Here is a 225130-nt window from a genome sequence, read left to right as displayed (position 1 = left end):
GCGGCGGCCGGGATGCTGCCTGGCGACGTTGATTCTGCGCCCAGGCCCAGCGCAGCGCGTAAGCCGTACTGCGCGGCGGCGGGTCCTGCGTAGCGTCCGGCCCCGCTATGCCGATGCCCCGCGCCTGGAAGTTCTCGACAAAGGCCGGCAGGTTCTGTTCCTGGCCCAAGTCGGCCATGATCTCAAGGAACGTGCGGGTGAAACGGCCGAAGCTGAAGTGATCGGCATCGAGACGGTGCCAGGCGACGGCAAGGGCAAAGCCGATGTAGTCCCTGGCCTCGATCAGCGAGTCGATGAAAGCCGCGCGGTGGCGGCTCACCGCGCCCTCGTGCATCTGCTGCAGACGATCGAGACTGGCCGTCACGCTGTCTTCCGTCCAGCCGCGCGGGTCGCCGTCGCGCGGCAGGATGCCACGCCGCACCAGCCCGTCCTGGTAGATCTCCACGAGGCTGTCGAAGATCGCACCGGTCAGCGGCTGGGCCAGGTCGTGCGACTTGCGCCCCTGTCCGCTGGGATCGATCCACTCGCCGTCGGCGGTGAGGCGCAGCGAGGCCAGGTCCTCCATGTGGGCATCGTTGCTGGCAATGCGGATCTGCTCGCTGTTCGACAGCTCGCCGATGCGGTTGAGGAAATTCAGGACATAGAGATTGCCGCCGGTCTGGTCGATGAGATCGTCGATGATGGTCTCGAAGTGCAGTGTCGACAGCAGCGCCACCAGATCGGACATCGATTCATGGAACCCGAGGTACTGCGGCGTCAGTCCTCCAGATCCCGGAATCCCAACCTCCGAAAACAGCAGCGTATGCCCCACCTCGTGCGCGAGGACGTCGAAGTTCAGGGCAAAGGGCTGATACTCCCCGTCGGCAGAGGTGCGCCCGCCGGTTTCGATGAAGCCGACGCCGGCGTGGGCGTTGTCCCAGGCCACGTCGGGCACCAGTTCGATGACGAAACGGTCCCGGGGATCGTACCAGTCGATGGTCTTTCCCAGGTAGCCTTCCCAGATATCGAGGACAAAGCGCACCGAGCCGTACATATGAGCCGCAAGAAAGCGGCGGTCATCCAGGGGAATGTGGTCGAAGTGGCCGTCAGGCCCGGCCTCGGCCGGAGGATATGCCGGCCCACGATAGGGCGGCATGTAAGGGAAGGTGTAGGGCGCCGGCTTATCGATCGCATCGACCACGCGCATGGCCCCGTCGAAAGGACCGGGGGCGATGGTTCCAGGCGGCGGCGACACGCGAACCGTTTCCGGCCTGGAGAAACCTTGCAGGCTGGGCATCTGCGGAAACAGACGAAACCGCGTGCCGCCGACGACACCGTCGACGGCATCAAGCCGGTCCCACAAAGCGGTCATCCCCGATCCCCCATCGCAACCTCTCTCACGCCGCTCCGCTCTCCTCACCGTCTCCGTCCGGTGCGAGAGCAGCCTCCTCATCCGCCAGCAGCGACCGATAGACCTTCTCGCGCGCGAGGACGGCAAGCAAGTCCTTCGGTGCATCGAAACCGAGGTCCTCTGCATAGCGCGCCACATCGTCAGGCACCCGGCGCCCCAGGCAGCCTTCAAAATACCAGTCCAGCAAAGACTGAGACGAGAGCGCAGAAGGGGCAGCCTCTGTCTCAAAAGTCTGTTGCAGCCGCTCTTCCTTGTCGCGGGCGCGCGCAGCGAGCCGGAGGTAGCGACCCTCGCTACGCAAGATGTCGAGAAGGGCTGCTTCCAGGTCGTTGCCCGCCGCCGCCCGGCAGACCTCCAACGCCGCCTCGAAGTCAAGAAGTCGGTTCAGCCCCGCGCGGTCAAGATCGCAGGCTGCAGCCCAGCGATCGAGCGCTTCGCGGGACAACAGCCCATGCCGGCGCCGCAAACGGTCAAGCGCTTCGCGGCGCGCGGCGGCATCGGCCACAGGCAGAGAATCGTCGGCATGCAACCGCAGGCGCAGCAGCGCCTTTGTCTGCAACGACTCGTAGAGCTGCGGATCGAGCCGCACTTCCTCCAGCACCGCCCGCTCCGCCGCGCTGATGGCGGGCGCCGCCCCTTCGGACTGTTCCACGAACTGGGCCCACAGCGTCGTCCGTTCAAAAACAAATGACGGTTTCGTCTCGACGCTGTCGGCGAACCCGCAAGCCAGATGCTCCAGCAGCGCCCCGGCGTCGGCGCGCTTCTGATCGACACGCCCCGTATCCAACCAGTTCAGCAGGGCGTCGCCCTCGGCGCTCGGCCGGCCCAACTCGGCGATCACGGCCGGCAACTGCGCAAAGCTGCGCTCCCGGAAGAACCGTTGCTTGTAGGCGGCGACCAAACGGTCGCGCAGCGCCGTGCCGATGACGCCCAGTTCCGCCGCGGCGGCGAAGCTGGCGCGCAGGTCGACCATGGCGTCGGAGAGCGCGGGGTAGCCCAGTTCAGGCGGGCCGTGAACCACCGCAACCTCGTCGTCATCTTCAAAGACTTCATCATCGAAGGGTGCAAAGACGCCGTCCCTGAAGGCCTCGTAGATGCGGCCGATCCCGACCATGCCGAAAGGCTCCATCTCGGCCGCGCGCAGGGCGCCCATGCTGGCTGCGCCGAAGACGGGAATGCCCTGGTCCATGGCCCAGAGGATTTCCTTGTGCCAGACCGAAGGCACGTCCTGGAAGTACCCGTCGATGATGGCGATGGCGGAGGGCCGGTCTTGTTGGACAAGCCGGTAAACATCCCCCTGGCGCACCGGCGGGCGATAGTCGGCCTGCAACACCTTGGCGGCTTCATCGCGCGGCAGGCTGGGGCCCAGGAAGACGGTGACCGTCATCTTCCGGCACTTTCGGAAGGCAGGCGCAAACCGCGGGCACGGGCGCGCCGGCCGGGGCGATAGTCGCTGCCCTCGCCTTGGTAGGCGCCTTCCAGTCCGGACGCCACGGCGCGCACCACCGGGATACCGATTTCGGGTTTGGTCAGATCGACCGCTGCAACCTGCTCCACCCCGATGGTCGCGAGACGCCCCAACACGGTGGAAAGATCGCCGGCAATGTCCGCACCGCTCAGGCTTGGAACATCGCCAAAGCTGCGCTGCGGCGGATCCGCCAGCCAGAGGCGCGCCGTGCGATTGCGCGCCAGCTTGGCGGCGCTGTCGTAGGACTCGGGCACGTAGTCGTCGCGCGACCCGGCGATGCGGGTGGTGCGCGACTGCGCTGCTTCGGTCAATGCGCGCAGCAGGGCGACCTCGCGGTCGGGATGGCAACCGGCGCCCAGCTCCGCCTCGACGCTGTGGTCGCTGGGTTCCGCCACCGCGCAGCAGAAGACCGGGACCCCGGCGTCCGACGTCACGTCCCAAAGACCGACCGAAAGCCCGGCCTCCGCATAGTGGTCCAACAGCGCGCAGGCAGCCTGGCTGTCCACCGTTCGGGCATCCATCTTGCTGGCCGTCCGCGCCGCCTCACCGCCGAGTCTCCAGAGGCTGAGCGCATCCCTTTCGATCAGTTCGCAGACGGCATGGAGCGCCGCCTCTTCGAAGGTATTGCCGGACGCCAGGCCGTTGGTGTCGGCGGGAAAGACATAGCTGCCCGGCGGCTGCGGCAGGGTGAAGTTGGTCGAAACCAGTTCCAGCGGAGCCCACAGACGCGCGTCGGCATCGCCCGGGGCGGTGCGATCGGGGTCAAGGCGCGTCGCCTCGATCCACAGGACCGGCTGGTCGCGGTGAAACGTGCCGAGGCGCGACCGCGGCAATCCGGAAACATCGATGACCCGTTCCGCCGCGGCAAGCTCGTTGAAGGAAACCATTTTGAGCGGCTTCGCAATGCGCTCGGCATGAAAGGTTTCGGCTGATTCCATGAAGGCCGAGACCCGGGCCTCATCGACCGTCAGGCCCTTTCCCTGCGACACCGCGATGGAACGGGAGAGCGGGCGGCAGGCCATGAAGACCGGAATACCGATACTGTCCAGCCCGGTCACGTTGGCGAGCCGCGTGATTCCCATCTCCTTGGCAAAGGGCAGCACCTGGGCCAGCGTCTCTTCCGGCCGGCGGCTGCGATGGGTGCCGCCGCGATAGACCTTCGCAGAACCCGGCTGGGTGACGGCCGACGCCGCGGCGCCGTCACTACCGCCGGAAACCTGCTCTCGTCGCGCCGCTTCGGTCATCGCTGCTATCCGCTTCTGCGGCCCCGCGCGGTGGAGAGGATGGCCGTCGCCGCGGCATAGTCCGCCGTACCCGCCATGGTCTCGAGCCCGACAAGACGCGGCTCCAGCGTCTTGCGGGCTTCTTCGCTGTAACCCTGCACACGCAGCAGCCCGGCCAGACTGGTCGCCGCCCGCAGCGCCAGGGTTCTGGCACCCTGGTCGCTGGCCAGGTCCAGGGCACTGTGGTAGGCGGCGATGGCCGGCTCCGGATCGTGCGGCATGCGAAGCTGCAGCAGGTAGCCGATACGCCGGCGCAGCTCCGGCAGCCAGATGCGCAGGCCGAGGGACTCGAACTCCGCCTGCGCCGCCGTGCATTCCTCCAGGGCCTCGTCGATGCGGCCGTTCAGCGCCAGGACCTCGGCAAACATGTCGTAATAGACCGGGAAATCCTCCTGCGTGCCAATGTCTTTCTGGCGTTCCAGGCCCTCGCGGATCTCGCCCAGGCCCTTGGAGAGATTGCCGAGGCGCGAGTGCGCCCAGCCCGCAAAGACCAGCGCCTTGGCCCGGTCGTCCTTGAAGCCGTGTTCGTCGGCAAAGGCGATCAGCTCGTCGGCAATGCGCAGAACCTCCACCGCATCGCGCTGATAGAGCCGATGCATGATGGTGATGTACTTGTAGTGGCTCCAGCTGCCGCCGTGATCGAGGTTTTCCAGCCAGGCCCTGGCCTGACGCTCGTACTCCATGGCCTCGTTGGGCCGGCCCATAAGCCAGTAGACCAACAGACTCTCGCCAAGACCGCAGACCTTGGCATCGTGGTTGCCGTAGAGCGTGGCATGGGCGCGGTAATCGCCCTTGTCGTAGAGGGCGAGGCCCGCGTCGATGTGCTCCATGCAGCCATGGAAGTCGCCGCGATTGAAATGCGATGCCCATTGGCAGTGGTGGGCCTGGAGCAGCAACTCCTCGTCTTTGCGGCCCCGGGCGCGGACCAGCAGTTCGTCGGCGCGCTGGCCCATTTCGTTGAAATCGCGCGAGCGGCGCCACCATCCCCAGTAGACCGGGAAGTGATCGCGGGACTCGGGCAGGCTGCGGCAGAGCTCGTAGCCCTCGCCGTAAATCTGCTCGACCTCCGTCGAACCCGGGCCGTGCAGAGCGATCAGGGCCGGGCCCAAGCGGATCAGGATCTGCAGCCGCAGTGCCTTGTATTCCTTGGTATCGGGCAGCTCTTCCAGCGCCTCCAGGCCGCGGCGCAGATGGTGGACCGCCTCGACCAGCGCCGACTGGGCAAGGCTCAGGCGGCCGGCCTGCAACCAGAGCCGCGCGGCTTCGTCATGAAGGCCCGCCGCGCTGACGTGGTGGGCCAGCAGGTCCGGCCGCTCGTCTTCGATGCGCGGGCGCAGCTTGCGCAGTCCCTGCGCCGTTTCCGCGTGGAGGCGTTGACGCTCCTCGCGCAGCAGCGAGGCATAGGCGGCCTCCTGAACCAGGCCGTGCTTGAAGATGAAGGTCTCCTTGCCGCGCTGGTCGACATCGCGGTGGATCAGGCCGGCATCGGAAAGCGCGATCAGGGCGTTGTCCAGATGGTCCGGATCGAAGCCGCCGACCGTCGAGATCAGATCGCGCGAAAAGGAGCGCCCGAGCACCGCTCCGACCCGGGCGACGGTCTTGGCAGGGCCGACACGATCCAGCCGCTCCATCAGCGAGTCGTGCAGGGAGATGGGAACGCGGGCGGCTTCGTCGCGGCGGCGGTTCTTACCCTTCGCCGCCCTCTCGAAGTCGAGTTCTATGACCGACTTGGTCAGCTCCTCGACGAAGAGCGGAATGCCATCGGCCTTTTCCGCAATTTCGCCGACTATGGCTTTGGACAAAGCGGTTCCCTGGGCCAGGCTGGCGATCAGCGCCTGCGTGTCCTTGGCCGGCAGGCGGCCGAGTTCCAGATGGTTCACATGGGCAAGAGGCCCCCAGGGGGCGTAGAAGTCCGTGCGGCAGGTGATCAGCACCTGCGCCCGCTTGTCGGCGATGGTGTTGACGACCCGGTCGAGCAGTTCGATGGAGGTCGGGTCGAGCCATTGGAAGTCGTCCACCACCACCACCAGCGGCTGAACCCGCGTCAGCACGGAGAAGTAGTCGACGATGGTGCTCAGGGTGCGCTCGCGCGCCTGTTTGGCGGCGGCCTGGGACTGGGGGTTGTCGATCGACACCGGGCTCAGCAAATCGGTAAAGACCTCGATGCGCGTCTCGCGTTCGGCGCCCTCGCCCTGAACCACCGTCGAAAGCTTTTCGCGGATAACGGCGGGTCCGTCACCGTGATCGACCCCGGCAATCAGGCGAAAGCGCTGAATGATCGGATGCAGAGGCGAATCCTGGTTGTAGGGCGACGCCTGATAGATCTGGACCGTCGCATCCTGTTCGACCTCGCGCAGGAACTGATGCGTCAGGCGCGACTTGCCGATCCCCGGTTCGCCGCAGATCATCAGCACCCGCCCGCGGCCCTCCTGCGCCTGCCGCCACTGCGCGCGCAGCAGGTCCAGCGGCTCGCTGCGGTCCGCGAAGGAGGTCTGGGTCCAACGCCCGAAATTGACGTCAGCGCGGGCGCCCTTGTGCTCACCGAGCACGCGCCAGGTGCGCACCGGCTCGGTGAGGCCCTGAAACTCCCGGCTGCCCATGTCCTCGAAGTCGAAGGCGTCCTGGGTCAGGCGGTAGGTCACGTCGGCGACGACGATCTCGTTGGGACCGGCGATGCCCTGCACCCTTGCGGCAAGGTTGGGCGCGACCCCGATGGCCGGCTGTTCGACGGCGGCGCCGCCGCCGATCAGATCGCCGACGATGACGACGCCGGAGGCGACCCCGATGCGCACCGAAAGCGTGGTTTCGGCCGGCATGTCCAACCCGCCGATGCCGTCGGTGATGCTGAGCGCCGCGTGGAGCGCATGCACCGGCGCATCCTCATGCGCCATGGGATAGCCGAAGTAAGCGAGGATTCCGTCGCCAACATAGCGGGCGATGTATCCCTCGTGGGTACCGATGATCGATGCGCAGAACGTCTGATAACGGCGCACAACCTCCAGCAGGTCTTCGGCCTCCAGCCGCTCCGAAAGGATCGTCGAGCCGACGATGTCACAGAACATGACGGTGAGATGCCGCCGTTCGGCCGGAACCCGGTCGGCCCGTGCGGCCTCCGGCTTGGTCGCCGCGGGGGTCTGCGTCTCAAGTGCCTCGGCCGCCCGCAGCAGGCGCTTGCGTTGCCCCAGCGTCAGGCCGAGCTGGCGCAGATCGTCCTCGTTGAGGTCGGGCACGATCTCCAGGTCGATGTCGTTTTCTTCGAAGGTGTCGGCGAGGCCTCCAAGGCCGATTGCCGTCAGCCACTGCCGAATGGCCATCGCGCCTTTCCCTCTCCCCCGTCCAAGCGGCCCACGCGACCCCGGCGACCCCGGCGACCTGACCGACAGGGCCGCTCCCCCCGGCCCGCGCCAAGTCTATCGGGCGGCACGGGCCAAGCCTGTGACCGAAATGTGGCATGCCAAAACCTGCCAGCCGGGGCACCCTCGGCACCGAACACTGGTTTGCTTCCCTGCAAAGCGCGCACAGTCCCCACTCTCTGCTCTCCCTCGAAGCCTCTATACTATCGCTTAAGGAAAGGCGTCGACGTGTTTTCTGTCACATTGTCGGGAACCGGGTCGAGTCGGGAACCGGACCGGGCCGCGGACCGGGCCGTGAACCGGGCTGTGAACTAGGCCGCGAACCGGCGCCGACCGCCCGGTGGCGCCATCTTGGCGGGCAGCAGGCGTCAGGGGGCCGCGGCCTGCAACCTGCGCGGCACAACACCGCCGATTTGCTCGGTTATCTCCTCTGCCGCCTGCACCACCTTGGCCCCCAGTTCCCCCAGGCGAGTCTCGGTCACGCGCACAGACGGACCGGAGATCGAGATACCGGCGATAACCTCGCCGTGTTCGTTGTGAATTGTGGCCGCGACGCAACGCATTCCGACGGTATGCTCTTCGTCGTCGACACCCCAACCGCGCTGGCGGATCTGCAGCAACTGCGCGCGCAGAGCCGCCGGGTCCACGATGGTCTGGTCGGTGAAGCGCTGCATGCCCTTTCTGTGGAGGAAATCGCGCAGCGCTTCCTCGCTCATTTCCGCCAGCATCGCCTTGCCGATCGCCGAGGAATGCATGGGCGCACGGCGCCCCGGGCGGAAAAAGGCGCGCATGGGAGCATGGCTTTCGAACTGGGTCACATAGACCAGTTCGCCCTTGTCTTCGACTGCCAGGTTGATGGTTTCGCCGACCTCCTCCATCAGACGGCGCATGACCGGCCGGCCGAGGGAGATGATCTTGCGCGACCGCAGAAAGGCATTGCCGACGTTGAACGCGCCGACGCCGACCACCCAGACGCCGTATTCCTCGTCGAAATCGGCGAAGCGGCGCTGCTGCAGCGTGGTGAGCAGCCGGTGCGTGGTCGAAGGCGCTAGGCCGACCGACTGGGCGAGGTCGGTCAGGCTCATGCCGTCGGCCTCTGCCAGGCGCTCGAGGATCGAAATCGCACGATCCAACGATTGAACCTGCCCGCCCTGGGCCGCCGGTTTCTGCGTTGACGGCTTCGACTGCTCGCGCGTCCGCGGCGCCGCTCTCGCCATGGCTCAAGACTCCGTCCGATAAGATTCCCTCGGATCAGCGGCCCGGAAGGACCGGCGATCCAGGCGCACAGCATAGGGTGCCACCCACGGCGATGTAAGCCGGAAAAAGCCAGGGCTGCGGCATTTCGGTATGGAGTTCCATAAATCGCTAGCAACGTGACCCGCTTACACCGTTGCCTTTAAAGGATTTTATCGTCTTATTTCCATGATACGGAATAGTATTCCATTTCTTGTTGACTCTGGCATACCAGCGCTTATGTTGTCGTGAACAGCTCGCCAAGAAGCCTGGCCACAACCTGAACGAGGGAGTCCGCTATGCCCAAGATGACCGCCGCCGAAGCCGCCGTGCGCGTGATGGAGAAAGAGGGCGTGACCGCCGCCTTCGGCGTTCCCGGCGCCGCCATCAATCCGCTCTACGCGGCGCTGAGGAAGCGCCAGAGCATCGATCACGTCCTGGCGCGTCATGTCGAAGGCGCCTCCCACATGGCCGAGGGCTACACCCGCGCCGAGGCCGGCAACATCGGCGTGTGCATCGGCACCTCGGGGCCGGCGGGCACCGATATGATCACCGGGCTCTACTCCGCCTCCGCGGATTCGATCCCGATCCTCTGCATCACCGGCCAGGCGCCGCGCGCCCGGATGAACAAGGAGGATTTCCAGGCCGTCGACATCGAATCCATCGCCAAGCCGGTCACCAAGTGGGCGGTGACGGTGCAGGAGCCCGCCCTGGTGCCGCGGGCTTTTCAGCAGGCCTTTCACCTGATGCGCTCGGCCCGGCCGGGCCCGGTCCTCATCGATCTGCCGCTGGACGTGCAGCTGGCCGAGATCGAATTCGACGACGAAACCTATGAGCCGCTGCCGGTCTACAAGCCCGCCGCCACCCGGGCGCAGGTCGAGAAGGCGCTCACCATGCTGAACGACGCGGAGAAGCCGCTCATCGTGGCCGGCGGCGGCGTGATCAACGCCGATGCCTCCGACCTGCTGGTCGAGTTCGCCGAGGTGACCGGGGTGCCCGTGATCCCCACCCTGATGGGCTGGGGCGCGATTGCCGACGACCATCCGCTGATGGCCGGCATGGTCGGGCTGCAGACCAGCCACCGCTACGGCAACGCCACCTTCCTGCAGTCCGACTTCGTGCTCGGCATCGGTAACCGCTGGGCCAACCGCCATACCGGTTCCATCGACGTCTACACCAAGGGCCGCACCTTCGTGCATGTGGACATCGAGCCGACCCAGATCGGTCGCGTCTTCATGCCGGACTACGGCATCGTCTCCGACGCCAAGGCGGCCCTGGAGCTCTTCATCGAGGTCGCCAGGGAATGGCGGGCCGCCGGCAAGCTGAAGGACCGCTCCGCCTGGGCCGGCGAGTGCGAGCACCGCAAGACCCACATGCTGCGCAAGACCCACTTCGATACGGTGCCGCTGAAGCCGCAGCGGGTCTATCAGGAGATGAACGAGGTCTTCGGGCGGGACACCTGCTACGTCACCACCATCGGCCTGTCGCAGATCGCCGCCGCCCAGTTCCTGCACGTCTACAACCCGCGCAACTGGATCAACTGCGGTCAGGCCGGCCCGCTGGGCTGGACCATGCCGGCCGCCCTGGGCGTGCGCAAGGCCTGTCCGGACCGTGAAATCGTCGCCATCTCCGGAGACTACGACTTCCAGTTCATGATCGAGGAGCTGGCCGTCGGCGCCCAGTTCAAGATGCCCTACATCCACGTCGTGGTGAACAATTCCTACCTCGGCCTGATCCGCCAGGCGCAGCGCGGTTTCGACATGGACTACAACGTCCAGCTCTCCTTCGAGAACGTGAACAACCCGGAGCTGGGCGATTACGGCGTCGATCATGTCGCGGTGGCGGAGGGCCTGGGCTGCAAGGCGATTCGGGTGAAAAGTCCCAACGAGTTCAAGGAAGCCTTCGACAAGGCCCATCAATTGATGGATGAATACCAGGTGCCGGTGGTGGTGGAGTTCATTCTGGAGCGGGTCACCAACGTCTCCATGGGTACGGAGTTGAACGCGGTGAACGAATTCGAGGAGATTCTCTGCCTCGATCCCTCGCTCGGAACCGACGGCGTGCCGACCACCCGCGAGAACGCCAGCATCGATGAGGACATCGACGTGCTGGAACCGGCTGAATAGGCGCAGCAAGACGCCCCGACTCAGGCCGCAAGGCCGGACGCATTTCAGGAGGACCCGGAAAATGCCCAAGTTTGCCGCCAACCTTTCGATGCTCTACGGCGAGCACGACTTCCTCGACCGCTTCGCCGCAGCCGCCAAGGACGGCTTTCAAGGCGTGGAGTATCTCTTTCCCTACGCTTTCGAGAAGGACGCCCTGGCGGAGGCGCTGAACCGCAACGGCCTGACCCAGGTGCTGCACAACATGCCGGGCGGCGACTGGGATGCCGGCGAGCGCGGGCTGGCCTGCCTGCCCGACCGGGTCGGCGAATTTCAGGACGGCGTCGGCACAGCCATCGACTACGCCAAGACCCTGGGCTGCACCCAGCTGCACGCCATGGCCGGCATCCGGCCCGACGGCGTCGATCCGGACAAGGTCGCGGAAACCTATGTCGAGAACCTGCGCTTCGCCGCGGCCAAGACCAAGGAAGCGGGCATCGCACTGCTGATCGAGGCGATCAACACCATCGACATCCCCGGCTTCTACCTCTCCACCTCGGCCCAGGCCTTGAGCGTCATCGACACTGTCGGTTCGGACAACCTCTTCTTCCAGTACGACATCTATCACATGCAGATCATGGAGGGCGATCTGGCGCGGACCATCGAGACCAACCTGGCGAAGATCGCCCACATGCAGCTGGCCGACAATCCGGGGCGCCACGAGCCGGGCACCGGCGAGATTAACTACCCCTTCCTCTTCGACGCCGTCGACCGAATGGGCTACAAAGGCTGGATCGGCTGCGAGTACAAGCCCAGGGCCGGCACCTCGGAAGGCCTCGGCTGGCTGAAACCCTACCTCGCCGCCAGCGCAGCGGCGGAATAAGCCGCGCGCCGCACGACGCCGAAAACAAACGCAAAGCGCGGAACAACGCAAAGCAAGGAACGGAAACGTCATGGCAAAGATCGGATTCATCGGCCTCGGCATCATGGGTGCGCCCATGGTCGGCCACCTGCTGGACGGCGGGCACGAGGTCACCAGCACGGTGCACCGCACGCCGGCGCCGGACGAACTGACGGGCAAGGGCCTGAAGCTGGTCGAGACCGCCAAGGCGGTCGCCGAGGCCAGCGACATCGTCATCACCATGGTGCCGAACACACCCCAGGTTGAAGCCGTGCTGTTCGGCGAGAACGGCGTGGCCGAGGGGCTTTCCAGCGGCAAGCTCGTCATCGATATGAGCTCGATCTCCCCCATCGAGACCAAGGTCTTCGCCGCGAAGATCAACGCGCTCGGCTGCGACTATCTGGACGCCCCGGTCTCCGGCGGGGAGGTCGGCGCCAAGGGCGCCTCGCTGACCATCATGGTCGGCGGTGCGGAGGCGGCCTTCGAGACCGCGAAGCCGATCTTCGAGCTGATGGGCAAGAACATCACCCTGGTCGGTGCCAACGGTGTCGGACAGACCACCAAGGTGGCCAACCAGATCGTCGTCGCGCTGACCATCGAGGCGGTGGGCGAAGCGCTGGTCTTCGCCTCCAAGGCCGGCGCCGACCCGGCCAAGGTGCGCCAGGCGCTGATGGGCGGCCTTGCCACCTCGCGGATCCTGGAGATCCATGGCGAGCGCATGATCAAGCGCACCTTCGATCCCGGTTTCCGCATCGAACTGCACCAGAAGGACCTGAACCTCGCCCTGCAGGGCGCCAAAGCGCTGGGCGTCAGCCTGCCCAACACCGCGACCGCGCAGGAGCTCTTCAACGCCTGCGCCGCTAACGGCGGTGCCGGCTGGGACCACTCCGCCATGGTGCGCGCGCTGGAACTGATGGCCGCCCACCCGGTGGCCGAGGACGAGGCCGCCTCCGCGGCAGCGGAGTAGGTTTGCACGCCAGATAAGACGAAGGCCCGCCGGTCCGATCCGGCGGGCCTTTTGCATTCCGGGCAGCAGCGCCGATCCGCACTTATTCAGATTTATAGCCCCTTGGGTCTTCCGGTGACTGAAGCAGCGTCCCCTCGTATTTTGGAAGATCATCATCGATCTGAAGCCAGGGAAGCTTGCTTGCATAGTTCACGTGGAACGTCGGTTCGAAGTCGCCGGGATCTTCCAAGGACGCGGCGTAGAGGTGCATTCCGCCCGGGTAATGATCCGCTTCAAATCCCATCGGCGAGCCGCAGGTCCCGCAGAAATGCCGCCGGACGCCTTTGGAACTCTCGAGGGTTTTCGGCGCCTCTCCCAGCCATCTGAAGTGTTTGACAGGTACGCCGAGCCAGGCCACCACTGGTGCGGCACAATTTCGGCGGCAGTCGTCGCAATGGCAATAGCAGGCCCATGTGACCTCGCCTTTGAACTCCCAGCGTGTGTTTCCGCAAAGGCAACGGCCTCGCTTTGTCATTTCGGTCCCTCAGATGTTTCCACCGAGCAGGCGACGCAGGTCTAAGTCCTCGGCGCGCTCGTCAACAAGCAGGGTGTTTGCCTTCTTGGCTCATTTCGTTGGGGTCGGCGAGCGTAGGATCAAGCATCAGTATAGGGTGTGCCATCCTTGTGCACGAACCGGCCATCTGCGTTGGCGCTCATCATGTCAACATCGGAACAGGTCGTGATGTCGTCCGGCTGGCGCGAGCCGACTTCCAGATAAACCGCTACCTTGTCCGATTTGTTGATCATATGGTGGCCGTTTCCGGCGCCCTTCGCAAAGGCCGCGCAGTCGCCTGCTCGAATCACCGTCTCGCCTTCGTTTTCGACCAGCGTAAGCTCGCCCTCGAGCACGAAGACGAACTCATCTTCATGAGAATGCCAGTGGCGCTGGCTGGACCAGTTGCCCGGAGGCAAGCGCATGAGATTGACCCCAAAATCGGTCAGTCCTCCGGCATCACCAAGCCTTTGCCGCAAGCGTTCGGCGCAGGGTGTGTTGAGATCCGGCGGATAACCCGTACCCTTGGAAACCGGCACGGCGGCGACGTCGATCTTGGGCATGGCGATACTCCGAGCTGCAGCGTTGCACCCTGCGCAGCTAACCATAGCTCACAACATTCACCAACGTTCACTGAGAGCCCGATGCAGACCTATTTGCTCGACTTGCGCGCATTTGATGCTCAAGGTGGTTCAGGGCAACCAAGCGGCGCCAGATTGGAAGACCGGCAATGCCATGATCACAGATATCGAGGAATACTTTTCCAAAGGATGCGGACGCTGCGAGCGCTTTGCCACAGCAGACTGCTCCACGCGGCAGTGGGCGAGTGGCCTCATCGATCTCCGCCGAATCTGCCGCGATTCAGGGCTCGTTGAAACGGTCAAATGGGGGCATCCGTGCTACATGCACGAAGGGCGCAACATCGCCATCATCGGCGCCCTTCGCGGCGATTTTCGCCTCAGTTTCTTCAATGCTGCGCTGATGAAAGACCCTGAGCGTATCCTTCAGAAGCAGGGGCGCAATACCCGGTATCCTGACATGATCCGCTTTACGGAAAATGCACAAGCGGCACAGATGGAGGCGGTCATCCGGTCCTATTTGACGGAAGCGAAGGGCTATGCAGAGGCGGGCATCAAAGCGCCGAAAGAGGAAAGTCAAATCGAACTGCCTCTCGAGTTGAGTGAGGCCTTGGAGTCCGACCCCGAACTGGCGGAGGCATTTCACAAGCTGACGCCAGGCCGGCAGAAAAGCTACGTCATCAACCTGAACTCAGCAAAGAAGTCCGAAACGCGGACCTCCCGCATTGTAAAGTTCCGCAATCGCATCCTTGCGGGAAAGGGGGCGACGGAGCGGTGAGTTGAGACTTTGAAGCCCCACTCCATCTCCATCGAAGTCTTTCAATCTGTTGGGGCTGAACGACAGCGCCGTGGCATCCGCCGGTCCCGCGCGACAGTACGACGTGACGTACGCGCCCGAGCGCGGAATTGACAAGCCATGAGCGCGTCGTAGTCTCTAGATCGCGTCCCTAAACAACAATCATAAGGGATCGGGAGGAGATCGGAATGAAGACGCTGCAAGCGCTCACACTCTGCGCAGCCCTGGTTCTGACTGCGTCGCACGCACGGGGCGAGGACGCCGCAGCCGGAGAGGCGCAGTACGCAGAGACCTGCATCAACTGCCACGGGAAGGCCGGAAAGGGCATGGCGAGTTTCCCGTCGATTGCCGGCAGGGATGCGGACTACATCGCAGAGCGGCTGATGCAGTACCGCGCCCGGGAAATGGTGGGGCCCAACTCCGCCATCATGATGTCCTGGGCCGAAAAGCTGTCCGATGAAGAAATCGCCGATCTTGCCGCCTACATTTCGGCGGCCTTCCAATAATCAAAGCCCGATGCGAACCGCACCGGCAATGCCGCCGCCTTTCCTGCCTGGGTGAGGAGGCGGCCTGTGCTTCGCAAGACTTTCTGCGCCATCGTCGCCAGCACCATCCTCGCGGGCGCCTTCGTCGCGAACGCTTGGGCAGCGGAGCAGACGCAAAGCAACGCAGGCACCGGCTCCGAGGCAGAGGTCGCCGCGCCTGAGGACGGCGGCCCGCGGCGCTGGCAGGTGGCGGTACGCAATGGAACAGAGTTGCGCGCTTCGCCGGCGCCGGATGCGCCCGTCATCGGGATGCTCGCCGACGGCGCAATCCTCTCCAATCTCGGCTGCGCGGACGCCGGCGGCCATGTCTGGTGCAAGGTCCGCCCCCTTCACAGCCGGGCCCGCGGTTATGTCGTGGCGGAGGTTCTCCGCCCGGCGCGCGGTCCGGACGGAACCGTGCCCATGGGCGCCGACGACAGCGCACTGCGCGCGGGGCAAGGCGATTTCGATGCCAGCGGTACTCTCTCCTGCGCGCAGATCCGCGGTGAGCCGATGGGCGCGTGCGCGTTCGGTGTCGCGCGCGGTACCGGCGGCGATGCGACGGTTGTCGTGACGTTTTCCAACGGCTTCAAACGCAGGCTGTTCTTCGCGCATGGCCGCTTCATCTCGGCCGATGCCACGATGTCCGGCACCGGCTTCGACAGCGACTGGCGGATGGAGAACGGTCTCCATCTCATCCGGGTCGACGACCAACGCTATGCGCTGCCAAACACAGCGGTTTTCGGCGAATAGGTTGAGTCGGACGGCAGCAGCCCGCCCGTCATCCATTTCCTCGGCGGCCTCATTTGTCCCTTTGCGCTGTGCCATTGAACTAGGGCTGTAATCCTCGCCGAGGAAAGTAGTTGAAGTGACTAATGTCTGAGTTACGATCTCTTCACCCGGTCTCAAATGGGCAAGAACCATAAAAAACTACGGGAGGAATCCAAGATGAAACGCAATCTGACTCTATGGTCGCTCAGTGCGGTCGTGGCCTCGGCCATGACTTGTGCACCGGCTCTTGCGGACAGTCATGCCGGCGCCCCCAGCCTCACGCACACAACCGTTCTCTCCGGGCTGGAAAGCCCGTGGGACATGGCCTTCCTCGCGGATGGAACCATGTTCTTTACCGAGAAATGCCTTGGCCTGTCGGTTCGCCTCCCCTCCGGCGATGTCAAAGCCCTCCTGGGAATGACCGGGAGCGACGGCTATCCGAGCACGGCGGACGACCTGTTCTGCGAGGGCCAGGCCGGCATGCAGGGTGTGGCCGTCGACCCGGACTTTGACGAGAACCGCTTCATCTACGTCTATTCCACGTCCAGCATGACCGCGCCGGGCAGCAACCGTCTCATGCGGTTGACGGTGAGCGACGATTTCAGCGCGGTGTCGGACCGCACCGATATCATCGAAGACGTCCCCTACAAGCCGGAGGCCACCGACCATCCCTTCGGCGGCCCGGGTGCGCACAATGGCGGGCGCGTCCGCTTCGGCCCGGATGGTCATCTCTACCTGACCACCGGCGACACCCATAACGGCGAGGTCCCGCAGTCGCCAACGCTGCTCGGCGGCAAGGTGCTGCGCGTCGACCGTGACGGCAATGCGGTGTCGGACAACAGCCCGCCGGCGGGCTTCGACCCCCGCATCTTCACCTATGGCCACCGCAACGTACAGGGCATCGCCTTCCGCCCGAGCGACGGCCAGCCGGTGGTGGCCGAACACGGCCCCTGGCATTCCGACGAGATCACCGTGCTGGTGAACGGCGGCAATGCCGGATGGGACCCGCGCCCCAACATGGCGGGCCGTGGCGACTGTCCCGTGAACTACTGCGGCTACATGCCTAATCAGATGGAAGGTATGGATCCGGCGGAGCGGGTGAAATTCATGCCGATGACCGACACGGCGACCTATCCCGATGCGATGCCGCCGGCCTGGAACAACAACGGCCTCTCGCAGGGCACCTCCTCAGCCGCGTTTCTGAGCGGCGATCAGTGGGGCGCCTGGAACGGCCGTCTGGCCGTCGGGATCATGGGAATCGGCTTCGGGGGAACCCCGGTCGGGATGCGCATCGACATTATCGACCTCGCGGAGGATGGAAAGTCCGCCGACAGCGTCATGACAATGTCCCTGCCCATGGCCGCCGGCCGGTTCCGGTCGGTCGTTCAGGGGCCTGACGGCAGTCTCTATGCGGCCGTCGACCAGGGTGACATCTACAAGCTCACGCCGAACTGAACCGATCTCAGCCGCGCCGTCCCTCGGCGGCGCGGCGATCCCCCTCAAAAGGGCGGAGTTCCGGGCAAACCCCGGGCATCCTCGTTTGCACCTCCATCGGGCCCTTACCTCCGCGCTTCTTCGATCTCCTTGAGTGTGCGGCCGGGACGGCGGTGGTAGGCGGTCATCGACCAGGTGTAGCTGATGGCGAGGCCGCGAGCCGACATTCCGTTCTAAGGTCAAAGTGTCGCCAAAGCGCCGGAAGCGGACACCGAGATCGAGTCTCAAGAGCTTGGGTCCTTGAAGAGTCAAGGAATCGCGCGAATACTGCTACGACCGCTTCGGCTCAATTGGTGTTCTCGATGAGATCCGCGCAACTACTGTCAATGCTGTTTCTGACAACGGCCCTCACTATCGCGCCCGGTTATGCCGTGGAGATACAGAATTTCCGGTCTGGCCTTATGTGCGACGTAGATGAGGAGGTTGCGACCGGCGATGTTCCAGTCAGCTGGATCTGCTTTGAAACAGAAATCATATACGTCACCGGTCAAGGCCAGTGCACCTATGATGGACGGAAAGAGAAATGCACTTGGTATGGTTTCGAATTCGACTATGCGAACGCAAGCGAAGAGGATGAAATTACCTGTGTTTCTACATCATCCGTTCCGACCACCATAGGAACGCCAGAGGGTGTCGATGCGGAAGATGTGACGGTTTACGAATGGTCCTACACACTGCCGCCCGGCAATGGCCATCACTTCAATCCTCAGTATTCAGTCGCAGTCGCGGGTCAGGGTCAAAAATCAGTGCATAGCGAAATTGTTTGCTCTGTCGATGGCAAAGAACTGTATCAATTTCGTCTCACCAAGATCTATCCGGCGCTGACTGAAGAACGGCTAGAGAAACGTTGATTCGCCAGTGTCGACAGGCGGAGAAAGGACAAAGCAAGAAAGACCGGAAAGTGCCAAACATGGTTCCTGCCGGTCGAGCTTGACCGGCTGCTTTGGATCAATCCTTGATCCCCCTATCGACACAAAGACTGTCCGCATTCGCGTGTCAACCAGACAAGCATCTGATCCACACGCCAGTGCCATCCTCTCCGCTACTTCCGCGCCTCCTCGATCTCCTCGAGGGTGCGGCCGGGGCGGTGGCGGTAGGCCGGCATCGACCAGTTGTAGGTGATGGCGAGGCCACGCACCGTGAAGGTGACGAGAACGCCGGCCGCGCCGGCGAGCAGCGCCGGCAGCGCAAGTTCGGCGAGAACAACATAGGTGCAGGCGCCGAGCCCCGAGGCGGTGACGTAGATCTCGCGCCGCAGGATCACCGAAGGCTCGTTGCCGACGAGATCGCGCACGATCCCGCCGACGGTGCCGGTGACCACACCCATGGCCACCGCGACCAGCGCGCCGGTACCGTTGTCCAGGCCCTTGGCGGTGCCGGCCACCGTCACCAGGGCGAGGCCCAAGGCATCGAACCACAACAGCACCCGGTAGCGGGACTCCACCAGGTGCGCGGTGAAATGCACGACCACCGCCGTGACGAGGCAGGCGATGACGTGGTGCGGCGCGACCATCCAGAACACCGGCACGTCCAGCAGCAGGTCGCGGACCGTGCCGCCGCCGACACCGGTCAGGACCGCAAGCCACATGAAGCCGACGATATCGAGGCTCTTGCGCGAGGCCACCAGCGCGCCCGAGACGGCGAAGACGATCACCGCCAGGATATCGATGGTCAGCACCAACTGCGGTGGCGCTTCGATTTCCAGCATGTCAAACCTGCCTTTCGCGGCCTTGGACCGTTGTCGCTCCGCTGCGGAGAACCGACCCCTATGCTAGTTGAAGACTGCGGAGCGGCGCCACCGGGCCCGGCAACTCCCGGTCGGCACCGCAGTGCAGCCGATCAAGACGCACCCTCTTTCTTCATGCAGGGGCCCAGCTCGGCAAGCTGGGCGAAGCGGGCCTTCAGCCGGGGAGCGGCAAAGTCAAAGAAGGCCCGGACCTTCGGGATGGCCAGGCGCCCTTCTGCCGTAACGAGGTGGACCGGCAGCGGCGGAGAGCAGTGGTCCGGCAACACCACGGCCAGCCGCCCGTCGCCCACTTCCTCCGCGACCTGATAGGAAAAGGTCCGGGTCAGGCCCTGGCCGGCAATGGCCGAGCCGACCGCCGCCTCAACCGTGTTGACCACCAGCCGCGGCGTGATCGCGACCTCCTGCGGCGGTGCCGAAGCCCCGGCGGTGAAGGGCCAGGCAACGGTGCCGAAGACTGTCATGGCGATGATGCGGTGCGCCTGAAGATGGGCGGGCTCGGTGATCGGCGGATGGGCTGCGAGATAGGACGGTGCCGCACAGACGACCTGCCGCACCTCGCCGACCCGCAGGGCGACCAGACTGGAGTCCGGCAGGTGGCCGATCCGCAGCGCGACGTCGACCCCCTCCTCCACAAGGTTGAGCTTGCGGTCGAGCATCAGCAGCCGCGCCGTGACCTCCGGGAAGCGGTCGAGGAAGTCGTCGAGGATCGGCCGCAGGATGCGGGCCCCGCTGACGATGGGTCCGGTCAGCGTGAGCAGCCCCCGCGGCATCGCCCCCTCGCCGGCTGCCAGCAGCTCCGCCTGCTCCAGTTCCGCCAGGATGCGCCGGCAGGCCGCGGCATAGCTCTCGCCTGCCACGCTCAGGCGCATGGCGCGGGTCGTGCGGTGCAGCAGCGGCGTGCCGATGTGGCGCTCGAGAAAGGCGACGGCCCGGGAAACCGCTGCCGGCGAGCGCCCGAGACGGCGTCCCGCGCCGGCGAGACTGCCTTCATCCAGTACGGTCACGAAGACCCGCATGGCGCCCAAACGGTCCATTATTCTTCCTCTAAACGAAAGGATATCTTTCGTTATGTGACTATTCACACGAGCAACGCAAGAAATTACCTCTTCGCTTGAGCAAGGCCGAGGGGCGCTCCGCTGCGCCCGGCGACGGTCACGAATTTCAAAGGAGCGAGGACGCGATGGCAGAGACTTCGAAGGTTGCACTGATCACCGGTGCCTCACAGGGCATCGGCGCCGCCCTGGTGGCCGGCCTGCGCGCCCAGAATTACCGCATCGTCGCCAATTCGCGCCGGATCGATCCCTCGACAGATCCGGACGTGGTCACGGTGCGCGGCGATGTCGCCGACCCGGCGACGGCGCGCTCAATGGTCGACGCGGCTCTGGACCGCTTCGGGCGCATCGATACGCTGGTGAACAACGCGGGGGTCTTCGTCTCAAAGGGCTTTGTCGACTTCACGGCGGAAGACTACGCCGCCGTCGCGGCTACCAATCTGACCGGCTTCTTCCACGTCTCGCAACAGGCCCTCGCGGTGATGCTGCGCCAGGGAAGCGGCCATATCGTCAGCATGACCACCAGTCTGGCCGACCAGCCGATCGCCGGCGTGCCGGCCGCCCTGAACGCTCTGACAAAAGGCGGCCTCAACGCGGTTACACGGTCGTTGGCCATCGAGTACGCGCAGACAGGCGTCCGGGTGAACGCCGTATCGCTTGGCATCATCGACACACCGATGCACGCCGACGGCGATCATGGCTTCCTGGCAGGCCTGCACCCCATCGGGCGCATGGGCGATGTCGACGAAGTCGTCGAAGCGGTGCGTTATCTCGACGCCGCGACCTTCATCACCGGCGAGGTGCTGCATCTGGACGGCGGCGCCCACGCCGGACGCTGGTAGCCTCTGCAGCCTGAGCAATCGACCGAGCCCCCACCGATATCCCAGCGCGGAAAATGAGGAACAAAATGCCCTACGTAAACATCAAGGTGACCCGCGAGGGCACCACCCCCGAATTGGCGAGCGTGACGGCCGAGCAGAAGGCTGCGTTGATCAGGGGCGTGAGCCAGCTTCTCCTGGACGTTCTCAACAAATCTCTCGACTCCACCTTCGTGGTGATCGACGAAATCGAACTGGAGAACTGGGGCGTCGGCGGTCTGCCGGTCCAGGAGTACCGCCAGCGCATCGCAGGCCGGCGCTGACCCGGTCTCAGCCGTCGGGGGCGCGGAAGCGGTCGTGGGGTACCTCCGCGATCGCCGTGATCTCGACCATCAGATCGGGATCGTAGAGCCGCGCGACCTCGACCGTGGTGGTGGCCGGGAAAGGCGCGGCAAAGAATTCCTTGCGAATGGCGCCTGCCGCCATGAAGGCTTCGATGTCGGTGACGTACTGGGTCAGGGAGACGATGTCCGCCATGGTGCCGCCGACATGGGCGAGCACGGCCTGAATGTTCTCCAGGACCTGGCGCAGCTGCGCCGGCATGTCGCCTTTGCCGACAACCCTGCCCTCAGGGTCGAGCGCAACCTGGCCCTTCAGATAGACCGTCTGCCCCTCGCCCTGGACCACCCCCATGGAGAAGGCCCCGAAGGGCGCCCAGACGCCGGGCGGGTTGAAGCTGGTCGCCATTGCTTTGCCTGTCTGTTCCCCGGGGCCGAAGCGCCCCAATAGGCCACGACTATGCCCCCGCTCCGATGAAGGCGACAATCATCAAAGGACACCGGCACCAAAGAACACCGGCACCAAAGAACACCCGCACGAAAGAACGCCGGCCATGGGAGAACGCTCCCGCCAAGGTGCGGCGTGTGCCGCTCAGGCCCGGAAGGTCTCCACCGCGGAATAGATCCTGACGGCCGTCGTCAGCCAGCAGAGGGCGCCGAATATCCAGGCGAACCAGGCAAAGAAATCGGGAAACAGGCATATGGCGATGAAGAGCGCGATGGTCTCCGTGCCCTCGGTCAGGCCCCCCAGGTAGTAGATCGACTTCTTGCCCCGCGCGGCGGTGGTGATGCCGCGCTTGGCCGCCAGCGTGGCGAAGGCGAGGAAGCTGACACCCGTGCCGATGAAGGAGAAGATCAGAAAGGCGGCCGCCAGCGCCTCTTCGGGGCGCCCGACCGCGAAAAAGAAGATCACGCCGGAGTAGAAAAGGAAATCCAGGACGATGTCGAGGTAACCGCCGAGATCGGTGATCCGTCCGTGACGGGCCACGGCCCCGTCCAGGCCATCGGCCAGCCGGTTCAGCAGGATGAATGCCAGGGCCAGACCGTAGCTCTCCAGCGCCAGCATCGCCCAGGCCCCGCAGCCGACCAGAAACCCCGCGGTCGTCACGCCGTTGGCGGTGACACCCAGACGCGCCAGGTGCCGCCCGGCCTTGTCGAGCGGGGGGTCGATAACCCGGCGAAGGCGTGCATCAAACATGCCCCCCCATAGCCTCTTCACAGCCGATGCGCCAGCCCGCCGCCGTCAGCAAAGCCGCAGCAACTCTGCAACCCGGACACAGACTTTGCTCATAAAGGCCCGGATTTGCGCCATTCCTCCGTGGACAAGCGGGGCTGAAACACGAAGAATAGGAGGTCCGACGGCTCGGTTTGCCGGGTCCGCGTTGGGTGCGTGTATCCCGCCGCAGCGGCGGGGAGAGGACCAGGAGGTCCGGTTGATTTCAGACAAGCTGCCGATGGCCGTCATCGGAACGGGCCATTTCGGCACTTACCACGCCCAGAAGATCGCCGCCTCGCAGCATGCGGAGCTGGTGGCCGTGGCCGATATCGATATCGCGCGCGCCAAGGCCGTGGGGGAAAAGCTCGGCGTGCCGGCGGTCTCGGACTTCCGCGAGCTGCTCGGCAAGATCGCCGCGGCAAGCGTCACCGTGCCGACCCAGGCCCACTTCGACGTTGCCCGCGAGTGCCTGGATCACGGGATTCACGTTTTGGTCGAGAAGCCGATCACCGACAGTCTGGCCACGGCCGATGCTCTGGTGGAGCTTGCCAGGAGCCGCGAGCGCATCCTGCAGGTGGGCCATCTGGTGCGCTTTTCCGGTGTGGCCGAGGCCCTGCGCCGCCACGTCACGCGGCCGCTCTATATCGATTCGGTCCGCATCGCGCCCTTCAGTGGCCGCAGCACCGATGTGAACGTGGTGCTCGACCTGATGATCCACGACATCGACCTGGTCCTGTCCCTGGTCGATTCGCCCATCCTGGCGATCGACGCGGCGGGCGCGCCGGTATTCACCGACCACGAGGATATCTGTACGGCGCGCATCAAGTTCGCAAACGGCTGTATCGCCACCATCACCGCCAGCCGCATCAGCTTCAAGACCGAGCGGCGCATGAGAATCTTTCAGCCCAGCAGCTATCTGAGCGTCAACTTCGATTCCCAGAGCCTCAGCATCGCGCGCCGCGCCGGCGACGGCGTTTCGGCAACCGCCGTCGATATCCGCGAGGAAAGCTACGAGGAAGTCGACGCCCTGGAGCGGGAGGTCGAGGACTTCATCGCCTGCGTGCGGGAAGGCCGGCGCCCCATCGTCTCCGGCGAAGAGGGCCGGCGGGCCCTGGAGGCAGCACTGGTGGCCACCCGCGAGCTGCAGGCACATGCACGCTTCGTGATGGAGGCAAACAGCGGCCGGGGCCTCGCCCGCAAGGTCGGCAGCTAGGCATGGCCGCGGTTCCGGATCTGTCGCCGCTGCCGCCGGTGCCCCTGGTGGACCTGCAGAAACAGCTGGCCGTGGTGGGGGATGCGATTCAGCAGCGCATGGCCGCCGTGCTGCAGGGCGGTGACTTCATTCTGGGCGGCGCGGTGGGTGAACTGGAAGGACGGCTGGCGGACTATGCCGGCGTCGCCCAGGCGATCACCGTCGCCAACGGGACCGACGCTCTGCAGATCGCGCTGATGGCCATGGATGTCGGGGCCGGCGACGCGGTCTTCGTGCCGCCCTTCACCTTCGCTGCCACCGCCGGGGCCGTCGTCCTGACGGGCGCCACGCCGGTCTTCGTCGACATCGACGACACGACCTTTACGATGGATCCGCTGCAGCTTGAGAACAAGGTGGCGGCGGTCCGCGCTGCCGGCGCCCTGACTCCCCGCGCGGTCATTCCCGTCGATCTCTTCGGCAGACCGGCGGACTATCCGGCGATCCACGCGGTGGCGCAAGCCGCGGGGCTGCAGGTGCTTGCCGATGCGGCCCAGAGCTTCGGTGCGGTCCAGGGAGACGGTCAGGAGGCGCGGCCGGTGGGAAGTCTGGCGCCGATGACCACTGTCAGCTTCTATCCCTCGAAGCCGCTCGGCTGCTTCGGCGATGGCGGGGCGATCCTGACCGACGATCCCACCCTGGCGGAGCGCTGCCGGCGTCTGCGCGGACATGGCTTCGATGCCACGGGCGAAGCCCGGCAGGTGGGCATGAACAGCCGCCTCGACAGCCTGCAGGCGGCCGTGCTGCTGGCCAAGCTGGATGTCTTCGACCAGGAGCTGGCTGCCCGTTCGCAGGCGGCGGCCTGGTACGACGAGCGCCTCCGCGACAGCCTGCGCACGCCCGAAAGCCCGCCGGACGGCCGCTCGGCCTGGGCCGTCTATTCCATCCGCACGCGCGAGCGCGAGCGGCTGCGTCAGGCCCTGCGGGAGGCCGGCATCGCCAGCGCCATCTACTACGCCAAACCGCTGCACCTCCACGAGGCCTATGCCGCTTTTGGTGACGGTGCAGGATCGCTGCCGGTCTCGGAGACCGCCAGTGCGGAGGTACTGGCGCTGCCCATGCACGGCTACCTGGACGAGCCCACGGTCACACGGGTCTGCGACACCCTGCTCGGGGCGCTGGCCAAGCCGTGACCGCGTCGCGGCCCGTCCCCTAAACAGCCCGCCCCTTAAACCGCCTCGACGTAGCGGCCGAGCCTGACCGCGGAGGCGCCCGGGTTCAGGCGCCGCGACGGCATGATCAGAACGCAGTCGTCGTAAGGGGTGGTCACGGTCTTGCCGCCGTCGTGGGCGATCACGCTGCCGGCAGCGGGAATGACCTCCAGCCCCTTGTAGTCTTCGGCAAAGCGGAACTCCTCGGTCTCGATGGTGACCGGACCGGTCACCTCGATAAAGCGCTGCCGCGGCAGGGTCACAGCGGCGAGTTCTTCGGCCGCCGCCGCCCAGTCCGGTGCGACCGCACCGGTCACCAGCAGGAAGCGCAGGGCGGTGTGGATCGCCAGCGGCCCGGCCGCCGCCTCCCAGTGCTGGCCGCACTCCATCAGCAGCGCGTTCTTGGCGCTGCCGGTCTCGGCAAAGCCCTCGTAATCGCGCATGCGCTTGCCGGCGGCATGGCCTGAGTCGCTGACGACGACCTCCGGCAGGCCGACATCGCGCGCGAGCTTGCGCCCCTTGGGCAGCGGACCCGCCATCATCAAGGGCGGCGTCTTGTGCTGCATGGAATGAATGTCGAGCAGCAGGTCGACCCCGTCCATGTAAGGCCGCACCGCCCGGGCGCGCCGCAGTTCGACGGAATCGCGCGCCGGGTCGTCCAGCGTCTCGGCCGCCCAGAGACGGTTGAAGTCCTCCTCGACGAAGCGCGAGGCGGTGGGATCCGCCGGATCGAAGCTGTGATAGGCCTCCACGTTCATGAAGCCCAGCGAGAGCGAGCCCTTCACCAGGCGCAGGTTGTTGCGGAACAGCCAGTCGAGCGCGATGGCCCCGCAGATCTCGTTGCCGTGGACGACGGCGGTGATCATGACGTGGGGGCCGGGCTCCGCCGCATCGAAGCGCGTGATGTAGTCGATCCCGGTGTTACCGGCGGCATAGGCTGTGATATCGGGCGCTTCCAGTTCGATGGGATAGCTGTCGATCACGGACTCGGGCATTGCAGGCTCCCTCTGCAGGTTCTCATGTTGTGCGGCTTATGCGGATGGATGGACAGGCGCACCCGGACTGCAAGGGTGGCGCGAAGGCGCTTCGCGCGCCAGAGGATAAATCCCGGCCGGCGCATGGCGGTAGGGCAAGGCAGCGAGGTCGGCCGTGCCCCAGTCCGGCGTGTCAACAATGACGATGGCCGCAGCCAGCGGTTCGAACACGGCCCGAAAATGGGTCTTGGAGCGCAAAAGCAGGATGTCGAGCTGCGCAAAGTCGATGCCGAACTGCTCCAGCGCGTCCAGATCGATGGCGGAGGTGCAGACGGACACGACCGAGACGGTATGCCGGCCGACACGCAGCAGCGCCGAGGGGCCGAGGTCGATCTGCCGGCCCCGGCGCATGGGGCCCGTGCCGACAAACCGCTTCTCCCCCGCCCAGAGGACCTCCGCCTCAACGGAGAGAGGGCCGCCGGCGCGCTCCGCGGTATCCCGGCCGAGGACCAGGGACAGACTTGCCCCGGCGCCGGCACGAAGGGCCGCCCGCGCCGCCGAGGGGTCCCAGAAATAGGGACAGTGGATCGAAAGGTCGGCGGCATCGCTCAACAGCTGCCGCAGACACCAAGTCGAGTTGTTCAGCCGATCCGCATGTTCCAGCACCACAACGGGGCGATCGGCCTGCAAGGCCTGCTGTGAAGCCGCCGCAATGCCGTCGGCCAGACCGTGCACCATGTCCTCGTGCAGCAGGGCGGCGCGGCTCTGCCAGATTTCCGCCGCCAATCTCTCCGCTTCGCGTTGGGCCAGCGCCTTGTCGCCGTCGGCGACCACGGCCACGGAGAAACCGAGGTCCGGCGTATCGGCATAGGCAAAGCCGCAAAACACCGAGGCATCGAGGACGCCCGGCACCTCCTCCGGCAAAGCCAGCGACCGCGCCACGAAGTCCGAGAGCGGGGCCAGCGCCGTGGCGGTGAAGATGCTCGGCAGCACCAAAGGCACCTTCACCAGGGCCACTTGCGGATCGACCCGTCCTTCGAGCTTGGCCAGCAGACAGCGGGCGGCCCGCAGGCCGGTTTCCGCCATGTCGGTGTGCGGCGAGAAGTGAAATCCGAAGAGCGCGTCGCAGAGCTCGGCAGTGCGCGGCGAGAGGTTGGCGTGAAGGTCGAAGGCGACCATCACCGGCAAGTCCGGGCCGGCCTGCGCACGCAGGGCTTCCAGCAGATCCCCTTCCGGATCGTGCCGCGTCGGCGTCGTCATGGCGCCGTGCAGGAACAGCAGCACGCCGTCGGGGGGAGCGGCGTCCGCCAGGCGCTGGAGAAGCTCGTCGCGAAATCGCTCAAAGGCCTCGTCGCTGGCCGGTCCTGCCGCCGAACAGTCGGTGTACACAAGAGGGATCGCTTCCGCGCCGCCGGCTTCGAGTCCGGCCAGAAAGCCGCCGGCGACGCTCGCGGTCCCGGACAAGGCGTCAAGAAGTGCGGCGCCGCGCCGCGCCTCGCGCTCGAAGTCCGCGACGCCTGTTTCCTCCGGCAGAAAGGAAACCGACTCCAGCGCAAAGCCGCCGACGGCGACACGCGGCCCGGCACTCATTGGGGGACGCGGCTCATGATAGAACGGGGCTCACGACGGCTCACCGAGGTAGAGGTCGGGCATGGCTTCCGCCAGATAATCGCGGGTCGTCGCGATCAACTGCTCTGCCGGGCGGGAAAACCCGCGGTCGGCCAGGTGCAGCACGCCGTAGCGGTTCACCAGACGCGGATAGAGCGGCCGGGCGACCAGACCGGTGAGCCCGCTGCCGCCCCAGGTGAGGGCATTGATGATGGCGACCCCCTGGCCGGTGCGCACGAGATCACAGATGGTGCGCGAGAGGTTGGTCTCGGCGCGCAGGCGAAAGGGCACGCCGGCACGCCGGAACAGCTGTTCGATCCGGTGGCGCGAGGAGTAGCGGCGCGTCATGGTGATCAGCGGCACCTCGGCCAGGTCTTCGGCGCGGATCGACCGCTTGGCGGCCAGCCGGTGGTCCGGTGGCAGCACGACCACGCTGTGGGTTTCGATCAAGGGAATGGTGTCGACGCCCGGATGCGTGTCCAGCAGGGACGCGAAGGCCAGTTCAACCTGGTCCCGCAACAGCCAGTCGATCATGGTGTCGGTCAGGCCGTTCTCCAGCGTCAGCACCAGATGCGGATGGCGGGCCAGGAAGCCGCCGATCAGGCCGTGCAGAACGCCCTCATAGAGCATGGGCGTGACGCCGACCCTGAGGCGCCCGACCCCATGGCGGCGCACATCCTCCGCCGAACGCCTGACCCTTTCGATGCCGTCCAGAGCGCGGCCGACATCGATGGAGAGGCGATGGGCCTCGGGCGTCGGGGTGAGCTTGCCCTTGGCGCGGTTGAACAGGGAAACCCCCAGTTCCGCCTCGAACTGCTTCAAGAGGCGGCTGACCGCAGGCTGGGTCACGCCCAGGTGGCGGGCCGCCGCGCTGACCGAGCCCGCGTCCATAACCGCATGGAAGGCCTCCATCATGCGGGCCGTGGGATGCCCCCGGCTGTCGGCTGGCCTTTGCGATTCAAGCATGGTGATCATAACATTTTGTTATATGAAAAACCGCCCAAATGGCTTGCTTTTCCTATGGCTGCGCCACCTGTCCGCCAGTGGTGATTTCGCTTTGACAGCAAGACTAGACACTCCCATTATACCCGGCAAGGTTCCGCCGTCGAGGGCCGGGTGGCCTGCGCTACACTAGCCGGCGATTGGTAAGGAGCCGTGATAAACCGCCCTGCACCCTCGCATGAGGGCGGCACGGGCCACACAGGAACAGGCGCAAAGCCATCAATGCCGACGCCTAGCCTTTTCGCCGCGTCTTGAGGCTACGTCTATGGGGAACGAATTCATGCGAAAGAGCACTCTTTTGTGTGCGGTGTCGCTGGCCGCAGTCCTGGCCACGCCGGCCGCCGCGCAGGAACTGACCATCGGTCTGTCGTCGGAACCTTCGGCGCTGGACCCGCACTACCACAACCTTGGGCCCAACAACGCCATGCGGCGGCACATGTACGACTCGCTGGTGTTGCAGGACGAAAAGCAGCAGCTGCAGCCGGGCCTGGCGACCTCCTGGAAACCGGTCGACGACACCACCTGGGAGTTCAAGCTGCGCGAAGGGGTCACCTTCCACGACGGCTCGCCCTTCACGGCGCAGGACGTGGTCTTCACGGTCTGCCGCATTCCGACCGTGGAAGACAGCCCATCGTCCTTCACCGTCTACACCAAGGCGATCACAGACATGCAGATCAAGGATTCCCACACCTTGATCCTGAAGACCGCCAAGCCCTATCCGCTGCTGCCGGTCGAGGTGTCGACCTGGGGCATCCTGTCGGCGACGGCCAACGGCGCCACCGGCGACATCGGCTTCAGCCCCGAGGGCTGCACCGGCATCGACAGCTATCCAAAGACCCAGGCGTTCAACGACGGCTCCAAGGCTTTCGGAACCGGGCCGTTCAAGTTCAAGGAGTTCACCCGCGGCGAGAAAATCGTCCTGGAGCGCAACGAGAACTACTGGGGCACCAAGGCACACTGGCAGACGGTCACCTTCCGGCCCATCACCAGCAACGGCCCGCGGGTCGCCGCCCTTCTGGCCGGCGACGTCGACATGATCGACAGGCCGCCGCTCCAGGACCTGGAGCGCATCGAGAGCGAGGGCTTCGAGGTCTCCCAGGGCCTGTCGAACCGGGTGATCTACCTGCACTTCGACCACGAGCAGGAGCCGACCCCGGGCATCGACGGCACCGGCGGCAAGAACCCCTTCAAGGATGCGCGCGTGCGTGAGGCCGTTTCCAAGGCGATCAACCGAGAGGCCATCGTGGCGCGCATCATGGGCGGCGTGGCCGTGCCGGCGGGCGAGTTGCTTCCGCAGGGCATGTTCGGCTCCACACCGGGCGCCGCGCACGACAGCTATGATCCCGATGCGGCCAAGAAGCTGCTGGCCGAAGCCGGCTACGGCGACGGCTTCAAGCTGGTTCTGGGTTCGCCCAACGACCGCTACATCAACGACGCGCAGATCGCCCAGGCGGTGGCCCAGATGCTGACCCGTGTCGGCATCGAGACCGAGGTCGACGCCATGACCAAGAGCACCTTCTTCGCCCGGCGCAACAAGTACGAGTTCAGCCTCTACATGGCGGGCTGGGGCTCGGGCACCGGCGAGATGTCCTCGCCGCTGCGCGCGCTGGTGGCGACCCGCGACAAAGACAAGGGCATGGGCGGCACCAACCGGGGCCGCTACTCCAATGCGGAGCTTGACGCCCTCATCGAGGAAGCGCTGGCAACCGTCGACGATGACAAGCGCGAGTCGATCCTGCGTCAGGCGAGCCAGAAAGCGATGGAGAACTACGCCATCCTTCCGCTGCACTACGAAGTGACGCCCTGGGCCTACCGCAAAGGGCTGAGCTACACGCCGCGGACCGATCAGTACACCATTGCCACGGGCGTCAAGCCCGCCGGCTAAGGCTGTGTTATGACCGCAGGGGGCGGGGCAGACGGTCCCGCCCCCTGCGGCGCATTTATGCGACGGGACAGGTCCCACCCGATCATGCTCTAAGGGGCAGCGCCGATGCTGGTTTACTTTCTTCGCCGCCTGGGCCAGAGCCTCTTTGTCATCACCGCCATGGCGGTGCTGGTCTTCATCGGCGTCTACGCGATCGGCAATCCGATCGACATGATGATCTCGCCGGATGCGGATCAGGCCGAGATGGAGGCGGCGATCGCCCGCCTCGGCCTCGACAAGCCGCTCTGGGAGCAGTTCTACATCTTCGTCATCAACGGCCTGCAAGGCGACCTGGGCAACAGCTTCGTCTATGCCACGCCGGCCGTTGAACTGATCATCTCAAAGCTGCCGGCGACCCTGGAGCTGGCCTTTCTTGCATTGCTGTTCGCCATCTTCCTGGGCGTGCCGCTGGGCATGATCGCCGGGCTCAAACCGAATTCCATAGCCGGCAAGACCATCATGACCGGCTCCATCATGGGCTTCAGCCTGCCGAACTTCTGGCAGGGCATGATGCTGATCCTGCTGTTCGCGGTGATCCTGCGCTGGCTGCCCTCCACCGGCCGCGGCGACACCGTCGATCTCTTCGGCGTACCGGTCTCCTTCCTCACCTGGGACGGGCTGTCCCACATGCTGCTGCCGGCCATCAACCTGGCGCTCTTCAAGACCTCGCTGGTGATCCGCCTGGCGCGGGCCGGCACCCGGGAGGTCATGCTGCAGGACTACGTGAAGTTCGCCCGCGCCAAGGGGCTCTCCGAGCGCCGCATCGTGCTGGTGCACATCGCCAAGAACATCATGATCCCGGTGGTGACGATCCTGGGCCTGGAGTTGGGCAGCATGATCGCCTTTGCCGTGGTCACCGAAACCGTCTTCGCTTGGCCGGGCATGGGCAAGCTGCTGATCGACTCGATCCAGGCGCTCGACCGGCCGGTGGTCGTGGCCTATCTCATGCTGACGGTCTTCATCTTCATCCTCATCAACTTCGTGGTCGACATGCTCTACTGCGTGCTCGATCCGCGGGTGCGTCTCTCGGAGGCCAAGGCATGACCGACGCCGCCAAACCCACCGGCGTGCTCGCCGAGAACGAAGTCCTGACCCCGGGCCGCTGGCGGGGATCGCCGGCCGCCCGCTTCGCCGCGGAGTTTGCCGCCAGCCCGGTCGCCGTCGCCTCCCTGATACTGGTGGTTTTCCTGGCGCTGCTGGCGATCTTCGCCGACTTCATCACGCCGCAGGACCCCTACGACCTGCTGCAGCTCGACATCATGAACGGCGTCCTGGCGCCCGGCGAGACGACCTTCGACGGCAGCCAGACCTTCTGGCTGGGCACCGACCCGCAGGGTCGCGACATGCTCTCGGCCATCATCTACGGCCTCCGCATGAGCCTGGGCGTCGGCGCCATGAGCACGGTGATCGCGCTGACCATCGGCATGTCGCTGGGCGTGCTCGCCGCCTACTTCGGCGGCAAGGTTGACACCGTGATCATGCGTCTGGTCGATCTGCAGCTTTCCTTTCCCACCATCCTCATCGCGCTGATCCTGCTGGCCGCCCTGGGCAAGGGCGTCGACAAGGTGGTCATCGCGCTGATCGCCATTCAGTGGGCCTACTATGCGCGCACGGTGCGCGGCACGGCGCTGGTCGAGCGGCGCAAGGAGTACATCGAGGCGGCAACCTGCCTGGCCCTTTCGCACCGGCGCATCGTGTTCAATCACCTGCTGCCCAATTGCCTGCCGCCGCTTATCGTGGTGGCTACGGTACAGGTGGCCAATGCCATCGCGCTGGAAGCCACCTTGAGCTTCCTGGGCCTCGGCGTGCCGATCACCGAGCCCTCCCTGGGCCTGCTGATCGCCAACGGCTACGAGTACATGCTCTCGGGCAAGTACTGGATCTCCTTCTTTCCGGGCATCGCTCTCCTGGTCACCATCGTCGCCATCAATCTCGTCGGCGATCAACTGCGCGACGTCCTGAACCCGAGGCTTCGACGGTGAGCGGCCGATGAGCGTGCCAACGACAGGAGGACGGGGCGAGCCGACGCTTTCGGTCCGCAACCTCAAGACCCACTTCTTCACCAAGGAAGGCGTGGTCAAGGCAGTCGACGGCATCAGCTTCGACGTGGCGCCCGGCGAAGTCCTGGGCCTGGTGGGCGAGTCCGGCAGCGGCAAGTCCATCACTGGCTTTTCCATCCTCGGCCTCGTCGACCAGCCGGGCCGCATTGTCGACGGTCAGATCCTGTTTCAGGGCCGCGACCTCGTGCACCTTCCCGAGGAGGAGCAGCGCAAGCTGCGGGGGTCCAAGATCGCCATGATCTTCCAGGACCCGATGATGACCCTCAATCCGGTGCTCAGGGTCGACACCCAGATGACCGAGGCGGTGCTGGCCCACCGCGATGTCTCCAAGGAGCGGGCGCTGGATATCGCGCGCGAGGCTCTGGTGCGGGTCGGCATCGCCGCGCCGGACGAGCGTCTTGCCTCCTACCCGCACCAGTTCTCCGGCGGCATGCGCCAGCGCGTCGCCATTGCCATTGCCTTCTTGAACGAACCGGACCTGATCATCGCCGACGAGCCGACCACGGCCCTCGACGTGACCATCCAGGGCCAGATCCTCTATGAGGCGCAGAACCTCTGCCGCGATACCGGCACGGCGCTGATCTGGATCACCCATGATCTGGCCGTGGTGGCCGGTCTGGCGGACCAGATTTCGGTCATGTATGCGGGCAAGATCGTCGAGCAGGGCAGCGTCGACCGGGTGCTCGATCAGCCTGCACATCCCTATACGTCCGGCCTCATCGGCTCGGTGCCCGGGCGCAACCAGCGCGGCGAGCGCTTGTTCCAGATTCCCGGCATGACGCCCTCGCTGCTGAACCTGCCGGACGGCTGCGCCTTCCGCAGCCGCTGCCCCCATGCCGATATCGCCTGCGAGGAGGAACCTTCCGAACAGCGCATCGACGACGGGCGTCTGGTGCGCTGCGTGCGGCCCCTGGCGGGCCGGCCGCGCGACGGAGAGGCGGCATGAGCGAGGCCCTTCAGCAACAAAGCGCCGCCGCAGCGCCCATCCTCACCGCCGAAGAGGTCAGCAAGCGCTTCGTCAAGACCCTCGACCTCGCCGGCAGGATCGCCCAGCGCCTCGGCGCGGACATCCGCGAGGAGACGGTCCATGCCGTGGACGGCGTCAATCTGGCGATCGCGCCGGGCGAGGTGGTCGGGTTGGTCGGCGAGTCCGGCTGCGGCAAGTCCACCTTCGGGCGCATGGTCGCCGGGATCCTGCCGCCGAGCGCAGGCAACCTGACCTTCGACGGCAGGCCGATCTGGCAGGACGGCAAGCCGGTCTCCCGCGAGACGGCGCTGGCCGTACAGATGATCTTCCAGGATCCCTTCGCCTCCCTCGACCCGCGCATGCGCGTGCTCGACATCATCGGCGAGGCGCCCAAGGTGCACGGCATGATCGCGCCCAAGGAGATGGACGACTACGTCGCCGACGTGATGCTGCGGGTCGGCCTCGATGCCGACTTCCGCCGCCGCTATCCGCACCAGTTCTCCGGTGGCCAGCGCCAACGCATCGGCATCGCCCGGGCGCTGGCCGTCAAGCCGCGCTTCCTGGTCTGCGACGAGGCCATCGCGGCCCTCGATGTCTCCATCCAGGCCCAGGTCATCAACCTCTTCATGGATCTGCGCGAAGACCTGGACCTCACCTATCTCTTCATCAGCCACGACCTCTCGGTGGTCGAGCACATCTCCGACCGCATCGTCATCATGTACCTGGGGCGCGTGGTCGAGGTGGCGCCCACCGACGAACTCTTCGAGCAGCCCAACCATCCCTACACCCAGGCCCTGCTGGCCGAGGTGCCGCGCATCGACCTGCGCAAGCGCGCCTACACGCCGGTGAAGGGGGAGATCCCCTCGCCCCTCGATCCGCCCAGCGGCTGCCATTTCCACCCGCGCTGCCCCTTCGCGACGGAGCGCTGCGCGCGCGAACGCCCGGTCCTGAAGGAGATCGCCCCGGGCCGCCTCTCCGCCTGCCACCTCAATGACGGCTGAGCCGGCGCCGGAGACCGCAGCGCCGCCCTTCGACGACCGGGCCTTCGATTTCACCGCTGCCGGGCGGCCTTCCCCTGTCCTGATCGACTCGCCCCATTCGGGCCGTGTCTATCCGGAGGACTTCCGCACCGCCGTGCCGGCGCTTGTCCTGCGCGGCGCCGAGGACTGGCTGGTGGATATGCTCTTCGGCGAGGCCCCGGCCCAGGGCGCCGGGCTGCTCGCCGCCCGCTTTCCGCGCGCCTATATCGACCCCAACCGCCGCCTCGACGACGTCGACCCGGCGCTGCTGGACGGGCCCTGGCCGGAGCCGCTCGATCCCGGCCCCAAGACCGCGCTCGGCATCGGCCTCTTCCGCGCAAAGACCGGCGACGGCAGCCCCCTTCTCGACCGGCCGCTCACCGTCGCCGCTCTGCGGGCGCGCATCGAGCGCTGCTGGAAACCCTACCGCCGGGCGCTGCAGGACCGGTTGGATGCGGTCCATGCGCGCCACGGCGTTGTCTGGCATCTCAACGTCCACTCGATGAAGTCGGTCGGCACCGCGATCACACCAGATGGTCCCGGGGCCGAACGCCCGGACATGGTGCTGGGCGATCTCGAAGGGCAGAGCTGCGACCCCGCGTTCACCGACTTCGTCGCCGGGCGCCTGCGCGCCCTCGGCTACAGCGTTTCGGTGAACGATCCCTACAAGGGCGCCGAGATCCTCCGTGCCCACGGACGACCCGCCGAGAACCGCCACTCCCTGCAGATCGAAATGAAGCGCGCGCTCTATATGGATGAAAAGACGATTACCAAGACCGAGGGCTTCGAGCCCCTGCGCGCCGACCTCAGGCGCTTGGTCGCCGAGATTGTTGCCTGGACGTAGTGTGGTCGATCGCACTTTGTGGGCAGTATGAGTAGATTTGGAACCTGCTTGGGATCATCCTATGGGCGTCGAAACGACAGAACATCGCAAAACCAACACATTATAGTGTGAGCTTTTTAAAAACCGTAGATTGCAATACATTTGCATGTGGAAAACTTGTGGATTTGCTGTTGGCAAGGTTTATTTCACATTCTATTTCACATAATGTGACGGCGAGCGATCTGGATCAGGAGTCAATGTGGAATGGGCAGAATTCAAGAAGATCCCTTATTCGGTCCAGCACCACAGCAAATCCCGCTACTAAATGCACCTCTTACTACGGTGCTTTGCCAGGTTCGCTTTACGCATGTCTTTGCAGCATCAAACCAAAGTTCTATTGCTGATTTTCATGAGAGAATTCGCAACGAATTTCCTATTGCTAAAGAAGAACAGAATATCTCACTACAGGTAAGTGGGTCTGTTCCACAAGCAAAGGTAACACCAGTTTGGCGCTTCGAGGATGATTTGAGGAAGTGGCGAGTGTCACTAACCACTGATTTCATGAGCTTAGAAACGAAAGCGTATGAATCTCGTCAAGATTTTAATGATCGCCTTGGTTTCCTTCTTAAGGTAGTATCCAATGTATTCAGCCCAAGCCGCGTAACTCGTGTTGGAGTGCGTTATGTGGATCACATCAAAGATGAACCACTTACCAGACTTGGAGACTTGGTTCGACCTGAGTTAGTCGGATTTTCAACCTCAGAATTACATGAGCATCTTGTTAGAAGTCTGAATGAAACCCTTTGCGAAGTGGAAGAAGGTTACCTCTTAGTGCGTTGGGGATTGATGCAGGAGAACGCAACACATGACGCAGTTATGATGCCTGCAGTTCCTGAGAAATCATGGATGTTGGATCTAGACGCATATAAGGAGTTTCCCGACCAACAAACACCCTTCAATGGTGAAGAGGTTCAGGGCGTTGCTCTTGCATTAGCTACTAGGGTTTACGCATTTTTCCGTTGGGCGGTGAAAGACGAGTTCCTTAGAACCTACGGAGGCGATGCGTGAACAATCTAGCCCTCCTGGACCCATCTGACGATGATGGGCAGTTTGTCTCTTTGAGTGACAGGGGGACTTCGAACGCCAGCACCTCCGAGCATGTCGTGGTGCCGGTTCAAATCACGTTACCCAGCATTAGGGGTTTTGCGACTGATCGATCTGATTCTGAGTTTGGTGAAAGCTGGCAAAACCTGCTGTTTCTCGTAAGCACCGCAACACAAACATCTTCAGACTCTGAGGTTTTCGACAAAGAGTTCTTTGAAAGGCTCTGTAAAGCGTATGTCGAAGATCTCTATGGCGAATCCGAATTGATCACCGCTCAGCTTGAAAAGGAAACAGAGTTTGAAGTAACCGCGAACCAAGAAGTTAGTGGCTCAACAACACGTTTGCGGCTTATTGAGCTCCGGCGAATTGCCGGACTGACTTGGGACGAGCTTGCAAAGCTGCTGAACGTTGAGAGAAGGTCGCTCCACAACTGGTCAGCAGGAAAGCCGATTAGCAAAAAGAACGAAAAGAGTGTTGCAGATACGCTCGCCACTCTTCGATATCTTGATCGAGGGATGGTGCATTCTAACCGTGACCTGCTTTTCTCATCAACTCCTGACGGAAGAACCGTCTTCGAACTGATTGCTACAGACCAATTCGATGAAGCAAGACGCATCGGCGGAAAAGGCAAGGGACGAGCGAACTATCCAAAGACTAGCGTGGATCAGGAATGGATCGAGGCTTATGGGCCGTTGCGACTCAGCGACAGACTTGCCGAACCAATCAATGAAGATGAACAACAATTAGGCTCTGCGGACAAGCCCGCTTCAAAACCTGTTCGGCAGCGAAGGGTTCCTGTCAAACGAAGATAAGGTTGCTAAGGTTTGACTACCCTGTCGGAGAACCAAGGAGAGCAAGACGAGTTTGCGGGTCTCTACGAGTGGAGACAGGGTGACTATGTTGATGGCATAGATGGCTTCACTTTCTTTGACCCTGCCGAAAAAGGCTCGGATCTGCCTTATGCTGCCATCGAGACAACCCACGTAAACGAGCGAGAAGTTATTGGGCTAGTGCTGATTTCGCAAACCTGCGACATAGTCATTAGTCCAGACAGCGATCCTGATCGCAGTTATGTCACTGTAAGCCCTCTTGTCCGATTAGCTCCTTCCGCGCTAAGCGAAATGCAGCGGGGCGCAAGCGCAAAGTTTGCTAGAATTGAACACCATACAGAGGAGCTAGTAGCAGCAGACCTAGGCTGCACAATGTGTGTCAGTAAGCGGCTATTGCTAGGTTGGAATCGGCATCCCGGCTTCAATGAAGAACAATCAAGGATTAGGTTCGGCAAGGCCGTTGAGCGCAAATTCGGCCGATTTGCATTCCCAGATGACTTTGCCAAAGCTTTCCAAAAATTCCACAAGCATGTTCGTTCCAAGCACTCAAACCCAAACTCACCTATGGCAGACATCTATAGATCAATTCGAGAGATCCGGGTTCGTGCTGCCCCACGCTGGGACGCTCCACACAAAACTTTGGCGGTATTCATAGTCTTAGAAGACCAGTCGAGGATGCTTGTATCAGCAGAGAAGGTGAGGACAGAGATTCAGGAGCAGCTAAGCAAAGTCATTTTGCCCGAAGGCTACGAGAAGAACGAACCATTCGAGTTTGTGGACGACGCTCGAGCATTCGAAGCCCAAATGATCTACGAATCCCAACCGCTCGATTTCGAAATTCTGTCTTACTAAGCAGGGCAGTCTCTGTATATAGCTTCCCTACTCCGCCGCCAGGCTGCCGCTGCGGCCGGGCAGTTCGCCGCGGATGACGTAAGCCAAGGTCTGCACCACCTGCTGCGGGGTTTCGCAGACCGCCAGGGCGGCGCCGTCGACCTCCTTCAGGGCGTGGGTCAGGGCCGGATCGTGCAGGGTGATGAGCGCCTTGCCCAGCGCGGCGGCGGTGCCGGCGTCGAAGGCGGCGTTCCACTGTCGGTACTTGTCGCCGAAGCGCACCACCACCACGTCGGCCTCGCCGATCAAGGTGCGGGTGCGGATTGCGTTCATGCGCGAACCCTTCTGGTCGCGCCAGAAAGGCTTGTCCTCCTCGCCCAGGATGACGGCACCACAGTCGTCGCTGTCCGCATGCACGGTCACGGGCGCATCCAGGCGCACCGGCAGCCCGACGGCAGCCACCCCCTCGGCGATCTGTTCGCGCCAGTCGGTGTGGATCTCACCGGAGAGATAAACCCTCCAAAGCCGCTCGCTCATGTTTCCGGTCCTCTGATCTGACTGTTCTAGGGAAGCTGGGCCGGGTTCTAGCACAGTCAAGCCCGGCGCGCCTCCTCCAGACTCGCCAGCGCCGCTCCGGCGGCCGCCCGGCAGGGCTCGATCACCGGAATGCCGAGGGAATCGGCCAGATCCGCCGGATAGCCGGCCATGCCGGCGCAGCCCAACACCAGGACATCGGCGCCGTCGCGGTCGCGCAGGGCGCTGCCGACCTCGACCAGGCGCGCGAAGGTCCGGTCACGGTCCTGCAGGTCCAGAACGCCGAGATCGAGAGGCCGGCTCTCGGCAAAAGCCTCGCCGAGGCCAAGCGTGGCGACGTAGCGGCGATGACGGACGGCGGAAGCCTCCAGGATCGCAAGGATACCAAAGCGCCGGCCCCGGGTCAGGGCCTGGCGAAAGGCGCTCTCGGCGATGCCGAAGACCGGCTTTTCCATCTGTGTCCGCGCGGCCGCAAGGCCCGGATCACTGAAGCAGGCGATGACCGATGCATCCGCCGCCTCGGCCTTCAGCCGCGCCAGCATCGGCGCCACCACCCCGTCGATATGATCCTGGGTTTCAATCGCCGGCGGCCCCTCTTCGAGCGTCACGCAGTCGATGGCCGGACCGTCCGTCCGGCGCAGGTCGTCCACCGCCGCACTGATCCCCTCCGTCACCGCAACGGTAGAGTTGGGATTGACGATGACGATGCGCTTGGACAAGGCCTACAACAGGTCCGCGCCGAAGTTGCGGGCCGGATCGAGTTCCGGCTCGCGGGCGCCCGGCGCGGCAATCTCCGGCGCCCGCCTGATGTGGTCGCCGGAACCGCGTTCGGCGTTCAGTGTCTCGTCCTCGACGATGACCCGGCCGCGCGAGACCACGAACCGCGGCCAGCCGGTCAGGGTCATGCCCTCGTAGGGCGTGTAGCCGGCGTTGTCGTGCAGCATGTCGTAGGTGATCGTCCGCTTCCAGGTCGGGTCCCAGAGGGTGAGGTCGGCATCGGCGCCCACGGCGAGACTGCCTTTGCGCGGGTGCAGGCCGTAGATCTTCGCCGGGTTGGTTGCCGTCAGCGCGACGAACTCATTGAGGCTCAGCCGCCCCTTGCCGACGCCTTCGGAAAACAGCAGCGGCAGGCGCAGTTCCAGGCCCGGCACCCCGTTGGCGAGCTGCTTGAAGGTGGCGTTCGGCCCGTGTTTCAGCTTGCCGGACGCGTCCATGCGGTAGGGCGCATGGTCGGAGGAAAAGACCTGGAAGGTGCCGTTCCGCAGGCCCTGCCAGATCGCGTCCTGTGCCGCCTTGTCGCGCGGCGGCGGGGAGCAGCAGAACTTGGCCCCCTCCATGCCCTCGCGGTCCAGATCTTCCGCCGTCAGAAAGAGGTACTGCGGGCAGGTCTCGCCATAGATCTTGAGGCCGGCGTTGCGCGCGGCGAGGATTGCCGCAGCCGCCTCCGGCGCCGAGACGTGAACGATCAAAAGCCGCGCATCCACCAGGCGCGCCAGTTGGATCGCGCGGCTGGTGGCCTCGCTCTCGGCGATGCGCGGATGGCTGACGGCGTGGTACTTCGGCGCGCCGTAACCGCGGTCCAGCAGGCGCTCGCTGATCCAGGAGATGACCTCGTTGTTCTCGGCGTGGACCATGGTGGTGGCGCCGTTCTCCCGCGCCACGCAGAGCACATCCAGCATCTGCCGGTCGTCGATCTTCAGCAGGTCGTAGGTCATGTAGACCTTGAAGGAGGTGTAGCCGTCGGCGATGAGCGCCGGCAGCTCCTGACCCAGCACCTGCGCCGTCGGATCGGAGATGATGAGGTGAAAGGCGTAGTCGATGACGGCCTTGGGGGCGCAGCGTTCCTCCGCGTCCTTCACCACCTCGCGCAGCGACTGGCCGCGGTGCTGGGCAGCGAAGGGCAGAAACGTGGTGGTGCCGCCGAAGGCCGCCGACACGCTGCCGGAATGGAAGTCGTCCGCCGTCCAGATGCGCGTCGACGACATCTGCTCCACATGGCAGTGGGCATCCACCCCGCCCGGCAGCACCAGAAGACCGCCGGCGTCGATCACCCGCGCCGCCGTGCCGAGATCGGTTCCCAGCGCGGCGATGCGGCCATCCCTCACCGCGATATCGGCGGCGAAGGTCTCGCTGGCGGTGGCGAGCGTGCCGCCGCGGACGATCAGATCGAAATCGCTCACGCCGCGAGGCCGAGGGTGGAGCGCCGCGCCTCCATGCGCGCAATGAGATGGGTGAGTTCCGCCGCGTCTTCTGCGGATAGTGTGGGCCCCGGCGCGCGGACCTTGGCCGAGGCGATGGCGCCGCGGCGGCGCAGCACCTCCTTGCGGATGGCCAAGCCCAGGCCCGGCTGCAGCTCATGGCGCACCAGGGGCAGGTAGGCATCGAAGAGGTCTTCCGCCGCCTCCGCCTTGCCCGAAGTGAAGAGGTCGTAGACCTGCACCAGCATCTCCGGATAGGCGAAACCGGTCATCGCGCCGTCGACCCCGCGCGCCAGTTCCTGCGGGTAGTGGATGCCGCCGTTGCCGACCAGAATGGAAATGCGCCGCCGCCCGTCGCGCTCCGCGCTCCGGCGCAGCCCGGTGATCTTGGCGAGACCCGGCGCGTCCTCGTGCTTCAGCATGACGAGCTGCGGGTGGCGCTCGATCAGGGTGTTCAAGGTCTCCACCGAGATCGGCACCGAGGTCGTCTGGGGATAGTCCTGATAGACCAGCGGCACCTCGGGGCCCAGGGCTTCGCAGACCTGGGCGTAGTAGTTCAGCAGCTTGGTTTCGGTGTTGAGGCCCGGAAAGGGCGCGACCATGACGCCGGCGGCACCCTTTTCCATGGCGGTGTGGGCCAAGCGCGCCAGGTTATCGAGGCCGGGATTGGAGACCCCGACGATGACCGGCACCCGCCCGGCGACCCGCGCCAGCACGGTGGAAAGGAAGGTGACGGACTCCTCCGCCGTGAGTTTCGGCGCCTCCCCCATGATGCCGAGGATAGTCATGCCGTGGACGCCGGCCTGCAGGTAGAAGTCGGTGAGGCTCTCGGCGCTGGCCAGGTCCAGTGCCCCGTCCTCGGCGAAGGGCGTCGCCGCGATGATGTAAACGCCTTTGGTTTCCTCTGAAATGCGCATGACCGCCCTCTTCCGCCTGTATTGCTTGCCAACCGGACGCCAGAATTGAGGACCGGGCGAAGCACGTCAAGGGCAGGAGAAGAATGGGGCGGCCTCTGCGCGAGAGGCCGCCCCGGAGTGGGCTGGGAGGTAACGAGAAAACCAGGGTCCGGGCCCGATCCCTCGAGCCCGGATCTCCGTCAGGCGGTCAGGCCGCCCGGGCGGTGCCTTTGACAGCGGCGGTCAGGGCCTGGTCGAGGTCGGCCAGGATGTCGTCGATGTGCTCGATGCCGACGGAAAGGCGCAGGTAGCCCGGGGTCACGCCGGTGGCGAGCTGTTCCTCCGGCTTCAGCTGCTGATGCGTCGTGCTGGCCGGGTGGATGGCCAGGGTGCGCGTGTCGCCGATGTTGGCGACGTGGTAGATCATCTGCAGGGCGTCGATGAAGGCCGCGCCGGTCTCGGTCGTCGCGTCCTTGATCTCGAAGCCGACGAGGCCGCCCTTGCCCTCCGGCAGGTAGGTCTCGGTGCGTTCGCTGCGGTCCTCCGGCGTCATCCCGGGATAGATGACCCTGGCGACGCGTGGATCCTTGGCCAAAAAGTCAGCCACCGCCTGGGCATTGCTGCAATGCTCGCGAATGCGCAACGAAAGCGTCTCCAGGCCCTGGATGAAGTTGAAGGTGTTGAAGGGGCTGAGCGCAAGGCCAAGGTCGCGCTGCAGGGTACAGCGGGCCTTCACGATGTAGGCGACCGGGCCCAGTTCCTTGGTGGCTTCCGTCCAGACCGCGCCGTGATAGCTGGGGTCCGGCTGGTTCAGCAGCGGGAAGCGCTCGGCGTGCTTCACCCAGTCGAAGCTGCCGCTGTCGACAATCACGCCGCCGATGGAGTTGCCATGGCCGCCGATGTACTTGGTGCAGGAATGCACGATGATGTGGGCCCCGTGATCGAAGGGGCGGCAGATGATCGGCGAGGCCGTGTTATCCATGATCAGCGGCACGCCAAGCTCCTCGCCGATGGCCGCCACCTCGCGGATCGGGAAGACCTGCAGCTTCGGGTTCGGCAGGGTTTCGGCGTAGTAGGCGCGGGTCCGTTCGTCGGTGGCGCGGCGGAAGTTCTCCGGATCCTCGGGGTCGACGAAGCGCACCTCGATCCCCATGGTCTTCATGGTGTTGGCGAAGAGGTTCCAGGTGCCGCCGTAGAGATCGGTCGAGCTGACGATGTTGTCGCCGGCCTGCGCGACGTTCAGCACGGAAAGCGTGGTCGCCCCCTGGCCTGAACTCAGCGCCAGCGCCGCCACGCCGCCTTCGATCGCGGCGATGCGCTGCTCAAAGACGTCGTTGGTGGGGTTCATGACCCGGGTGTAGATGTTGCCCATCTCCGAAAGGTCGAAGAGCCGCGCCGCATGGGCCGAGTCGTTGAACTGGTAGGAAGTAGTCTGATAGATCGGAACCGCCACCGCATTGGTGGTGGGGTCGGCGCGGTAGCCGGCGTGGAGGGCAAGGGATTCCGGCTTCATTGTGGTCATAGTCTGGTGTCCTCTGTTCTGATTGCTCTTTGTTGGAGCGGCCTCTCGGTTGCGAAAAATTCAGGCGACGAGCGAGCCCGCCAGCGCTGAAGGAACGGACGGGATGCGGCGCTTCTCCGCCCGTTCCATGTGATAGATCACCGCCGCGTTCACGGCCGTGGTGTGGGTGACCGGCGCCATGTGTCCGGCCCCGAAAATGCGCGTTGCGCGGACGTTGCCCGCGGCTTCGATCAGCAGATCGCCGATCTGCCGGGTGACATCAGGGGAACGCTGCCCGCAGATCACCTGGATGGGGAAAGTCAGCCCCGCCAGATCCTCCAGCAGCCAGGTTTCGCTGAGCACCGCCTCGAAGTTTCGCAGCACCGCCTTGGCCTGGCGCGCCATAGTCTGGCGGCGCGGCAGATCCATGCGGTGCCAGGCCCCTTCGCCGGACCAGAAATCGATGAAGGCGCCCATACCGTGGGCGGGCCAGCCTGCCGCCACCGCCCCGCGCACGCGGTCGCGTACGCCGATGATCTGCCGCTCCAGCCTGGCGCCCGGGCCGCCGGCCTGGCGCAGCAGGTGAAACAGAACCGGCTCGATCAGGGTCAGGCTGCGGACGCGTTGCGGCGCAAGCAGAGCCAGCTTCAGCGCCACCGCGCCGCCATAGGAGTGGCCGACCAGGTGGAACGCCGTACCCGGCACACCGGTCTTGGTCAGCAGCCAGCGCGCCTCGGTTTCCAGGTCGGCCGCGTGCATCAGCGTGGCGGACTCGGCCGCGGTGCCGTAGCCCGGCAGGTCGGGGGTCAGCACGTCCCGCTCCCAGGCGAGGTTCTGTACAAGCGCCTTCCACTGCCCCCCGAGCGAGGCAGAGCTGTGCAGGGCCAGCAGAGGCCAGCGAGGGCCGGCCGCGCCGCCGATCTGAGGGTGGAGGTCCGTATCGTGGTGGTAAGCGGCGCCGGTCATGAACTAAGCGGCCTTGGCCGTGGTGCAGGCCCTGCAGATCGCCGTGATGTGGCGATGGTCGGTGCCGCAGCAGCCGCCGAGCACGGTGATGTGCGGCATGGCACCGCGCAGCGCGCGGATCTGCTGACCGAGTTCGTCCGGGTTGCCGTCGTCGAGATCTTCGGCCTCGTCCAGCTCGGCATGGCTGAGGCAGGAGGCGTTGGCGCGCAGCCCTTTGATCCGGCTGACCCAGGCTTCGCCCGGCTTCAGGGTTTCATCGAAGTGTGTCGGATGAGCGCAGTTGATCATGAAGTATGCGGGACCGTTACCGGTCGCCGCGTCGACTGCCTCGATCGCATCCATCAGGCTCTGCCCCGACGGCAGACGTCCGTCGGTCTCGACGGTGAAGGAGATCACGACCGGCATGCCCTCGGCCTGTGCCGCCCGCGCCAGGCCGATCGCTTCGTCGACGTAGGTCATGGTGATGGCCGTGACCATGTCGGCCTCGGAGCGGGCAAAGGCGGAAATCTGTTTGCGGTGGTAGGCTTCCGCTTCCATCGCAGTCATCATCCTGCCCGGGTCGTAACCGTCACCGCGCGGCCCGACACAGCCGCTGATCACCATGGGCGCGTCCGGACCTTCGAAGTCCTCGCGCAGGGCAGCAAGGAAGGTGATGGAGTCGCGGTTGACCTCCGCGATATCCGCATCCGAGTACCCGAGCTTTTCGCCCCAGTCGGAAGAGGCACGCCAGGTCGGGCTTTCGAAGACAAAACCGAGATCGTTGGACCGGGCGATCTCGGCGTAGCGGGAGAAGTAGCGGCGCAGGGCGTCGCGGCCCTCGCGCTGTTTCATCAGATCGAAAGCGGCGAAGTGCGGCAGGTCGAAGCCGTCGTGAAAAATCAGGGTGGTTTCGATTCCACCATCGGTCAGGAACAGACCGCCGTCCACCTGCGGCAGCTTGCCGCGGTACTTGGCCTGACGCCCGACCGGGTTCGGGCCGTCGAGCAGGGTCTGGGTTACAGCCATAGGGGGCCTCCCGGTTCGGAAAAGCAGATGACTTCCGGCGACGGGAGGGCACCCTAGCGGCGGTCTATTTCTCCATGATTTCGCGAATCAGAAACAAAGGAAATGAAGGAGCCGCTCTGGTGAAACGAAGCGGAAACGAGGAAATTGCCCTTTGAATTCAGGAAATTGCCTCGAACCTCAAGGTTTCCTCGGCGGCGTCCAGGGATCCGGAGCAATCGATCCTGCGCGTGTCGCCGGCCAGCTTGTCGTAGGACGGCGCGCGCAGCGAGACCCGCAGGTCGATCACCTGCAGCAGCTTGGCCCCGGTGTCCTCGAAGCGGCTCGTCCAGAAATGGCCGCTCGGCTGAAAGGCACTGCCCAGATACCAGCTCGCCGCGTCCGGCCCCTGCGGGGCATCCGCCACAAGGGCGCCCACCAGGCGGCGGAACTGGGCGACGCAGCCTTCCGCTGTGCGCGCTTCGGCAGGAACGAAGAACGACGCAGACAGACGGATCCGTCCGTCGCGCCAGCGATAGGTGGCGCTGCTGCGCGGCGCCACGCTTGCATAGTCCTCTTCGCCCAGACGCTGGCTGGCGCGGTGAAGATCGCGCTCCAGATTGGCAAGTCCCCAGTCAAAAAGCGTCAGGGGCTCCCGCTGCAGCCGGCGCAGGATGTCGTTGCCGCGTGCGGATCGTTGAGGAGTCGTGGGTCGTTGAGGAGCCACGGGCGCGGCATCGTTGCCGGACGTTTCGGCAGGTGCCGCATCTGCCGCTGTCGCATCGGCCGGGGTCGCATCGGCCGGGGTCGCATCGGCAGGAGTCGCAATGGGGGCCGGAGTCGCCTCCGGTCTCCGCTCCTGCGCGGCCACGGCGACCGTCCAGCAGACCGAGGCAAGAAGCAACACGGTCCAGATCAGCTTCGGAGCCAGAACTCCTAAACGCACGCCTACCGCCACCGCCATCGCGAGTCACTCCGCAGACCTGACAGGACAGGAGCTTACCACGCGGAGCGCCGTCGCTGCCACGCTGTCGCGATGACACTCCTCGAGAGGAAGCCCAGGCATCAAGAGGAGACCCAGGCGCAGGCAGGATAGGGAACGGGAACCGCGCGGTCCCGGAGGGCGCCGCGGACCAGGGCGTATCGGTCGGCCCGCGCAGCTCAGCCAGCGCCGATCAGGCCGCGCGGGTCAGTCGGCGCCGAGACCGTCTTCGGGGGCCGGCGCGTCCAGGCCTGGTTTCGCGCGCGGCGCACAGCGTGCCTGCAGAACACGCTCATCCACGCGGGCGATGACGTAGAGCACGTGGTCGACGACACCTTGCGGTGCTTCGCCACTGGTAAAGGGAAAAGCACCCCGGAACACCCTGAGGAACTCCCGGCCCTTCAGCGGAACATTACTGTGCGAGAACAACGGCCCTTCGCCATCCACCAGCCGGGCCAGTTCCCGCAGCCGCTCGGCCACCGCCGCCGGCGGCAGGCCGTCGGCGAAGGCCTTGCCCTCCGAGTTGCCGCCGAAAATCTCGGTGCAGCCGGTGCCGCAGAGCGCGTAGTGCCAGGACTGCGCCAGCGCCGGATCGGCGGCCGGGTCGCGCTTGAGCAGCAGCAGCCAGGGCAGCACGGCCTTGTGAGCGGCCGGATCGAAGCCCGACCAGGGCAGCGGCCCGCGTCCTTTCGCGGCCTCCTGCCAGCTGGCGGCGAAGACCGCGACCGGATGCTCCGGCGGGACCTCCGCCAGGCTCACCGGGCGATATGGCATGTCACATCAATCTAGAGTTGCTTTGCACACCCGAATGTGCGCCGCGGAGGGTAAAGAATTGATGAAAAAGGAAAGAGCACAGCGCGCCCGAGAGCGAAAAGACGGAGGCGTGAAAGCCGCTGCCGCGCCATCGCGCACTTTTGGCGTCCCCTAGGGGAGTCGAACCCCTGTTTCCGCCGTGAGAGGGCGGCGTCCTAGGCCACTAGACGAAGGGGACCAATGGCCGGAAGGGCGGTGGTGTAGCCCAAAGGCCGGCGCAAGGCAAGCCCCATAGCGGCTTCGGGCAGGGGGCTGGCGCGCGCCTTCTGGGGTCCTTCGAGCGTGCCGCGCGCCTCGGGTCCGGGGGCGCCTTCAGCAGGCTTTCTCAAAGGCGCCTTCGCACCCACCCGCCTCAATCGAAGTCGGCCGGCCAGTCCGGGTTGCGGGCATGGGCGAACATGCGTTTCAGCTGGCTCTCGGTCACCCGCCCGGTGGAAAGCTCCGGCAGGGCGTCTTCGGCGAAGAACGCAACTTCGGAGGTCTCGATGCTGGGACGGGGCGCCCCCTCCAGGATCTCGCAGAGGAAGAAGGCCTTGAAGGAATGAAAGGGGTGCGGGCGGGCGCCGTGCCTGCGCTGGTCGTAGAGCGCCAGCAGCTTGACCGCGCGGGCGCGAAAGCCCGCCTCCTCCCAGACCTCTTTCTCGATGCAGGCCGCGGCGGTCTCGCCGACGTCGGCCCAGCCGCCGGGCAGCGACCAGAGGCCGTCGCTGCGCTCGCGCACCAGCAGCATCTTGCCGTCGCGGAAAGCCGCGGCGCGCAGGTCGGTCTTGGGTGTCGCGTAGCCGACCTCCTGGCTGAAGAAGCGTTCCACCCGCTCGGCCGGGGTCGCACTGTGGTCGGCCATGATCTGGGCGGCGATGCGGCCGATCTCCTCATAGCGCTCGCGGTCGAAAACGTCGTCGCAGTAGTGCAGGCCGCTCTGGGAGAGCGCCTGCAGGCGCCGCGCCCAGACCAGCCATTGCGGCTCCTCCGACGCTGCGTCCGGCTGCCCCGTCACGGTGCCGCCATATGCCTTGGCGCCATCGTTCATGCTGCCGCTCCGTCTTTATTGGACCTAACTCCCGGACTGGGCCTAACTCCCGGACTGGGCCTGACTCCCGGACTGGGCCTGACTCCCGGACCGGGCCTAACTCCCGGACTGGGCCTACTGGGCACTGCCGGTCACCCCGCGCAGCCGGCCCAGCACCTCGCCGCTGGCCATGTCGACGACCACCACCTGCTGGCAGCCGCGCTCCGCGAGGCCGTCGAGGCGCAGGATCAGGCGCCCCTCCGCCACCTCGGTCCCGGCGATGCTGCAGCCCGGCGGCAGCGGCACCTCCACGACGCCGAAACCCTCCCCGGCATCGCCGCCGCCGGCCACCCGGGTCGCCAGGCCATAGGCCAGCAGCCCCATGCCGGCCAGAATCAGGACGGCCATGAGAATGACGACAATCTTCAGCGCTTGCATAGGCTGCAGCCTCAGGCTTATTGGGCGGACAGGAAAGCGAGGAAGCATGGCCGCCAAGACGGGTCAAGAGCGATATGAGGTGTGTGTCGGCAACGAACAGGCGGGCCGCAGGCTCGACAGGGTGCTGGCGGAGATGCTGCCGCAGCTTTCGCGCAGCCGCCTCAAGGCGCTCATCGAGGCGGGCCATGTGCGGCTTGGCGGCGCAGCGGTGACCGCCGCCGCCACCAAGGTACAGGCCGGCCAAAGTTTCGCCATCATTGTGCCCGAGACTGCGGAAACTCCACTTCTGGCCCAGTCCATCCCGCTGGACATCGTCTACGAGGACGCCGCGCTGATCGTGCTGAACAAACCCGCCGGCCTGGTGGTCCACCCCGCAGCGGGGAACCCGGACCGTACGCTGGTGAACGCCCTCATTGCCCACTGCGGCGCGGGGCTCACCGGGATCGGCGGCGAACGCCGGCCGGGCATCGTCCACCGCCTGGACAAGGGCACCTCCGGTCTGATGGTGGTGGCCAAGACCGAAGCGGCCCACCGCGGTCTGGTCGAGCAGTTCGCGGCCCGCAGCGTCGAGCGCCGCTATCACGGCCTCGTCTGGGGCCGGCCCCTGCCAAGCCGGGGGACCCTGACCGGCAACATCGGCCGCAGCCCGCGCAACCGTAAGAAAATGGCGGTGCTGAAGCGCGGCGGCCGTCCGGCGGAGACCGGCTACCAGGTCCTGAAATCCTACCGGGACGGCGCCGTCAGCCTGGTGGAATGCCGCCTGAAGACAGGCCGGACCCACCAGATCCGCGTTCATATGGCCGAGGCCGGCCACAGCCTGCTGGGCGACCCGCTCTACGGCCGGGGCGGGCCAAAGCGGGCCCGCGGACTGCCGGAGGACGCGCAGCGGGCCCTTTCAGGCCTCGGCCGCCAGGCCCTGCACGCCAAAACCCTGGGCTTTCACCACCCTGTGACCAAGGGTGTGTTGCAATTCGACAGCAAATTGCCAACTGATATGTGTGATTTGACTGGTTTTTTGGAATAGTTCCATGTATATATGATGATATTGGTCATATATTCACGCAGGAGCGGGGGAACCATGCTATACTCTGATGATCGTTCGGGACGCCCCAAGGCAGGGTATCCGAAGACGGGGTGCGGGCATGGATGTGCCCTTTCGCTCACTTCGCCACTCACTCAGGTTTAGTTTCATCCCTTGTTCGCGCTAGACGCGAGATCCGGAGCACGCCATGTCGACAGCTAAAGTCCCGGTCCTGGTCGCCGAAGGAAATCTGTCCGGCTACCTGCAGGAAATCCGCAAGTTTCCGATGCTGGAGCAGAACGAGGAGTTCATGCTGGCCAAGTCGTGGCGCGAGCGCGGCGACACCGAGGCGGCGCATCGGCTGGTGACCTCGCACCTGCGACTGGTGGCGAAGATCGCCATGGGCTACCGCGGCTACGGCCTGCCGCTGTCGGAGCTGATCTCCGAAGGCAATGTCGGCATGATGCAGGCGGTCAAGCGCTTCGATCCGGATCGCGGGTTCCGTCTGGCCACCTATGCCATGTGGTGGATCCGTGCGGCGATCCAGGAGTACATCCTTCACTCCTGGTCCCTGGTGAAGATGGGCACCACGGCGTCGCAGAAGAAGCTGTTCTTCAACCTGCGCAAGCTGAAAGGCCAGTTGAAGGCCATGGAGGAAGGCGACCTCCACCCGGAAAACGTCTCCAAGATCGCGGAGACCCTGGGCGTGCCGGAACAGGACGTGGTCTCCATGAACCGCCGTCTGGCGGCGCCCGACCACTCGCTGAACGCGCCGCTGCGCATCGACGGCGACGGCGAGTGGCAGGACTGGCTGGTCGACGATACCGAAGACCAGGAAAGCCAGCTGGCCGAATCTGAAGAGCTGGGCAAACGCCGCGCCCTTCTGAAGGCCGCCATGGCCAACCTCAACGACCGCGAACGCCGGATCCTGGAAGAACGCCGGCTGAAGGACAACCCCACCACCCTGGAGGATCTCTCCCAGGAATACGGGATCAGCCGGGAGCGGGTGCGCCAGATCGAGGTGCGCGCCTTCGAGAAACTTCAGCGGGCCATCCGCAACGCGGCGATCGAGGAGCGGCTGGCGATCAGCTGACCGTCCCGGGCCGTCAGCGCGGGAATGCGGGGTCGACGATCTCCGCTTCCGGTGCGTCCGACGGCTCGGTCGCCATCTCGGCCTCACCGGCTTCCGCCTCTCCGTCGAGCGGGATCAGCGCCATGCCGTCGGCCACGGCGTGGCCCCATTCGTCGATCAGGGTCTTCTGCTGACGCGCCAGGCTCTTGATCCGGCTCTCCGTCGTCATCTTGAAGTAGCTGCCGACCAAGGACGGCATGAAGGCGAAGATCACCCAGCCCACCATCGCCGCGCCGTAGGCGATGGCCCAGACGAAGACGTCCGTCAGCAGAAGCATCGCCGCGTCATGGCTCTGCCCGCGGGACCAGAGATCGATGATCGCGGGCAGGGTTCCGCTGAAGTTCAGCAGGCCGACCGTGATGGCCAGGTGCTTCTCGGCCGAGCGGTCGGTGATGTAGGCAACCCATGTCGGCGCCATCATGGTCGCGAAGACCAGCGTTGTCGGCAGCAAGAGGGCTGCGAAGGGAAACAGCAGGATGAGGACCAGGATCTTCACCCAGGGCTTCAGACCCACCCGCTGCGTCCGCACGACCTTGCGCGGTTTCGCTGCCTGCGCCATTGCCCCGCCCCCTAAAAGACCGACGCCAAGGTGATGCCGAGCACGGCCACGCCGGCGATCACCGAGGAGACGATGCTGGAGGTCTCGCGGGCGTGGCGCTTGATGATGGCCGGTGAGGTCATGCCGCCGCCGCGCAGCCAGTTCGCCTGCTCGACTAGGGCCGCGAACTCCGCCTTGGCATTCTCAAAGCCCTGCGCGTCGGCTTCGCGGCGCAGCTGGTCGTCGACCAGGCTCAGGAGCGTCGTCAGGTTGCCTTTGGCGGCCAGCTGCCGGGCCATTTCGATCATCTGCTCGCGCCGCGTACGGTTGTGGAATCCTTCGATGACCGGCTTCAGGAGGGATGCACACCAGGCGGCCAGATAGGGCGTCTGCATCGGGCCGACCGCCCTTTGAACGTCCGAGAGCAGGCGCAATACTCCCAGGTGGAACACCGCGGGTTCGTCCGTGGTCCCCAGCTCGCCGAGGGCCTGATCGATCGAGGACTTGATCTTGGCGGCAACGAATCCGGCGATGTGCGGATCGACAGGCGGGCGCTCCGTCCGGCCTTCACGGGCCACCCGCTCCAGCGCCGGCAGCAGGTCTTCCAGCTCGGCGACGTAGTCCTGCTTCAACAAGGGGCTCTGGCATGGCCAGTTGGGATTGCTGGAATAGAGCGCCCTTTCCGCGCCCTGGCCGATCCGCGGCTTGCCCAGGGTAAAGGCTGCGGTGTCGAAGGTCCGCCGCAGAACCGACAGCTCCGGGCGCATGGCCGGCTGGTTCTCGATCCAGGTTTGAGGCAGGCGCTGGGCGAAGATCTCGGCGAAGGTCTGGCGCTTTTCGTCGTTGTGATAGTTCACCGCAAAGGCCTGCGCCAGCCCGTCGATGCGCACGGAGATATCGCGGTAGCGCATCGGCGCAGACTCATCGAGAGCCATCAAGACCCGGGCCAACATGCGGTCCTCGCCGGCGACCCGCCCGCTGGTCGAGGCGAATGCGGCCTGGGTCGAATGGCGCACCGCTTCCGCGCGCGCATCGTCGCCCAGCGAACGGCGCACCCAGCTTTCCAGATCGTTCTTGCGGATCGCCATGAGCGCTTTCGGCCATGCCCGCCCCAGCGCATGAGACAGCGCCGGCGCGTTCATGTACTCCTTGTCGTCAAACGCGAAGGTCCGCGCCGCCTTTTGCGGCAGAAGCGCCTGCTTCGGGCTCAAGTGACGGCCATTCATCCACATGTTCAGATCTTCGTAGCGCCAGCGCTGCTCCGCATCGTCGCAGAGCAATCCGCGCAGAACCTCCACCATGGGCAGCGACAGCCGCGCATCGCGCACCAGCGCGGCATAGGAGCCCTTGGTGATCTTGGCTTCGACCACCTCGTCCTGGCTCAGGTCTGCGACCGGGTTGCCGCCGCACAGCAGCGTCAGGATGGTGACGCCCAAGGCGTAGAAATCGTCCGCGGGCTGGCCTGGGCCGCGTCCCTCCGGCATGGCCATCGACCCGTCGATGGGCTCGTAGTAGTAGGGCTGGTTGATTGCCGGCGGCCCGCTGAAGCACTCGCCGACGATGACGCTTTCACGGCTGGCGTCGGAGAAGAAGAGGTTGTCGGCACGGATCGAGCGGTGCGTGAGGATGCGGTCGCTCAACTCCTTGAAAAGCGGCATCAGGGGCTGCATCACGGTCCGGACGACGCGATCCTCGCGCCAGGGCTCGATGGTCGCATCGGCGGAGGGCAGCACCCGCTCGCCGCCGGGCTGTTCGAAAACGATGGCGAAGCGCCGCGCGCGGGCCGGCGGCCAGTCGACGACACCGCTGCGCAGCGGGATCGACATCGGCAGGCGGCGGAACCGCGCGAACTGGGCCAGCACATCCGTTCGGGCGGCCACGTCCTGACGGCAAATCAGCGCATAGAGCGATTTGGGCGCGCCCCTTTCGTCGGAAACGGCATAGGCCTTGAGCCCGGGCACGCCAAGCTCCGGAAGCGGCATGTCCGGCTTCAGGCGAAAGCGATCGCCCAGCATGACCGCGCTGCCGTCATAGGCGCCGTCATGCCGGTGACCCGACCCCTTTTCCTCCTCCTGAGCGCTCATAGCTGCCGTTAACCTTTTGGCGTTTGGAGATACGCCGTCTCAACCGGAATCCGGCCTCAAAGGTACGCGGCATAAGGCAAAGAGAACGTTAAGACCCCGGCGGCCGAGGGCCGCTCTGCCCCGCATTTCCGGCCCCGGGCGCGCCGTCGGCGCCTGTCTCCGGTCAATCGGCGAAGGGATCGCGGACCAGGATGGTGTCCTCGCGCTCCGGCGAGGTGGACAGCAGCGCGACGGGGATCTCGATCAGTTCCTCCAGGCGGCGGATGTACTTCACCGCCGCGGCGGGCAGATCGGCCCAGGAGCGGGCCCCCCGGGTGCTCTCGGCCCAACCGGGGATTGTCTCATAGACCGGGGTCACCCGGGCCTGGCGCGACTGCAGCGCCGGCAGGTAGCTGCGCTGCTCCCCGTCGATTTCGTAGCCGACGCAGACCTTCAGTTCCTCCATGCCGTCCAGCACGTCCAGCTTGGTCAGCGCGATGCCGGTGATCCCGCCGACCTTGGCGGCCTGGCGGACCATAACGGCGTCGAACCAGCCACAGCGACGCTTGCGACCGGTGACAACGCCGAACTCGTGGCCGCGCTCGCCCAAAAGCTCGCCGGTCTCGTCTTCCAGTTCCGTCGGGAAGGGCCCGGAGCCGACCCGTGTCGTATAGGCCTTGGTGATGCCCAACACGAAGTCGATGGCATCGGGACCGGTGCCGGAGCCGGCGGCCGCCTGCCCTGCCATGGTGTTGGACGAGGTCACGAAGGGATAGGTGCCGTGGTCGACATCCAGCATCGCGCCCTGCGCCCCTTCGAACAGGATCCGCTGGCCGGAGCGCTTGGCGGCGTCCAGCCGCTGCCACACCCGGTCGGCGAAGGGCAGAATGCGCGGGGCGAGAGCCAGCAGACCGTCGACCACTTCTTCGGCCGTGAACTCCGGCTGCCCGAGGCCACGCAGCAGCGCATTGTTGTGCAGCAGCAGGCCGTCCACGCGCTGGCGCAGCAGGTCGGGGTCGGCCAGGTCGCAGAAGCGCACCGCCCGGCGGCCGGCCTTGTCCTCATAGGCCGGGCCGATCCCCCGCCCCGTGGTGCCCAGCTTGCCCTCGCCGCGGGCCGCCTCGCGGGCGCGGTCAACGGCCCCGTGCATGGGCAGGATGAGGGCCGCACCCTCGGCGATCTTCAGGCGCTCCGGCGTCACCGCGACGCCCTGGGCGCGCAGCCTGTCGATCTCCTCCACCAGGGCCCAGGGGTCGATCACCACGCCATTGCCGATGATCGAAAGCTTGTTGGGCCGCACGACGCCGGAAGGCAGCAGGGACAGCTTGTAGACTTCGTTGCCCACCACCAGCGTATGGCCGGCATTGTGGCCGCCCTGGAAACGCACCACCACGTCGGCGCGCTCCGACAGCCAGTCCACAATCTTCCCCTTCCCTTCGTCGCCCCATTGGGAGCCGACGACGACGACATTCGCCATGGCTTCTCAGTCCTTTGGTTTGCTGCCTATTCGCTTGATGGTTCCAACGCGACGATCGCCTCGCCGCGCAGCAGATGGCTGCAGCCGAGCCGCCGGGCCTCGTCCTCAGCATCTGCCTCCCGCGAGAGGCCGGCCAAGGTCTCCCAGCCTTCGCTCCGCAGGTCCCGGGCCCTGGCGACGGGAGTGCCGAAGGGCAGGAAGATCCGCGGCGGAGGCTGCGGGCCCGGAACGGCCCTGAGCACGGTGTCCATAAACAGGGTGAAACCGGTCGCGGGCTCCTGCGCGCCGTCCGGCCCGGCCGCCTGATAGCGCCCGCCGCGGCCGAGTTCGCCGCGCACGCCCTTGGCGAAGAGAATGAAGCTGATGCCGGTCTGGTACTCGAAGCCGCGGTGCTCGACCGGATCGACCGTCACGCGGGCCTCCGGCGCGGTAGCCTGGATGAGAGAGAACACTGAATCGAGGCGCCTCACCTCTTCTGCCGCGGCAGGCGGCAGTTCAAGCGCCTTCAAGGCCGCCAGGGCAGTCTCCGCCGGACCGGCGGAGCGCAGCAGCGCGTGAAACAGTTCGGCCTGGGCGCCGGCCAGGGCGGTGACGGCGGCTGCGTCCTTGCGGTCCAGGGCCATGCGCAGATCGCGTACCTGGGCCTCCCCCAGCCCCAGTTCCGCGGCCAGCGAGCCGACCAGGGGCGGCAGGTTGAGGTCGACGGAAAGGCCCTGAACGCCGGCCGCGTCCAGCGCGTCGACGGCCAGCAGAATCACCTCGGCATCGCCGGCCTCCTCGGCCGCCCCGATCAGCTCGGCGCCGGCCTGGGCGAACTGGCGCTCCGGGCGCAACTGGCTGCCGCGCACCTGCAGGACCTGGCCGCCGTAGCAGAGCCGCAGGGGCCGCGGCGTATTCTTCAGGCGGGTCGCCGCGATGCGTGCCACCTGGGGGGTCATGTCGGCGCGCAGCCCCATCATGCGCTGGCTCACCGGGTCCATCAGGCGGAAGGTCTGACCGGCCAGGGCGGCGCCGGGGCCGTTCAGCAGCGCTTCCTCGAACTCCAGCAGCGGCGGCTTCACCCGGTCGTACCCCTGGGCGCGGAATGCGGCCACGAGGCGTTCGAGGACCTGGGACTCGTGGGCGGCAAGCGGTGCCAGCACGTCCTGGAGGCCGGCCGGCAGAAGGCCTTTGTCGGCTGTATCTGTCATGGCGTCAGGTCTTCGGGGAGCTGGGATCCGGATGCTGGGCGTCTATCCGGAAGCGGGCAGAGGCTTCGTCAGCCGGAGGCAGGCCCGCTTCCGCTCTCTGGTAACAGCCTGCGGCGCGGCGGGCAAACGGAAATCCGCCCACAGGCCCCGCAGCCGGGGCGCAGGGACAGGCGTAACGCCCTGAAATCGCGTGTTTTCACAGGCTGGCTGCCGGCCGCAGGGGCCGATAGACTGCGCGGGCTTCAGCGACAGCGAGGGATTCTGCCAAAATCGTGTTCAGGCGATTTCTCAAACCGGCCAGCCTGGCCGCCGCCAGCAGCGGTCTGGACCGCTACCTCGGGCTGCTCATTCTGGCCGCCGCCGCCGCGCTGCTGGCCGGCTGGCTGCTGCCGGTGATGACCGTGCGCACGCTGCTGGTCTTCTACGACGAGGTTTCCATCCTTACCGGCGCCTACCGGCTGCTCGAAGGCGGCGACTATCTGATCTTCCTGGTCATCGTCGTCTTCACCGTTGTCTTGCCGGTCGGCAAGCTGGTGCTGGCCTATCTCGCCTGGGCCTGGCTGCGGGTGGAGGACCCCCGTGTGCGGCGCACCCTCCGCGCGATCGAAGCGCTCGGGCGCTGGTCGATGCTGGATGTCTTCGTCGCCGCCATCCTGGTGGTGGTGATTAAGCTTTCGCTGATCTCAGACGTCGAGATCCATGCCGGCCTCTATGTGTTCATGGCTGCGGTGATCCTTTCCATGATTGCGGTGCGCCGCATTGCGGTCCTGGCCCACCGCCAATTGGAAGCGCCCGGCGGCTAGGGTAGCCAGCAGGCAAACAGTCCCGGCTTTGGGGCTCGCGCTGGCTCTATAGGGCCAGCGCATCTGGCTCTTGGGCCCAGACTGGCCGCTGTCGTATATCCTGCAGGTGCCCGAAAGGGCGAAAGTCTGCGGTTCTCAGTGGCTGAGACGGCCGCAGCCAGATGAGACCAGTTCAGGAAGAACCAACCCAGAAGCAAGGGGTGAGATGCGATGAAAATGACCACCGAAGAGGCCTTCGTAAAAGTCCTCCAGATGCACGGCATCGAGCATGGCTTCGGCATCATCGGCTCGGCCTTCATGCCGATCTCCGACCTCTTTCCCAAGGCCGGTATCACCTTCTGGGATGTGGCGCACGAGACCAACGGCGGGCTGATCTGCGACGGCTACACCCGCGCCACCGGCAAGATGGCCATGGCCATCGCCCAGAACGGCCCGGGCGTGACCGGCTTCGTCACGGCCATCAAGACCGCCTACTGGAACCACACGCCGATGCTGCTGGTCACGCCGCAGGCGGCCAACAAGACCATCGGTCAAGGGGGCTTCCAGGAAGTCGACCAGATGCCGATGTTCCGCGAGATGGTCTGCTACCAGGAAGAGGTGCGCGATGCTTCGCGCATCGCCGAGGTGCTGAACCGCGTGATCGAGAAGGCCTGGCGCGGCTCCGCCCCGGCACAGATCAACGTGCCGCGCGACTACTGGACGCAGGTCATCGACATCGAGCTGCCGCAGATCGTCCGCCTGGAGCGGCCCGCCGGCGGCACGCGCGCCATCGCCGAGGCGGCGCAACTGCTCTCAGAGGCGAAATTCCCGGTCATCCTGAACGGCGCCGGCGTGGTGCTGGCGGGCGCCATTCCCGCCTCGCAGGCGCTGGCTGAGCGCCTCGATGCGCCGGTCTGCTGCGGCTATCAGCACAACGACGCCTTCCCCGGCTCCCACCCGCTTTTCGCCGGTCCGCTGGGTTACAACGGCTCCAAGGCCGGCATGGAACTGATCGCCAAGGCCGACGTGGTGCTGGCCCTGGGCACCCGGCTCAATCCCTTCTCGACGCTGCCCGGCTACGGCATCGACTACTGGCCGAAAGAGGCCAAGATCATCCAGGTCGACATCAACGCCGACCGCATCGGCCTAACCAAGAAGGTGACCGTCGGCATCCAGGGCGACGCCAAACTGGTTGCCGAACAGCTGCTGGAACAGCTCAGCCCGGAGGCCGGCAACACCGACCGGGAGGCGCGCAAGGCAACCATCCACCAGACCAAGTCGGCCTGGCTGCAGGCGCTGTCCTCCATGGACCACGAGGACGACGACCCCGGCACCACCTGGAACGAGCGCGCCCGGACGCGCGATGCCGAGCGCATGTCGCCGCGCCAGGCCTGGCGGGCGATCCAGGCCGGCCTGCCGAAGGACGCCATCATCTCCTCCGACATCGGCAACAACTGCGCCATCGGCAATGCCTATCCGACATTCGAGCAGGGCCGCAAGTATCTGGCGCCGGGCCTCTTCGGCCCCTGCGGCTACGGCTTCCCCTCGATCATCGGCGCCAAGATCGGCTGCCCCGAGGTGCCGGTGGTCGGCTTCGCCGGCGACGGCGCCTTCGGCATCTCCATGAACGAGATGTCCTCCATCGGCCGCGAGGAGTGGCCGGCCATCACCATGGTGGTCTTCCGCAACTATCAGTGGGGCGCGGAGAAGCGCAACACGACGCTGTGGTACGATGACAACTTCGTCGGCACCGAACTCGACCCGCACCTGAGCTACGCCAAGGTCGCCGAAGGCTGCGGCCTGAAGGGCGTTACCGTAACGACGCAGCAGGAGCTGACCGAAGCGCTGGCGACGGCCTGCAAGGCGCAGGACGACGGTGTGACCACCTTCATCGAGGTGATCCTCAATCAGGAACTGGGCGAACCTTTCCGCCGCGACGCCATGAAGAAGCCGGTGGAGGTCGCCGGCATCAGCCGCGACGACATGCGCCCGCAGCAGCCGCTGTGATGGGGCGAAGCGCTTAGCGGTAGAGCCGCAGTTCGCGGCCGTCGCTCAAGGGGATCGCGACGCCGGCGAGGCCGTTGCCGTCCATGTCCTCGAGGCGGAAGTCGCCGACGATCTGCTCGTCCAGTTGGAGGGCGGCGCGCTCGCGCAGCGCGCCCCCGACGAAGCCCATGATGCGCAGCGCGCGGCGGCCGGCATCGGGCAGCAGGATCTCCGGTAGGCCGTCCTCGTCGGCATCGAGAACGGCGGAGAGACCGAGGGCGCGGGAGCCGATGAAGTGGTTGGAGAAGCCGTAGGCCTCCGCCTCCTGCACCAGCCTGTCCCCCTGCAATGAGAGGATGCGCAGCACGCCGCCGATGTGCGGCGTCTCGACATAGGCGACTTCCAAGACGCCGTCGCCGTCGAAGTCTGCCACGCCGACCGGGTTCAGCCAGCGATAGGTGGTGAGCCGCTCGGGGCCTTTCGCAACCAGGCGCAGTGCCCCATCGACGACGCCGTAGGCCGTCAGCATGCCGCCGCTTCCTTGCGAGGAGCGCACCACCAGGATCTCCTCCCGTCCGTCGCCGTCCAGATCGGCCAGCCTGGGCTGCAGGTCCTCGAAGACCTGGTTCTCCGGCAGGGTGAGGGTAAGGCTGGTACCGTCCGCGAGGCGCACCAGCAGGCCGCCGGCCTCAACACCGTCGCCGAGGACCGCATGGCCGTAGCGCTCCGTCGGCTCGGTCAGCCAGACCTCTGCGATCTCTCCCTGGCCGAGTGCCGGATGGCCGTCGGGCAGCGCGTTCTCCGGCCGCGACACGGCACGCAGGTCGACGGCGATCTCGCGCTCGGCCTCGGTGACCAGAGGGCGAAAGCCGAGAGCCTCCAGGCCCTCGGCCTGCGCCGGGCCGGCTGCCGCGAGGCCGCCTGCAAGCAGGAGAGCAGCTGCGCGCACGGGCGGGCTAGAACTGCAGCGCTTCGGCCTGCTTGGTGTGCGGCAGGGATCGCACCTTCTGCAGGATCGCCGCGTCGAGGGGCGCGTCCAGTTCCAGCAGCGCGATGGCGTCCTGGCCCTGGGCGGCGCGGCCCAGGTGGAAGCTGGCGATGTTCACCCCGGCATCGCCCAGCGTCGTACCCAGCGCACCGATGAAGCCCGGCTTGTCCTCGTTGGTGATGTAAAGCATGTGCGGAGTGATGGAGGCTTCCACGGCGATGCCCTTGATCTCGACGAGGCGCGGCTTGTCGCCGCCGAAGAGCGTGCCGGCGACGCAGCGCTCGCCGCGCTCGGTGGTGACCGTCAGGCGGATCAGCGTCTGGTAGTCGCAGTCGCGCTCGTGCTTCACCTCGGCCACGTCGATGTCGCGCTCGCGGGCCACGATGGGCGCGTTCACCATGTTCACATTGTCCAGCATCGGCCGCAGCATGCCGCAGAGCGCCACCTGGGTGAGCGGCCGGGTGTTGAGGTGCGCCACATGGCCTTCGTATTCGATGCGCGCGTCCTTCAGGCCGGTGCGGGTGAGCTGGCCGGCGAAGGAGCCGAGCTGTTCGGCGAGCTGCATGTAGGGACCCAGGCGCTTGGCCTCCTCCGCCGTCAGGGAGGGCATGTTGAGCGCGTTGGTGATGGCCCCCGTCAGCAGGTAGTCGGCCATCTGCTCGGCGACCTGCAGGGCCACCTTCTCCTGCGCCTCGGCCGTGGAGGCGCCGAGGTGCGGCGTCGCCACCACCTGGTCCATGCCGAAGAGGGGATTCTCCTTGGCCGGCTCCTCGGTGAAGACGTCCAGCGCCGCGCCGGCGACATGGCCTGATTCGATGGCGGCCTTCAGATCGGCTTCCACGACAAGGCCGCCGCGCGCGCAGTTGACGATGCGCACGCCGGGCTTGGTCTTGGCCAGCGCCGCCGCGTCGATGATGCCGCGGGTCTGATCGGTCATCGGCACGTGCAGGGTGATGATGTCGGCCCGCGCCAGAAGCGCGTCCAGCTCGACCTTTTCGATGTCCAGATCCTCGGCGCGGTCGGGCGAAAGGAAGGGATCGTAAGCGATGACCCGCATGCGCAGGCCCTGGGCGCGCTCAACGACGATGGAGCCGATGTTGCCGCAGCCGATCACACCCAGCACCTTGCCGGTCAGTTCGGTGCCCATGAAGCGCGACTTCTCCCACTTGCCGGCCTGGGTCGAGCGGTCGGCGGCGGGGATCTGGCGGGCGAGCGCGAACATCATCGCAATTGTATGCTCGGCCGTGGTGATGGAGTTGCCGTGCGGCGTGTTCATCACCACGATGCCGCGCCCGGTGGCGGCGGGAATGTCGACGTTGTCGACGCCGATGCCGGCACGGCCGACGACCTTCAGGTTGTCGGCGGTAGCGATGATCTCTTCAGTCACCTTGGTCGCGGAACGGATGGCAAGGCCGTCGTACTGGCCGATGACGGCCTTCAACTCCTCCGGCGTCATGCCAGTCTTCACGTCCACTTCGAGCCCGCGCTCGCGGAAGATCTCCGCCGCGCGCTCGCTCAGCTTGTCCGAAATCAAAACCTTGGGCATAGCGATGTCCCTTGTCCTCGGCGCCGCGGTTTCTGCGCGGGGCCGGATGATGTCTCTGAATGTGAGGCTGGATGCCGGTCAGGCCGCCGCTTTCTCCGATTTCACCAGGCCGTAGGCCCAGTCGAGCCAGGGCAGCAGCGCGGCCATGTCCGCGGACTCCACCGTGGAGCCGCCCCAGAGGCGCAGGCCCACCGGCGCGTCGCGGTAGCCGCCGATGTCGAAGGCGATGCCCTCGTCCTCCAGCAGCGCGGCGATGCGCTTGGCCGCGGCGGACTGGCCGTCGCCGTCCAGCGCCAGGAACCAGGGGTCGACGATCTTCAGGCAGATGGAGGTGGAGGAGCGGATCTCCGGCCGCGCCGCCAGGAAGTCGGCCCAATCGGAGCGGGCGACCCAGTCCTCGACCGCCTGCAGGTTGGCCTGGGAACGGGCGATGAGCGCCGGCAGGCCGCCGATCCCTTCGGCCCATTTCAGGCCGTCGAGGGCGTCTTCCACCGCCAGCATGGAGGGGGTGTTGATGGTCTCGCCCTTGAACACGCCTTCGATGAGCTTGCCGCCCTTGGTGAGGCGGAAGATCTTCGGCAAGGGGCGGTCCGGGGTGAAGCTTTCCAGCCGTTCGACGGCGCGGGGGCTGAGGGCCAGCATGCCATGCGCCGCCTCCCCGCCCAGCACCTTCTGCCAGGACCAGGTGATGACGTCGAGCTTGGCCGCCGGCAGCTCCATGGCAAAGGCCGCGGAGGTGGCGTCGCAGATGGTCAGCCCTTCGCGGTCGTCGGCGATCCAGGTGCCGTCGGGCACCTTCACGCCGGAGGTCGTGCCGTTCCAGGTAAAGACCACGTCGCGGTCGCGTCCCACCTGGCCGAGGTCCGGCAGTTCGCCGTAGGGCGCCTCCAGGATGCGCAGGTCGTTCAGCTTCAGCTGCTTCTGGGCGTCGGTCGCCCAGCCCTTGCCGAAGCTTTCCCAGGCCAGCAAGTCGACGCCGCGCGGGCCCAGCAGCGACCACATGGCCAGTTCCACCGCGCCGGTGTCGGAGGCCGGCACGATGCCCAGGCGGTAGTCCGCCGGCAGCCCCAGCAGCGCCTTGGAACGCTCGATCACCTCGGCCAGCTTGGCCTTGCCGACCTTGGCCCGGTGAGATCGGCCCAGGGACGCCTCGCTCAGACCGCTCAGGGACCAACCCGGGCGCTTTGCGCAGGGTCCCGAGGAAAAGCAAGGGTTCCCAGGCCGGAGGGCCGGGCGGGCGGCATTCATGAGGCTGCTCCTTAAACGCTTCGGGTGGCGCGGGACCGGACCGGTCCGCCGTCACCCCGGTTGACGGACCGGCGCCCCAGGGGCGGGGCGCCGAAAGAGGCGGGATACTAGCACCATGTTGCACTGCGTCAATTGTCCAAACGCCGCAAACCGGCGCCAAAGCGTCGCAGACGGCAAAGTTGACCAAGGGGTCAGGAAAGGCCAGGCCGCCGCGCCCGATGGTGGTCCTGCGCGACCGCCCCTTGGCATCTTCCGGCAGTCTGCGCGATACTCTTTCTCAACCCAGAGCTTAGCGACATGAGGCCGCTGTGAAGACGTTTTCCTGCCTGACTGTTGCCCTCGCACTATTTGTCACGCCGGCCCTCGCCGCCGGGGAAAAGGTGCTTGTAGAGATCAGCTACCTGCCTTTCGAGCAGCAGACCGACAGGCTCGCGACGGCCGAAAGCATCGCCGCGCAAGGCGCCGAAGCAAGGTTGGTCTATTCGAACCAGGCCCTACAAAAAGCCCTGCGCTTGCTCGATCAGGCGGGCACCGGCAGCTTCGAAGAGGACTTCGTGCGGGCGCGGATCGCTCTGCCGAACGGAGAGACAACCTACATCGACAAGTTCGGCGGAGTCAGAAGTTCGAAAGGCGACCTGACGCTCAGTCCGCATGCCACAAGCCAACTGGAAGACACGCTCAGGCGGATGATGACCGAGCACAATCACCAACAGGATCTGCGGGTGCAGTACCCCTGGGCGATTGAAGCTTCGAAGGATTTCGCTGCCAGGACGTCGGGCTGGCCCGAGTCGGACTTTGCCATCACCCTCCACCCGCAAGACAGCGGCAGTTTCAGCCTGCTGGTCGCGAGAATCGCTCACAAGAGCCGATGGAACGATCCATTCGATGAGCCCTTGATCGTGCCGTCCATCGGCCGGAACGAGCTTCACTTCAGCACAGAGACCAGAGACATCATCTACGTCCTCTGGACACAGCAATGATCCGCCTGCTTTCCGCCGTCGGCCTCGTTCTCACACTGCTGGCCGCCGGCGGCGAAGCCGTTGCAAACGATGAGGTCGAGGTTATCTATGTCGGCATCGGCTACGAAACACTTATCCCAATCACGCGGGACACCATCGAGCAGTCCGCACAGGTCGCGACGGAGGTTGCGGTCAGCGACCCGCGTCTTCGCGCCTTCAAGGCCTTGATCGAAACGGCTGAGCCAGGGTCATTCGACGACAACAGGATCCGGGCGCGTATCCGCTTCTTCGAAGGCTCGACGCTCTTTATGGACAACGACGGCGGCATCGCATGGCACAGGCACCGCGTCGTGCTCAGGCCGGCAGCATTGCAGCAGGTCGACAAGCTTTTGACGGCAATGGTGGGCTTGGCACTCATGGAACCAGCCTATGACTGGGTCACCGAAGCGGCGCGAACACACGTCCGTCAGAACGAAAGATGGCACAACGGTGCCTATAACGTGACCGTTCATTCCGGTCCGGACCCTGATGGGAGCATCGTTGTGGCAAAGGTTCTGCATCGGCTGGACACGACGAACGGGGCGCCGGACTACAGACTGGTGGAGCCGAGGTCCTACGAACTTCATTTCGATGCAGGAACCAGAGCGCTGCTTCGCAAGGTTCGTTACCAGCAATGAAGAATCCCTTCGCGGTCCTTCTCGCGGCCTTCCTCTTCCTATCGGCCAGCCCTGCAGTCGCCGACAGGATCGAAATCCACTACGTGACCATTGGCGCCGAAACCGAGGTGGCGATCACGCCCGAGACCATCGTCGATCTCGCCACGCATCACGAACGGCTCCAAGCAAGCAATCCTGACATGAGATATGTTTCGGACCTTCTGGCAGACGCCAAGGCTGGACCGCCCCTCGATTCCTCGCAGATCCGGGCACGGCTCGCCTATCCGAACGGCGATGTCATCTACGTCGACAACAGCGGCGGCATTCGTGCAAACGAAAGCGATCTCCGGCTTGACAGGCGCGCGCACCGTGTCCTCGGGCTCGCCCTTTCGCTGATCACGACACCAAGGCCAAGCACCATCGTTCCCTTTTGCATCAAGGATGACGATGCCGTCCAAAATGCACAGCGGAACTGGGCCGTGCAGGCAGTCCATGACTATGTCGGAAAAGCCCATGGCTGGGACAAGGCGGAGTACCGGATCGTCTTCATCGGAAAGATACTGGCGAACGGCTGCCTACTCCGCGTGAACGTCAACCACCGCGATGACGGCAAGCCAGCGATGGACGGGGTCCTCACGGCCGGCGGCGGCAAGTCGTTCCAGATGACCCTCGACCCGGACACCAGGGAGGTCCTGCGCACGCTTCACTATCAGTAACCCCTACCCTCCCTCGCGGGCCAGGATGTGGATGGCGGTGAAGGTCATCACCACCTCGCCGATCTGGTTGAAGACCTCGTAGTCCATGAGGAGCGTGCCGCGGTCGGGCTTGGACTTGGAGGGGCGTATCTCTTTCACCGTCGCGGTCACGCGCAACGTGTCCTCGGGGCGCACCGGGCGGACCCAACGCAGGGCGTCGAAACCGGGCGAGCCCATGGAGCAGGCGTTGATGACATTGGCCTGGTAGAACAGGCGGAACGCCAGGGACAGGGTCTGGAAGCCGGAGGCGATGAGGCCGTTGAAGGGCCCCTCCGCCGCCGCGCGCTTGTCGAGGTGGAAGGGCTGGGGGTCGTAGAGCAGGGCGAAGTCGAGGATCTGAGACTCGGTGATCGTGACGCCCTTGCTGTGAAACTGCTGGCCGGGCTCGAAGTCGTCGAAGTAAAGCGCTTGCACCGTGGTGCACCTCTCGAAACGTAGATTGATGTTGCGGCAGAAGGGGGGTCAGACGGCGGCCGAGCGGATGGCCAGCGTGGTCCGGGCGCTCACTCCCAGGGCTCCCCGTTCTTGTGGGTGAAGAGCCACTGGCCGTCGCGCCGCACCAGCGCCAGGTCGATGTCCGGGTAGTGCGCCTCGTCTTCGTCGGAGCGGCTGCCAACCTCGAGGTAGACCGCCCAGGCCTCGCTGCGGTTCACCAGGTGATGGCCGTCGGCCTTGCCGGCAGGAAAGCCCGCAACCATGCCGGCGCGCAGCACCTGCTCGCCGCCGTCGGTGATCAGGACCAGTTCGCCTTCCAGGACATAGACGAACTCGTCCTCCTTGCTGTGCCAGTGGCGCTGAGACGACAGCGCTCCCGGCGGCAGACGCACAAGGTTGACGCCGTAGTGGGTGAGCCCAAGGGGATCGCCCAGCGCCCGTTTCTCCCGCGCGCCGCAGGAGTCGCGGAAGGGCGCAGGATAGGAGGAGCCGAGGCGCGGCTCCAGACTGAAGGGATCAAGCGCCGGGGCGGCCGGCGCAGCGGTGTCTTTGCTCATGCCGCTGATCTCACCTGAAGACTGATTGCGGCAGAGCAGTCTACACCCGAATGCGCCCTTCGAGATAGAGGGCGGCCTGGCCGGTGAGCATGACGCGCTCGCCCCTGTGCTCGACCGTCAGACTCCCGCCGCGTGCGGAGATCTGCCGCGCTTCCATCACCGTCTTGCCCAGGCGCTCCGCCCAGTAGGGCGCCATGACGCAGTGGGCCGAGCCGGTCACCGGGTCTTCCGGAATGCCGGCGTGGGGCGCGAAGTAGCGGGAGACGAAGTCGCAGTCCTCGCCCGGCGCGGTGAGGATCAACCCCTTGACCGGCAGGTGCTTGATCCGCTCCAGGTGCGGTTCGGCCTCCCGAACTTCCTTCTCGCTGGCCAGCACCGCCATCATCTTCGCCGAGGCCAGAACCGCCTGCGGCCGGAAGCCCAGGATCTCGAAGACGGCATCCCGGTCGTTAAAGGGCTCCGGCGGCTGGGCCGGGAAATCCATGGTGAAGGCCTCGCCGCGTCGGCTCACCACGAGCGGACCGCTGGCGGTCTCGAAGAGCACTTTCTCGGTCTCCGGCTTCAGCAGTCTGGTGATGACGAAGGCCGAAGCCAGGGTTGCATGACCGCAGAGGGCGACCTCGAAGGCCGGGGTGAACCAGCGCAGATGGTAGCCGCGCCCGTTGGGCACGAAGAACGCGGTCTCGGAGAGACTGTTCTCAAGCGCGATTGCCTGCAGCATCTCGTCGGGCAACCAGTCCTCGAGCGGACAGACCGCCGCCGGGTTGCCGCCGAAAACCGCATCGCTGAAGGCATCGACCTGGTAGAGCGCGATCTCGGTCATACGCTTCGTCTCCTAAACTCTTGTCCTAAACCCTTGCACGAGTTCTTGCACGCGAGCTCACGGCCGCCAGAAAGGCTTGCCCGCCTCGCGGTGCACTTCGGCCCGGCCGATACCCATGTCCTTCAGCATCCGGTCGTCCATCTGCGCCAGATGGGCGCGGCCGGCGGCACGCTCCTGCCAGAGCGCCAGAACGTCCAGGGCACGGATCAGCCAGCTTCGCGCCACAACGCCAGATCCCGGACGCAACCTTGGGCCCGTCGCATGGCGCGGGCTGCCCTGCCGGCCCTGATGGTCCGGAGCGGGGCGGCCCAGCCGCTGGAGATCCGAAGCGGGGCGGCCCAGCCGCCCCGGGGGAACAGGAGGCTTCAAAATTGTATCCATCTCGCCCTCCAAAATCGCTAAATTGTCTCAATAAATATTCGATACAATGTATTTATTGTTGCCTTTCGATAGGGTCAATTGTATTATTGTCATCATGACAAAATGGACTCCCCAACTGGACAGCATCGAGGGCCCGCGCTATCTCGCCATCGCCGAGGCGCTGGCCCAGGACATTGCCGGGGGCCGGCTGAAGGCGGGCGACCGCCTGCCGACCCACCGCGATCTGGCCTGGAGCCTGGGGGTTACCGTCGGCACCGTCAGCCGCGCCTATGCTGAGGCGGAGCGCCGCGGCCTGACCAGCGGCGAGATCGGCCGCGGCACCTTCGTCAACGTGCCGGCGAGCAGCGAGAACCTGCACCGATGGCACGACCGGGCCCCGGGCACGATCTACATGCGCTCGGCGCCGCCCATGCCGGGGGCCGACGAGAGCATCATCGCCGAGGTGATGGCGCGCGTCGCCAGCGGGCCGCGCGCTATGGAGATGATGGCCTATCAGACACAGCGCGGTCTCATGGAACATCGGCAGGCCGGGGCTGCGTGGGTCAGCCGGTCGGGTTACACCGTGCGGGCCGAACAGATCACGGTCACTTCGGGCGCCCATCACGGCGTCATGGTCGCTCTCGCCGCGGTGACGCGGCCCGGCGACCATATCGTCTGCGATTCCCTGACCTATCCGGGCATCCGCAGCCTCGCCCGCCTGCTCGGCCTGCGTCTCGAGGGCCTGCGCCGCGATGCCGACGGTCCGCTGCCGGAGGCTTTCGAAGAGGCCTGCCGCACCCACGACACGAAGGCGCTTTTCGTCTGCACCAACCAGCACAATCCGACCAGCCTGACGATGCCGGACGACCGCCGCCGCGACCTCGCCGCGGTGGCGCGGCAGTTCGGCGTCGCGGTCGTCGAAGACGATACCTTCGGCCAGTTGGACGGCACGGAGCCGCTGCCGCTCTGCGCTCTCGTGCCGGAGTTGGGCTTCTACATCGTCGGCCTGTCCAAGACCGTCGCGCCGGGCCTGCGTATCGGTTACGTCGTGGCGCCGGAGAAAGCGCGCGAGCGCGTCGGCAGTGCGGTTCACAGCACCTGCTGGATGGCCTGCCCGCTGACCGGCGAGATCGCCGCCGAACTGATCCGCAGCGGGGCGGCCGCCGAAGTCGGTGCGGGCCGCAAGAACGAGGCCGTGGCGCGCAGCGCGATCGCCCGTGAGGTCCTGAAAGGCTGGGACGCCGACTGCGCGCCCGGCGCCAACTTCCTCTGGCTGCGGTTGCCCGAACCCTGGCGCTCCAGCGAGTTCGCCGAAGAGGCGGAGCGCCGCGGCGTCCTGGTCACCCCCAGCGATCCCTTCATGGTCGGGCGCCGCGAGAGCGCACCGGCGGTGCGGGTCTGCTTCGGCCCGCCGCGCGACCACGGCGAACTGCGCCGCGGCCTTGCCATCCTGGCCGAACAGCTTCAGGAAGGCCCCGGCTACGCCCTCAGCAACGTGGTCTAGCCCCGCGACAGGCGGATGACCGTCCGGAGTCAGGAGGCTCGCGGAACGGTGGTCAGGCGACTGGCAACCAAGGCCGCCCGACCGGGCAAGGTTCGATCCCGGCCAACTCCGGCCGGTCTTAGCCGGGGCCTCCGAGGACCGTGTCGGATCAGTCAACGGACCTTCAGCACATGCGATGCTGAAGCTCACTTTTAACCCACAGCAGACAAATCGGGCGCGCCGAGGTACTTCGGTTTGACCTATGGTACTGGTTGGGTAATCGGCGACAATCGGGAATGAAACGTGAGCGAGCATGACCAACCGATGGATCAGATTGAAAACGGCGAGCCCATCCGCCCGGTCTCTGGAGGCCACTGAAGATGCACACGCATGACATGTCCCGTTGGGCCCACGACCACATGTTCAATCAAGACCAAGCGCGACCGGGCGAACGGCGAACACTGATCATCGTCGTTGTGACTGCTGTCTTCATGGTCGTGGAGATCGTCGCGGGTCTTTACTACGGCTCAATGGCGCTCCTCGCCGATGGATTGCATATGGCAAGTCACGCGGCGGCACTCGGGATAAGCGCGGCGGCCTACGTCTACGCTCGCCGGCACGCGGGCGATCGGTGCTTTTCGTTCGGGACGGGCAAGGTCAACAGCTTGGCAGCATTCGCCAGCGCGATCCTCCTGGTCGGTTTTGCCGCGCTCATGGCGGTCGAGAGTATCGGACGCCTCTTCAACCCGACGACGATCAGTTTCGATCAGGCGATCCTGGTCGCCGTGCTTGGGCTCCTCGTTAACGGAGCCAGCGCGTGGCTGCTAGCCTCCACCCCACACCATCATGGGCACGATCACGACCACCACCATCACGGTCACCATCATGGCGAGGCGCCCGCGCCCGAACTCCACAAAGACCACAACCTGCGCGCCGCTTATCTTCACGTCCTCGCTGACGCGCTGACGTCACTTCTGGCGATTGTCGCCCTGTTGGCAGGCAAGTACGCGGGCGCGGTCTGGCTCGATCCAGTCATGGGCATTGTGGGAGCCATCCTCGTGGCGCATTGGTCGTGGGGGCTCCTAAGCGTTTCGGCGAAGGTGCTCTTGGACTGGCAGGCAGAAGATCCAGTGATCGACCAGTTGCGTGGAGCGCTTTTGGTCGACGAGAGCGACAGGATCGCCGATCTGCATGTCTGGACGATCGGCCAAGGTCAACATGCTGCGGAAGTCACCATAGTCACCGATCACGCACGAAGCCCGACTCATTACAAGGCGCTGATCCCGGAAGACTTAGGCATTGTGCATGTCACGATCGAGCTTCACCGCTGCGGCACGCTGGAAAGGACCGCCTGATCGGCCTCAAATCCACGGGCCGTCCTAAGTCGAGACGAGCCTCAGGTCCGGCTTTGGCCACTTTGCCCCGCCATTGGCCCTTATGTCGGAGGTCGGGTTGGCTCCCGATATCCGACATTGGCGCGCAGCTTCGCCGTCCTCTTAACCGAATCCGCTACCTCGTTCGTGCGCAGGGCAGCCGCTTGACCATCGCGCGGCTGGTCGCCACTTCTAGGGCGCGCCGACGCGAAACACGGAAGAACCCAAGGGGCTTTCGTGAGGAGAGAGGAAGGAACGGCACGATGAGTGCAGAAGCAGCCGAAGGTTCGGCTTACTGGTCGACGCAGGCCCGCACGCGCGTCACGGAGAACCCAAGGCTCGAGGTCATGGCGCGGAAATCATTTGTGATCGAACGTGCTGTCGAGGATGTCTGGCGGGTGATCGCCGACCCGCTGCATTGGGAGGCTGACGCCTTCCACAACCAGATTGTCGACATGAACGATGCCGGTGGCACCGGCACCTACTTCGAAATGCTCCACACCAACCATCCGATCATCCCCTGGCCCATGCCCGATCAGCGCTTCGTGGGGGTGATCATGGACTGGGAGCCGCTGCAGCGCCAATCCGTCGCGGAACTGAACATCGACGACAGCGCCGGCTCGAAGCGCACGCCGGATCACAAGCAACTGATCGAACTGGAACCGCTGGCGCCGGCGCGCACACGTCTCACCTACACGGTCGCCACGATCCGGATGGAGGGCATCAGCGAGGTTACCCGGTTTTTCTTTCGCCCCTGGGCGCGGCTTCAACTGCGCCGCGCGATCGGCAAGAAGCTCGCCCACATCCGCAAGGATCTCGCCCAGAGCGCTTGAGGGGCGCTTGAGGAGCGCTCGAGGGCCGCTCGAGGGCCACGCCCGCGCTGCGGCGCGACGGCACCGTCGGGAGGCAGCCGGGACACCCCTGGGACATCCGGAGCGCCCTCACGAAGGCCACATATCGTTGGACCGTTTCTTGAGGATGACGGTAGTATCGCGGCATGCACAAGTCCGTCCGCCATCGCACCGTGATCCCGGGCATTGAAGCCATCTCGATGCTTTCCGACCGGACCTTTCCACGCCACACGCATGACGAGTTCGGCTTTGGCTATCTTGTCGATGGGGGCCAGGAAAGCTGGAGCGGCCGCGGCCTTGTCGAGGCCGAGGCCGGTGACATCATCACCGTCAATCCGGGCGAGTTGCATGACGGGATCGGCAGAAAAGGCGCGGCACGGCATTGGCGTATGCTGTTTCTGACGCCGGGCGCCGTTGAGGCTTTCGCGGACCGTCCGGCATCCAGCGTCGAGCTGCAAAGGCCCGTCGTCCGCGATCCACAAAAGCTGGCGCTCGTCGCGCAGGCGATTTCCGCTGTCTGCTGCGATGAACCTGACCCGCAACGCATAGAGGAGCTGCTGCTGCTGGCGATCAGGAGCATCGCCGACACCGCGCAACCGGCATTGGAAGAGCAGGCGCGCCCAAAAGAGGTCGCCGCCGTGCTGGATAGGATCGAGACGGACTTCGCGCTGAAGCTCACGCTTTCCGACTTTGCGGCCGCCACTGGAATGAGCCGCTATCAGATCCTCCGCATGTTCGCAAAGGAGGTCGGGACCACACCGCATGCCTATCTGACCCAGCATCGCGTCAAGAAGGCGCGCGGGTATCTTCGTGACGGACTGCCGCTCGCCGAAGCGGCCATCGCGTCCGGATTTTCCGATCAGAGCCATATGACCCGCGCGTTCGTCAGGCAGTTCGGGATTTCCCCCGGCCGTTACAGAGCGGCAGGCTCCGCCTGAAGCCGCAATACCGTTCAAGAACAGCCAGCGGTTCTGACATAGGCTGCCCCCAATTCAGCGCAGTTTCGGGGCTACCATGCGGTTTTCCTACTCGCAGCACATGCAACAGACCTTTCCGAGCCGGGTGTCCGGTGTCCTCACGCTCGACGGCGTTCACAACCGGGCCGAGGTCGCGGCTGGCATCGCCAGGTTCTCGGGCCTTGCAGCCCAACGGCTGAACAGCGCCAGCGAAGGCGAGCTGCCGGAAATCAGGGCGTGGCGCCGGGCGTTCGCGACCATGGGGCTGAAGCCGACGCAATACAGGTGTGCCGCAGAGGCCCTTCTGAGGCGCTTCCGAAAAGATGGCAGCCTGCCGCGCATCCACCCGCTGGTCGACCTGTGCAACTCGGTTTCGATGGCGTTTGCGACCCCGATTGCGGTCTTCGACCGTGACCGGGTCAGCGGCGATCTGACCGTCCGCCAGGCAGTGGGGAACGAGACCTACCTTACGTTCGGCGGCGACACCGAGCACCCGGAGCCCGACGAGGTCATTTTCGCAGACGCGGAGGGGCAAGCCCATGCCCGCCGATGGGCCAACCGTCAAAGCCGCCTCTCCGCCGTCTCGAGCGAAACGACCCGTACGATCCTCGTGGCGGAGGCTTTGCACGAGACCGCCGAGGAAGACATGGCCCGTCTCGTCACGGCACTCTCGAACGCCTTGCGCGATGCTTATGACCTGGAACCGCAAACGGCGCTGCTGCTCGAACCCGCTGCGGCTTTCGCCTACTGACCGGGAACGGCCTCGCTGACCGCCCGGAAGCGCTGATCCAAAACGGCATCGCGGACTGTCCGTTGGTGTGCTCCGCCTGAACCACACTGAGCGGCATGTCCTGACAGTGGGCTGTCAGGAGCGGCCCACTGGACGGCTTCAGCTGCAAACCGGCAACCGTGTATTGTGTTGATCGATACTGACCTCAATGCAGGCTGACCGACATGTTGGTGCTGGAGGATTCAGAGTGCCGCTGCAGAACCGCGTGACACCCTTCTCAACCATCGAGGCCGTCGAATGCCGGGGTCTCGTCATGGGCAACCGTGGCTGCCTTCACGACAGCAACCGCGTGCTGCGCAGCCAAGGCTGGCGGACCAAGTCATGGATCACTTGCAGTCTGTCCTGGAAAGACCGCCGGCGTGAACTCATGAAGCCGCGGTCCTGGACCGAGCTGTTTTTTCTGGACGAGGCCGTGGCGCTCGCAGCGGGCCATCGCCCCTGCGGCTATTGCCGGCGCGACGACTATCGGAAGTTTCTCGCCTGTTGGGCCGCCGGGACCGGTTGGAGTCAAGCACGGCCGCCACGGCAGCCTGACGTCGATGCCAGGCTGCATGCCGAGCGCATCGACCGGCAGGGGCGCCAGCGCCATCATGACGCCAGGCTCGACCGCCTGCAGGACGGCTGCTTTGTGCTCCTGCCAAACCACCCGACCCAAGACGATCCAACGCCGTGGCTGGTTTGGGGCGCCCGGCTGTATCCTTGGTCGCACGCCGGCTACGGCCCTCCCGTCGAGCGACCCGCCGGGGTTACGGCCTGCGCCATCACGCCGGCGTCGACGGTTGCCGCGCTTGCCGCCGGTTACAGCCCCGTCGTTCATCACAGCATCGCCCATCCGGTTGGGCCGCCACCATGAGCGCCGTCCCGTCTAGCGGATCCAGTCGATCACCAGCGGCACCAGGAACGCGGTCAACAGGCCGTTCAGCCCCATGGCGATGCCGGCGAAGGTGCCCGCCACCTCGCTGACGTGAAAGGCCCGCGCGGTGCCGATGCCGTGGGCGGCGACCCCCGTGGCAAAGCCCCGTGCCTTCCAGTCACGAATGCCCAGCGCGTTCAGGAGCGGCGTCGCCAGCATCGCGCCCAGGATGCCGGTCAGGATGACCAGCACGGCGGTCAGCGACGGCAGGCCGCCGATCTGATCGGAAATGCCCATGGCAATGGGCGTGGTGACCGACTTCGGCGCCAGGGAGGCCAGGGTCTCGAAGCTCGCCCCCAGCAGGTAGGCCGTGCCGATGGCGGAGACCACCGCCGTGACCGCACCGCAGACCAGCGCCACCAGCATGGGCAGGAAAACGGCCTTCACCTTGCCGAAATGGCTGTAGAGCGGCACCGCCAAGGCCACCGTCGCGGGCCCCAGCAGAAAGTGGATGAACTGCGCGCCCTCGAAGTAGGTCTGATAGTCGGTACCGGTGAGAACCAGGACCGCGGCAAGCATGGCGACGGCCAGCGCGACCGGGTTCAGCAGCGGGTTGAGGCCCGCGCGTTCATAGATGAACTGGGCCAGCAGATAGGCGGCCAGGGTGACCGTCAGCCAAAGCAGCGGCCCGGCTCTGAGGTAGACCCAGATGTCGCCGAGCTCCGCGCTCATCCCCGCGCCTCTTCCTCTGTGGCGTCGTCCAGCTTCATCAGCCGGATCATGGCGCGCATGACCACGGCGGTGACCACGATGGTGGCCACAGCGCTGACCAGCAGCGCCGCTGCGATGGCCAGCCACTCGGCGGAGATCCTCTGCAGGTGCTGCAGCACGCCGACGCCAGCGGGCACGAAGAGCAGAGAGAGGTGATGCAGCAGCCCGCCGGCGGTCTGGTTCAAGGGCCCGGGAACCGAGCGCCGTACGGCGAGGAAGGCCAGCAGAAAAGCGAGCCCCAGCACCGGACCCGGCACCGGGAGTTCCAGAAGCCGCACCAATCCTTCGCCCAGAAGCTGGCAGAGCAGCAACGCGGTCAGCGAAGCGAGCATGATCCCTGAACGGCGCCGAAGGGCGGCTTACTCGGCGCCGGCGGACCCGGCGCGCCGCAGCTTTGCGGGCTTTTCACCGGCACTTTTGGCGCCGGCCCGGGCCTCGACGGTGTCGCAGATCTCCGCCACCACCTCTTCGACCAAAGCCTCGTCCTCGCCCTCAGCCATTACGCGGATCACCGGCTCCGTGCCGGACTTGCGGATCACCAGGCGTCCGCCGGCGCCCAGGCGCTCTTCGCCGGCGCGGATCGCCGCTTGGACGGCTTCATCCTCCAAAGGCGCGCCGCCGCCGAAGCGCACGTTGCGCAGCAACTGGGGAAAGGGCTCGAAAAGCTGAGTCACGGCCGAAGCCGGACGGTCCGACTGGACCACGACGGCGAGGATCTGCAGGGCCGCAATCAGGCCGTCGCCGGTGGTGGCGAAATCGCTGAGCACGATGTGGCCGGACTGTTCGCCGCCGACGTTGTAGCCGCCGGAGCGCATGCGCTCGACAACGTAGCGGTCGCCGACCGGCGTGCGGATGAGATCCAAACCGATTCCGGCAAGGTATCGTTCCAGGGCCAGGTTGGACATCACCGTCGCCACGATGGCGCCGCCGGCCAGCCGCTCCGCCTCCTGCCAGGAACCGGCGATCAAGGCCATCACCTGGTCGCCGTCAACCACATTGCCTTTCTCATCGGCCAGGATCGCCCGGTCGGCGTCGCCGTCAAGGGCAATGCCGAAGTCGGCGCCGTGCGTGACCACGGCCTCCTGCATGCGGCCGGGCTCCGTCGCGCCGCAGCGCTGGTTGATGTTGAAACCGTCGGGATAGACGCCCACCGGCACCACCTCGGCGCCCAGTTCGTAGAGCACCTTCGGCGCGACGCGGTAGGCCGCGCCGTTGGCGCAGTCGACCACGACCTTCATCCCATCCAGGCGCAGGCCGCGCGGAAAGCTGCTCTTCACGAACTCGATGTAGCGCCCGAAGGCGCCTTCCAGCCGCTCCGCCCGGCCCAGCTGATGGGCCGGAGCCAGCTTGGCATCGCCGTTGTCGATGCGCGCCTCGATGGCCTTTTCGACCTCGTCGGAGAGCTTGTACCCGTCGGGCCCGAAGATCTTGATGCCGTTGTCCTGATACGGATTGTGGGAGGCGGAGATCATCACCCCCAGGTCCGCACGCATGGAACGGGTCAGCATGCCGACCGCCGGGGTCGGCACCGGCCCCAGCTGGATGACGTCCATGCCGACGGAGATGAAGCCCGCCATCATGGCGGACTCCAGCATGTAACCTGAGAGGCGGGTGTCCTTGCCGATCACCACGGTGTGGCGATAGTCGCCACGGACGAATTCGCGGCCTGCGGCCTTGGCGATCGCCAGCGCGGTTTCCGCGGTCACAGGCTCCTGGTTCGCGGTTCCGCGAATGCCGTCTGTTCCAAATAGCTTTCGAGACATACTTAGGTCCTTTTTGCGGGTCCGGGCACCGCCCGACGGCCCCTGGTCCCGCTCGAATCCTTATACCAGAGGCGGGGCAGCGCTGTCCGGTGCTTCAAAACCGCTGGGCGCCAGCGTCATGGCACGCCAGACGTCGATCGCCTGGCGGGTCTCGGCGACGTCGTGGACCCTGAGGAGCTGCACCCCGCGCTGCAGGGCGAAGAGCACCGCCGCCAGGGAGCCGGGCAGCCGCGCCTTGGCCGGCTCGCCGCGGGACAGCTTGCCGATGAAGCTCTTGCGGCTGGCGCCCAGCAGAACCGGGCAGCCAAGCCCCTGAAACAGCGCAATCTGTTCCAAAAGCTGAAGATTGTGGGTCACGGTCTTGCCGAAGCCGATCCCGGGATCGACCACCACCTGATCGGCGGCGATGCCGGCCGCCGTGCAGGCCTCCAGACGCGCGGCCAGATAGTCGTAGATATCAAGGGCCACATGGTCGTAGCGGGGTGCCTGCTGCATGCTCTGCGGATCGCCCTGCATGTGCATCAGGACAACCGGTACGCCGGCCTCCGCTGCGGCGCTCAGGGCATCGGGGTCGCCACTGAGGGCGGTGACGTCGTTGATGATCCGCGCGCCGGCCGCCACCGCCTCGCGCATGATCGCGGCATGGCGGGTGTCGATGGAAACGCAGGCGCCGGCGCCGGCCAGCGCGCGGACGACCGGCAGCACGCGGGCGCGCTCCTCCTGCAGGGAGACCGGCTTGGCGCCGGGTCGTGTCGACTCGCCGCCGACGTCCACGATATCGGCGCCCTGCTGCAGCATCGCGAGCCCGTCGCGCACCGCGACCTCGGGATCGACCCGGTCGCCGCCGTCGGAAAAGGAATCCGGCGTGACATTGAGAATGCCCATGATGCGGGGGCGGTCGAGGCTGAGCCCGGCCAGCGGCGGGCGTGGCCGGGACAGGCGCTCCAGCAGCGCCTCGGCCACCCGGCTCTGGCCGGGCGCGCGGCGCTCCGCCCAGTGCGGCAGGTCTGCCAGTGTCAGCACGGCGCGCTCCCGCCGGCCTTCCTCCCGCCACACCGCCTCGCAGTGACCGAAGGCCAGGGGCCCGCCGGCGAGGCGTCTCAGCACCGCCGGCGCCTTGCCGTTGGGCCGCCCGCCGGGGCCGGCGGCAGCGGCCTCGGCCTCACTTGGCCCTTGCAGGCCGAGGGGCCGCAAGGTCAGGGTCGCGGGGTCGGGGTTGGTCATGGAGGCTGCTTATAGCGCCCGTCCCCGAGCGTTGAAAGCCCCGCGGGGGACGCCTGCCGGGCTCCGCCTGTTGCACGACCCGTTGCACGCCGGCCCAAGGAAAAAGGGCGGCCCCGACGGGCCGCCCCTCGTTTTCCGGCGTCGGCGCCAGCCCGGGCTAGCCGCCGGGCTGGGGCTCCGGCTCCATTCCGCCCGGCGGCTCTTCGCCGGTGTCCTTCTTGGCGGCCTTGCCGCTGGAGGGCACGGAAGACCGGCGGCCCGGCGCACCGTGGTCGGTGGGATCGCCGCGGTCGATGTTGCCGCCGTCGAGGATGGTCTGCACCTCGTCGCCACTGAGGGTCTCGTACTCCAGCAGGGCCTTGGTCACCGCATGGAGATCGTCCATATGCTCGGTCAGAACCTTGCGGGCGCGCTCCTCCGCCTCCTCGATGATGCGGCGGATTTCCTCGTCGATCAGCTTGGCGGTCGCACCGGAGATGGTCTGGCTGCGGGCAACGGAGTGGCCGAGGAAGACCTCCTCCTGGTTGTCGACGTAGCGCAGGCGGCCGAGCTTGTCGCTCATGCCCCACTCGGTGACCATGCGGCGGGCCATGTTGGTGGCCTGCTGGATGTCGTTGCTGGCGCCGGTGGAGACGTTCTCCATGCCGTAAATCAGCTCTTCGGCCATGCGCCCGCCGAACATCATCGCCAGCTTGGCGGTGATCTCCCGGAACTTCAGGCTGTAGCGGTCGGACTCCGGCAGGTTCATGGTGACGCCGAGGGCGCGGCCGCGCGGAATGATGGTTACCTTGTGCAGCGGATCGTTGCCCGGGGTGAAGAGGCCCACGAGGGCATGACCGGCCTCGTGATAGGCGGTCATTTCCTTTTCCTCTTCGCTCATCACCATGGAGCGCCGCTCGGCCCCCATCATGACTTTGTCCTTGGCGTTCTCGAAATCCATCATGGTGACCACGCGCTTGTTGGCGCGCGCCGCCAGCAGGGCGGCCTCGTTCACCAGATTGGCGAGATCGGCACCGGAGAAACCGGGAGTGCCGCGGGCGATGGTCTTGGGCTCGACATCGGGGCCCAGCGGCACCTTGCGCATGTGCACCTTGAGAATGCGCTCGCGCCCGATGATGTCCGGATTGGGCACCACGACCTGGCGGTCGAAGCGGCCGGGACGCAGCAGCGCCGGGTCGAGAACGTCCGGGCGGTTGGTGGCGGCGATCAGGATCACGCCTTCGTTGGCCTCGAAGCCGTCCATCTCCACCAGCAGCTGGTTCAGCGTCTGCTCGCGCTCGTCGTTGCCGCCGCCCAGGCCGGCACCGCGATGGCGGCCGACGGCGTCGATTTCGTCAACGAAGATGATGCAGGGGGCGTTCTTCTTGCCCTGCTCGAACATGTCGCGCACGCGGCTGGCGCCGACGCCGACGAACATCTCGACGAAGTCGGAGCCGGAAATCGTGAAGAAGGGCACGTTGGCTTCGCCGGCGATGGCGCGGGCCAGCAGCGTCTTACCGGTGCCCGGCGGGCCCACCAGCAGGCAGCCCTTGGGGATCTTGCCGCCGAGGCGCTGGAACTTCTGCGGGTCGCGCAGGTACTCGACGACCTCTTCCAGTTCCTGCTTGGCCTCGTCGATACCGGCCACGTCGTCGAAGGTCACGCGGCCCAGTTTTTCGGTGAGCAGGCGGGCCTTGGACTTGCCGAAGCCCATGGCCTTGCCGCCGCCGCCCTGCATCTGACGCATGAAGAAGATCCATACGCCGATGAGCAGCAGCATCGGGAACCAGTTGAGCAGCAGCATGAAGAGCGTGTTGTTGCTCTCGACCGGCTTCACGTCGAAGGTGACGCCGCCCTGCTCGAGGCGCTCGACCAGCCCGTCCAGATTGTCCGGACCGCGGGTGGTAAAGGTCCGCCCGCCATTCGCGGCGGTGTAGGTGCCTGTGATCTCGCTGCCCTGGATGGTGACCCTGCTGACTTCACCGGCCTCGACCTGACCCAGGAATTCCGAGTAGGCGATCTGCCCGGGGGCGCGACCGTCCATGGAACTCTGGAAGAAATTGAACAAGGCGAAGAGCAGCAGGACGATAATGATCCACAGTGCCGCGTTTCGACTGAAATTCACGATGATGTTCCCTGTTGCCCGCAAGCCTGCCGGTGCTGGCGTTCGTGCCTGACACCCCGGCTCTGCAGATGACTGCCCGGATACAGTGCTAAAGATAATGTGCGCGGCAGTCTAAACAACCGTAAATGCGGCCGCAGTTAACCCGTTTGCGGGTGTAAAACGGCAGAAGTTCAACCTCTTGGCCGCCCTTTGGTCGTCATAATAGCCCAGTAGTGGAACCGCAAGGAAGCCCCCTGGCCCGCTCAGGGCCGGCAGGGCGGCCCGCGCCGCCGCCGGGATGCGGCCGGCAAGCTCCGCCTTGTCCTCGGGCAAAGCGGCCTTCAGCCGCCGCCAGCCGGCGGACCCCAGGGCGGCAACCTGCAGCGGGCCCGCCCCCTCGCGGGGCCGGCTGCGCCCCTGAGCCGTCCCGAGACGCGGCCGCCTCAGTTCGAAACGGCCGTCCCAAAGCAGGCGGTCGCCGGGCTCCAGCAGCGCGGTGGCGCAGCGGCCGGCCTCGCGGACCAGCAGCCAGCGGTTGCCGCGCTGCAGCATCCGGCAGCCCCCCAGGGTGGCGCCCCGCGACAATCCGTCGCCGAGCATCGCGTGAAGGCGCCGCAGGCGGTCCAGCCGCGGTGTGTAGCGCCCGCCACCCACCGTCATCAGACAGTGCGCGAGCGTCCGCAGGGAGACCTCGTCACTGGCCTCCGCCAGCAGTTCCGGAGAGAGGGTGAGGAACCCGGCCGGATCCGGCTGGACCGCTTGGGCCATCAGGGCTGCGACCTCCCCTTCAAGGGCCGCGCGGGCCCGGCCGAGGTGCCCGCAGGCCGCCGCCAGCCGTTCCGGCGAGAGCCCCTCGCGGGCGAGGGCAGGCATCAGGCGGCGCAACCGCACCCGGGCAAAGCCCGCGTCCGCGTTGCTTGGGTCCTCGATCCAGCCTTCCCGCCGCGCCGCCGCGGTGGCAAGCAGCCGCGCCTTCGGCATCGACAGGAGCGGCCGCAAGAGGCGGAGTTCCGGCGTCTCGGCGAGCGGCGCCATGCCGGCGAGCCCCTCCAGCCCGCTGCCCCGGCCGAGACGCAGCAGCAGGGTTTCGGCCTGGTCTTCCAGGTGGTGGGCCAGAACCAGGTGCAGGATGCCCCGGCTGCGGCAGGCCTCGACCATCAGGGCGTAGCGGGCCTCGCGCGCCTTTGCCTGGGGCGAAGCCTCGGGTCTCGGCCCGCGCCAGCGCAGAACCCGGTGCGCAACGCCGAGGCGGGCGGCCTGCGCGCGGACCTGCGCCGCTTCCGCCGCGGCTTCAGGGCGCAGACCATGGTCCACGGTCAGGGCCAGCAGACTGCCGCGCCGGCGCGCCGTCCAGTCCTTGAGCAGGAGTGTCAGGGCCAGGCTGTCGCCACCCCCGGACAGCGCAACGGCAAGCGCCGGACGCGGCTCGAAGGGGCCGAGCGCCGCCATAGCGCTGTCAAACTCCTCAGCGGAAACCGGCGAAGACGCATTGTCCGGCATGGCCGACCCCATCCCCTCTGCGACTGATCGCGGGCCGGCCCGATTGCGGAGCGTCTTTACCCTGGGCTCAGCAGCCGATGCGCTGCGCCTCCTGACGGGCTCTTTGAATGATGGTGGCGGAGGCGTCGGCATAGCGCTCCTGCAGGACCTCGAAGGTGCCGCAGGCATCGTCCTTGCTGCCGAGCGAGGCCAGGGACATGCCCAGTTTCAGGAGATTGTCGGGCGCCTTGGGATTGTTGGGATAGGCCTCGAAACCCTCGGCAAAGGTCACCGCCGCCTGCTGGTAGTTGCCCCGCACGTAGTAGGTTTCGCCAAGCCAGTACTTGGCGTTGCCCGCCAGAGGATCCTGCGGATGCTGCTCCAGGAAGCTGGCCAAGGCCTGCTCGGCACCGTCGTAGTTGGCCTGGCGCAGCAGGCCGAAGGCGAAGTCGTACTGCTCCCGCGGCGTGCCGCCCGGCAGGGCCCCTGGCAGAGCTGCGGTCTGCGCCGGCGCAGCCGCAGCCGGGGCGCCCTGAGGTGCAGCCGGAGCGGCATCCGCCGGAATGTTCGCCTGCTGGCGGCGGAAGTTCTGCAGATCGGTCTCCGCGACGGTGCCCAGCGTGCCCGGCGTCGGACTGCTGGCCGCGCCGGAGGGAAGGCTCTGGGCAGGCGCGGCAGCGAGCGCGCCGGTCTGCGCCGGGTCCTGTGCAGTGCCGGCAGTGGCCGGGACCTGGCCCGGCGGTGCGGCGCCGGCGGCTGGCGGAGCGCCGCCTTCAAGCTGTTGCAGGCGCAGATCGACATCGGCGACCAAACGGTCCAGACGGTCCGTGACGCTGTCGGTCTGAAAGCGCATCTCCTCGACCTGGCCGGTCAGACTGCGCAGCTGCGCCTCGAACTGGTTGAGGCGCAGTTCGATCCGCGCCGCCTGGGTCGGGGTGACGCCGGACCCGGCCGCGCCGCCTGCGGCATCGGCCGGGGCCTCGCCACCGTAGACCTGTCGCTGAAGGTCGGAGAGCTCGCGCTGCAGACGCTGGATCCGGTCATCGACGGACTGGGCGGCCACCGGCTGCGGGCCGCCGGCAATCAGGGCCGCCGACAGCAGAGCCGCCGACAGCAGAGCCGCCGAAACCAGGCCGCAGGGGACCGCGGCGGCCGAAGCCAGCGCCGCAAAGAACGGCACCCGAAAGAAACGCAGTGGGCCCAGCACGCGGTCGGCGCCCCGCGTTCTCGTCGCCCGCGCGCGCCTCGTTCCTGTTCCCGTCGGTCGCGTCTTCGTCGCTGCGGTGGTCATTGCCTCATCCTCCGCCAAATCATCGCGCCAAAACCTCTGCGCCGGATCGTCTCTGGCCGGCGTGCTTCCCGATCGCGGCGGCCTCACTTCCGGGCCGGCTCACTTCGGACTGCCTCACTTCGGACTGCCGCTTCCAAAGGGATGGGCCCGCTCCGCCGCGTACAACGCGCAGCCTCCGGTCTGCCAGCGCTTCATGTCATTATTATGGCGCAGTTACGAAAACCCTTATAAGGCCCGCTTCTGCCGACGAAAAGGCCGTGCCGCGCCCAGCTGCCGAGTACGCGCAGGCCCGTGCCGGACGCCGCAAATAAAAAGGCCCCTTCGATCACCGCGGTCGCCCGCCCAACCGAAGGGGCCTCTTCGAAAAGACTGAGTTTCCGTCGCCCCGGACCCCGCTTCCAGGAAGCGCGCCCAGGCCATGGGAAACCGGAACCAGACGGCCCCTAGTTCACCACGAAAGCGCCGCGGCGGTTCTGGGCCCAGGCGGATTCGTTGGAGCCGAGCACGGCCGGACGCTCCTCGCCGAAGCTGACGGTGCTCAGGCGGCCCGGATTGATGCCAAGCGCGATCAGGTAGTCACGCACCGAATTGGCGCGGCGTTCGCCGAGGGCCAGGTTGTACTCCCGGGTGCCGCGTTCGTCGGCATGCCCCTCGATCGTGAGGGTCGTCGCGGGATTGGTGTCCAGCCACACGGCAAGCGCTTCGACCGTGCCGCGCTGGTCGGCGCGGATGTTGAACTGGTCGAAGTCAAAGAAGACGCGGTCGCCGACCTCCACAGTCAGATCTTCCTGGGTGCCGGCAGCCGGGCCGGGAATCGTGCTGGCCTGGGTTGTCGAGCCGGAGGAGCTGGACGTCGTGGAACCGCCGCCGGAGCCGCTGCCCGAAGTGGTCGCGGCCTCTTCGGACGGGGTTGAACAAGCCGCAAGCAGCATCGCCGCGAAGACGGTCGTAACTAGGGAAAAGCGCATAATCTGCCCTCTCAAACACATCCCCGGATTTTATGGATTGAGGCAGACCTGCCACCGGTGATTTCACAGGTCATGCCTGCTTGATATGCCCCCCCAACGACGGCCCATAAAGGCCGAAAATGGTTAACGGACTATACCGATGCCCCCCTAGGGAATCAAGGGGGACCAAGCCGGATCAGAGCCGTCCAGAGGCGTCACAAGCTCGCGTTCATTGAACCCTGTCAGATCAATCGTAAAGATCTTGCTAGTGATGCGTCCCTGCGAATCCGCCCGCGTGGTTCGGAAGTAGGAAAGCACCCTCCCGTTCGGCGCCCAGGTGGGCGCTTCGACATTATAATCGCGCACCAGCATCCGCTCCCCGCTGCCGTCGGCGCGCATGATACCAATGTAAAACTCCCCCGCATGCTGACGCGTGAAGGCGATCAGGTCGCCGCGCGGCGACCAGACCGGAGTGAAGTAATTCCCCTTACCACGACTGATTCGACGCACGTTACTTCCATCGCGATTCATCACATAGAGTTGAGGCCGCCCGCCGCGGTCGGAGTTGAAGACGATTTGACTCGAATCCGGTGAGAAGGACGGCGAGGTGTCGATTCCCGGATGATTGGTCAGCCGCTGCTGTCGCCGGGTGCGCAGGTCGATGGCGTAGACCTCCGAATTGCCCTCCTGCGCCATGGAGAGGATCACCGAATCCCCAAGGGTCGAGAACCGGGGCGCGAAGGTCATTCCCGGAAACTCCCCCAGCACCTCCTGCTGTCCGGTGTCGAGATTGAACAGATAGACCCTGGGCACTTCCCGCCTGCCGGAGCGCTGGAAGGCCAGATAGGTGATTTCCCGCGTCGACGGCGAGAAGCGCGGCGTCAGCACCGTTTCGTTGCCGGCGGTCAGGAAGCGGTGGTTCTGGCCATCCTGATCCATGATCGCCAGACGTTTGATGCGCCGGTTTTGCGGCCCCTGCTCGGCAATGTAGACAATCTGAGTATTGAAATAACCGGTTTCGCCGGTCAGGCGCTCATAGATGAAATCCGAGATTCGATGGGCGATGTTGCGCCAGTTCGCCTGCGTCGTGGTGAACTGACGGCCCTCCATCTGGGCTTCCGAGAACACGTCCCAGAGACGGAACTGCACGACCATTCGACCATCGGCCTGTAAGGCCACGTTGCCGGCCACCAGCGCCTGGGCGTTGATCAGGCGCCAGTCGCCGTAGCGCGGCCCGTTGCGCAGACTGGAGGCGTCCTGGATGAAGGCGCGCCTGTCGACCGGTCTGAACAGGCCGCTGCGCTCCAGGTTGGCGGCAACCACCTGCGCGATGTCGCTGCCCAGCTTCTGCTCATCGGCGATTTCCCCGAAGAGATCGGTGATGGCGATCGGCAGGGGCTCCACGAAACCCCGATTGATGTCCACCTGGAGCTGCGCCCGCGCCGGGCCCGGCGCCGCGAACACCGCGGCAACGAAAGCCGCCGCCAAAAGCGCCGGTACCAGGAAAAGGCTGCGGCAGACCCCCGCCGCTGAACGGGATTTGGAGCGCTGCATCGACGTCATGATCCGAACATCTCTCTCGGGTTGAAGGTCAGGTTCATCTGCTTCCATTCTGAATACTGGGCGACCGGCAGCTCGAAGGGGCTGCAGCGCAGGATCGCCCGGACGGCCGCCTCGGCAGCGGTGCGGAAGTAGGCGTCGCGGCCCATGCGCCGGAGGTCGACGACCTTGGGCTGGCCGATGACACGGCCGTCGGGGGCCAGGTTCACGATCACCTCGACGATCAGATCCTCGGCCTGCAGCGCCCCGGCGTCGGGGCTCCAGCAGCGCTCGATCTGGCCGCGGACCGAATTCTCGAGCTGCAGGCGCTGCACCGCGGAGACGCGCGCCTGAGGCGCCTGGGTCGGCGCCGCCGCGGTCTGCTGCTGGCGCTGCGGGGTCTCCTCCCTCAGCTTCTCCACGTTGCGCAGGATCGAGGTGATGCGGTCCTCCGGCTTCGGCTCCTCCTCCTTCGCCGGTTCCTCGACCTTCTCGGCCACCTGGATCTCCGGCTTGCGCGGCGGCTTGGGCGGCAGCCTCGTCTCGGGTTCGGGCTCCGGCTCGGGTTCCGGCTCGGGCTCGGGTTGCGGCTCGGGTTCCGGTTCGGGTTCCGGCTCAGGCTCTGGCTCCGGCACGGGCACAGGCTCCGGTTCGGGCTCGGGTTCCGGAACCGGTTCGGGCTCCGGCGGCGGCGGCGGCGCTTCGGCAATCTCCGGCTCCGGCTCCGGCGCCAGCTCAGGCGCTTCCGGCGGCTCCGGTTCCGGGTCCGGCTCGACCTCCTGTTCGACGCGTACCGCTTCCTCCGGCAGCGTGACCAGCTCAACCGGGATCGCGTCGAAGTCCGTCAAGGGCTCATGGAACACGGGCAGCCCGACCACCAGCGCGACGATCACCGCCAGGTGCAGAAGTCCGGAAAAGATGGCTGCCTTGACCATGCCTCAGTCGAATCGTGTCATTCTTTTGTCGTCCGTTGGGGACGCTAGTTGCCCTGGGAACCGTCCGGGGCGTCGTCCGGGGCGTCGTCCGCGGCAGGCGCCTGCCCCGCCGCCGGCACCGCCGCCTCGTCGCCCTTGGGCAGCTCGGCGATCAGCGCCACGCGCTGGAAGCCTGCGGTGTTCACCGTCCCCATCACCTGCATGATACGGCCATAGGCGATTGCCCGGTCGCCGCGCACGAATATGCGGGTGTCGGGCTTGCTTTCGGTAATCGCGCGCAGGCGCGGGACGAGCCGTCCGATGTCCACCGGCGAATCCTGAATGTAGATGGTGCCTTCAGAGTTGACGGAGATGACCAGCGGTTCATCCGGATCGGCGATCGATTGTGCCTGGGTCTTGGGCAGATCGACCGGCACGCCCACGGTCAGCAGCGGCGCCGTCACCATGAAGACGATGAGGAGCACCAGCATGACGTCGACGAAGGGGGTGACGTTGATCTCGCTGAGGGGCCTGTAGCGCCCGGCTTTGCGGCCGCGCCCACGGACCGCCGGTACAAGGGTTGCTGCCATGGCTCAGGCCTTCTCGTCGAGTTTGCGGGAGAGGATCGCGCCGAATTCGCCGGCAAAGGCCTCCAGGCGGCCGGCATAGCGGCCCAGATCGTTGGACAGCTTGTTGTAGCCGATGACCGCCGGGATCGCCGCCACCAGGCCGAGCGCGGTGGCGAAGAGCGCCTCGGCGATACCCGGCGCCACCACCGCCAGACTGGTGTTCTTGGCTGCAGCAATGGAGGTGAAGGCGTTCATGATGCCCCAGACCGTGCCGAACAGGCCGATGAAGGGCGCCGCCGAGCCGACCGAAGCGAGGAAGGTCATATGGCGCTCCAGGCGTTCCATCTCCCGCCCCAGGGCGATCTCCATAACCCTCTCGATGCGCTGCTGCAGACTGGCCTTGACCTCCGAGGCACTGCTGAGACCGCGCGCCGAGGAGCGGCGCCACTCGCGCATCGCCGAAACGAAGACCGAGGCCATCGGGTCGGGCGGGCGGTTGTCGAGACGGTCGTAAAGGTCGTCGAGGGAGCCGCCGGACCAGAAGGCCTCCTCGAACTGCCCGGCCCGTTCCTTCAGCCGGCGCATGCGCAGCACCTTTTCGAAGATGATCGCCCAGCTCCAGAACGAGGCCAGGATCAGGAGGACCATGACCGCCTGCACGACGATGTCGGCCTCCAGGAAGAGCCCCCAGACCGAAAGGGTCGGATCGACCGATCCTTCGAGTTCCAATGCGTTAACGGCGTCCTGTTCCATGGGTTACCCCTGCTCCATAGGCGTCAAGTGAGGCTGCAAGGCGGCACGGACCGTCGCCGGAATGCGGGTCGGGCGGCCGTCGTTGCGGACCGAAGCAACTTCTACTGTCAGATGCGCTAACACTTCGTCAGCACGCCAGACCGACTGGTCCGCGACCATGCTGGCGCCCTTCAGCGCGGTGAAGCGCGAGCGCACCTCGACCAGGTCGTCGAGACGGGCCGGGCGGCGGAAGTCGACGCTGCAGCGCCTGAGCGCGAAGACAACCCCGAAGCGGGTACGCAGGTCGGTCTGTTCGATGCCCAGCAGGCGCAGCACCTCGGTGCGCGCGCGCTCGGCGAAATTCAGGTAGCGGGCGTGGTAGACGATCCCGCCGGCATCGGTGTCCTCATAGAAGACCCGCAGGGGATAGCGGTGCTCGCCATCGGCCAGGCTGCCGGAAAGGGCGGTCAAGCCGAAGCCTCCCCGTTGCTGCCCGGGTCTTCGCCCGAATCGTCGACCGTCTCGTCGCCCAGCAGGTCGAGCTGCTCCAGCCCGCGCGGCGCCTCCAGTCCCAGGTAGGCGAAGCCGCCGCGCGACAGCACCCGCCCGCGCGGCGTGCGCTGCACCAGGCCCTGCTGGATCAGGTAGGGTTCGATGACCTCTTCCAGCACGTCGCGCTGCTCCGACAGAGCGGCCGCCATGGTTTCGACCCCGACCGGCCCGCCGCCGTAGTTGTCCGCCATGCAGCGCATATAGCGGCGGTCCATGGCGTCGAGGCCGCGCTCGTCCACGTCCAGGCGCTTGAGGGCGCCGTCGGCCTGGGGGGCGGCGATCACCTCCACCCCGGCCACGGCGGCGAAGTCGCGCACCCGGCGCAGCAGCCGCCCGGCAACCCGGGGCGTGCCGCGCGAGCGCCGCGCGATCTCAGCCGCACCGTCCTCGGTCAGCTGCATGTCCAGCACCTTGGCGCCGCGGCTGACGATCTGCTGCAGTTCTTCCGGCTCATAGAACTGCAGACGCAGCGGGATGCCGAATCGTTCCCGCAAAGGCGTGGTAATAAGGCCGGAACGCGTCGTGGCGCCCACCAGGGTAAACGGCGGCAGGTCGATCCGCACCGAACGCGCCGCCGGCCCTTCGCCGATGATGAGATCCAGATGGAAATCCTCCATCGCCGGGTAGAGCACCTCTTCCACGGCCGGGGAAAGCCGGTGGATCTCGTCGATGAACAGCACGTCATGGGGCTGGAGATTGGTCAGGATGGCGGCCAGATCACCGGCCTTGGCGATCACCGGGCCCGAGGTGGCGCGGAAGCCGACACCCATTTCCCGCGCCACGATCTGCGCCAGGGTGGTCTTGCCGAGGCCCGGCGGGCCGAAGAAGAGAACGTGGTCCAGCGCATCGCCGCGCCCGCGCGCCGCCTGCACGAAGACCCGCAGGTTCTCACGCACCGCGCGCTGGCCGATAAAGTCGTCGAGGTGGCCGGGGCGCAGGCTGAGTTCGCCGCCGTCCTCCTCGCGGAAGGTGGGGGAAATCACCCGTCCGTCGCTGGCGCTGCTGTCGCTCAAGCGCTCCCCTCCGTCACTGCGCCAGCTCCTTCAGCCCGGCCTTGATCAGCGCCTCGACCGGCGCCTCGGCCCCGAGATCGCCCATGGCCTTGGCGACCGCCGAGAAGGCTTCGGCGCGCCGGTACCCCAGGTTGACCAGGGCCGAGACCGCATCCTCGGAAACACCGGGGACCGCATTGCCACCACCGTTGGCGAGCGCCACCGGCCCGAGGGCCATGCCGCCGGCCTTGTCCTTCAGTTCCGAGGCGATGCGCCCCGCCAGCTTGGGCCCGACACCGCTGGCCCGCGCCAGTGCCGCCTTGTCCTGGGCGGCAATCGCCTGAACCAGTTCCGCCGGCGGCAGGACGGAGAGAATGGCCAGCGCCATCTTGGCGCCGACGCCCTGGACCCCGTTGAGAAGGCGATACCAGTCGCGCTCGGCGGCATCGGCAAAGCCGAAGAGATGAAAGTGGTCCTCGCGCACGTGGGTTTCGATCAGCAGGCTGGCCGCGCCGCCGGGCGGCGGCAGCAGGCCAAGCGTCCGGCCCGAGCAGTAAACCAGGTAGCCGACGCCGCCGACGTCCAGGATCGCCCAGTCCTCGCCGCTGGAATCGACGACCCCGGTGAGCTTGCCGATCATGCGGCGCCTCCCGAAGAGGCCGCCCGCCCGGAAGAGGTCGCACGCCCGGAAGAAACCTCACCCAAGGGATCTTCACGGCCGGCCGCCCAGCGCTGGCCGGTCGCATGATGATGGCTGTGGCAGATCGCCACGGCCAGGGCGTCGGCGGCGTCCGGCGCAGTCACGGCACAGCCGGGCAGCAGCCGCGCGACCATCATCGCAACCTGTTTCTTGTCGGCATGGCCGGTTCCGACCACCGCCTTCTTGACGATCATCGGCAGATACTCCGCCACCGGCAGGCCGCTCAGCGCCGGCGTCAGCAGGGCGATGCCGCGGGCCATGCCCAGCTTGAGGGTGGAGGAAGGGTTCTTGTTCGCCAGGGTCACCTCGACCGCCGCGGCGTCAGGCGTATGGGCCGCCACCACCGCAGCGATGCCGCGATGAAGCTGCAGCAGCCGCTCGGAGAGTTCGGCGCCGGTGTCGGATACGACAACGCCGTTGGCCAGATGGCGCAGATGGTTGCCCTCCGCCTCGATCATTCCCCAACCCGTGTGGCGCAACCCTGGATCCAAACCGAGAATTCGCATCGCGATTGTTCTGCTTTCCCCTCTCTTCAAAAGCCGCCTGCCCCGGGCATCCGGGAGTCCCGGCCCCCACCGGGATGCAGCCCCCGGCGTTCAGGACCGGCACGGGCCGGTCCCGGCCGCCGTGCCTCACGCCGTCAGGCGCGCCATAACATCGTCGCTGATCTCAAAGTTCGCCGAGACCCTCTGGACGTCGTCGCTTTCGTCCAGCACGTCCAACATCTTCAGCATGGTCTGGGCCTTGTCCTCGTCGATGGCCACCGTGGTCTGCGGCCGCCAGGTCAATTCGGCTTCGCTGGGATCGCCGAAGCGCTCGGTCAGGGCGTCGCGAACCGTCGAAAAGTCATCCGGGTCGCAGGTGACCTCATGCGCCTCACCACCGCTCTCCACGTTGCTGGCGCCGGCCTCGACAGCGGCCTCGAAGACGTCGTCGGCCGAGCCGATGGCGGCGGGATAGGTGACGACGCCGACACGGTCGAACATGAAAGAGACCGAGTTGGTCTCCCCCAGGCTGCCGCCGTGCTTGCTGAAAGCGGTCCGCACCTCGGAGGCGGTGCGGTTGCGGTTGTCGGTCAGCGCCTCGACGATGACGGCCACGCCGCCGGGGCCGTAGCCCTCGTAGCGCACCTCTTCGTAGTTGGTGTCGTCCTCGCCGCCGGCGGCCCGCTTGATCGCCCGCTCGATGTTGTCCTTGGGCATGTTGGCCGCCCGCGCCGCCTGCACCGCGCCCCTGAGGCGCGGGTTCTTGTCCGGCTCCGGTAGCCCGGATCTGGCCGCGACCATGATTTCCCGGGTCAGCCGGGCGAATTGCTTGGCGCGCTTCTTATCCTGCGCGCCCTTGCGGTACATGATGTTCTTGAACTGTGAATGGCCCGCCATAACGTGACGATCCTATCCTACATAGTGGGTCGATTTGCGGTAGAGCCTACCACATTTTGAGGTTAAGGGGCGCATTCAGCCCTCAGCGATAATCTCGCAATATGGCGACAATAGGGCGGCTTCTATCAGGTCGCGGGCCGAACCAAAAGCCTCTCCGCCGCCGGTTTGGTCTCCTGTCCGGTCTCCTGCCCGGGCCCACTCTCCGGCCGGGTTAACGGGTCCTTAAACCCCTTGGGCGAGACTGATGCGACGCGAAGATCCCGGGTGAAGGGCCCGGATCCCCTGGACGACGAGGACCTGCGCCGCAATGCCGCTGCCCTTGAACATCATCGACCTGGCGATCACCGAAGAGATTTCGGCCGATACCGCAGAGGTCGCGCGCCGCCTGGAGCAGGCGGCCGAGCTGGTCGAGGGCTTCGCCCAGCAGACCGGTCTCGAGGCCCTGGACAGCCTGCTGATCATGGCCGACGAAGCCGACAGCGAGGGACCGACCCGGGATGTCGTCGACGAGGTTCGCAGGATTGCCGGCGACATCGAGGACCAGAGCAGCGTCCTGCTCTGCGAGGTCGAGCGCTTCGTCTCCGTTTCCACCGAGCGCTAAGGCCACAACGCCTACCAGTCCGGCAGGTGTTCCCCCAGGCGCCCGCCCAGGCGCAGCGGGGCGACACGGGCGGCCAGGCCGCTGGTTTCGTCCGTCTCCACCAGGACCCCGCAAAGCGTCCCCTCCCCGCCGGCGACCGTGAGCCGGTCACCCCGCACCTTTTTGACGAAGCGCTCGATCGGCGCCTTTTTATCCATGCCGATCACCGAGTCATAGTCGCCGCACATGCCGGCGTCGCTCTGGTAGGCGGTGCCGCCCGGCAGAATCATGCTGTCCGCCGTGGGCACATGGGTATGGGTGCCGACGAACAGCGAGACCTTGCCGTCGACGAAGTGGCCCGCGGCCATCTTCTCCGAGGTGGCCTCGGCGTGGAAGTCGACCACCGCCGCGTCGACGCTGGCGCCCAGGCGATACTGGGCCAGCAGCCCCGCAATACAGGCAAAGGGGTCGTTCAGGTCCTCCATGAAGAGCTGGCCCATGACGTTGATGACCAGCACCTTTTTGCCGCGCTCGGTGGTGAACACCCCGACGCCGCGGCCCGGCGTTCCCCCGGGATAGTTGTGCGGCCTCAGCAGCCGCGGCTCGCCGCCGATGTAGGCCATGACCTCGCGCTGGTCCCAGCTGTGGTTACCCCCGGAAATGACGTCGACTCCGGCCTCGAAGAGCTGGCGGCAGATCTTTTCGGTGATGCCGAAGCCGGAGGCGGCGTTCTCTCCGTTGGCGATGACGAAGTCCAGCTTCAACTGTCGACGCAGGCCGGGAAGCCGCGCCAGCACGACGTCGCGGCCCGGCCGGCCGACGATATCACCGCAAAACAGAAGTCTCATAAAATCAATCGCTTTCCACGTCAGAGCGCACCACCGCCGCCTCGGTGACCACTGCGTTAAGGCGCTGATCGTTGCCGTCATGCGGCACCGCGGCGACCTGCTGGGCGGCGTAGGCAAGGCCGACGGCGAGGATATCGCCTTTGCCGCGCAGCAAGGCAAGGCTGCGGTCGTAGTATCCGCCGCCGTAGCCCAGGCGGTAGCCGCTTGCATCGAAGGCCAGCAGCGGCACCAGCAGAATCTGCGGCTCCAACTGCGGCTTCTCGGGCAGGGGTTCGCGGGTGCCGAGCGCCGCCGGAACCAGGGCGTCGCCTGGCGCCCAGGTCCGGAATTCCAGCGGGCGCTCAGGTCCCGCCAGGGCCGGCAGGGCGAGCCGGCAGCCGGCCTCCCCAAGAGCCCGGAGCAGCGGGCGCGGATCGATCTCCTCGGCCATCGGCCAGTACCCGGAGACGACGGTGCCTGGCTCAGGGGCGAAAGCGGAGAGAAACTGTCCGCAAAGGGCTGTCGCGGCCCGCGGTCCCGCAGGCGTGTTGGCGGCGGCGGCGCGGACGGTCCGGGCTTCGCGGCGCAAGGCGCGCTTGGCCGCCGCCAGCCCTTCGGCGCCTTCCGCCTCCGGCGCGTCGGCGCTCATCGCGTTCCGCCGCACCGGCGGGCGGCTTCAGGGGAACAGAGGTGCAGGCGTTTCACTCGGAGGAAAGGTCGGGCGGCGCCGCGGTGGCCGTTGGTAGCATGGGATCCTCTGTGGCCTGCCAAGCAGGTGGGCGCCATATACCGAGGCCAGGGCCCCGGCAGGGACAGCTCCCGAGAGGTTCGGTATTGGCCCCAGGGATCGCGAAACCTGACGCACCCCGCAGCGCCGCCCGCCAAACCTTGGATTATCTATGCCTCCTGAAGGCGGGCGGCAATAGCCTCGATGCGCTGGGCACAGGCCTCCAGCGCCTGGGTGGCTCTCTCGTCGCCGGAATCGGGTGCAGATTTTGCCCCTGCGCCGTAGCCCGCCGCCTGGCCCAGAGGCACATCGCCGGTCTTCAGGCCGTCGATCTGGCGCCGGGCATCGAACAGCTCGTCGGCCACCAGCAGACAGGACATGAAGAGGAGGCGCTGCTCGCCGACCTGGCCAATACTGCCTTCCAGCTCGCCGACCTTGCGGTCGATGTACTCGGCCAGTTTCAGCAGGTGGCCCTCCTGCCCGTCGTCACAGGTGACCTGATAGGAGCGGCCGTGAACCATCAGGGAAATCTGTGCCATCGTTGCGTCCTAATCTAACCGGCGAGGCGGCGCAGCCGCAGGATGGCCGAGTCGAGGCGGGTCGAGACGGTGCTGGCGAGTTGCTGCAGAACGGCGTTCTCGCGCTGTGCGGCCTTCAGGGCATCCCGCAACGCCTGATCGTCGGCGCCGCTTCCCGCCGCGGCGCGCGCCGTGACAACCTGTTCCAGGTTGTCGATCGCCCGCTGCAGCCGCTTGCTGGCTTTGTCCAACTGTGCCATTGGCGTTTCGTCCAGTCCTCTTTGGCCAGCCATGGTGTGCAGCCGACCGTCTGCTACCGTATTCAACGCTTGTCACCATAGGCGTGCGCGCCGTGACCGGTCAACTGGCGAGCCCTCGGCGCGGCCTGCGGGCCAGCCCCGCGCCCAGCCCTGCGCCCAGTCCCGCGCAATGCCCGGAGATTCGCCCCGGCTGCGGCCAGATGCCGGTTGACCTTGGCCAGCCGTGTCGGCATGTTGCGCCCAACTTGGCCGCGCAACGCTCTGCGCCGCCGTTCTGTTCCCCAATCAGGTGGACTTTCGATGGACGCCGTCACGTCGTCTGCGCCTCAAGACAGCAGCAACGCCCCCATGGACCATCCCAACACGCCCCATCGAGATATGGCCAATGCCATCCGCGCCCTGGCCATGGACGCTGTGCAGAAAGCGAACTCCGGCCATCCCGGCATGCCGATGGGCATGGCCGACGTGGCAACCGTGTTGTTCACCCGTTTCCTGAAGTTCGATCCGGCGACGCCTGACTGGGCCGATCGCGACCGCTTCGTGCTCTCGGCCGGGCATGGCTCGATGCTGCTCTACGCGCTGTTGCACCTGACCGGCTACGAAGACATGACCATGGAAGAGCTGCGGTCTTTCCGCCAGCTCGGCAGCCGCACCGCCGGCCATCCGGAATACGGCCATGCCGCCGGAATCGAGACCACGACCGGCCCTCTGGGCCAGGGCTTGGCCAACGCGGTGGGCATGGCGCTCGCGGAGCGCCTGCTGAACGCCCGCTTCGGCGACGACCTTGTCGATCACTACACCTATGTCATCGCCGGCGACGGCTGCCTGATGGAAGGGGTCAGCCACGAAGCGGTCTCGCTCGCGGGCCATCTGAAACTCAACAAGCTGATCGTCCTCTTCGACGACAACGCCATCTCCATCGACGGCAGCACCGACCTTGCGGTTTCCGACGACCAGTTGAAGCGCTTCGATGCCTCGGGCTGGGCGACCAGCCGCGTCGACGGCCACGACCCCGAAGCAGTTGCCGCCGCCTTGAGCGCGGCGCAGGCCAGTGACCGGCCGAGCCTCATTGCCTGCAAGACCACCATCGGCTACGGCGCCCCGAACAAGCAGGGCACCGCCGCCACCCACGGCAGCCCCCTGGGCGAGGACGAGGTGGCCGGCGCCCGCAAGGAACTGGGCTGGCCCCACGCGCCCTTCGAACTGCCCGAGCAGATCCTTGCCGCCTGGCGCGCCGCCGGCGCACGCGGCAGCGAAGCGGTTTCAGCCTGGCGCCAGCGCCTGGAGGCGGCACCGGCGGATCTGCGCCGGACCTTCGAGCGCCAGATGGCCGGCAAGCTGCCCGAGGGATGGAAAGAGGCCGTCGCCGCCTTCAAGGCCGAGGTGGTGGCCGAAGCGCCGGGCGTGGCCAGCCGCGTGTCCTCCCAGAAGACTCTCGACGTGCTCACCGCGGCAGTTCCCGAACTGGTGGGCGGCTCCGCCGACCTGACCGGGTCGAACAACACCAAGACCAAGGCCCAGGGTGTCGTCTCCGCCGACGATTTCTCCGGCAGTTATCTGCACTATGGCGTCCGCGAGCACGGCATGGCCGCGGCAATGAACGGCATCGCCCTGCACGGCGGCCTCATTCCCTACGGCGGCACCTTCCTGGTCTTCACCGACTACTGCCGCCCCTCGATCCGCCTCTCGGCGCTGATGAAGCAGCGGGTCATCTATGTCATGACCCACGATTCCATCGGCCTCGGCGAAGACGGACCGACGCATCAGCCGGTCGAGCATCTGGCGGCGCTGCGCGCCATTCCCGACCTGCTGGTCTTTCGCCCGGCCGACGCCGTCGAGACAGCGGAATGCTGGGAACTGGCGGTCGAGGCCGAGGACACGCCCTCGGTGCTGGCGCTGACCCGCCAGGGACTGCCGACCCTGCGCAAGGACAGCTCGGAAAACCATTCGGCCTATGGGGCCTATATCATGGTGCCGGCCGACAGCGAGCGGCAGGTCACACTTCTGGCCTCGGGCTCCGAGGTGCAGATCGCCGTCGACGCGCAGAAGATGCTGCGCGACGAGGGCATTTCAGCCGCCGTGGTCTCCGTGCCGTGCTGGGAGTTGTTCGAACAGCAGCCGCCGCATTACCGCGACGAGGTGCTGGGCCCGGGCACGCTGCACATCGCCATCGAAGCCGCCAGCCCCTTCGGCTGGGAACGCTGGATCGAGTCCGGCGGCGGCTTCGTCGGCATGCGCTCCTTCGGAGCCTCGGCACCGGCCAAGGATCTCTTCAACCACTTCAACATCACCGCCGAAGCCGTCGTGGAGGCCGTCAAGACACGTTTTTGACCACTCCAAAGCGGAGCGGCCTTCCTATATAGATGCGCAAAAAAAACGGAGGGCTCAGCCATGACTTCTGCACAGCTTGTGGACACTGCCAACGCACTCGTCGCCGACAGCAAAGGCATCCTTGCCGCCGACGAGAGCTCCCCCACCATCAAGAAGCGCTTCGACAGCATTAAGATCGAATCGACCGAGGAGAACCGCCGCGACTACCGCGACATGCTGTTCTCGACACCCGACGCGGGACAGTTCATATCCGGCGCCATCCTCTACGACGAGACCATTCGCCAGTCCGCCGCCGACGGCACCGCGCTGGTGAAGAAGCTGGAGAGCGCCGGCATCATTCCCGGCATCAAGGTCGACATGGGGGCCAAGCCCCTGGCCGGCCATCCCGGCGAGACGGTCACCGAAGGGCTCGACGGACTGCGCGCCAGGCTGGAGGACTATGCCAAGCTGGGCGCGCGCTTCACCAAGTGGCGCGGCGTCTACACCATCGGCGAAGCCATGCCCAGCGCCGCCTGCATCACCGCCAACGCCCATGCGCTGGCCCGCTACGCCGCCCTGGCGCAGGAAGCCGGCCTTGTGCCGATCGTCGAGCCCGAGGTGCTGATGGACGGCAGCCACAGCATCGACGACTGCGAAGAGGTGACCGAAGAGGTGCTGCGCAGCGTCTACAACGAGCTGGCGATCCAGGAGGTTTTGCTGGAAGGCAGTCTCTTGAAGCCCAATATGGTGATTTCCGGTCAGGATTGTCCGGAGCAGGCCGGGGTGGCGGAGGTTGCGGAACGCACCGTTCGCTGTCTGAAACGCACCGTCCCGGCGGCGGTGCCGGGGATCGTCTTTCTTTCCGGCGGTCAGAGCGACGAGCTGGCGACCGAGCACCTGGACGCCATGAACAAGCTCGGCGAGCTGCCGTGGAAGCTGAGCTTTTCCTACGGGCGCGCGCTGCAGGCGGCGCCGCTGAAGGCCTGGTCGGGGCAGGCAGCCAATCTGGCGGCCGGCCAGGCGGCCTTTCTGGAGCGGGCGAAGGCGAACAGTGCCGCGGCCACCGGCACTTATGCCTGACGGATACCCAGGCGCGTGACGGACACCGGAACGGGCCAGGGAAGGCAGACAGTCACGAAACGCGGTCTCCCCGGACGGGGATGCAATCAATAAGAAGGGAAGCAGGACCATGGCAATTAAGGTTGGCATCAATGGCTTCGGCCGGATCGGACGGCTCGTGTTCCGCGCGGCGATGGAAAGCAAGCGCAAGGACGTCGAGTTCGTCGCCATCAACGACCTGGGCACGCCCGAGGCCAATGCCCACCTGCTGAAGTACGATTCGGTCCACGGCACCTACCCCGGCAAGGTCGAGGCCCTGAAGGACGCCATCAAGGTCGACGGCAAGAAGGTGAAGGTCTTCGCCGAGCGCGACCCGGCGCAGCTGCCCTGGGGCAAGCTGGGCGTCGACGTCGTCATGGAGTGCACCGGCCACTTCAACAGCAAGGAAGCCTCCAGCAAGCATCTGGAGGCCGGCGCCAAGAAGGTGCTGGTCTCGGCCCCCGCCTCCGGCGCCGACATTACGGTGGTCTACGGCGTCAATCACGACAAGATCAAGAAGAGCCATCACGTCGTGTCCAACGCGTCCTGCACCACCAACTGTCTGGTACCGGTGGCCCATGTTCTGGAGCAGACGGTCGGCATCAAGCACGGCTTCATGACCACCGTGCACTCCTACACCGGCGATCAGCCGAGCGTCGATACGCTGCACAAGGACCTGCGGCGGGCCCGCGCCTCGGCGCTGTCCATGATCCCCACCTCCACCGGCGCCGCGCGCGCGGTCGGCCTGGTGCTGCCGGGACTGAAGGGCAAGCTGGACGGCACCGCCATCCGGGTGCCGACCCCCAACGTCAGCCTGATCGACCTGACCATCGAAGCGAAGAAGAAGACAACGGCCGAGGCCGTGAACAACGCCATGATCAAGGCCTCCAAGGGCAATCGCCTGAACGGCGTGCTGGCGGTCAACGAGGCGCCGCTGGTGTCGACGGACTTCAACCACTCCAACGCCAGTTCCACCTTCGATGCCACCCAGACCCAGGTGCTCGACGACACCTGCGTACGGGTGCTGTCGTGGTACGACAATGAATGGGGCTTCTCCAACCGCATGAGCGACACCGCCGTGGCGCTCGGCAAGCTCATTTAGCAGGCGCTGAAGAAGCGGCTGCAAGGGCGGGGCCGGTCAGGCCCCGCCTTTTTTCGTGCCCGGATTCCGGCTATCGGGGCGCCCGATCCGGCTCTATCATGACCGGCCATGCTGGGGCGAACGATCATCATCCACTCCCTCGAACACGCCGTCGCCGCGCTGCGCGCCGCGCGGGAGTTGGGCTGCGCGGTTACCCTGGCCTCACCCCCCGGAGCCGCCGCCTACACCGGGGCCCTGTGGTTTCGCGAGGTGGTGAAGGAGGCGGCGCGCGAGGTGCCGGAGGCGGAATTCACGGCGGTGCTGGACTGCGGCGACAAGCCGGGTCTGGTGATGGCGGCCTTCCGCCAGGGGGTGCGCTCGGTGCGCTTCACCGGCGGCAAGGTCCAGCGCGAGAAGCTGGAGGCCCTCGCCGAGCAGGAGGGCTATCATCTGATCACCGACAGCCTGGACAGTCTGGACCTGGCCGAGGAAGGCGACCTCGCCACCGCCTGCCACGCCTGGCTGGCAGCCCCATGACGGAGCGGCACCGCGGTGTGGTGATCCTGACGGCAAACCGCAAAGAGGCCATCGACAATGCGCTGACGCAGCGCCTGAACCACGTCATCAGCTTTTCAGCGACCGAAGATTGAGCGGCGGCGTCGGTGGAAGACGGTTCTCAGTTTCTGCTGGTCTCACCGCCGCTGGATGCACAGCCTTGCCGCGACGGCGGTTTTCTTGCCGGACTGATGGCGGTTCTCCAAGCCTTCGACGACGCGCCCGCCGCAGGTCTCTCGGCGCTGCTGCTGCGCGACGGCGCCCTGGACGATGCCGCCCTGCTGGAAAACGCCGCGCCGATGATCCATGCGGGCCAGGCGGCCGGTCTCGCGGTGCTCCTCGAAAACCGCAGCAACCTTGTCGAGGCCAGCGGCTGTGACGGCCTGCACATCGACGCCCGGGCAGCGGGCAAGGCCATCACCCAACTGCGGCAGCATCTGGGCGACGGCCGCATCCTCGGGGCCGGTTGCGGGAACTTGCGCCATGCCGCCATGCTGGCCGGCGAAGCCGGGGCCGACTACGTCGCCTTCGGCGGCCTGGAGGCGGGCAGCGCCGCCGATCCCGCGCTGGTCGCCTGGTGGGCCGATTGCATGACGCCGCCGGTGGTCGCGCTTGGCGCGGCAACGCCAGAGGAGGTGGCCGCCCTGGCCGCCGCCGGGGCCGACTTCGTCGCCCTCGCCGCGCCCCTGTGGCTCGAAAACGCCGACCCGGCCGCGGCCGTGGCGGAGCTGATCGCAGGCGCCCGCTCCAACGCCTGAAACGCGCCGCCCCCATGCCCAGGCCAGGCACCTCGGGCGTTGCCACCCCAGGGGCAAGCTGGTAGCTTCCGCGCGCTTTCCAGAACTGCCATTTTCCCGGACCCTTCGGCCATGAAGATCAACGGCAATGCCATTCGCCCCGGCAACGTCATCGAGCACAAGAACCGCCTCTGGCGGGCGGTGAAGATCCAGCACACCCAGCCCGGCAAGGGCGGCGCCTATCTGCAGGTGGAGCTGAAGGACATCCGCGACGGCACCAAGCTGAATGATCGCTTCCGCGCCAGCGAAGACGTCGAGCGCGTGCGCCTGGACCAGAAGGAGTTCCAGTTCCTCTTCGCCGAGGACGACATGCTGACCTTCATGGACAACGAGACCTACGAGCAGATCAGCCTGCACAAGGACATGGTCGGCGAGCCGGTGGTCTATCTGCAGGATGGCATGACGGTGACCATCGAGTCCTATGAGGGCGAACCGATCTCCGTGATGCTGCCGGACACCGTGATCATGGAGATCGTCGAGGCCGACGCGGTGGTGAAGGGCCAGACCGCCTCCTCCTCCTACAAGCCGGCGAAGCTGGAGAACGGGGCCCGGGTCATGGTGCCGCCGCACATCGAAAGCGGTACCCGCATCGTTGTGAACACAGCCGATTCAACCTATGTGGAGCGGGCCAAGGGCTAACCCCGCCGCCTATTCAAAGGCCACAGCCGGGGCGCTTTCCGGAACGCCCGCTTTCCGCAACCTGCTTGTACCTGCAGTCCGTTTCCGTCCGCAGTTCTCCAACGAAGGCATCTTCCGCCATGGCCACCCGCTCCGCCCTTATCAATGTCATGGTGAAGGCCGCCAACAAGGCCGCACGCGGCCTGAAGCGCGACTTCGGCGAGCTGGAGAACCTTCAGGTTTCCCGCAAGGGACCGGCGGACTTCGTTTCCGCCGCCGATCTGAAGGCGGAGAAGACCCTCAAGGAGGAGCTGTCCCACGCCAGGCCGGGATACGGCTTTCTGATGGAGGAATCCGGCGGCCAGGCACCGAGCGACGGCAACACCCGCCGCTGGCTGGTCGACCCGCTGGACGGGACCACCAACTTCCTCCACGGCCTGCCGCAGTTCGCCATCTCCATCGCCCTGGAGGAGCGCGGCGAGGTCATCGCCGGCGTGGTCTACGACCCCATCAAGGACGAACTGTTTCACGCCGAGAAGGGCGGCGGCGCCTTCCTCAACGACCGCCGTCTCCGGGTCTCGGCCCGCAATCGCCTGGGTGAGAGCCTGATCGGCACCGGCGCCCCCTTTCTGGGCCGGGGCGACTCCGAGCGCTTCCTGGGCGAAATCGACTCCGTCATGCAGAACACAGCAGGGATCCGCCGCTGGGGCTCGGCCTCGCTGGACCTGGCCTATGTCGCCGCCGGACGTTTTGATGCCTTCTGGGAGTGGGGCCTCTCCGCCTGGGACATCGCCGGCGGGATGATCCTGGTGCGCGAGGCCGGGGGCTACGTGAGCGAGGTAAATGGCAAGCAAATCAACCTGGATAGCCCCAGCATTCTGGCCAGCAACAACAATATCCACAGCGATCTGATGAAGCTGCTCCGCAAACCTTTGAGTAACCAAAGGGCGCAATAATAGGGGCGTGGTAGTCCCCCCGGCCCTGCGGCCGGCGGGCGTGAAGGCTGCCGCCGGCGCCCGCAAAGCGGTTGTCGCCGGTCGGCCGGCGGAATACTGTTAACCAAAAGGGTTGCCTTAGGGGAATGGGGCATCAGGGGCCGCAAATGAACAGATTTGCTGAGCGGAGTGGTCGCGTGGGCTTGGAGCATCGTCGCCCGTTGTCGGGTTCGTGGTCGGGAAAGCTGGCAGCAGGGCTGCTGGCCGCCACGGCGGTGGCAGTCCTGGCCGTCGAGCCTGCTGCGGCCCAATCCCGGTCGAAATCCGGTATTACCGTCAACACCGACGTGCTCGACAGCCTGGGCCCGGGCCCGCAGCCGCTGGTACCCCTGCCCCTCGCGCCGCTGCCCCAGGCCGCCCCGACAGCGCCCGGCGCCGCGGCCCCGGCCGGCACCGAAATGCGCCTGCTGCCGCCGGCCTCCGGCACCCGGCAGACCCGTGGCATCGTGGTCACGCGGCCCTCGACACTGCTGTTTCCGCCGCTCCAGAACCCCTCGAGCACGCTGACGCCCGGGTTTTCCGGAGAAGTGGCGCGCGAGCAGCGCAGGCAGGCCTACGACAACGCCTTTGCCAACGGCCCGGAGCCGCAGTCACAGCTGCTGCTGCCCCTCGCCGGAAACGAGGGCGCCGCACCGCAGGACGACGGCGAGTGGGTCTTCGAGACGGTCATCATCGAATCCAGCCCGATCCCCGAGATGCCGGGGCGCAAGCCCCAGCCCACGCCCGCCATGCTGGCCGCCCTGACAGAGGCGATCATGGCGGATGCCGCGGCTCAGGAGCCCGGGCTGGAAGAAACCCTGAACGGCACGCCGCCGGCGGTCACGGTGACCCCAGTGGAAACCGTGGAGCTGGAGCCGCGGCTGGCGCCGGAATTCCGGACCCCGGCGCCGGCGGAGCGCGCCGACTCTCAGGCCCCCGGCGCGGAGACGCCGGGCGAGATCGCAGGTTTGACCGCCTCGGATCTGCGGGCGGCGCCGGCCCAGGCAGAGACGGCCCAAGCAGACACGGCCCAGGCAGAGCCAACCCCGGTTAGCCCGACCGACCCGGCCGACGCGACCGCGGATTCCGTGGCTATGGCCCCAGACGAGACCGCCGGCGAGGCGGCTGCGGTGGCTGCTGCGCCGGCCGCAAAAGCCCCGGTCAGCCTGCTGCCGAAGGATCTTGCGGAAACTGATGTCGCGGGCAGCAGCCCGGGACTGGAAAGCGCATCCGATGCCGAGTCCGCCCAGCCCTCCGCCCAGCCCTCGGCCCTGCCTGCGCTCGCCGAAGTGCCGACGCAGGTCGCCAGCCTGCCCGAGTCCTTGGGGACCGAAGGCCTTGGACTCGACTCGGACCTGAAGGATGTCACCTTCACCTTTGCGACCGACTCGGCGGAGTTGAGCACCACCGCCCAGGCGGTGCTGCGCTCTCTGGCCGACGACCTGCGCGCCCAGGGCGACAACCGCATTCAGGTGCTGGGCTATGCCTCAAGTGACGGCGGCTCGCCGGAACTGGCCCGCCAGCTGGCCCTGTCCCGCGCCCTGAAGGTGCGCACGTTCCTGATGGACGCCGGCATTTCCTCCGCCCGCATCCAGGTGCGCCCGCCCAGGGGCGTCGCCGACAGCGGACCCGCGAATCGGGTCGACATCAAACCGATCGGCAGTTGAACGGCCCCTGCCGGGCCTCCGGGACCTCCGGACCGGCGGATGGGTGTGGTGCCGATTGAGTGTCGATGGGCGCCCATCAGGTCGGTTGCCCTCCGCAATTGGGGTTCCCCGTCAATTCGGTTGCCCCATCAATTCGGTTCCCAATGACCGGAAGATGCTCTAACCCTTAGGACATGCTATGTAGGGGTCGACTCTGGCGCATCCTGGCGTGCCGGAGAGGATGCCCGGTGACCGACAGCGCCGCTCCGGACAGGGGCGGAGACGAGGATTAAGACCTTTTCGCATGTCTTTCCTGCAGACCTATCTCCTGCGCATGGTGCTGTTCCTGGCCGCTGTCCTCATCGCCGGCGCCTTTATTGCCCCGCAATTGCAGGACGCCTTTCTGGCCAACTGGCTTCTGAACGGCCTGATTATGCTGATCCTGCTGTTCGGCATCGGGCTCAGCTTCGTTCAGGTGCTGGGCTTGCGGGGCGAGATCTACTGGCTTGAAACCCTGCGCCGGGAAAGCCGCGGCGGCCTGATCTTTCCGGGCACGCTGTCGCAGGATTCGCCACCGCGCCTGCTGGGCCCCATGGTCACCATGATCGGCGACCGCGCCGGGCGGCTGTCGCTTTCCACCATGTCGATGCGCACGCTGCTGGACACCATCGCGGCGCGTATCGAGGAATCGCACGAGATTTCCCGCTACATCATCGGCCTGCTCATCTTCCTCGGCCTGCTGGGCACCTTCTGGGGCCTCCTGGACACGGTGAATGCCGTGGGCCAGACCATCGGCGGGCTGTCCGGCGGCACCGGCGACCCGGTGGTCCTCTTCGAGGAACTGAAGGGCGGGCTGGAGGCGCCGCTTTCGGGCATGGGTACGGCCTTTTCCTCCTCTCTGTTCGGCCTGGCCGGCTCGCTGGTGCTGGGCTTCCTGGAGCTCAACTCCAGCCAGGCGCACAACCGCTTCGTGAACGAGCTCGAAGAGTGGCTTTCCAGCGTCACCAAGCTGGGCAGCGCCACCGCGACCGGCGAAGGCGAGCAGCCCGTCTCGGCCTACGTGCACGCCCTTCTGGAAAAGACCGCCGACAGCCTGGAGCAGCTCCAGCGCACCGTTGCGCGCGGTGAGGAGGACCGGGCCGCCATCAACCAGAACCTTGCGGCACTCACCGAACGGCTCAGCAGTCTCACCGACCATATGCGCACCGAGCAATCGGTCATGCTCTCCATCGCCGAGACACAGGCGAGCATGAAGCCCCTGCTGGCCCGCATCGCCGATGCCGGCGGCGAAGAGGCCGGGCTGGACAAGGCCACCAAGGGCCATATCCGCAACCTCGACCTGCGGCTGGAACGCATGGCGGCGGAGATGGCCGGCGGGCGCGAGCAGGCCGTCGAGGAGCTGCGCAGTGAGATCCGCCTGCTGACCCGCACCCTCGCCGCCATGGCCGAGGAAGGCTAGGTAAGGACCCACTATCAGGATTAGGTGCATCATGAGATCGACTTTTCGACCGCACCTGGCAGGAGCCGCGCGCAGCACGATGTGGTGCATCGGGCAAGCGTGGCGACGCCGCGGGTGCGAAGCGAAAAGCGACCCCGCGGGCGGTCGGGAACGCCCCGTGGACGTCGTCGCACCGGCTTGCCGATGGCCCACATCGCCTGCACGGGTGCTCCTAGCCACGGGGCGTTCCCGACCGTCTCATGGCGCACCTAATCCTGATAGTGGGTCCTAATGTACGCGCTCGGCCGCGGCGGCTCGCGGCGCTCCATCAACATCTGGCCCGGCTTCGTCGACGGCCTCGCCACCCTGCTGCTGGTGGTGATCTTCGTCCTCATGGTCTTCATGGTGGCGCAGTTCTTCCTCTCCATCGCCATCACCGGCAAGGACGAGGCGCTCCTGCGGCTTGAAAACGAGATCAACGAGCTGGCGGACCTGCTGGCGCTGGAGCGCAGCGCCAACGCCGACCTGCGGGTGAACGTCGCCCAACTGTCCTCGGAACTGCAGTCCTCGCTGGCCAACCGGGAGGCGCTGACCAGCCAGCTCGCGGCGCTGACCGAGCAGCGCGAATCCCTGGCCGATCAGCTGGCCGCCCTCGCTGACGAGCGCGACGACCTGGCGAGCCTGCTGGCCGCCGAACAGGAAGAAAGCAGCCGCCTCGCCGCCCTTCTGAGCAGCAACGAGGAAGAGCTGGCAGCGCTGCGCGGGCAGGCCGACGAACGCGAACAGGCCCTGACGGTCAGCCAGGCGGAACTGGCAGCCGTGCGCGAAGCCCTGGCACGGCGCGAGGCTGAACTGGAGGAGAGCCGGCAGGCGCTCACGGAGAGCCAGGCCGAGCTGGATGCGGAACGCGCGCGCCTGGAAGCCGCGCTGGCGCGTCTCAACACCGACCAGGAGAAACTGGAAGAGGCACTGGCCGCCATCGCCGCCGGCCGGGCGGAACTGGAAGACGCCTTCACGACCATCGAGGCGGATAAGGAAACGATCGAGGCCCAGCTGGCCGAACTCGCGATCCTGCGCTCGCTGCGCGACGACCTGGTGAAGAAGCTGCAGGCGGCGGAGGCGGCCGGGCGCGAACAGACCGCCGCCCTTGCCGAACAGGAAGAGCTCTCCGAAGAGGCGCAAATCCAGATCACGCTGCTGAACCAGCAGCTCGCCGCCCTGCGCCAGCAGCTCACCACCCTGTCGGAGGCGCTCGACCTGGCGGAGTCCGAGAACGAGGCGCAGCAGGTGCAGATCGCCGACCTCGGCCGACGCCTGAACGTCGCGCTGGCCAGCAAGGTGCAGGAACTGGCGCGCTACCGCTCCGAATTCTTCGGGCGCCTGCGCGAGGCCATCGGCACCCGGCAGGACATCCGCGTCGTCGGCGACCGCTTCGTCTTCCAGTCGGAGATCCTGTTCCGCAGCGGCTCGGCCACCATCGGCGAGCCCGGGCAGGTACAGCTCGCACGTCTGGCCGAGACCCTGCAGGAGATCGCGGGGACTATCCCCGACGAACTGGATTGGGTGCTGCGGGTCGACGGCCATACCGACCGCGCGCCCATCAGCACCTTCCAGTTCCCCTCCAACTGGGAGCTGTCTTCCGCACGCGCCATCGCCGTTACGAAGTTTCTGATTGCCCAGGGTATTCCTCCGACCCGCCTCGCCGCCACCGGCTTCGGCGAGTTCCAGCCGCTCGATGCCGGCAGCGACGAAATCGCCTTCCGCCGCAACCGGCGCATCGAATTCAAGCTGACGCAGCGCTAGCCGCTATCCGGGATCAGTGACGGCAGGGTGAACGATGGCCGCGAAGGCTGAGCAACGAAAAACGCAGATCGTGGTTGTCGGCGGCGGGGCCGGCGGCCTCGAACTGGTGCGCCGCCTCGGCACCCGCCTCGGGCGCGATGCCTACGACATCATCCTGGTCGAACGCAACCGCACGCACATCTGGAAGCCGCTTTTGCATGAGGTCGCTGCAGGCTCGCTGGATGCGAACATGGACGAGGTCGGCTACGGCGGGCACGGCGTCAGATGGGGCTACCGCTTCTTCTACGGCACCTTTGCCGGCATCGATCGGGAACGGCGGCTGGTGCACACGGCGCCGCTGCTGGATGAGGACGGAAAGGAAGTCATCGGCGCCCACGCCATCCGCTACGACTATCTGGTGCTGGCGGTCGGTGGGGTCTCCAACGACTTCGGCATCCCCGGCGTCGCAGAGCATGCGCTTTTCCTGGAAGACCGGCAGCAGGCCGACCAGTTCCGCTCGAAGCTTCTGAACGCCTGCCTGCGCGTCACCCACAAAGTTGCGCAGGGCGAAACGGACGCCATGGTGAGGATCGCCATCGTCGGCGCCGGAGCCACCGGCGTGGAGCTGGCGGCAGAGCTCTACAACGCCGCCCATGCGCTGCGCCACTACGGCCTGGAGGTCTTCGACGAAACACGCCTGAAGGTCACCATCCTCGAGGCCGGCCCGCGCATCCTGCCCGCCCTGCCGGACAAACTTGCCGAGGCTGCGGCAGCGGAACTTGAAGCCCTCGGCGTCGAGATCCTGACGGACACGGCCGTGGACGCGGTCGAAGCCTCCGCCGTCCGGATGGAGGGCGGGCGAACCATCGCGGCCGACCTGAGCCTCTGGGCAGCGGGCGTGAAAGGCCCCGACTACCTCTCCGATCTGGGGGGCCTCGAAGTCGACCGCTCGAAGCGGCTGGTCGTCCGCCCAAGCCTGCAGACCACCGTGGACGACCGGATCTTCGCCATCGGCGACTGCTGTTCCTACACCCCGGCAAACGAGGAGCGGCCGATCCCGCCGCGCGCCCAGGCGGCCCACCAGATGGCAACGCTGGTCTTCGAGAACATCGTCGGCCTCGCCGAAGGCCGCCCTTTGCAGGACTTCATCTACAACGACCGGGGATCGCTGGTCGCCCTCAGCCGCTTTTCAACCGTCGGCAGCCTGATGGGCAACCTGGTGGGCGGGCGCATGGCGGTGGAGGGACGCCTGGCGCGGATCGCCTACGCCTCCCTCTACCGCATGCACCTCATCGCCATTCACGGCTGGATCAAGGGCCTGGCCATGATCCTGGTCGGCCACGTCAACCGGATCGTGCGCCCCAAGCTGAAGCTGCACTGAGGCCGGCCAGTTGCGCCCGACGCCAATGCAGCACCGCGCTCAAGTGTCGGCCCTTGAAACAGCCAAAGGCCTCAGGACGCCTCGTTCAGCGGCTTGCCTTCGTCGGGACCGGTGGCATCGCTGCCCATGCGCAGGCGGTGGCCGTCCAGGTCTTCCACGTTCATCTCGCGTACGCCCCAGGGAAAGGTGGTCGGTTTCTGGCGGATCACGGCGCCGGTCCCCTTGTACTCTTCGTAGAGGGCATCGACGTCGCGGATGAACACCGAGATCCACATTCCGGTAGCGCCCTGGCCGTCCTGACAGAGAAAGATCCGCACGTCATCGCGCAGGACGCAGGCGAAGTCCGCCGGCGTACCCCAGTCCCACTCCTTCTCGAAGCCCAGCTTGTCGACGTAGTAGGCAATGGCGTTGGGCACCGACTTCACGTTGAGAATCGGGATGGCGGATTCAAAGCGGTTCGGACTGCGCTCCGCCGGGTCCGCGCCGGCGTCGACAAGAAGGTCGACCACCGCCGTGTCGGTTTTCGGTGCGGCGTAGCCCAGCGGCGTCACGCCACGGCTGTCCTTGGCGCTCGGCTCCGCCCCGAGGTCGAGCAGAAGCGCAACCATCTCGGCCCGGTCCTTCTGGACGGCGAAGTGCAGCGGCGTGCAGTGGTGCTCGAAGCGGCTCATCGGCCGCTGGAGTTCTGCCGGATCGTCCTCCACGATCGTCTCGACCAGGTCCCTGCGGCCAAGCGCAATGGCGGTGAAGATGCCCGGCTCCACGCCACGGGCTATCAGGAACTCCACCACCGCGCGATGGACCTCGCGAAAGCCGGTCGCCCAGCCGATAACGCCCATCTCGTGCGCATCGCCCTCGCCGCGGATATCGGCGCCGGCTTCGACGAGACGCTCCACCACGGGGAGCTGGCCGGCCATGGCCGCCCAATGCAGGGCATAGGCCCGGTCCAGCCGGTCGCGCCGGTTTACGTCGGCCCCGAGGTCGAGCAACAGCTCGACGCAGTCCAGATGCCCCTCCTCGGCGGCGAGATGGAGCAGCGGCCGGTTCCAGCGCCCGCCGGTGATCCCGGTCTTGCCCGGGTTCTCCCGCAGCAGGCGGGCAAGGTCGGCTGCCCTGCCCTCGACCGCAGCGGCGACGATCCGGCCGTCCGGGCTGATGGAATCGACATGGGCTTTCAGGGCGCGCCAACTGGCGAAGCCGTAGCGCCGCGCGACCTCCAACTGGGCCTGATGCAGCCGGGCGGCAGGGTCTTTGGCGCGCAGTGCGGCAAGGTGCTGCTTGGCGGTCTTGCGCAGCCAGGCGAGGTCGGGGCGTGGGGGAAGGGTTTCGGTCATGGGACACCTTCTTTCTTCAGGCCCGGCGTCCGCAACTCACGGGCAGAAAGAAGATGTGAGACACATCGCGAGTGGAGGTGGGTTCAACCCTTTACGCGGACCGTCGGCCGCCTTCACGGCCAGGGCGGCATTATGAAGCGCCCGGCGGCGAAGTCAAACCGGTCACGAAGCACCGTCGGTCGCGCTGGCATCGCTTGCCTGGACGGTTGCCGCGGCGCATGCGAGGCTTGGCGGGACGAACGGAAAACGACCGCTCGGGGCCAACCCGAAGCAATCGTGGGAGACGCAGGATGACAGCAAGGATAACGGTGCGGACGCTCGCACTTGCGGCCGGTTTACTGGGCGGTGCAGCGGCCGCCGGGGCGGCGGACGGTCCGGTCAGGATTCTCCACGGGGCCTCGACGACAGAGGCACCGGCGGTCACGCAGAACGAGAGCGGCACGGGCCTGACCGTCCACCGCGGCCCCGCGAAGCTTTTGCCGCGCCGACCGGCGGCCGAGCCGCAGCGCGCACGGATCGGGCGCAACTTTGTCAGCGTCGACGGCCTGGAGCCGACCGGCGCCTGGTTCCTCGACCGCTCGGGCGAGCGTCTGGTGGTCGTGCACTGCTATACGCAGCAGTCGACCATGGCCGGCGGCAATCGGAAGATTCGCTGCAGTTCCCGCAAGTTCTAGAGCCCTCGCACAACGGGCCTTGCGCTGTGGCGGGCCCGGTTCGGAAGGCACTCCAGGAACGCCATCCGCTCTAGGCCGCCGAGGTGTCCAGCGTCGCCGCCTCGCCGAACTGAAGCGCCGCCAGACGCGCGTAGAGGCCGTCGGCGGCCACCAGTTCGTTGTGGCTGCCGCTTTCCACCAGCTGGCCCTGGTCGATCACCAGAATGCGGTCCGCCTTCAGAACAGTGGCGAGGCGGTGGGCGATCACCAGGGTGGTACGTTCGGTCATCAGGCGTTCGAGGGCCTGCTGCACGGCCCGCTCGCTTTCGGCATCCAGCGCGCTGGTCGCCTCGTCGAGCAGCAGCAGCGGCGGGTCTTTGAGGATCGCGCGGGCGATGGCCAGACGCTGGCGCTGGCCGCCGGAGAGGCGCACGCCCTTTTCCCCGAGGTAGGTGTCGAGGCCCTGCGGCAGTTGTTCGAGGAACTCCAGCGCCCCGGCGGCGGCGGCGGCGGCGCGCACCTCCTCGTCGCTGGCCTCCGGCCGGCCGTAGCGGATGTTCTCCCAGGCATCGGCGGAGAACACCACCGGCTCCTGCGGGACAAGACCGATGCGCGCGCGCAGATCGGCGGGATCAGCCTCCGGCAGGGCCACGCCGTCCAGGCGGACCGTTCCCCCCTGCGGGTCGTAGAAGCGCAACAGCAGTTGGAACACCGTTGTCTTTCCGGCACCGGAGGGGCCGACGATGGCCACCTTTTCGCCCGGCTGAATGGCAAAGCTGAGACCCTGCAGGGCCGAGCGGTCGGGACGCGAGGGGTAGTTGAAGACCACCCGCTCGAAACCGACCGCGCCCCGCGCCGGGACCGGCAGCGCCTGCGGCGCGGCCGGGGCGGTGATCTCCGGCTCGGCAGCCAGAAGGTCCATCAGCCGCTCCGTCGCGCCGGCGGCGCGCTGCAGGTCGCCGATCACCTCGCTCACCGCACCGGCGGCCCCCGCCACGACGATGGCGTAGAAGACGAAAGCCGAAAGCTCGCCGGCGCTGATGCGCCCGCTCAAGACGTCGTGCCCGCCGATCCAGAGGATGACGCTGACCGCGCCGAAGACCAGTACGATGACCACGGCGGTGAGCATGGCCCGTGCGGCGATGCGCCGACGCGCCGTGCCGAAGGCTTCTTCCACCCGCGCGCCGAAACGCCGCCGGTCCTCGCCCTCATGGACGAAGGCCTGGACCGTGCGGATGGCATCCAGGGTCTCGCCCGCATAGACGCCGAGATCGGCGATCCGGTCCTGGCTGTCGCGGCTCAGGCGGCGCACCCGCCGGCCGTAGGTCAGGATCGGCAGCAGCACCAGGGGCACCACCAGAAACACCAGCGCGGTCAGGCGCGCGGAGGTGATGATCAGGAGGGCCGAACCGCCGGCCAGCAGCAGCGAGTTGCGGATCGCCACGGAAACGGAGGAGCCGACCACAGTCTGCAACAGCGTGGTGTCGGTGGTGAGGCGGGAGAGCACTTCGCCGGTGCGGGTGACTTCGTAGTAGGCCGGCGACAGAGTCACGATATGGTCGAACACCCGCTTGCGGATATCGGCCACGACCCGCTCCCCGATCCAGGAGACGAGGTAGAAACGCACATAGCTGGCCACCGCCAGCAGGATGACGACCCCGAAGAGAACCAGCACCGCCTGATTCAGCAGCGCGGCATTGCCGGCGGAGAAGCCTTCGTCCACCAGCCGGCGGAGCCCCATACCCAGGCCCAGAACCGTAGCCGCCGCCGTCAGAAGGGCCGCCATGGCGCCGGCCACCTGCAGCCGATAGGGGCGGACGAACTGCCAGAGCTCGGCCAGCAGCTTCAGGCTACCGCGCGAGGGCGCGTCGCTGCGCAGGCCGCTCGGGGCGGAGTAGGACATTCGCATCAACCAGGTTCTTTCATCTAACCGGGCATCTAACCGGGCATCCAAACGTGCATCTAACCGGGCCTCTCAGCCGGGCCGGGAGGCCGCGGCGGGCGGCCGACCGGCGGGACATCTCCTCGGGCCCGATCCTCCCTGACGCCTAGGACAAAATCCAGCAAATATGGGGCTGCCGGGGTCTTCTGCGGCCTTTCGCCCGGCCTCCGGCCCGCAGAGGCCGGGAGCGGGAACCCGGGAGCGGCCGGCGCCCGGACGCCGGGTCCGGACCGTTCCCGCCACCGCAAGGGCAAAGCCTTGAAATGGCTGGATTTCCCAACAAATTCAAGAGCACGGCCAAAGACGGAAAAACCGCCCCGGACGGGCTTGCGTCCCGGCCTGCACTCGGGTATACAGCGCCGCGCTTTATCGAGGATCAAGGCCATGAAGAAAGACCTGCACCCGGACTACCACGAGATCACCGTGGTGATGACCGACGGCACCGAGTTCAAGACCCGCTCCACCTATGGGGCCGCGGGCGACACCATGCGCCTGGACATCGACCCGAAGACCCACCCCGCCTGGACCGGCGAGCATCGCCTGGTGGACAGCGGCGGCCAGGTGGCCAAGTTCAACAAGCGCTTCGGCGGTTTCGGCCTGAAGTCTTAACGTCCGGGTTTTGCCGGTCGAGCAGCGCTCCCGGCCCATTGCTTTGAAACCCGGCAGGGGGCGGCCATTGCGCCGCCCTTTTTCGTGCGGGCGGGGCCCTTTGCGCCGCCCGAAGCCCCCTGCTCAAGGTCAGGCCCGCGGAGCCCGGGGCCAAAAGGCCTAGTTTTGAAGGCTGGGCCGGCTCGGGCGGTCCTGCATGGCGTCGAGCCGCGCCACACGCTGGTAAAGCCTGTGAGAGCGGTCGAGCAGATCCACCAGGCGGGGCTGAAGCTGCGCGCCCTCCACCGGCGGGGTGGTCTCCTCGCAGACCTCTTTGCCGGACAGGCGGTACTCTTCAGCGGCCGCTTCCTCGCGGGTCATCTCGCCCGCATGCACCGCTTTCTGGACCAGAAGCCAGGCCATAATCTGGGTCAGGCGCGCGGTCAGCCGCATGGTTTCGCAGCTCATCGCCATGCGCTCGGCCGGCGACATCTTCTTGCGCTCCTCAGGCTCGCGGTGGGTCAGGTAGTCCCGCGCCTCCCGCGTCAGCGCCAGGGCCTCGTCAAAGGTCGAGTCAAAGAAGGCGACTGTTCGATCCGTCACGAAGGGTTCCTTGGCGCGGCGGCCCGTGCCTGTCGGGCCCGGTATCACTGAACGGCGGACTGGCCAGATGTTAGCCCCTTCGGACTTAACAATCCCTTGGAAACGCGTCCGTCCGTAGCAAGGAATTATTTCACATTCAGGTGCTTCCGCAAGGCTTGAATCGCCGCCTGCAGCTTCCAATATCCAGGATGCCGCCGAGGAATGCCTTCCAAAAGGGTTCCTCTATCCGCGGCTTATGACGAGGGCTTGACCACAAGGTGGGCCCGTAGACCAACCATATTGCTCATGTAAGGAGAATGTGGACATGCGCAGTCTTGATCTTTCCCCTCTTTTCCGTGCAACCGTCGGCTTTGACCGCCTGGCCTCCGCGCTGGATGCCGCCAGCCGGCTGGACGACAGCGCCTACAGCTATCCGCCCTACAACATCGAAAAGACCGGTGACGACAGCTACCGGATCGTGATGGCGGTGGCCGGCTTCAGCGAGGACGAACTGGACGTCACGGCGAAAGAGAACAGCCTGACCATCACCGGCAAGAAGGCCGCCGAGGGCGAAGAGCCCAAGTACCTCCACCGCGGCATCGCCGCGCGCGCCTTTGAGCGCCGCTTCGACCTCGCCGACTACATCAAGGTGAGCGGTGCCAAGCTGGAGAACGGCCTGCTGTCGGTCGAACTGGTCCGCGAGATTCCGGAGGCCAAGAAGCCCCGCTCCATCAAGATCACCGCCGGCGCCGGCAGCGCCAAGGTGATCGAGAGCGAAGCGGCCTAACCCGGCCCTTCGGTTTTCACAATACCTGTTGCAGGCAGCCGGGCGGCCAGACACCGCCCGGCCGCACTGCGTTTGCGCCTGCTGCGGTATATCCGGTTGGCACGGTGGCGCGCCTGCGCGGCAGGTGATAGGGTGCGGCGCAGCAATCAGCGGGGGTAGACAGAGTTCATGCATGCAATCGGAAGATTGGGGTCGAGGCTGCTGTTCTGCAGCCTGCTGGCTTCGCTCCTCGCGGCCTGCGGCGTCAACGACATCCCCACCCACGACGAAGCGGTAAAGGCCAACTGGGCGCAGGTTGAAAACCAGTACAAGCGCCGCGCCGATCTGATCCCCAATCTGGTCGAGGTGGTGAAGGGCTTCGCCGCCCAGGAAAGAGAAACCCTGACGGCGGTGGTCGAAGCGCGGGCCAAGGCCACGCAGATGCAGATCCCGAGCGACATCCTGTCGAACCCCGAAGCCTTCCGCCTGTTCGAGGCCAATCAGGGCGCCATCACCCAGGCGCTGTCGCGGCTGCTCCTGGTGGTCGAACGCTACCCGGACCTGAAGTCGAATCAGAACTTCCTCAGCCTGCAGGCCCAGCTCGAAGGCACGGAAAACCGCATCGCCGTGGCGCGGCGGGACTACATCCAGGCGGTGCAGACCTACAACACGGAACTGCGCACCTTCCCCGGCCGCATCTGGGCCACGCTGCTCTATTCCGACATGCAGCTGCGCGAAACCTTCAGCCAGCCGGAGGCCGTCGCCGAGCCGCCGACCGTCAGCTTCAACTAGACAGCGGGCGCGGGTCCGGCCAGTCGTGCGACAGCTTTGGCATCCGGTCCTTGCGGCCGTCCTGCTGCTGGCCGCGGTTTGGACGGCGGCGCCGGCCGCCGCGCTCGACTTCCCGCCACTGACCGGCCGCGTGGTCGACACCGCAAATCTTCTGGGTAGCGTCGACGAAAGCCGCATCACCGAGCAACTGGCCCGCCACGAGGCGGAAACCTCGAACCAGGTGGTGGTGGTGACCCTGGCAACCCTGCAAGGCACTACGATCGAGGACTTCGGCTATCAGCTTGGCCGCCACTGGGGTATCGGCCAGGGCGAGCGCGACAACGGCGCCTTGCTGATCGTAGCGCCGACCGAACGCAAGGTCAGGATCGAGGTCGGCTACGGCCTGGAGGGTAACCTGCCCGACGCCACCACCAAGCTGATTATCGAGCAGCGCATTCTGCCGGCTTTCCGGGAGGGCGACTTTCCGCGTGGCATCTCGGCCGGCGTCGACACCATCCTGGCGGCCATCGAGGGAACCTATGAACCCTTGGAACGCGATCCGGGCGAGAAGCGGTTCGTGCCCATCGCGTTCTTCTTGTTCATGCTGGCGCTCGTGGTGTTCCCGATCATTGCCGCCAACAGGCTGAAGGTCGACAGCTCGTCGAGCGGCTGGCGTGGCGGCCGTCGCAGGGGCGACCGCCACGGCGGACTTGGCGGCGGCTTCGGTGGCGGTTTCGGCGGCGGAGGCGGGGGCGGCTTCAGCGGCGGCGGCGGCGGCTTCGGCGGCGGCGGATCCTCCGGCAGTTGGTGACCAGCAGGTGGTGAACGGCAGTTGGCAAACGGCGTGTCGAGACGCAGGGATGATGGGGAACGGATGACGTGACGTTCTTGAGCGAAGCGGAAAAGCAGCATCTGCGGGACAGGATCCGCACGGCCGAGGCACGGACCCGCGGCGAGTTGGTCACCGTGCTGGCGCGCGAGAGCGATCCCTACCCCTTCATCCCGCTGCTCTGGGCCAGCATGACCGCGCTGGCGGTCCCCCCGGTCCTTCTGGCCATCGGCCTCGACTGGTCCATGGCCGCAGTCTCGGTGCTGCAGCTCGGCCTCTTCCTGGTGCTGGCCCTGGCCCTGCGCTGGACGCCGTTGAAAATGCGTCTGATTCCCAAGGCGGTGAAACTGCGCCGCGCGGCCCGCACCGCGCGCGAGGTCTTCCTGGACCAGGGCCTGCACAACACCCCCGACCGCTGCGCCCTGATGATCTTCGTGTCCCTGGGCGAACACTATGTCGAAATCCTCGCAGACAAGGGCATCGACGCCCATGTCTCCCAGGATCAGTGGGACGCCATCGTCGCGGACTTCGTGGCATCGGTGAAGGCAGGGCGGGTCGCCGAGGGCTTCGATGCGGCGGTTGATGCCTGCGGCGCCATCCTGGCGGAGCACTTTCCCGCAGAACCGGGAACGAAGAACGCATTGCCGGACCACCTGATCGAACTCTGAGGCGGCTGGCCGGGACTCGCTGGCCGGGACTCGCTGGCCGGGACTCGACCGCCTCGCCTAGACTGTCGGGGTCATGCTCTGCGTCGACCACCTCTCCCGCCCCGGCCTGGAGCCGACCAGCTTCGAGCTCGACGGCGGTACCTGCATGGCGTTGAGCGGCCCCTCCGGCGCCGGCAAGACCCTGCTGCTCCGCGCCCTGGCGGATCTGGACCCCGCCGAGGGTGAGATCCGCCTGGAGGGCAAGGCACGCGAACAGATGAGCGGGCCTGAGTGGCGCCGCCGCGTCGGCTACCTGGCGGCGGAGCCCGGCTGGTGGTCGGAGCGCCTGGAGGACCATTTCCTCGACTGGCCCATCGTCGCCGCCCAGTTGGGCCGCCTGAAGCTGACGCCCGCCGTGGCCGAGCGGCCTGTCAGCCGGCTGTCCACCGGCGAGCGCCAGCGCCTCGCGCTGCTGCGCGCCCTGGAAAGGGCGCCGCGGGTGCTGTTGCTCGACGAACCCACCGGCCCGCTGGACGAGGAAGCGACCGCCGCCGTCGAGGCTCTGCTGCGTGAGAAGCTGGAAAACGGCCTCGCGCTGATCTGGGTGACCCATGACCGGCGCCAGGCGGCGCGGGTGGCGACCACGCAGTTGCGGATCGAGGCCGGGCAGCTGCGCCCGCTGACCGACGACGAACTCGCCCGGCAGACCCGGTGATGGAGGTCGGGCGATGAACTACATCCGTCTCGACACCCTGGACCTCGCCATCGCCGCCCTGCTGCTGCTGGCCGTCGGGGGGTTGTCCCTGGCGCTGCAGCTCCGTATCGAGCGCAGCCTCGCCATCGCCGCCCTGCGCTGCGGGCTGCAGCTCTTCCTCGTCGGCCTGGTGCTCACCAAGCTTTTCGAGCTCGCCTCGCCCTGGTGGACGGCGCTGGCGGCGCTGGCCATGATCCTTTTCGCCGGGCGCGAGGTCATGGCCCGGCAGGAGCGCGGCTTCGCCCGCCTCTGGGCCTACGGCATCGGCACCTCGGCCCTGCTGATGGCCTCCACCCTGGTCACCCTCTTCGCGCTGACCACCCAGGTGCAGCCGGAACCCTGGTACGATCCGCGCTATGCCCTGCCGCTGCTGGGTATGATCCTCGGCAACACCATGACCGGGATCGCCCTCGGCCTGCAGCGCCTCACCGAGGGCGCGCGCCAGCAGCGCGCCGCCATCGAGGCGCTGCTCTGCCTCGGCGCGACCAGCCGCGCGGCCATGCTGCCCATCACCCGCCAGGCGCTGACCACCGCCCTGATGCCGATCATCAATTCACTGGCCGCCACCGGCCTGGTCTCCCTGCCCGGCATGATGACCGGCCAGATCCTGGCCGGGGTGGAGCCCATGCAGGCGGTAAAGTACCAGCTCCTCATCATGTTCCTGATCGCCGGCGGCACCACCCTGGGGGCCGTCGCCGCCGTCTTCACCGGCCTCTACCGCCTCACCGACACCCGCGCCCGCCTGCGCCTCGACCGGCTGGCTGGGGAATGATCCCCCTCACCCTCCCGCTGACGCGGCACCGGTCTTCCCCCTCACGCAGCTTCGCCTAAGCGCGCTCTGCTTGCTAAGGCTGCGCAACCCTCTCCCACCAGGGGAGAGGGTTTCTCAGCGAGGCGCGCTAGCGTTCCCTCTCCCCTCGTAGGAGAGGGAGGGGCCCGCGCAGCGGGAGGGTGAGGGGGAGCGGCGCCGTCAGACGTTGGACGACACCACCTCGGCGGCTATCGGAAAGTCCTTGCGGCGGATCACGAGTTCCCAGTCTTCCTTGCCGTTGGAGCGGACCCAGGCATGGTGCGCGCCGTGTTTCTGCAGGTGCGTGCAAATCTTTCCGATCACTTTCCGCGAGCCGGCCTCGCGATAGAAGAGGGCGAGTTCGTAGCCTTCCCCCAGGCGTGCCATCACCGCCTCCACGGCGGCGTCCAGTTCGCGTTCCGATTCCAGGCGCGCGAGGAAGATGTGGTTTTCATCGACTCGCCCGTCCTCCAGTTCGGGGCAGGACCCTTCGGGCTCGTAAGCGAAGAGATCAAGGCCGCCGTCGCGCCGATAGTGGGCGACGAATTCCACGCTGTAGGAACCGCTGGGGTGGGTGTGATTGTCGGTGTAGACGGTCCAATCCATCGGCCCATCCATACTGATGCTCCCCTAGACCGGCATCTGCAATCTCGCCAGTGCGGCGCGGAGACCGTCGGGGATCGGCACCGCCTCCATGGTCGCGCGTTCGACGAAAACATGGACGAAGCTGCCGGTGGCCGCCGCCTCCTCGCGGCCTGCCTGGAACAACCCGATCTCGTAGCGCACCGCGCGGTTGCCCAGGTGAGCGACGCGCAAACCCGCCTCGACGTTTTCCGGGAAGGCGAAGGCGGCCTTGTACTGGCAGGCGCTCTCAGCGCAGACGCCGATCACCCCGCCATCGTGGATGTCGAGCCCGCCTTCGCGGATCAGGTACTCGTTGATGACCGTGTCGAAGTAGGAGTAGTAGACCACGTTGTTCACGTGGCCGTAGATGTCGTTGTCCATCCAGCGCGTCGGGATGGTGAGGAAGTGCGGGTAGGCCGCACGGGTCGCAACTCGGGTCTGGGCAACAGAATCGGTCATCGGCTCACGTCACAGGATCGTTCGGAGGGCATCCAGGCTTTCGTCGGGCTTCTCGGCCAGCATCATGTGGCCACAGGCTGGGATGGTGACCTGGCGGGCGCCGCCGATGGCGGCGGCCAGCTTGGTGCCGGCGCGCGCCGGGGTCATCTTGTCGTGTGTCCCCATGATCATCAGCAGCGGACAGGCTACCTTGGCCGCCGCCTCCAAGGCGCCCTGGTAGGCATTGCAGGCCGAAAGGTCGGCATGCAGCACGCCGGGCCGGATGCGCTCCAAAAGGCGTTCGCCGCCGCCCATCATCCAGGCGCCGGGCAGGCGCGCGCCGCCGTAGTGGCCGCTGGGCCCGAAGCCCCAGGAGGTCATCAGTTCGAAGGCGAGCGGGTCGTCGGCCTCCGCCGCCGCCAGGAGGTCCGGATGCACTGGCATCTTCGGCGCCGCCCCCATCAGCGCCGCGGCGCGCACCCGGCCCCCATGACGCCCGGCACAGTCGAGCGCGATCAGCGCCCCCATGGAGTGGCCGACAAGCGCCGCCGTCTCCAGCGCCGCCTCATCCAGCAGCCGCACGGCCCAGTCGGCCATGGCCTCGATGGAGGTCAGCGGCGCCCCCTCCGAGCGGCCGTGGCCAGGCAGGTCGACGGCCAGCACGCTGCGGTCGCGGTGGGCGAAGTAGCGCGCGGGCAGGGCCCAGACCGTGTGATCGAGACCGGCGCCGTGCAGAAACACGATCACCGGCAGATCGGGGTCGAAGCTGCGCCCGCCGGTCGCGGCATAGACCCGCGCGCCGTCCACTGAAAGTTCCATTCCGGCTAATCCATCCTCTGGGTTCGGGCGGCTGGAGCGACAGCGGCGCCGGTCAATCTTTTTGGGAGATCCGCAGCGCCTGGCGCAGATCGCCGATGATATCGTCCGGGTCCTCCAGGCCGACGGAGAGGCGCACCATGTCCTCGCCGACGCCGGCAGCGGCCAGCTGCTCCCCAGTCATCTGCTGATGGGTGGTGCTGGCCGGATGGATCACCAGGGTCTTGGCGTCTCCCACGTTGGCGAGGTGGGAAGAAAGCTGGCAGGCCTCGATGAACTTCGCTCCCGCCGGACGGCCACCCTTCACGCCAAAGGAAACGATGGACCCGCAGCCGCGCGGCATCAGCTTCTGGCCCAGGGCGTGATCGGGATGCTCCGGCAGATCCGGGTGGATGACCCAGGAAACGGCGTCCTCGCGCTGTAATGCCTCCAGCACCTTGTGGGTGTTGGCCATGTGACGCTCCATGCGCAAGGGCAGCGTCTCCACGCCCTGAAGAATGTAAAAGGCGTTCTGCGGGCTCATCGCCGCACCGAAGTCGCGCAGGCCCTCCGCCCGCGCCCGCATGGCAAAGGCCTGGGGTCCGAACTCCTCGGCGAAGTCGATGCCGTGGTAGCCCTCGTAAGGCTCGGTCAGGGTGTCGAAGCGGCCGCTGGCCTCCCAGTCGAAACGCCCGCCGTCGACCAGCAGCCCGCCCAGCGCCAGGCCGTGGCCGCCCAGCCACTTGGTCGCCGAGTGCATGACCAGATCGGCGCCCAGTTCCACCGGGCGGCAGAGATAAGGCGTAGCGAAGGTGCTGTCGATCATCAGCGGCAGACCGGCATCGTGCGCGACCTCCGCCACCGCCGGGATGTCCAGCACCTCCAGGCCCGGATTGCCCAGGCCCTCGGCGAAGACCAGCCGGGTTTCCGGGCGGATGGCGTCGCGGAAAGCGGATACGTCGCGCGGATTGACGAAGCTGGTGGTGATGCCGAAGCGCGGCAGGGTGTGGGTGAAGAGATTGATGGAGCCGCCGTAGAGCGAGGCCGAGGCGACGATGTGCCCGCCCTGGCCCATCAGGGTTACGACCGCCAGATGCAGCGCCGCATGGCCGGAGGCGGTGGCGATGGCGGCAACCCCCAGTTCCAGCGCGGCAACCCGTTCCTCCAGCACCGCGACCGTTGGATTGGAGATGCGGCTGTAGATGTGGCCGGCACGCTCCAGATTGAACAGCGCCGCCGCCTGGTCGGTGTCGCGGAAGACGTAAGAGGTGGTCTGGTAGATCGGCACCGCCCGCGCCCCGGTCACCGGGTCGGGCTGCTGGCCGGCATGCAGGGAGAGCGTGTCGAACTTCAGAAACTTGGGATCTGCCACGGTGAAGAACTCCGGTTGTAGGCCGGCAAGCTTATACCAAGCCGCGGCGAACCGGAGAGATCTCCTCTACATCGCTGGAAGAAAAACGCAGGACCAAAACTGTAAAGGGGGCCCAAAATTGAAGGAGGGCCTTCGATCCGCATGGATCGTGGCCCCTCCCCTTGTTTGCGTTCTACCCTGTCAACTTGCCGTCCCGAACACTACCAATGTCCTGCGGACGGTCAAGCGGAGAATCATTAACGCCTTGAAGGTGTAGCCTTTCTCCGGGAAATCGCAGGATCGAAGCGAAGCGGCCGGGGGAATCCATCCTGACAAAACCGACGTCGCGGCAATGCGTGGGACCGAACCAGCCTCTGCCCGCCCGGCGGCACCGCCGCCGCCGCAGGCGCGCGTTGCAATCATAAGCCGAAGCACGGAACGTATTACAGCTTATTTGGCGTAGCGCGCCTCTTCACGGAGCGCCCGACGCCCGCGCCGCCCGGAAAGGTGTCCAGACAGAAAAACCGCCGGGCGAACCCGGCGGCAAGTTTAACAGGGAGGCGTTACAAGGAACGGATAAACATCCGAAAGACGACCCGGGAGGACCCGGGGAGGGTGCCAGGCCGTCTATGGTTCAAATTAGCCTCGAATTCCTAAAGAATGGTTAAGACTCTGGTTAAAACTTTCTGTAAGGCCGAGGTCGAGGCCAGGAAAAACGGCGGAAATCCTGGGGTCTGCGAAATACCGCTCGATCCTGGGAGGACGGCGCCCACATCTTTTTTGGTTAAGGAGCGCGGCTCTTGCCAGCGAATCCAGCCGCCCGCCGGGCGGCCTAAGCCATCGAACAGCGGAGCAAACGGAGGCAAAACCATCATGACAACGCGGCGAGGGTTCCTGATCTCCAGCAGCCTTGCCTTTTCGGCAGGCGTTCTCATCACCGGGCTGGCCGCGGGGCTCGGCATCCGGCCGGCGCGCGCGCACCACGGCTGGCGCTGGACCGAGGACGGCAACTTCGAGCTTACGGGCCTCATCCAGACGGTGCGTCTGGGCAACCCGCACGGGCTTCTGACGGTGGACGCCGAGGGCGAGATCTGGACCGTCGAAGTCGGCCAGCCCTGGCGCAACGAGCGGGCGGGCCTCACCGACGACATGCTGACCCCGGGCACGGAGATCAAGGTCATCGGGCAGCGCGCCGCCGATGAGACCGACAAGCGGGTCAAGGCGGAACGCGTCACCATCAAGGGCCAGCTCTACAACCTCTACCCGAACCGGGACTGAGGGCGAGATCTTCGACGCCGCAATCGTCGAGGCGCTGACGGCGCTTCAGAGCATGGCGCTGCCGAGCGCCCTGCGCGCCTCGCGCTGGGTCTACCCTGTCGTCAACGCCGGCCACATCGTCGGCCTGGCGCTGCTGTTCGGCGCCATCGTGCCGCTCGACCTGCGGCTCCTGGGGGTCTGGGCCGACCGGCCGATCGCACCGATGGCCCGCATTCTGGTGCCGGTCGCCCTCTGCGGCCTGGCCCTGACGGTCGTCTGCGGGCTGCTGCTGTTCTCGGTCCACGCGGTCAAGTACGCCGGCACGGCTCTTTTCCAGGTCAAGCTGCTGTTGATCCTGGCCGCCATCACCAACGCCCTGCTGCTGCGCCGCGCCGCCGACTGGACCCTGGCCCAGGTGCCGGAGATGGCGGTGAACAGCCCGCGCCTGCGCCTCGCCGGCGCTCTCTCGCTCGGCCTCTGGCTGGCGGTCATCCTCTGCGGCCGCTTTATCGCTTACCTGTGAGGGGTTTTGGCTTTACCAGCGAAGGGAAACACGGCCAGGTCGCGGATCGCGCCGCCGTCGGCGGCCACCCAGGTCAGGGCGGGCAGAACGGCGGCGATACCCCGTTCCGGCAGTGCGAGCGATGCGACCAGGGTCTCAATGGCGGCCCGGCTCCGGCTGCGCGCCAGGGTGATGTGCGGGACGTACACCGGCGCGCCGATTTTCTCGTCCGCCAGCACGCCGCGGTGAAGCTGGTCGTAAAGGGCGGTCAAGGCGACGCGGCCGCGCTCCGGCATCAGATAGGCGTAGTAGGCCTCCTCCCGGACCCCTTTGCGGCACTCGAGGGCGGAGAAGGTCGCCGCGATGGGCGCCTGCGCGGCGGCCCGCTTTCGCAAGTGTTCTTCCAGGCTCTGCCGCGCCACCTCGGTGAAACCGAAGACGAGGGTGACATGCGGCGCGATAGCCTCGGCCTGGGGATCGTTGTTCCGGCGGACGCCGTCGATCCACTGGCGGTTGCGTTCGTTGAGCTGCGGGTAGCAGACGATGAAGTTGGTCATCGCGGTCCCGCCTCAGCTCTCAGCCAGCCAGGCTTTGAGAACCGCCAGCAGAATGGAGAGGGTGACCACCGAAACGGCGGTGGAGATCAGAACCGCCGAGGCGGAGCGCGCCAGGTAGATGTTGTACTGCCGCGCCATGATGAAGACGTTGGCGCCGGAGGGGATGGCCGCGGTGAGGATCGCCACCACCGCCGCCAGCGGCGGCAGGTCGAAAACGTAGAAGGCCATCACCGCCATGATCGCCGGGTGGACCAGCAGCTTCATGACCACAATGGCCAGGGTCTCCTTCAGGTCGCCGGCGATGGTGAAACCGGTCAGCGAAGCGCCGAGGGCGAAGAGCGCACAGGGCGCCGCCGCGCCGCCGAGCAGCACCAGAAAGCGGTCCGCCGGTGCCGGCAGGCCAAGGTCCGAAGCGCCGTAGGCGATGCCGGCGAGCAGCGCCAGGATGATGGGGTTGACCGCCAGGGCCTTGGCGGCGTTCGCCATCATCGTCCCCCAGCCCGCCCCGCCTTCACCCCGCGCACTGCGGCCCAGTTCGATCAGCACGGTGATCACGGGAAAGATCAGGATGGCATGAAAAGTGATGATCAGCATGAGCTGCAGGCCGCCCTCTTCCCCTAGAGCGGTGAAGATCAGCGGAATGCCCAGCAGCACGGTGTTGGAGAAGATCGAGCCCATGCCGAAGAGGGTGCGCTCGGCAAGCCCGGTGCGGAACAGCAGCAGGGCCAGGCCCCAGGCCAGGATGAAGGTGACGAGAACGGAACTGAGGTAGGCCCCGGCGATAGTGAATTCGATAGGCCCGACCCCGCGCGCCATGGAGCGGAACAGCAGGGCGGGAATCGCAAAGTAGAAGACGAAGGTGTTGAGGCCCTTGATCGCCTCCTCGCTCATCCAGCCTTTGCGCCCGACCAGATAGCCGCAGAGGATCAGGCCGAAGATCGGCAGGACCGTTTCAAGAATGCTTTGCATCGGCAGGGCGTAAAGGCGGGGGCATAGGTTGGAAATCGACCTCTGCGTGGCGGGCCCTGCGAAGGGCCCCTGAACAGGCTGGCGGCTGGGAGTGCGATGCGGCTGGAGCCGGAACCGGCGATGCGCCAAGATAGCACCCATGGATCCAAAACTCACGGCCTGGCTGATTCTCGGTTTCGGCTATCTGCTGCCGCTGGCCCATGTGCTGATCTCGCCCCGCTCCGGCGGCTGGCGACCGCCGCCGGGCAGCGGCTGCCCGCTGGGGCCCCGCGCCGGCTGGATCGTGCTGGTGCTGCTGCTGGGGCCGATCGGCTGGCTGATGTTCTGGCGCAGCCGGCGGCGGATCTAACACCCATTTCAGGACTGGCCAGTCCTCGCCAGGACCCTTGCGGCGAATCGCGTTTTGTCACAGGCTTGCCGGCGATGGTTCCGCCAGGCCGAACGCACGGCGGATGAAAAGGGAACACGGTGAGGCGTACCCATCAGGGACCGAGACCGTGGCTGCCCCCGCAACTGTAAGCGGCGAGCGATACCCGAAGCGCCACTGGCCCGCCCAAGGGCCGGGAAGGCGGGTAGAGCGTCAAGCCGCAAGCCAGGAGACCTGCCATCACCAAGCCGGCGCCGCGGGCGCCTCGAACCAACGACTCCGCACGGTGGGTGCGGAAGGGGGAAATCCATGCATATCGAACCCGGCATCGTCGACGGTGCCAAAATCGTTCTCAGCTACGCAACCGCCGCAGCGGCCTTTGGCCTGGCCGGCAAGCTCGCGGTGGACACCATCCGCCGCGACGGCGGCATCAGCGCGCTGACCCTGCGCAGCGTCGTCACCACTGCCCTGGTGTTCTGCTTCTTCGAGGTGCTGCCGCACTTTTCGGTCGGCGTTTCCGAGGTCCATTTCATACTCGGATCGACACTCTACCTGATATTCGGCGCCGGCCCGGCGGCCATAGGGCTGGCCGGGGGCCTGCTGCTGCAGGGGCTTCTCTTTGCGCCCGCGGACCTGCCGCAATACTTCGTCAACATCACCACGCTGATCGTGCCGCTCTGGGCCGTCAGCCTGCTGGCCAGGCGCATCATTCCGGCCGACACGCCCTACGTCGAGGTGACCTACTGGCAGGCTCTGGCGCTCTCCACCGCCTACCAGGGCGGCATCGTCGCCTGGGTCGCCTTCTGGGCCTTCTACGGCCAGGGCTTTGGGAGCGCCAATGTCATGGCGGTGACGTCCTTCGGCGGCGCCTACATGCTGGTGATCATCCTCGAACCGCTGGCCGATCTGGCGGTGCTGGCTGCGGCGAAGGCGCTGGCGCCGCTCAGCAAGAGCGGCCTGCTCTACAACCGCCTGCACCACCCGGCGACCTGACGCGGTACTCCCGGCGGCCCCTCTTGTACGGGGTCGCCGGGGGAGCGTCACTTTGCGGGTCGGCTGACTGCCTCTCGTCCCCGCCAATATCTGTCCTGGGGACACGGCGGAGCGTCAGAAGCGCGGCACTGCCTCCGTCAGTCGGGGCCGCGCACGGGCAAGACAGCACCGGGCGCCGGCTTGACCAGCCGCTGAATCAACAGCGTTCCAGCGGCCAGGCCGATACCGATGATGTCGGAGACAATTCCTCCTTCGATCATGAAGAGCGCCGCAACGATCAGGGACACGCGCAGGAACCAGACCGTGCGCGCACCCAGGAACCAGCCCTGCACACCGGACGACAGCAGGAACACACCGGCCACCGCCGTTATGAGGGCACGACCGACTTCGAAGGTGCTGCCCTCCATCAGGATCGCCGAGTTGTAGAAAAACATGAAGGGCACGATGAAGGCGGCAATGCCGATCTTGAAAGAGGCGACCGATGTCTCCATCGGGTTGGCGCCGGATATTCCGGCGGCGGCGTAGGATGCCAAAGCGACCGGGGGCGTGATGGCCGAAACGACGGCAAAGTAGAAAACGAAGAAGTGCGCTGTCAGCACCGGAATACCCAGCTCGATCAACCCGGGCGCCACAACCGATGCGGCCACCGCGTAAGCCGCGGTTGTCGGCATGCCCATGCCAAGCAGAATGGCGATGCACATGGCGAAGAACAGGGCCAGAAGTTGGGAGGCCTCGGCAAGGCCAAGCAGCAGGTTTGAAAAACGCGCTCCGACACCGGTCAGCGAGATGACCCCGACGATGATGCCGGCACAGGCGCAGACGGCGATGATCTGTACCGACATCATGCCGGCGATCTCGAACGCCTTGGCGATGGACCGAGGCCCCATGCGATAGGGCGTAAGCCAGCTCACCACCGCAGCGGCGGCGGTCGCGAGCGTGCCGGCACGGATGACCGAATAGCCCATGAAAAGCGCTGCGATCAGAATGATGATCGGCAGGAACAGGAAGAGCCGCCGCGACATCTCGCGCAGCTTGGGCAGTTCGTCATCGCGCATGCCGCGCATGCCGAGCTTTGCGGCCTCGAAATCGACCATGAAGTAGATCGACACGAAATAGAGGATCGCAGGGATGATCGCAGCGATCGCAATCTCGGTGTAGGGAATGCCGGTGATCTCCGCCATGATGAAGGCGCCCGCCCCCATGATGGGGGGCATGATCTGCCCGCCGGTCGAGGCTGCGGCCTCGATCGCCCCGGCGGTCTTGCGGTGATAACCGACCTTCTTCATCAGCGGGATGGTGAGAGAGCCTGTGGCGACCACGTTGCCCGCCGACGTCCCGTTGATCATGCCCATCAGGCCGCTGGCAAAGATCGCCACCTTGGCCGGACCGCCACGCGCCCGGCCGGCTGCCGCAAAGGCGAAGTTGACGAAGTAGGCGCCAACCTTGGAGGCCTGGAGAAACGCGGCGAAGATGATGAAAAGAATAATGTAGGTGGAAGAGACCGCGGTTGTCGGTCCAAGAATGCCGGCGTCGGTGTAGACCTGGCTGAAGAACCGCTGCCAGGTGATCGCCGGCGCACTGAGAAAGCCCGGCAGGTACTGCCCGGTGAAGACGTAAACCAGAAAGATGCCGGCGATGATGACCAGCGCCAGACCGGCGACACGACGGGTCAGTTCCATGATCAGGATCGTCCCCGCGACCGCTGCGATGGAGATGCCGATCGGGGCAAAGGGCGTTCCCGTAGAATTGCGCATCAAGGTGCCGTAGATCGCAATCAGATAGGTGGCCACGGCCATGCCGCAGACCGCGAGAACGATGTCCGGAAAAGCAAAGTGGCTGCGCTCGCGCCGGTCGGCCCAGGAGAGCAGGACAGCCCCGACCGTTGCCACCATCAGCGGCAAGCCGAAGAGCCAGGTCTCTCTGAACTTTATGCCTTCGTCGATACCGTTCCACATGACGCCGCCGGCGATATCGACAGCAAAAGAGAGCGCCACGGCAAGGGCAAAGAGCGCCGGCAGCATCAGCACATAGGCCAGGTAGTCCGGCAGCCGGGTTTCGTTCGCGGGACCGCTGGCGAAGCCGCGCGCCGAGAAGAGTACGAAACCGAGACCAAGCGCCCCGGCGATATGCACGATGCGGAAGTTCCAGGTTTCCATGGGGAAGACCGGAAGGAAGGGAATGTCCACCAGGCCACCGGTCATGGCGCTGATGGACAGACCGTTCAGCGCGGCCATGTGGAAGCCTGCATAGACCGCGGCCAAAGCGGCGACCACAAGATGCGCCCTGCCCTCGAACAAGCGCCGATTGCTCTCGACGGCCTCTTCGTCGACCCCTTTGACTGTGATCGGGCTCTCGGTTTCGGCTTGGTTCGTCACGGCCCCCTCCCTCTTTTTGGTCGTCAGTCTGCCTGAGCGATTGCAGAATACCAGCGCTTATTCCCGGCTCCCGGTGGCCGTCAAGCCCGGGTGGCCGCTCAAGAAAAGGGCCGCCTCGCAGAGCAAGGCGGCCCATACCCGCTAGCGGACAGTGAGGCTCAGCCGCCGTGGACCATGCCAGCGGCGATCGAAGCGCCGTTCTCGTTGAACCACTTGGCCGCACCCGGATGCCACTTCATCACCTCGTTCTTGTCCCAGTTCTCGGGCAGCGTCGAACGGGCGGCACGGTGGATGGTGACCATACGGTCATTGTCGGACATCACCACATCGACGACCGCGTAGACGAAATCCTCCGGCAGATCGCAGTTGGCAATCGCGAAGTTCCACATGGAGACCGAGCGCGCATCGCTGGTCAAGGTGGTGTAGGTATCAGCGGCGATGTCGAAGGAGGAGACGGGGAAGGTCTCGAGGATCGTCGCCTGTTCTTCCGCCGTGAACTCGATGATGTTCACATCGGTTTGCACCTCGAGCTGGCTGACCGCGGGCACCGGCACGCCGGCTGCGAAGGCAATCACATCGAGCAGGCCGTCCTGAAGCTGGCCACCCAGATCCGACCAGCCGCCGTTGCGGCGCTCGAAGTTGACGCCGAGGGCCTCCATCATGCGGGGGAAGTAGGTGTCCGATGTCGAACCCGCCGGACCGAAACCGATGCGCGCGCCGTCAGGAATGTCCTTGACGGAAGCAATGCCGGACGACGACAGGGCGGTGATCGAAAACGGCGTCTGATACATCGGGAACATCGCGCAGGCATTGGTCATCTGCAGGCCCGGGGCGATGGGGTTGGTGCCCTGAATCGACTCCGCCGCAGGGCCCATGGTCGTCATGCCAAAGGCCGCATCGCCGGTGTGCACCAGCGCCATGTTCTGCATGGGACCGCCGGTGACCTCGCCACCGCCGGAGATACCCAGTTCGTCCGCTACGAGGTTGGCCCAGCCCGAACCGTAGGCGAAGTAGGTCCCGCCCTGTGAGGCCGTACCAACGGTAAAGCTCTCCGGCCAACCCGCGCGATCCTGGGCAAAGCCCGTTGTTGCGGTGAGGGCGATGGCAACGGCGGTGCCAGCGAATACCGAAAATCTCATTGAGAACTCCCTATACAGTTTTGCACAGCCCGCAGGCTGAGCGGTTTGATTGATACGATCGCTGTAGGTACCTTTTCTCCCAGGCTGCTGGTTCTTGTTGATCTATACCCGCAGCCGGCACTCTCCACCCAGGGCGGAGCGGTTCCAGAGCTTTGCAAGCTTCAGAAGACCGCTTCGTCTGAGGTATCTCGAAGAAATCGACGCAGTCACAGCGCAGCGCCAACATCCGGCGCGCAGCAGCGCCGCCCCCGGTCCGGTCCCCCGTACGCCTGCAGTGATCGCCCCTGAGGGCGCATCGGAACTCTCTTTTAAGACGGGGTCGGCGCAGTTGACGAGACTGCGGCAAAAGCCACGGCACCTGCCGTGGCAGTCGGATAGGCTTTCACTGGGTTCCTCCCGTTTCGTGTCTTTTGCCGAATTGATTGCCCGAACGCCGGCACGTTGGTTTCCCTAAAAGCAACCGGCGTGCCAAAACGCCGGCGGTCGACCACTGGTCTGTTAAGCCCTTGAAGAACCTACACGACACCGCCGGCCGCCGTCAGCCGGTCGACACCGCGATGTCACCCGGCCTACCCAGGGCCGCCCGCGGATGTGTGGATTCCTACACACCGGGGCGCAACCTGGCCATATGCTTCTGCGGCCTAGCTCTCGTAGCGGGTGTTGCCCCGGCGCTTGGTGTCGATGGGCAGTTCGATGAACAGCGGCTGGTGGGCGCGCTGGGAGCAGGCCTGGCGCGGGCAGAGATGGCAGTTGATGCCGATGGGGCTGAACAGCCCCGGCTCTTCGGTGTTGAAGGGCGCGGCATAGGCGAGGCGATGGGCGTGGCGCATCTCACAGCCCAGTGAGAGCACGAGCCTGCGGTCCTGGGTGTCGCGGCTGAAGACCGGGCGCTCGGTGGTGCGGCTCATGGTGAAAAAGCGTTCGCCGTCGGGCAGTTCGACGAACTGCGGCACGATCACGCCCGGCGTGCGAAAGGCGGTGTGGATGTTCCAGACCGGGCAGGCGCCGCCGTGCTCGGCGATCTGGAAGGAGGTCGCGTTGAAGCGCTTGGTGACATTGCCGGCCTTGTCGACGCGAAGAAAGAAAAACGGCACGCCCCGCGCGCCCTCGCGCTGCAGCGTGGTCAGGCGGTGGCAGACCTGTTCGAAGGAGACGCCGAAGGCGGCGGCCAGGCGGTCGATGTCGTAGTGACTCTCCTCGGCGGCGGCGTGAAAGGGCGCATAGGGCATCAGGAAGGCGGAAGCGAAGTAGTTCGCCAGTTCGACATGGCAGCGCGCCAGCCCGACCTCGGAGCGTACGGCGCTGCCGGCGGTCAGCCCCTCCAGCACATGCGGCAGTTCCACCAGGCAGAGAACGTGGGCCAGTTGGAACACCCGGTTCTGGTGATCGAGCGCCTCGGAGAGGCGCACCATGCCCGCGGCCTCGTCATAGATCCGCAGCGCCTGGCTCATCTCCTCGACCGGCGCGGTCTGGACGGCGATGCCGTGGACCGAGCGCAGGCGGGCTTTCAGGACCGCATAGACGTCGTCGACATCGCAGGGCGCGGCGGCGCGCAGCTCCTCCGCCGCGGTTTCCAGCTCGGCGAAGTGATTGGCGTGATCGCGGAAGAAGTCGTGGATGATGGTCTCCGGCGAGGTGGCCAGGATGTCGTCGGGCATCCGCTCGTTGCCGAGACGCATCATCTTTTCCAGCGCGGTGCGGTGACTGCGATAGAGTTGGAGAAAGCTCTCGACCAGACGGGGCGCATGGTCGATGGCGGCGCGCAGTTCCTGCAGATCCGGCGCCGCCGTACCGAAGGCCGGGTCCTGCAGGGCGCTGCGCAGATCCGCCAGGCGGGTCGAGGACTCGTCCTTGATGAGATCGCGCCAGTCGACGCCGTAGGCATCCGACAGCGCCATCAGCATCTGCACCGAGAGGCTGCGCTGGTTGTTCTCCAGCAGGTTCACGTAGGCGGTGCTGACACCCAGCGCCCCGGCCATCTCGGCCTGGGTCTGGCGGTGTTCGCGGCGCAGCCGGCGCAGCCGCGGGCCGATCAGGGTCTTCCGCATGGTCGTCGTCGCATTGTCTTCGTTTGAATTAACAATTTTACAGATTTTGACAAATGTTGTGCCGACTTACAACACATAAACCCGAAAGTTGACGTTTCCGGCCCGCCTCGCGGCTAAAGTGTTCGTCTTCGTGCAATTCCCAAGACCGCCCGCATGCAGCAGAACCCGCATGCAGCAGAAACAGGGGCGGCAAGACACAGGCGGACACCCCAATGGCTTACAAGATCCTCATCCTCGGCGCTTCCTACGGCTCACTGCTCGGCACCAAGCTGCTGATGGCCGGGCACGACGTCACCCTGGTCTGCCGCAGCCAGACCGCGCGGCTGATCAATGCCGAAGGGACGGAAGTGCGGCTGAAGCTGAAGGGCGAGGAAGAACACCGGACGATCCGCTCCGGCGATCTGCCCGGCCGGCTCGATGCCAAGGCGCCGGAAGAGGTCGATCCGGCGGTCTACGACCTGGTCGCCCTGGCCATGCAGGAGCCGCAGTACAGCGCCCATGCGATCTGGACGCTGATGGTGCGCATCGCCGAGGCCCATGTGCCCTGCCTGTCGATCATGAACATGCCGCCCCTGCCCTACCTCAAGCGCATTCCCGGCCTCGACGCGGTGCAGCTTCAGGCCAGCTACACCAACGCCCATGTCTGGGACCGCTTCGATCCGGACCTGATGACCCTCTGCAGCCCGGACCCTCAGGCCTTCCGCCCGCCGGAAGAGCAGCCCAACGTGCTGCACGTGGGCCTGCCGACCAACTTCAAGGCCGCCGCCTTCGCCGACCCTGCGCACGATAAGATGCTGCGCCGCCTGGAGGCGGACATCGACGCCGTGCGCCTGGACGGCAAAGAGGTGCCGGTGAAGCTGCGCGTCTTTGACTCCCTCTTCGTGCCCCTGGCCAAGTGGTCGATGCTGCTGACCGGCAACTACCGCTGCATCACGGCGGGCGAGCCGCGGCCGATCCGCGAGGCGGTGCATGCGGATCTCGAAGCCTCCCGCACCATCTACGCCCATGTCGATGCCATCGCCCGGCGCCTCGGCGCCGACCCGGCCGACCAGGTGCCCTTCGAGAAGTACGCCCGCGCCGCGGAAGGGCTGCTGAAGCCCTCCTCCGCCGCGCGCGCGGTGGCCGCCGGCGCCCCGGCCATCGAGCGGGTCGACCGCCTCGTGCAGCTCATCGGCCGCTCGCTCGGGATGGACAGCGCCGCCGTCGATTGGGTGGTCGCCACCGTCGACGCCAAGCTCGCGCAAAACCAACGGCTTTCAGCCTAGCCAACGCCTTTCGGCGTAAGGCCGCCGCCGCTTCACGGAAGGCTCCGCCTGAACCTCCGCCGCCGGGGATGACACAGCCCCGGCGGCTTTTCTTGTCCCGCGGGCCCTGCCCTGTGCCGGCTGCGTCCCCTTTCTGACCGTCGACCTTTCACCGCCGGCGCTCTAGATTTCATAGCGGGACGAGGAAGGACCGGAGGAGCATGAGGGTGACGGAGACCGAGTTCTTCAGGGGCGCCCTGCGCGCCATGGCGGTTGGCGTGGTGCTGCTGCAGGGCGCAGCGGTCGCGGCCGAACCGCTCGGAGCACCGCTGCAGCTCGCGCAGCAACAGGTCGAAACCGCCATCGTCCGAGGCATCCAGCGGGAACTGCTGGCCCACGGCTATCCGGCCGGCCCGGTGGACGGGATCATGGGGCGGGAGACGCGGGCGGCGATCCGCGCCTATCAGGGCGACGCCGGCCTGACGGTGGACGGCACGGCCAGCCGCGCACTGCTGGACCACCTGAAGTTCGCCCTGCCCAAGGTCAACCGCTTCGGCGAACCGGTCGTCGGGACCGCGCTCAGCGTCCAGCGCGAACTTGCCGGGCGCGGCTATTACCTGGGCCCGCACGACGGCTTGGCAGGCCCGGCCACCTACCGCGCCCTCGACCGCTTCCAGACCGATGCCGGCCTGCTGCTCGACACCACCATCGACTCCCGCTTGCTGCAGGACATCCGCGACGCCCCGCCGGAGATCAAGGTCGACCCGGCGTTTTAGGGGATTGGCGGTCCAAGCTAGCTAAGCAATGAGCGGATCATTTCGCTGAAGGCCTCACGCATCGGCAGATCAAGATCGAGGGCGAGTTGACGACGCTCCACTTCGATGGCTTCTCCGGTGTTCGGATCCGTGGCCCGTTTCGTCATCGCCTCCCAGCGCAAGACCCAACCACGCTTCTCCCATTGCGGAAGATCGTTGAAATTGATCCCAGCTTTCTGGAACAGCAACTCGTTCTTATCCGCAACTGACAATCCATCCAAGGCTTTTTGCGCCTCCTTTGGCTTCTGCCCATCCTTGCGGAGCAGCCAGTAGCAATGAGCATTGAGCGCGTTACGGTGAGCGTCCTCGTTCCGCCAGCGAAAATAGTCGACCACGTCGACACTGCGCGGCAGCTGGCTGATTCGGCAATCAAAACTCGCAAGGTCCCCCAGAAGCAGAGAGAACTTGGCGCTGGCCTCCCCGGCAAGGACTGAGTTCAGCTTCCGCAGCTTGCGCCCGAAGCAAGCCTCTTCGGGATGAAACAACAAGGAGATCTCGTCGCTCTGCGAATAGCAGAGCAGGAAGTTGAACCCACAGTCCATCAGATGGCGGCCGGTCTCCACCATCATGTCGCGGAACCGTGGGTCGAAAGGCGACTCGAAAGGATGCCGCTCGCGCACCAACTTCGTGAAGCCGCGGCCGTCGAGCCGGGCCACCATCAGCACCCCAGGCAGCACGACAAGATCGTTTGCGGTCTCGTAGACCCGCATCTTTCGATCGAGTTCAGTGAACTTCATCGCGCCAATCGTCAACCGAGAAGGCGCTTTCGCCAACACAGGTTACATAGAACAAGGCATCGAATCCCTCTGATTGCCGCGGCAATTCCAGCCGGCGTGCAGTTCCAAGTATTGCCTTGTCCGGCACCCGTCGAAGCTCCTGACGCCTGGTATTGCGTTCAATCGCCTCCGAAGTCCTTGAACTGAAGTAATAGCCGACGATCTCCGCACCCGCAGCCTGAGCAGGGCCGATGTAGCGCGCACGATCGGCGGCCGTTGGGTTGGTGTTGTCGATCACCACATCCTGACCGCAGGCCAAGCAGGCATCAAACAAAGTCTTCTCTCGATGGCGTGTCCGCAGCATGTCGAGGTTGATCCGCAGGTGCGTGTTGAACAAACGCTCGCGGCAGAACGTCGACTTCCCACTGCCCTGAATTCCCGTCAGCACGACAACCTGCATAATGCCTCTCCTGCGGGCCAACGTCGGCGCTCTAGCTCAGCCCGGCACACACTCTTGCGTTGGCGAGGTTCTAACACTCATCCTGCACTTTACCGAGGCTGAATGCGGAGCAGTCTCTGCTATGAGCTATCGGACCCTACGAAATCCTCCCGGCGGATGCCGTGGCGGCGAAGCTTGTCGTAGAGGGTCTTGCGGGAGAGGCCCAAGGCTTCGTAGGTAGCTTTCAGGCTGCCGCTCTGGCGCTGCAGTTCGGCCTCCAGGATCGCCTTCTCGACACTGTCCAGGCGCGCGGCCAGGGGGCCTTCGGCCGGCGGGTCGAAGCCGTTGCCCGGCCCCGGCAGGGCATCGGCGAGGCCGAGGACGAAGCGGTCGGCGGCGTTGCGCAGTTCGCGCACGTTGCCGGGCCAGTCGTGGGCCAGCAGCGCCGCCAGCCGGTGGCCGTCGAGTTCCGGGATTTCGCGGCGGTAGCGTGCCCGCGCCTCGCGCGCCAGGTGATGGAACAGCAGGGGAATGTCGTCGCGGCGCTCGCGCAGCGGCGGGATCGCCAGGGTGACGACGTTCAGGCGGTAATAGAGGTCTTCGCGGAAACGCCCGGCGCGGCAGGCCTCCACCAGATCCTCCTTGCTGGCGGCGACGAAGCGCAGGTCGAGGGCGATGGCGGTGTTGGAGCCCAGGCGCTCGATGGCGCGCTGTTCGATGGCGCGCAGCAGCTTCACCTGCAGGTCCAGCGGCATGGACTCGATCTCGTCCAGCAGCACCGTGCCGCCGTCGGCGAACTCCAGCTTGCCGACGCGCTGGCGCTGGGCGCCGGTGAAGGCCCCGGCCTCGTGGCCGAAGAGCTCGCTCTCGATGATCTCCGCCGGCAGCGCCCCGCAGTTGATGGCGACGAAAGGCCCCCGGGCGCGGAGCCCGAAGTCGTGCAGGGCACGGGCCACGACCTCCTTGCCGCTGCCGGTCTCCCCCGTGATGAGCACATCGGCATCGGTGTCCGCCAGGGCATGGAGCTGCTCGCGCAGATGCTGCATTGCCGGCGTGCGGCCGACCAGACGCGCATCGAGGCCGCTGTCGGCCTCCAGTTCCTCGCGCAGCGCCCGGTTTTCGAGCACCAGGCGGCGCTTTTCCAGGGCGCGGTCGACGACGCTGGCCAGATGGGAGGTGTCGAAGGGCTTCTCGATGAAGTCGTAGGCCCCGGCGCGCATCGCCTCCACCGCCTGGGGCACGTCGCCGTGGCCGGTCACCAGCACCACCGGCAGGCCCGGATCGATCTCCAGCGCCCGGCGCAGCAGGGCGAGGCCGTCCATTCCCGGCATCGTGATGTCGGTCACCAGGACGCCATAGAAGCTGCGGCTGAGCAGCGGCTCGGCCTGACGCGCGGAGGCAAAGCAGGACACCTGATGTCCGCAAAGCTCCAGGCCCTGTTGGACGGCGTGGCGCAGCGGTTCCTCGTCGTCGACGAAGAGGACGGTGGCCCCATTTGCGGCGGCGGTCATGGCGGTTTCGCCCTGGCTCTCCATGGCATCAGGCCGGCTCCAGCACCGGCGCGGGGGCCGGCAGGAGCGGCAGTTCCACGGTGAACAGGGCGCCGCCGTCGGGATGGTTCTCGGCGCGGATCGCGCCCTCGAAGTCCTTCACGATGTTGTAGGAGATGGAGAGCCCGAGGCCGAGGCCCTTGCCCACGTCCTTGGTGGTGAAGAAGGGATCGAAGATGCGGCCGATCTGGTTCGGATCGATGCCCGATCCGTGATCGCGCAGCGCAAGCACAACCTTGCCATCCGACTGGCGCACGGCGATCTCGATCCGCGGCCGATCCTGCCCCTCCATGGCATCGAGCGCATTGGCGACAAGGTTCAGGATGACGTGCTGCAGACGCACGCGCCCCGCCCGTACCTGCAGGCTGCGGTCCGCCTGGATCACCGTGACCTCGGCGCCGGCACGCTCCAGCCGGATGCGCAGGAAGTCCAGGGTGTCGGCCAGCACCTCGGCGATCCGCAGCGGGCGCAGTTCGCTGCGCGGCTTGCGGGCGAAGGTCATCAGGTGCTTGCTGATCTCCGCCATGCGCCCGGTCAGGGTCTTGATGCGGCTCAGGTTCTCGCCCGCTTCCGCGTGACGCTCCCGCTCGATCAGCAGGCGCGCGTTGTCGGCATAGGAGCGGATGGCCGCCAGCGGCTGGTTGAACTCGTGGCTGAGGGCTGCCGACATCTGGCCGAGAGCTGCCAGCTTGCCGGCCTGCACCAGGTCGTCCTGCGCCTGGCGCAGGTCGGCCTCCGCCGCCTCGCGCTCGCCGATCTCGCGGGCGAGCTGCAGGTTGGCGGCGGTCAGGTCGGCGGTGCGCTCGACCACCCGGCGCTCCAGCTCCTCGGAGGCGCGGCGCTGGTAGGCGATGCGTTCCACCAGGCGGCCGCGGCGCTGCGCGATGAGGGTGGCGATCAGCACGGTGATGAGGCAGGCGAGACCGGCCACCAGGGCCGCCGTCAGGCTCTGGGAGCGGGCCAGATCGGTGGAGGCCAGCACATTGACGGTCCAGCCGGCCGCCGGCATCTCGCGGGAGACCATGAGGTACTCGGCAGCCGAACCGCCGTCTGCGGCGCTGATGGACAGAAGGCGCGCGCCGGCGGCGTCTGCCGTTTCCCCGATCTGGCCGCGTTCGGCGATGTCGAGGGGGCGCAGGTCGACGGCCTCGTAGCGGCGGTTTTCGGCAATGGCCCGCCGCGCGGCATCATCGAGGGGCGCCAGGCTGCGGAAGCGCCAGGCGGGCCGGCTGGAGATGAAGATGACGCCGTGCGGATCGCTGACGATCACCCCCTCGTCTTTGGCGGTCCAGGAGGCCTCGATATCGGCGAGGCTGATCTTCACGACGACGGCGCCGAGAACCTGGTCATCCGCCGAGACATGATAGGCGAAGTAGTAGCCGCGCCGGCCGGAGGTGGTGCCGAGCGCGAAGTAGCGCCCCAGGCGCCCTTCCATGGCGTCCTGGAAGTAGGGCCGGTAGCTGAAGTTGTGGCCGACGAAGGGCCGCTCGCTGTTCCAGTTGCTGGCCGCGAAGGTGAGGCCCTCGGCATCCATGAAGTAGGTGTCTTCCGCCTCGGTCAGGTTGTTGAAGGTCTCCGTCAGCCGGTTGGCGCGGGCGCGGCTTTCCGGATCGCGGGAGCGGCGGAAGAGCTCGATCACGTCGCTGCGCAGCGCCAGCAGGGTCGGGACGGACTGGTAGCGGCCGAGGGCGCCGGCCAGGTTGCTGCTGTAGAGATCGAGCCTGGCCAGGGCCCGCGTATGGGTCTGATCGAGAAACAGGGCGGAAGCCCAGACCCAGGTCGCCGCGACCACGAGCCCCGTCGCCACGGCGGCGGCAGCCAGCCCCAGCGCAGCCCTGTGCCAGCGGCGCGGGCTCTCCATGCGCGCTTCCACAGGCAGCCCCTCCCCGCGACCCTGCTTCACCGGATGCCTGCCGTCAGCTCTTGAAAAAAGCGTCCGCGCCGGAGCGATAGGACTTCTTGGCGGCGATCTTTTCCTCGACCCGCGCCACCTCGGCCTGCAGTTCGGCCAGGTATTCCTCAAGCTGTTCGACGCCCAGGCTGTCCAGGTCCCGGGGCTTGGGCGCCTGCTTGCGGGGTTCCAGATCTTCGATGTCCATAGGCTTGCACTCCCTTGCCCGCGCGCCCTTCAATACCCCTTATGCGTGTTTCCCCTCTCGGCTGGGGCGGGCGCTTGATTTTTTGCGCCTGCACTATACTAACTCGCCCAAACGAAAGCGATTCTCCCGAAATCAGCCCGCCGGAGCCCCACCATGAGCCAGAGCCTGCCGGAATCCCAGAGCCTGCCCGAAAGTATGACCGCCATCGAAATCCGCGAGCCCGGCGGCCCGGAGGTGCTGGTCCCGGCCACCCGGCCGCTGCCGAAGCCGGCAGCGGGTGAGGTGCTGATCCGGGTGGCCGCGGCAGGGGTCAACCGGCCGGACGTGCTGCAGCGCATGGGCGGCTATCCGCCGCCGCCCGGGGCCTCCGACATTCCGGGGCTGGAGGTCGCCGGCCAGGTCGTCGCCCTGGGCGAGGGTGTCGCCGGCCTGGCGGAGGGCGACGCGGTGACCGCCCTGGTGACCGGTGGCGGCTACGCCCAGTACTGCGCCGCCCCGGCGGTCCAGTGCCTGCCGGTGCCCAAGGGCTATGACATGAAGCAGGCCGCGGCCCTGCCGGAGACTTTTTTTACCGTCTGGGTGAACGTCTTCCAGCGCTCGGCGCTCAAGAGCGGGGAGGCTTTCCTGGTCCACGGCGGCACCTCGGGCATCGGCACCACGGCGATCCAGTTGGCCAAGGCCCTGGGCGCCCGCGTCTTCGCCACCGCCGGCTCGGCGGAGAAGGTGAAGGCCTGCGAGGACCTGGGCGCGGAACGCGGCATCAACTACCGCGAGGAGGACTTCGTCGCGGTGGTGAAGGAGGCGACCGAGGGCAAGGGCGTCGACGTGATCCTGGACATGGTGGGCGGCGACTATGTGCAGCGCAACCTGAAGGCCCTGGCCCCCGACGGGCGGCTCAGCTTCATCGCCTTCCTCGGCGGCCCCAAGACCCAGGTCGATTTCACCCCGGTGCTGCTGAAGCGCCTGACCATCACCGGGTCGACCCTCAGGGCCCGCTCGGTGGACTTCAAGGCCGGGGTCGCAGCCGCCCTCAAGGAAACCGTCTGGCCGCTGCTGGACAGCGGCGCCATCGCCCCGGTCATGGCCGCCAGCTTTCCCCTGGAAGAGGCGGCCCAGGCCCACGCGCTGATGGAATCCAGCAGCCATATCGGCAAAATCGTGCTGACGACTGGTTAGATCCCGTCGGCTTACGTGAAGACGGTTCCAGCCCGCGCGTGCCGAAAAACCCCCGAAGGGCGGATTTTCGCTTCACACCGCTTTATTCCCGCCCGGCGGGCGCCTATATTGGCGCTATTCCCACGACGGCAACCCTTGCCGCCGGCCCGGGCGCAGGGAACTGCGCCGGGCGGAAGAGAGGAGGATTGATGTCTCTACCCCTGATGCCGAAGGCCACCGCCGTCTGGCTGATCGACAACACCGGCCTGAGCTTCGAGCAGATCGCCGATTTCTGCGGTCTGCATATGCTTGAAGTGCAAGGCATTGCCGACGGCGAGGTGGCCATGGGGATCCAGGGCCTGGACCCCGTCACCGCGGGTGAGCTGACGCGCGAGGAGATCGTCCGCTGCGAAGCCGACCCCAAGGCCAAGCTGACCATGGCGAAGAGCGACCTGCCCCAGCCGGTGAAGCGGACCAAGGGCCCGCGCTACACCCCTGTGGCCAAGCGCCAGGACAAGCCCGACGGCATCGCCTGGCTGGTGCGCCATCACCCGGAGCTGAAGGATTCCCAGATCGCCCGGCTGATCGGCACGACCAAGACGACGATCCAGGCGGTGCGGGAGCGGACACACTGGAACTCCCCCAACATCCGCCCGCGCGACCCGGTGCTGCTGGGCCTCTGCGGCCAGGTTGACCTCAACGCAGCGGTCGAGAAGGCCCGCAAGGCGGCGGAGAAGGCAGGCATCACCCTGCCGAAGCCGGACCTGGAGCCTGAAGCCCCCCTGCCTGAGACCAGCGAGCCGTCCGATAACCCCTTCTCGCTGGAAAACTTCGGTCTGCCGAAGGACGTCAACTGACGGCCCGCCGGCTCTGCCGGCGATCTCACCGTAGCCCAGTCCGCCGTCCCGGGAACCGGGGAGGCGGAACCTCGGCGGGAATTCCCTGCCGGCCTGGAAACGTCAGCCCTGGTTCTCAGCGGAAAAGACGCCATCTAAGCGGATAAGGGCGGTCGGACTCTGGGGCGGGTTTCCGGGGACGATCGGCCCGTCCGCCGTGATCCCCTGAAGCTGGAGTGATGCCCATGACCGCCTGGCCGGATATTCCCTACGCGCGCTGGAAAGACACCGGCACCAGCCTGCACATGTGGAGCCAGATCGTCGGCAAGTTCCGTCTGGCCCAGACGCCCTGGATCAACCATTCCTGGCAGGCGACCTTCTACGTGACCGGCCGTGGCCTCGGCACCTCCCTGATCCCGGGAAGCCCGGCGGGCTATGACATCGCCTTCGACTTTCTCGACCACCAGCTCACCGTCGACACCACCGATGGCCGCCGCGAGGCCCTGGCGCTGGAACCGATGTCGGTGGCGGATTTTCACAAGCGGTTCCTGGCGCTGCTGGAGAAGCTCGGCGCCCCGACGGATATCCACCACGCGCCCAACGAAGTGCCGGATCCCGTGCCCTTCCGCCAGCAGACCGATCCCGGCGCCTACGACCCGGCGGCGGCGCAGGATTTCTGGCGGGCGCTGCTGGCCATCGACGGCGTGTTCAAGCAGTTCCGCACCGGCTTCCTCGGCAAGGTGAGCCCGGTGCACTTCTTCTGGGGCAGCTTCGACCTGGCCGTCACGCGCTTTTCCGGCCGCCCTGCCCCCCTGCACCCCGGCGGCTTTCCCGCCCTGCCCGACACGGTGACCCGGGAGGCCTATTCCCACGAGGTCAGCTCCGCCGGTTTCTGGCCGGGCGGCGGCGGCATCGAGGAACCATCCTTCTATGCCTACGCCTATCCGGTGCCGGAGGGTTTCGGCGACATGCCGGTCCGGCCCGCCGAGGCCTACTTCCACAAGGACCTTGGGGAATTCGTCCTGCCCTACGAGGCCGTGCGCAAGGCCGCCGACCCGGAAGCCGCGCTGCTGGCCTTCCTGCAGTCGACCTACGAAGCCGCGGCGGAGCGCGGAGCCTGGGACCGCGCGGCGCTGGACTGCCCCCTGGGGCAGCCGCGCATCCCACGCGCCGTCGCGTGAGATCCTAAGCGAGGTCGAACAGCAGAACTTCGCAGTCGGACCGGGCGGTCACGGCGCAGGCCGCCCCGTCCCCCGATGTCCCGTCTTCCAGGTCACGGGCATCGAACTGCAGCCCGTCGCCGGCGCTGAGCATCTCGCCGGCAATTTCGATGCGCCCGGAGACCACCTGCAGAAACCCGGCGCGCCCCGGCGCAAAGCTGTAGGCGGCTTCCCGGCCATCCTCCAGGCGCGCCAACAGAAGACTGGCGTCCTGGTGCAGCCGGACACGGCCCGGGCCGCCGTCGGGCGCGGCGATGGCGGCAAAGCGGTTTGCCGACTGCGCGGGATCGAAGGCGGTCTGCTCATAGGACGGCGCGAGGTCGCGCCGTTCCGGCAGCACCCAGATCTGCAGGAAATGCACAGGCTCCTCTGCGGAGGCGTTCATTTCCGAATGGGTGATGCCGCTGCCGGCGGACATGCGCTGGATCTCCCCCGCCTGGATGGTCGATCCGTTTCCGAGCGAGTCCCGGTGCGCCAGCGCGCCGGAGACCACATAGGTCAGGATCTCCATGTGTTCGTGGTCATGGCTCGGAAAGCCGGCACCCGGAATCACGCGATCCTCGTTCAGAACCCTGAGGCTGCGATGGCCCATGCGTCCGGGATCGTGAAAGGGGCCGAAGGAAAAAGTGTGACGGCTGTCCAGCCAGCCGGTCTGGGTGCGGCCCCGTGAGGAGCCCTCGTGTAGAAGCGCCATCGTCCTCCCCACATCCCCGGTGAAAGCCCAAGCTCCTGAGCAGACTGAAAGTCTAGCTTATCCGGCGTGAACAGGCACCCGGTGCAAGAGGTTCCCCGCGGGCGCAGCAGCAGCGGTACTGGCCGTGCTGGCGCTCAAGCCGTGGCCGGGCAGCGGCCCTTCCGAATAGAACGAGGATAACGTGCTCAAAGACCCTTTACGCCCGGGATCGCCAGCACCGCTTCTGCGATGTGATCGATGAGCCGCTTGAGCCGGCGGGTCTGGCGGCGCGCCGGCAGGTAGGCGGCGTTGATGGTGAGCGCTGGCGCGCGCCAGTCCGGGAGCACGTCGACCAGGGCGCCGCGCTCGAGATCCCGTTCCGCGAACCAGCGCGGCAGCACTGCATAGCCAATCCCCAGCAGCGCCGCCTTGTGCACCGCGAAGATGTTGTTGGTCGCCAGCGCGACCCGGGCTGCAACCGTTGCCTGGCGGCCTCTTGCCGTCGACAGGGGAATCGTGCCGGCCTCAAAGGGTTCGAGCGCGGCGCAGGGCAGCGCGGCCAGGTCACCCGGCGCCGCGATCCTCCTGCCGGCGATCAGGTCCGGCGCGGCCACGATCATACGCTCGACCCGGCCGAGCGGCCGCACGACCAGGGTCTCGTCGGGGACCGGGCCGATCTTGATCCAGAGATCGCAGCCGATCTCGGCGAAGCGGATGGCCGCGTCATCCAGCAACCAGGTCACGGCGACGCCGGGATGGGCCTGCTGGAACCGCAGCGCGGCATCGGCGAGGTGCAACTGGCCCAGGGCCACCGGGGCGACCACCTTCAGACCGCCGCGCAGGCCGCCCGCATCCTCGGCAAAGCGCTCGACCAAACTGTCCCACCCCGCAGTCAGGACCCGTGCTTCGGTCAGGCAGCTCTGCCCGGCGGGGGTCAGGGCGAGCGCGTGGGTGGTGCGCCGGATCAGCTCCGCCCCCAGCCGCTCCTCCAGTTCCTTCAGCTGACGGCTGGCGGAGGCCTGGGACATGCCCAGGTCCCGCGCCGCAGCGGAAATCGAGCCTCGCTCCGCGATGCGGGCAAAGGTCTCCAGCAGGGTCAGGCGGTCGAGGCTCTTGCTCATACGTAATACGTATAACTATCTCTCTCTTATACCGTCTACCGCAAATACCGGGACTCGGCCATCTTCTCCTGCGTGAGCGCGGTTATCGCGCCAACGAGAGGAGACAAAGCCATGACAGAGACCGCAAAGACCTTCCGGATCGGGGGCGAGACAGAGGCAAACCGCCTTGGCTACGGCGCCATGCGCCTGACCGGCCAGCCGGGCAACTTCGGCCCCTACGAAGATTGGCAGAGCGGCCTCGCCCTGCTGCGCCGCGCCGCGGACATGGGCGTGAATTTCTTCGACAGCGCCTGGGCCTATGGACCCGAGACTGCCGACCGCATCGTCGGCGAGGCCCTGGACGGCCGCAATGTCGTCATCGCCACCAAGGGCGGGGTCGACAAGCCGGCCCCGGGAACCATCGTCACCGACGGATCGCGCGACACGCTGCTGCGGCAGATCGACAAGGCGCTGGTCAACCTGCGCCGCGACCGCATCGATCTCTTCCAGCTTCACCGTGTCGATCCGGAAACCCCCATCGAGGTCTCCGTCGCCGCCCTGGCGGAGGCGCGGGCCGACGGGCGCATCCGCCACATCGGCCTGTCCAACATCACGCGGGAACAGCTTGACCGGGCCCTCACCGTCGCGCCCATCGCCAGCGTGCAGAACCGCTTCAACATGGCCGAGACCGATGCGGAGGCCCTGGTCGACTACACGGCCGGCAAGGGTATCGCCTTTATCCCCTACGGCCCGCTCGGCGCCAACCCGATGCAGCGGGGCGCGAAGCTGGCACCGCGCGAGGCGCTCGCCTGGCTGCTGAAGCGCTCCCCCAACATCGTCGTGATTCCCGGCACGACGTCGATCGCGCACCTCGAAGAAAACCTCACGGCCTGGGACCTCGTCTGACGGGCGAACCTTTGACTGGCCAACCTCGGAGACACCGCCATGACAACGCTTACCGACGCCAAGACTGCCGCACAGGCCCAAGGTCCGCGGCCCAACCCACTGGCGCAGATCCGCGCCGAGCACGTGATGATCTCGACCGGCGACTACGCCGGTACCCTCGCCTGGTACCGCGAGAAGCTCGGTTTCCAGGTGAAACATGAATGGACCGTGCCGGACTTCCCAGGCGTTCAACTCGCCTATATCGAACTGAACGGCTTCGTCATCGAGGTGGTCGGCACGCCGAAGGCACTTCAGGAGCGCAAGACGCCGCCGGATCTCGAAGCGGCCCTCAGCGACCGCGGCTTCGGGCACCTGGCATTCCTGGCCGCCGATGTCGATGCGGTCGCCGAGGAACTCACCCGCCGCGGCGTCGAGGCGGCGCTGCCGCCGACAAGCTTTCCGCAAGCCGGCCGCCGCGTGCTCTTCGTTCAGGACAACAACGGCAACTTCATCGAGTTCGTCACGCCGCTCTCCGCCCGCGAGGACGAGGGCGGGCGATGATCGAGGCGCTGCAGGCCGTCACCCCTGCGGTCCGGCAAGAAAGCTGACCACCGCGTCCAGGAAGGTGGCGCGTCCCCACGCGGCCCGGTCGAGATGCACGAAGTGGGTCGCCTGCGGGATCTGCACGGCGGAGACGCGGCCGGCCTCGCGGCTTGCCAAATGGGCCTGCAACAAGGCCAGGTCCTCAGGCCGCGACCAGAAATCGCCTTCGGAGCGGAGGATCAGCGCATCGGCGGCGATGAGCCGCGCGTCCCAGAGCGCCGCCCCCGTCGCCAGCAGAAAGCTGTCCGCCATGGCGCCGGAAGGAGCGCGGAAGGACGGCGGGTCGCGCTCGGCGGCGGTCGGGTCGCTGGCCAGCGCTGCCTCGACATAGGCCTGGGCGACTGCGGGATCGCGCCACAGTGTCTTGTCCTCCAGCGGGATCGAGCGGTCCCAGCCGGGCAGCAGGCTGTCGGCGGTGTTGAGGCGGTAGTTCTGGAAACGCGCGAGGTTGAAGCGCTCCGGGTTCTCCGGATCGGCGAGGCGAGAGCCCCTGCCGATGCGCGGATGCTCCGGCGTGTATCCGTAGAGCGTGTTGTAGAACACCAGCTTTGAGACCTTCCGCGGATGAAGGCTGGCGTAGTGGCCGGCCCAGTGCCCGCCGGTCGCCCAGCCGAGGATCGCCACCTGCTCGGCCCCGCTGCGGGCCAGCACCGCATCGACGGCGGCGGCAAGATCGCGCACCGCTTCGCCCGAACGCACGAGGGGTTGGGCAACCGCCCGCGGCTGGGTCATCGCATCCGGTCGGGTCGACGCGCCGTAGCCGCGCAGATCGACGATGTAGACCGCCAGGCCCGCCGCTGCGAGGTCCGCGGCCAGGCTGCCGCCGGGCACCGGAAGATCGAAGGAGGGCACACCCGGGACCCGCGCGCCGTGGAGCAGGATCACCGGATCGCCCCGGCGCTCCGCTGCGCTGTCGATCACCGCGCGGATGCCGATCTCGATGCCCGGTTCGGAAAGCGCGGTAAAGGACTCGCGCTGGACATCGGCAAGGGCTGCTGAAGAAAGAGCCGCGGATGTCAGAGTCATTGCAGCGGCGGCGAGGGTTGCCCTCATCATGACCGATCTCCTTTCCCTGTCGTTGACAGCGCCCATATAGGAGATCTCACCGATATCCGAGAAATACCGATTTTGGCTCATGCGATAGAGAAAGCAGATCATATGAACAGCCTCGACCACCCGACACTGCGCCAGTTTCTCGCCGTCGCCGAGGCGGGCACCCTGCGCGCCGCCGCCCGGCGCCTGAACATGAGCCAGCCGCCCCTCACCGCGCGCATCCGGCTGCTGGAGGAACGCCTGGGCGCGCGACTGTTCGACCGCAGCGTCAAGGGTATGCGCCTGACGGCGGCGGGCGCGGCCCTGGCGGAGGATGCGCGCGCCCTGCTGGGCGGGTTGGCGCGGGCGGAAGCCCGTGTCAGGGCTGTCGCCGGAGAGGCAGAGCCGCTGCGCATCGGCTTCGTTTCGGCAGCTTTGAGCGCCGCCCTTCAGGATCTGTTGCGCGGCCTTTCGGCAAAGGCCATGCCGGCACCGCAGTTGCAGGAGATGACGACGCCGCAGCAACTGGAGGCCCTGGAACGCGGGACACTCGACGTCGGCCTTCTGCATCCGCCGGCGCGCAGGCTGGACGATTTCGAAGTCCGGCCGCTGGGGCGCGACCCCTTCTGGGCGGCGCTGCCCTCAAGCCACCGGCTGGCGCGGCGGCGCGCGCTGCGCTTCGCCGAGATCGCCGGGGAGCCCTTCGTGCTGTTTCCGAGGGCGCAGGGCCCGGCCTTGCGCGCGACGGTCGAATCGCTGGTGAAGGACGCCGGGGCGGATCTGAATGTCGTTGCCGAGGCGGCGCGGGCCCACAGCCAGCTTTCCCTCGTCGCCGGCGGCCTCGGCGTCGGTCTTGTCAGCCGCGCGACGGCAGCGCAGATGACCATCCGCGGCGTCACCGTCGTACCGCTGAAAGACACCGCCGAGCGGCTGTTCGTCGAACTGCACCTGCTGGCAGAGCCGCGGACGATGGCGATGCTTGCCAAGCTCATCCCGCTCGGCCGCAAAGGCGGAAAGTGAGTTTTCCCACATCTCGCCGGGAAGGCTCGGACTATTGCTCAACCTGAGGCGGCAGGCGCATCGGGGTGCTGCCACCGCCGGTCCGAGGGGGACCGCCAACAAGGGGGAGCACAAGCAATGGCTGGGGAGTCTTTCGCCGGCAGGGCCAAGAAGTGGTTCGTAAAAACCGCACTGAAGGCGGTGGTTGCAGTGCCGCCACTGCATCGCCGGCTGAACCGGAAACTCATCAATTCCTATGCCTATGCCGCCGGGTTGCGCCCGCGCCCGTTTTCCATGGCGGCGCCCTACACGACCTGGCGCGGGCTGACCGACCGGCGCTATTCCGGGCGCCACATTCCGGTGGCCGCGGCCCACGCGGCAGCCTTGCCTCCGCTGGACGACGTCACGGCCTTGTTCCGCAAGACCGAAGACCGGCGCGCGAGCGATACCAGCCTGCTGTTTCCCTTTTTCGCCCAGTGGTTCACCGACAGCTTCCTGCGCACTAAGTGGAAGCACCCGGACGAACAGGACTTCGCCGAAAACGAAAGCAACCACGAGATCGATCTCTGCCAGATCTACGGGATCTCCGAAGAGCAGACCAACATGCTGCGCGCCGGCAGGGGAGGCCGCCTGAAGAGCCAGATGATCGACGGCGAGGAGTTTCCCGTGCCGCTGTTCGAGGACCGCGGCGGGCGGCTGGAGTTGCATCCGGACTTCACCGATCTCTACAGCGAGGCGAACTTCAAGCGCGTCTTCGCCAATGCCGACGATGCCCATAAGAGGACCTGCTTTGCCGTCGGCCTGGAGCACGGCAACTCGACCCTTGGCAACACGGTCATGAACACCCTCTTCCTGCGCGAGCACAACCGTATCGCCGGCATTATCGCGCAGGCCCATCCGGACTGGGACGACGAGCGCCTGTTCCAGACGGCGCGCAACGTCTGCATCGTGCTGCTGTTGAAGATCGTCATCGGCGACTACATCGTCCACATCGCACCGGCCGACTTTCCGCTGATGGTCGTACCCGGCATGGCAGAACGGGAGCGCTGGTACCGTACCAACTGGATAGCCGTCGAGTTCGCCCTGCTTTACCGCTGGCACGATCTCATTCCCGCAACGGTCTCCTTCGCGGGCGAGACCCGCGACTCCAGCGCGCTGCGACACGGGAACGGCTGGTTGCTGGAGGTCGGCGTCGAACGGGTCTGCCACGATGCCTGCCGCCAGCTTGCCGGCAAGATCACTCTCGGCAACACGCCGGACTTCCTGATGAAGGTGAAGGAAAGCAGCCTCGAAATGGCGCGCGGCTGCGCGCTGGCGCCCTACAACGCTTACCGCAAGCACTACGGCAAAGAGCCCGCGACGGGCTTCGAGGACCTCACCCGCGACCCGGTGCTGGCAAAGAAGCTCAAGGAGGTTTATGGCGACATCGATGCGCTGGAGTGGTTCGTCGGCATCTTCGCGGAGGCCTACGACGATGCGGAGATGATGGGTGACCTCTTGAAGACCATGGTCGCGAACGACGCCTTTACCCAGGCGCTGACCAACCCGCTGCTGGCCGAGGCCGTCTACAACGCCGACACCTTCTCGGCGGAGGGCCTGGAGATCATCGAGACCACCAACCGCCTTGCCGACATCATCGTCCGCAACACGTCCATCGAGGACACAGGCAGCGTCGGGTTCAAGTACCGTGCGGCCTAGTCGGCGACGGGCCGCCTAGTCCGCTACCGGCACCGTGTAGTTGAGGCCGAGGCGGCCGCCGTCGGCGTAGAGGGTCTGGCCGGTGATGTAGCTGGAATCGGACGAAGCCAGGAAGACGGCGACATTGCCCATCTCCTCCGGCTCGCCCAGGCGGCCCATGGGGGTGCGCGACATCAGGCGCTTCCAGGCCTCCGGATCATCGTTGACCGCGCTCACCATGGGCGTGTTGATGGAGCCGGGGCCGACGGCGTTCACGCGCACACCCTTGTCCGCCAGTGCCAGGGCCATCACCTTGGTGAGCTGGTTCACGCCGCCCTTGGCGACGCAGTAGGGCGTGATGCTGGGGATCGCCACCACCGCGTTGATCGACGACATGTTGATGATGGTGCCCCTGCTGCCGTCGGGGCGCGCGTTCTGCGCCACCATGCGGCGTGCCGCGGCCTGGCCGCAGAGGAAAACGCCCTTCAGGTTGACGCGGATGACGGCGTCGAAGTCTTCCTCGGTGAAGTCCAGGAAGTCGCCGGCCTTGACGATGCCGGCATTGGCCACCATGCAGTCGAGGCGCCCGAAGGCGGCAACCGCCGAGTCCACCAGCGCCTCCACCGCCGCCCTGTCGCCGACGTCGCAGGCGACGAAGACCGCCTCCGCCCCCTCGGCCTGCAGCGCTTCCGCCGCGGCTTCGCCCTGGTCGCGGTCGACGTCGGAAACCACCACCCTGGCGCCCTCGGCCGCAAAGCGCTTGGCGCAGCCCAGCCCGATACCCCCGGCCGCACCGGTCACCACGACCACCTGATCCTTCACCCGCATCGCTGTTCTCTTTCCCCTGATTGTCTTTGCCTGAGACGGCCCGCCTCGCCCTTCGAGACGCGATCCCGCGGATCGCTCCTCAGGGTGAGGCTTAAACAGTGACCTCATCCTGAGAAGGACAGATTGTATGTCTCAAAGGATGAGCCGACCGCTTCTTCCTAACCCCTCACTTCAAACCGCCCCCGGCCTTCGGAAACCCGATGCCGGCCAGCGATTCGCGGATTTCGTCGAGGATCACCGGATCGTCGATGGTGGCCGGTGTCTTGAAGTCCTCGCCGTCGGCGATCTTGCGCATGGTGGCGCGCAGGATCTTGCCGGAGCGGGTCTTCGGCAGGCGCTTGACCACCGCGGCGCTCTTGAAGGCCGCCACCGGGCCGATGCGATCGCGCACCATCTGCACCACCTCGTCGGTCACCGCGCCGTCGCCGGCCCCGGCCTTCAGCACCACGAAGCCGACCGGAAGCTGGCCCTTCAGGCTGTCGGCAACGCCGATGACGGCGCACTCGGCAACGTCCGGGTGGGCGGCCAGCACCTCCTCCATCGCGCCGGTCGAAAGGCGGTGGCCGGCAACATTGATGATGTCGTCGGTGCGCGCCATGACGTGGACGTAACCCTCCTCGTCGATGATGCCGGCATCGCCGGTCTCGTAGTAGCCGGGAAAGTTGGCGAGGTAGGACTTGGTGTAGCGCTCCTTGGCATTCCACAGCGTCGGAAAGGTGCCCGGCGGCATCGGCAGCTTGCCGGCCAGCGCGCCGATGGTGCCCGGCGGCACCTCGTGCCCTTCGGAGTCCAGCACCTTCAGGTCCCAGCCCGGCATCGGCCGTGTCGGCGAGCCCGCCTTCACCGGCAGCAGTTCGATGCCCAGGCAGTTGGCAGCGATGGCCCAGCCGGTCTCGGTCTGCCACCAGTGATCGATCACCGGCACCTGCAGCTTCTCTTCCGCCCAGGCAAGGGTGTCGGGGTCGCAGCGCTCGCCGGCGAGGAAGAGGGCGCGGAAGTGGCCGAGATCATACTTGCCGATGTGATCGCCCTCCGGGTCCTGCTGGCGGATGGCGCGGAAGGCCGTCGGCGCGGTGAAGAGGCTGACTGCCTTATGCTGGCTGATCACGCGCCAGAAGGCGCCGGGGTCGGGCGTGCCCACCGGCTTGCCCTCGTAGAAGATGGTGGTGGCGCCGTGCAGCAGCGGGCCATAGACAATGTACGAGTGGCCCACCACCCAGCCGACGTCGGAAGCCGACCAGTACACCTCGCCGGGGTCGATGTTGTAGAGGTTCTTCATCGTCCACTTCAGCGCCACCGCATGGCCGCCGTTGTCGCGCACGATGCCCTTGGGCTGGCCGGTGGTGCCGGAGGTATAGAGGATGTAGAGCGGATCGGTGGCGGCGACCGGCACGCAAGCGTGCGGCTGCGCCGCCGCCACGGCCTCTTCCCAGTCCTCGTCGCGCCCCGTGGTGAGCGCGGCAGTGGCCTGCGGGCGCTGCAGAATGAGGCAGGCGTCCGGCTTGTGGGCGGCCATGTCGATGGCGGCATCCAGCAGCGGCTTGTACTCGATCACCCGGTTGACCTCGATCCCGCAGGAGGCGGAGAGGATCGCCTTGGGCGCTGCGTCGTCGATGCGGGTCGCCAGTTCGTTGGCGGCGAAGCCCCCGAAGACCACGGAGTGAACGGCGCCCAGGCGCGCGCAGGCCAGCATGGCGACGGCGGCCTCGGGCACCATGGGCATGTAGACGATCACCCGGTCGCCCTTGGCGACACCGCGCGCCGCCAGCGCGCCGGCCAGCCGCGCCACCTGGTCCTGCAGCTCGGCGTAAGTGATGCTGCGGATCGTGTCGGTGACCGGACTGTCGTAGATGATGGCCGCCTGCTCGCCGCGGCCGTTTTCGACGTGGCGGTCGACGGCGTTGTGGCAGGTGTTCAGCTCGCCGCCCGGGAACCAGCGGTAATAGGGCGGGTCGCTGTCGTCCAGCACCCGGTCCCAGGTTTTCGTCCAGTCGATCTCCGCCGCCGCCGCGGCCCAAAAACCTTCCGGGTCGGCCGCCGCCGCCCGATAAACCTCGTCGAAACGCCCCATGATGCTTCCGCTCCCTGAATGCCCCGATGCCAGCCTTGCCCAGCTTGTCTTAGGCCCCCTTCCTGGAAGCCAAGCATAGGCGGCTGACGACGGAAACGAAAGCCGCCCGGCAAGCGGCGCCCGCCCATGCCGCAGTGCGACAAAACGCCCCGGCCCCCCGGTTTCGGTCGCAATCCTAATCCTGAGTGAATAACTCAGATATGCCGCAGAAACCGAACCCTTCGAGCCAAAAAAGGACCCTTTACCGTGCGTTACCTTCCCTATGCCGTGGGCGGCTTCATGCTGCTGCCCTTCGCCATCTGGCTTGCCTTCTGGGGCCTCTTTCCCGGGCCCAAGCACGGCCTGGACGTGCCGCTGGTGAGCGCCATGCTGGCCACCTCCATGCCGCTGGTGCTGTGGTTCTTCTTCGCCAACCTGGGCTTTCTCGCCAATTCCATCGGCGGCGGCGACCAGTACGACCGGCCGGACTTCCGCCCCGTGCGCGGCCTCGTCGCCCTGCTGCCCTGGGCGGCCCTGGCGCTGGGTCTGCTGAGCCAGCCCTATCTCTTTTTGCAGGGCGAGGTGAACGCGCTGATGCCGCTGCCGCTCATCACCGGCGCGGCGATCTTCTTCGCCATCCAAAGGGGCGAAAAGGCGCGCGCCGCCGACCGCGCCCTCTGCAAGCCGCAGAGCAAGCCGCAGGGCGCGCCGGCCGACGCGGCACCGGCCCGGCCCTCCGCCCTCGCCCGGCTGGGCGGACACGGCCTGAAACTGGTCTACGCCGTCCCGCTGGTAGGCTGGCTGATCGAGGACGCGGTGAAGGGCCGCGAAAGCGCCAAGCTGTTCCTTGCGCTCAATGTCTTCATCCTGGCGGCCGCGGCCGTCGCGGTCTTCGGCTACCCGGCCCTCATCGTGATGGCCCTCGCCCTGGTGCCGGTCATCTTCGCCGGCATCTTCTGGACGACCTGGGCGTAAGCGCGGCCTCGCGCCGAGCTATCCTCAAGCACGCGGTCGGGCCGGGCAGTGCCCCGGCCCGCCGTGCTGCCGGCTCCAGGGGCGCGACTGCCCAGCCGGGAGTTCGCCATTTACGCAATGTTAAGTCGAATGGCGCGAAGCTGATCGGCGGGAAACCGCCTAAACCGCCGAGCTGACCGGCTGACGACTCCGCGGGGTCCCACGGCGGGTCCGGAGGGCAGTGGGATGAGCATCGCGGCAGGAAACGCTTCCAAGACTTTACCAGAGACGCCCGATCACCCGGTCGGACAGACGGTCGAGCAGACGGACCCGAGAAGCGGGCCCCCGAAGGCCGACGCCAGGGCGCTTCAGGCCCAGGTAAGCCACGCGGTCGGCCGCGACGAGGCCGACTACAAGAACGCCAAGGCGGGCATTGCCGACTATCTGCGCCATGCACAGAAGCAGAGTGGCCGTGGCCCGCTCGAACTGGTGCGGGAGTTCTATCGCCTGCATCGCGGCCCCGGCAAGATGACCCTGCCGGAATACGTACAGTACGGCGTTTACGACCGCAGCCGCCACAGCCCGGAGGACCAGGCGCGGTTCATCACCAACACCCTGCACTGGCCCATCACCCGCGCCTGCTGCGACATGACCTGGCAGGCGACCACCGAAGACAAGTGGCTCTGCTCCCACATCCTTGCGCAATCGCAGGTCCGGATCCCCGAGACGCTGGCGGTGATCGACACGTCCGAGCGGACCTATCCCAACACGCACAAGATCTCGACCGCCGCAGCGCTGCGCGATTTCATGACATCGCAGGACGCAGTGCCGCTGTTCGGCAAGGAGAACCGGGGCATCTGCAGCTTCGGCGCCTTCCTGGTCGAAGAGGCCGATGCGGATGGTATGGTCCTCCGAGGACAGGGGCGACTTGGCTACGAGACCTGCATGGAGCAGTGGATCGGCGCAACGCCCTATCTGCTGCAACCCCTGCAGCGCAACCACAGCTTCTTCGACCGCTATACCGACGGCCTCGCCACGGTGCGCGTCTGCATCCTGCTGGACAGGGACGGCATCAGGATCCCCTTCGCGGTCCTGAAGCTGCCCGGGCAGGGCATGATCGCGGACAGCTTCTGGCGCCCCGGCAACGTCGCCTGCAATCTCGACCCCGGGAGCGGCCGCATCGTCACCGCCCGGACCAAGGACCCGCTCGGCACGACGGACCACACGCTGCATCCGCAGACCGAGACGCCCCTGGTCGGTGAAACCCTGCCGTACTGGGACCGCGTGCTCGGCATGGCCCATGCCTGCGCGCCGATCTTCACGCCCGTGCGCTATCAGTCGATGGACATCGCCATCACCCAGGACGGACCGGTTCTGATCGAGATCAACACCGGCGGCGGTTTCGACCTGCCGCAGCTGGCCAGCGGCGTGGGCTTTCTGACCGACGAGGTGCGCACCTTCTTCCGCGACAGTGGTTACGCAAAGCTCTGAGGGCGCGGCCGCGTCCAGCCGGCGCGGCGGCGCGATGCCCCTCGGGGGGTGCAGGCCCGGAGGTCTGGTGCCCGGAGTTCTGGTGCCCGGAGTTCTGGTGCCCGGGGGTCCTGCATAGAGAGGGAATGCGATAATGCCTCCCAAAACCGATGTCTATGAGGCCGAACCGATCCCGGAGTCGGCGCGCGCCGAGATCGACGCCCTGCTGGCCAAGGGAGATCTGTTCCGCTACCGCGTGGCGACAGGCTCGCCCGTTGCCGAACTGGAGAGCGCCTTCGCTGCCTTCATGGGCGCTTCCTTTGCGCTGGCCGTGAACTCCTGCTCCTCCGCTCTCTTTCTGTCGCTGAAGGCGCTGGGCCTGGAGGCAGGCGACAAGGTCGCAATCCCGGCCTTTACCTTTTCCGCCGTTCCCTCGGCCGTCGTTCATGCGGGCTGCCGCGCGGTGCTGGTCGACGTGACAGCGAACTATCGCATCGATGTCGCCGACTTCGAGGCAAAGCTGGCAGAGGGCATCAAGGCGGTGATCATCAGCCACATGCGCGGCCACACCTCCGACATGGACGCGATCATGGCGCTCTGCGAGGCGCGCGGCATCCCGGTGATCGAAGACGCGGCGCATTCCCTCGGTACCCTCTGGTCGGGCCGCAGGATCGGCACCATCGGACGCATCGGCTGTTTCTCCTTCCAGTCCTTCAAGATGATGAACGGCGGCGAAGGCGGCATGCTGATCACCGAGGACCCGAACATCATCGCCCGGGCGGTGATCATGTCCGGAGCCTACGAGCATAACTGGAAGCAGCATCCCATCGTCCACGACCGCTGCCGCTTCTGGCAGAACAAGCTGCCGCTCTACAACATGCGCATGAACAACCTCTCCGCGGCGGTGGTGCGCCCGCAGATCGAGGAGGTGCCGCGGCGGGTGCGCGACGGCCGGGCCAACCACGACTATGTCGCCGCCCTGCTGAACGCCTCGCCCTGGCTGGAGGTGCCGCCACCGCTCGAACAGGAGTTGCGGGCGCCGGATTCAATCCAGTTCAATCTCCGCGGCTTCGACTCCGACGAAGAGGTGAAGGCCTTCCAGCGTAGCGCCAACGAGAAGGGCGTTCCGGTTCAGGTTTTCGGGCTGTCGGAGGACAACGCCCGGGCGTTCTGGAACTGGCAGTTCATCGGTCCGCAGAAGAACCTGGAGCAGACCCGCGCCATGCTGATGCGGGCCTGCGACGTCCGCCTGCCGGCGCGGCTGGGACAGGCGGACCTGGACTTCATCGCCACCGCGTTGCTGGACGCCGCCGGTGCGGTGAAAAAAGCGAACCGCAACGCCGGCGATCCGCTGCGGGCCCGGCCCCAAGGCAGGTCCGCCGGCCGCCCCCCTCGGGACAAGCCCGGCAGGACCGGAAAGAGCAGGGGGCCGGGGCCCTTTCCTGACCCCGGCCCCGCCGGCAACCCGGTGGGGAGCCGACGCGCCTAACCGTCCGGGGTCTACCCGTCAGGCCTTGCGCGGCCGGATCCGCACCAGATCCTCCAGCACGCCGTCCATGCCGTTTCCGACGACGACGTTGCCGACCTTCTCGGACACCTTCTCAAGCGCCTCGAGCTCCTTCAGCCGCAGGAGGATGGGGTTGTCCTCCATCAGCTTCGCGGTGTTGAGCAGGGACCGCGTGGCCGCGGTCTCCTCCCGCCGCTTGATGACGTTGGCCTGGGCGGTCTTCTCCGCCTCGATGACCCGGTTCATCAGCTCCCGGACATCGCCCGGCAGGATGACGTCCTTCACACCGACGGAGGAGACCTCCAGCCCCGCCTCGCCCAGCTTGGGCAGCAGCAGGTTTGCGATCGCCTGGTTGATGCCCAGCTTGTCGCCGAGCAGCTCCTCAAGCGTCCGCGTGCCCACCACCTGCCGCAACGCGAACTGAAGCTCTTTGTAGAGGAAGTCCTTCAGGTCCGCGGTCAGCGCCACCGCCTTCAGCGGGTCTGCGACCCGGTAGACGGCGGTGATGTTGGCCCGCAGGCCGATCCGGTCCTTGGTCAGAACCTCCTGGCCGGTCACCTCCAGGGTCTGCAGCCGCAGATCGAAGGTCACCACCTGAATGTTCCGCAGAGCCTTCACGAAGGCGTAGCGGCCGGGGGTCAGCCGGGACTGCAGCACGCCGTCGACGTAGAGCAGACCCACGTGGTCGGAGACCACCTCGGCAATCGCCACCAGGCTCTTGGAAACCAGGTCCTGGGCCGCCAGCCGCGCCAGGGGCGCAACCAGCCGCTCGGGCAGAGCGATCTCCGTGGCGGCGTCGATCACCTCCAGGCTCACCGGCCGCAACAGCTTGCCGTAGAAGGCGACGCTGCGCGGCGCCACCAGCCCGGCCAGCTTGCCGTTGGCGTAGACCACCCCCAGCTCCCCGTCGCCCATGTCGGCGACCAGGAAGTAGGTCTGAACCACCTGCGGGTGGGTCAGGTAGAGCGCCTGCAGTTCCGGCGCCTTGACCAGCGGCGCCCGCAGGTCGAGCTTCACGACCTCGATCTGGCCCTGGCCCCGCAGCATCCGGTAGACGCCCGGCTCCAGCACCTTCTGGAAGGCCCGGTCCCGGTACAGGAGACCGAGCTCGTAATCGGCAATCTTCTCGGTCTTGATAACCATCGAACTACTCCTTGTTCTTCGTACGTGTTTCTCTCGCCCTCGCGGAGGACCGGAACCTTCTTGTGCTGGCCCCCGCTGCGGGGGCCGGAAAAGTTCCAAATGAATAAAGATGTCGGATCACCGGAAGAGCGCCGACCGCGGCTGCTGGTCGTTCCCTGCGTTCTCCCTCCCCCGCCCGGGCGGCGCCCCGGGGTGCCGTGCCACCGGCGGCCGTCCGCTCCAAAGAGCAGCGGGCACGGCCTGCGGCACGGCGTGCCGAAGCGCCTGACGGACAGGGTTGGAGAACGCGGCGGGACCGCGCGGAAGCAGACCGCCGCCTGGCCCCTGCCCGTCACCGCCGCGGCGGCCGAAGCCGCCAACGCAGGTGTCCGGACGGGACCTGGCCCCCTTCCGGCATCCTTCGTTTCGAGATCAGCTTTTGAGGCTGAGTCGGATGGGAGGATTCGAACCCCCTACCGCTGGAGTCTTGTCCAGTGCTCTAACCAATGAGCTACATCGCGTAAGGGTCACAGGAGTCGAACCTGTTCCTCCGGACCTCAAGGTCCGGCGCTCTCCGCTGAGCTAAACCCCTGGGTGGTACCGCCTCGAGAGCTTCGAGACGTTCTGCTCGATACACGCGGGGCGCATTACGGACGCCGGGCGCGCCGGCCGGGCCTTCGGAGCCCGGACCATAGAGCGGTCAAAAGTACCTAACGAATGTGGCCCCGGATCTCTCGCGAGGGATGCCTTCGTCGGTTGCTATGTGGTGCTTGGTGCTTTCATGGTCCTGCTCCCCTTCTCTTGTCTGGCGGGGCAGGACACGCGCAAAGACGCGGGTCTAGACCCCGGCGGTGATGCCCCAGTTCTTTGGGCTTAAGAAGTCTTCCCGGATTGTCATCGGGTTTCCTCTTGCGCGTTGACCGGCGGCAGGATTGCCGTCGGGTTCGGGGGTATAGGCCGGAGGGGATTCGGAAATCAACCGCAAACCGGCGGTTGAGAGCAGAAAAGACCGAAGCGGAATGAGGACTCGGCTCCGCGATGAAGAAAGTTGCGCGGAGCGCGGGGAGCCGCTACCTCTTCTTGCACTGCCAACGACAAGCTGCGGTCAACGCGGCATCTGGGACAGAGTTCAAGAGATGGACAGCCGCACCAATCCCTTCGAGGAGGGCCTCGCCAGAGGTCCGTCCAATTTCGAGTCGCTTTCGCCGCTGAGCTTCCTGCCGCGCGCCGCGGCGGTCTACCCCGGCCGCACCGCCGTCATCCACGGCAGCCTGCGCTATACCTGGGCGGAGGTTTACGAACGCTGCCGCCGGCTGGCCTCGGCGCTTGCCAAGCGCGGTATCGGCGCGGGCGACTGCGTTGCCGTGATGGCGCCCAACACGCCGGCGGCGCTGGAGGCGCACTTCGGCATCGCCGCCGCCGGTGCGGTGCTGAACGCATTGAACGTGCGCCTGGACGCCGCCACCATCGCCTTCATTCTCAATCACGGCGAAGCCAGGGTGCTGATCACCGACCGCGAGTTCTCGCCCACCATCAAGACCGCGCTGGCCCAGGTGGAGCACGACATCCTGGTGATCGACATCGACGATCCCTTAGCCGAAGGTGGCTCGCTCATTGGCGAGACCGACTACGAGAGCTTCCTCGCCTCGGGCGATCCGGACTTCCCCTGGCGGCTGCCCGACGACGAGTGGGACTCGCTCTCCCTGCTCTACACCTCCGGCACCACCGGCAACCCCAAGGGCGTGGTCTACCACCACCGCGGCGCCTATCTGAACGCGCTGGGCAACATCCAGGTCTGGGGCATGGGCGCGCACCCGGTCTATCTCTGGACCCTGCCGATGTTCCACTGCAACGGCTGGTGCTTTCCCTGGACGATCACCGCGCTGGGCGGCACCCACGTCTGCCTGCGCCAGGTGCGCGCCGATGCGATCTATGCGGCCATCGCCGAGCACGGCGTCACCCACCTCTGCGGCGCGCCGGTCGTCATGCAGATGATGCTGAATGCGACGGAGAACGAAAAGCGCCCCTTCGAGCAGCAGGTGAAGTTCATGACCGCCGCCGCGCCGCCACCGGCGAGCGTGCTGGCCGCCATGGCCGACGAGGGCATCGAGGTCACCCATGTCTACGGCCTGACGGAGGTCTACGGCCCCGCGGTGGTCTGCGCCTGGCATGCCGATTGGGACGGCCTCGACATCGAACAGCAGGCGGCGCTGAAGGCGCGCCAGGGCGTCAGCTATCCGGTGCTGGACGGGCTGATGGTCGCCGATGCCGAAACCCTGGCGCCGGTGCCGCGCGACGGGCAGACCCTGGGCGAGGTCTTCATGCGCGGCAACATCGTCATGAAGGGCTATCTGAAAAATCCCGGCGCCACCGAGGCGGCCTTCGACGGCGGCTGGTTCCACACCGGCGACCTGGCGGTCTGGCACCCGGACGGCTACATCGAGCTGAAGGACCGCTCCAAGGACATCATCATCTCCGGCGGCGAGAACATCTCCTCTATTGAGATCGAGAACGCGCTCTACCGCCACGCCGCCGTCGCCGGCGCCGCGGTGGTGGCGCGCCCGGACGAGAAATGGGGCGAGAGCCCTTGCGCCTTCGTCGAACTGAAGCCGGAGGCAAGCGCCGACGAAGCCGAGATCATCGCCTTCTGTCGCGATAACATGGCCCACTTCAAGGCGCCCAAGACGGTGATCTTCGGGCCCCTGCCCAAGACCTCCACCGGCAAGATCCAGAAGTTCGTGCTGCGCGATCGGGCCAAAGCGCTGTAGAAGCTTTTCCATGAGCAAGAGCGAGGAGACCCGCGCGCGAATCGCCCGGGCGGCGCTGCGGCTGTTCGTGGAGCAGGGCGTCGCCGCGACGCGCACGCGCGAGATCGCCGCCGCCGCCGCGGTGGCCGAGGGGTCAATCTACCGCTACTTCGAGTCCAAGGAAGCGCTCGCCCACGATCTCTTCAAGCAGGTCTATGTGCGTTATGCCGAGGACCTGCAGGCCATCGCCGCGAGGAAGGCGCCGTTCCGCGAGACCTGGGCCGCCGTGGTGGCCCAGCTCTGCCGCGCCTTCGACGAAGACGCCGATGCCTTCCGCTTCCTCCTCATCACCCAGCACGATCACCTGGGCGAGATCTCGGCCCGCCTGGAAAGCCCGGTGGAGGTGGTGCGGGCGCTTATGGCCGAGGCCATCGCCGCCGGCGAGATCTCCGTCCCCGACGCGGACCTCGCCACCTCCCTCGGCCTCGGGGCGATCGTCCAGGCGGCGATCTTCGTCCTCTACGGACAACTGCAGGGGCCGCTCTCGGCCTGGACCGTCGAGATCCAGGCCCGCAGTCTGAAGGCCCTGATCTGAGCCCGCCCTGATCTGACCCCCGCCCTGATCTGACCCCCGCCCAGGCGAGCCGCCGGCAATCCCGCCGGTCACCCCAGCAATGACCAATCCGATCCAAGGCGGTGCATCTCGCTCTTGAAAATGAGTGAACACTCACTCATGTATTGAGCCCATGGGCCTCGGCCCGATCAGAACGAGGGAGGCATGCATGCCGGAACCGCAGAAAATCCGCTTTGCCGAGGGCAGCGGCGGAGCGTTCTACAAGGAAGCCAAGCAGGCGGCGGAGAGCTATCTGGCTGCCGCCGGCAGGTCCCGCTTCGCCGATGCGCGCATGATCGCGAAAGGGCTGATCTTCGGGGGTCTGGCGGCGGCCGCCTACGCCGGGGTGCTCTGGTCCGGCCTGCCCGGGCCTGCCCTCTTCGGCTTTGCCGCCGTCTTTCAGTTGGCGGCCTTCTTCCTGGCGGTGAACCTGGGCCACGACGCGGCCCACGATGCGCTGTTCCGCAGCCAGCGGCTGAACCGCTTCGTCGTCAACGCGACCTTTACCCTGCTGGGGGTCGACGGCCGGCTCTGGGCGCTGCGCCACCGCAAGTCGCACCATGTCTTCCCCAACGTGCTGGGCTGCGATGCCGACATCGACGACAACACCTTCGTGCGGCTGTCCCCGCACCACCGCTGGCGGCCCTATCACCGCTTGCAGCATCTCTACGCGCCCCTGCTCTACATGCTGGTGGGGCTGCATTCGATCCTGGTTCTGGATGTCGTTTATCTGCGCAAGAAGAGCCTCGCCAACATGCGCAACCTCACCCATAGCCGAAGCGAAATTGCCGGCTTTGTCTTCCGCAAGGCCGTCTACTTCACGCTCTGCCTGGGCCTGCCGCTGGCGCTGCTGCCCCTGCCGGCCTGGCAGATCGCCCTTGGCTGGATCGGCGTGACGGCGATCATGTCACTGACCTTCATGGCGCTGCTGGTCGGCACCCACTTCGCCGAAGAATCAGCCTTTCCCGCGGTGGCTGCGGACGGCTCCATCCCGCGCGGCTGGGCCGAACACGCGGTGGCCACCGCCGTCGACTGGAACCCGGAAAGCCGCTTCGTTCACTTCCTGACCGGCGGCTTCAACACCCACGCGACCCATCACCTCTTCCCCAACCTTTCGCACCTGCACTACCGGGCCATCGACCCCTTGATGAAAGCGGCGGCACAGCGCCATGGCATTGCCGTCGCGGCCACGACCCTCGGCGGCCTCGTGCTGTCCCACTGGCGCTTCCTGCGCCGACTCGGACAGGGGCCCGGCGACCCCGGGCGGGTGCCGCTGGGAGAGCGCCATCGCCTCGAGAACCAGGATCTCCCGCAGCAGGCCAGCGGCGGCCAGCCAGAGCAAAGCGCTTCTGCCTTAACACAACCCTAGGGTGTAATTGAGCATATGCCCCATTCTTTCACGCCGCAGCGCAAACCGAGGGCGCAAGTGGAACAGGGCGATCCGGGTTTACCAATTCTTTGACTTCAAGAGTGAACATGCACGGTCAGACGGGATTCATCGACTGGAGGTTCAACCATGGCCCTGGTGGATCGGCATCCGCGGTCACCAGAGGCTGGTCAGGCGCCTGTGGCCAGTGATGCGACCAGCACAACGGGCAAGATCTTGTCGCTTCTGGTTCCGGTTCTGAACGAGGAGCACAGCATCACGCCGTTTCTTGAGCGGGCGGAGCCGGCGCTGCGTGATGCCCTTCGCTGCCTCGGCCCGGATGCCGGATACGAGATCGTATTTGTCGATGACGGAAGCACAGACCAGACGGTCGAGCGCATTCTGCAAAGCGCAAAGGGGCGGCCGCAGATAAAACTGGTCAGGCTTTCGCGCAACTTCGGCAAGGAAGCCGCCCTGACGGCCGGCCTGCAATTCGTCTCCGGGCATGCGGTCGTTCCCATTGACGTCGACCTGCAGGATCCGCCGGAAGTGATTGGAGACATGGTGGAGGCCTGGATGGCCGGCGCCGAGGTGGTGAATGCAGTGCGCAACAGCCGGGCGTCGGATGGATGGTTCAAGCGCTGGAGCGCAGGAACCTTCTATCGGCTGTACAACAAGATCGCCGCCCACCAGATACCGGGAAATGTCGGCGACTTCCGCCTTCTCGACCGCAAGGTCGTCGACGTGCTCAACGACCTGACGGAGCGCAACCGCTTCATGAAGGGCATGTTCTCCTGGGTCGGCTTCGAACAGGCGACCGTCGGCTACGAGCGGGCGCCCCGCGCCGCCGGCACAACGAAATGGAAATACTGGGGCCTCTGGAACTTTGCCCTGGACGGCTTCACCGCGTCGACAACGGCACCCCTGCGGATCTGGTCGTATGTCGGACTTGTGGTGGCGGTCCTTGCGATGGCTTACGCGGCCTGGATCGTCGGCCGCACGCTGGTCTTTGGCATCGAAGTGCCGGGCTATGCCTCCCTCATGACGCTGATCCTGGTGCTCGGTGCCTTGAATCTGATTTCCATCGGCATCCTCGGCGAGTACATCGGCCGCATTGCCATAGAGGTCAGGCAGCGCCCCCTTTACGTGGTGCGTGAAACCTTCGGAATTGCCGGGAGCGGAGATACCAGTCCCCAGAAGAACGACGGTGCATCCTCCTTCGTGGACAGCTCAGAACCGCGCCTGTGAGAACCGCGCCTGGCTGCCGGAGCTTCCTGCGCCGACCCGGACAGGGGCCCGGCGGCCCCGGTAAGGTACCGCCGGGAGAACGCCATCGCCCGGTAAAACGGGGGCGGAGGATCAACCAATCCCCGGAATGAGAAAACCGCGCCCCCCGGTCCTCGTACACGAGGTCGGGAGACGCGGTTCGTCCCGATCTGCCTGCTTGTCTTCCGTCGCGCCAGCGATTGCTGTCTTTCGCTCCCGGGGGTTTGCCCCCCTTTGGCACGGGCCTGCCTGGCTGCCGGTTGTCAGCGCCTTGGACTGAGGCTTCGTGTGGGAGTTTCGCTAAGCGTGGCTGTTATGACCTGCGATTTCGTCCTTGATCCGGAGCTTCTCGCGTTTAAGTTCGATTATGCGCAGATCGTCGGGGTGCGGCCTCTGATTCTCTTCCTCAATTGCGTGATCGATGGCCGCATGTTTGCTGAGCAACGAGGAAATACGCTCATCCGCTGTCATTCGGACCTCCAATGAGCCTTAGGTACCCACCCAGAGTAGTCGCATTTTTGTAATTAAGCAAATCACGGCAACCCAAAGGGTTAGATAGGTTATGCACAACACGCCAAGGTTGATCGTTGGGATCTCCGGCGCAAGCGGAGTACGTTACGGCATCCGCATGCTGGAAACCCTGCGCGACCTGCCGGTGGAGAGCCATCTGGTGCTGTCCAAGGCGGCGGAGTTGACCATCGCCTACGAGACCGCGGCAAAGGTCGCCGAGGTGACTGCCCTGGCCGATGTGACCTACCCGGTGGGCGACCTGGGTGCGGCCATCTCCAGCGGTTCCTTCCAGACTCTCGGGATGGTGGTGGCGCCCTGCTCGGTGCGCTCGATGTCGGAGATCGCCTCCGGCGTCACGTCCAACCTGCTGACCCGGGCCGCCGACGTGGTGCTGAAGGAGCGCCGCCGTCTGGTGCTGATGCTGCGCGAAACGCCGCTGCACACCGGCCACCTGCGCTCCATGCTGGCACTGTCGGAGATGGGAGCTGTGATCGCCCCACCGGTACCGGGCTTCTATGCGAATCCACAGAGCATCGACGAGATGGTCGACCACACCGTCGGTCGGGTGCTGGACCTCTTCGGTCTCGACAGCGGCAAGGTGCGGCGCTGGGGCGAGGATTCCGGCAAGGTGCGCCCGTTGCGGAGCTGACGCCCGCAGCCTGGTCTCCGGCTTAGGTTCCCAGGGACCAGATCGCTTCCAAGGGGGTGACTTCGGGACAGGCGCCGCGCAGCACCACGGCAAGATCCGCAAGGTCGGCGTCGTTCGGCTCTGCGGTGAAGACCTGCAGATAGAGGCGCATGTTCGCAGCGGCGAGGCGGGGGTCGGGATCGGCGTCGTCGATGGGCAGTTCCTCGTAGAGCAAAAGCTGTTCCAGCATTTCGCCCTGCAGCTCCAGGCCCTTCACCTGCTCGCGCAGGTCCTCCCCCAGGGACTCGGGTACCTGCTTCTGATCCTTCAGCCAGCGGCGCACGCCGCGCAGAGGGCGGACCACCGCGGCCTGCCAGTCGGACGAGCAGGCCCGCAGCAAGGCCAGTTCGGCGGCGCTCAGGCCGTGCCCGCGGCGGCCGGCCCAGGCGGCAAAGAGCAGCAGGTTCACGTCAAGGCCGTGGCGGTCCTGAAGGGTGATGCAGGATTCGGCGACGCCGCTGCGCTCATAGGCGGTGAGCGAGAACTCCCAGAAGGGATTTTCCGGCGCCGTGGCCATTACGATCCCACAGTCTCCGCCATCTGCCCGGCCTTGTCGCTTTCCAGGGGTTCCGGCAGCTCGCCGAGGTAGATGCCGAGGCCCTGGGCGGTGCGCACCAGGGGCCCGGCGATGTCGACGGCCTTGTAGCCGGCGATGGCATCGGTGATGGGAATGTCGACGACCTGCCGGCCGCTCCAGGCCACCATGCGGTCGAAACGCCCGGCGGCAATCAGGTCGACCGCATAGACCCCGAAGACCGAAGCCATCAGGCGGTCGTGGTCGGTCGGCGGGCCGCCGCGCTGCAGATGCCCCAGGACGGTGACACGGGTTTCCGAGCCCGTCTCCTCGGCGATGCGCACAGCCAGATAGTGGCCGACACCGCCGTAGGTGGAGGAGCCGTCGCCCTGGACCTGGCGGACGGCGTCGCCCGTCTCGGTCTTCACCGCCTCGGCCGCCACGACGAGGGCGAAGTTGCGGCCCCGCGCCTTCAGGCTTTCGATCTTCCGGGCAATGCCGTCCAGGCTGTAGCCGATCTCCGGGATCAGGATGACATCGGCGCCGCCGGCGATCCCGGCGCCGATCGCAATATGGCCGGCGTCGCGGCCCATGACCTCCAGCACCATGACCCGCGAATGGCTGGCCGCCGTCGGCTGCAGTTGGTCGAGGGCATCGGTTGCGATCTTTACCGCCGTGGCATAGCCGATGGAAACCTCGGTATGGCCGAGGTCGTTGTCGATGGTTTTCGGCAGGGTGATCAGGTCGATGCCGCCCTGCTGGGCGAGGCGCCGCAGGATATCCTGGCTGCCGTCGCCGCCGATGCCGATGAGGGCATCGAGATCGAGCTGGCGATACCCCTCGATCACCTCCTCGGAGCGGTCGACCCGGGTGCCGTCGGCCATCGGAAAGTCGAAAGGATCGCCCTTGTTGGTGGTGCCGAGAATGGTGCCGCCGCGGCGCAGCAGGTTGCCGTCGAAGATGCCCAGTTCCAGAACCTCCGCATCCACCGGGCGGGCCAGCAGGCCGGCGGTTCCGTTGTGGATGCCCACCACCTGCCAGCCGTAGCCCTCCACCGCCCGGTGCACCACGGCGCGCAGCACCGCGTTCAGGCCGGCACAGTCGCCGCCGCTGGTCAGGACTCCGATCCGCTTCTGCCTGCTCATTGCCTGCGTCCGATCCTCTCTTGCCCTGCAGCCATGCCGGGGCTTGCTGTGCCGGGGGTTGCGGTTCAGAAAGGACTATAGCAGCTTGTGCCCCCCAGACCGGAATGCATTCCGCACGTCCTGACGGCCAGGGCCGCCCCCACGCCGGCGCCCATGCCGGCCTCGGCTCCGGATTGCCGGGACTCCCACAAAGCCGCCCCATTGGGTATACTGAGACCTCTTCTTTTTGCCCCAGATCGCCATGGATCAACCCGATTTCGAACAAATGCGCCGTAAGCTGGCGGAGCTCAAGTCAGAGCACCGCGATCTCGACGACATCATCACCCAGCTCTCGGAGAACCCGCCGTTCGACCAGCTGCAGATGCAGCGGCTGAAGAAGCGCAAGCTGTCGCTGAAGGATCAGATCCTGAAGCTGGAAGACGCCCTGCTGCCCGACATCATCGCCTGACCGGATCGCCTGACCGGATCGCCTGACCGGATCGCCTGACCGGATCGCCGAACCGGATCGCCTGACTGGAAACCGGGACTGCTGAGAGGGCCTCCATGTGAGAGAGCCCCGCATCCCTGGATGCAGAACCGGTAAAACCGCTTCAGGCCGGGCCGCGGCGGCGCTTGTTGGCGTACATCGCCCGGTCCGCCGCATCCAGGGCTTCGTCCACCGGCTGCTCGGCGCTCAAGGCGTGGGCGCCGAAAGCGACCGAGAGGGTCAGGGCTGTGCCGTTCCAATCCACCTCTTCGGACGCGATGACCTGGGACAGGCTTTCGGCCTTGGCCTGGGCGGCCGCCACGTCGGACTGCGCCAGGATCACCCCGAACTCGTCGCCGCCCAGGCGCCCCACGACGTCGGAGGCCCGGACGTTGCGCAGCAGGATCTCGGCGATCCGCTTCAGGGCCGCATCGCCAGCACCGTGGCCGTGCCGGTCGTTGATCTGCTTCATGCCGTTGACGTCGAAATAGAGCACGCTGCCGGGCGCGCCGTAGCGCTCGGCGAAGGCGGACATGCGGGTCAGTTCACGGATAAAGGCGCGGCGGTTGAGCACCGGCGCCAGGGTGTCCTGATCGGCCAGTTCTTCCAGATAGCCGACACGCTGCCGTGCCTCCTCCAGGTCCTGGCGCAGCTGGTAGACCTCCGCCATGAGCTGCTGCAGGGCCTGGCGCACCTTGGGCGTCAGCTCCGCCGCCGGAATGCCCATGACGCTCGCAACGTCCTCCGGCGCGGCCACCGGGGCGCGCGCACCCGACTCGGCCTTGCGGTACGCGGCCTTCGCCTGTACCGCCGAAGCGCCGGAAACCGGGGCCGTAGGGCCTGTGTTGCGGACCTTCATGCTGCCTTCCAATGCTTCCAGCCGCCAGCGCGCCCCTGGCCGCCACCGGGTTTCCCGGACCGGCTGAGGCCCCTTGCGGCGCTGCTGGCGACCCAATCTAGCATGAAGCTTAACCCTTGATGGTAAACGCTTCGTTCATAAAGCTTTCCACTCCGGAAAAGGCGAAAACGAGGCGCTGCCGGGGCCTCAGCCGATTGCTTGCCTCCGGGGCGGAGAGCCCAGATAATGCCGCCTTCTTCAGGCGCGCTGCCAGGCTTGCGCGGGCCCGTCACGGGTTCCGGGCCGCCACTTTTCGGAAAACGGGGGACAGGCGAGAGAATGAACGGGGGCTCGGCAAACGGGGGCTCGGCAAACGGGGGCCGGGCGGAGGTCGGGATCATCATGGGCAGCCAGTCGGACTGGCCGACCATGAAACACGCGGCAGAGGTTCTGAACGACCTTGGCATCGCCCATGAATGCCGGATCGTTTCCGCCCACCGCACCCCGCAACGCCTCTATGACTATGCCAGCGGCGCAAGGGACCGGGGTCTCAAGGTGATTATCGCCGGCGCCGGCGGCGCCGCGCACCTGCCCGGCATGGCTGCAGCCATGACGCCCCTGCCCGTCTTCGGCGTGCCGATCGAAAGCCGGGCTCTCAGCGGCAAGGACTCCCTGCTCTCGATCGTGCAGATGCCCGGCGGCGTGCCGGTGGGCACCCTGGCCATCGGACGGGCCGGCGCAACCAATGCCGCGCTTCTGGCCGCCGCCGTGCTGGCGCTCTCCGACGCCGGGCTCGCCCGTGCGCTGGACGACTGGCGGGCCCGGCAGACCGCCGCCGTGGCGGAGCAGCCAGTAGACGAGGCGTGAGCGTGAACGATCCCGATCTTGCAAAGCCCGCTCCGTCCGGCCAGGCCGCAGCGGCGCCCCGGCGCGATCTTTCGCAGCCGCTTCCCCCCGGCAGCCGCATCGGCATCCTCGGCAGCGGGCAGCTCGGCCGCATGGCGGCGCTGGCAGCGGCGCGTCTGGGCTATCGCTGCCACGCCTACGGGCCGGAGGCGAATGCGCCGGCCAATCAGGTCTGCGATGCCGCCACCGTGGCCGCCTATGACGATGTCGAGGCCCTGAAGCGCTTTGCCGCTGCCGTCGATGTCGTCACCTTCGAGTTCGAGAACATCCCGCTCGCCACCGTCGAGGTGCTGGAGGCGCTGGTGCCCTTGCGCCCCGGCACCAGGGTGCTCTCCATCTGCCAGCACCGGCTGCGCGAAAAGGACTTCTGCCGCAGCGTTTCGGTGCCCACTGCCGACTATCGTCCTGCGCGCGACGCGGAGGAACTGGTCGAGGCGTTCGCGGCCATCGGCCGGCCCTGCATCCTGAAATCGGCGGAACTGGGCTACGACGGCAAGGGCCAGGTGCGCATCCACCCGGACAGCGACCTGGACGAGGCCTGGGCGGCGATGCGCGGGCACGCTGCGGCCGCCGTGGGGATCGTCGAGGCGGTGGTGGAGTTCCGCATGGAGATCTCTGTCATCGTGGCGCGCGGCAGCGACGGTGCGATGCGCACCTATGTCCCGGTGGAGAACCGCCATCGCAACCACATCCTCGACGAGACCATCGTGCCGGCCAACCTGAGCCAGGATCTGTCGGACAAGGCCGAGGCCATCGCCCGCCATCTGGCCCAGGAAATGGGTTTGGTCGGGCTGCTGGCAGTGGAGATGTTCGTCACCCACGACGGCAAGGTGCTGGTCAACGAGATGGCGCCGCGGCCGCACAATTCCGGCCACTGGAGCCTGGATGCCTGCGTCACCTCGCAGTTCGAACAGTTCATCCGGGCCGTCGCCGGGCTGCCTCTGGGCGCCACCGAACGGCTCTGCGACGCGGTGATGAAGAATCTGCTGGGCGACGAGGTCGACGACTGGCGGAAGATCCTGAGCGACCCCGGCAGCAAGCTGCACCTCTACGGCAAGGCCTCGGCCCGCCCCGGCCGCAAGATGGGCCACGTCACCCGGCTCATCCGCCGCTAGCGCAAACCAATCGAGCGGAGATCAGCCGGGCGGAGATCAGTCGGGCGCATCGAAGGCCAGCGCGTCCGGCCTGTAGTTGAAGGCCTCCAGCCGCGCCTCGGCGCTGCCGTTCAGCGGCCCGACCCGCAGCACCGTGAGGCTCGCCGGGCTGACCGGAACGACACGCCCGGGGCTGAGCCCCAGAAGGCTTTCGAGCAGGGCACGAATAACGCCGCCATGAGCAACCATCAGCACCCGCTCCAAGGCGCCGCTGCGCAGCTCGGCGACGACGCCGTTGGTGCGCTGCTTGAAGCTTTGCCAGCTTTCGCCCCCCGGCGGCGTGTAGATGCCGCTGCGCCAGCCCTGGAACGCCTGCGCGTCCTCCGCCATCAGGTCGTCGATGTTCTGGCCGGTCCAGCGGCCAACGTTGATCTCCCTGAGGGCCGAGACAGGTTCGTGCTCGGCATAGCCGAGCAGCTCGGCGGTCTCGCGCGTGCGCGCGAGATCGGATACCAGAACCCGCTCCGGCTGGAAGCGTTGAACGGTGGCGGAGAGCGCAAGGGCCTGATCGCGGCCACGCGATGACAGGCCGACATCGGCCTGACCCTGCAGCAGCCGCTGCGCGTTCCATTCCGATTCCCCGTGACGCACAAGGAAAAGGCGCATCATGGCCCCCACTCCTGCGCCGGGCGCTCCCCTACGAGGCGCTCGCCGCTCTGCGCAAAAACGGCTGCCGGTTCTCCGGGGATGCGGAAGTGCACGGTATCGCCGGGCAGCAGCCGCGGCGGGCGGTCGACGACGGCTGTCAGGCGAGTCTCGCCGAGCGTTCCGGTCACCATGTAGCGCCCCGCGATCGGGCTTGCCTCGGCGAACTCCAGAGCCAGGGTCTGGCCGTTGGCGGCGTCGGCAAGCTTCAGATCCTCGGCCCGGTACATGAAACTCACCGGCCGGTCTACGGGCCGTGCCGAGGGCAGCCTGCGGCCCGCGAAGCGCGCGCCGCCGTCATCGGGTTCCACCGCGATCAGGTTGTTGGGCGGCGTGCCGAGGAAGGTTGCGACAAAGGCGGTGGCGGGCTCGGCCACCAGCGCCTCGGGGCTGCCGAACTGCTCGACCCGGCCATGGTTCATCACCGCGACGTGGCTGGCCATGGTCATGGCTTCCACCTGGTCGTGGGTCACATAGACCGAGGTGGCGCCGGTGGCCCGGTGGATTTTCAGGAGCTCCGTGCGCATTTCGACGCGCAGCTTGGCGTCGAGGTTCGACAGCGGTTCGTCGAACAGCAGGATCCCCGGTTGCGGCGCGATCATGCGGGCGATGGCCACACGCTGTTGCTGGCCGCCGGAAATCTCGTTCGGAAAGCGCCCGGCGAGATCGCCGATGGCCAAGAGATCAAGCACCTGCTGCACGCGTGCGTGGCGCTCCCCGGCATCCCACTTCGCGACCTTGAGGGGCCAGTCGACGTTGCCCGCAACCGTCATATGCGGCCAGAGCGCATAGGACTGGAACACCAGTCCGGCGTTGCGCCTGGCGGCTTCCACGGTCCAGTGACGCTCACCGTCGGAGACCAGCGCCCCATCGAATTCGATGGTGCCGTCGCTGGGGACTTCCAGCCCCGCGAGCATGCGCAGCATGGTCGACTTGCCGCAGCCCGAGGGGCCGACGAGCACCAGGAAAGCGCCCTGCGGAACCTCCAGGCTGACACCGCGTACGGCCTCGACCGTGCCGAAGTGTTTTATGAGATTTGAGATTCGGATCATTGGTTTCGCATCACTTCTTCAGTTCTTCAGCCAGGGCTGCGACTTCGCCTGGAGCTTGTTGGCCAGCAGAGAGACAACGACCGAGATCCCCAGGATGACCACCGCGACGGCGTTGGCGAACTGGGCAAAGCCCTCTGAGGCATAGCGGTAGGCGACCACGCTGAGGACCGGCATGGTGGGTGTGAACAGCAGCACGACCAGCGACAGGTCGCGCACGATCTTGACGAAGACCAGCAGGGCGCCGGCGCTGAGCCCGCGGATCGACAGGGGAATGGTGATCGCGGAAAGACGTCTCAGAAAGCCCGCCCCGGTGAGGCGCGCGCTCTCTTCCAGGTCGCCGCTCACCTGTTGGATCACCGCCCGCCCCGTCTGCACCGCGAAGGGCAGCAGGAAGGCCGTCGCCGCCAGGACGAGGAGTGCGAAGGTGCCGTAGAGCGCGGGAAAGGGGCCGATGGGCGCACCGTAAAGGGCGATGTAGGCCGCCCCGAAGGCAATCCCCGGAATGAACAGCGGCAGGAAACAGAGCTGGCTGACCGTTGTGGGAATCACGCCGCGCTTGGCGCGCACAAGGCTGTAGGACACCAGCAGGCCCAGCGCCGTTCCCACCGCGGCCACGGTGAAGCCGAGGCCGAGGGTGATGGTCAGAGCCGAGATGATATCCGGATTGTAGGCAATGCCCGCCAGGCCCTGGGCAATCGAGGGCGTGGACTGGCCGATCCAGTAGTGCAGCGTCCAGTTCGAGAACAAAGCCGAAGACGACGGCGCGAAGCTGGAAGCGATGAGCACGAAGATCGGCACGATGGTGGCAAAGACGGAGATGCCGACCGCCGCTGCGCAGAGCGGCCAGCGCAGTGCGCCGAGGTCGAAGCGCTTGGCGCGCCCGCCCTTGCCGGTGATGGTCGCATAGGACCGCCGCCCGGTGATCAGGCGGTTGCCGAGCCAGAGAAAAAAGGCGGAGATCAGCACCAGCAGGATCGCGATCACGTAGCCGCGCGCCGTCTGGCCCACCTCCATCATGCCGAAGATACGGGTCGAGAGCGTCTGCATGCGCACCGGCAGGCCCAGCAGTGCGGGGACGGCGAAGTTGGAAACGCCCCCGGCAAAGGCGAGCGAACCGCCGGCGATCACCGCCGGCAGGGTGACGGGCAGGATAATGCCGAAGAACACCTTGCGCCGCTTGGCGCCGGCCATCTGCGCCGCCTCGACAAGATCGGAGTTTACGGTTGCCAAAGCCGCCGCGATCACGGTGAAGGTCAGCGAATAGTAGTGCGTGATCAGCACAATCAGCGAAGGCACCATGCCCCAGGCCAGCCAGTCGGGAATGTCGAAGCCGAGCCCCTGGAGAAACCCGATCTGCCCGCCCAGCCGCTCGTTGCGGAACAGCACGCTCCAGGCCATGGCGGCGGCGAAGCTGGGGATCATGAACGGCAGGGTCGAGAGGACCGCGATGCTGCGCCGGAAGGGCACGTCGGTCATGACCACAAGCCAGGCGAGAAAGCCGCCGATCAGCACGCAGCCGCTGGCAACGGCGGCGCCGATGATCATGGTGTTGGTCAGCGGCTTGTAGAAGAGGTTCGGCGACAGGCGGCTGGACAGAACGTCGCGCCAGGCCCCCAGGGTCTCGGGCGCCAGGGTGACGAGCGTGATCTTCAACAGCGGTGCGGCGATCAGGATCGCCACCACCGCCAGCACGAAAAGCGAAAGGACGCGGCCCGGGGCGGCGAAAAACCGCCGCCCCGAAACGCCGAGGGCAAGCTCAGCCACGGAGGTTTTGCCGGCTACTGCAGCGTCAGGACCAGATCGGCGACCTCTGCGCGGATCGTCGCGGTCATCTCCGGGTTCACGCGCCACGCGGCAAACTCCGACAGCGGAACGGCATCGGGATGCGGCACGATATCGGTCCGCGTGGCATAGTCGCCCGGCACGTAGAAGGGCTCGAAGCCCGCACCGCCCGTCTCGGATTCATCGCCCATAAGGAAGTCGATGACAAGGCGGGCGGCGGCAGGGTTCTTGGCGCCCTCGGCAATGCCCAGGACGGCCGGGAAAACGATGCCCGGAGACGGTTCGACGGAGTTGGCGAGCTGCAGCGCCCAACCCTCTTCCGCATTGTCGCGGCGGTCGGAGTAGCTGGTGAAGCCCAGCGGCGGATTGCTTTGCCCAAGCTTGCCGACCGCGGCGTTCACGTCATCGGTGGAGCCCACCAGGATGACGTCGTTGGCGAAGAGATCGGCAATGAACTGCTCGCCGGCGTTGTTGACGCCGGAAGCCAGGGCGATCTTTTTGCCGAACTGCGCCTCATAGGCCGCGGCCATGGCATCGGACTGCAGGACGATCTCGGTCATCAAATCCAGATAGTCGCCACGCTGCAAGGGGTCGACCATGACCACCCGGCCCTTCCAGGGCTCGGTGGTCAGTTCCCAGAGGTTGCTGACCGGCGGCCCGTCCGGGTGGGCCTCCTCGTTGTACATCAGAACCTTGGTGGAAAGGCGCTGGGCCAGCAGCGGGTTCTTGAACTCGGCCGGCACCCGGTCGGCCACCCGCGGCGGCACGTATGGCCCGATGATGCCCGCGCCCAGCAGCTTGTCGAAGACCACCGGCGCATCGGAAATGTAGACGACATCGGCATTGGAAACGCCGGCCTGATGCTCCGCCTGCAGGCGCGTGATCTGCTCGGTGGAGGAAATGTCGTAGCCGACGAGGTCGATGTCGGGATAGGCCTCTTCGAAGGCCGCTTCGACCTTCTTGATCCGGCTGGTGAAGGAATAGACCACCACCTGGCCTTCGGCCTTGGCGGCGTCCAGCAGTTCTTCCGGCGACTTGCCGTCCATATCGGCGGCCAGCGCGGACAGGGTCAGCGCGGGCAAGGCCAGCGTGCCCAAGGCAACGACTGCAACTGACTGTAAAAGACTCTTCATGGTCTCGTCTCCCCGTTAGTCGAGGCCGGGCCCGATGACCCGCCCTCAAGGCTCAAAGCGTTTGATCAGGTCTCCTAAGGTCTCCAACACGCGCAGCGAGCGCTCCTCGTTGCGCCGCGCCAGCTGCAACACCAGGGCGTTGCAGATCGTCATCGGTACGATCAGTGTCTGAAAGCCCTCGCGGTGCCCGCTGCGCGGGGCCGATACAAGGTGGTCGGCCGGCGGGTTCAGGGTCGGGCCGATGGTTCCGGTGATGGCGATCGTCGCTGCGCCGAGCGCCCGGGCCCGTTCTATGACCGGCCCGTAGTGGCGTGGCTGGCGCCGGAACGCAAAGGCGATCACGGCATCTTCGGCCGTCATCTCCACAAGCTGTTCGGCGATGTCACGGCCGTCACCGCGCAGGCGCACGACGCTGATGCCGAAGCGGCGGAAGCGTCGCTCCATCATCACCGCCAGCGTCTCGGCGTTTCCGCGCGCGAAAAGAAAGACCTTGCGCGAGCGGTGCAGCACATCGGCGATTTCGGCGACGCGCTCGACCGAGAGGTACTTCGACAGCGCCTCCAGCGCCTCGACTTCCTGCGCCACAAGGCCGGCGATCAGATCGGCGCCGCGGGTTTCGTCCAGCGTGGTGCGGACCCGCAACGCCGGATCGCTGCGCACGATGAACTCGTCGCGCAGTGCGTCGCGAAAGCCGGCATAGCTTTGGAACCCCAGCTTGCGGGCAAGGCGCGAGGCGGTGGCTTCATGCACGCCGATGGACTGGGCAAGCTCGGACGCCGTGCCCAGGGCCGCTGCGCGCGGCTTGGCGACGATCTCCTGCACCATCTTGCGCTCAGCCGGCGTCAGCCGCTCAGCCGCATCCTTGATCCGCAGCACGATGGACATGCCCGGCGCTCCTCCCGACCCCGTTTCACCGGGGGTTGACTGTAAGCCAAATCATTTACCCGAGATTTAGCTTATGCGGGTAATATTGCAGGATTAAGTCAGTTTTGCAAAACTTCTTGCAAATTATCGCCAGCCCGCACACGCCGGCCTCCGGCATATGCGTGCCGAGGCATCGGCGCGCTCGCCGAGCCTTGGGAGAATTTCTTTCTATTTCAGGTGTTTACCGGAGTCGCGCGGCGGACTTTCCGGAGGCCTCTGCAGGACCGACGCGGGCCGGTCCGGGTGAACCGGACCGGCTCTAGGCCCGCGCGCCGCGCCGCGGACCGCGACGCCTGCGGGCAAAGGGCATGCGCGGGCTGCCGGAACCGGCCGCCGCCGTCAGGCTGCCCAGCACACGGTCCGGAAGGTTCATAGCCGCCCCAACGCCCTTGCCGAGGCGGCCCGCCACCTTGAGCACCTCGGAAATGCGCCGGTCGAGGAAACTCCAGGTGCCGGCGTAGTCCTCCGACTTGTCGTTCAGCCAGTAGAGCAAGGTCGAGGAGTAGACCCCGGCCAGCAGGGCGCGCTTGGTATAGAAATTGTAGTCGGTTGCGGTATCGCCGGCGGCATACCAGATGGCATCGACGGTGCGGTAAAGGCAGCGCAGGCCCAGCGCGGCGTTCTGCGGCAGCGCCAGGAACGACAGCGCACGCCGCGCCGCCTCGCGATGCGCGGCGATCGCCTCCAGCCGCAGGCGGACACCGGCCGCCACTTTCTCGCGCACCTTCATCGACGCCAGATCGAGGCGCTCCAGGTCCGCCAGCATGCGCCGGTCCGCCTCGTCGCTGAAACCCCGCACCAATTCGGCGGGGCCGCCGGGAAACAGACGCCGAGCCTCCGCCGCCTCGATCCCGCAATCGCGGGCCGCCGCGTCTAGCGCGATCCAGGTCCAGCCGTCGAAAGGAACATGACGCAGAGCGGCGTCCAGCAGAGCGTGCCTTTGCTTCTCGTCAGTCATGGGGCTTCTCGTCAGTCATGGGCTTGCCATCAGTCATGGGCTTGCCGTCAGTCATGGGCTTCAAGGACCTCGCTGTTGCTCTGGGCGTCCTCGGGGTCTGCCGGCCGGGCCGCTACGCCGTGGCGTAGCGCTTCTTCCGAAAAAGCCAGCAGGGACAAGTCTGTCATCCGCTGCGGGTAGAGAATACCGTCCAAATGGTCGCACTCGTGAAGCACCACCCGGGCGTGAAAGCCGGCGGCTTCGCGCTCCAGCCGCTCGCCCTCGAGCGTCAGGCCGCTGTAGCGTATCCGGGCCGGGCGCGGCACCTGTCCCACCAGGCCCGGCACCGAGAGGCAGGCTTCCGGGCCGAAGGCAAGCGCCGGGTCGAGAATCTCGATCTCCGGGTTCACCAGGATCGTGAGCGGCACGGACCGGCCGGGCTCCGCAGCGGCCTCGGCGGGGTTGGCGACTGCGTCGTCCGCAGCACCCGCGTCCTCCGTCGCCGCGCGCCCGGCGGCAACGAAAAAGACGACCACCCGCAAGGGAATATGCACCTGGGGCGCGGCGAGGCCCGTTCCGCCGGCGTCCTCCATGGTTTCCAGCATGTCGCGCACCAGGCGGTGGATCTCGGGCGCCGTGGGATCGGCGACCGGTGCGGCCTTGCGGCGTAGGATCGGGTGGCCCATGCGGGCGATCTTGAGGATGGCCATAAGGACAATATGGCGGCGCGGTCCGGTGCGGTAAAGGCGGGCCGGGCCGTCTCCACAGCCTCGGCATGAGGCGGGACCGCCGGCCGGCGAACGCCCGGAGAGCCCCCCGGAAAGCCCCCGAAAACTAAGCAAAACCGGGCCGGATTCCGGCGAAAAAGGCCTTCCTTTTCCGGCTGCCCTATGATACCAAGCGTTCAATCCTCGCTGCAGCGGTGCCGCGAGATTGTTTTTTTGCCTCAATACTATGGAAATTCGGCCCGAGGGTTCGCCAGGGTGCGGGCTTTTCGCGGCCTCGGAAAGGAGCACTGAGCGTCTGTGCAAGTTCAGGTTCGAGACAACAACGTCGATCAAGCCCTGCGCGCGCTGAAAAAGAAGCTGCAGCGCGAGGGTGTCTTCCGGGAGATGAAACTCCGCCGCAACTTCGAAAAGCCCTCGGCCCGCAAAAAGCGCGAACGCGCTGAGGCCGTGCGCCGCTATCGCAAGCTGCTGCGCAAGCGCATGGAGCGCGAAGGCTTCTAGGGGAAAGATCCCCCGGCAGGGCTTCTCCAAAGTCCCTGTCCAGGCCATGCCGGGCTTCGGCCCGGCAGCACCAGCGCGAAAAGGCCGGATGATCCGGCCTTCGATTCCCTGGCAGACAGCAACCAGCCGGAATCACGACACAAAGCGGGCGTCCTGCCCGCTTTCTTGCTTTCAGGTCAGAGACCGTCCAGCCGGAATCCGTCGCCCGGGACCTGTGCTTACCCCGGGATTTGGGATTTCGGGGTTTGTGAATTCGGGGCGCTTCGCCGTCAGGCGGCGCTCGCCCGGGATCTGCCGCCGCGCGGCGAATCGTTCTCGGACGTGCCGGTCGAGACCAGCTTTGCCATGTGGACGGACAGAAGCGGCGGCACGTTCGGCGCCGCAAAGGGAATGCGCGCAATCTCTTCGTAGCCGAGGGCGCAGTAGAGCGGCACGCCCGTCAGCGTCGCCCAGAGTTCCAGAATCCGGCAGCCGGCCATAACCGCCTGCTCCTCCGACAGCTGGACCAGGCGGGTCGCAAGCCCGCGGCGGATGTGCTGGGGATGGACGAAGATCGACCGGATCTTGGCGGAACTGGGCGACAGGCCCATTCCCGAGCCATCGGCGGAGTCCGCCATCTCCTCATCGAACTGCGGCGTCCGCAGGGACCAGCCGCCGCTGGCGACGATGCGCCCGTCCTCCTCGGCAACGAAATAGGTTTCGTCGTCGATCAGCGAGGGATCGTAGGTTCCGAGATGGGAAATGAAGGCTTCGATCTGCTCGGCCGTATAGTCCCGGGTGTTGAGGGCTTGGACCGAGAGAAAATGCATGGCCTCGATGGCCGGCATGTCTTCCCGTCGCGCCAGGCGGATGCGCGCTGTCGAGCGTGTCATCTGGGCTCCCCTGCAGGCGGCGCGGCGCCTGGTTGGAACGCCCGGGCCAGCGGATGTCGGTCAGCGGATCACCAGGGCGTTGCGCGTGCGATGCAAGAATGGGGTTCTCGCCGGGCCTGAGCCACGTTCCAGCAACGGAGTCGCCGCATGAACCGCCGCAGGAGCGTGAGACCCGCCGGGGGCCCCGTTCTCAGCACCGCACGCAGGAAGGACTCTGACAGCGCTATGTTTCAAAGCGTTTTCGGGGAAACGCGGAAATTGTATTGATTGTTTCTGCGTCCTCGTCTTACGGCACTACGCCACCAAGACCTGCTGCATACGCTGGAGTGCCGAGGCCCGCTCACCGTCACTGCCGTTGTCGGCGAAGAGTTCGGCGGCCCGCCGGTAGTCCTCCGCCGCCGCCAGCGCCTCGCCGAGGCGCGCCAGGCAGTCGCCGCGCCCCATGTAGGCCCAGGGCTCGGCCGGGTTCAGAGCGATATCCTTCTCGAAGTCCCGCAGGGCCGCGTCCAGGCAGCCCTGGCGCAGATGAAAACGGCCGCGCAGGTTGCTGGCCCGCGGGTGCGTGTCATCCAGGTCCACCGCCCGGTCAAGGTCGGCCTGAGCGCCGGCGATGTCGCGCAGCCGCTCCCGCCAGCGGGCCCGCTCCAGCAGCGCCGAGACACAGTCCGGCGAAACCCGCAGGGCCTGGTCGCAGTCCGCGACCGCCTTGGAAAAGTTCTTCAGGGCGCCGAAGCACTGCGCCCGCTCCAGATAGAGCGGGGCCTTGCCGTCATGGCCGGCCAGGGCGGCGTTGAGATCGAGCACCGCAAGGCGCAGTTCGCCCAGCCGGCTATAGCACTGCCCGCGGCGGCCGTGCGCCTGGGCGGAGCCGGGTTCGAACTCCAGTTCGCGGGTGTAGTCCTCGATGGCGCCGCGATAATCCGCCATGCGCTGGCGCAGGCGCGCCCGGTTGGCAAAGCCAGGGGCAAAGGTCGGATCCAGGTCGATCGAGCAGTCGTAGTCGGCCATCGCATCGTCCAGCTTGCCCTGGGCTTCCCGTGCGACGCCGCGGCGGTTGTAGATGGTGGCCTCCTTCGGCGCCAGGGTGGCCGCGCGGGTCAGGTTGGCTTCCGCCTCTTCGTGGCGCTTCAGCCGGCTGAGGGCGGCTGCCCGGTGAAACAGGGTCACCACCTGCTCGCCGGCGAGATCGATCGCCTTGGTGAAGTCCCACACCGCCTTCAGGTAGTCATGGCGGTCCAGATGGCAGAGGCCGCGGTTCGAGTAGGCCGCAGCGAAGCTGGCATCGTGGCGGATGGCGGCATCGAAGTCGCAGAGCGCTCCGGTCAGATCCCCCTTCTCGCGCCGGACCATGCCCTTGCCGTTGTGGGCCGCCGCCCAGCCGGCGCCATGGATGCCGGCCTGCTCGAAGTCGTCGATGGCCAGATAGGTATAGCCGAGCTGGCGATAGCTGTAGGCGCGCTCCAGGAAGTACTGGCCGTTGCGCGGATCACAGGCAAGGGCGGCCGAGAACTCCACCACGGCACCCTGATGGTCACCGGATTCCGCCCGCGCAAGGCCGCGCCCGAAGCAGCCTTCCGCGTCCTCGCGGATCGATCTTGCCGCCTCCTGCGGTCCGGCGAGAGAGCCCAGTTCCGGGGACAGCTGGCGGTCCTGAATGGCTGCGTCGCGCGGGGCGCGGGCGCCATGCGCCGCCGCCGCATCGGCGGGGTAGCGTGCCGGTTCGTTGGACGGCCTCAGACGGTCGGGATCCAGAAACGTGAAAGCCTCGAGGCCGATCAGGCGGCGCGAGCGGCCGTCCAAAGGAAGATCGGCCGGGAAAAGATCACAGGGAAAGTTCCGAGAAAGCCGCAGACTGCAGTCCTTGCTGCCGTCCGTGCCGGCTCCTTTGCTCTGGCCAGCCATTGTTCTCCCCTCACTGGACGTTGCTGTACGCACCATGCAGAGGGGCGGCCATCCTCACTGTGGGGAATGTCACAAGAAGAGAGAAACTCGGCGATTCGGGAGTACTCCGGGCGGCCCGAGGCGCCCGTTTTCGCGTCTCAGCGCCTACGGGGCTGGCACCGAACGCGACGAAAGTCGAAAACGCTAGTCGTAGCCGAACAGCCAGCGCGTGCGGCCCTCGGCAAGATTGCGCACCGAATGGCGTGCATGCCTGGGAATAAAGGCCTCGTCCCCGGGCTCGACGACAAAGCGGGCCCGCTCGACGATCAGTTCCAGACGCCCCTCGACCACGGTCACCACTTCGTTGGTCTCATGCACAAAGTCGTTCCAGGCCTGGCCGGGCGGATCGTCGAAGGCGTGGCAGGAATAGCCGCGGGCCCGCCAGGCCGCCGCGACGGCGACCGGGTCCGGCGGCGCCGGAAAGCGGCCCGGGGCCACCGCGGCCGATCTGGATTCCGGTCTGGCCACTGGTCTGATCCGTGTCATGGCCGCAGGGTCGGCCAGCCGCGCATCGCCGGCAAGGAAAAAGGGGGCGGCCCCGCAGCCGCCCCCCAATCCGTCCAGCGACGAAGCGCCGGCGTCAGGTGCCGATCTCGCCGCCGTCATCCTTGCGGATGACCACGACCGAGGGCCGCGGCGGCATGCCTTCGGTAAAGTCGGGCCAGCGGGTGGCCGGATCCTCGAAGGTGGAGTCGCGCTCGAAGCCGGGATAGGCCTTGGTCCCGTCGGTGGCCGGGTGCTGGATCGCCAGGAACAGAGACGTGGTATCCGGCGTGAACTTCGGCCCGCAGAGTTCCGCCCCGATGGGGGTGCGGAAAAACATCTTGCTGTAACCGCGCATGTCGCCTTCGGTCTCGACGCCCCAGAGGCCGTCGGCGGTGCCGGTCTTGGCCCAGTTCGAGCCCTGGTCGGTCGAGATCCAGAGCCGGCCGTTCGGATCGACGGCGCAGTTGTCGGGCGAACCGAACCAGCCGTTCTCCGAGGTCGCCGGGTGATACTTGGCGCCCACTTCCGGGTCGTTGGGATTGCCGGCCACCACCAGCAGGTCCCAGGTATAGCGCAGCGCGTCGTGGTCACCGTTCGGCGGGGTCATTTCGACAACCTGACCGAAGTTGTTCGGCCCGCGCGGATTGGGACCGTCCACCGCATCGGCCTTGCGCCGGGAGTTGTTGGTCAGCATCACGTAGACCTTGTTGGTCGTGGCGCTGGGCTCAACGTCCTCCGGACGGTCCATCGGGGTGGCGCCCAGCAGGTCGGCGGCGGTGCGCGCTTCGATGACCACGTCGGCCTGGCTGTCGAAGCCGTTCTCCGGGGTCAGCGGGCCGTGGCCGTGGATGAGCGGCAGCCAGTCGGCGGTGCCATCCTCGTTGAAGCGGGCCACGAAAAGCGTGCCGCTGTCGAGGATGTCCATGTTGGCTTCGCGGTTGTCCGGATTGTAGCGGCGTTCCGAGACGAACTTGTAGAGATAGTCGAAGCGCTGATCGTCGCCCATGTAGACGACAACGCGGCCGTCACTGTTGATGATCGATTCCGCGCCCTCGTGCTTGAAGCGGCCCATGGCGGTGCGCTTCTTCGGCGTCGAGGTGGGGTCGAAGATGTCGACCTCCACGACCCAGCCGAAGCGGTTGGCCTCGTTGGGCTCGGCGTTGATGTCGAAGCGCTTGTGGAACTTGGACCAGGCATACCAGCCGCCCGGCACGCCGTAGCGCTTGTAGTTGCGCTCTTCGGGGTGGCCGTCGACGACGCCGCCGAAGTAGCCGTGGAAGTTCTCCTCGGCCATCAGATAGGTTCCCCAGGGGGTGATGCCGCCGGCGCAGTTGTTGATGGTGCCGATGCAGCGGGTGCCGCTCTGGTCGACCGAGGTCTTCAGGCGGTCGCTGCCGGCTGCCGGGCCGGTCAGTTCCATGTAGGTGCCGTTGGCGGTGATGCGGCGGTTGTACTGGCCGTCGGCAACGATGGACCAGCGGTCGCCTTCACGCTTCACCTCGATCACCGAGCCGCCGTGGGCGGCCATCTCGATGTTGACCAGATCCTCGGTCATATCGGGGAAGCCCTTGCGGTCCTGGCGGCCGATGCCGGGGAACATGACCTCTTCGCTGGTGTACTCGTGGTTCACGCACAGCAGGCCGTGATCCGGATTGTCCGAGCCGAAGGGCAGGCCGACGTAGCCCAGATAGTCGTTGTTGTAGCCGAACTGCTGGGCCTGGGCTTCCGCGGTCTGGTTCGCGGGATCGAACTCCGGCGCGCCCGGCACCACCGGATCGCCCCAGCGGATCAGAACCTCGGCGCTGTGCCCCTCGGCCACATGGTGGGTCTCGTCCACACCGTGCTCGATCTCGGTCCAGACGTAGCGGCCCTCCGCCGCTTCAGCCGTCTTGGCGCCGCCCAGCGCGCCCAGGGTGCTGCCCAGCGCCGTCGTCGCGGCAAGCCCCAAGGCGCCGCGCATCACGTCGCGGCGGCCGTAACGCCGCGCGGCGACCTTGGCGAAGGTCTTGGTCAGGTTGGTGTTCGTAGGAATATCTTCGGAAGCCTCAAAGGCAGCTCCCTTTGAAGCAAATCCGTCGTTGTTTTTCATTTTAGGTGCCTCTCCTAGATGCGGGGGTGACACCGCTTTCGCGGCATTTTTTGGCTGTCCGGTGCCGGGACCCTACAGCAGCTTGATGCTGGACCCATGACACTTCGATTACATATCCATGACAGCCGAATTCCGCCTGCCGGCGGCCCGGATCGGCCGCGCGGATCAAGGAAAAACCCTGCGTTTTCAGCGACTAGGCACGGTGCTGCAACCCGAAGGAAACGTTCCTCGTAGGTCTGCAATGTGAACAATCGAAACCAATTTCCGCGGCGGCCCACATGCGACTGAAACAATCGGAGAGCAGGCTCGCCAAGGCCGGAAGCAGCCCCCCGGCTGCGCCAAGTCGGGACTTGCGCGGGATGGGCTGTGCGGGCCACTCTATCGACTGGTTCAGACAGATTGCCGTCATGTCCAATCCCTTGCGTCCGACCGACCGACTCGAGGCGTCCCTGGAGGCGTTCCAGGAGCCCGTGGCCCTGGCCACCGCGGCCAACGACGTCGCCGAGTCGACCCTGGTCAGCGCCAACAAGGCTTTCGTGCGCGCCAGCGGATGGAGCTCGCAGGAACTGCAGGGCCGCCGCCTTTCCGACTGCGACGCCGCGCTGATCGATCTGCGGCCGCTGTTCGACCGCAACGGCCAGCGCCGCCATTGGCTGGTGATCCACCACGTGGCGGAACAGAAGGACGCCGGCAGGAAGCCGGGGGCAGCGGCAAAGACCACCGGGGAAAAGACCACCGGGGAAAAGACCACAGGGGCCGACGACGGGTTCAGGGCACTGGTGGAGAGCATTCCCAACGGTGTTCTGGTGCACCGCAACTTCCGCCCGCTCTATGCCAACCGCGCCTGTGCGCGGCGCATCGGCTTCGACAGCGGGGCCGACCTGATGGCCGAGCCCACCCTGCTGCCCTTCCTGCCCATCGAAATGCACAACCGGGCGGTCCGCCGCCACCGGCGCATTCTGGAGGGCGGCGACCCCGGCCCGGCCCGCGTGCTGCGCTGCCTGACGCGCACGGGCGAACCGTTCTGGATGGAAGCCACGGAGGAGTGCATCCTCTGGCAAGGGGAGCCGGCGGTCCTGGTGTCGCTCAGCGACGTGACGGATCAGGTCCAGATGCGCCGCACCGAACTGATGCTGCGCGAGGCGGTCGACAATCTCTCCGACAGCTTCGTGCTCTACGATTCCGACCTCCGCATCCTGCTCAGCAACCGCCGCTTCCACGAGCTCTTTCCTTTTCTGCCGGCGCAAAGCGAGATCGTGGGCAAACCGATGCAGGAACTGGTGGAGGCCAGCGTCGCCAACAACGTGGTGACCGATCCGCGGGTCTGGCGCGACCGCGAGCAGTTCATCGCCGATTTCATCGCCGACCGCCGAACCAACGAGATCAGCATCAGCGAAGACGCCTGGCCGGACGGCCGCTGGGACCTGGTGAAGGAACAGCACACCCGCTCCGGCGGCTTCGTCAGCGTGCGCACCGATATTACCGAGCGCAAGCGCGCCGAGTTCGCGCTGCGCGACCAGGAGAGCCGCCTGGAGCAGGCCCTGGCCGAGCGCTCGGCCCAGCTCAAGGGCATCCTCGCCAACATCGCCCAGGGCGTGACCGTCACGGCGCCGGACATGCGGGTGCTGCTGGTGAACCAGGGCTTCCTCGACATCTTCGAGATTCCGGAGGAACTGGGGCGCCCGGGGGTGCATGCCTCCGAACTGGTGCGCCAGGGCCTGCGCAACGGCAACTACCCGCGCGCCGAGGTGGAGGCCGCCGGCGGCGAGGAGGCCTTCGTCGAACAGCGCCTCGCCAGCATGGCCCGGGTCACCCGCAGCGTCGACCAGCGCACCCTGGCCGACGGCCGGGTCATCGAGATCCGCCAGCAGCGCCTGCCGGACGGCTGCGTGGTTTCCACCTACAACAACATCACAGACCGGGTGCACACCGAGCGCGAACTGCAGCGCCAGCGCGAGAAGATCTATCAGAACGAAAAGCTGACCGCCCTGGGCGGGCTGCTGGCCGGCGTCTCCCACGAGCTGAACAACCCGCTTTCGGTGGTGATCGGCCAGGCGGCGCTGCTGGAAAGCATGGCCACCGACAGCGACATGGCCGAGCGGGCGATGAAGGTGCGCAACGCCGCCGACCGCTGCGCCAAGATCGTGAAGACCTTCCTCTCCATGGCGCGCCAGCGCCCGGCCGCACGGGTGGCGATCCAGCTCAACCGGCTGATCGACGACGTGCTCGACCTGGTGACCTACCAGCTCAGCACCACCGACGTGGCGGTGACCTGCGACCTCGCCCCCGACCTGCCGCCGGTGACCGGCGACCCGGACCAGCTCAGCCACATCCTGGTCAACCTCTTCATCAACGCCCAGCAGGCCATGCTCAACGCGCCGCCGCCCCACCGGCTGCTGATCTCCACCACTTACATGGAGACCAGCCACCAGGTGCGCATCGTGGTGCGCGACAACGGCCCGGGCATCCCCGAGGAAATCCGCTCGCGGATCTTCGATCCCTTCTTCACCACCAAGCCGGTCGGCCACGGCACCGGCGTCGGCCTTTCGGTCTGCCACGGCATGGTGACCGCCCACGGCGGCTCCATCACCGTGGACAACGCGCCGGAGGGCGGGGCCATCTTCACCGTCCTGCTGCCGGCGGGCGGCGAGGCCCAGCCGGAGCTGCCGGAGGCCGCCGAGCCCGCTCTGCAGAGCCAGGAGGAGCAGATCCTGGTGGTCGACGACGAACCCGACATCACCTCCTTCCTGGTGGAGATCCTGGAGGCGGCGGGCCACAGCGTCGACGTGGCCTCCAGCGGGCAGGCGGCGCTCACCAACCTGGCCGGGCGCGACTACGCCGCCATCATCTGCGACCTGCGCATGCCCCATCTGGACGGGCCGGGACTTTATGGTGCGCTCAGCGAGACCAAACCCCACCTGCTGGACCGCTTCGTCTTCATCACCGGCGACCTCTTGAACGAGCGCACCGACCGCTTCCTGAAGAAGACCGGGCGGCCCTGCATCGAAAAGCCCTTCATGCCCAACCAGATCCGCCAGCTCGTCGACGAGATCGCCCAACGCAGCAAGGCATAGGGGCAGCAAGGCTTGGAGCCAGCCAACCAGGCGAAGCCGGACGCACTTGTGACCTCATGCAGAGGAGGCGGCCCCGTAGGGCCGCCGTCTCGAAGCACGAGGTCTCCCGGAGACTGTTTTGCCTCACCCTGAGGAGCGGCCCGCAGGGCCGCGTCTCGAAGGGCGAGGCAAAGCGCTTCAGCGCTTTCCGCGGAGTTGTTCCAGCTCTTCGATGGAGCGCGGCCAGTCCTTTTTCAGGAGCGCCGAGAGGGAGCGGTCGGCGAGCAGCTTGCCGCCGGTCTGGCAGCGCGGGCAGTAGTTGGTCTCGTTGCTGGCGTGGCGGATGCGCTGCACCTTGGTGCCGCAAACCGGGCAGGGCTGGCCGTAGCGGCCGTGCACCGCCATGTCCTTGCGGAAGGCCGTCACCTTCTCCGGAAAGCCCTCCCCCGCGTCCTTACGCAGGCGCTCCACCCAGTCCGCCAGCGCCGCCCGCGTCGCCTCATAGAGGATTTCGATCTCGGCAGGGCTGAGCTTTTCGGTCATGGCCACAGGCGACATCCCGGCGCGGTGCAGGATCTCGTCGGAGTAGGCATTACCGATGCCGCTGAAGATCTTCGGGTCGGTGAGCGCGCGCTTGACCGTGTGGTTGCGCGCGGTCAGCGCCTTTGAGAATGCTTCCAGGCCGGCCTCCATCACCTCCAGCCCGCCGGGGTCGTGGTCGGCCAGCGCCGCCTCCCCCTCCAGCAGGTAGAGCGAGGCGCGCTTCTTGGAGCCGGCCTCGGTCAGGGTCAGGCTTCCGTCCGCGAAGTCGAAGGCGGCGAGCCCCACCTTGCCCTGCAGCGCCGCGCCGGGCGGGCGCCAGTGCAGCCGCCCGGCGATCATCAGGTGCAGCACCAGCCAGAGATCCCCTTCGAGGCCGATGACGATGCGCTTGCCGAGCCGCCGCAGCGCCACCACGTCCCGCCCCTCCGCCGTCCTGATCGGCGGCACCGCCGTGCGCAGCAAGAAGGGGCTAGCGAGCCGGGCCTTCTCCAGCCGCTGCCCCAGAATGCGCCGCTCCAGCGCCTCGATATAGACCGTGATGTCTGGCAGTTCGGGCATGGCAGGCAGCTTGGCACGGCCCGGCGCCGGGCGGCAACCGGCACTCGCGTGCCACAACCGGTTGACTCGGTCCAGGCGATGACACGCCGGACCGACGTATCGTCCTCCGCACCTCACCCGTGACAGACCAGCCTTTTCGGGTCACACTCTCAACGCTCGATTGGGACAACCAACGACCGGGGCGGCCACGCCCTCAGGAAGACTGCGCGCGCCACGCCGCCTCCGTCGGCCAAAGCGGGGAGGGACGCGCCATGACCAATCAGGAACCGGTGTGGCCGAAGAAGACGCGCGAGCTTCACAGCCACCATTTCGATTCGACCATCTGGAACGACTTCGCCTTCCGGGACGGCGACGTCGTCATCGCCACCTATGCCAAGTCCGGCACCACCTGGCTGCAGCAGATCGTCAGCCAGCTGATCTTCAACGGTGAGGAAGGTCTTCCCGTGGCCGAGATGTCGCCCTGGCTGGATCTGCGGGTGCCGCCGAAGGAGGTGAAGCTGGCCGAGGTCGAGAAACAGACCCACCGGCGTTTCGTGAAGACCCACCTTCCGGTCGATGCGCTGGTGTTCTCGCCGCAGGCCAGATACCTCTACATCGGGCGGGACGGGCGCGACGTCGTGTGGTCTCTCTACAATCACCACGCCCACGCCAACCAGCTCTGGTACGAGGTGCTGAACGACACGCCGGGGCGCGTGGGCCCGCCGATCGAGCCGCCGCCCGACAGCGTGCGGCAGTACTTCGCCGACTGGCTGGAGAAGGACGGCTTTCCCTTCTGGTCTTTCTGGGAGAACGTGCGGAGCTGGTGGGCGGTCCGCGACCTGCCCAACGTGCTGCTCGTCCACTTCGCGGCGCTGAAGGCCGACATGCCCGGCGAGATCCGCCGCATCGCCGACTTCCTCGGCACCGAGACCGAGGCGGAGCGCTGGGACGATATCCTCGCGCATTGCAGTTTCGACTACATGAGGGAGCATGCCGAAGCCAGCGTGCCCCTGGGCGGCGCGTTCTGGGAAGGCGGCGCCCGGACCTTCCTGCACAAAGGCAAGAACGGCCGCTGGCGCGACACCCTGAGCGCGGAGGAGTCCGGCGCCTACGAGCGCAAGGCCGCCGAAGAACTCGGCAGCGACTGCGCCGCCTGGCTGGCGAGCGGGAAGCTGCCGTAGCGGGCTGCTGAAAGTGTCGGGAACACGGCCCAGGCATGCTTCGAGACGGGCCTTCGGCCCTCCTCAGCATGAGGTCAATTCACTGAAATCGAGCCAAACCTCATCCTGAGGAAGCCCCGCTAGGGGCTGTCTCGAAGGATGACCAAGGGCTCAATCGCCCGTTTTCCAAAGCCTGTCAGCGACACCGCCGCCGCGCATCAAAGAGATTCCAAAACCCCGGCCCATGGCGTAGGGTCTCGCTCACCATGACCGAACTGCACAGCGTCGAAACGCCGGCGCCGGCGGCGCCCGAAACCTTCACCGACCCTGTGGCCGCCGTCGACCGCCTGTCCATGCTCTACGACGAGGCGACGAGCTTCCTCTGCACCCGCTTCGAGGAGCTGCTGGACGGCGGGCGGCCCAACAAGCGGCTGCGCGCCTTCTATCCCCAGGTGGCGGTGACCACCACCTCCTTCGGCCAGATCGACTCGCGGCTCTCCTACGGCCATGTCTCCACGCCCGGCCAGTACGCGGCGACCATCACCCGGCCCGATCTGTTCCGCGATTATCTGACCGAACAGCTCGGCCTGCTGCTGAAGAACCACGGGGTGCCGCTGATCGTCGGACCCTCGCGCACGCCGATCCCGCTGCACTTCGCCTTTCCCGACGGCATGCACGTCGAGGGCGCGCTGGTGGAGCGGCTCGACCGGCCCTTCCGCGACCTCTTCGACGTGCCGGACCTGGCGATCACCGACGATGCCATCGTCAACGGCACCTTCGAGCCGGCGCCGGGCATGCCGCAGCCGCTGGCGCCCTTCACCGCGCCGCGGGTCGACTATTCCCTGCACCGCCTGGCCCACTACACCGCGACCGCGCCGGACCACTTCCAGAACTTCGTGATCTTCACGAACTACCAGTTCTACATGGATGCCTTCTGCCGGCTGGCGGAGGAGGCCATGGCGCGGGAGGACGGCAATTACACGGCCTTCGTCGCGCCGGGCAATGTGGTCACCCCCGCCGGGGCCAAGGCGCCGGTGTCGGGCACCGCGCCGGAACGCCTGCCCCAGATGCCGGCCTACCACCTGAAGGCATCTGATCACAGCGGCATCACCATGGTGAACATCGGCGTCGGCCCCTCCAACGCCAAGACCATCACCGACCACATCGCCGTCATCCGTCCCCATGCCTGGCTGATGCTCGGCCACTGCGCGGGCCTCAGAAACACCCAGCGCCTGGGCGACTACGTGCTGGCGCACGGCTACGTGCGCGAGGACCACGTGCTGGACGCCGACCTGCCGAGCTGGGTGCCGATCCCGCCGCTCGCCGAGGTGCAGGTGGCGCTGGAGGACGCGGTGGAGGAGATCACCGGGCTGGAGGGCTACGAGCTGAAGTCCATCATGCGCACCGGCACGGTCGCCACCATCGACAACCGCAACTGGGAACTGCGCGACCACCGCGAGCCGGTGCAGCGCTTCTCCCAGTCCCGCGCCATCGCGCTGGACATGGAAAGCGCCACCATCGCCGCCAACGGCTTCCGCTTTCGCGTGCCCTACGGCACCCTGCTCTGCGTTTCCGACAAACCGCTGCACGGCGAATTGAAACTGCCGGGCATGGCGACAGCCTTCTACAAGCGCCAGATCGACCAGCACCTGCAGATCGGCCTGCGCGCCATGGAAAAGCTGCGGGCCATGGCGCCGGAGCGCCTGCACTCCCGCAAGCTGCGCAGCTTCACGGAAACGGCCTTTCAGTAGCGGCTCTGTCAAGAGCGGTCCGGGCCGGGCAACGCCGCCCATGAACCCGGGCGGGCCGCAGGCCGACCCATGCGGAAGATGCGCAGCCCCTTCGAGATCGGACGCATTTCATGATAACGCCCAGCAGACTGCCCGCCCTGGCCGCCGTCCTTTTTCTCCTGGCCGGAGCCGGCGCCGTCAGCGCGGGCGGGTTGGAGGAAGGCCAGGAGGACATCCACCAGCTCAGCGATGCCTGCGACGGCGGCGAGCCGGCGGCCTGTCATCGCCTGGGGGCGATGTACGACTATGCCCAGGGGGTCGACGAAGACCTCGCACAGGCCGCCGCCTACTATCGGCGCGCCTGCGAGGGCGGCCATGCGGCCGGCTGCTACAGCCTCGCCGTCAAACACCAACTCGGCGAAGGCGTGGAGCGCGATAAGGACCGCGCCGACGCCCTGATCCGCCGGGCCTGCGACGGCGGCCTTGCGATTGCCTGCGACAGCCTGCCCCCTGCCGCCGAAGCCGACTGAAGCGTCCGTCCAAAACCGTCTGAAAGCGACGTTGTCTGGCGCGCCTAAGACTTCCGTTTCCGTGAAAAATCTGACAAGAATTTCAGAACAGGGAATTCACGCGACAGCGCCTTGAAGAGCGGCTCGCGGGGAAACCGGCCGGAAAGACTTTAGCCCGGGAGGATTGGGCCCATGACCGCATCCGCAAGCGAACCGCCCCGCAAGCGCCGCAGCCGCCGCGGCGGCGGCCGGGAGGCGCGCAAGGCCCTGCGCGCGGCCCCGCTGGCCGAGGACATCCGCCCGGTGCGCGGCGGGCTGGAGGGCGGGCGCTACCGCCCTCTGGACGACCGCGCCATGCAGCGCATTCATGAAAGCGCGCTGAAGGTGCTGGCGGAGATCGGCCTGGCCGACGCGCCGCCGTCGGGCATCGAGGCCATGACCCTGGCCGGCGCCACCCTGGGCGACGACGGGCGGCTGCGCTTTCCGCCCGCCGTGGTGGAGGATGCCCTGGCCGCCGCCAACCGCGACGTGACGCTCTGTGCCCAGGACCCGTCCCAGGACATCAACCCCGGGGGCCGCCGCGTCTACTACGGCACGGCGGGCGCGGCGGTCCATCTGGTCGACGTGGCGCAGCGCCGCTACAGGGAATCGACCCTGCAGGACATCTATGATGCCGCGCGCATCGCGCAGACGCTGGACAACATCCACTTCTTCCAGCGCCCCATGGTCGCCCGCGACCTGGAGGACCCGACGGACCTGGACCTCAACACCGTCTATGCCTGCGTCCAGGGCACGACCAAGCACATCGGCACCTCCTTCACCTCGGTGGCGCGGGCCCAAAAGGCGCTGGAGATGCTGCACCTCTTCGCCGGCGGCGAGGCGGCCTGGCGCGACAGGCCCTTCGTCTCCAACACCAACTGCTTTGTCGTGCCGCCGCTGAAGTTCGCCACCGAGTCCTGCGAGGTGATGGAGGCCTGCATCCGCGGCGGCATGCCGGTGCTGCTGCTTTCCGCCGGGCAGGCCGGGGCGACGGCGCCGGCGGCCATCGCCGGGGCGGTGACGCAGGCCGTCGCGGAATGCCTGGCCGGGCTGGTCTACGTCAACGCCATCGCCCCCGGCCATCCGGCGATCTTCGGCACCTGGCCCTTCGTCTCGGACCTGCGCACCGGGGCGATGTCCGGCGGCTCCGGCGAACAGGCGCTGCTGACCGCCGCCTGCGCCCAGATGGCCCAGTTCTACGATCTGCCCGGGGGCTCCGCCGCCGGCATGGCCGATGCCAAGCTGCCCGACGCTCAGTCGGGTTACGAAAAGGGCATCACCGATGTCATGGCCGGGCTGGCGGGGCTGAACATGGTCTACGAGTCCGTCGGGATGCACGGCTCCCTGCTCGGCTTCTGCTTCGAGAGCCTGATCATCGACAACGACATGATCGGCCAGTGCCTGCGCTGCGTGCGCGGCATCGAGGTGACGGAGGACTCGGTCTCGATCGAGGCCATGCGCCAGGTCTGCCTGGAGGGCCCCGGCCACTACCTCGGCCACAGCCAGACCCTGGGCCTGATGCAGAGCGAGTACGTCTATCCCGAACTCGGCGACCGCTCCTCCCCCAAGGAATGGGACGAGAACGGACGCCCCGACCTGCTGGCCCGCGCGACGGCGGAGAAGGAACGCATCCTGGCGGAGATCTTCCCGCGCCATGTGGCGGAAGAGGTCGACGCCGCCGTACGCGCCGCCTTCGACATCAAGCTGGCGCAGGAGAAGATGGGCGGCTGAAGCATATTCCGACCGCATGCTTCGAGACGACCGCTGCGCGGTCTCCTCAGCATGAGGGCACTCATTACACACTCCACCTCACCCTGAGGAGGCCCGAAGGGCCGTCTCGAAGGGTACGGAAACGCTTCACTGCTTTACCTTAGAGCGCCGTCACTGCGGCGGAACCGCTGCCCTTCATCGTCAGCGGATTGCGCAGGGGGCGGCCGAAGAGCGGGGCTTCAATCTCGAAGACATCGCCGTCCCGCGGCTGAACGCCGTCGACGAAGCTGAGCACCGCGGCCCCAAAAAAGTGCACATGGACATCGCCGGGCCGCCGGTGTTGCGGATACTTGAAGTGATGGTGTTCCAGGTTGGCGATGGTATGGCTCATGTTGGCCTCGCCGGTGCCGAAGGGCTTCTCCCAGATCACCTCCGTACCGCGCCGGATGCGGGCTGTGCCCTGAATATCCTCCGGCGCAGCGCCGAGCAGCAGCTCCGGCCCGAAGGAACAGGGCCTGAGCTTTGAGTGGGCGAGATAGAGATAGTTCTGTTGCTCGATGACGTGGTCGGAAAACTCGTTGCCGAGCGCAAACCCGATGCGCCGCGGCGTCCCGTCCGGGGCAATCAGGTAAAGCCCGACCAGTTCCGCCTCGTCGCCGCCGTCCTCGGCAAAGTCGACCATGCCGAAAGGCTGCTCCGGCGGCGCGACGATGCCGCCGTCACCCTTGAAGAACCATTCCGGGGGCACGCCGACGGCACCCGCGGCGGGCTTGCCGCCGTCCAGGCCCCATTTGAACATCTTCATGGAGTCGGAGAGCGCCGCCTCCCCTGCCTCGGCAACCGTCTTGTGCATGGAATCACGGGCATCGGCGCTGCCGAGGTGGGTGAGACCGGTGCCGGTGATGAGGCAGTGCGCATCGTCCGGATGATCCAGCGGCGCCAGCAGGCGGCGCTCCGCCACCACGGCGTCGTAGTCCTCGGTCTCGGCAGTGGCCAGGTCCTGCACCAGAACGGCAAGGTCCTTTCCCTGCTCGATGGCCATCTGCGCAAGATCGTAGACCCGTTCGACGCCGCCGAGCAGCCGCAGCGCCGCGCCGCCGTCTTCGGCGATCGCGACCGACCGGCGATCCTTTCGAGAGATAAACTGGACCAATCGCATAGCCGCTCCCCCCTTATTCGATCACGGCGAAATCGCCGAGGGCATCCTCGGCAATTTCCAGTCCGAGACCGGGTTTGTCGTCGTCAAGATCGATGAAGCCGTTCTCGGGTTCCGGATCGCCGCGGAAGACGTAGTAGAACAACTCGTTGCCGATCTCGACGTCGTGGACCGGAAAAAACTCAGAGATCGGACAGTTCACGTTCGCCATGGTCAGGTGGTAGTTATGCATCTGGCCGGCATGCGGGACGACCGGCACCTGATGCGCCTCGGCCAGGGCGTTGATCTTCTGCGCGGCCGTGATGCCGCCGACCCGGTTGGTATCGTACTGGATGACACTGACCGCGCCGCGATCGAGCAGCTGGCGGAAGCCAAAGAGGGTGAACTCGTGCTCGCCGCCGGAAATGGGGATGCCCATGGCGTTCAGTTGGGCATAGCCGTGCAGATCGTCGGCGATCACCGGCTCCTCCAGCCAGCGGGGCTCGAAAGGGGCAAGGCGCGGGATCATGCGCTTGGCGTAGTCCAGGGTCCAACCCATGTAGCATTCCAGCATGAGGTCGCGGTCATAGCCGATGACCTCGCGCAGGGCTTCGACGCGCCTGATGTTCTCGCGCATCCCCTGCGGCCCGTCCTTGGGGCCCCAGCCGAAGCGCATCTTCATCATGGAGAAGCCCTGATCGACATAACGCTGGGCCTCGGCCTGCATGGCGCCGATGTCGTCGGCGTAGAGCTTGGAGGCGTAGGCCGGGATCTTCTCCTTGGTGCGCCCGCCGAGCAGCTTGAAGACCGGCTTGCCCGCCGCCTTTCCCATCAGGTCCCAAATGGCGATGTCGAGGGCGGAGATCGCCGTCATGCCGACGCCCTTGCGGCCCCAGGCCAGGGTACGGCGGTACATCTTTTCCCAGAGGTAAGCGTAGTCAAAAGGGTCCTCACCGATCACAAGCGGCGCCAGGTAAAGATCGATGGTGTGCTTCACCAGTTGCGGCGCCAATGCGGCGTTGCCGATGCCCACCAGGCCGTCGTCGGTCTCCACTTCGCAGACCAGCCACTCGTGGAAGCGGAAGGACCCCATGGCGTCGCCGCGCTCATAGAGCACGTCGGAGGCGTTGGTGCAGAAATGCGGTTGCGGCGGGACGGTCTTGCCTTTCCACTGCAGCACCCGCGTCCGGACGTTCGTGATCTTCATAGCATGTGGCCTCAGGCTGCCCGATCACGGCGGTTGGCGGCCATCCGCGCGCACATCATGAAGGCCCGGCGCGTCGGCTCCACGTTGGCGCGGTTCCGGCCGACGATATCGAAAGCCGTTCCGTGGGCCGGCGTGGTCATCGGAAACGGCAGGCCGCTCAGGACCGAGACACCCATATGGAAGCCGAGAAGCTTGATCGCGATCTGGCCCTGGTCGTGGTACATGCTGACCGCACAGTCGTAGTCGCCGTCGCGGACCTTGATGTAGAGCGTGTCCGAAGGAAAAGGACCGTCACAAGCGATCTGCAGCGCCCTTGCGCGCTCCACCGCCGGGGCGATGATCTCGATCTCCTCCCGCCCGATCTTGCCGCCATCGCCGGCATGGGGGTTGAGCGCGGCGACCGCAATCTTGGGGCGGGCGAAGCCGGCCTCTTTCAGGGTCCGGTCGGCCAGCTTAACCGAGGCGACGATCTCCTCCTGCGACAACCGTTCCGCCACTTCGCGCAAGGGCACGTGGGAGGTGACCCGCGCGTTCCACATGCCGTCGATGACGTTGAACTCGCTGACCCGGCTGCGCTCGCCGACCCGCACGCGCGCCCACTGGCTCTCGTCCTCTTCGCCGAGACCGGCAAGGTGCATAGCCTCCTTGTTGAAGGGCATGAAGCAAAGACCGTCAGTCAGACCCGCCTTGCAGAGGTCGAGGGCCTTGCCGAAACAGTTCAGCACGGCCTTGCCGGCCGCGGCGGAAACCACACCCGGTGCAACATCCCGCACAGCCTCGTCCGGCAGGTCGAGGAGATTGATATCGCCTTCCGACCAATCCGCCTCCTCCGGCGCAGAAACGGGGCGAACCGGAATGTCCTCGCCCGCCACGGCGCAGCCCGCCTCGAACACACCGCGGTCGGAAAGCACCAGGATGTCCGCGGCTTCGCGTACCTCTGCATGGGCCAGAAGCTTGGCCATCAGTTCCGGGCCGATGCCCGTTGCGTCTCCCTGCACCACGGCGATCTTGGGTTTCATATCGGGTCCTATCGGTAAAAGTGTTCAACGAGGGTCATGGGAATGGCCGGCACGTAGGTGACCAGCAGAACCATCACCGCCAGCACAACGATGAAGGCCAGGTTTGTACGGGTCGTCGCCCAGATATCCGTCTTGGCGATGGAGCAGGCGGTGACGAGAACACTGGCGACCGGCGGCGTCTGCTGGCCGATGGCAAGGTTCAGGGTCAGAATGATCCCGAAGTGCACCGGGTCGATACCGACGGCGTGGATAAGGGGCAGCACGATGGGCACGACGAGAATGATCGCCGCCGCCCCGTGCAGGAACATGCCCAGAACCAGCAGCAGGATGTTGAGAAGAATCAGGACGACATACTGATTGCTGGTGGCTTCGGTGATGGCGCGGGCCAGGTTCTGCGGCAGCTCGATCTCGGTGAGGTGCAGGCCCAGGACCGCGGAGGTGGCCACCAGCAGCATCACCACTGCGGTCTGGTTCACACCTTCGATCATGGCGCCGTAGAGATCCTTGAGCCGCAGCTCGCGGTAGATCACGCCGCCGATGAGAAGCGCGGCCAGGACTGCCAGACCCGCGCCCTCCGTGGCGGTGACGATGCCACCGAAAATGCCGCCCAGGATGATGATCGGCAGCAATAGCGCCCAGAAGGCTTCGCGCGCCGCGGCCCTCAGGCGCGGCAGGGAGAAGGCCTCCTCGCGCGGCAGGTCGTAGCGCACCGCAAACCAATAGCAGAGGCAGAGCATGGCAAAGCCGCCGAGCAGGCCCGGAACGATTCCGGCGACGAAGAGCTGAACGATCGAGGTGTCGGCCATGGCGCCATAGAGGATCATGGGAATCGACGGCGGAATGATGATCGCCAGCGAGGCGGAGGAAGAGGTCACGGCCGCGGCGAAAGTCGGTCTGTAGCGCCGCTTCTTCATCGCCGGGATCAGCACGGAGCCGATGGCGGCCACGTCGGCGACGGCCGAGCCCGAGATCTCCGCAAAGAACAGCGAAACCCCGACGTTGACCATTGCAAGGCCGCCGCGGGCGAAGCCGACCAGCGCCGAGACGAAGGCGATGAGCCGGCGCGATATGCCGCCGGTGTTCATCAGCGCGCCCGCCAGAATGAACAGGGGAATGGCAATCAGAGGAAAGGAGGTCGCGCCATCGAAGAGCGTGAGCGCGGCGTTGTAGAGCCCGAGTTCGCCGTTCATCGCCACCATCCCCACCAGGGCGACGGCACAGATCGCCACCGCGATGGGTACGTTGATGAGGATGAGGGCCAGAAGGCCGACGAGGATCAGCACAGCCGTCATCGCCGCGCCTCCCGCTCCGCCTTGGCAATCTCGGCCTCGATCTCCTCGGCCTCGGCGTCGCGCCCCGCCAGGCTGCGCGCCCAGGCCGCCGGTGTCGAAAGGGCCTGCGCCAGGATGAAGAGCGCGCAGCCGATGGGCACGACCGACTGGGTCGCCTGCAGCGGCACCCAATCCAGCGCGACCAGGGACTCGCCGGCCATGACCTGCAGCACAACCCAGCCGGCCCAGGCCATGGAGATGAAGACGGCGTAGACGACCAGTTCGGCGAGGACAAAGAGCGCCTGGCGCGGCAGCGGCGGCAGGCTGAGCACGAGGCCCGAGAACCCGAGGTGACCGCGCCGCAGCGCCGCCAGGGCAGCGCCATAGTAGGTGATCCAGGCCAGCAGGACCGATGCCACTTCGTCATACCAGGGCAGCGAGGCGTTCAGTCCGTAACGAAAGGTCACGGCCGCAATCACGAGCACTGCCAGCAGTATGAGCAGGCCGATGGTGATGACTTCCAGAATGCGGTGCAGAATCCGTGCAGCGAGAGCCATGCCCTTCTTCCATCATCCGTGGGCAGGGAGAGAAGACCCCCGGCCCCGTTTAAAGGGGCCGGGGGTGATCGAGGTACGGCAAGTTGCGGGGCTAGTCCGCCAACGCCAAGGCGGCGTCGATCAGCGCTTCGCCCGCGGGCACCTCAGAGGCGAATTCAGCATAGATCGGCTTGGAAGCTGCAACGAAGGACTCTCGATCGGCCACGTTCAGGGCCATGCCGGCCGAGACCAGCTTCTGCTGAAAGTCCTCATCGCCTGTTGCACCGGTGAAGCGCGCCCAGACGGCCACGTCCCGGGCAGTCTGCTCCAGCACATTGCGCACCTCGGGATCCATCTTGTCGTAGACCGCCTTGCCCATGCTGGGATAGGCCGGCGAGTAGACATGGCCGGTGACCGAGAGATACTTCTGTACCTCCGACAGCTTGGCCGACCAGATATTGGTGTAGGGGTTCTCCTGGCCTTCGATCACGCCGGTCTGCAGGGCGACGAAGACCTCCGAAAACGACATCGGTGTGGGGTTCGCTCCCCACTCTGTGAACATCTTCACCCGCCACTTGGACTTCGGCGTGCGGATCTTCGCGCCCTTTAAGTCCTCCGGGGTGTTGATGGGACGCAGGTTGTTGCTGATGTGGCGGATGCCGTTCTCCCAGAGCGCCAGAACCTTGTAGCCCTTGGCCTCCGCCGTCGGCGCAACCTGCGACCAGAAGACTTCGTTCTCGATGCGCGCCAGGTGGGCCCGGTCCTTCACGAGAAAGGGCATGTCAAAGAGGCCGAACTCGTCGGCCACCGAAGACATGATGGACGACGGCAGCGCGATGTGGACCGAGCCCAGCTTCAGCTTCTGCATCAGCTCCTTGTCCTTGCCGAGCTGAGCGGAGTCGAACAGCTTCACCGTGGCCTTGCCGTCCAGGCGCTTGTTCGCGAGGCGGGTGAACTCCGCCGCGGTGCGCTGCTGGAGGGAGCCGGTGGGCGCGGAGATACCGAAGATGATCTCGTCCGCAGCCGAAACGGGCGCGGCGGGAACGCCGGCGACCAGGGCAAGGGCTGCTGCGCCCGCGACCAAGTGTTTTGAAACCAGTCCTTTGAGGACCGGGTGTGTCAGTGGCTTCATAGCCTTCCTCCCGTATCTCCGAGTGATCGGATTGTTGATTTATAAATGGTATACAAAATTATCGGCGGCGCGCTGTCAATCTTTCCGTGACCGTCAGGCGCGGGGATGGGATCGTCTTCATTTTTCTATATTTAAAACAATAATATAATGGGGATCTTTTTTCTGAAGGGACGCGCCGGACGAGGACAGGGAATTTCGCTGGGCCTTGAAAGAAAAATGGCATACCATTTTTCAGACCGTTGGACGCAAAGGGCATAAGCCTCTAGAACAGGCTTCCAAAAAGCGGCCGGGATTGGCGATCCGAGAGCAATGAACGAAGACCCTCCAAGTGAGGATATGACGCTTGAAAGGGCGCCGGACGCTGCGGCGGACAAGGCGCTTTCGGGCGAGGTATCTCCGGGCGAACCGCTGACCAAGAGCGTCACCAACCGGCTGCGGGACATGATCGCCCAGGACGAACTGCCGGCAGGCGAGCGGATCCGCGAGCGGGCTTTGGCTGAAACGCTACAGGTTTCCCGCACGCCGCTGCGCGAGGCGCTGAAGATCCTGGCCACCGAGGGCCTGGTGGAGCTGTTTCCCAACCGCGGCGCGGTTGTGGCCAAGCCGGACCCGGCGGAGGTGCAGGATCTGCTGCAGGTGCTGGGTGTTCTGGAGGCCCTGGGGGGGGAACTCGCCTGCGCGCGCGCCAGCGACCGGGACATTGCCGAGGTGCAGGCCCTGCACTACGAGATGCTGGCAGCCTACGCGCGCAAGGACCGTCTTGCCTACTTCAAGGTCAATCAACAGATCCACAAGGCCATCGTCGCAATCAGCGGCAACGCCAGCCTGATCGAGACCCACGGGCGCATCAACGCGCAGCTCTACCGCGTGCGCTACCGCTCCAACAGCCGCAACACCAAGTGGGACGTCGCCATCGAGGAGCACGAAGCGATCCTCACGGCGCTTCGGGCACGCGACGGTGCGGCTCTTTCGCAGATCCTGCGCAGCCACCTCGGCAGCACCTGGGCCAATGTGAGGGAGGGGCTGGACGAGCCAGGCGAGAACGCAGGCAGCTAGCGACCCGCAGCCGGCAGCATTCCGACACCTGCCGGATACCGGCCTGGCGTGAGAAGCGCCGCGCTGCGGGCCGCCGCAATCGTTTTCGGAGAATCTCTAGTTCTGAAACGGCAGGGAAGAGTGATGCAGGTTGATGCGCAGCCTGCCGTCTTCGTCGCGGATATAGCCGAAGGTGTACTCGACCTTGGTCTCGACGTCGGAGTCGGCGGGGGTGAAGTAGTAGTTGCCCATGGCCAAGGCTGACTCGCCGTTGATCACCATCTGGCGCTCGCCGAAGCGCACCTGCAGCCAGGGCTTGATGGCGAAGCCGGAGTCTTCCTCCATGCCGCCGCCGACGAAATAGGACAGCGCCTCATCGAAGGTCTCACGGAACTGATCCTCGCGCGCCAGTGTCGGCTTGAACAGAACGCCCCCCTGTTCGTAGGCATAGAGTTCCCGGATATGTTGGGACGCTGCCGCCCGGTAGTCGCCTTTATCCAGGTAGGTCTGGCCGATTCCGACGATACCCTCGGCCCAGGCCTGTTGCGCCGCCGTCACCTCGTCTTCCGTGATCGTCGCCGCGGCCAATGAGGTGGCGCCCATGGACGCTGTCAGACCCACAACGAGCGCTGCGGCAGCCGCTCTCTTGATTCTCATGTCTTTGTTCATCCCAGATCGTTCGAAACACTATGCGTGTTCGAGAGGTGGCCCCGCAGCCGCAGGATGCAACGGAACAGCGCCGCAGCCTTTGATCGAATTTTCCGAACGAAGCCACGACGCCCCGGCCGCATGCACTGCATCAAGGTGAGGCGCGCAGTGCCGGGCGGCTCCCGCTAGCGGTCGAGGGCCAGCTTGGCGCCGAAGAGGATGAAGATGCCGCCGGCGATGCGGTCGATCAGTGCCGTCATGCGCGTGTAGGAGCGGGTCATCACCGGCGTGGCGAAGACGAAGACCACCGCGCCGTACCACAGCAGCGACACCCCGACCATCACGCCTGCGGCGGCAAGGCCCATCTGCAGGCTCGGTTCCGCCGGCATGGTGGTGGCGAAGAGACTGGTGACGAAGGCCGCGGTCTTGGGATTGGCGAGGTTGGTCATCAGGCCGAGACGCCAGCCCTGCCAGCCCTTGGGCGAGGGCGCGAGGGCCGCCGAAGCGGTCCGGGACGCCGGGCGAAAGCTGGCGAGGATGAGGCGAACGCCCAGGTAGGTCAGGTAGAGCGCGCCCAAGAGCTTCAGGACGGCGTAGAGCCAGGGCGCGAGCGCGAACAGCGTGCTGATGCCGAAGAACCCGGCAAGGCCCCAGACGAAGGTGCCGCTGACGATCCCGGCCACCACCGCGAGCCCGAGCCGGCGCGAGTGGGCCGCGGCGGTCCGCACGGCGACGAAGAAGTTGGGGCCGGGGGTCGCAGCGGCGATGCCCCAGATCAGCGCGATGCTGAGGAGGGTCGACAGGTTTTCCATAGGGTCGGAAGATCTCGTTGAAAGACCGGCAGAACCACCGGCGGGTGCGGCTCCGCAATTCTTGCCGAGTCCGCAACGCCGTGCAAGACCGGGCGCAAGCGCTTTGGGGCTAACCCAAAGATCTTACCACCGCATGGTGTGCAAGATCTCCCCCGCAGGCGCAGGCCGGCGCAGGCAGACCGGGAACGCCTGCCCGTGGGCTTATCTGGGCCCCTACTCCGGCGCCGCCCGGGTCATCAGCAGCACCTCCGTGCTGTAGGGGTAGCAGGGATGCGCGATGATGGGACGGCGGTCGACCACCTGAAAGCCGTGGCGCCGGTAAAGGCGGCAGGCACCCGCGTTCTCGGCGAAGACCTGCAGGCTGAGAACGCTGCAGTCGGCCTGACGGGCCCGCTGACCGGCGATGGCCAGCAGCGCGCTGCCGATCCCGCGGCCCTGTTGCTCTTCGAAAACACCCAGGGCGTTGACGTAGAAGCTGCCCGGCACCTGGTACTCCAGGTCCACCAGGGGGCGCAGCAGCGGCGGAATGTCGGGCAGGGCCGCCAGGTCCTCCGCGCTCGGCTGCGGCAGCCGGTAGCCCAGCAGCATGCCGACCACAGCGGCGGCGCTCTCCGCGACAACGGCGTTGCGGTAGGAGAAATTGGCGTCTTCGCGCGCCGCCCGCTCGGTCCCGTAGTCGAGCGGATCCTGGCCGGGGGCGGCGCTTTCCGACCACAGGAAGCCGGGAATCCCCTCCCCGGCGATTTCGATGAGGCGGGCGATGGCGCGCGCATCGCCGACGCGCGCGTCCCTGTACTGTGCCGAGGAAGAGGCTGCGGCCGGCGGCTTGGAGGAGGTAACGTCGTGCATCGGCTTTCCTTCACGAAGGCCCGCACAGGGCCCGCGGCTTGGGGGGCGCGGCTGGGATTGGACGGCCGCCCGGCGAAACTCCGGGCCGCTTGGCTCACAGGGCCGGGCTTAAAGGAAGTTACGTAAGCATGCGGCGAAGCGATGCAACACCCCCCAACCGGAGCGGCGCCGGAAGCCGGGACCGCCTTGACCCTTTGCCTTGAACCCTTTGCCGGCCGGGCACGACCCAGAGCGGGACTATGGGCCTGCCCTCCGGCAGTGTCCGCGAAAAAGGGCAAACCGATGGCCGATCTGATCAAGAACCTCACACCCCTTCTCGTCATTCTCGCCGCGCTGATCGGCTCCGTTCAGGCGGTGGCCGAGACCGCGGCGCCGGCTCCGGGCTTCACCGTCAGCCAGCTGGTCAAGAAGCTGGAGAAGCGCTTCCCACAGATCCTCAAGGACGGGGGAAGCCTCACTTCCGCCGACAGTCTGCAGAGCGACCTTCTGGCCTCGACCAATCCCTCGGCGGTGCTGGAGACCCTCGGTCCGCCGAAGGCGGTGCGCGGCTTCGCTTTTTCCTACGATCCCAGCGTGGACGGCGAGCGCCAGCAGAGCCGCCAGTGGGCCGGCATGATCATCCGCAACGCCCTGCCGGGCTGGCGCGAGGGCAAGCGCTGGGTCCGCCGCATGGTCGTGCAGGCGGAGAAGGACCCGGAGGGTGCCGAGATCAGCGAGACGGCGGAGGGCTACTGGATCGCGGTGCGCCATGCCGCGGGCCGGGTCCGCGTGACGGTGATGCCGGTGGCCGTCGGCGACACCGACGCCGAAAGCCTCGGCCTTGGCCTCGCCCAACTGCTGAGCGGCCTCGAAAGCGCCTTTCCCGAGCGCGAGGAAGGCATGGGCAACCTCTACGGCGGCGACGGCTGGATCAGCGACCGCTTCTTCACCGACAACGCCCATGGCGAACTGGAAACCCTGGGATCCGCCGACGAAGTGATCGGCCTGCGTTACCACTACGCCCTGCGCCAGGACGACCACCCGGAGGCGACGGCGGACAACCGGGGCTATGCCCTGGCCCTGGTGCGCAACGTCTTCCCGGGCTGGGCCGGCGCCGAGGCCTGGATGACCAAGGCCATCGACAGCGCCACGGCCGCCGCCGACCAGGGCGCCGAGCCCATCGCCATCGAGCAGGGCGCGATCCTCTTGCGCGTGCGCTACTTCGTCGGCGCCACGGAGTCCATCGAGGTGATGATCCACCCGAAGGACACCTATCTCTGAGGGTTTCTGAGGGGCGCGCTGCGGCATCACCCGATGCGCAGCCTCACAGGGTGCTCATCCCCACCGGGTGTTCACCCCCACCCCATCCCTCCCCCATCAAGGGGGAGGGGGAACCAAAAGACCTCTCCCCTCCTGAGAACCCCCTCTCCCCTGGTGGGAGAGGGTTGCGCAGGCTTGGTGAGCGCAGCGAACCTAGCCAAAGCTGGGTGAGGGGGACGGCTCTAGCCGCCGTCGCTGTCGCGGGTCTTCAAGGCGCCCGGCAGCTTGACGATCTCTGCGCTGGGCTGTCCGCCGCTCTCATCATCAGCCGCAGCCGTTTCATCGGGCGTTTTCTCCGATCCCTCGTTCTCCGGCCGCTCAGGCTGCCCGCCCTCTCCTTGCGCCGCCGGCGGCGCTTCCGCCTTCTTCTCTTCGGCGCTGGCCGCTTCGCCTGGGACACTCTCCTCGCCCGCAGGCTCTTCGCCTGCCGCCGCCTCATCCATGGGGGCCGCATTCATCGCACGCCGCGCGGCAGCCACCTCGGCGAGCTGGGAGCGCCAGCGCGGCACGAGGTCGGCGATCTCCTCGAAGGTGGCGCGGGGCAGGAACAGCAGGTGGGAGTAGCTGATGGACCGCACGTCGGCGGAGCGGCGGCGCTGGTCCAGCAGGGCCATCTCGCCGAAGAAGTCGCCGCGGCCCAGGCGGTGCTGTTCCTCGCCGACGCGGATCTCCACCGCGCCTGACGCGATGAAGTACATGCCGTCGCCGCGGTCGCCGCGGCGGAAGACATAGGCCTCGTCCGCCACCACGCGGGTCTGCAGCTTTTTGGCGATGCGCCCCAGTTCCGCCTCCGGCAGGGCGGCGAAAACCGGAAAGGCGTGGAGCAGTTCCGGCGTCGTCGCCTTGAAGTCGACCCGGGCGCGCTGCCGCCGGCTGGCATGGACGCTGCCGGCCCCGCTTCTCAGGTCGCGGGCAAGGTCCTCGCTGATGATGCCGGCGCTGCGCAGCTGGTCGATCTGCTCCAGCTCCTCGCGGTAGGCGTAACGTTCCAGCACCTCGTGGTCCAGTTCGCGGGCATAGTTCGGATACTGCAGGCGCAGGGCGGCGATGTGGCGCTCCACGTCCTCCAGGCGCAGGTTGACGATCTCCCCCAGCACCTCGGTCAGGCGGTCGCCCAGCAAGCCGGCGAGACGGAACTCCAGGAAGTAGATCAGCTCCAGGATGATGATGCGGTTGATCAGCAGGAACTGGAAGCGCTGGCCGAGGTAGAGCGCCAGCGGGCGGTTGACGCCGAAGCGGAAGTGCAGCCAGGAAATGAAGCGGAACCAGCGGGTCTGGCGGTGCGGACGTCGTGCCGCGCGCAGGTAGCCGAGCCGCCCCTGGGCGCGCACGGCGTCGATCATCGCCTCCACCGAGAGCAGGTAGCGGTCCACCAGGGTGGAGCGCAGGCCGCCGCTCCAGCCCTGCTGCAGCAGCAGGGATTTCTCCTGGTTGGCCAGGGCAATGAGGCCGACCGAGAGGCGGTCGCGGTCGGAGATCGCCTCGGCGAAGGAGTCGTCCTCGGCGACCTGGGAGAGGCGCTGGTTGTAGGGGCGGATCGCCTGATCGACCAGTTCGTCCTCCAGCTCGTAGCGCCCGGCGAAGGCGCGCAGGCTCGAGCCGACGCTGGAGAGCGACTGCTGCAGCACCTGGCTGCGGAAGGCGCGGTCGATGGCGGAAAGCTGGTCGAGGCCGAGGTAGCGCATCAGCGGGCTCAGGGTCGTTCCCTGCACCAGCAGCGTGAAGAGCGCGAAGCCGGTCGCCTGGATGGCAATGAAGCGCTTCACCTCTGGGTCGACAAAGAAGTTCTCGGTGACCGCCAGCGCCAGCGCCAGGGTGACGGAGCCGCGCAGGCCGCCCCAGATGATCACCGTCTTGGTCCGGGTGTTGATCTTCTGCGTCACGCGGGCGAGCGACAGCAGCGGGAAGACACCGAAGAGGATCGCCGCGCGGGCAGCCAGCGCCGCCACCACGGCGACCAGCAGGTAGACGAGGTCCAGCGCGGTCACGTCGGCCAGCATGCGCGGCGCCAGCAGGGCGGCCAGCAGGAAGACCAGGGAGGTTGCCCAGAAGGCGAGCTGTTCGAGGGTCTCCTGGAAGAAGCGGAAGGTCTCCGCCTGGAAGCGCGAGCGCCCGACGGCGGAGAGCACCAGCCCGCTCACCACCACCGCGGTAACGCCGGAGACGCCGAGGTAGTCCTCGCAGACCACATAGACCGCATAGGGCAGCGCCACCGCAATGGTGAGCTGGGCGGCGCGGTAGAAGCGCAGTTGTTCGAGCATCCAGGCGGCGGCCCGCCCAGCGAGGAAGCCGGCCAGCGCGCCGCCCAGCAGGCCCACCAGCATGGCCTCGGAGACAGACCAGAAGTCCAGGTCGCGCCCGGTCAGGATGACCGACAGCAGGGCGGTGAAGGCGGCGATGGCGGTGGCGTCGTTCAGCAGCGACTCGCCCTCCACCAGCCGCGTGAGCCGCGCCGGCGCGCCGAGGTCGCGGAACAGCGCGATGACGGCGGAGGGGTCTGTGGTGGCGACGATGGCCCCGAACAGCAGGCAGACCGCCAGCGGCATGGGCGCCACCAGCCAGACCGCGCCGCCGATCAGCCCCAGCGCCACCACCACGGCGAGCACGGCCAGCAGGATCACCGGGGCGATGTCCTGCATCAGGCGGCGCGCGTCGATGGTGACGGCGCCCTGGAACAGCAGGATCGGCAGGAAGACGGTGAGGAACAGCGAGGAGGAGACGGGGATGTCGACCACCGCCTCGGCCACCTGGTCGAGCTGTTCGGTCACCCGATGGCTCTGCAGCCAGCCCGCCGCCACGCCGATCAGGACGCCCGCGACCGCCAGCACCACGGTAAAGGGCAGCCCGCTGCGCCGCGCAAGCGGCTGCACGCTGGCGACGACGATCAGCAGGAGCGCCGTGGTGAGAACGATCTCGGTCGTGCCCATGGAAAGAACCTTACACCGAAACGCGGCTGACGGGGTGATGGGGCGCGGGAAGCCCCTTAGAAGGACTTACGTAAGAGGGAGACGGTTGGAGGCGGGGAATAGTCCGTTTCGACGGGAAGTCACAGCGTTTTGGCCGGATGATCTTGCGACGGCGGGCTCTCCGCGCTTTCGACGAGGAGCAGCACCAGCCGGATCCGCATCGCGCTGAAGGATCTAGACTCCCACCCCATCCCTCCCTCATCAAGGGGAGGGGGTGAAGAGAGGGCGACGGAGTCCCCCCTCACCCTGCCGCTTCGCGGGCCCCTCCCTCTCCCCCTTTTGATGAGACTCGGGGGAGAGGGAAATCCAAGACGGCGCACGCAGTTAAACCCTCTCCCCTCCGTGGGAGAGCGATGCGCAGGCTTGGTAAGGCGACAGCCGAGCCTAGCCGGAGCTGGGTGAGGGGGACCAGCGGCGCGACCCGGAACAGAGCCTGCCCGGTCCGCGCCGGAGGGCGGTGCCGCCACATCCGTCACCGGGCCCCACCCCATCCCTCCCCCATCAAGGGGGAGGGGGTGCACGGGGAGAGGGGGAAACCAAGTCGCGGGGTGACGGGGGGTGAGGCGCGCCGGCCCCTCTGCGTTCAACTTTAGGGATTGAACCCTCTCCCCATCCTCAACGACCTAAACTAGGCTGGCCAAAGCGCCGCACCCTGCTGGAGGTTCTCATGCACACCACAGCCCGGCCCCCTTCGGCGCGCCTTCTGCCGGCCCCGCTCCCCGGCCTTGCCCTTCTGCTTCCGGCTGCCCTCGTTCTGGCTGCCGTCGTTCTGGGCTCCCTCAGGGGCGGCCCGGCCCAGGCCATGGGCCAGGCCCAGACCCCGGACAAGGAGGGGCCGCCGCCGGGATACTTCGCCGGCACCTACGAGGTGATCGGGCGGGCACCCGGGGCCGCCGGCGAGCCCCTGTCCGACTGGCTGCAGATCTCGGCGCGGGACGGCCAGATGGTTCTCTACGCATGCCGCGCCGGCAACGGCGGCCTGACGTTCAACACCTCCACCCGCGAAGGCGCGGCGCCGCTGGTCGGCAGCCTCGGCGACTGGATGCTGCGCTGTCACTACACCAACGACAGCAACAACTACCCGCGGCTCACCTGCTATGCCGTTCACGCAGAGATGGACGCGGTGCCGGGGCTACTGGCGCTCTGGCCGGTCGGCTGGCAAAAGCCCGCGCACGCGGCGGACTGCGAGTGAGCCGCGCGGGCGTGAACCCTCCGCTTGCGCCGGGCCGCCGGAAGGCCTCGGTCTTGCGCATGCAGCCCTTCGCGCGCAACAGCGGCCGAATAGCCTGACGTCCCCTTCTGCGGGGCCCTCCCCGGGCCTCCGCTTGCGGGCGTCAGCACTGGTTGTGCGGGCGGGGCTTATACCCCTGTAAAGCGCCGGATCAGCGTGCACGGCTGGGTTCGAATCCCAGGGCGCCCACCACCCTACCCAATTGTGGCCTGTCGGAGTCAGAACGACGAACACCGGGAGTCACCCCCACCCCAACCCTCCCCCATCGAGGGGGAGGGGGATTCTTCTCAGCGGCGGCCAAACCCGTTTCCCCACCTCCCTTGATGGGGGAGGCCGGGAGGGCGATGCCCCCTCAAACCCGATGCTGGCTTTTTCGGACACCCCCGGGAGTCCCCGATACATCTCACCCCCTCCCCCTTTGATGGGGGAGGGCTGGGGTGGGGGTGACAGTGTGGCTGCTTCGAGCCGCCCGCCCGAGAGAACTCCGGCGCGAAGACCCAGCCCAACTCAACCATGGACCCCGGCTCGAGTCCGGGGTGACGGTGGGAGCGGCGGGCGGGATCGTGGCGACCTAGGGCGCGACCCGCCTACCTGTCTTGCTGGACTCGGCGATGGCTTCGATGACGCGGATGGTGTCGCGGGCCTCTTCGGCCAGGACCGGCGGCGGGGTTCCCGTCTCGATGGCCTCGCGCAGCAGGGCGTAGAACCGGTGATGGGCGCCGGGGATGCTGGGCTCGAAGCGGCTGCTGGCTGCGCCGCCGTCGTAGGTCGTCACCCGCGCCCAGCGGTCCTGCGGCTCGACGCCGTAGCCGTCGTCCAGGGGCGTCATGCCGGCGCGCAATTGATCCTCCTGGATGTCCATGAAGCGCTTCATGTAGGAGCCCCTGCTGCCATGCACCGCATAGCGGGTGGAATGATCCGGCGCATAGTAGTTGGCGAAGAGGTCGACGCGCAGAGCGCCGTGGCCCATGCGGGCGTGGAAGCCGTCGGGAATCTCCCCACCCTGGCGCTGGATCACCAGGTCGCCCTCCACCCAGTCCGGCAGGCCGAAGAGCTGCAGCACCTGGTCGATGAGGTGGGCGCCCAGATCGTAGTGGATGCCGACGCCCGGCGCCGGTCGTTCCTGCCAGCGGTCCGCCACCTCGCCCTTGTAGAACTCGAAATGGGCGCGGTAGCTCTTGATCTCCCCCAGCGCGCCTTCGTCGATCAGCTTGCGCAGGGTCAGGAAGTCGGAGTCCCAGCGCCGGTTCTGGAAACAGGTGGCGATGCGTCCGGCCTCGGCGGCGGCCGCGATCACCTGCTCGGCCTCCGCCGCCGTCGGCGTGAAGGGCTTGTCGGAGACGACGTGCTTGCCGGCGGCCAGCGCCTCCAGCATCAGCGGGGCATGGGTCGGGCTGGGCGTTGCCAGCACCGCCAGCTCCACATCGGGATCGGCGAAAAGTGCCGCCGGCGTCGGGTGGACCGTCACGCCGGGATGATCGGCCTGCACCTTGGCGGCATCGGAAGACGCGACCGCCACCAGGTCCATCCCCGCCGCCGGAAACAGCGGCGCGTGAAACACCTTGCCGGCCAGGCCATAGCCGACCACTCCGACTTTCAAAGCCATATTGGTTCTCGTTCTCCGAACTCGAGGCGGTTCCAGCCCGCTCCCCCTCCCGGCCACCCATAGGATACTGGCGTTGGGTGGCCGGGAGGGGGAGCGGGCCGGCGCCGAAACACAAACACCTTAACTTATCCGCATTTCGGTCTGCGGATCGAAGAAGTGCACCTTGTCCATGTTGAAGGCGAGCGGCACCTTGTCGCCGGGGGCGATGCGCTCGCTGGGCCGCACCCGCGCGGTCACCTCCTTCGCACCCATGCGGGTGACGACGAACTTGTCGGCACCGGTGGGCTCGACCACGTCGATGCCGCATTCCACCGTCTCGATGGCGCGGGCCGAGCGGTCGGCGCTGGAGACGTCGGTGACGTCCTCCGGCCGGACGCCGAAGACGATGTCGCGGCCGTTGTGGGCGCGCAGTGCCTCCGAGGGCTGATCGATCTTCAGGCTGAAGTCGCCGATCTGCACCGAGGCGGTGCCGTTGACCGCCTGCAGGCTGGCCGGGATCAGGTTCATGGTGGGCGAGCCCATGAAGTCGGCGACGAAGATGTTGGCGGGGTTTGAGTAGACCTGCTCCGGCGTGCCGACCTGCTGCAGGATGCCGTCCTTCAGCACCGCGATCTGGGTTGCCAGGGTCATGGCCTCGATCTGATCGTGGGTCACATAGACGATGGTGGTGCCGAGGGACTGATGCAGCTTCTTGATCTCCGTGCGCATGTCGACACGCAGCTTGGCATCGAGGTTGGAGAGCGGCTCGTCGAAGAGGAAGACCTGGGGCTCGCGCACCAGGGCGCGGCCCATGGCGACACGCTGGCGCTGGCCGCCGGAAAGCTGGCCGGGCCGGCGCTTCAGCAGGTGCTGGATCTGCAGCATGTCGGCGACCCGGGCGACGGCGGCCTCGCGCTCGGCCTTGGGCACGCCGCGCATCTCCAGCCCGAAGGCGATGTTCTCGCCGACGTTCATGTTGGGATAGAGCGCGTAGGACTGGAACACCATTGCGATGTCGCGCTGCGAGGGATGCAGATCTTTCACCGGACGCCCGGCGATGTGGATCTCGCCCGAGGTGATGGACTCCAGCCCGGCGATGGTGTTCAGCAAGGTCGACTTGCCGCAACCCGAGGGGCCGACGAGCACGAGGAAGCCGCCTTCCTCGATGGCAATGTCGATGCCTTTCAGCACGTCGACAGAATGAAACGACTTGCGCAGGTCGCGGATTTCCAGGAAGGCCATGGTCAAACCCCTAGGCTTAGCCTTTGACGGCGCCGGCCATGAGCCCGCGCACGAAATAGCGGCCGGACACGATGTAGACGATCAGGGTCGGCAGGGCCGCCAGGATCGCTCCGGCAAAGTGGACGTTGTATTCCTTCACCCCGGTGGAGGACGACACCAGGTTGTTGAGGGCCACGGTCATCGGCTGGCTGTCGAAGTCGGCGAAGGAGGCCCCGAACAAAAAGTCGTTCCAGACATTGGTGAACTGCCAGATCACCGTCACCACGATGATCGGCCCGGAGGACGGCAGCAGGATGCGCCGGAAGATGCGGAAGAAGCCGGCGCCGTCGATGGTGGCGGCGCGGATCAGCTCGCTCGGGAAGGCATCGTAGTAGTTGCGGAAGAACAGCGTGGTGAAGCCGAGACCATAGACCACGTGCACCAGCACCAAGCCCCAGGTGGTGCCGGCGATGCCCAGCGTGCCCAGGATGCGCGCCATGGGAATGAGCACGATCTGGAAGGGAATGAAGCAGGAGAACAGCATCAGTCCGAAGACGATGCGGTGGCCGCGAAACTGCCACTTGGTCAGCACATAGCCGTTCAGCGCCCCGAGGAAGGTGGAGATGATGACGGCAGGCACGACCATCAGGATGGAGTTGAGGAAGTATGGCGCAAGGCCGGTGGGCTGCACGCCGATCTGCGCCTCCCCCCAGGCACTGACCCAGGGCGCGATGGTGAAGACCTCCGGCAGGGCCAGCATGTTGCCGGAGCGGATCTCCTCCAGCGGCTTCACCGAGTTCACCAGCATGACGAAAAGCGGCAGCAGGTAGTAGACGGCAAAGAGGATCAGCACGGCATAGATCGCCGCGCGGGTCAGCGCGCCTGTGCGCAGGGCGACCTCGCTGGTGGCCACGCTCATGCCTTCTTCTCCCGGAGTTCGCTGTAGAGGTAGGGAATGATGATGGAGGCGATCATGATCAGCATGATCACCGCCGAGGAGGCGCCGACGCCCATCTGGTTGCGGGTGAAGGTGTAGGAGTACATGAAGGTGGCCGGCAGTTCGGTCGCCCGCCCGGGCCCGCCGTTGGTCAGCGCGATCACCAGGTCATAGGCCTTGATCGCAAGGTGTGCGAGGACCACGAAGGCCGAGAGGAAGGCCGGGCGCAGCATGGGAATGACGATGCGGCGGTAGAGCTTCCAGGCGGTGGCACCGTCGATCTGCGCCGCCTTCAGGATCTCGTTGTCGATGCCCCGCAGGCCGGCCAGGAACATCGCCATGACGAAGCCGGAGGACTGCCAGACGGCGGCGATGACGATGGTGTAGATCGCCATGTCGCGGTCCTTGATCCAGCGGAACTCGAAGGACTCCCAGCCCCAGAGATGCATGACGTTCTCCAGGCCGATGCCGGGATCGAGGAACCATTTCCAGGCGGTCCCGGTGACGATGAAGGAGAGCGCCATGGGGTAGAGGAAGATCGGCCGCAGCAGTCCCTCGCCGCGGATCTTCTGATCCAGGAAGATCGCCAGGGTGAGCCCGATCACCGTGCAGATGACGATGTAGAGGATGCCGAAGATGGCCAGGTTGGAGAGCGCCGTCGACCAGTGGCGCAGACCGAAAAGCCGGAAGTAGTTGGCGAAGCCGACCAGGTCGAAGGACGGCAGCATGCGCGAGTCGGTGAAGGACAGGTAGCCGGTGAAGACGATGAAGCCGTAGACGAAGATCAGGATCAGCACGAAGCTGGGCGAGAGCACGAGCTTCGGCAGCAGATCTTGGGCGGTGGTGCGCAGGCGGGTCGGCATGGCGAAGACGGTCGGCCCCGGATAACTGTCCCAGAAATTGACTGGCCCAGAAACTGAATGGCCCAGAAACTGAATGGCCCAGAAAACAACTGTCCCACAAAAAAGGCAGCGCCCGAACCTGAGTCAGGTTTCAGATCCGGGCGCCGTCACAGCATGGGAGGTCTTTTCAGGCGGTCCTGCAGGCGCTACTGGGCGCCGTCCACCGCGTTGACCAGTTCCTCGGCGGCCGTCGCGGCGTCGAACTCGCCGTTGAAGTGGGCGGTGACCACGTCGTAGACCGCGTTCTTCACCGCCGCCGGCGCCGCATGGCCGTGGGCCATGGAGCCGAAGAGCGTGCCGGAGGAGCTGGCCGCAGCCAGTTCGGCCATGCCCTTCTTGCCGCAGGCGTCGAAGTCGGCATCGGAAACGTCGGTGCGCGCCGGAACCGAACCCTTGACCACGTTGAAGGCCGACTGGAAAGACGGCGCCATGATCGAGGAAGCCAGCTTCACCTGGGCGTCGCGGCGCTCTTCCCCGACCGAAAACATGGCGAACTGGTCGGAGTTGAAGGTGACCGTGTCCTGGGTGCCCGGGAAGCGGAAGCAGAGGAAGTCCTGATCCGGGGTCAGGCCGGCCTTCAGGAACTCGCCCTTCGCCCAGTCGCCCATGAACTGCACACCGGCCTTGCCTTCGATCACCATGGCCGAGGCCAGATTCCAGTCGCGCCCGGAGAAGTTCTCGTCGACGAAGCCGCGCAGGGTTTCCATGCGCTCGAAGGCCTCGACCATCTGCGCACCGCCCAGGGTATCCGGGTCGAGGTCGATGAAGGCGGCCTTGTAGAACTCAGGCCCGCCGACGCTCATGACGACGGCGTCGAAGATGGTCGCGTCCTGCCAGGCCTGACCGCCGTGGGCAACGGCAACATAGCCCGCGTCCTTGATCTTGGTGAGGGCGGCAATGAGTTCGTCCCAGGAGGTCGGCTGGGCGATGCCCAGTTCGTCGAAGATCTTCTTGTTGGCCCAGACCCAGTTGGTCGAGTGCACGTTCACCGGTGCCGAGATCCACTTGCCGTCGTGCTTGGCGAAGCGCTGCAGCGCGGCGGGCACCACGGTGTCCCAGTTCTCCTCGGCGGCCACGGTGTTCAGGTCGGCCAGCGCGCCTTCCTGCGCCCAGTCCTGGATGTCGAAGCCGAGCATCTGCACGGCAGTGGGCGCGTTGCCGGCCGTCACCCGGGCACGCAGCACGGTCATCGCCTGCTCGCCGCCGCCACCGGCCACGGGCATGTCCTGCCAGCCGACGCCCTTGCCTTCCAGGTCTTCCTTCAGAACATTGAGTGCGGCCGCCTCGCCGCCCGAGGTCCACCAGTGCAGGACTTCGACGTCTTCCGCCTGCACCGCCGGGGCAGCCGCGATAAGGCCCAGGGCCACGAGGCCGGGGGCAACGAAGCTCGTGGTGAGCTTCAGGGTCAATCGGGTCATTTGGGTCCTCCCAGTTCTTCTGCGCGATGACATTCGCATCTGCTTTATCTGTAACGTTACAGCTCAAGGCCGTCAACAGGCGACCTAGATGAACTTTTCTATCGCGCTTTATATATCTGAAATCATGAAATAAATTTGATGGACTTCGCTAAACCTCGCCCCTCAGGCCGACAACCTGCCTTGTCATCTGTAACGATACAGGTATAGTCGCGAGGAATTCGCATGGCCGCCTGCGGCCGGGAGATGGTGATCCGTGGCACCCAGGGACAAGTCGGAAACCGCAGCCAAGGCAGCGCCGGAAACCGCTCCGCGCGGCCCGGCGCCAGGCGCCGTCGAGCCCGGCAAGCGGCCGACCCTGAAGACGATTGCCGAGATCGCCAATCTCGGCGTGACCACGGTGTCCCGGGCCCTGAAGGACGGCCCGGAGATCGGCGAGGACACCAAGAAGCGGGTGCGCCGCATCGCCCGCGATATCGGCTACCGGCCCGACCGGGCCGGAGTGCGGCTGCGCACCGGCAAGACCAACGTGATTTCCCTGGTCCTGAACCCCCACGAAGAGGTCATGGGCTACGGCACCTCGATGATCTTCGGCATCTCCCAGGCCTTGCGCGACACGGCCTATCACCTGGTGGTGACGCCGCACTTCCTGGAAGGCGATCCCATGGAGCCGATCCGCTACATCATCGAGACCGGCTCCGCAGACGGCATCATCCTGTCGCGCACCCGTCCGCAAGACGAGCGCATCCGCTACCTGCTGGAAATGGGCTTTCCTTTCGTCTGCCATGGGCGCAGCGAGCTGGCCACCCCCCACCCCTTCCACGACTTCGACAACTACGCCTTTGCCTTCGAAGCGGCCAAGCGGCTCATCGAGAAGGGCCGGCGGCGGCTTTGCATCATCGCGCCGCCCGAGGGCGTCACCTATCACAACCACATGATGATGGGCTTCGAGCGGGCCGCCCATCAGTTCGGCGCAGCGACGGTTCCGGCCCCGAGTCTCGGGCCGGGCACAAACCCCGGCATCAACACCGACACGGCGCCCGAGGACATTCGCAACGCCCTGCACCGGATGATGGCAGAGAGCGATCCGCCCGACGGTTTCATCTGCTCCGGCGACATCTCGGCGCTGGCCTTGACGGCGGGGCTGCGCGATGCGGGCATGACGCCGGGCCGGGAGTTCGATCTGGTGGCCAAGCAGACCTCCTCGGCGCTCGACCACACGACCCCGGCCATCGACACGATCTTCGAGGATCTGACCGCCACCGGCCGCACCCTGGCGAGCCTGCTGGTGCGCCGCATCAACGACGAACCGGTGGAGAGCCTGCAGACCGTGAGAGAACCGGAACTGCGATTCAGAACCGCCGCCCCGGCGACAAGCGCCCCTATTGGCCAATCCCAGGATAGCCAAACCCGGGGCAGCCAACCCGAACAGGTTTGAGGAGACGCCGATGGATGAAGCCATCCGCCGTTACATCATCGAGGCCAAGAGGGACCTGCGCGCCCGCCAGGATGTGGAGACAGCCTTCGCCAAGGTGCGCGAAGCCATGGAGCGGGAGGTTGCGGCCATCTTCGAGGAAGAAACGAAGGCCGGTTCCGCCGTTCCCTCCCTCGACTTCGAAGCGGTGAAGACCGACAAGGTCAGCGACGCCCAGCGCGCCCAGGTGCGCCGGCGCGGCGCGGCCGTGATCCGCGGTGTCTTCCCGCGCGCCCGCGCGGAAGCCTGGAACGAGCAGGTCGGCCTCTACATCGACGAGAACGACTATCTCGAGAAGGCCCAGGAAAAAGCGGGCATGGACAAGTACTTCGAGGAGTTGAAGGCGGATCGGCCGCAGATCTACGGGCTCTACTGGTCGAAGCCGCAGATCGAAGCGCGCCAGGCCGAGGAGATGGCCGTCACCAAGCGCTTCCTGAACCGGCTCTGGGATGTGGACAGCCCGGTCGGCCGGGAGTTCGACCCCGATAACGACTATGCCTATGCCGACCGCACGCGCCGGCGCCAGCCGGGCGACAGCAAGCTGGGCCTCTCCCCGCATGTCGACGCCGGCTCCTACGAGCGCTGGGTCGACCCGGCCTTCCAGAAGATCTACGAGCCCGTCTTCGCCGGCGACTGGAGCGCCTACGATCCCTGGAAGGCGGCCTACCGCACCCAGACCCGGGAGTTCCCCTCCCCCGCCGTCTGTTCCATGTTCCGTTCCTTCCAGGGCTGGACGGCGCTGACCGCCCAGGGCCCGCACGACGGCACCCTGCAGCTGGTGCCCATCGCCAAAGGCATGGCCTTCATGCTGCTGCGCGCACTGCAGCCGGACGTGGCCGATGACGAACTCTGCGGTGCCCTGCCGGGCCGCGCCCTCGTGGCCCATCCGGACTGGCACGCGGACCTGCTGAAGGGTCTGGTCTCGATCCCCAAGGTGGAGCCCGGCGACACCGTGTGGTGGCACCCTGACCTGATCCATGCCGTGGAAGATCAACACAACGGCAAGGAAGAGGCCAACGTCATCTACGTCGGTGCGTCACCGCGCTGCCCCAAGAACGAGGCCTATGCGCGCAAGCAGGCCGCCAGCTTCCTCGCCGGGGAGAGTGCCCCGGATTTCGCGCCGGAGAACTACGAGGTGGACTTCCGCGGCCGCGCGACCCTGGACGACCTGACCGACCTGGGCCGCGCCCAGATGGCGCTTTAGCCAGACGACGCTTTAGAAGGCTACTCCGCCGTCACGAAGTTGGCCTCGGGGAGGTCGACGGCGCCGCCGCCCTGCTCGCGCACTTCCTCGAGCAGGTCCATCCAGTCTTCGAGATCGAAGTGGACGGGCCCGTCCGTGCCAAAGTAGTCCTGCTGAAGCTGCAGGAAGAGTGCCTTGGCCTCATCCAGCCGCGCCTCGCGGCCGTTCCAGTCCGTGTTGCCATGGCGCAGGTCCTCGGTCACCGCGGAGAGGAGCGCAACCAGCGCGGCCTCGAAAGGATGCATCAAGGGCATGACCCGCGGCGTGGCGACCGGCCAGTCGGCGGCGATTGCCGGACCGTCGTTCTGCCAGGCCCAGATCGCACGCAGCAGGCGCCAGTCCCGCTCCGCCGCCGCATAGTCGCCGGCGGCGTGGTGGGAGCGCGCGCGCATGTAGTGATAGGGCGGCTCGACGATACGGTCCGCAGCGGCCAGTTCGATGGCGGAGTCCAACAGATGGAGGGCGCGGGCCAGGGCCTCCGCTTCCTCCGTGTCGCTGAGACGCCGGCGCAGAAGGTCGCCCTCGGCATCGCGGGGCCGCGAGACGGCCAGCCGCGCCCAGAGATAACGAACCAGGGACTCCTCCCAGTTTTTGCGGTCGTCCTCGGCATAACGCGTCACGCGGCGCAACGGCACCGGGTCCACCGGCGCCAGCTCGAAGGCCTCCCAGTCGACCTGCCAGCCTGCATAGCTGCTGTGCGGGCTGGGCGCGCGGTCGCCGGTGGTCATCCAGACCTCGTCTTTGCCCCTGCGGCGCTCTGGGTCGGCCAGAACGACGCTGCCAAGCTGGCCGTAGACCTTGCGCGGCACCCGCCCGTAGGCGCGTTCCGCCGAGAGCGGATCCGGCGGTGTCGGCAAGGCCGTGCGGATCTTCTCCAGCGCGCCATCGCGGCTGGAAGCCAGCCAGTCGATGGCCCAGTCGAGATCGATGCGGCGCTGCTCGCCTTCCTCCTTCAGCGCGGCCTCCACCGACTCGAAGCGGGCGTGGGTCTCCAGCCACTTGCCGAAGGTGGGGCTGAAGTGGTTGTCGTCCTCGTCGAAAAGGCGCTCGGCCATGTCGTGATGGAGGAAGTGATTGGTCTGCGGAACGGCGTCGCCTTCGTGCTTGGTGACCCGCACGCGCTCGCCGTTCAGTTCGATGCGCCTGCTACGCCCGGTCCGGGCCTCCGACACGAAGATGGTCCAGGCGGCGAAGTGCTTGCTGTCCTTTACCAGGTCGACCGCCTCGTCCACCGTGGCGGCCTCGCGCAGCACCCGTTGTTCGACGAAGGGGCAGATGTCGGCATGGCCGATAAGAAACCCGCTTTCGTACTGCGTGGTCGACATCTGGTGCAGAGAGGCCGCGAGGCCGGCATCGTTGAGGCCGCTGATGCCACCGGGGTAGATCAGCCCCGCCGTGCCGAAGGCCGCATAGCGGTGCCAGCCCGGATTGCCGTCGGTCTCATCGAGAAGCGAGAGCACCGGCGCCTTGTTCCAGTGGAAGAGGTCGGCATCGAGGTTGCGCGCATGCAGGTGACGGCCGTCACGGGTCAGGCGCCCCGGCACGGCAAAGCCGGTGCAGGCGAAGTCGATGCGGTTGTTGGGGCCGGACATGGCCTTGAGGGCGGCGGCGATGTCCTTTTGCTTGTCGGCATCGTCCTTGGCGTCTTCGAGATAGGCCTTGGTGTCCGGGTCCGCCAGTCTCGAGGTTACGAGAGCAAGGATGGCCGGCGCCCTAAACGCCCGCACGCCGGGGATCTGAAAGATCCGCATCACGGCGTCGATGATGTTGCCCACCTCGATGGCGATCAGCGCATCGCGCACCTCCAGATCGGAGAACGCGGGATTGGCGAGACCCTCGCGGTAGCCCGCCGCCAGTCCGTCGACCGCGTCTTTGAACTCGTCGCTGCAGTGCCTGAGGATGCGGTCGCTGTAGCAGCGGTAGAGCGCGGCGGCCACGTGGCTGAGGGTGTCGCTCTCCAGGTTCACCCCGCGCGCAATGGTCGAGACGATCTCGGGAAAGGCGCCGTCCTGAATCTCCTGGGCCAGGAGCCGGCCATGGTCGTAAGCCATGTCGGGAAAGCGGCCGCGCTGCTTCAGAACGAAGAAGGGCTGGCCGTCGATGGTCAAACGCCTGAGGCTGCTCTCCGCGCGCCCCTGCCCGTCGGGCAGGACTTCAGGCGCCTGCTCCCAGCCTTCGATCACCCCACTCATGCTCTCCCCCAATCGCAGACTCGGTCCAGGATGCTTGCGGGCGACACTCTAGGTCCCCAGCGCCCGCCTGCTGTGGAGAAAGTCACACCGCCTCATAGAGCACGAAACAATCGCATAAGCCAAAGGGCAAAAGAGGGGGCTCAGGGCGCAAAGGGTGGAGCAAAAGGCGAGTGGAATGGCCCGCAGCGTGACGCTCAGAAGGGCAGACCGACGTAGTTCTCGGCCAGGGAGGCCGCAGCGGCCCGGGAGGACACCAGGTACTCCAACTCCGCAAGTTGTATGCGATGGCCGAAGCGTCCGTTTTCCGGGAAATGATGCAGGAGCGACGTCATCCACCAGGAAAAGCGCTCCGCTTTCCAGACCCGGGCGAGCGCGCGGGTCGAATAGGCGTCAATCCCCGCGGAGGAGCCTTCGCCGTAGTACTCGATGAGCGCCTCGGAAAGGTAGTGCACGTCGCTGGCGGCGAGGTTGAGGCCCTTGGCCCCGGTCGGCGGCACGATGTGGGCGACATCCCCGGCGAGAAAAAGCCGGCCGAAGCGCAGGGGTTCGGCAACGAAGCTGCGCAGGGGTGCAATCGATTTTTCGAGCGCAGGCCCCGTGACCAGCGCCGCGGCGGCCTCCGGGTCGAGCCTGCGGCGCAGCTCGTCCCAGAAGCGCTGGTCGCTCCAGTTCTCGACCTTTTCGTCGGCGGCGCACTGCAGGTAGTAGCGGCTGCGGGTGGGTGAGCGCATGGAGCAGAGCGCAAAGCCGTCCTCGTGGTTCACGTAAATCAGCTCTTCGTTGGCCGGCGGCACGTCGGCCAACAGACCCAGCCAGCCGAAGGGATAGACCCGCTCGAAGGTTTCCAGCGCGCCTTCCGGAACCGATTGCCGGCTGACACCGTAGAAGCCGTCGCAGCCGGCGATGAAGTCGCACTCCAGGGTCTGGGCGATACCGCCTTTCAGAAAATGCACCACCGGCCGCGCGCGGTCGAAGCCTTCCAGGTGGACGCCGGCCGCCTCGTAGACGGTTCTCGCGCCGGCGGCGGCGCGGGCTTCCATAAGGTCGCGGGTCACCTCGGTCTGGCCGTAGACCACCACTTCCTTGCCGGCGGTCAACGCGGCAAGGTCGATGCGGTGGCGCCTGCCGCCGAAGCAGAGATTGACGCCGGCGTGCGGCAGCCCTTCCACCCGCAGCCGCGCATCGCAGCCGGCCCGGGCGATCAACTCCACGGTTCCCTGTTCCAGGACGCCGGCGCGGATGCGCCCGAGCACATAGTCCGCAGAGCGCCGTTCGAGAATCACCGTCTCGATCCCCGCGCGCTGCAGCAGCTGGCCAAGCAGCAGGCCGGCCGGGCCGGCGCCGATGATCGCCACCTGCGTGCGCATAGATGCCCCCTTGAACTGGCTTCCCTGTGATGCCGTTTCGGCTGCGCCTTGGGAGCGGCAGCCGGAACGGTCTTCGTTATGCCATCAAGGGTGACGGGCTTTGCGCCGCGAAGCAACGATCACGTTGAGAAGGAGCTACCAGGGAAAGGAGGCATCCGAAACTCAGGCCGCCGATCCGGGTTCCACATCGAAGCTCTTGTGGCGGATGCGCCAGCCCTCGGCCGTCCGGTGCAGGGTCAGGAGGTCTATGAAGACGTGGTCACCGACGCGGACGCGGGCCTTCACCAGGGCGATGCGCCCGATCACCTCCATGGAGAGGATCGTCTTGTCCATGATCGCCCCCTGGGAAGCCTGGGACGGCTCGGAAACCACGCGATCGACAAAGGCCTCCGCGCCCAGATCCATGGGTTCGTCGCCGAAAAACCCGACAATGCGGGCATCGGAGTCGAAGGTTTCCAGAAGCCGCGCCCGGTCGCCGTGAAATGCACCCTGAAAGTAGTCGTCAACCACCGATGCGATGCGGACTTCTGGCTCCTTCCCTGCAAGGCTGCCCTGCTCCTGAAGCCAGGTGTCGTGGAGCCACTTCTCCGTGCCCCGGCGCCCGGGAAAGGTGATCCAGTGGATATCGCGTTCGAAAGTCATGACCGAGCCGTCGGCTGCCAGGATGACCCAGAAGTAAAGCCCGTCATCCTGGTTGCGGAACTTGACCTTCGTCCCGCTGACCGTGGTGTCGCGGCCGGCGATCCTTACGACCTCGTCATGGCGGTCGATCCAGAGAACCTCGTAGTCCTTCAGGAGGTCTGGTGCCTGCTGCCGCAGGAAGGCAAGGGCGCCGTTGCGCGAAGCGTCCTCTCCCGGTAAAGCACCGTCGGAAACACCGGCATAGAGGCGGGTAAAGCCCTTCAGGCGACCGCTGTCGCGCTCCACAACCAGGCTCGCATGCTCGCCGCCCAAGTCAGGCTCCGCGTCGCCGCCGGATTGATAGCGGTGCAGGACGATCGGGGTTCCGTCCATCGCGCCTTCAAGGGTCAGAACAGCGGCGTAGTCTTGCGGCAGCAGAGCCCGGAAGACCTCCGCCGCAGGCACTTCGGTCGTTGCGCTTGCACGCATCTGATTTCCTTTCCTGTCTGCTTCCGGTGTACCGGCCAGCGGTTGCATCGAGGACGACAGCAGGACCGCAAGTCCTGCCACGACAGCTGCCCGGCCTTTGCCGTTTGATAGAAACTGCATGTTTAGCCTCTCCTTGTTGCATGGTTGCGCGCTGACCGCGGCGCGCCGCCCGGCAGTCAGCGGCTCAGCAGGACATGGCGGCTCACCGTCGCCGTCAGCCTGCAGGAAACATGGGTTTCGGCCCCTCTCATCCACATTTAACAGTTCACGTCAGCTGTAGGTTTTGGGCAAAAAAACACGGATGTCGGAACTGTCAGGACTTCTTCGCTTCCTGGATCAAACCTTCGAGCTTTCTGATGTTCGCCTTCAGATCCTTGCGAAAACCCTGCAAGGCGGAAAGTCGGGATTCGGTCTCCGAGAGGTGCCCGTTGAGGATCTCCAGAACCCGCCGCTTGCCGAGAATGCCCGACTCGTCGGCGAAGTAGAGATCGATCACTCCGGCGATCTCCTCCAGCGACAGCCCGATGTCCTTCAAAGCGGCAATCTTCTCCAGGCGCTTCAGAGTCGTTTCGTCGTAGTAGCGATAGCCACGGCCTTCCCGCTCGCTCGGCGCGATCAATCCCCTTTCCTCATAGAAGTGTATGGTTCGCTGGCTCAGGCCTGTCCGCTCCGCAAGCTCGCCGATCCGCATTCTGCTCATTCAACACCTTACGTTCACTGTAGATTGTGATCGACAACCCCGCATGTCAAGGAGCCGTCGGCCCTTTTCCCGCCGCGCCGGCCGCAGGGCCGGCCGCAGAGCCGGCCGCAGAGCCGGCTTGACCAGGATCAATGTCTCAGGCGAGCGATCATGGCCTGCTGAGACAGACTTCTCAACGACTCCGGTGAGCGACAGATGACCCATACCCCCCACGAACTGGCCGAAGAGTTTCCCGAAGCCGCCGACAAGATCCATCGCCTGAAGATGGAGTCGGCCCACTTTGCCCGCCTGGCCGACCAGTACCACCATGTAAATCGGGAAATTCACCGCATCGAAAGCGAGGTCGAGGCGGCTTCGGACATGCGCACCGAGGACCTGAAGAAGGAACGGCTGATGCTCAAGGACGAGATCGCCGAGATGCTGCAGACCGCGCCCTGACGTCCCCGTACTGAGGAACGCCCCCTGATGGGCGCGCCTCAGTTCACCCGGACCCAGCGCAGAATGAAGAAGTTGTCGGCCCTCTGGGTCACCTCGATTGTCTGCTTCATACCCCAGACCAGCGGCTGCACGTGGAGCGGCACATAGGCCACCTCCGCCTGCAGGCGCCGGTGCACCTCGTCCAGCATCGACTGCCGGATGTCGGGGTCCAGCTCCCGCTGGATCTGTGGCAGAAGTTCGTCGATGCGCGCGTCCGAGAAGCCGCCGAAGTTCCAGCTTCCCAGCTTCTTTTCGGCGTTTGGCGTGGCCAGCAGGAAGCGCACCGGGTGTTCCGCATCGAAGGTGCCGGGTGACCAGCCGAGCAGGTACATGTCGAAGCGATCGGCGCGCAGCTCCGGCCAGTACTGGCGCACCGGCATGGTGTTCAGCTTGGCGGTCAGGCCGACCTTCGCCACCATGCCGGCCACCGCCGTGCAGAGGCTGGCGTCGTTGATGTAGCGGTCGTTGGGGCAGGCGAGGCCGAAGCTGAAGCCCTCCGGATAGCCGGCCTCGGCCAGCAGCGCCTTGCTGGCCGCCGGGTCGAAGGGTTCGCGGGCCGCAAGGTCCGGGCTGTAGCCATGCATCGCCGGGCTCACCAGAAGACTGGCCGGCGCCGCGTTGCCGCGCATGACCTTGCTGATGAGGGTATCGACGTCGATCGCCTGATAGATGGCCCGCCGCACCCGCACATCGGCCAAGGGGTTCGATTCGGTCGTCTCGTCGGAGAACTTCAGCGTTTCGGCCTTGTGGGCGAAGCCCAGCATGATAACCCGGGCCTCGACGCCCTGCTGCACCTTGACCCCGGCGGCGGCTTCCAGCCGCGGGACGTCCTGCAGGGGGACGGGATTGATGAAATCCACCTCGCCGGAGATGAGCGCCGCCACGGCGGTGGCCTGCTGGGTGATCGGCGTAAAGACCGCGCGGGTCAGGTTGTGCTCCCGCTCGCCCCACCAGTTCTCGAAGGGCTCCAGCACCGTGCGCACGCCCGGCGAGCGCTCCGCCACCCGGAACGCACCGGTTCCGTTGGCGTTCAGGGTGGCGTAGGTCTCGGCCTGGGTGGTGGTGCGGGCGGTTCCGTTGGCCTCCGCCCAGTCCTTGTCCATGATCATGAAATTGGCGATGGAACCGGGAAAGATCGGGTTGGGCGCCGTGGTCATAAAGTCGATGGTGAAGTCGTCGATGATCTTCACCTCGCGCACGGGCGCGAACCAGGAGCGCACGTCGGCCTCCTCGGCGCTGGCGCGCTGATAGGAGAACAGCACGTCCTCGGCCGTGAAGGCGGAGCCGTCGTGGAAGGTCACGTCCCGGCGCAAGTGAAAGCGCCAGCCGCCCGCCCCCAGCGGACGCCAGCGTTCCGCCAGGGCCCCTTCGATCTTCATGTCGCGGTCGCGGCGCACGAGCCCTTCGTAGACGTTGTTGAGAAACCCGAGAACCGGGGCCGAGTTGACCGCGTGGGGATCGAGGGTCTGGGGATCGGTTGTCGAGGCCCAGCGGAATTCCTTGGCGCCGGCAGCAGGAGTCATGGCCAGCGCGAGGCTGAGCCCCAGCGGCACGGCCAGCCCCGCACCCATCAGCCGATTGAAAATGCAGCGGTTCATAAGCACGCTCTCCCAAATTCTTTGGCCGGACCGATTGGCCTGTCCCCGTTTCCCGAAGCCTTCGGCCGAGTGTATTCCTGAGCTTCCCGGAGGTCCAACCATCAGCCGGACCGGGCGCCGGCCCACCAAGGCGGGACCCGGTTGAGGACTCTGCTCCAAGATCGCAGGGTGGTTTTTGCGAAGAAAATCCTGCCGTTCCGGATAGCAATAACCCTAAAGTGTCGGCCACCCTAAATATCCATGAACAAAGAGAGAATATAACAATAAATAATGGATGCTATGAGGTGCGTTTATATATTTCAGCTCTGTTTCTCCGATAGAAACAGGAAAAGTTCTTTTTTCTCGACTGGGACATCTTTCTGAAAAAGAACGCGACTAGGCATGCTCCTGGGCGCCGTCGCCGAGGCTGAAGAGCCTCCGCGCCAATCCGCTTTCTTCTATGGAGCATGCAATGTCTTTCCCTGGAGATCGGAGCCGCGGTCGACGCGCCCTCCGGTTCGCACTTCCTGCCGCCGCTGTGGCGCTTATGGCCGCGGCGCCGGCCCAGGCCGCGGTCACATCAGAGACGGCCTATGTCTTCAACACTTTCTCCTTTCTAATCCACGGCGCGCTGGTGCTCTGGATGGCGGCGGGCTTCGCCATGCTGGAATCCGGCCTCGTCCGCACCAAGAGCGTCACCACCATTCTGCTGAAGAACCTGGCGCTCTTTTCCATCGCCGGCGTCACCTACTTCCTGGTGGGCTACAACCTTATGTACGACGGCGTCGACGGCGGCGTGGTGGGCTCGCTGGGCTGGTGGGGCGCCGATGACAGCGCTGCGCTGAACGGCGACTTCTCCGCCGGCTATGCGGCGGCCTCCGACTGGTTCTTCCAGATGGTCTTCGTCGCCACGGCGGCCTCCATCGTCTCCGGCGCCCTGGCGGAGCGCATCAAGCTCTGGCCCTTCCTGGTCTTCGTGACCGTCCTGACGGCGCTGATCTACCCGGTCCAGGGTGCCTGGCACTGGGGCGGCGGCTGGCTGGCCGAGCGCGGCTTCGCCGATTTCGCCGGCTCGACCATCGTCCATTCGGTCGGTGGCTGGGCGGCGCTGACCGGCGCCATCATCGTCGGCGCAAGAACCGGCAAGTACCGCGAGGACGGCCGCGTCGCGGCCATGCCCGGGTCGTCCCTGCCGCTGGCCACCCTGGGGACCTTTATCCTCTGGTTCGGCTGGCTCGGCTTCAACGGCGGCTCCCAGCTCGCGCTGGGCTCGGCGGCGGATGCCATCGCCATCGCCAACATCTACGCCAACACCACCATCGCCTCGGCCGGCGGCGTGCTGGCGGCGATGGGGCTGTCGCAGCTGCTGAACCGCAAGGTCGATCTGACCATGGCGCTGAACGGCGCCCTGGCCGGTCTGGTAAGCATCACGGCGGGGCCCGACACGCCCAGCCTCGGCATGGCGCTGCTGATCGGCGCCGTCGGCGGAACCCTGGTGGTGGCGACGGTGCCGCTGCTGGACCGCCTAAAGATCGACGATGTTGTCGGCGCCATCCCGGTGCACCTGGCCGCCGGCATCTGGGGCACCCTGGCCGTGCCGCTGACCAATAGCGAGGCCAGCTTCGCCACCCAGGCGCTGGGCGTCGTGGCGGTCGGCGGTTTCGTCACCGCAGCCAGCACAATCATATGGCTGGCTCTGAAAACGGCGATGGGCCTCAGGATCAGCCAGCAGGTCGAGTCCCTCGGTCTCGATCAAGCCGAAACCGGCATGCGGGCCTATCCGGAGTTCAACCTCTCATCGCGTTGACCGGAAACCGCTGCCACATGCGGCGCCGGCAGGCGCGACGCAACCGGTGGGGGGCTTCGGCCCTCCACCGTCTCCTTTGGAGCCCTTTGGACAGAGTCACAGACTTGGGGAAACAAGACCATGTCGAACAGCTTGAAAAGGTCTCAGAGTATTCTCCGCGATGCCGAGCGCCCGAGCGGTGCCCGAAAGAAACCCCAAAGCGCCGTGAAGCCGCAGGGTCAAAGCGATGAGGGCCATCCGGTCATCGACGCCCGCGAGGAGATGCTGTTCCGCGCCCTGGATCTGGACAACGATCATCAGGTCCTGCGCAGCGACCTGGAGCAGGTCCTGAAGGAGGTCGGCCTTTCCGCCGAGGACCCGCGGCTGCACGAAAGCATGGCCGCCCTGGAGGCGCACCATCGAAGCCTGCAGGCCGACGACGAGGAAGAGCCGGAGCCAGGGATTCCCAAGGACGCGTTCAACCGTGCGATCCGCCACAACATCCTGCTGATCGAACGGGCGCTGCAGGGCAATCTGGTCGTCCCCGACTTCGAGGACTTCTGCCGCGAGATCGACCGCATGTTTGCCGAGACGCGCAAGAACCGCGACGGCAAGCCGGCCGACTACATTCCCCAACTCAACCTGCCCGAGCCTGATGTCGACCAGTTCGGCCTCGCCCTCTGCACCATCGACGGTCAGCGCCACGCAACGGGCGATGCGGAGATCTATTTTCCCGTCGAGTCCGTCTGCAAGCCGGTGATGTACTGCCTGGCGCTGGAGGAACACGGCGCTGAGACGGTCCACTCCTTCATCGGTCACGAGCCCAGCGGCAGCAGCTTCAACGAATTGCTGCTCGACAAGCAGAGCCGTCCGCACAATCCGATGATCAACGCCGGGGCGATCCTCAGCTGCGCGCTGATCAAGCACAGGGAAAAGACCGAAAAGAAACGCCGCTACGCCTTCGGCGACCTCGAGTCCCGGGGCTGGTCGGGCAGCCGCATCGACTTTGTGATGGAGCGCTGGCAGGCGCTCTGCGGCGGCGAAAAGCCGCGCTTCAGCACGCCGGTCTATCTCTCCGAGCGGGCGACGGCGGACCGCAACTTCGCCCTGGCCTACTACATGCGCGAAAAGAACGCCTTTCCCGCCGGCGCGGACCTGGAGGACGTGCTCGACTTCTACTTCCAGTGCTGTTCCATCGAGCTGACCTGCGAGATGATGTCGCTGGTCGCCGCCACCCTGGCGAACGGCGGCATCTGCCCGGTGAGCGGGCGGCGCATCTTTCAGACCGAGACGGTGCAGTCCTGCCTGTCGCTGATGTCCTCCTGCGGCATGTACGACTTCTCAGGCGAGTTCGCCTTCACCATCGGCCTGCCCGCCAAGAGCGGCGTCTCCGGCGCGGTCATGATCGTGATTCCCAACGTCATGGGCCTCTGCGCCTGGTCGCCGCGCCTCGATGAGCTTGGCAACTCGGTGCGCGGACTGGATTTCTGCCGCCGCCTCGTGGAGACCTTCAACTTCCACAACTACGACAACCTGACCGGCCATTCCGACAAGAAAGACCCCCGGGTCAGCCGCATCCAGCTGCAGGCGGTGAAGGTGAACGAGCTGGTCTGGGCCTCCAGCAAGGGCGATCTCAGCGCCATGCGAGAGCAGTTGCTGCGCGGCGCCGACCTGAACGCCGCCGACTACGACCGGCGCACGCCGCTGCACTTGGCCGCGGCCGAAAATCAGGCGGAAGTGGTGCAGTTCTTCATCGAGCAGAAGACCGAGGGCACCCGCAGCGTCGACCTCAATCCCCGCGACCGCTGGGGCGGAACGCCGCTGGACGACGCCACCCTGCACGGCAACGCGGAGATCATCGCGCTGCTGGAAGCTGCCGGCGGCAGGCGCGGCGCCCTGAGCCACCAGACCAGTCACGGCGTCGCCAAGGGGGGCGCAGTGCTGCAAGCGGATACTCACAAGACGGCGGAGATGATCTGGGCCGCCAGCAGCGGCGACCTGGTGACCATCCGGCGGCTGGTGGCCCAGGGCGTGCCCCTGGATGCCGCGGACTACGACGCCCGCACGCCGCTCCACCTCGCTGCCGCCGAAGGGCACCTGGAGATGGTGCAGTACTTCATCCGCCAGAAGTTGAGCCTGAACCCACGGGACCGCTGGGGCAACACGCCGCTGGACGACGCCCTGCGCCACGGCTGCAAGGAGGTCGCGGCGCTGCTGCGCCGCCACCGCGGCAAAGAGGGGAGCAGGAAAGAGGGCAGCGGCACGACAAAGCGCCGCGAAAAGCAGCGGGCCGTAACGGCCTGAGCAAACGAGCCGTCGGCTAGTCCGCCTCCCCGCCGGCCAGGGCTCTGGCAACGCGGCGCAGGATAACCCTGCGCGCCTTGTCGTCCGCCGCCGCGTCGAGGCGTTCGCGCAGGGTGAGGGAGAAGTCCGCCAGATCGTTGTGCCAGTCCGGAGCGCCGAGGGATTCCCGCGGCAGGCGGTGGGGCACGGGGCGGAAAGCCACCTTGCTCTCGCCGGCCAGCAGATCGACGACATCGTCGAGCTGGGGAATGATGATGCGCTCGCCCGGCACGCCGGCCGCTTCGAGACCGTCGCGC

At 66.5% G+C, this 225130-nt stretch carries 209 protein-coding genes, 4 tRNA genes, 1 other RNA gene and 1 riboswitch (2 of these 215 cut by a window edge); of the genes, 93 read left to right on the top strand and 121 right to left on the bottom strand.

Annotated features, from left to right (window positions below; genetic code table 11):
• The 5 genes from ACO06P_RS20120 to bhcR form a co-directional block, all read right to left on the bottom strand.
• On the bottom strand, positions 1–1351 hold the 5' portion of the coding sequence (locus tag ACO06P_RS20120) for a hypothetical protein (protein WP_420347008.1). Its footprint begins 68 nt before the window's first position; 1351 of the gene's 1419 nt are visible here — the first part of the coding sequence; the start codon lies at positions 1349–1351; its stop codon lies beyond the left edge, outside the window.
• Positions 1352–1376: 25 nt separating this feature from the next.
• Positions 1377–2777: a TfuA-like protein gene (locus tag ACO06P_RS20115; protein ID WP_420347007.1), complete on the bottom strand. Its 1401-nt coding sequence runs from the start codon at positions 2775–2777 to the stop codon at positions 1377–1379.
• Positions 2774–4102, bottom strand: a complete 1329-nt coding sequence (locus ACO06P_RS20110; protein ID WP_420347006.1) for a YcaO-like family protein — start codon at positions 4100–4102, stop codon at positions 2774–2776. Before ACO06P_RS20110 ends, ACO06P_RS20115 begins: the two co-directional genes overlap by 4 nt.
• A gap of 5 nt (positions 4103–4107) precedes the next feature.
• Positions 4108–7455, bottom strand: coding sequence for an AAA family ATPase (locus tag ACO06P_RS20105; protein WP_420347005.1), 3348 nt, complete (start codon positions 7453–7455; stop codon positions 4108–4110).
• 407 nt (positions 7456–7862) lie between these two features.
• The gene (gene bhcR, locus ACO06P_RS20100) at positions 7863–8711 is read right to left on the bottom strand and encodes an HTH-type transcriptional regulator BhcR (protein WP_420347004.1); all 849 of its coding nucleotides are present in this window, start codon (positions 8709–8711) and stop codon (positions 7863–7865) included.
• Positions 8712–9026: 315 nt separating this feature from the next.
• Here bhcR and gcl point away from each other — a divergent pair, with 315 nt between their 5' ends.
• The 3 genes from gcl to glxR all read left to right on the top strand — a co-directional run bounded on the left by gcl (position 9027) and on the right by glxR (position 12697).
• Positions 9027–10853: a glyoxylate carboligase gene (gcl, locus tag ACO06P_RS20095; protein WP_420347003.1), complete on the top strand. Its 1827-nt coding sequence runs from the start codon at positions 9027–9029 to the stop codon at positions 10851–10853.
• Between the two features lie 61 nt (positions 10854–10914).
• Positions 10915–11712: a 2-oxo-tetronate isomerase gene (gene otnI / locus ACO06P_RS20090; protein WP_420347002.1), complete on the top strand. Its 798-nt coding sequence runs from the start codon at positions 10915–10917 to the stop codon at positions 11710–11712.
• Positions 11713–11782: 70 nt separating this feature from the next.
• Entirely contained in the window at positions 11783–12697 is a 915-nt protein-coding gene (gene glxR, locus ACO06P_RS20085) for a 2-hydroxy-3-oxopropionate reductase (RefSeq protein ID WP_420347001.1), read from the top strand.
• Between the two features lie 82 nt (positions 12698–12779).
• Here glxR and ACO06P_RS20080 read toward each other — a convergent pair whose 3' ends face one another.
• Both ACO06P_RS20080 and ACO06P_RS20075 read right to left on the bottom strand, forming a co-directional pair.
• Entirely contained in the window at positions 12780–13211 is a 432-nt protein-coding gene (locus tag ACO06P_RS20080; protein ID WP_420347000.1) for a GFA family protein, read from the bottom strand.
• A gap of 119 nt (positions 13212–13330) precedes the next feature.
• Positions 13331–13792 carry a cupin domain-containing protein gene (locus tag ACO06P_RS20075; protein ID WP_420346999.1) on the bottom strand — a complete coding sequence of 154 codons (462 nt, stop codon included), beginning with the start codon at positions 13790–13792 and terminating at the stop codon, positions 13331–13333.
• Positions 13793–13907: 115 nt separating this feature from the next.
• Between ACO06P_RS20075 and ACO06P_RS20070 the strand changes: the two genes are divergently transcribed.
• The 5 genes from ACO06P_RS20070 to ACO06P_RS20050 all read left to right on the top strand — a co-directional run bounded on the left by ACO06P_RS20070 (position 13908) and on the right by ACO06P_RS20050 (position 18243).
• A complete protein-coding gene (locus ACO06P_RS20070) occupies positions 13908–14585 on the top strand; it encodes a YdeI/OmpD-associated family protein (protein WP_420346998.1) in 678 nt (225 codons plus the stop codon).
• A 206-nt stretch (positions 14586–14791) separates the two neighbouring features.
• Positions 14792–15109 (top strand): c-type cytochrome, encoded by a 318-nt coding sequence (locus ACO06P_RS20065; protein WP_420346997.1) that lies wholly within the window; start codon positions 14792–14794, stop codon positions 15107–15109.
• 66 nt (positions 15110–15175) lie between these two features.
• On the top strand, positions 15176–15880 hold the full coding sequence (locus ACO06P_RS20060; protein WP_420346996.1) for a hypothetical protein: 705 nt from the start codon (positions 15176–15178) through the stop codon (positions 15878–15880).
• 195 nt (positions 15881–16075) lie between these two features.
• On the top strand, positions 16076–17353 hold the full coding sequence (locus ACO06P_RS20055; RefSeq protein ID WP_420346995.1) for a PQQ-dependent sugar dehydrogenase: 1278 nt from the start codon (positions 16076–16078) through the stop codon (positions 17351–17353).
• Positions 17354–17718: 365 nt separating this feature from the next.
• Positions 17719–18243, top strand: a complete 525-nt coding sequence (locus tag ACO06P_RS20050) for a hypothetical protein (protein WP_420346994.1) — start codon at positions 17719–17721, stop codon at positions 18241–18243.
• A gap of 191 nt (positions 18244–18434) precedes the next feature.
• Here ACO06P_RS20050 and ACO06P_RS20045 read toward each other — a convergent pair whose 3' ends face one another.
• Both ACO06P_RS20045 and ACO06P_RS20040 read right to left on the bottom strand, forming a co-directional pair.
• Positions 18435–19100: a trimeric intracellular cation channel family protein gene (locus tag ACO06P_RS20045; RefSeq protein WP_420346993.1), complete on the bottom strand. Its 666-nt coding sequence runs from the start codon at positions 19098–19100 to the stop codon at positions 18435–18437.
• Positions 19101–19231: 131 nt separating this feature from the next.
• Complete coding sequence (locus ACO06P_RS20040; protein ID WP_420346992.1) at positions 19232–20173, bottom strand: LysR family transcriptional regulator; 942 nt, start codon at positions 20171–20173, stop codon at positions 19232–19234.
• Positions 20174–20319: 146 nt separating this feature from the next.
• Here ACO06P_RS20040 and ACO06P_RS20035 point away from each other — a divergent pair, with 146 nt between their 5' ends.
• The gene (locus ACO06P_RS20035; protein WP_420346991.1) at positions 20320–21033 is read left to right on the top strand and encodes an SDR family NAD(P)-dependent oxidoreductase; all 714 of its coding nucleotides are present in this window, start codon (positions 20320–20322) and stop codon (positions 21031–21033) included.
• A 65-nt stretch (positions 21034–21098) separates the two neighbouring features.
• Positions 21099–21332, top strand: coding sequence for a tautomerase family protein (locus tag ACO06P_RS20030; RefSeq protein WP_420346990.1), 234 nt, complete (start codon positions 21099–21101; stop codon positions 21330–21332).
• Positions 21333–21339: 7 nt separating this feature from the next.
• On the opposite strand, the gene ACO06P_RS20025 is transcribed toward ACO06P_RS20030, so the two are convergent.
• Together ACO06P_RS20025 and ACO06P_RS20020 are read right to left on the bottom strand one after the other, a co-directional pair.
• A complete protein-coding gene (locus ACO06P_RS20025) occupies positions 21340–21756 on the bottom strand; it encodes a RidA family protein (RefSeq protein WP_420346989.1) in 417 nt (138 codons plus the stop codon).
• A 183-nt stretch (positions 21757–21939) separates the two neighbouring features.
• On the bottom strand, positions 21940–22545 hold the full coding sequence (locus tag ACO06P_RS20020) for a CDP-alcohol phosphatidyltransferase family protein (RefSeq protein ID WP_420346988.1): 606 nt from the start codon (positions 22543–22545) through the stop codon (positions 21940–21942).
• A 235-nt stretch (positions 22546–22780) separates the two neighbouring features.
• Here ACO06P_RS20020 and ACO06P_RS20015 point away from each other — a divergent pair, with 235 nt between their 5' ends.
• Positions 22781–23776 (top strand): Gfo/Idh/MocA family protein, encoded by a 996-nt coding sequence (locus tag ACO06P_RS20015; RefSeq protein WP_420346987.1) that lies wholly within the window; start codon positions 22781–22783, stop codon positions 23774–23776.
• A gap of 2 nt (positions 23777–23778) precedes the next feature.
• The gene (locus ACO06P_RS20010; protein ID WP_420346986.1) at positions 23779–24945 is read left to right on the top strand and encodes a DegT/DnrJ/EryC1/StrS family aminotransferase; all 1167 of its coding nucleotides are present in this window, start codon (positions 23779–23781) and stop codon (positions 24943–24945) included.
• A gap of 35 nt (positions 24946–24980) precedes the next feature.
• Here ACO06P_RS20010 and ACO06P_RS20005 read toward each other — a convergent pair whose 3' ends face one another.
• The 3 genes from ACO06P_RS20005 to ACO06P_RS19995 are packed head-to-tail and all read right to left on the bottom strand — an operon-like array spanning position 24981 to position 28520.
• The gene (locus ACO06P_RS20005) at positions 24981–25958 is read right to left on the bottom strand and encodes a succinylglutamate desuccinylase (protein WP_420346985.1); all 978 of its coding nucleotides are present in this window, start codon (positions 25956–25958) and stop codon (positions 24981–24983) included.
• Between the two features lie 36 nt (positions 25959–25994).
• Positions 25995–27527, bottom strand: a complete 1533-nt coding sequence (locus ACO06P_RS20000; RefSeq protein ID WP_420346984.1) for a M81 family metallopeptidase — start codon at positions 27525–27527, stop codon at positions 25995–25997.
• Between the two features lie 30 nt (positions 27528–27557).
• Positions 27558–28520, bottom strand: coding sequence for a LysR family transcriptional regulator (locus ACO06P_RS19995; RefSeq protein ID WP_420346983.1), 963 nt, complete (start codon positions 28518–28520; stop codon positions 27558–27560).
• Between the two features lie 307 nt (positions 28521–28827).
• Between ACO06P_RS19995 and ACO06P_RS19990 the strand changes: the two genes are divergently transcribed.
• The 9 genes from ACO06P_RS19990 (at position 28828) to ACO06P_RS19950 (ending at position 38126) form a co-directional block, all read left to right on the top strand.
• Positions 28828–30432: an ABC transporter substrate-binding protein gene (locus tag ACO06P_RS19990; RefSeq protein WP_420346982.1), complete on the top strand. Its 1605-nt coding sequence runs from the start codon at positions 28828–28830 to the stop codon at positions 30430–30432.
• A 105-nt stretch (positions 30433–30537) separates the two neighbouring features.
• Positions 30538–31515 carry an ABC transporter permease gene (locus ACO06P_RS19985; protein WP_420346981.1) on the top strand — a complete coding sequence of 326 codons (978 nt, stop codon included), beginning with the start codon at positions 30538–30540 and terminating at the stop codon, positions 31513–31515.
• Positions 31512–32453 (top strand): ABC transporter permease, encoded by a 942-nt coding sequence (locus ACO06P_RS19980; protein WP_420346980.1) that lies wholly within the window; start codon positions 31512–31514, stop codon positions 32451–32453. The genes ACO06P_RS19985 and ACO06P_RS19980 overlap by 4 nt, the downstream gene beginning before the upstream one ends.
• A 7-nt stretch (positions 32454–32460) precedes the next feature.
• Positions 32461–33477, top strand: a complete 1017-nt coding sequence (locus ACO06P_RS19975) for an ABC transporter ATP-binding protein (RefSeq protein WP_420346979.1) — start codon at positions 32461–32463, stop codon at positions 33475–33477.
• A complete protein-coding gene (locus tag ACO06P_RS19970) occupies positions 33474–34499 on the top strand; it encodes an ABC transporter ATP-binding protein (protein WP_420346978.1) in 1026 nt (341 codons plus the stop codon). The genes ACO06P_RS19975 and ACO06P_RS19970 overlap by 4 nt, the downstream gene beginning before the upstream one ends.
• The gene (locus tag ACO06P_RS19965) at positions 34489–35361 is read left to right on the top strand and encodes an N-formylglutamate amidohydrolase (RefSeq protein WP_420346977.1); all 873 of its coding nucleotides are present in this window, start codon (positions 34489–34491) and stop codon (positions 35359–35361) included. The genes ACO06P_RS19970 and ACO06P_RS19965 overlap by 11 nt, the downstream gene beginning before the upstream one ends.
• A 243-nt stretch (positions 35362–35604) precedes the next feature.
• Entirely contained in the window at positions 35605–36408 is an 804-nt protein-coding gene (locus tag ACO06P_RS19960; RefSeq protein WP_420346976.1) for a TIGR04255 family protein, read from the top strand.
• The gene (locus ACO06P_RS19955) at positions 36405–37256 is read left to right on the top strand and encodes a hypothetical protein (RefSeq protein ID WP_420346975.1); all 852 of its coding nucleotides are present in this window, start codon (positions 36405–36407) and stop codon (positions 37254–37256) included. Before ACO06P_RS19960 ends, ACO06P_RS19955 begins: the two co-directional genes overlap by 4 nt.
• Before the next feature lie 12 nt (positions 37257–37268).
• Positions 37269–38126: a hypothetical protein gene (locus ACO06P_RS19950; RefSeq protein WP_420346974.1), complete on the top strand. Its 858-nt coding sequence runs from the start codon at positions 37269–37271 to the stop codon at positions 38124–38126.
• Between the two features lie 27 nt (positions 38127–38153).
• Here ACO06P_RS19950 and ACO06P_RS19945 read toward each other — a convergent pair whose 3' ends face one another.
• The 12 genes from ACO06P_RS19945 to ACO06P_RS19890 form a co-directional block, all read right to left on the bottom strand.
• Positions 38154–38642: a YtoQ family protein gene (locus ACO06P_RS19945; RefSeq protein WP_420346973.1), complete on the bottom strand. Its 489-nt coding sequence runs from the start codon at positions 38640–38642 to the stop codon at positions 38154–38156.
• Between the two features lie 56 nt (positions 38643–38698).
• Positions 38699–39358 (bottom strand): aspartate/glutamate racemase family protein, encoded by a 660-nt coding sequence (locus ACO06P_RS19940; protein ID WP_420346972.1) that lies wholly within the window; start codon positions 39356–39358, stop codon positions 38699–38701.
• A 3-nt stretch (positions 39359–39361) separates the two neighbouring features.
• Positions 39362–40819, bottom strand: a complete 1458-nt coding sequence (gene hydA, locus ACO06P_RS19935) for a dihydropyrimidinase (protein ID WP_420346971.1) — start codon at positions 40817–40819, stop codon at positions 39362–39364.
• Complete coding sequence (locus ACO06P_RS19930) at positions 40816–41754, bottom strand: dihydrodipicolinate synthase family protein (RefSeq protein ID WP_420346970.1); 939 nt, start codon at positions 41752–41754, stop codon at positions 40816–40818. Before ACO06P_RS19930 ends, hydA begins: the two co-directional genes overlap by 4 nt.
• Positions 41755–41941: 187 nt before the next feature.
• Positions 41942–43255, bottom strand: coding sequence for an O-acetylhomoserine aminocarboxypropyltransferase/cysteine synthase family protein (locus tag ACO06P_RS19925; protein WP_420346969.1), 1314 nt, complete (start codon positions 43253–43255; stop codon positions 41942–41944).
• Positions 43256–43315: 60 nt separating this feature from the next.
• A complete protein-coding gene (locus ACO06P_RS19920) occupies positions 43316–44200 on the bottom strand; it encodes an alpha/beta fold hydrolase (protein WP_420346968.1) in 885 nt (294 codons plus the stop codon).
• A gap of 3 nt (positions 44201–44203) precedes the next feature.
• Entirely contained in the window at positions 44204–45205 is a 1002-nt protein-coding gene (locus ACO06P_RS19915; RefSeq protein ID WP_420346967.1) for a homocysteine S-methyltransferase family protein, read from the bottom strand.
• A gap of 157 nt (positions 45206–45362) precedes the next feature.
• On the bottom strand, positions 45363–46145 hold the full coding sequence (locus tag ACO06P_RS19910; protein ID WP_420346966.1) for a hypothetical protein: 783 nt from the start codon (positions 46143–46145) through the stop codon (positions 45363–45365).
• A gap of 225 nt (positions 46146–46370) precedes the next feature.
• A complete protein-coding gene (locus ACO06P_RS19905; RefSeq protein WP_420346965.1) occupies positions 46371–46937 on the bottom strand; it encodes a hypothetical protein in 567 nt (188 codons plus the stop codon).
• A gap of 141 nt (positions 46938–47078) precedes the next feature.
• Positions 47079–47154, bottom strand: a tRNA-Glu gene (locus tag ACO06P_RS19900).
• A gap of 174 nt (positions 47155–47328) precedes the next feature.
• Positions 47329–48006, bottom strand: coding sequence for an NUDIX hydrolase (locus ACO06P_RS19895; RefSeq protein WP_420346964.1), 678 nt, complete (start codon positions 48004–48006; stop codon positions 47329–47331).
• A 114-nt stretch (positions 48007–48120) separates the two neighbouring features.
• On the bottom strand, positions 48121–48423 hold the full coding sequence (locus ACO06P_RS19890; RefSeq protein WP_420346963.1) for a hypothetical protein: 303 nt from the start codon (positions 48421–48423) through the stop codon (positions 48121–48123).
• A 46-nt stretch (positions 48424–48469) separates the two neighbouring features.
• Between ACO06P_RS19890 and ACO06P_RS19885 the strand changes: the two genes are divergently transcribed.
• Both ACO06P_RS19885 and rpoH read left to right on the top strand, forming a co-directional pair.
• Entirely contained in the window at positions 48470–49447 is a 978-nt protein-coding gene (locus ACO06P_RS19885) for an RluA family pseudouridine synthase (protein WP_420346962.1), read from the top strand.
• Positions 49448–49652: 205 nt separating this feature from the next.
• Positions 49653–50537, top strand: a complete 885-nt coding sequence (rpoH, locus tag ACO06P_RS19880; RefSeq protein ID WP_420346961.1) for an RNA polymerase sigma factor RpoH — start codon at positions 49653–49655, stop codon at positions 50535–50537.
• 13 nt (positions 50538–50550) lie between these two features.
• On the opposite strand, the gene ACO06P_RS19875 is transcribed toward rpoH, so the two are convergent.
• From ACO06P_RS19875 to ACO06P_RS19860, 4 genes are all read right to left on the bottom strand, one after another.
• Positions 50551–51135: a hypothetical protein gene (locus ACO06P_RS19875; RefSeq protein ID WP_420346960.1), complete on the bottom strand. Its 585-nt coding sequence runs from the start codon at positions 51133–51135 to the stop codon at positions 50551–50553.
• 11 nt (positions 51136–51146) lie between these two features.
• Positions 51147–53198, bottom strand: a complete 2052-nt coding sequence (locus tag ACO06P_RS19870) for a hypothetical protein (RefSeq protein WP_420346959.1) — start codon at positions 53196–53198, stop codon at positions 51147–51149.
• A 163-nt stretch (positions 53199–53361) separates the two neighbouring features.
• A complete protein-coding gene (locus ACO06P_RS19865; RefSeq protein ID WP_420346958.1) occupies positions 53362–54654 on the bottom strand; it encodes an adenylosuccinate synthase in 1293 nt (430 codons plus the stop codon).
• Positions 54655–54680: 26 nt separating this feature from the next.
• Positions 54681–55844, bottom strand: coding sequence for an ATP phosphoribosyltransferase regulatory subunit (locus tag ACO06P_RS19860; protein ID WP_420346957.1), 1164 nt, complete (start codon positions 55842–55844; stop codon positions 54681–54683).
• Positions 55845–56116: 272 nt separating this feature from the next.
• On the opposite strand from ACO06P_RS19860, the gene ACO06P_RS19855 reads away from it, so the two are divergent.
• Positions 56117–56647: a paraquat-inducible protein A gene (locus ACO06P_RS19855; RefSeq protein ID WP_420346956.1), complete on the top strand. Its 531-nt coding sequence runs from the start codon at positions 56117–56119 to the stop codon at positions 56645–56647.
• A gap of 210 nt (positions 56648–56857) precedes the next feature.
• Positions 56858–58633, top strand: coding sequence for a sulfoacetaldehyde acetyltransferase (xsc, locus tag ACO06P_RS19850; protein WP_420346955.1), 1776 nt, complete (start codon positions 56858–56860; stop codon positions 58631–58633).
• Positions 58634–58646: 13 nt separating this feature from the next.
• Here xsc and ACO06P_RS19845 read toward each other — a convergent pair whose 3' ends face one another.
• From ACO06P_RS19845 to ACO06P_RS19835, 3 genes are all read right to left on the bottom strand, one after another.
• Positions 58647–59561 carry an FG-GAP repeat domain-containing protein gene (locus ACO06P_RS19845; RefSeq protein WP_420346954.1) on the bottom strand — a complete coding sequence of 305 codons (915 nt, stop codon included), beginning with the start codon at positions 59559–59561 and terminating at the stop codon, positions 58647–58649.
• Between the two features lie 7 nt (positions 59562–59568).
• Complete coding sequence (serA, locus tag ACO06P_RS19840; protein ID WP_420346953.1) at positions 59569–61146, bottom strand: phosphoglycerate dehydrogenase; 1578 nt, start codon at positions 61144–61146, stop codon at positions 59569–59571.
• 78 nt (positions 61147–61224) lie between these two features.
• Complete coding sequence (locus ACO06P_RS19835) at positions 61225–62394, bottom strand: phosphoserine transaminase (protein WP_420346952.1); 1170 nt, start codon at positions 62392–62394, stop codon at positions 61225–61227.
• A gap of 308 nt (positions 62395–62702) precedes the next feature.
• Here ACO06P_RS19835 and ACO06P_RS19830 point away from each other — a divergent pair, with 308 nt between their 5' ends.
• Genes ACO06P_RS19830 through ACO06P_RS19820 form a run of 3 tightly spaced genes read left to right on the top strand, consistent with a single transcriptional unit; the run spans position 62703 to position 64725 of the window.
• A complete protein-coding gene (locus ACO06P_RS19830; RefSeq protein WP_420346951.1) occupies positions 62703–63374 on the top strand; it encodes a hypothetical protein in 672 nt (223 codons plus the stop codon).
• The gene (locus ACO06P_RS19825) at positions 63371–64030 is read left to right on the top strand and encodes a hypothetical protein (RefSeq protein ID WP_420346950.1); all 660 of its coding nucleotides are present in this window, start codon (positions 63371–63373) and stop codon (positions 64028–64030) included. The genes ACO06P_RS19830 and ACO06P_RS19825 overlap by 4 nt, the downstream gene beginning before the upstream one ends.
• Entirely contained in the window at positions 64027–64725 is a 699-nt protein-coding gene (locus ACO06P_RS19820) for a hypothetical protein (RefSeq protein WP_420346949.1), read from the top strand. Before ACO06P_RS19825 ends, ACO06P_RS19820 begins: the two co-directional genes overlap by 4 nt.
• A gap of 3 nt (positions 64726–64728) precedes the next feature.
• Here the strand turns inward: ACO06P_RS19820 and ACO06P_RS19815 are convergent, their stop codons facing one another.
• The 4 genes from ACO06P_RS19815 to ACO06P_RS19800 all read right to left on the bottom strand — a co-directional run bounded on the left by ACO06P_RS19815 (position 64729) and on the right by ACO06P_RS19800 (position 66804).
• Positions 64729–65178, bottom strand: a complete 450-nt coding sequence (locus ACO06P_RS19815) for a MaoC family dehydratase (protein WP_420346948.1) — start codon at positions 65176–65178, stop codon at positions 64729–64731.
• A gap of 89 nt (positions 65179–65267) precedes the next feature.
• A complete protein-coding gene (locus tag ACO06P_RS19810) occupies positions 65268–65756 on the bottom strand; it encodes a cupin domain-containing protein (protein ID WP_420346947.1) in 489 nt (162 codons plus the stop codon).
• Positions 65757–65796: 40 nt separating this feature from the next.
• On the bottom strand, positions 65797–66579 hold the full coding sequence (locus tag ACO06P_RS19805) for a PhzF family phenazine biosynthesis protein (RefSeq protein ID WP_420346946.1): 783 nt from the start codon (positions 66577–66579) through the stop codon (positions 65797–65799).
• A 57-nt stretch (positions 66580–66636) separates the two neighbouring features.
• Positions 66637–66804 (bottom strand): DUF1127 domain-containing protein, encoded by a 168-nt coding sequence (locus tag ACO06P_RS19800; protein ID WP_420346945.1) that lies wholly within the window; start codon positions 66802–66804, stop codon positions 66637–66639.
• A 250-nt stretch (positions 66805–67054) separates the two neighbouring features.
• Here ACO06P_RS19800 and ACO06P_RS19795 point away from each other — a divergent pair, with 250 nt between their 5' ends.
• The 6 genes from ACO06P_RS19795 (at position 67055) to ACO06P_RS19770 (ending at position 73245) form a co-directional block, all read left to right on the top strand.
• Entirely contained in the window at positions 67055–68443 is a 1389-nt protein-coding gene (locus ACO06P_RS19795) for a PLP-dependent aminotransferase family protein (protein WP_420346944.1), read from the top strand.
• A 359-nt stretch (positions 68444–68802) separates the two neighbouring features.
• Positions 68803–69777, top strand: a complete 975-nt coding sequence (gene dmeF, locus ACO06P_RS19790; protein WP_420346943.1) for a CDF family Co(II)/Ni(II) efflux transporter DmeF — start codon at positions 68803–68805, stop codon at positions 69775–69777.
• A gap of 281 nt (positions 69778–70058) precedes the next feature.
• Positions 70059–70628 carry an SRPBCC family protein gene (locus ACO06P_RS19785; RefSeq protein ID WP_420346942.1) on the top strand — a complete coding sequence of 190 codons (570 nt, stop codon included), beginning with the start codon at positions 70059–70061 and terminating at the stop codon, positions 70626–70628.
• 164 nt (positions 70629–70792) lie between these two features.
• Positions 70793–71584, top strand: a complete 792-nt coding sequence (locus ACO06P_RS19780) for a helix-turn-helix domain-containing protein (RefSeq protein ID WP_420346941.1) — start codon at positions 70793–70795, stop codon at positions 71582–71584.
• A gap of 76 nt (positions 71585–71660) precedes the next feature.
• A complete protein-coding gene (locus ACO06P_RS19775; RefSeq protein WP_420346940.1) occupies positions 71661–72353 on the top strand; it encodes a B3/4 domain-containing protein in 693 nt (230 codons plus the stop codon).
• Positions 72354–72579: 226 nt separating this feature from the next.
• Complete coding sequence (locus ACO06P_RS19770; RefSeq protein ID WP_420346939.1) at positions 72580–73245, top strand: hypothetical protein; 666 nt, start codon at positions 72580–72582, stop codon at positions 73243–73245.
• Between the two features lie 12 nt (positions 73246–73257).
• Here ACO06P_RS19770 and ACO06P_RS19765 read toward each other — a convergent pair whose 3' ends face one another.
• The 17 genes from ACO06P_RS19765 to ACO06P_RS19685 form a co-directional block, all read right to left on the bottom strand.
• On the bottom strand, positions 73258–73977 hold the full coding sequence (locus ACO06P_RS19765) for an LrgB family protein (RefSeq protein ID WP_420346938.1): 720 nt from the start codon (positions 73975–73977) through the stop codon (positions 73258–73260).
• Entirely contained in the window at positions 73974–74348 is a 375-nt protein-coding gene (locus tag ACO06P_RS19760; protein ID WP_420346937.1) for a CidA/LrgA family protein, read from the bottom strand. The genes ACO06P_RS19765 and ACO06P_RS19760 overlap by 4 nt, the downstream gene beginning before the upstream one ends.
• A 27-nt stretch (positions 74349–74375) precedes the next feature.
• Positions 74376–75779 carry a phosphoglucosamine mutase gene (glmM, locus tag ACO06P_RS19755; RefSeq protein WP_420346936.1) on the bottom strand — a complete coding sequence of 468 codons (1404 nt, stop codon included), beginning with the start codon at positions 75777–75779 and terminating at the stop codon, positions 74376–74378.
• A gap of 60 nt (positions 75780–75839) precedes the next feature.
• A complete protein-coding gene (gene folP, locus ACO06P_RS19750; RefSeq protein ID WP_420346935.1) occupies positions 75840–77003 on the bottom strand; it encodes a dihydropteroate synthase in 1164 nt (387 codons plus the stop codon).
• A 157-nt stretch (positions 77004–77160) separates the two neighbouring features.
• Positions 77161–79107, bottom strand: a complete 1947-nt coding sequence (gene ftsH / locus ACO06P_RS19745) for an ATP-dependent zinc metalloprotease FtsH (protein WP_420346934.1) — start codon at positions 79105–79107, stop codon at positions 77161–77163.
• 111 nt (positions 79108–79218) lie between these two features.
• On the bottom strand, positions 79219–80586 hold the full coding sequence (gene tilS, locus ACO06P_RS19740) for a tRNA lysidine(34) synthetase TilS (RefSeq protein ID WP_420346933.1): 1368 nt from the start codon (positions 80584–80586) through the stop codon (positions 79219–79221).
• A 67-nt stretch (positions 80587–80653) separates the two neighbouring features.
• Positions 80654–81856, bottom strand: a complete 1203-nt coding sequence (gene ybgF, locus ACO06P_RS19735) for a tol-pal system protein YbgF (RefSeq protein WP_420346932.1) — start codon at positions 81854–81856, stop codon at positions 80654–80656.
• Positions 81857–82299: 443 nt separating this feature from the next.
• A complete protein-coding gene (gene pal, locus ACO06P_RS19730; protein WP_420346931.1) occupies positions 82300–82824 on the bottom strand; it encodes a peptidoglycan-associated lipoprotein Pal in 525 nt (174 codons plus the stop codon).
• Between the two features lie 147 nt (positions 82825–82971).
• Positions 82972–84366, bottom strand: coding sequence for a Tol-Pal system beta propeller repeat protein TolB (tolB, locus tag ACO06P_RS19725; RefSeq protein WP_420346930.1), 1395 nt, complete (start codon positions 84364–84366; stop codon positions 82972–82974).
• The gene (locus tag ACO06P_RS19720) at positions 84363–85277 is read right to left on the bottom strand and encodes a cell envelope integrity protein TolA (RefSeq protein WP_420346929.1); all 915 of its coding nucleotides are present in this window, start codon (positions 85275–85277) and stop codon (positions 84363–84365) included. The genes tolB and ACO06P_RS19720 overlap by 4 nt, the downstream gene beginning before the upstream one ends.
• 44 nt (positions 85278–85321) lie before the next feature.
• Complete coding sequence (tolR, locus tag ACO06P_RS19715; protein WP_420346928.1) at positions 85322–85846, bottom strand: protein TolR; 525 nt, start codon at positions 85844–85846, stop codon at positions 85322–85324.
• Positions 85847–85849: 3 nt separating this feature from the next.
• Positions 85850–86578, bottom strand: a complete 729-nt coding sequence (tolQ, locus tag ACO06P_RS19710) for a protein TolQ (protein WP_420346927.1) — start codon at positions 86576–86578, stop codon at positions 85850–85852.
• A 3-nt stretch (positions 86579–86581) separates the two neighbouring features.
• Entirely contained in the window at positions 86582–87028 is a 447-nt protein-coding gene (gene ybgC, locus ACO06P_RS19705) for a tol-pal system-associated acyl-CoA thioesterase (protein ID WP_420346926.1), read from the bottom strand.
• Positions 87025–88122 (bottom strand): Holliday junction branch migration DNA helicase RuvB, encoded by a 1098-nt coding sequence (ruvB, locus tag ACO06P_RS19700; RefSeq protein WP_420346925.1) that lies wholly within the window; start codon positions 88120–88122, stop codon positions 87025–87027. The genes ybgC and ruvB overlap by 4 nt, the downstream gene beginning before the upstream one ends.
• A 13-nt stretch (positions 88123–88135) precedes the next feature.
• The gene (gene ruvA / locus ACO06P_RS19695; RefSeq protein WP_420346924.1) at positions 88136–88741 is read right to left on the bottom strand and encodes a Holliday junction branch migration protein RuvA; all 606 of its coding nucleotides are present in this window, start codon (positions 88739–88741) and stop codon (positions 88136–88138) included.
• On the bottom strand, positions 88738–89259 hold the full coding sequence (gene ruvC, locus ACO06P_RS19690; protein ID WP_421938145.1) for a crossover junction endodeoxyribonuclease RuvC: 522 nt from the start codon (positions 89257–89259) through the stop codon (positions 88738–88740). Before ruvC ends, ruvA begins: the two co-directional genes overlap by 4 nt.
• A gap of 174 nt (positions 89260–89433) precedes the next feature.
• Complete coding sequence (locus ACO06P_RS19685) at positions 89434–90183, bottom strand: YebC/PmpR family DNA-binding transcriptional regulator (RefSeq protein ID WP_420346922.1); 750 nt, start codon at positions 90181–90183, stop codon at positions 89434–89436.
• A 307-nt stretch (positions 90184–90490) separates the two neighbouring features.
• Here ACO06P_RS19685 and ACO06P_RS19680 point away from each other — a divergent pair, with 307 nt between their 5' ends.
• Positions 90491–90784, top strand: a complete 294-nt coding sequence (locus ACO06P_RS19680; RefSeq protein WP_420346921.1) for a hypothetical protein — start codon at positions 90491–90493, stop codon at positions 90782–90784.
• Between the two features lie 11 nt (positions 90785–90795).
• On the opposite strand, the gene ACO06P_RS19675 is transcribed toward ACO06P_RS19680, so the two are convergent.
• From ACO06P_RS19675 to ACO06P_RS19655, 5 genes are all read right to left on the bottom strand, one after another.
• Entirely contained in the window at positions 90796–91611 is an 816-nt protein-coding gene (locus ACO06P_RS19675) for a TIGR00282 family metallophosphoesterase (protein ID WP_420346920.1), read from the bottom strand.
• Positions 91612–91615: 4 nt separating this feature from the next.
• A complete protein-coding gene (locus ACO06P_RS19670; protein WP_420346919.1) occupies positions 91616–92239 on the bottom strand; it encodes a 5-formyltetrahydrofolate cyclo-ligase in 624 nt (207 codons plus the stop codon).
• A gap of 71 nt (positions 92240–92310) precedes the next feature.
• Positions 92311–92468: non-coding RNA, 6S RNA (ssrS, locus tag ACO06P_RS19665), on the bottom strand.
• A gap of 19 nt (positions 92469–92487) precedes the next feature.
• Positions 92488–92856: a cell division protein ZapA gene (gene zapA / locus ACO06P_RS19660; protein ID WP_420346918.1), complete on the bottom strand. Its 369-nt coding sequence runs from the start codon at positions 92854–92856 to the stop codon at positions 92488–92490.
• Positions 92857–92870: 14 nt separating this feature from the next.
• Positions 92871–93095: a hypothetical protein gene (locus ACO06P_RS19655; protein WP_420346917.1), complete on the bottom strand. Its 225-nt coding sequence runs from the start codon at positions 93093–93095 to the stop codon at positions 92871–92873.
• A 348-nt stretch (positions 93096–93443) separates the two neighbouring features.
• Between ACO06P_RS19655 and tkt the strand changes: the two genes are divergently transcribed.
• The 11 genes from tkt (at position 93444) to ACO06P_RS19600 (ending at position 106775) form a co-directional block, all read left to right on the top strand.
• Positions 93444–95426: a transketolase gene (tkt, locus tag ACO06P_RS19650; protein WP_421935205.1), complete on the top strand. Its 1983-nt coding sequence runs from the start codon at positions 93444–93446 to the stop codon at positions 95424–95426.
• A 60-nt stretch (positions 95427–95486) separates the two neighbouring features.
• Complete coding sequence (locus ACO06P_RS19645) at positions 95487–96485, top strand: class I fructose-bisphosphate aldolase (RefSeq protein ID WP_420346916.1); 999 nt, start codon at positions 95487–95489, stop codon at positions 96483–96485.
• A gap of 109 nt (positions 96486–96594) precedes the next feature.
• Entirely contained in the window at positions 96595–97605 is a 1011-nt protein-coding gene (gene gap / locus ACO06P_RS19640) for a type I glyceraldehyde-3-phosphate dehydrogenase (protein WP_420346915.1), read from the top strand.
• Positions 97606–97713: 108 nt separating this feature from the next.
• Positions 97714–98121, top strand: coding sequence for a class II fructose-bisphosphate aldolase (locus ACO06P_RS19635; protein WP_420346914.1), 408 nt, complete (start codon positions 97714–97716; stop codon positions 98119–98121).
• Between the two features lie 125 nt (positions 98122–98246).
• Entirely contained in the window at positions 98247–98897 is a 651-nt protein-coding gene (locus ACO06P_RS19630; protein ID WP_420346913.1) for a thiamine phosphate synthase, read from the top strand.
• A gap of 111 nt (positions 98898–99008) precedes the next feature.
• Positions 99009–99575: an elongation factor P gene (efp, locus tag ACO06P_RS19625; RefSeq protein ID WP_420346912.1), complete on the top strand. Its 567-nt coding sequence runs from the start codon at positions 99009–99011 to the stop codon at positions 99573–99575.
• 119 nt (positions 99576–99694) lie between these two features.
• Complete coding sequence (locus ACO06P_RS19620) at positions 99695–100510, top strand: inositol monophosphatase family protein (protein ID WP_420346911.1); 816 nt, start codon at positions 99695–99697, stop codon at positions 100508–100510.
• Between the two features lie 146 nt (positions 100511–100656).
• Complete coding sequence (locus ACO06P_RS19615; protein ID WP_420346910.1) at positions 100657–102195, top strand: OmpA family protein; 1539 nt, start codon at positions 100657–100659, stop codon at positions 102193–102195.
• Between the two features lie 283 nt (positions 102196–102478).
• On the top strand, positions 102479–103633 hold the full coding sequence (locus ACO06P_RS19610; RefSeq protein ID WP_420346909.1) for a flagellar motor protein MotA: 1155 nt from the start codon (positions 102479–102481) through the stop codon (positions 103631–103633).
• Between the two features lie 270 nt (positions 103634–103903).
• A complete protein-coding gene (locus tag ACO06P_RS19605) occupies positions 103904–105415 on the top strand; it encodes a peptidoglycan -binding protein (RefSeq protein WP_420346908.1) in 1512 nt (503 codons plus the stop codon).
• A 34-nt stretch (positions 105416–105449) separates the two neighbouring features.
• Positions 105450–106775, top strand: a complete 1326-nt coding sequence (locus ACO06P_RS19600) for an NAD(P)/FAD-dependent oxidoreductase (protein ID WP_420346907.1) — start codon at positions 105450–105452, stop codon at positions 106773–106775.
• A 71-nt stretch (positions 106776–106846) separates the two neighbouring features.
• Here ACO06P_RS19600 and ACO06P_RS19595 read toward each other — a convergent pair whose 3' ends face one another.
• Positions 106847–108109 carry a glyoxalase superfamily protein gene (locus ACO06P_RS19595; RefSeq protein WP_420346906.1) on the bottom strand — a complete coding sequence of 421 codons (1263 nt, stop codon included), beginning with the start codon at positions 108107–108109 and terminating at the stop codon, positions 106847–106849.
• Between the two features lie 290 nt (positions 108110–108399).
• Here ACO06P_RS19595 and ACO06P_RS19590 point away from each other — a divergent pair, with 290 nt between their 5' ends.
• On the top strand, positions 108400–108783 hold the full coding sequence (locus tag ACO06P_RS19590; RefSeq protein WP_420346905.1) for a hypothetical protein: 384 nt from the start codon (positions 108400–108402) through the stop codon (positions 108781–108783).
• A 70-nt stretch (positions 108784–108853) separates the two neighbouring features.
• Here ACO06P_RS19590 and ACO06P_RS19585 read toward each other — a convergent pair whose 3' ends face one another.
• Positions 108854–110671, bottom strand: a complete 1818-nt coding sequence (locus tag ACO06P_RS19585; RefSeq protein WP_420346904.1) for an ABC transporter transmembrane domain-containing protein — start codon at positions 110669–110671, stop codon at positions 108854–108856.
• Positions 110672–111088: 417 nt separating this feature from the next.
• Here ACO06P_RS19585 and rpmE point away from each other — a divergent pair, with 417 nt between their 5' ends.
• Positions 111089–111313: a 50S ribosomal protein L31 gene (gene rpmE / locus ACO06P_RS19580; protein ID WP_420346903.1), complete on the top strand. Its 225-nt coding sequence runs from the start codon at positions 111089–111091 to the stop codon at positions 111311–111313.
• 159 nt (positions 111314–111472) lie between these two features.
• Here the strand turns inward: rpmE and ACO06P_RS19575 are convergent, their stop codons facing one another.
• Entirely contained in the window at positions 111473–111895 is a 423-nt protein-coding gene (locus tag ACO06P_RS19575; protein ID WP_420346902.1) for a DUF1465 family protein, read from the bottom strand.
• 304 nt (positions 111896–112199) lie between these two features.
• Here ACO06P_RS19575 and ACO06P_RS19570 point away from each other — a divergent pair, with 304 nt between their 5' ends.
• The 6 genes from ACO06P_RS19570 (at position 112200) to ACO06P_RS19545 (ending at position 116413) form a co-directional block, all read left to right on the top strand.
• Complete coding sequence (locus tag ACO06P_RS19570; protein ID WP_420346901.1) at positions 112200–112661, top strand: Hsp20 family protein; 462 nt, start codon at positions 112200–112202, stop codon at positions 112659–112661.
• Between the two features lie 168 nt (positions 112662–112829).
• A complete protein-coding gene (locus tag ACO06P_RS19565; RefSeq protein ID WP_420346900.1) occupies positions 112830–113432 on the top strand; it encodes a LemA family protein in 603 nt (200 codons plus the stop codon).
• 25 nt (positions 113433–113457) lie between these two features.
• On the top strand, positions 113458–114222 hold the full coding sequence (locus ACO06P_RS19560) for a TPM domain-containing protein (protein WP_420346899.1): 765 nt from the start codon (positions 113458–113460) through the stop codon (positions 114220–114222).
• Positions 114223–114290: 68 nt separating this feature from the next.
• The gene (locus ACO06P_RS19555; protein WP_420346898.1) at positions 114291–114908 is read left to right on the top strand and encodes a TPM domain-containing protein; all 618 of its coding nucleotides are present in this window, start codon (positions 114291–114293) and stop codon (positions 114906–114908) included.
• 73 nt (positions 114909–114981) lie between these two features.
• Positions 114982–115602, top strand: coding sequence for an ABC transporter ATP-binding protein (locus ACO06P_RS19550; protein ID WP_420346897.1), 621 nt, complete (start codon positions 114982–114984; stop codon positions 115600–115602).
• Positions 115603–115615: 13 nt separating this feature from the next.
• On the top strand, positions 115616–116413 hold the full coding sequence (locus tag ACO06P_RS19545) for an ABC transporter permease (RefSeq protein WP_420346896.1): 798 nt from the start codon (positions 115616–115618) through the stop codon (positions 116411–116413).
• Between the two features lie 198 nt (positions 116414–116611).
• Here ACO06P_RS19545 and ACO06P_RS19540 read toward each other — a convergent pair whose 3' ends face one another.
• From ACO06P_RS19540 to ACO06P_RS19525, 4 genes are read right to left on the bottom strand one after another with little or no spacing between them, the layout of a single operon-like run.
• Positions 116612–117037 (bottom strand): hypothetical protein, encoded by a 426-nt coding sequence (locus ACO06P_RS19540; protein WP_420346895.1) that lies wholly within the window; start codon positions 117035–117037, stop codon positions 116612–116614.
• A 24-nt stretch (positions 117038–117061) separates the two neighbouring features.
• A complete protein-coding gene (locus tag ACO06P_RS19535) occupies positions 117062–117514 on the bottom strand; it encodes an acyl-CoA thioesterase (RefSeq protein WP_420346894.1) in 453 nt (150 codons plus the stop codon).
• 9 nt (positions 117515–117523) lie between these two features.
• Complete coding sequence (locus tag ACO06P_RS19530; protein ID WP_420346893.1) at positions 117524–118312, bottom strand: alpha/beta fold hydrolase; 789 nt, start codon at positions 118310–118312, stop codon at positions 117524–117526.
• Between the two features lie 52 nt (positions 118313–118364).
• Complete coding sequence (locus tag ACO06P_RS19525) at positions 118365–119660, bottom strand: O-acetylhomoserine aminocarboxypropyltransferase (RefSeq protein ID WP_420346892.1); 1296 nt, start codon at positions 119658–119660, stop codon at positions 118365–118367.
• Positions 119661–120512: 852 nt separating this feature from the next.
• Here ACO06P_RS19525 and ACO06P_RS19520 point away from each other — a divergent pair.
• Together ACO06P_RS19520 and ACO06P_RS19515 are read left to right on the top strand one after the other, a co-directional pair.
• Positions 120513–120917 carry a DUF6152 family protein gene (locus ACO06P_RS19520; protein ID WP_420346891.1) on the top strand — a complete coding sequence of 135 codons (405 nt, stop codon included), beginning with the start codon at positions 120513–120515 and terminating at the stop codon, positions 120915–120917.
• A 52-nt stretch (positions 120918–120969) separates the two neighbouring features.
• Positions 120970–121419: a hypothetical protein gene (locus tag ACO06P_RS19515; protein WP_420346890.1), complete on the top strand. Its 450-nt coding sequence runs from the start codon at positions 120970–120972 to the stop codon at positions 121417–121419.
• Here the strand turns inward: ACO06P_RS19515 and ACO06P_RS19510 are convergent.
• Positions 121410–121955: a 2'-5' RNA ligase family protein gene (locus ACO06P_RS19510; RefSeq protein ID WP_420346889.1), complete on the bottom strand. Its 546-nt coding sequence runs from the start codon at positions 121953–121955 to the stop codon at positions 121410–121412. The two genes, ACO06P_RS19515 and ACO06P_RS19510, sit on opposite strands and share 10 nt — an antisense overlap.
• Positions 121956–121967: 12 nt before the next feature.
• Complete coding sequence (locus ACO06P_RS19505) at positions 121968–122924, bottom strand: AEC family transporter (RefSeq protein WP_420346888.1); 957 nt, start codon at positions 122922–122924, stop codon at positions 121968–121970.
• 139 nt (positions 122925–123063) lie between these two features.
• Here ACO06P_RS19505 and ACO06P_RS19500 point away from each other — a divergent pair, with 139 nt between their 5' ends.
• Both ACO06P_RS19500 and ACO06P_RS19495 read left to right on the top strand, forming a co-directional pair.
• Positions 123064–123273: a hypothetical protein gene (locus ACO06P_RS19500; protein WP_420346887.1), complete on the top strand. Its 210-nt coding sequence runs from the start codon at positions 123064–123066 to the stop codon at positions 123271–123273.
• Positions 123274–123346: 73 nt separating this feature from the next.
• Positions 123347–123533, top strand: a riboswitch (cobalamin riboswitch).
• A gap of 67 nt (positions 123534–123600) precedes the next feature.
• The gene (locus ACO06P_RS19495) at positions 123601–124284 is read left to right on the top strand and encodes an energy-coupling factor ABC transporter permease (protein ID WP_420346886.1); all 684 of its coding nucleotides are present in this window, start codon (positions 123601–123603) and stop codon (positions 124282–124284) included.
• 137 nt (positions 124285–124421) lie between these two features.
• On the opposite strand, the gene ACO06P_RS19490 is transcribed toward ACO06P_RS19495, so the two are convergent.
• The 3 genes from ACO06P_RS19490 to ACO06P_RS19480 form a co-directional block, all read right to left on the bottom strand.
• Positions 124422–126659: a TRAP transporter permease gene (locus ACO06P_RS19490; protein WP_420346885.1), complete on the bottom strand. Its 2238-nt coding sequence runs from the start codon at positions 126657–126659 to the stop codon at positions 124422–124424.
• Between the two features lie 158 nt (positions 126660–126817).
• Positions 126818–127798, bottom strand: coding sequence for a TAXI family TRAP transporter solute-binding subunit (locus ACO06P_RS19485; RefSeq protein WP_420346884.1), 981 nt, complete (start codon positions 127796–127798; stop codon positions 126818–126820).
• Positions 127799–128439: 641 nt separating this feature from the next.
• Positions 128440–129846, bottom strand: coding sequence for a helix-turn-helix domain-containing protein (locus tag ACO06P_RS19480; RefSeq protein WP_420346883.1), 1407 nt, complete (start codon positions 129844–129846; stop codon positions 128440–128442).
• A gap of 212 nt (positions 129847–130058) precedes the next feature.
• Between ACO06P_RS19480 and ACO06P_RS19475 the strand changes: the two genes are divergently transcribed.
• Together ACO06P_RS19475 and ACO06P_RS19470 are read left to right on the top strand one after the other, a co-directional pair.
• Positions 130059–131111, top strand: a complete 1053-nt coding sequence (locus ACO06P_RS19475; RefSeq protein WP_420346882.1) for a ketopantoate reductase family protein — start codon at positions 130059–130061, stop codon at positions 131109–131111.
• 206 nt (positions 131112–131317) lie between these two features.
• Positions 131318–131866: a peptidoglycan-binding domain-containing protein gene (locus ACO06P_RS19470; protein WP_420346881.1), complete on the top strand. Its 549-nt coding sequence runs from the start codon at positions 131318–131320 to the stop codon at positions 131864–131866.
• A gap of 17 nt (positions 131867–131883) precedes the next feature.
• Here the strand turns inward: ACO06P_RS19470 and ACO06P_RS19465 are convergent, their stop codons facing one another.
• The 5 genes from ACO06P_RS19465 to ACO06P_RS19445 form a co-directional block, all read right to left on the bottom strand.
• Positions 131884–132642, bottom strand: a complete 759-nt coding sequence (locus ACO06P_RS19465; protein ID WP_420346880.1) for a tRNA(His) guanylyltransferase Thg1 family protein — start codon at positions 132640–132642, stop codon at positions 131884–131886.
• Complete coding sequence (locus ACO06P_RS19460) at positions 132629–133081, bottom strand: AAA family ATPase (RefSeq protein ID WP_420346879.1); 453 nt, start codon at positions 133079–133081, stop codon at positions 132629–132631. Before ACO06P_RS19460 ends, ACO06P_RS19465 begins: the two co-directional genes overlap by 14 nt.
• 119 nt (positions 133082–133200) lie before the next feature.
• Positions 133201–134595: a sigma-54-dependent transcriptional regulator gene (locus tag ACO06P_RS19455; RefSeq protein ID WP_420346878.1), complete on the bottom strand. Its 1395-nt coding sequence runs from the start codon at positions 134593–134595 to the stop codon at positions 133201–133203.
• Positions 134596–134599: 4 nt separating this feature from the next.
• The gene (locus ACO06P_RS19450; RefSeq protein ID WP_420346877.1) at positions 134600–136483 is read right to left on the bottom strand and encodes a sensor histidine kinase; all 1884 of its coding nucleotides are present in this window, start codon (positions 136481–136483) and stop codon (positions 134600–134602) included.
• 43 nt (positions 136484–136526) lie between these two features.
• Positions 136527–136709, bottom strand: coding sequence for a DUF1192 domain-containing protein (locus tag ACO06P_RS19445; protein ID WP_299397513.1), 183 nt, complete (start codon positions 136707–136709; stop codon positions 136527–136529).
• Between the two features lie 153 nt (positions 136710–136862).
• On the opposite strand from ACO06P_RS19445, the gene ACO06P_RS19440 reads away from it, so the two are divergent.
• The 3 genes from ACO06P_RS19440 to ACO06P_RS19430 all read left to right on the top strand — a co-directional run bounded on the left by ACO06P_RS19440 (position 136863) and on the right by ACO06P_RS19430 (position 139881).
• Complete coding sequence (locus tag ACO06P_RS19440; RefSeq protein ID WP_420346876.1) at positions 136863–137885, top strand: NAD(P)H-quinone oxidoreductase; 1023 nt, start codon at positions 136863–136865, stop codon at positions 137883–137885.
• Between the two features lie 188 nt (positions 137886–138073).
• A complete protein-coding gene (locus ACO06P_RS19435) occupies positions 138074–138721 on the top strand; it encodes a DUF1013 domain-containing protein (protein ID WP_420346875.1) in 648 nt (215 codons plus the stop codon).
• Between the two features lie 224 nt (positions 138722–138945).
• The gene (locus ACO06P_RS19430; protein WP_420346874.1) at positions 138946–139881 is read left to right on the top strand and encodes a DUF5996 family protein; all 936 of its coding nucleotides are present in this window, start codon (positions 138946–138948) and stop codon (positions 139879–139881) included.
• A gap of 4 nt (positions 139882–139885) precedes the next feature.
• Here ACO06P_RS19430 and ACO06P_RS19425 read toward each other — a convergent pair whose 3' ends face one another.
• Entirely contained in the window at positions 139886–140614 is a 729-nt protein-coding gene (locus ACO06P_RS19425; RefSeq protein ID WP_420346873.1) for a pirin family protein, read from the bottom strand.
• Positions 140615–140799: 185 nt separating this feature from the next.
• Positions 140800–141714, bottom strand: a complete 915-nt coding sequence (locus tag ACO06P_RS19420) for a LysR family transcriptional regulator (RefSeq protein WP_420346872.1) — start codon at positions 141712–141714, stop codon at positions 140800–140802.
• Between the two features lie 111 nt (positions 141715–141825).
• Between ACO06P_RS19420 and ACO06P_RS19415 the strand changes: the two genes are divergently transcribed.
• Together ACO06P_RS19415 and ACO06P_RS19410 are read left to right on the top strand one after the other, a co-directional pair.
• Positions 141826–142599 (top strand): aldo/keto reductase, encoded by a 774-nt coding sequence (locus ACO06P_RS19415; protein ID WP_420346871.1) that lies wholly within the window; start codon positions 141826–141828, stop codon positions 142597–142599.
• A 39-nt stretch (positions 142600–142638) separates the two neighbouring features.
• A complete protein-coding gene (locus tag ACO06P_RS19410; protein ID WP_420346870.1) occupies positions 142639–143139 on the top strand; it encodes a VOC family protein in 501 nt (166 codons plus the stop codon).
• 18 nt (positions 143140–143157) lie between these two features.
• Here the strand turns inward: ACO06P_RS19410 and ACO06P_RS19405 are convergent, their stop codons facing one another.
• Positions 143158–144237 (bottom strand): alpha/beta fold hydrolase, encoded by a 1080-nt coding sequence (locus ACO06P_RS19405; RefSeq protein WP_420346869.1) that lies wholly within the window; start codon positions 144235–144237, stop codon positions 143158–143160.
• Between the two features lie 102 nt (positions 144238–144339).
• Here ACO06P_RS19405 and ACO06P_RS19400 point away from each other — a divergent pair, with 102 nt between their 5' ends.
• Together ACO06P_RS19400 and ACO06P_RS19395 are read left to right on the top strand one after the other, a co-directional pair.
• Entirely contained in the window at positions 144340–145233 is an 894-nt protein-coding gene (locus ACO06P_RS19400) for a LysR family transcriptional regulator (RefSeq protein WP_420346868.1), read from the top strand.
• A 117-nt stretch (positions 145234–145350) separates the two neighbouring features.
• Positions 145351–146910 (top strand): peroxidase family protein, encoded by a 1560-nt coding sequence (locus ACO06P_RS19395; protein ID WP_420346867.1) that lies wholly within the window; start codon positions 145351–145353, stop codon positions 146908–146910.
• A gap of 15 nt (positions 146911–146925) precedes the next feature.
• Here ACO06P_RS19395 and ACO06P_RS19390 read toward each other — a convergent pair whose 3' ends face one another.
• Together ACO06P_RS19390 and ACO06P_RS19385 are read right to left on the bottom strand one after the other, a co-directional pair.
• Positions 146926–147717 (bottom strand): SDR family NAD(P)-dependent oxidoreductase, encoded by a 792-nt coding sequence (locus tag ACO06P_RS19390; RefSeq protein ID WP_420346866.1) that lies wholly within the window; start codon positions 147715–147717, stop codon positions 146926–146928.
• Between the two features lie 166 nt (positions 147718–147883).
• Positions 147884–149788 (bottom strand): propionyl-CoA synthetase, encoded by a 1905-nt coding sequence (locus ACO06P_RS19385; RefSeq protein ID WP_420346865.1) that lies wholly within the window; start codon positions 149786–149788, stop codon positions 147884–147886.
• A gap of 246 nt (positions 149789–150034) precedes the next feature.
• On the opposite strand from ACO06P_RS19385, the gene ACO06P_RS19380 reads away from it, so the two are divergent.
• The 3 genes from ACO06P_RS19380 (at position 150035) to ACO06P_RS19370 (ending at position 153680) form a co-directional block, all read left to right on the top strand.
• A complete protein-coding gene (locus ACO06P_RS19380; RefSeq protein ID WP_420346864.1) occupies positions 150035–150742 on the top strand; it encodes a hypothetical protein in 708 nt (235 codons plus the stop codon).
• Between the two features lie 225 nt (positions 150743–150967).
• Complete coding sequence (locus ACO06P_RS19375) at positions 150968–152212, top strand: sugar-transfer associated ATP-grasp domain-containing protein (RefSeq protein ID WP_420346863.1); 1245 nt, start codon at positions 150968–150970, stop codon at positions 152210–152212.
• Positions 152213–152345: 133 nt separating this feature from the next.
• Positions 152346–153680 (top strand): DegT/DnrJ/EryC1/StrS family aminotransferase, encoded by a 1335-nt coding sequence (locus ACO06P_RS19370; RefSeq protein ID WP_420346862.1) that lies wholly within the window; start codon positions 152346–152348, stop codon positions 153678–153680.
• 18 nt (positions 153681–153698) lie between these two features.
• Here ACO06P_RS19370 and ACO06P_RS19365 read toward each other — a convergent pair whose 3' ends face one another.
• The 3 genes from ACO06P_RS19365 to ACO06P_RS19355 all read right to left on the bottom strand — a co-directional run bounded on the left by ACO06P_RS19365 (position 153699) and on the right by ACO06P_RS19355 (position 155412).
• On the bottom strand, positions 153699–154841 hold the full coding sequence (locus ACO06P_RS19365) for a slipin family protein (RefSeq protein WP_420346861.1): 1143 nt from the start codon (positions 154839–154841) through the stop codon (positions 153699–153701).
• Positions 154842–155270: 429 nt separating this feature from the next.
• Positions 155271–155341: transfer RNA gene (locus ACO06P_RS19360), tRNA-OTHER, on the bottom strand.
• A tRNA-Gln gene (locus tag ACO06P_RS19355) sits at positions 155342–155412 on the bottom strand.
• A 544-nt stretch (positions 155413–155956) separates the two neighbouring features.
• Here ACO06P_RS19355 and ACO06P_RS19350 point away from each other — a divergent pair.
• From ACO06P_RS19350 to ACO06P_RS19335, 4 genes are all read left to right on the top strand, one after another.
• Positions 155957–157588, top strand: a complete 1632-nt coding sequence (locus ACO06P_RS19350; RefSeq protein WP_420346860.1) for an acyl-CoA synthetase — start codon at positions 155957–155959, stop codon at positions 157586–157588.
• A gap of 10 nt (positions 157589–157598) precedes the next feature.
• Positions 157599–158162: a TetR/AcrR family transcriptional regulator gene (locus tag ACO06P_RS19345; RefSeq protein ID WP_420346859.1), complete on the top strand. Its 564-nt coding sequence runs from the start codon at positions 157599–157601 to the stop codon at positions 158160–158162.
• A 187-nt stretch (positions 158163–158349) separates the two neighbouring features.
• The gene (locus tag ACO06P_RS19340) at positions 158350–159549 is read left to right on the top strand and encodes a fatty acid desaturase family protein (RefSeq protein ID WP_420346858.1); all 1200 of its coding nucleotides are present in this window, start codon (positions 158350–158352) and stop codon (positions 159547–159549) included.
• A 147-nt stretch (positions 159550–159696) separates the two neighbouring features.
• Positions 159697–160794 carry a glycosyltransferase family 2 protein gene (locus ACO06P_RS19335; protein ID WP_420346857.1) on the top strand — a complete coding sequence of 366 codons (1098 nt, stop codon included), beginning with the start codon at positions 159697–159699 and terminating at the stop codon, positions 160792–160794.
• Positions 160795–161112: 318 nt separating this feature from the next.
• On the opposite strand, the gene ACO06P_RS19330 is transcribed toward ACO06P_RS19335, so the two are convergent.
• The gene (locus ACO06P_RS19330; protein ID WP_299397542.1) at positions 161113–161283 is read right to left on the bottom strand and encodes a YdcH family protein; all 171 of its coding nucleotides are present in this window, start codon (positions 161281–161283) and stop codon (positions 161113–161115) included.
• A 91-nt stretch (positions 161284–161374) separates the two neighbouring features.
• Between ACO06P_RS19330 and ACO06P_RS19325 the strand changes: the two genes are divergently transcribed.
• Positions 161375–161971: a UbiX family flavin prenyltransferase gene (locus ACO06P_RS19325; RefSeq protein WP_420346856.1), complete on the top strand. Its 597-nt coding sequence runs from the start codon at positions 161375–161377 to the stop codon at positions 161969–161971.
• A 22-nt stretch (positions 161972–161993) separates the two neighbouring features.
• On the opposite strand, the gene ACO06P_RS19320 is transcribed toward ACO06P_RS19325, so the two are convergent.
• Both ACO06P_RS19320 and ACO06P_RS19315 read right to left on the bottom strand, forming a co-directional pair.
• Positions 161994–162527 (bottom strand): TIGR02444 family protein, encoded by a 534-nt coding sequence (locus ACO06P_RS19320; RefSeq protein ID WP_420346855.1) that lies wholly within the window; start codon positions 162525–162527, stop codon positions 161994–161996.
• Positions 162527–163669, bottom strand: a complete 1143-nt coding sequence (locus tag ACO06P_RS19315) for an ATP-dependent 6-phosphofructokinase (RefSeq protein ID WP_420346854.1) — start codon at positions 163667–163669, stop codon at positions 162527–162529. The genes ACO06P_RS19320 and ACO06P_RS19315 overlap by 1 nt, the downstream gene beginning before the upstream one ends.
• A gap of 241 nt (positions 163670–163910) precedes the next feature.
• Here ACO06P_RS19315 and ACO06P_RS19310 point away from each other — a divergent pair, with 241 nt between their 5' ends.
• Complete coding sequence (locus ACO06P_RS19310) at positions 163911–164117, top strand: YdcH family protein (RefSeq protein WP_299397550.1); 207 nt, start codon at positions 163911–163913, stop codon at positions 164115–164117.
• 142 nt (positions 164118–164259) lie between these two features.
• Here the strand turns inward: ACO06P_RS19310 and ACO06P_RS19305 are convergent, their stop codons facing one another.
• Complete coding sequence (locus tag ACO06P_RS19305; RefSeq protein WP_420346853.1) at positions 164260–164994, bottom strand: GGDEF domain-containing protein; 735 nt, start codon at positions 164992–164994, stop codon at positions 164260–164262.
• 318 nt (positions 164995–165312) lie between these two features.
• Here ACO06P_RS19305 and purE point away from each other — a divergent pair, with 318 nt between their 5' ends.
• The gene (gene purE / locus ACO06P_RS19300) at positions 165313–165840 is read left to right on the top strand and encodes a 5-(carboxyamino)imidazole ribonucleotide mutase (protein WP_420346852.1); all 528 of its coding nucleotides are present in this window, start codon (positions 165313–165315) and stop codon (positions 165838–165840) included.
• The gene (locus ACO06P_RS19295) at positions 165837–166994 is read left to right on the top strand and encodes a 5-(carboxyamino)imidazole ribonucleotide synthase (RefSeq protein WP_420346851.1); all 1158 of its coding nucleotides are present in this window, start codon (positions 165837–165839) and stop codon (positions 166992–166994) included. Before purE ends, ACO06P_RS19295 begins: the two co-directional genes overlap by 4 nt.
• A 36-nt stretch (positions 166995–167030) precedes the next feature.
• Here the strand turns inward: ACO06P_RS19295 and ACO06P_RS19290 are convergent, their stop codons facing one another.
• The 7 genes from ACO06P_RS19290 to ACO06P_RS19260 form a co-directional block, all read right to left on the bottom strand.
• Positions 167031–167642, bottom strand: a complete 612-nt coding sequence (locus ACO06P_RS19290) for a histidine phosphatase family protein (protein WP_420346850.1) — start codon at positions 167640–167642, stop codon at positions 167031–167033.
• Positions 167639–168730: an ABC transporter ATP-binding protein gene (locus ACO06P_RS19285; RefSeq protein ID WP_420346849.1), complete on the bottom strand. Its 1092-nt coding sequence runs from the start codon at positions 168728–168730 to the stop codon at positions 167639–167641. Before ACO06P_RS19285 ends, ACO06P_RS19290 begins: the two co-directional genes overlap by 4 nt.
• Positions 168731–168748: 18 nt before the next feature.
• Entirely contained in the window at positions 168749–170494 is a 1746-nt protein-coding gene (locus tag ACO06P_RS19280; RefSeq protein WP_420346848.1) for an ABC transporter permease, read from the bottom strand.
• Between the two features lie 14 nt (positions 170495–170508).
• Positions 170509–171645 carry an ABC transporter substrate-binding protein gene (locus ACO06P_RS19275; RefSeq protein WP_420346847.1) on the bottom strand — a complete coding sequence of 379 codons (1137 nt, stop codon included), beginning with the start codon at positions 171643–171645 and terminating at the stop codon, positions 170509–170511.
• 45 nt (positions 171646–171690) lie between these two features.
• Positions 171691–172530 (bottom strand): MurR/RpiR family transcriptional regulator, encoded by an 840-nt coding sequence (locus ACO06P_RS19270; RefSeq protein ID WP_420346846.1) that lies wholly within the window; start codon positions 172528–172530, stop codon positions 171691–171693.
• Between the two features lie 298 nt (positions 172531–172828).
• Positions 172829–173527 (bottom strand): COQ9 family protein, encoded by a 699-nt coding sequence (locus tag ACO06P_RS19265; RefSeq protein ID WP_420346845.1) that lies wholly within the window; start codon positions 173525–173527, stop codon positions 172829–172831.
• 47 nt (positions 173528–173574) lie between these two features.
• Entirely contained in the window at positions 173575–174216 is a 642-nt protein-coding gene (locus ACO06P_RS19260) for a peptide deformylase (RefSeq protein WP_420346844.1), read from the bottom strand.
• A gap of 315 nt (positions 174217–174531) precedes the next feature.
• Here ACO06P_RS19260 and rpsU point away from each other — a divergent pair, with 315 nt between their 5' ends.
• Positions 174532–174735 (top strand): 30S ribosomal protein S21, encoded by a 204-nt coding sequence (gene rpsU / locus ACO06P_RS19255; RefSeq protein WP_167223142.1) that lies wholly within the window; start codon positions 174532–174534, stop codon positions 174733–174735.
• A 269-nt stretch (positions 174736–175004) separates the two neighbouring features.
• Here the strand turns inward: rpsU and ACO06P_RS19250 are convergent, their stop codons facing one another.
• The 4 genes from ACO06P_RS19250 to ACO06P_RS19235 all read right to left on the bottom strand — a co-directional run bounded on the left by ACO06P_RS19250 (position 175005) and on the right by ACO06P_RS19235 (position 180123).
• Positions 175005–175607, bottom strand: a complete 603-nt coding sequence (locus ACO06P_RS19250; RefSeq protein WP_420346843.1) for a GNAT family N-acetyltransferase — start codon at positions 175605–175607, stop codon at positions 175005–175007.
• Between the two features lie 294 nt (positions 175608–175901).
• The gene (locus tag ACO06P_RS19245; protein WP_420346842.1) at positions 175902–177509 is read right to left on the bottom strand and encodes a tetratricopeptide repeat protein; all 1608 of its coding nucleotides are present in this window, start codon (positions 177507–177509) and stop codon (positions 175902–175904) included.
• A gap of 183 nt (positions 177510–177692) precedes the next feature.
• A complete protein-coding gene (locus ACO06P_RS19240; RefSeq protein ID WP_420346841.1) occupies positions 177693–178016 on the bottom strand; it encodes a cupin domain-containing protein in 324 nt (107 codons plus the stop codon).
• Positions 178017–178128: 112 nt separating this feature from the next.
• Entirely contained in the window at positions 178129–180123 is a 1995-nt protein-coding gene (locus tag ACO06P_RS19235; RefSeq protein ID WP_420346840.1) for a PhoX family protein, read from the bottom strand.
• 407 nt (positions 180124–180530) lie between these two features.
• On the opposite strand from ACO06P_RS19235, the gene ACO06P_RS19230 reads away from it, so the two are divergent.
• Complete coding sequence (locus ACO06P_RS19230; protein WP_420346839.1) at positions 180531–183197, top strand: PAS-domain containing protein; 2667 nt, start codon at positions 180531–180533, stop codon at positions 183195–183197.
• Positions 183198–183374: 177 nt separating this feature from the next.
• On the opposite strand, the gene ACO06P_RS19225 is transcribed toward ACO06P_RS19230, so the two are convergent.
• Positions 183375–184277 (bottom strand): Fpg/Nei family DNA glycosylase, encoded by a 903-nt coding sequence (locus ACO06P_RS19225; protein ID WP_420346838.1) that lies wholly within the window; start codon positions 184275–184277, stop codon positions 183375–183377.
• Positions 184278–184528: 251 nt separating this feature from the next.
• Here ACO06P_RS19225 and ACO06P_RS19220 point away from each other — a divergent pair, with 251 nt between their 5' ends.
• The 4 genes from ACO06P_RS19220 (at position 184529) to ACO06P_RS19205 (ending at position 189425) form a co-directional block, all read left to right on the top strand.
• Positions 184529–185437: a sulfotransferase domain-containing protein gene (locus tag ACO06P_RS19220; RefSeq protein WP_420346837.1), complete on the top strand. Its 909-nt coding sequence runs from the start codon at positions 184529–184531 to the stop codon at positions 185435–185437.
• Between the two features lie 245 nt (positions 185438–185682).
• The gene (locus tag ACO06P_RS19215; protein ID WP_420346836.1) at positions 185683–187167 is read left to right on the top strand and encodes an AMP nucleosidase; all 1485 of its coding nucleotides are present in this window, start codon (positions 185683–185685) and stop codon (positions 187165–187167) included.
• A gap of 110 nt (positions 187168–187277) precedes the next feature.
• Positions 187278–187676, top strand: coding sequence for a tetratricopeptide repeat protein (locus ACO06P_RS19210; protein WP_420346835.1), 399 nt, complete (start codon positions 187278–187280; stop codon positions 187674–187676).
• 171 nt (positions 187677–187847) lie between these two features.
• Positions 187848–189425, top strand: a complete 1578-nt coding sequence (locus ACO06P_RS19205) for a trimethylamine methyltransferase family protein (RefSeq protein WP_420346834.1) — start codon at positions 187848–187850, stop codon at positions 189423–189425.
• A 139-nt stretch (positions 189426–189564) separates the two neighbouring features.
• Here the strand turns inward: ACO06P_RS19205 and araD1 are convergent, their stop codons facing one another.
• The 6 genes from araD1 to ACO06P_RS19175 form a co-directional block, all read right to left on the bottom strand.
• Positions 189565–190563 (bottom strand): AraD1 family protein, encoded by a 999-nt coding sequence (gene araD1 / locus ACO06P_RS19200; protein ID WP_420346833.1) that lies wholly within the window; start codon positions 190561–190563, stop codon positions 189565–189567.
• A 13-nt stretch (positions 190564–190576) separates the two neighbouring features.
• Positions 190577–191746, bottom strand: coding sequence for an L-rhamnonate dehydratase (locus ACO06P_RS19195; protein ID WP_420346832.1), 1170 nt, complete (start codon positions 191744–191746; stop codon positions 190577–190579).
• An 11-nt stretch (positions 191747–191757) separates the two neighbouring features.
• Positions 191758–192765, bottom strand: a complete 1008-nt coding sequence (locus tag ACO06P_RS19190) for a PdxA family dehydrogenase (protein WP_420346831.1) — start codon at positions 192763–192765, stop codon at positions 191758–191760.
• 8 nt (positions 192766–192773) lie between these two features.
• Positions 192774–194057, bottom strand: a complete 1284-nt coding sequence (locus tag ACO06P_RS19185; protein WP_420346830.1) for a TRAP transporter large permease — start codon at positions 194055–194057, stop codon at positions 192774–192776.
• Positions 194054–194593 (bottom strand): TRAP transporter small permease, encoded by a 540-nt coding sequence (locus ACO06P_RS19180; RefSeq protein WP_420346829.1) that lies wholly within the window; start codon positions 194591–194593, stop codon positions 194054–194056. The genes ACO06P_RS19185 and ACO06P_RS19180 overlap by 4 nt, the downstream gene beginning before the upstream one ends.
• 91 nt (positions 194594–194684) lie before the next feature.
• Complete coding sequence (locus ACO06P_RS19175) at positions 194685–195704, bottom strand: TRAP transporter substrate-binding protein (protein WP_420346828.1); 1020 nt, start codon at positions 195702–195704, stop codon at positions 194685–194687.
• A gap of 336 nt (positions 195705–196040) precedes the next feature.
• Between ACO06P_RS19175 and ACO06P_RS19170 the strand changes: the two genes are divergently transcribed.
• Entirely contained in the window at positions 196041–196760 is a 720-nt protein-coding gene (locus tag ACO06P_RS19170) for a GntR family transcriptional regulator (protein ID WP_420346827.1), read from the top strand.
• A gap of 96 nt (positions 196761–196856) precedes the next feature.
• Here the strand turns inward: ACO06P_RS19170 and ACO06P_RS19165 are convergent, their stop codons facing one another.
• From ACO06P_RS19165 to ACO06P_RS19155, 3 genes are all read right to left on the bottom strand, one after another.
• On the bottom strand, positions 196857–197396 hold the full coding sequence (locus tag ACO06P_RS19165; protein ID WP_420346826.1) for a hypothetical protein: 540 nt from the start codon (positions 197394–197396) through the stop codon (positions 196857–196859).
• Between the two features lie 176 nt (positions 197397–197572).
• Positions 197573–198199 (bottom strand): LysE family transporter, encoded by a 627-nt coding sequence (locus ACO06P_RS19160; RefSeq protein WP_420346825.1) that lies wholly within the window; start codon positions 198197–198199, stop codon positions 197573–197575.
• Between the two features lie 213 nt (positions 198200–198412).
• On the bottom strand, positions 198413–199048 hold the full coding sequence (locus ACO06P_RS19155; protein WP_420346824.1) for a GNAT family N-acetyltransferase: 636 nt from the start codon (positions 199046–199048) through the stop codon (positions 198413–198415).
• A gap of 282 nt (positions 199049–199330) precedes the next feature.
• Between ACO06P_RS19155 and ACO06P_RS19150 the strand changes: the two genes are divergently transcribed.
• Positions 199331–200308, top strand: coding sequence for a hypothetical protein (locus ACO06P_RS19150; protein WP_420346823.1), 978 nt, complete (start codon positions 199331–199333; stop codon positions 200306–200308).
• A 221-nt stretch (positions 200309–200529) separates the two neighbouring features.
• On the opposite strand, the gene ACO06P_RS19145 is transcribed toward ACO06P_RS19150, so the two are convergent.
• Positions 200530–203274, bottom strand: coding sequence for a cation:proton antiporter (locus ACO06P_RS19145; protein ID WP_420346822.1), 2745 nt, complete (start codon positions 203272–203274; stop codon positions 200530–200532).
• 706 nt (positions 203275–203980) lie between these two features.
• On the opposite strand from ACO06P_RS19145, the gene ACO06P_RS19140 reads away from it, so the two are divergent.
• Positions 203981–204505, top strand: a complete 525-nt coding sequence (locus ACO06P_RS19140) for a hypothetical protein (protein WP_420346821.1) — start codon at positions 203981–203983, stop codon at positions 204503–204505.
• A 137-nt stretch (positions 204506–204642) separates the two neighbouring features.
• Positions 204643–204736: transfer RNA gene (locus ACO06P_RS19135), tRNA-OTHER, on the top strand.
• A gap of 379 nt (positions 204737–205115) precedes the next feature.
• Here the strand turns inward: ACO06P_RS19135 and ACO06P_RS19130 are convergent.
• The 5 genes from ACO06P_RS19130 to ACO06P_RS19110 form a co-directional block, all read right to left on the bottom strand.
• Complete coding sequence (locus ACO06P_RS19130; RefSeq protein WP_420346820.1) at positions 205116–206150, bottom strand: oxidoreductase; 1035 nt, start codon at positions 206148–206150, stop codon at positions 205116–205118.
• Positions 206151–206270: 120 nt separating this feature from the next.
• Entirely contained in the window at positions 206271–207371 is a 1101-nt protein-coding gene (locus ACO06P_RS19125; RefSeq protein WP_420346819.1) for an ABC transporter ATP-binding protein, read from the bottom strand.
• Positions 207372–207387: 16 nt separating this feature from the next.
• Positions 207388–208269: a carbohydrate ABC transporter permease gene (locus ACO06P_RS19120; protein ID WP_299398424.1), complete on the bottom strand. Its 882-nt coding sequence runs from the start codon at positions 208267–208269 to the stop codon at positions 207388–207390.
• Complete coding sequence (locus ACO06P_RS19115; RefSeq protein ID WP_299398427.1) at positions 208266–209150, bottom strand: carbohydrate ABC transporter permease; 885 nt, start codon at positions 209148–209150, stop codon at positions 208266–208268. The genes ACO06P_RS19120 and ACO06P_RS19115 overlap by 4 nt, the downstream gene beginning before the upstream one ends.
• 185 nt (positions 209151–209335) lie before the next feature.
• Positions 209336–210607, bottom strand: a complete 1272-nt coding sequence (locus ACO06P_RS19110; protein ID WP_420346818.1) for an ABC transporter substrate-binding protein — start codon at positions 210605–210607, stop codon at positions 209336–209338.
• A 253-nt stretch (positions 210608–210860) separates the two neighbouring features.
• Between ACO06P_RS19110 and ACO06P_RS19105 the strand changes: the two genes are divergently transcribed.
• Positions 210861–212042, top strand: coding sequence for a LacI family transcriptional regulator (locus tag ACO06P_RS19105; RefSeq protein WP_420346817.1), 1182 nt, complete (start codon positions 210861–210863; stop codon positions 212040–212042).
• A gap of 10 nt (positions 212043–212052) precedes the next feature.
• On the top strand, positions 212053–213282 hold the full coding sequence (locus ACO06P_RS19100; protein WP_420346816.1) for a YbiU family protein: 1230 nt from the start codon (positions 212053–212055) through the stop codon (positions 213280–213282).
• Positions 213283–213302: 20 nt separating this feature from the next.
• Here the strand turns inward: ACO06P_RS19100 and ACO06P_RS19095 are convergent, their stop codons facing one another.
• The 4 genes from ACO06P_RS19095 to ACO06P_RS19080 form a co-directional block, all read right to left on the bottom strand.
• Complete coding sequence (locus tag ACO06P_RS19095) at positions 213303–215513, bottom strand: C45 family autoproteolytic acyltransferase/hydolase (RefSeq protein WP_420346815.1); 2211 nt, start codon at positions 215511–215513, stop codon at positions 213303–213305.
• 194 nt (positions 215514–215707) lie between these two features.
• Positions 215708–216880 (bottom strand): 4-hydroxybenzoate 3-monooxygenase, encoded by a 1173-nt coding sequence (gene pobA, locus ACO06P_RS19090; RefSeq protein ID WP_420346814.1) that lies wholly within the window; start codon positions 216878–216880, stop codon positions 215708–215710.
• A 162-nt stretch (positions 216881–217042) separates the two neighbouring features.
• The gene (locus ACO06P_RS19085) at positions 217043–217990 is read right to left on the bottom strand and encodes a nuclear transport factor 2 family protein (RefSeq protein WP_420346813.1); all 948 of its coding nucleotides are present in this window, start codon (positions 217988–217990) and stop codon (positions 217043–217045) included.
• Positions 217991–218303: 313 nt separating this feature from the next.
• The gene (locus ACO06P_RS19080) at positions 218304–218690 is read right to left on the bottom strand and encodes a MerR family transcriptional regulator (RefSeq protein ID WP_420346812.1); all 387 of its coding nucleotides are present in this window, start codon (positions 218688–218690) and stop codon (positions 218304–218306) included.
• A 195-nt stretch (positions 218691–218885) separates the two neighbouring features.
• Between ACO06P_RS19080 and ACO06P_RS19075 the strand changes: the two genes are divergently transcribed.
• Positions 218886–219128 (top strand): YdcH family protein, encoded by a 243-nt coding sequence (locus tag ACO06P_RS19075; RefSeq protein WP_420346811.1) that lies wholly within the window; start codon positions 218886–218888, stop codon positions 219126–219128.
• Positions 219129–219166: 38 nt separating this feature from the next.
• Here ACO06P_RS19075 and ACO06P_RS19070 read toward each other — a convergent pair whose 3' ends face one another.
• On the bottom strand, positions 219167–220765 hold the full coding sequence (locus tag ACO06P_RS19070) for an ABC transporter substrate-binding protein (RefSeq protein ID WP_420346810.1): 1599 nt from the start codon (positions 220763–220765) through the stop codon (positions 219167–219169).
• Positions 220766–221291: 526 nt separating this feature from the next.
• On the opposite strand from ACO06P_RS19070, the gene ACO06P_RS19065 reads away from it, so the two are divergent.
• A complete protein-coding gene (locus ACO06P_RS19065) occupies positions 221292–222551 on the top strand; it encodes an ammonium transporter (RefSeq protein WP_420346809.1) in 1260 nt (419 codons plus the stop codon).
• A 120-nt stretch (positions 222552–222671) separates the two neighbouring features.
• A complete protein-coding gene (gene glsA / locus ACO06P_RS19060; protein WP_420346808.1) occupies positions 222672–224834 on the top strand; it encodes a glutaminase A in 2163 nt (720 codons plus the stop codon).
• A 16-nt stretch (positions 224835–224850) separates the two neighbouring features.
• Here glsA and ACO06P_RS19055 read toward each other — a convergent pair whose 3' ends face one another.
• Positions 224851–225130, bottom strand: the 3' portion of a protein-coding gene (locus tag ACO06P_RS19055; protein WP_420346807.1) for an MBL fold metallo-hydrolase. 1319 nt of this gene lie beyond the right edge of the window; 280 of the gene's 1599 nt are visible here — the last part of the coding sequence; its start codon lies off the right edge, out of view; it ends in the stop codon at positions 224851–224853.

It is taken from the genome of Pelagibius sp., from assembly GCF_965227505.1.
In the GTDB taxonomy this organism is placed as follows: domain Bacteria; phylum Pseudomonadota; class Alphaproteobacteria; order Kiloniellales; family Kiloniellaceae; genus Pelagibius.
This window is presented reverse-complemented; position numbering and strand designations above follow the sequence as displayed.

Excerpts from the sequence above, each read along its gene's own strand:
- ACO06P_RS20115 (WP_420347007.1), bottom strand. The coding sequence starts at position 2,777 with ATGACGGTCACCGTCTTCCTGGGCCCCAGCCTGCCGCGCGATGAAGCC.
- ACO06P_RS20110 (WP_420347006.1), bottom strand. The coding sequence starts at position 4,102 with ATGACCGAAGCGGCGCGACGAGAGCAGGTTTCCGGCGGTAGTGACGGC.
- ACO06P_RS20105 (WP_420347005.1), bottom strand. The coding sequence starts at position 7,455 with ATGGCCATTCGGCAGTGGCTGACGGCAATCGGCCTTGGAGGCCTCGCC.
- bhcR (WP_420347004.1), bottom strand. The coding sequence starts at position 8,711 with ATGGCGAGAGCGGCGCCGCGGACGCGCGAGCAGTCGAAGCCGTCAACG.
- gcl (WP_420347003.1), top strand. The coding sequence starts at position 9,027 with ATGCCCAAGATGACCGCCGCCGAAGCCGCCGTGCGCGTGATGGAGAAA.
- otnI (WP_420347002.1), top strand. The coding sequence starts at position 10,915 with ATGCCCAAGTTTGCCGCCAACCTTTCGATGCTCTACGGCGAGCACGAC.
- glxR (WP_420347001.1), top strand. The coding sequence starts at position 11,783 with ATGGCAAAGATCGGATTCATCGGCCTCGGCATCATGGGTGCGCCCATG.
- ACO06P_RS20080 (WP_420347000.1), bottom strand. The coding sequence starts at position 13,211 with ATGACAAAGCGAGGCCGTTGCCTTTGCGGAAACACACGCTGGGAGTTC.
- ACO06P_RS20075 (WP_420346999.1), bottom strand. The coding sequence starts at position 13,792 with ATGCCCAAGATCGACGTCGCCGCCGTGCCGGTTTCCAAGGGTACGGGT.
- ACO06P_RS20070 (WP_420346998.1), top strand. The coding sequence starts at position 13,908 with ATGCTCAAGGTGGTTCAGGGCAACCAAGCGGCGCCAGATTGGAAGACC.
- ACO06P_RS20065 (WP_420346997.1), top strand. The coding sequence starts at position 14,792 with ATGAAGACGCTGCAAGCGCTCACACTCTGCGCAGCCCTGGTTCTGACT.
- ACO06P_RS20055 (WP_420346995.1), top strand. The coding sequence starts at position 16,076 with ATGAAACGCAATCTGACTCTATGGTCGCTCAGTGCGGTCGTGGCCTCG.
- ACO06P_RS20050 (WP_420346994.1), top strand. The coding sequence starts at position 17,719 with ATGCTGTTTCTGACAACGGCCCTCACTATCGCGCCCGGTTATGCCGTG.
- ACO06P_RS20045 (WP_420346993.1), bottom strand. The coding sequence starts at position 19,100 with ATGCTGGAAATCGAAGCGCCACCGCAGTTGGTGCTGACCATCGATATC.
- ACO06P_RS20040 (WP_420346992.1), bottom strand. The coding sequence starts at position 20,173 with ATGGACCGTTTGGGCGCCATGCGGGTCTTCGTGACCGTACTGGATGAA.
- ACO06P_RS20035 (WP_420346991.1), top strand. The coding sequence starts at position 20,320 with ATGGCAGAGACTTCGAAGGTTGCACTGATCACCGGTGCCTCACAGGGC.
- ACO06P_RS20030 (WP_420346990.1), top strand. The coding sequence starts at position 21,099 with ATGCCCTACGTAAACATCAAGGTGACCCGCGAGGGCACCACCCCCGAA.
- ACO06P_RS20025 (WP_420346989.1), bottom strand. The coding sequence starts at position 21,756 with ATGGCGACCAGCTTCAACCCGCCCGGCGTCTGGGCGCCCTTCGGGGCC.
- ACO06P_RS20020 (WP_420346988.1), bottom strand. The coding sequence starts at position 22,545 with ATGTTTGATGCACGCCTTCGCCGGGTTATCGACCCCCCGCTCGACAAG.
- ACO06P_RS20010 (WP_420346986.1), top strand. The coding sequence starts at position 23,779 with ATGGCCGCGGTTCCGGATCTGTCGCCGCTGCCGCCGGTGCCCCTGGTG.
- ACO06P_RS20005 (WP_420346985.1), bottom strand. The coding sequence starts at position 25,958 with ATGCCCGAGTCCGTGATCGACAGCTATCCCATCGAACTGGAAGCGCCC.
- ACO06P_RS20000 (WP_420346984.1), bottom strand. The coding sequence starts at position 27,527 with ATGAGTGCCGGGCCGCGTGTCGCCGTCGGCGGCTTTGCGCTGGAGTCG.
- ACO06P_RS19995 (WP_420346983.1), bottom strand. The coding sequence starts at position 28,520 with ATGATCACCATGCTTGAATCGCAAAGGCCAGCCGACAGCCGGGGGCAT.
- ACO06P_RS19990 (WP_420346982.1), top strand. The coding sequence starts at position 28,828 with ATGCGAAAGAGCACTCTTTTGTGTGCGGTGTCGCTGGCCGCAGTCCTG.
- ACO06P_RS19985 (WP_420346981.1), top strand. The coding sequence starts at position 30,538 with ATGCTGGTTTACTTTCTTCGCCGCCTGGGCCAGAGCCTCTTTGTCATC.
- ACO06P_RS19980 (WP_420346980.1), top strand. The coding sequence starts at position 31,512 with ATGACCGACGCCGCCAAACCCACCGGCGTGCTCGCCGAGAACGAAGTC.
- ACO06P_RS19975 (WP_420346979.1), top strand. The coding sequence starts at position 32,461 with ATGAGCGTGCCAACGACAGGAGGACGGGGCGAGCCGACGCTTTCGGTC.
- ACO06P_RS19970 (WP_420346978.1), top strand. The coding sequence starts at position 33,474 with ATGAGCGAGGCCCTTCAGCAACAAAGCGCCGCCGCAGCGCCCATCCTC.
- ACO06P_RS19965 (WP_420346977.1), top strand. The coding sequence starts at position 34,489 with ATGACGGCTGAGCCGGCGCCGGAGACCGCAGCGCCGCCCTTCGACGAC.
- ACO06P_RS19960 (WP_420346976.1), top strand. The coding sequence starts at position 35,605 with ATGGGCAGAATTCAAGAAGATCCCTTATTCGGTCCAGCACCACAGCAA.
- ACO06P_RS19945 (WP_420346973.1), bottom strand. The coding sequence starts at position 38,642 with ATGAGCGAGCGGCTTTGGAGGGTTTATCTCTCCGGTGAGATCCACACC.
- ACO06P_RS19930 (WP_420346970.1), bottom strand. The coding sequence starts at position 41,754 with ATGCGCATTTCAGAGGAAACCAAAGGCGTTTACATCATCGCGGCGACG.
- ACO06P_RS19925 (WP_420346969.1), bottom strand. The coding sequence starts at position 43,255 with ATGACCACAATGAAGCCGGAATCCCTTGCCCTCCACGCCGGCTACCGC.
- ACO06P_RS19920 (WP_420346968.1), bottom strand. The coding sequence starts at position 44,200 with ATGACCGGCGCCGCTTACCACCACGATACGGACCTCCACCCTCAGATC.
- ACO06P_RS19915 (WP_420346967.1), bottom strand. The coding sequence starts at position 45,205 with ATGGCTGTAACCCAGACCCTGCTCGACGGCCCGAACCCGGTCGGGCGT.
- ACO06P_RS19910 (WP_420346966.1), bottom strand. The coding sequence starts at position 46,145 with ATGGCGGTGGCGGTAGGCGTGCGTTTAGGAGTTCTGGCTCCGAAGCTG.
- ACO06P_RS19905 (WP_420346965.1), bottom strand. The coding sequence starts at position 46,937 with ATGCCATATCGCCCGGTGAGCCTGGCGGAGGTCCCGCCGGAGCATCCG.
- ACO06P_RS19895 (WP_420346964.1), bottom strand. The coding sequence starts at position 48,006 with ATGAACGATGGCGCCAAGGCATATGGCGGCACCGTGACGGGGCAGCCG.
- ACO06P_RS19890 (WP_420346963.1), bottom strand. The coding sequence starts at position 48,423 with ATGCAAGCGCTGAAGATTGTCGTCATTCTCATGGCCGTCCTGATTCTG.
- ACO06P_RS19885 (WP_420346962.1), top strand. The coding sequence starts at position 48,470 with ATGGCCGCCAAGACGGGTCAAGAGCGATATGAGGTGTGTGTCGGCAAC.
- rpoH (WP_420346961.1), top strand. The coding sequence starts at position 49,653 with ATGTCGACAGCTAAAGTCCCGGTCCTGGTCGCCGAAGGAAATCTGTCC.
- ACO06P_RS19875 (WP_420346960.1), bottom strand. The coding sequence starts at position 51,135 with ATGGCGCAGGCAGCGAAACCGCGCAAGGTCGTGCGGACGCAGCGGGTG.
- ACO06P_RS19870 (WP_420346959.1), bottom strand. The coding sequence starts at position 53,198 with ATGAGCGCTCAGGAGGAGGAAAAGGGGTCGGGTCACCGGCATGACGGC.
- ACO06P_RS19865 (WP_420346958.1), bottom strand. The coding sequence starts at position 54,654 with ATGGCGAATGTCGTCGTCGTCGGCTCCCAATGGGGCGACGAAGGGAAG.
- ACO06P_RS19860 (WP_420346957.1), bottom strand. The coding sequence starts at position 55,844 with ATGACAGATACAGCCGACAAAGGCCTTCTGCCGGCCGGCCTCCAGGAC.
- xsc (WP_420346955.1), top strand. The coding sequence starts at position 56,858 with ATGAAAATGACCACCGAAGAGGCCTTCGTAAAAGTCCTCCAGATGCAC.
- serA (WP_420346953.1), bottom strand. The coding sequence starts at position 61,146 with ATGCCCAAGGTTTTGATTTCGGACAAGCTGAGCGAGCGCGCGGCGGAG.
- ACO06P_RS19835 (WP_420346952.1), bottom strand. The coding sequence starts at position 62,394 with ATGAATGCCGCCCGCCCGGCCCTCCGGCCTGGGAACCCTTGCTTTTCC.
- ACO06P_RS19825 (WP_420346950.1), top strand. The coding sequence starts at position 63,371 with ATGATCCGCCTGCTTTCCGCCGTCGGCCTCGTTCTCACACTGCTGGCC.
- ACO06P_RS19820 (WP_420346949.1), top strand. The coding sequence starts at position 64,027 with ATGAAGAATCCCTTCGCGGTCCTTCTCGCGGCCTTCCTCTTCCTATCG.
- ACO06P_RS19810 (WP_420346947.1), bottom strand. The coding sequence starts at position 65,756 with ATGAGCAAAGACACCGCTGCGCCGGCCGCCCCGGCGCTTGATCCCTTC.
- ACO06P_RS19805 (WP_420346946.1), bottom strand. The coding sequence starts at position 66,579 with ATGACCGAGATCGCGCTCTACCAGGTCGATGCCTTCAGCGATGCGGTT.
- ACO06P_RS19795 (WP_420346944.1), top strand. The coding sequence starts at position 67,055 with ATGACAAAATGGACTCCCCAACTGGACAGCATCGAGGGCCCGCGCTAT.
- dmeF (WP_420346943.1), top strand. The coding sequence starts at position 68,803 with ATGCACACGCATGACATGTCCCGTTGGGCCCACGACCACATGTTCAAT.
- ACO06P_RS19785 (WP_420346942.1), top strand. The coding sequence starts at position 70,059 with ATGAGTGCAGAAGCAGCCGAAGGTTCGGCTTACTGGTCGACGCAGGCC.
- ACO06P_RS19780 (WP_420346941.1), top strand. The coding sequence starts at position 70,793 with ATGCACAAGTCCGTCCGCCATCGCACCGTGATCCCGGGCATTGAAGCC.
- ACO06P_RS19775 (WP_420346940.1), top strand. The coding sequence starts at position 71,661 with ATGCGGTTTTCCTACTCGCAGCACATGCAACAGACCTTTCCGAGCCGG.
- ACO06P_RS19765 (WP_420346938.1), bottom strand. The coding sequence starts at position 73,977 with ATGAGCGCGGAGCTCGGCGACATCTGGGTCTACCTCAGAGCCGGGCCG.
- ACO06P_RS19760 (WP_420346937.1), bottom strand. The coding sequence starts at position 74,348 with ATGCTCGCTTCGCTGACCGCGTTGCTGCTCTGCCAGCTTCTGGGCGAA.
- glmM (WP_420346936.1), bottom strand. The coding sequence starts at position 75,779 with ATGTCTCGAAAGCTATTTGGAACAGACGGCATTCGCGGAACCGCGAAC.
- folP (WP_420346935.1), bottom strand. The coding sequence starts at position 77,003 with ATGACCAACCCCGACCCCGCGACCCTGACCTTGCGGCCCCTCGGCCTG.
- tilS (WP_420346933.1), bottom strand. The coding sequence starts at position 80,586 with ATGCCGGACAATGCGTCTTCGCCGGTTTCCGCTGAGGAGTTTGACAGC.
- ybgF (WP_420346932.1), bottom strand. The coding sequence starts at position 81,856 with ATGACCACCGCAGCGACGAAGACGCGACCGACGGGAACAGGAACGAGG.
- pal (WP_420346931.1), bottom strand. The coding sequence starts at position 82,824 with ATGCGCTTTTCCCTAGTTACGACCGTCTTCGCGGCGATGCTGCTTGCG.
- tolB (WP_420346930.1), bottom strand. The coding sequence starts at position 84,366 with ATGACGTCGATGCAGCGCTCCAAATCCCGTTCAGCGGCGGGGGTCTGC.
- ACO06P_RS19720 (WP_420346929.1), bottom strand. The coding sequence starts at position 85,277 with ATGGTCAAGGCAGCCATCTTTTCCGGACTTCTGCACCTGGCGGTGATC.
- tolR (WP_420346928.1), bottom strand. The coding sequence starts at position 85,846 with ATGGCAGCAACCCTTGTACCGGCGGTCCGTGGGCGCGGCCGCAAAGCC.
- tolQ (WP_420346927.1), bottom strand. The coding sequence starts at position 86,578 with ATGGAACAGGACGCCGTTAACGCATTGGAACTCGAAGGATCGGTCGAT.
- ruvA (WP_420346924.1), bottom strand. The coding sequence starts at position 88,741 with ATGATCGGCAAGCTCACCGGGGTCGTCGATTCCAGCGGCGAGGACTGG.
- ruvC (WP_421938145.1), bottom strand. The coding sequence starts at position 89,259 with ATGATCGAGGCGGAGGGCAACCATCTGCGCCATCTGGCCAACGGCGTT.
- ACO06P_RS19685 (WP_420346922.1), bottom strand. The coding sequence starts at position 90,183 with ATGGCGGGCCATTCACAGTTCAAGAACATCATGTACCGCAAGGGCGCG.
- ACO06P_RS19680 (WP_420346921.1), top strand. The coding sequence starts at position 90,491 with ATGCCGCTGCCCTTGAACATCATCGACCTGGCGATCACCGAAGAGATT.
- ACO06P_RS19675 (WP_420346920.1), bottom strand. The coding sequence starts at position 91,611 with ATGAGACTTCTGTTTTGCGGTGATATCGTCGGCCGGCCGGGCCGCGAC.
- ACO06P_RS19670 (WP_420346919.1), bottom strand. The coding sequence starts at position 92,239 with ATGAGCGCCGACGCGCCGGAGGCGGAAGGCGCCGAAGGGCTGGCGGCG.
- zapA (WP_420346918.1), bottom strand. The coding sequence starts at position 92,856 with ATGGCACAGATTTCCCTGATGGTTCACGGCCGCTCCTATCAGGTCACC.
- ACO06P_RS19655 (WP_420346917.1), bottom strand. The coding sequence starts at position 93,095 with ATGGCACAGTTGGACAAAGCCAGCAAGCGGCTGCAGCGGGCGATCGAC.
- tkt (WP_421935205.1), top strand. The coding sequence starts at position 93,444 with ATGGACCATCCCAACACGCCCCATCGAGATATGGCCAATGCCATCCGC.
- ACO06P_RS19645 (WP_420346916.1), top strand. The coding sequence starts at position 95,487 with ATGACTTCTGCACAGCTTGTGGACACTGCCAACGCACTCGTCGCCGAC.
- gap (WP_420346915.1), top strand. The coding sequence starts at position 96,595 with ATGGCAATTAAGGTTGGCATCAATGGCTTCGGCCGGATCGGACGGCTC.
- ACO06P_RS19635 (WP_420346914.1), top strand. The coding sequence starts at position 97,714 with ATGCTGGGGCGAACGATCATCATCCACTCCCTCGAACACGCCGTCGCC.
- efp (WP_420346912.1), top strand. The coding sequence starts at position 99,009 with ATGAAGATCAACGGCAATGCCATTCGCCCCGGCAACGTCATCGAGCAC.
- ACO06P_RS19620 (WP_420346911.1), top strand. The coding sequence starts at position 99,695 with ATGGCCACCCGCTCCGCCCTTATCAATGTCATGGTGAAGGCCGCCAAC.
- ACO06P_RS19615 (WP_420346910.1), top strand. The coding sequence starts at position 100,657 with ATGAACAGATTTGCTGAGCGGAGTGGTCGCGTGGGCTTGGAGCATCGT.
- ACO06P_RS19610 (WP_420346909.1), top strand. The coding sequence starts at position 102,479 with ATGTCTTTCCTGCAGACCTATCTCCTGCGCATGGTGCTGTTCCTGGCC.
- ACO06P_RS19605 (WP_420346908.1), top strand. The coding sequence starts at position 103,904 with ATGTACGCGCTCGGCCGCGGCGGCTCGCGGCGCTCCATCAACATCTGG.
- ACO06P_RS19600 (WP_420346907.1), top strand. The coding sequence starts at position 105,450 with ATGGCCGCGAAGGCTGAGCAACGAAAAACGCAGATCGTGGTTGTCGGC.
- ACO06P_RS19595 (WP_420346906.1), bottom strand. The coding sequence starts at position 108,109 with ATGACCGAAACCCTTCCCCCACGCCCCGACCTCGCCTGGCTGCGCAAG.
- ACO06P_RS19590 (WP_420346905.1), top strand. The coding sequence starts at position 108,400 with ATGACAGCAAGGATAACGGTGCGGACGCTCGCACTTGCGGCCGGTTTA.
- ACO06P_RS19585 (WP_420346904.1), bottom strand. The coding sequence starts at position 110,671 with ATGCGAATGTCCTACTCCGCCCCGAGCGGCCTGCGCAGCGACGCGCCC.
- rpmE (WP_420346903.1), top strand. The coding sequence starts at position 111,089 with ATGAAGAAAGACCTGCACCCGGACTACCACGAGATCACCGTGGTGATG.
- ACO06P_RS19570 (WP_420346901.1), top strand. The coding sequence starts at position 112,200 with ATGCGCAGTCTTGATCTTTCCCCTCTTTTCCGTGCAACCGTCGGCTTT.
- ACO06P_RS19565 (WP_420346900.1), top strand. The coding sequence starts at position 112,830 with ATGCATGCAATCGGAAGATTGGGGTCGAGGCTGCTGTTCTGCAGCCTG.
- ACO06P_RS19550 (WP_420346897.1), top strand. The coding sequence starts at position 114,982 with ATGCTCTGCGTCGACCACCTCTCCCGCCCCGGCCTGGAGCCGACCAGC.
- ACO06P_RS19545 (WP_420346896.1), top strand. The coding sequence starts at position 115,616 with ATGAACTACATCCGTCTCGACACCCTGGACCTCGCCATCGCCGCCCTG.
- ACO06P_RS19540 (WP_420346895.1), bottom strand. The coding sequence starts at position 117,037 with ATGGATTGGACCGTCTACACCGACAATCACACCCACCCCAGCGGTTCC.
- ACO06P_RS19535 (WP_420346894.1), bottom strand. The coding sequence starts at position 117,514 with ATGACCGATTCTGTTGCCCAGACCCGAGTTGCGACCCGTGCGGCCTAC.
- ACO06P_RS19530 (WP_420346893.1), bottom strand. The coding sequence starts at position 118,312 with ATGGAACTTTCAGTGGACGGCGCGCGGGTCTATGCCGCGACCGGCGGG.
- ACO06P_RS19520 (WP_420346891.1), top strand. The coding sequence starts at position 120,513 with ATGACAACGCGGCGAGGGTTCCTGATCTCCAGCAGCCTTGCCTTTTCG.
- ACO06P_RS19515 (WP_420346890.1), top strand. The coding sequence starts at position 120,970 with ATGGCGCTGCCGAGCGCCCTGCGCGCCTCGCGCTGGGTCTACCCTGTC.
- ACO06P_RS19510 (WP_420346889.1), bottom strand. The coding sequence starts at position 121,955 with ATGACCAACTTCATCGTCTGCTACCCGCAGCTCAACGAACGCAACCGC.
- ACO06P_RS19505 (WP_420346888.1), bottom strand. The coding sequence starts at position 122,924 with ATGCAAAGCATTCTTGAAACGGTCCTGCCGATCTTCGGCCTGATCCTC.
- ACO06P_RS19500 (WP_420346887.1), top strand. The coding sequence starts at position 123,064 with ATGGATCCAAAACTCACGGCCTGGCTGATTCTCGGTTTCGGCTATCTG.
- ACO06P_RS19495 (WP_420346886.1), top strand. The coding sequence starts at position 123,601 with ATGCATATCGAACCCGGCATCGTCGACGGTGCCAAAATCGTTCTCAGC.
- ACO06P_RS19485 (WP_420346884.1), bottom strand. The coding sequence starts at position 127,798 with ATGAGATTTTCGGTATTCGCTGGCACCGCCGTTGCCATCGCCCTCACC.
- ACO06P_RS19480 (WP_420346883.1), bottom strand. The coding sequence starts at position 129,846 with ATGCGGAAGACCCTGATCGGCCCGCGGCTGCGCCGGCTGCGCCGCGAA.
- ACO06P_RS19475 (WP_420346882.1), top strand. The coding sequence starts at position 130,059 with ATGGCTTACAAGATCCTCATCCTCGGCGCTTCCTACGGCTCACTGCTC.
- ACO06P_RS19465 (WP_420346880.1), bottom strand. The coding sequence starts at position 132,642 with ATGAAGTTCACTGAACTCGATCGAAAGATGCGGGTCTACGAGACCGCA.
- ACO06P_RS19460 (WP_420346879.1), bottom strand. The coding sequence starts at position 133,081 with ATGCAGGTTGTCGTGCTGACGGGAATTCAGGGCAGTGGGAAGTCGACG.
- ACO06P_RS19455 (WP_420346878.1), bottom strand. The coding sequence starts at position 134,595 with ATGGAGAGCCAGGGCGAAACCGCCATGACCGCCGCCGCAAATGGGGCC.
- ACO06P_RS19445 (WP_299397513.1), bottom strand. The coding sequence starts at position 136,709 with ATGGACATCGAAGATCTGGAACCCCGCAAGCAGGCGCCCAAGCCCCGG.
- ACO06P_RS19440 (WP_420346876.1), top strand. The coding sequence starts at position 136,863 with ATGAGCCAGAGCCTGCCGGAATCCCAGAGCCTGCCCGAAAGTATGACC.
- ACO06P_RS19435 (WP_420346875.1), top strand. The coding sequence starts at position 138,074 with ATGTCTCTACCCCTGATGCCGAAGGCCACCGCCGTCTGGCTGATCGAC.
- ACO06P_RS19430 (WP_420346874.1), top strand. The coding sequence starts at position 138,946 with ATGACCGCCTGGCCGGATATTCCCTACGCGCGCTGGAAAGACACCGGC.
- ACO06P_RS19425 (WP_420346873.1), bottom strand. The coding sequence starts at position 140,614 with ATGGCGCTTCTACACGAGGGCTCCTCACGGGGCCGCACCCAGACCGGC.
- ACO06P_RS19420 (WP_420346872.1), bottom strand. The coding sequence starts at position 141,714 with ATGAGCAAGAGCCTCGACCGCCTGACCCTGCTGGAGACCTTTGCCCGC.
- ACO06P_RS19415 (WP_420346871.1), top strand. The coding sequence starts at position 141,826 with ATGACAGAGACCGCAAAGACCTTCCGGATCGGGGGCGAGACAGAGGCA.
- ACO06P_RS19410 (WP_420346870.1), top strand. The coding sequence starts at position 142,639 with ATGACAACGCTTACCGACGCCAAGACTGCCGCACAGGCCCAAGGTCCG.
- ACO06P_RS19405 (WP_420346869.1), bottom strand. The coding sequence starts at position 144,237 with ATGATGAGGGCAACCCTCGCCGCCGCTGCAATGACTCTGACATCCGCG.
- ACO06P_RS19400 (WP_420346868.1), top strand. The coding sequence starts at position 144,340 with ATGAACAGCCTCGACCACCCGACACTGCGCCAGTTTCTCGCCGTCGCC.
- ACO06P_RS19395 (WP_420346867.1), top strand. The coding sequence starts at position 145,351 with ATGGCTGGGGAGTCTTTCGCCGGCAGGGCCAAGAAGTGGTTCGTAAAA.
- ACO06P_RS19390 (WP_420346866.1), bottom strand. The coding sequence starts at position 147,717 with ATGCGGGTGAAGGATCAGGTGGTCGTGGTGACCGGTGCGGCCGGGGGT.
- ACO06P_RS19385 (WP_420346865.1), bottom strand. The coding sequence starts at position 149,788 with ATGGGGCGTTTCGACGAGGTTTATCGGGCGGCGGCGGCCGACCCGGAA.
- ACO06P_RS19375 (WP_420346863.1), top strand. The coding sequence starts at position 150,968 with ATGAGCATCGCGGCAGGAAACGCTTCCAAGACTTTACCAGAGACGCCC.
- ACO06P_RS19370 (WP_420346862.1), top strand. The coding sequence starts at position 152,346 with ATGCCTCCCAAAACCGATGTCTATGAGGCCGAACCGATCCCGGAGTCG.
- ACO06P_RS19365 (WP_420346861.1), bottom strand. The coding sequence starts at position 154,841 with ATGGTTATCAAGACCGAGAAGATTGCCGATTACGAGCTCGGTCTCCTG.
- ACO06P_RS19350 (WP_420346860.1), top strand. The coding sequence starts at position 155,957 with ATGGACAGCCGCACCAATCCCTTCGAGGAGGGCCTCGCCAGAGGTCCG.
- ACO06P_RS19345 (WP_420346859.1), top strand. The coding sequence starts at position 157,599 with ATGAGCAAGAGCGAGGAGACCCGCGCGCGAATCGCCCGGGCGGCGCTG.
- ACO06P_RS19340 (WP_420346858.1), top strand. The coding sequence starts at position 158,350 with ATGCCGGAACCGCAGAAAATCCGCTTTGCCGAGGGCAGCGGCGGAGCG.
- ACO06P_RS19335 (WP_420346857.1), top strand. The coding sequence starts at position 159,697 with ATGGCCCTGGTGGATCGGCATCCGCGGTCACCAGAGGCTGGTCAGGCG.
- ACO06P_RS19330 (WP_299397542.1), bottom strand. The coding sequence starts at position 161,283 with ATGACAGCGGATGAGCGTATTTCCTCGTTGCTCAGCAAACATGCGGCC.
- ACO06P_RS19325 (WP_420346856.1), top strand. The coding sequence starts at position 161,375 with ATGCACAACACGCCAAGGTTGATCGTTGGGATCTCCGGCGCAAGCGGA.
- ACO06P_RS19320 (WP_420346855.1), bottom strand. The coding sequence starts at position 162,527 with ATGGCCACGGCGCCGGAAAATCCCTTCTGGGAGTTCTCGCTCACCGCC.
- ACO06P_RS19315 (WP_420346854.1), bottom strand. The coding sequence starts at position 163,669 with ATGAGCAGGCAGAAGCGGATCGGAGTCCTGACCAGCGGCGGCGACTGT.
- ACO06P_RS19310 (WP_299397550.1), top strand. The coding sequence starts at position 163,911 with ATGGATCAACCCGATTTCGAACAAATGCGCCGTAAGCTGGCGGAGCTC.
- ACO06P_RS19305 (WP_420346853.1), bottom strand. The coding sequence starts at position 164,994 with ATGAAGGTCCGCAACACAGGCCCTACGGCCCCGGTTTCCGGCGCTTCG.
- purE (WP_420346852.1), top strand. The coding sequence starts at position 165,313 with ATGAACGGGGGCTCGGCAAACGGGGGCTCGGCAAACGGGGGCCGGGCG.
- ACO06P_RS19290 (WP_420346850.1), bottom strand. The coding sequence starts at position 167,642 with ATGATGCGCCTTTTCCTTGTGCGTCACGGGGAATCGGAATGGAACGCG.
- ACO06P_RS19285 (WP_420346849.1), bottom strand. The coding sequence starts at position 168,730 with ATGATCCGAATCTCAAATCTCATAAAACACTTCGGCACGGTCGAGGCC.
- ACO06P_RS19275 (WP_420346847.1), bottom strand. The coding sequence starts at position 171,645 with ATGAAGAGTCTTTTACAGTCAGTTGCAGTCGTTGCCTTGGGCACGCTG.
- ACO06P_RS19270 (WP_420346846.1), bottom strand. The coding sequence starts at position 172,530 with ATGTCCATCGTGCTGCGGATCAAGGATGCGGCTGAGCGGCTGACGCCG.
- ACO06P_RS19265 (WP_420346845.1), bottom strand. The coding sequence starts at position 173,527 with ATGACTGACGAGAAGCAAAGGCACGCTCTGCTGGACGCCGCTCTGCGT.
- ACO06P_RS19260 (WP_420346844.1), bottom strand. The coding sequence starts at position 174,216 with ATGGCCATCCTCAAGATCGCCCGCATGGGCCACCCGATCCTACGCCGC.
- ACO06P_RS19250 (WP_420346843.1), bottom strand. The coding sequence starts at position 175,607 with ATGACACGCTCGACAGCGCGCATCCGCCTGGCGCGACGGGAAGACATG.
- ACO06P_RS19245 (WP_420346842.1), bottom strand. The coding sequence starts at position 177,509 with ATGGCTGGCCAGAGCAAAGGAGCCGGCACGGACGGCAGCAAGGACTGC.
- ACO06P_RS19235 (WP_420346840.1), bottom strand. The coding sequence starts at position 180,123 with ATGAAAAACAACGACGGATTTGCTTCAAAGGGAGCTGCCTTTGAGGCT.
- ACO06P_RS19230 (WP_420346839.1), top strand. The coding sequence starts at position 180,531 with ATGTCCAATCCCTTGCGTCCGACCGACCGACTCGAGGCGTCCCTGGAG.
- ACO06P_RS19225 (WP_420346838.1), bottom strand. The coding sequence starts at position 184,277 with ATGCCCGAACTGCCAGACATCACGGTCTATATCGAGGCGCTGGAGCGG.
- ACO06P_RS19220 (WP_420346837.1), top strand. The coding sequence starts at position 184,529 with ATGACCAATCAGGAACCGGTGTGGCCGAAGAAGACGCGCGAGCTTCAC.
- ACO06P_RS19215 (WP_420346836.1), top strand. The coding sequence starts at position 185,683 with ATGACCGAACTGCACAGCGTCGAAACGCCGGCGCCGGCGGCGCCCGAA.
- ACO06P_RS19210 (WP_420346835.1), top strand. The coding sequence starts at position 187,278 with ATGATAACGCCCAGCAGACTGCCCGCCCTGGCCGCCGTCCTTTTTCTC.
- ACO06P_RS19205 (WP_420346834.1), top strand. The coding sequence starts at position 187,848 with ATGACCGCATCCGCAAGCGAACCGCCCCGCAAGCGCCGCAGCCGCCGC.
- araD1 (WP_420346833.1), bottom strand. The coding sequence starts at position 190,563 with ATGCGATTGGTCCAGTTTATCTCTCGAAAGGATCGCCGGTCGGTCGCG.
- ACO06P_RS19195 (WP_420346832.1), bottom strand. The coding sequence starts at position 191,746 with ATGAAGATCACGAACGTCCGGACGCGGGTGCTGCAGTGGAAAGGCAAG.
- ACO06P_RS19190 (WP_420346831.1), bottom strand. The coding sequence starts at position 192,765 with ATGAAACCCAAGATCGCCGTGGTGCAGGGAGACGCAACGGGCATCGGC.
- ACO06P_RS19185 (WP_420346830.1), bottom strand. The coding sequence starts at position 194,057 with ATGACGGCTGTGCTGATCCTCGTCGGCCTTCTGGCCCTCATCCTCATC.
- ACO06P_RS19180 (WP_420346829.1), bottom strand. The coding sequence starts at position 194,593 with ATGGCTCTCGCTGCACGGATTCTGCACCGCATTCTGGAAGTCATCACC.
- ACO06P_RS19175 (WP_420346828.1), bottom strand. The coding sequence starts at position 195,704 with ATGAAGCCACTGACACACCCGGTCCTCAAAGGACTGGTTTCAAAACAC.
- ACO06P_RS19170 (WP_420346827.1), top strand. The coding sequence starts at position 196,041 with ATGACGCTTGAAAGGGCGCCGGACGCTGCGGCGGACAAGGCGCTTTCG.
- ACO06P_RS19165 (WP_420346826.1), bottom strand. The coding sequence starts at position 197,396 with ATGAGAATCAAGAGAGCGGCTGCCGCAGCGCTCGTTGTGGGTCTGACA.
- ACO06P_RS19160 (WP_420346825.1), bottom strand. The coding sequence starts at position 198,199 with ATGGAAAACCTGTCGACCCTCCTCAGCATCGCGCTGATCTGGGGCATC.
- ACO06P_RS19155 (WP_420346824.1), bottom strand. The coding sequence starts at position 199,048 with ATGCACGACGTTACCTCCTCCAAGCCGCCGGCCGCAGCCTCTTCCTCG.
- ACO06P_RS19150 (WP_420346823.1), top strand. The coding sequence starts at position 199,331 with ATGGCCGATCTGATCAAGAACCTCACACCCCTTCTCGTCATTCTCGCC.
- ACO06P_RS19145 (WP_420346822.1), bottom strand. The coding sequence starts at position 203,274 with ATGGGCACGACCGAGATCGTTCTCACCACGGCGCTCCTGCTGATCGTC.
- ACO06P_RS19140 (WP_420346821.1), top strand. The coding sequence starts at position 203,981 with ATGCACACCACAGCCCGGCCCCCTTCGGCGCGCCTTCTGCCGGCCCCG.
- ACO06P_RS19130 (WP_420346820.1), bottom strand. The coding sequence starts at position 206,150 with ATGGCTTTGAAAGTCGGAGTGGTCGGCTATGGCCTGGCCGGCAAGGTG.
- ACO06P_RS19125 (WP_420346819.1), bottom strand. The coding sequence starts at position 207,371 with ATGGCCTTCCTGGAAATCCGCGACCTGCGCAAGTCGTTTCATTCTGTC.
- ACO06P_RS19120 (WP_299398424.1), bottom strand. The coding sequence starts at position 208,269 with ATGAGCGTGGCCACCAGCGAGGTCGCCCTGCGCACAGGCGCGCTGACC.
- ACO06P_RS19115 (WP_299398427.1), bottom strand. The coding sequence starts at position 209,150 with ATGCCGACCCGCCTGCGCACCACCGCCCAAGATCTGCTGCCGAAGCTC.
- ACO06P_RS19110 (WP_420346818.1), bottom strand. The coding sequence starts at position 210,607 with ATGACCCGATTGACCCTGAAGCTCACCACGAGCTTCGTTGCCCCCGGC.
- ACO06P_RS19100 (WP_420346816.1), top strand. The coding sequence starts at position 212,053 with ATGGATGAAGCCATCCGCCGTTACATCATCGAGGCCAAGAGGGACCTG.
- ACO06P_RS19095 (WP_420346815.1), bottom strand. The coding sequence starts at position 215,513 with ATGAGTGGGGTGATCGAAGGCTGGGAGCAGGCGCCTGAAGTCCTGCCC.
- pobA (WP_420346814.1), bottom strand. The coding sequence starts at position 216,880 with ATGCGCACGCAGGTGGCGATCATCGGCGCCGGCCCGGCCGGCCTGCTG.
- ACO06P_RS19085 (WP_420346813.1), bottom strand. The coding sequence starts at position 217,990 with ATGCGTGCAAGCGCAACGACCGAAGTGCCTGCGGCGGAGGTCTTCCGG.
- ACO06P_RS19080 (WP_420346812.1), bottom strand. The coding sequence starts at position 218,690 with ATGAGCAGAATGCGGATCGGCGAGCTTGCGGAGCGGACAGGCCTGAGC.
- ACO06P_RS19075 (WP_420346811.1), top strand. The coding sequence starts at position 218,886 with ATGACCCATACCCCCCACGAACTGGCCGAAGAGTTTCCCGAAGCCGCC.
- ACO06P_RS19070 (WP_420346810.1), bottom strand. The coding sequence starts at position 220,765 with ATGAACCGCTGCATTTTCAATCGGCTGATGGGTGCGGGGCTGGCCGTG.
- ACO06P_RS19065 (WP_420346809.1), top strand. The coding sequence starts at position 221,292 with ATGGCCGCGGCGCCGGCCCAGGCCGCGGTCACATCAGAGACGGCCTAT.
- glsA (WP_420346808.1), top strand. The coding sequence starts at position 222,672 with ATGTCGAACAGCTTGAAAAGGTCTCAGAGTATTCTCCGCGATGCCGAG.